This is a genomic window from Paenibacillus sp. ACRSA (assembly GCF_022346845.1).
Classification (GTDB): Bacteria; Bacillota; Bacilli; order Paenibacillales; family Paenibacillaceae; genus Paenibacillus.
Map to the genome: position 1 here is coordinate 634,386 of NZ_JAKRNP010000002.1, position 230,686 is coordinate 865,071.

General features: G+C 44.6%; 200 protein-coding genes, 1 tRNA gene and 1 riboswitch (2 of these 202 only partly in view). Of the genes, 31 read left to right on the forward strand and 170 right to left on the reverse strand.

Annotation, left to right across the window (positions count from 1 at the left end; translation table 11 throughout):
- The 54 genes from MH215_RS07790 to MH215_RS08055 form a co-directional block, all read right to left on the reverse strand.
- Window positions 1–60: the 5' portion of a type 2 lanthipeptide synthetase LanM family protein gene (locus MH215_RS07790; RefSeq protein ID WP_239289504.1), read on the reverse strand. It extends 2,898 nt beyond the left edge of the window; 60 of the gene's 2,958 nt are visible here — the first part of the coding sequence; it begins with the start codon at window positions 58–60; the stop codon falls past the left edge of the window.
- Between the two features lie 137 nt (window positions 61–197).
- Window positions 198–419, reverse strand: coding sequence for a hypothetical protein (locus MH215_RS07795; protein WP_239289506.1), 222 nt, complete (start codon window positions 417–419; stop codon window positions 198–200).
- Between the two features lie 94 nt (window positions 420–513).
- The gene (locus MH215_RS07800; RefSeq protein WP_056700648.1) at window positions 514–1,659 is read right to left on the reverse strand and encodes a 1-deoxy-D-xylulose-5-phosphate reductoisomerase; all 1,146 of its coding nucleotides are present in this window, start codon (window positions 1,657–1,659) and stop codon (window positions 514–516) included.
- Window positions 1,660–1,734: 75 nt separating this feature from the next.
- Entirely contained in the window at window positions 1,735–2,529 is a 795-nt protein-coding gene (locus tag MH215_RS07805; protein WP_239289508.1) for a phosphatidate cytidylyltransferase, read from the reverse strand.
- Window positions 2,530–2,545: 16 nt separating this feature from the next.
- On the reverse strand, window positions 2,546–3,313 hold the full coding sequence (locus MH215_RS07810) for an isoprenyl transferase (protein ID WP_056700645.1): 768 nt from the start codon (window positions 3,311–3,313) through the stop codon (window positions 2,546–2,548).
- A gap of 88 nt (window positions 3,314–3,401) precedes the next feature.
- The gene (gene frr, locus MH215_RS07815) at window positions 3,402–3,956 is read right to left on the reverse strand and encodes a ribosome recycling factor (RefSeq protein WP_056700643.1); all 555 of its coding nucleotides are present in this window, start codon (window positions 3,954–3,956) and stop codon (window positions 3,402–3,404) included.
- Window positions 3,956–4,684: a UMP kinase gene (pyrH, locus tag MH215_RS07820; protein ID WP_056701161.1), complete on the reverse strand. Its 729-nt coding sequence runs from the start codon at window positions 4,682–4,684 to the stop codon at window positions 3,956–3,958. Before pyrH ends, frr begins: the two co-directional genes overlap by 1 nt.
- Window positions 4,685–4,916: 232 nt before the next feature.
- Window positions 4,917–5,567, reverse strand: coding sequence for a translation elongation factor Ts (gene tsf / locus MH215_RS07825; protein ID WP_056700641.1), 651 nt, complete (start codon window positions 5,565–5,567; stop codon window positions 4,917–4,919).
- A gap of 114 nt (window positions 5,568–5,681) precedes the next feature.
- Window positions 5,682–6,380, reverse strand: a complete 699-nt coding sequence (gene rpsB, locus MH215_RS07830; protein ID WP_024630243.1) for a 30S ribosomal protein S2 — start codon at window positions 6,378–6,380, stop codon at window positions 5,682–5,684.
- A gap of 286 nt (window positions 6,381–6,666) precedes the next feature.
- The gene (locus MH215_RS07835) at window positions 6,667–7,290 is read right to left on the reverse strand and encodes an endolytic transglycosylase MltG (protein WP_239289510.1); all 624 of its coding nucleotides are present in this window, start codon (window positions 7,288–7,290) and stop codon (window positions 6,667–6,669) included.
- A gap of 3 nt (window positions 7,291–7,293) precedes the next feature.
- Window positions 7,294–7,866, reverse strand: coding sequence for a hypothetical protein (locus MH215_RS07840; protein WP_239289512.1), 573 nt, complete (start codon window positions 7,864–7,866; stop codon window positions 7,294–7,296).
- A 122-nt stretch (window positions 7,867–7,988) separates the two neighbouring features.
- Window positions 7,989–8,303, reverse strand: a complete 315-nt coding sequence (locus tag MH215_RS07845; RefSeq protein WP_239289514.1) for a hypothetical protein — start codon at window positions 8,301–8,303, stop codon at window positions 7,989–7,991.
- Window positions 8,304–8,354: 51 nt separating this feature from the next.
- Entirely contained in the window at window positions 8,355–9,764 is a 1,410-nt protein-coding gene (locus MH215_RS07850; protein ID WP_239289515.1) for a DUF342 domain-containing protein, read from the reverse strand.
- A 58-nt stretch (window positions 9,765–9,822) separates the two neighbouring features.
- Entirely contained in the window at window positions 9,823–10,611 is a 789-nt protein-coding gene (locus MH215_RS07855; RefSeq protein WP_056700634.1) for a FliA/WhiG family RNA polymerase sigma factor, read from the reverse strand.
- A gap of 15 nt (window positions 10,612–10,626) precedes the next feature.
- Window positions 10,627–11,070 (reverse strand): hypothetical protein, encoded by a 444-nt coding sequence (locus MH215_RS07860; RefSeq protein ID WP_056700631.1) that lies wholly within the window; start codon window positions 11,068–11,070, stop codon window positions 10,627–10,629.
- A gap of 5 nt (window positions 11,071–11,075) precedes the next feature.
- A complete protein-coding gene (locus MH215_RS07865) occupies window positions 11,076–11,573 on the reverse strand; it encodes a chemotaxis protein CheD (protein ID WP_128101415.1) in 498 nt (165 codons plus the stop codon).
- Window positions 11,566–12,159, reverse strand: a complete 594-nt coding sequence (locus tag MH215_RS07870; protein WP_239289884.1) for a chemotaxis protein CheC — start codon at window positions 12,157–12,159, stop codon at window positions 11,566–11,568. The genes MH215_RS07865 and MH215_RS07870 overlap by 8 nt, the downstream gene beginning before the upstream one ends.
- Window positions 12,160–12,196: 37 nt before the next feature.
- Entirely contained in the window at window positions 12,197–12,658 is a 462-nt protein-coding gene (locus tag MH215_RS07875; protein WP_056700626.1) for a chemotaxis protein CheW, read from the reverse strand.
- A 44-nt stretch (window positions 12,659–12,702) separates the two neighbouring features.
- Window positions 12,703–14,775: a chemotaxis protein CheA gene (locus MH215_RS07880; protein ID WP_239289516.1), complete on the reverse strand. Its 2,073-nt coding sequence runs from the start codon at window positions 14,773–14,775 to the stop codon at window positions 12,703–12,705.
- A 33-nt stretch (window positions 14,776–14,808) separates the two neighbouring features.
- Entirely contained in the window at window positions 14,809–16,251 is a 1,443-nt protein-coding gene (gene cheB / locus MH215_RS07885) for a chemotaxis-specific protein-glutamate methyltransferase CheB (protein WP_239289517.1), read from the reverse strand.
- Between the two features lie 31 nt (window positions 16,252–16,282).
- Window positions 16,283–17,170 carry a MinD/ParA family protein gene (locus MH215_RS07890; RefSeq protein WP_239289518.1) on the reverse strand — a complete coding sequence of 296 codons (888 nt, stop codon included), beginning with the start codon at window positions 17,168–17,170 and terminating at the stop codon, window positions 16,283–16,285.
- Window positions 17,170–18,516 (reverse strand): flagellar biosynthesis GTPase FlhF, encoded by a 1,347-nt coding sequence (flhF, locus tag MH215_RS07895; protein WP_239289519.1) that lies wholly within the window; start codon window positions 18,514–18,516, stop codon window positions 17,170–17,172. Before flhF ends, MH215_RS07890 begins: the two co-directional genes overlap by 1 nt.
- Window positions 18,513–20,546: a flagellar biosynthesis protein FlhA gene (gene flhA / locus MH215_RS07900; RefSeq protein ID WP_056700617.1), complete on the reverse strand. Its 2,034-nt coding sequence runs from the start codon at window positions 20,544–20,546 to the stop codon at window positions 18,513–18,515. The genes flhF and flhA overlap by 4 nt, the downstream gene beginning before the upstream one ends.
- Window positions 20,547–20,571: 25 nt before the next feature.
- Window positions 20,572–21,654 carry a flagellar biosynthesis protein FlhB gene (gene flhB, locus MH215_RS07905; RefSeq protein WP_200956181.1) on the reverse strand — a complete coding sequence of 361 codons (1,083 nt, stop codon included), beginning with the start codon at window positions 21,652–21,654 and terminating at the stop codon, window positions 20,572–20,574.
- 23 nt (window positions 21,655–21,677) lie between these two features.
- Window positions 21,678–22,466: a flagellar biosynthetic protein FliR gene (gene fliR / locus MH215_RS07910; protein WP_239289520.1), complete on the reverse strand. Its 789-nt coding sequence runs from the start codon at window positions 22,464–22,466 to the stop codon at window positions 21,678–21,680.
- A 10-nt stretch (window positions 22,467–22,476) separates the two neighbouring features.
- Window positions 22,477–22,746 carry a flagellar biosynthesis protein FliQ gene (fliQ, locus tag MH215_RS07915; RefSeq protein WP_056700610.1) on the reverse strand — a complete coding sequence of 90 codons (270 nt, stop codon included), beginning with the start codon at window positions 22,744–22,746 and terminating at the stop codon, window positions 22,477–22,479.
- 25 nt (window positions 22,747–22,771) lie between these two features.
- Entirely contained in the window at window positions 22,772–23,527 is a 756-nt protein-coding gene (gene fliP / locus MH215_RS07920; protein WP_056700608.1) for a flagellar type III secretion system pore protein FliP, read from the reverse strand.
- Complete coding sequence (locus tag MH215_RS07925) at window positions 23,524–24,060, reverse strand: flagellar biosynthetic protein FliO (protein ID WP_481857426.1); 537 nt, start codon at window positions 24,058–24,060, stop codon at window positions 23,524–23,526. Before MH215_RS07925 ends, fliP begins: the two co-directional genes overlap by 4 nt.
- Before the next feature lie 5 nt (window positions 24,061–24,065).
- A complete protein-coding gene (locus MH215_RS07930; protein ID WP_128101407.1) occupies window positions 24,066–24,431 on the reverse strand; it encodes a response regulator in 366 nt (121 codons plus the stop codon).
- Between the two features lie 28 nt (window positions 24,432–24,459).
- Window positions 24,460–25,779, reverse strand: a complete 1,320-nt coding sequence (gene fliY / locus MH215_RS07935) for a flagellar motor switch phosphatase FliY (RefSeq protein ID WP_239289521.1) — start codon at window positions 25,777–25,779, stop codon at window positions 24,460–24,462.
- Entirely contained in the window at window positions 25,769–26,767 is a 999-nt protein-coding gene (gene fliM / locus MH215_RS07940) for a flagellar motor switch protein FliM (protein WP_239289522.1), read from the reverse strand. The genes fliY and fliM overlap by 11 nt, the downstream gene beginning before the upstream one ends.
- A gap of 41 nt (window positions 26,768–26,808) precedes the next feature.
- The gene (locus tag MH215_RS07945; RefSeq protein ID WP_239289523.1) at window positions 26,809–27,270 is read right to left on the reverse strand and encodes a flagellar basal body-associated FliL family protein; all 462 of its coding nucleotides are present in this window, start codon (window positions 27,268–27,270) and stop codon (window positions 26,809–26,811) included.
- Window positions 27,270–27,491 (reverse strand): flagellar FlbD family protein, encoded by a 222-nt coding sequence (locus tag MH215_RS07950; RefSeq protein ID WP_056700597.1) that lies wholly within the window; start codon window positions 27,489–27,491, stop codon window positions 27,270–27,272. The genes MH215_RS07945 and MH215_RS07950 overlap by 1 nt, the downstream gene beginning before the upstream one ends.
- A gap of 68 nt (window positions 27,492–27,559) precedes the next feature.
- A complete protein-coding gene (flgG, locus tag MH215_RS07955) occupies window positions 27,560–28,375 on the reverse strand; it encodes a flagellar basal body rod protein FlgG (RefSeq protein ID WP_239289524.1) in 816 nt (271 codons plus the stop codon).
- An 82-nt stretch (window positions 28,376–28,457) separates the two neighbouring features.
- Window positions 28,458–28,841, reverse strand: coding sequence for a TIGR02530 family flagellar biosynthesis protein (locus MH215_RS07960; RefSeq protein ID WP_239289526.1), 384 nt, complete (start codon window positions 28,839–28,841; stop codon window positions 28,458–28,460).
- Entirely contained in the window at window positions 28,838–29,413 is a 576-nt protein-coding gene (locus MH215_RS07965) for a flagellar hook capping FlgD N-terminal domain-containing protein (RefSeq protein WP_239289528.1), read from the reverse strand. The genes MH215_RS07960 and MH215_RS07965 overlap by 4 nt, the downstream gene beginning before the upstream one ends.
- An 18-nt stretch (window positions 29,414–29,431) precedes the next feature.
- The gene (locus MH215_RS07970; RefSeq protein ID WP_239289530.1) at window positions 29,432–30,829 is read right to left on the reverse strand and encodes a flagellar hook-length control protein FliK; all 1,398 of its coding nucleotides are present in this window, start codon (window positions 30,827–30,829) and stop codon (window positions 29,432–29,434) included.
- Between the two features lie 55 nt (window positions 30,830–30,884).
- Entirely contained in the window at window positions 30,885–31,823 is a 939-nt protein-coding gene (locus tag MH215_RS07975) for a MotE family protein (RefSeq protein ID WP_056700587.1), read from the reverse strand.
- 45 nt (window positions 31,824–31,868) lie between these two features.
- Window positions 31,869–32,321 carry a flagellar export protein FliJ gene (gene fliJ / locus MH215_RS07980; protein WP_239289532.1) on the reverse strand — a complete coding sequence of 151 codons (453 nt, stop codon included), beginning with the start codon at window positions 32,319–32,321 and terminating at the stop codon, window positions 31,869–31,871.
- Between the two features lie 11 nt (window positions 32,322–32,332).
- Entirely contained in the window at window positions 32,333–33,652 is a 1,320-nt protein-coding gene (gene fliI / locus MH215_RS07985) for a flagellar protein export ATPase FliI (protein WP_128101398.1), read from the reverse strand.
- On the reverse strand, window positions 33,639–34,493 hold the full coding sequence (locus tag MH215_RS07990; RefSeq protein ID WP_056700581.1) for a FliH/SctL family protein: 855 nt from the start codon (window positions 34,491–34,493) through the stop codon (window positions 33,639–33,641). The genes fliI and MH215_RS07990 overlap by 14 nt, the downstream gene beginning before the upstream one ends.
- Window positions 34,486–35,502: a flagellar motor switch protein FliG gene (gene fliG, locus MH215_RS07995; protein WP_056700579.1), complete on the reverse strand. Its 1,017-nt coding sequence runs from the start codon at window positions 35,500–35,502 to the stop codon at window positions 34,486–34,488. Before fliG ends, MH215_RS07990 begins: the two co-directional genes overlap by 8 nt.
- Window positions 35,503–35,513: 11 nt before the next feature.
- On the reverse strand, window positions 35,514–37,097 hold the full coding sequence (fliF, locus tag MH215_RS08000; protein WP_239289534.1) for a flagellar basal-body MS-ring/collar protein FliF: 1,584 nt from the start codon (window positions 37,095–37,097) through the stop codon (window positions 35,514–35,516).
- 149 nt (window positions 37,098–37,246) lie between these two features.
- Window positions 37,247–37,558, reverse strand: a complete 312-nt coding sequence (gene fliE / locus MH215_RS08005; RefSeq protein WP_056700575.1) for a flagellar hook-basal body complex protein FliE — start codon at window positions 37,556–37,558, stop codon at window positions 37,247–37,249.
- A gap of 63 nt (window positions 37,559–37,621) precedes the next feature.
- Window positions 37,622–38,074 carry a flagellar basal body rod protein FlgC gene (gene flgC / locus MH215_RS08010; RefSeq protein ID WP_239289536.1) on the reverse strand — a complete coding sequence of 151 codons (453 nt, stop codon included), beginning with the start codon at window positions 38,072–38,074 and terminating at the stop codon, window positions 37,622–37,624.
- A gap of 5 nt (window positions 38,075–38,079) precedes the next feature.
- Window positions 38,080–38,487, reverse strand: a complete 408-nt coding sequence (gene flgB, locus MH215_RS08015) for a flagellar basal body rod protein FlgB (RefSeq protein WP_239289538.1) — start codon at window positions 38,485–38,487, stop codon at window positions 38,080–38,082.
- 1,006 nt (window positions 38,488–39,493) lie between these two features.
- Window positions 39,494–40,894: an ATP-dependent protease ATPase subunit HslU gene (gene hslU, locus MH215_RS08020; protein WP_239289540.1), complete on the reverse strand. Its 1,401-nt coding sequence runs from the start codon at window positions 40,892–40,894 to the stop codon at window positions 39,494–39,496.
- Window positions 40,895–41,013: 119 nt separating this feature from the next.
- Window positions 41,014–41,556 (reverse strand): ATP-dependent protease subunit HslV, encoded by a 543-nt coding sequence (gene hslV / locus MH215_RS08025; RefSeq protein WP_056700565.1) that lies wholly within the window; start codon window positions 41,554–41,556, stop codon window positions 41,014–41,016.
- A gap of 24 nt (window positions 41,557–41,580) precedes the next feature.
- Entirely contained in the window at window positions 41,581–42,924 is a 1,344-nt protein-coding gene (trmFO, locus tag MH215_RS08030) for an FADH(2)-oxidizing methylenetetrahydrofolate--tRNA-(uracil(54)-C(5))-methyltransferase TrmFO (RefSeq protein WP_481857427.1), read from the reverse strand.
- 15 nt (window positions 42,925–42,939) lie between these two features.
- Window positions 42,940–45,039, reverse strand: coding sequence for a type I DNA topoisomerase (gene topA / locus MH215_RS08035; protein ID WP_056700561.1), 2,100 nt, complete (start codon window positions 45,037–45,039; stop codon window positions 42,940–42,942).
- A gap of 116 nt (window positions 45,040–45,155) precedes the next feature.
- Complete coding sequence (dprA, locus tag MH215_RS08040; RefSeq protein ID WP_239289544.1) at window positions 45,156–46,286, reverse strand: DNA-processing protein DprA; 1,131 nt, start codon at window positions 46,284–46,286, stop codon at window positions 45,156–45,158.
- A 248-nt stretch (window positions 46,287–46,534) separates the two neighbouring features.
- Window positions 46,535–47,464 carry a succinate--CoA ligase subunit alpha gene (gene sucD, locus MH215_RS08045; RefSeq protein WP_056700558.1) on the reverse strand — a complete coding sequence of 310 codons (930 nt, stop codon included), beginning with the start codon at window positions 47,462–47,464 and terminating at the stop codon, window positions 46,535–46,537.
- Window positions 47,465–47,563: 99 nt separating this feature from the next.
- Window positions 47,564–48,724: an ADP-forming succinate--CoA ligase subunit beta gene (gene sucC, locus MH215_RS08050; RefSeq protein ID WP_056700556.1), complete on the reverse strand. Its 1,161-nt coding sequence runs from the start codon at window positions 48,722–48,724 to the stop codon at window positions 47,564–47,566.
- Between the two features lie 241 nt (window positions 48,725–48,965).
- On the reverse strand, window positions 48,966–49,421 hold the full coding sequence (locus MH215_RS08055; protein WP_056700555.1) for a MarR family winged helix-turn-helix transcriptional regulator: 456 nt from the start codon (window positions 49,419–49,421) through the stop codon (window positions 48,966–48,968).
- 224 nt (window positions 49,422–49,645) lie between these two features.
- On the opposite strand from MH215_RS08055, the gene MH215_RS08060 reads away from it, so the two are divergent.
- Together MH215_RS08060 and MH215_RS08065 are read left to right on the forward strand one after the other, a co-directional pair.
- Complete coding sequence (locus MH215_RS08060; protein ID WP_239289546.1) at window positions 49,646–50,074, forward strand: organic hydroperoxide resistance protein; 429 nt, start codon at window positions 49,646–49,648, stop codon at window positions 50,072–50,074.
- Between the two features lie 253 nt (window positions 50,075–50,327).
- The gene (locus MH215_RS08065) at window positions 50,328–51,932 is read left to right on the forward strand and encodes a YifB family Mg chelatase-like AAA ATPase (protein WP_239289548.1); all 1,605 of its coding nucleotides are present in this window, start codon (window positions 50,328–50,330) and stop codon (window positions 51,930–51,932) included.
- Between the two features lie 294 nt (window positions 51,933–52,226).
- Here the strand turns inward: MH215_RS08065 and MH215_RS08070 are convergent, their stop codons facing one another.
- The 11 genes from MH215_RS08070 to MH215_RS08120 form a co-directional block, all read right to left on the reverse strand.
- Window positions 52,227–52,778, reverse strand: coding sequence for a nitroreductase family protein (locus tag MH215_RS08070; RefSeq protein ID WP_239289550.1), 552 nt, complete (start codon window positions 52,776–52,778; stop codon window positions 52,227–52,229).
- 294 nt (window positions 52,779–53,072) lie between these two features.
- Complete coding sequence (locus MH215_RS08075) at window positions 53,073–54,296, reverse strand: carboxypeptidase-like regulatory domain-containing protein (protein WP_239289552.1); 1,224 nt, start codon at window positions 54,294–54,296, stop codon at window positions 53,073–53,075.
- A gap of 61 nt (window positions 54,297–54,357) precedes the next feature.
- The gene (locus MH215_RS08080; RefSeq protein WP_156395520.1) at window positions 54,358–54,519 is read right to left on the reverse strand and encodes a hypothetical protein; all 162 of its coding nucleotides are present in this window, start codon (window positions 54,517–54,519) and stop codon (window positions 54,358–54,360) included.
- A gap of 454 nt (window positions 54,520–54,973) precedes the next feature.
- On the reverse strand, window positions 54,974–55,372 hold the full coding sequence (locus MH215_RS08085) for a YraN family protein (protein ID WP_239289554.1): 399 nt from the start codon (window positions 55,370–55,372) through the stop codon (window positions 54,974–54,976).
- Window positions 55,366–55,674, reverse strand: coding sequence for an EscU/YscU/HrcU family type III secretion system export apparatus switch protein (locus MH215_RS08090; protein ID WP_056700545.1), 309 nt, complete (start codon window positions 55,672–55,674; stop codon window positions 55,366–55,368). Before MH215_RS08090 ends, MH215_RS08085 begins: the two co-directional genes overlap by 7 nt.
- Window positions 55,671–57,731 (reverse strand): TrbL/VirB6 family protein, encoded by a 2,061-nt coding sequence (locus tag MH215_RS08095; protein ID WP_239289556.1) that lies wholly within the window; start codon window positions 57,729–57,731, stop codon window positions 55,671–55,673. The genes MH215_RS08090 and MH215_RS08095 overlap by 4 nt, the downstream gene beginning before the upstream one ends.
- 62 nt (window positions 57,732–57,793) lie before the next feature.
- Window positions 57,794–58,501 carry a ribonuclease HII gene (locus tag MH215_RS08100; protein ID WP_239289558.1) on the reverse strand — a complete coding sequence of 236 codons (708 nt, stop codon included), beginning with the start codon at window positions 58,499–58,501 and terminating at the stop codon, window positions 57,794–57,796.
- Between the two features lie 690 nt (window positions 58,502–59,191).
- Window positions 59,192–60,055, reverse strand: coding sequence for a ribosome biogenesis GTPase YlqF (gene ylqF / locus MH215_RS08105; RefSeq protein ID WP_239289560.1), 864 nt, complete (start codon window positions 60,053–60,055; stop codon window positions 59,192–59,194).
- Between the two features lie 116 nt (window positions 60,056–60,171).
- Window positions 60,172–60,792, reverse strand: a complete 621-nt coding sequence (gene lepB / locus MH215_RS08110) for a signal peptidase I (RefSeq protein WP_056700538.1) — start codon at window positions 60,790–60,792, stop codon at window positions 60,172–60,174.
- Between the two features lie 478 nt (window positions 60,793–61,270).
- On the reverse strand, window positions 61,271–61,612 hold the full coding sequence (gene rplS / locus MH215_RS08115) for a 50S ribosomal protein L19 (protein ID WP_024630190.1): 342 nt from the start codon (window positions 61,610–61,612) through the stop codon (window positions 61,271–61,273).
- Between the two features lie 415 nt (window positions 61,613–62,027).
- Window positions 62,028–62,261: a hypothetical protein gene (locus tag MH215_RS08120; protein WP_239289561.1), complete on the reverse strand. Its 234-nt coding sequence runs from the start codon at window positions 62,259–62,261 to the stop codon at window positions 62,028–62,030.
- A gap of 214 nt (window positions 62,262–62,475) precedes the next feature.
- On the opposite strand from MH215_RS08120, the gene MH215_RS08125 reads away from it, so the two are divergent.
- The gene (locus tag MH215_RS08125; RefSeq protein ID WP_239289562.1) at window positions 62,476–63,432 is read left to right on the forward strand and encodes a polysaccharide deacetylase family protein; all 957 of its coding nucleotides are present in this window, start codon (window positions 62,476–62,478) and stop codon (window positions 63,430–63,432) included.
- A gap of 75 nt (window positions 63,433–63,507) precedes the next feature.
- On the opposite strand, the gene trmD is transcribed toward MH215_RS08125, so the two are convergent.
- The 19 genes from trmD to MH215_RS08220 form a co-directional block, all read right to left on the reverse strand.
- A complete protein-coding gene (trmD, locus tag MH215_RS08130; protein ID WP_239289563.1) occupies window positions 63,508–64,275 on the reverse strand; it encodes a tRNA (guanosine(37)-N1)-methyltransferase TrmD in 768 nt (255 codons plus the stop codon).
- Between the two features lies 1 nt (window position 64,276).
- Window positions 64,277–64,789, reverse strand: coding sequence for a ribosome maturation factor RimM (gene rimM / locus MH215_RS08135; protein WP_056700531.1), 513 nt, complete (start codon window positions 64,787–64,789; stop codon window positions 64,277–64,279).
- Window positions 64,790–65,078: 289 nt separating this feature from the next.
- On the reverse strand, window positions 65,079–65,309 hold the full coding sequence (locus MH215_RS08140; protein WP_056700529.1) for a KH domain-containing protein: 231 nt from the start codon (window positions 65,307–65,309) through the stop codon (window positions 65,079–65,081).
- Window positions 65,310–65,332: 23 nt separating this feature from the next.
- Window positions 65,333–65,605, reverse strand: a complete 273-nt coding sequence (rpsP, locus tag MH215_RS08145) for a 30S ribosomal protein S16 (RefSeq protein ID WP_056700527.1) — start codon at window positions 65,603–65,605, stop codon at window positions 65,333–65,335.
- 54 nt (window positions 65,606–65,659) lie between these two features.
- A complete protein-coding gene (gene ffh, locus MH215_RS08150) occupies window positions 65,660–67,036 on the reverse strand; it encodes a signal recognition particle protein (protein WP_239289564.1) in 1,377 nt (458 codons plus the stop codon).
- Between the two features lie 69 nt (window positions 67,037–67,105).
- Window positions 67,106–67,456 (reverse strand): putative DNA-binding protein, encoded by a 351-nt coding sequence (locus tag MH215_RS08155; protein ID WP_239289565.1) that lies wholly within the window; start codon window positions 67,454–67,456, stop codon window positions 67,106–67,108.
- Window positions 67,457–67,713: 257 nt separating this feature from the next.
- Window positions 67,714–68,361, reverse strand: a complete 648-nt coding sequence (gene trhA / locus MH215_RS08160; RefSeq protein WP_145411277.1) for a PAQR family membrane homeostasis protein TrhA — start codon at window positions 68,359–68,361, stop codon at window positions 67,714–67,716.
- 171 nt (window positions 68,362–68,532) lie between these two features.
- On the reverse strand, window positions 68,533–69,534 hold the full coding sequence (ftsY, locus tag MH215_RS08165) for a signal recognition particle-docking protein FtsY (RefSeq protein ID WP_239289566.1): 1,002 nt from the start codon (window positions 69,532–69,534) through the stop codon (window positions 68,533–68,535).
- 96 nt (window positions 69,535–69,630) lie between these two features.
- Entirely contained in the window at window positions 69,631–73,200 is a 3,570-nt protein-coding gene (gene smc, locus MH215_RS08170) for a chromosome segregation protein SMC (protein WP_239289567.1), read from the reverse strand.
- Window positions 73,201–73,389: 189 nt separating this feature from the next.
- Window positions 73,390–74,088: a ribonuclease III gene (rnc, locus tag MH215_RS08175; RefSeq protein WP_056700517.1), complete on the reverse strand. Its 699-nt coding sequence runs from the start codon at window positions 74,086–74,088 to the stop codon at window positions 73,390–73,392.
- A gap of 14 nt (window positions 74,089–74,102) precedes the next feature.
- Window positions 74,103–75,341 (reverse strand): beta-ketoacyl-ACP synthase II, encoded by a 1,239-nt coding sequence (gene fabF / locus MH215_RS08180; protein ID WP_056700515.1) that lies wholly within the window; start codon window positions 75,339–75,341, stop codon window positions 74,103–74,105.
- Window positions 75,342–75,519: 178 nt separating this feature from the next.
- Window positions 75,520–75,753: an acyl carrier protein gene (gene acpP, locus MH215_RS08185; RefSeq protein WP_024630176.1), complete on the reverse strand. Its 234-nt coding sequence runs from the start codon at window positions 75,751–75,753 to the stop codon at window positions 75,520–75,522.
- Window positions 75,754–75,904: 151 nt separating this feature from the next.
- Window positions 75,905–76,654: a 3-oxoacyl-[acyl-carrier-protein] reductase gene (fabG, locus tag MH215_RS08190; RefSeq protein ID WP_056700513.1), complete on the reverse strand. Its 750-nt coding sequence runs from the start codon at window positions 76,652–76,654 to the stop codon at window positions 75,905–75,907.
- A 191-nt stretch (window positions 76,655–76,845) separates the two neighbouring features.
- Window positions 76,846–77,778, reverse strand: a complete 933-nt coding sequence (gene fabD, locus MH215_RS08195; RefSeq protein WP_239289569.1) for an ACP S-malonyltransferase — start codon at window positions 77,776–77,778, stop codon at window positions 76,846–76,848.
- 27 nt (window positions 77,779–77,805) lie between these two features.
- Entirely contained in the window at window positions 77,806–78,795 is a 990-nt protein-coding gene (locus tag MH215_RS08200) for a beta-ketoacyl-ACP synthase III (RefSeq protein WP_239289570.1), read from the reverse strand.
- An 8-nt stretch (window positions 78,796–78,803) separates the two neighbouring features.
- Complete coding sequence (gene plsX / locus MH215_RS08205) at window positions 78,804–79,799, reverse strand: phosphate acyltransferase PlsX (RefSeq protein WP_056700508.1); 996 nt, start codon at window positions 79,797–79,799, stop codon at window positions 78,804–78,806.
- Window positions 79,796–80,389, reverse strand: a complete 594-nt coding sequence (gene fapR / locus MH215_RS08210) for a transcription factor FapR (protein ID WP_174715340.1) — start codon at window positions 80,387–80,389, stop codon at window positions 79,796–79,798. The genes plsX and fapR overlap by 4 nt, the downstream gene beginning before the upstream one ends.
- Window positions 80,390–81,011: 622 nt before the next feature.
- Complete coding sequence (gene rpmF / locus MH215_RS08215; RefSeq protein ID WP_017689233.1) at window positions 81,012–81,185, reverse strand: 50S ribosomal protein L32; 174 nt, start codon at window positions 81,183–81,185, stop codon at window positions 81,012–81,014.
- Window positions 81,186–81,250: 65 nt separating this feature from the next.
- Window positions 81,251–81,757 carry a YceD family protein gene (locus MH215_RS08220; RefSeq protein WP_239289571.1) on the reverse strand — a complete coding sequence of 169 codons (507 nt, stop codon included), beginning with the start codon at window positions 81,755–81,757 and terminating at the stop codon, window positions 81,251–81,253.
- A 688-nt stretch (window positions 81,758–82,445) separates the two neighbouring features.
- Here MH215_RS08220 and hmpA point away from each other — a divergent pair.
- Together hmpA and MH215_RS08230 are read left to right on the forward strand one after the other, a co-directional pair.
- The gene (gene hmpA / locus MH215_RS08225; protein WP_239289572.1) at window positions 82,446–83,681 is read left to right on the forward strand and encodes an NO-inducible flavohemoprotein; all 1,236 of its coding nucleotides are present in this window, start codon (window positions 82,446–82,448) and stop codon (window positions 83,679–83,681) included.
- Window positions 83,682–83,912: 231 nt separating this feature from the next.
- Window positions 83,913–85,145, forward strand: a complete 1,233-nt coding sequence (locus MH215_RS08230; protein ID WP_239289573.1) for a nucleotidyltransferase — start codon at window positions 83,913–83,915, stop codon at window positions 85,143–85,145.
- Between the two features lie 888 nt (window positions 85,146–86,033).
- On the opposite strand, the gene MH215_RS08235 is transcribed toward MH215_RS08230, so the two are convergent.
- Entirely contained in the window at window positions 86,034–87,074 is a 1,041-nt protein-coding gene (locus MH215_RS08235) for a SepM family pheromone-processing serine protease (RefSeq protein ID WP_239289574.1), read from the reverse strand.
- Between the two features lie 207 nt (window positions 87,075–87,281).
- Between MH215_RS08235 and MH215_RS08240 the strand changes: the two genes are divergently transcribed.
- Window positions 87,282–88,595, forward strand: coding sequence for a nucleoside recognition domain-containing protein (locus MH215_RS08240; protein ID WP_239289575.1), 1,314 nt, complete (start codon window positions 87,282–87,284; stop codon window positions 88,593–88,595).
- On the opposite strand, the gene coaD is transcribed toward MH215_RS08240, so the two are convergent.
- The 20 genes from coaD to MH215_RS08340 form a co-directional block, all read right to left on the reverse strand.
- A complete protein-coding gene (gene coaD, locus MH215_RS08245) occupies window positions 88,573–89,079 on the reverse strand; it encodes a pantetheine-phosphate adenylyltransferase (protein ID WP_056701152.1) in 507 nt (168 codons plus the stop codon). The two genes, MH215_RS08240 and coaD, sit on opposite strands and share 23 nt — an antisense overlap.
- 1 nt (window position 89,080) lies before the next feature.
- On the reverse strand, window positions 89,081–89,689 hold the full coding sequence (rsmD, locus tag MH215_RS08250) for a 16S rRNA (guanine(966)-N(2))-methyltransferase RsmD (RefSeq protein WP_239289576.1): 609 nt from the start codon (window positions 89,687–89,689) through the stop codon (window positions 89,081–89,083).
- 362 nt (window positions 89,690–90,051) lie between these two features.
- The gene (locus tag MH215_RS08255; protein ID WP_239289577.1) at window positions 90,052–92,346 is read right to left on the reverse strand and encodes a preprotein translocase subunit SecA; all 2,295 of its coding nucleotides are present in this window, start codon (window positions 92,344–92,346) and stop codon (window positions 90,052–90,054) included.
- 83 nt (window positions 92,347–92,429) lie between these two features.
- Window positions 92,430–93,140, reverse strand: a complete 711-nt coding sequence (locus MH215_RS08260) for an ABC transporter permease (protein WP_239289578.1) — start codon at window positions 93,138–93,140, stop codon at window positions 92,430–92,432.
- Window positions 93,137–93,982 (reverse strand): ABC transporter ATP-binding protein, encoded by an 846-nt coding sequence (locus tag MH215_RS08265; RefSeq protein ID WP_239289580.1) that lies wholly within the window; start codon window positions 93,980–93,982, stop codon window positions 93,137–93,139. Before MH215_RS08265 ends, MH215_RS08260 begins: the two co-directional genes overlap by 4 nt.
- 300 nt (window positions 93,983–94,282) lie before the next feature.
- Window positions 94,283–95,218 (reverse strand): LytTR family transcriptional regulator DNA-binding domain-containing protein, encoded by a 936-nt coding sequence (locus MH215_RS08270; RefSeq protein ID WP_239289582.1) that lies wholly within the window; start codon window positions 95,216–95,218, stop codon window positions 94,283–94,285.
- Window positions 95,219–95,378: 160 nt separating this feature from the next.
- The gene (locus MH215_RS08275; protein WP_239289584.1) at window positions 95,379–95,675 is read right to left on the reverse strand and encodes a hypothetical protein; all 297 of its coding nucleotides are present in this window, start codon (window positions 95,673–95,675) and stop codon (window positions 95,379–95,381) included.
- 86 nt (window positions 95,676–95,761) lie between these two features.
- Window positions 95,762–96,046, reverse strand: a complete 285-nt coding sequence (locus tag MH215_RS08280; RefSeq protein WP_239289585.1) for a hypothetical protein — start codon at window positions 96,044–96,046, stop codon at window positions 95,762–95,764.
- Between the two features lie 54 nt (window positions 96,047–96,100).
- The gene (locus MH215_RS08285) at window positions 96,101–96,409 is read right to left on the reverse strand and encodes a hypothetical protein (protein ID WP_239289586.1); all 309 of its coding nucleotides are present in this window, start codon (window positions 96,407–96,409) and stop codon (window positions 96,101–96,103) included.
- Between the two features lie 148 nt (window positions 96,410–96,557).
- Window positions 96,558–99,608 (reverse strand): beta-galactosidase, LacZ type, encoded by a 3,051-nt coding sequence (gene lacZ, locus MH215_RS08290; protein WP_239289587.1) that lies wholly within the window; start codon window positions 99,606–99,608, stop codon window positions 96,558–96,560.
- 157 nt (window positions 99,609–99,765) lie between these two features.
- The gene (locus MH215_RS08295; protein ID WP_239289588.1) at window positions 99,766–100,596 is read right to left on the reverse strand and encodes a carbohydrate ABC transporter permease; all 831 of its coding nucleotides are present in this window, start codon (window positions 100,594–100,596) and stop codon (window positions 99,766–99,768) included.
- Window positions 100,589–101,479 (reverse strand): carbohydrate ABC transporter permease, encoded by an 891-nt coding sequence (locus tag MH215_RS08300; protein ID WP_145410534.1) that lies wholly within the window; start codon window positions 101,477–101,479, stop codon window positions 100,589–100,591. Before MH215_RS08300 ends, MH215_RS08295 begins: the two co-directional genes overlap by 8 nt.
- A gap of 140 nt (window positions 101,480–101,619) precedes the next feature.
- Window positions 101,620–102,909: an ABC transporter substrate-binding protein gene (locus tag MH215_RS08305; RefSeq protein ID WP_239289589.1), complete on the reverse strand. Its 1,290-nt coding sequence runs from the start codon at window positions 102,907–102,909 to the stop codon at window positions 101,620–101,622.
- A 357-nt stretch (window positions 102,910–103,266) separates the two neighbouring features.
- Window positions 103,267–105,036 (reverse strand): sensor histidine kinase, encoded by a 1,770-nt coding sequence (locus tag MH215_RS08310; protein WP_239289590.1) that lies wholly within the window; start codon window positions 105,034–105,036, stop codon window positions 103,267–103,269.
- Window positions 105,037–105,054: 18 nt separating this feature from the next.
- Complete coding sequence (locus tag MH215_RS08315) at window positions 105,055–106,605, reverse strand: response regulator transcription factor (RefSeq protein WP_239289591.1); 1,551 nt, start codon at window positions 106,603–106,605, stop codon at window positions 105,055–105,057.
- 285 nt (window positions 106,606–106,890) lie between these two features.
- Entirely contained in the window at window positions 106,891–109,980 is a 3,090-nt protein-coding gene (locus MH215_RS08320; protein WP_239289592.1) for a X2-like carbohydrate binding domain-containing protein, read from the reverse strand.
- Between the two features lie 472 nt (window positions 109,981–110,452).
- Window positions 110,453–111,355, reverse strand: a complete 903-nt coding sequence (locus MH215_RS08325) for an SMP-30/gluconolactonase/LRE family protein (protein WP_239289594.1) — start codon at window positions 111,353–111,355, stop codon at window positions 110,453–110,455.
- Window positions 111,356–111,452: 97 nt separating this feature from the next.
- Window positions 111,453–112,112 carry an SGNH/GDSL hydrolase family protein gene (locus MH215_RS08330; RefSeq protein WP_239289595.1) on the reverse strand — a complete coding sequence of 220 codons (660 nt, stop codon included), beginning with the start codon at window positions 112,110–112,112 and terminating at the stop codon, window positions 111,453–111,455.
- Between the two features lie 72 nt (window positions 112,113–112,184).
- Window positions 112,185–112,973, reverse strand: coding sequence for an alpha/beta hydrolase (locus tag MH215_RS08335; protein ID WP_239289596.1), 789 nt, complete (start codon window positions 112,971–112,973; stop codon window positions 112,185–112,187).
- 220 nt (window positions 112,974–113,193) lie between these two features.
- On the reverse strand, window positions 113,194–114,027 hold the full coding sequence (locus MH215_RS08340; RefSeq protein WP_239289597.1) for an AraC family transcriptional regulator: 834 nt from the start codon (window positions 114,025–114,027) through the stop codon (window positions 113,194–113,196).
- 128 nt (window positions 114,028–114,155) lie between these two features.
- Here MH215_RS08340 and MH215_RS08345 point away from each other — a divergent pair, with 128 nt between their 5' ends.
- From MH215_RS08345 to MH215_RS08355, 3 genes are all read left to right on the forward strand, one after another.
- Window positions 114,156–116,186: a beta-galactosidase gene (locus tag MH215_RS08345; RefSeq protein ID WP_239289598.1), complete on the forward strand. Its 2,031-nt coding sequence runs from the start codon at window positions 114,156–114,158 to the stop codon at window positions 116,184–116,186.
- Window positions 116,187–116,471: 285 nt separating this feature from the next.
- Window positions 116,472–117,206, forward strand: a complete 735-nt coding sequence (locus MH215_RS08350) for a helix-turn-helix transcriptional regulator (protein ID WP_239289599.1) — start codon at window positions 116,472–116,474, stop codon at window positions 117,204–117,206.
- 39 nt (window positions 117,207–117,245) lie between these two features.
- Window positions 117,246–117,926: an AlkZ-related protein gene (locus tag MH215_RS08355; protein WP_239289600.1), complete on the forward strand. Its 681-nt coding sequence runs from the start codon at window positions 117,246–117,248 to the stop codon at window positions 117,924–117,926.
- Window positions 117,927–118,043: 117 nt separating this feature from the next.
- Here the strand turns inward: MH215_RS08355 and MH215_RS08360 are convergent, their stop codons facing one another.
- Together MH215_RS08360 and MH215_RS08365 are read right to left on the reverse strand one after the other, a co-directional pair.
- Window positions 118,044–119,558 (reverse strand): UxaA family hydrolase, encoded by a 1,515-nt coding sequence (locus MH215_RS08360; protein WP_239289601.1) that lies wholly within the window; start codon window positions 119,556–119,558, stop codon window positions 118,044–118,046.
- Window positions 119,555–121,072, reverse strand: a complete 1,518-nt coding sequence (locus tag MH215_RS08365; protein WP_239289602.1) for a tagaturonate reductase — start codon at window positions 121,070–121,072, stop codon at window positions 119,555–119,557. The genes MH215_RS08360 and MH215_RS08365 overlap by 4 nt, the downstream gene beginning before the upstream one ends.
- A 191-nt stretch (window positions 121,073–121,263) precedes the next feature.
- Here MH215_RS08365 and MH215_RS08370 point away from each other — a divergent pair, with 191 nt between their 5' ends.
- Both MH215_RS08370 and MH215_RS08375 read left to right on the forward strand, forming a co-directional pair.
- Window positions 121,264–122,133 (forward strand): AraC family transcriptional regulator, encoded by an 870-nt coding sequence (locus MH215_RS08370; RefSeq protein WP_239289604.1) that lies wholly within the window; start codon window positions 121,264–121,266, stop codon window positions 122,131–122,133.
- Window positions 122,134–122,368: 235 nt separating this feature from the next.
- Window positions 122,369–123,046 carry a tetratricopeptide repeat protein gene (locus tag MH215_RS08375; RefSeq protein WP_239289606.1) on the forward strand — a complete coding sequence of 226 codons (678 nt, stop codon included), beginning with the start codon at window positions 122,369–122,371 and terminating at the stop codon, window positions 123,044–123,046.
- Between the two features lie 156 nt (window positions 123,047–123,202).
- Here the strand turns inward: MH215_RS08375 and MH215_RS08380 are convergent, their stop codons facing one another.
- The 12 genes from MH215_RS08380 to rpiA all read right to left on the reverse strand — a co-directional run bounded on the left by MH215_RS08380 (window position 123,203) and on the right by rpiA (window position 135,977).
- On the reverse strand, window positions 123,203–124,267 hold the full coding sequence (locus tag MH215_RS08380; protein WP_239289608.1) for a phosphotransferase: 1,065 nt from the start codon (window positions 124,265–124,267) through the stop codon (window positions 123,203–123,205).
- A gap of 159 nt (window positions 124,268–124,426) precedes the next feature.
- Window positions 124,427–125,053 carry a GDSL-type esterase/lipase family protein gene (locus MH215_RS08385; protein ID WP_239289610.1) on the reverse strand — a complete coding sequence of 209 codons (627 nt, stop codon included), beginning with the start codon at window positions 125,051–125,053 and terminating at the stop codon, window positions 124,427–124,429.
- 244 nt (window positions 125,054–125,297) lie between these two features.
- Window positions 125,298–128,465 carry an MMPL family transporter gene (locus MH215_RS08390; protein WP_239289612.1) on the reverse strand — a complete coding sequence of 1,056 codons (3,168 nt, stop codon included), beginning with the start codon at window positions 128,463–128,465 and terminating at the stop codon, window positions 125,298–125,300.
- Window positions 128,462–128,920 carry a MarR family winged helix-turn-helix transcriptional regulator gene (locus MH215_RS08395; protein ID WP_056700440.1) on the reverse strand — a complete coding sequence of 153 codons (459 nt, stop codon included), beginning with the start codon at window positions 128,918–128,920 and terminating at the stop codon, window positions 128,462–128,464. Before MH215_RS08395 ends, MH215_RS08390 begins: the two co-directional genes overlap by 4 nt.
- 221 nt (window positions 128,921–129,141) lie before the next feature.
- Window positions 129,142–129,576 (reverse strand): GNAT family N-acetyltransferase, encoded by a 435-nt coding sequence (locus tag MH215_RS08400; protein WP_056700438.1) that lies wholly within the window; start codon window positions 129,574–129,576, stop codon window positions 129,142–129,144.
- A 69-nt stretch (window positions 129,577–129,645) separates the two neighbouring features.
- Window positions 129,646–129,993: a hypothetical protein gene (locus MH215_RS08405; RefSeq protein WP_239289614.1), complete on the reverse strand. Its 348-nt coding sequence runs from the start codon at window positions 129,991–129,993 to the stop codon at window positions 129,646–129,648.
- Window positions 129,994–130,017: 24 nt separating this feature from the next.
- Window positions 130,018–130,992, reverse strand: a complete 975-nt coding sequence (locus MH215_RS08410) for an alpha/beta hydrolase (protein WP_239289616.1) — start codon at window positions 130,990–130,992, stop codon at window positions 130,018–130,020.
- Window positions 130,993–131,089: 97 nt separating this feature from the next.
- Window positions 131,090–132,790 (reverse strand): ATP-binding protein, encoded by a 1,701-nt coding sequence (locus MH215_RS08415; protein ID WP_239289886.1) that lies wholly within the window; start codon window positions 132,788–132,790, stop codon window positions 131,090–131,092.
- Window positions 132,791–132,805: 15 nt separating this feature from the next.
- Window positions 132,806–133,894 carry a cobalamin B12-binding domain-containing protein gene (locus MH215_RS08420; protein WP_239289618.1) on the reverse strand — a complete coding sequence of 363 codons (1,089 nt, stop codon included), beginning with the start codon at window positions 133,892–133,894 and terminating at the stop codon, window positions 132,806–132,808.
- 304 nt (window positions 133,895–134,198) lie between these two features.
- Window positions 134,199–134,660 (reverse strand): MarR family winged helix-turn-helix transcriptional regulator, encoded by a 462-nt coding sequence (locus MH215_RS08425; protein ID WP_056700428.1) that lies wholly within the window; start codon window positions 134,658–134,660, stop codon window positions 134,199–134,201.
- A 40-nt stretch (window positions 134,661–134,700) separates the two neighbouring features.
- On the reverse strand, window positions 134,701–135,282 hold the full coding sequence (locus MH215_RS08430; protein WP_239289620.1) for a GNAT family N-acetyltransferase: 582 nt from the start codon (window positions 135,280–135,282) through the stop codon (window positions 134,701–134,703).
- Between the two features lie 20 nt (window positions 135,283–135,302).
- On the reverse strand, window positions 135,303–135,977 hold the full coding sequence (gene rpiA / locus MH215_RS08435) for a ribose-5-phosphate isomerase RpiA (RefSeq protein WP_239289622.1): 675 nt from the start codon (window positions 135,975–135,977) through the stop codon (window positions 135,303–135,305).
- A gap of 576 nt (window positions 135,978–136,553) precedes the next feature.
- Here rpiA and MH215_RS08440 point away from each other — a divergent pair.
- Together MH215_RS08440 and MH215_RS08445 are read left to right on the forward strand one after the other, a co-directional pair.
- A complete protein-coding gene (locus MH215_RS08440) occupies window positions 136,554–138,296 on the forward strand; it encodes a methyl-accepting chemotaxis protein (protein ID WP_239289887.1) in 1,743 nt (580 codons plus the stop codon).
- Window positions 138,297–138,381: 85 nt separating this feature from the next.
- A complete protein-coding gene (locus tag MH215_RS08445; RefSeq protein WP_275446055.1) occupies window positions 138,382–142,059 on the forward strand; it encodes a non-ribosomal peptide synthetase in 3,678 nt (1,225 codons plus the stop codon).
- Between the two features lie 79 nt (window positions 142,060–142,138).
- Here MH215_RS08445 and MH215_RS08450 read toward each other — a convergent pair whose 3' ends face one another.
- On the reverse strand, window positions 142,139–142,759 hold the full coding sequence (locus tag MH215_RS08450; RefSeq protein ID WP_239289625.1) for a TraX family protein: 621 nt from the start codon (window positions 142,757–142,759) through the stop codon (window positions 142,139–142,141).
- Window positions 142,760–142,812: 53 nt separating this feature from the next.
- A complete protein-coding gene (locus tag MH215_RS08455; protein ID WP_239289626.1) occupies window positions 142,813–143,310 on the reverse strand; it encodes a GNAT family N-acetyltransferase in 498 nt (165 codons plus the stop codon).
- A 202-nt stretch (window positions 143,311–143,512) separates the two neighbouring features.
- On the opposite strand from MH215_RS08455, the gene MH215_RS08460 reads away from it, so the two are divergent.
- From MH215_RS08460 to MH215_RS08485, 6 genes are all read left to right on the forward strand, one after another.
- Entirely contained in the window at window positions 143,513–144,961 is a 1,449-nt protein-coding gene (locus tag MH215_RS08460) for a spore germination protein (protein WP_239289627.1), read from the forward strand.
- Window positions 144,958–146,106: a Ger(x)C family spore germination protein gene (locus tag MH215_RS08465; protein WP_239289628.1), complete on the forward strand. Its 1,149-nt coding sequence runs from the start codon at window positions 144,958–144,960 to the stop codon at window positions 146,104–146,106. The genes MH215_RS08460 and MH215_RS08465 overlap by 4 nt, the downstream gene beginning before the upstream one ends.
- 41 nt (window positions 146,107–146,147) lie before the next feature.
- Window positions 146,148–146,354, forward strand: coding sequence for a hypothetical protein (locus tag MH215_RS08470; RefSeq protein ID WP_239289629.1), 207 nt, complete (start codon window positions 146,148–146,150; stop codon window positions 146,352–146,354).
- Window positions 146,355–146,376: 22 nt separating this feature from the next.
- On the forward strand, window positions 146,377–147,492 hold the full coding sequence (locus MH215_RS08475) for a GerAB/ArcD/ProY family transporter (RefSeq protein ID WP_239289630.1): 1,116 nt from the start codon (window positions 146,377–146,379) through the stop codon (window positions 147,490–147,492).
- A gap of 147 nt (window positions 147,493–147,639) precedes the next feature.
- Window positions 147,640–148,062, forward strand: coding sequence for a MarR family winged helix-turn-helix transcriptional regulator (locus MH215_RS08480; protein ID WP_239289631.1), 423 nt, complete (start codon window positions 147,640–147,642; stop codon window positions 148,060–148,062).
- Between the two features lie 30 nt (window positions 148,063–148,092).
- The gene (locus tag MH215_RS08485) at window positions 148,093–149,397 is read left to right on the forward strand and encodes an MFS transporter (protein ID WP_239289632.1); all 1,305 of its coding nucleotides are present in this window, start codon (window positions 148,093–148,095) and stop codon (window positions 149,395–149,397) included.
- A gap of 110 nt (window positions 149,398–149,507) precedes the next feature.
- Here MH215_RS08485 and bcbE read toward each other — a convergent pair whose 3' ends face one another.
- The 3 genes from bcbE to yicI all read right to left on the reverse strand — a co-directional run bounded on the left by bcbE (window position 149,508) and on the right by yicI (window position 154,414).
- Entirely contained in the window at window positions 149,508–150,818 is a 1,311-nt protein-coding gene (bcbE, locus tag MH215_RS08490) for a bacillibactin exporter BcbE (RefSeq protein ID WP_239289634.1), read from the reverse strand.
- Window positions 150,819–150,949: 131 nt separating this feature from the next.
- Window positions 150,950–151,960, reverse strand: a complete 1,011-nt coding sequence (locus tag MH215_RS08495; RefSeq protein WP_239289636.1) for a phosphotransferase — start codon at window positions 151,958–151,960, stop codon at window positions 150,950–150,952.
- 135 nt (window positions 151,961–152,095) lie between these two features.
- On the reverse strand, window positions 152,096–154,414 hold the full coding sequence (yicI, locus tag MH215_RS08500) for an alpha-xylosidase (protein WP_239289638.1): 2,319 nt from the start codon (window positions 154,412–154,414) through the stop codon (window positions 152,096–152,098).
- Window positions 154,415–154,620: 206 nt separating this feature from the next.
- Between yicI and MH215_RS08505 the strand changes: the two genes are divergently transcribed.
- Window positions 154,621–155,535: an AraC family transcriptional regulator gene (locus MH215_RS08505; RefSeq protein ID WP_239289640.1), complete on the forward strand. Its 915-nt coding sequence runs from the start codon at window positions 154,621–154,623 to the stop codon at window positions 155,533–155,535.
- Between the two features lie 213 nt (window positions 155,536–155,748).
- Here the strand turns inward: MH215_RS08505 and MH215_RS08510 are convergent, their stop codons facing one another.
- The 20 genes from MH215_RS08510 to MH215_RS08605 all read right to left on the reverse strand — a co-directional run bounded on the left by MH215_RS08510 (window position 155,749) and on the right by MH215_RS08605 (window position 186,025).
- Window positions 155,749–156,669 carry a hypothetical protein gene (locus tag MH215_RS08510; protein WP_239289642.1) on the reverse strand — a complete coding sequence of 307 codons (921 nt, stop codon included), beginning with the start codon at window positions 156,667–156,669 and terminating at the stop codon, window positions 155,749–155,751.
- Between the two features lie 602 nt (window positions 156,670–157,271).
- Window positions 157,272–159,098 carry an adenine deaminase gene (ade, locus tag MH215_RS08515; protein WP_239289889.1) on the reverse strand — a complete coding sequence of 609 codons (1,827 nt, stop codon included), beginning with the start codon at window positions 159,096–159,098 and terminating at the stop codon, window positions 157,272–157,274.
- 496 nt (window positions 159,099–159,594) lie between these two features.
- Window positions 159,595–161,970, reverse strand: coding sequence for an RNA polymerase recycling motor HelD (helD, locus tag MH215_RS08520; RefSeq protein ID WP_239289644.1), 2,376 nt, complete (start codon window positions 161,968–161,970; stop codon window positions 159,595–159,597).
- Between the two features lie 424 nt (window positions 161,971–162,394).
- Complete coding sequence (locus tag MH215_RS08525) at window positions 162,395–162,862, reverse strand: pyridoxamine 5'-phosphate oxidase family protein (RefSeq protein ID WP_239289646.1); 468 nt, start codon at window positions 162,860–162,862, stop codon at window positions 162,395–162,397.
- 216 nt (window positions 162,863–163,078) lie between these two features.
- Window positions 163,079–164,143 (reverse strand): FUSC family protein, encoded by a 1,065-nt coding sequence (locus MH215_RS08530; protein WP_056700400.1) that lies wholly within the window; start codon window positions 164,141–164,143, stop codon window positions 163,079–163,081.
- 306 nt (window positions 164,144–164,449) lie between these two features.
- Window positions 164,450–165,184, reverse strand: coding sequence for an HD domain-containing protein (locus tag MH215_RS08535; protein ID WP_239289648.1), 735 nt, complete (start codon window positions 165,182–165,184; stop codon window positions 164,450–164,452).
- Between the two features lies 1 nt (window position 165,185).
- On the reverse strand, window positions 165,186–166,625 hold the full coding sequence (locus MH215_RS08540) for an NAD-dependent malic enzyme (protein ID WP_239289650.1): 1,440 nt from the start codon (window positions 166,623–166,625) through the stop codon (window positions 165,186–165,188).
- A gap of 215 nt (window positions 166,626–166,840) precedes the next feature.
- Entirely contained in the window at window positions 166,841–168,913 is a 2,073-nt protein-coding gene (locus tag MH215_RS08545; RefSeq protein WP_275446023.1) for a beta-galactosidase, read from the reverse strand.
- Between the two features lie 66 nt (window positions 168,914–168,979).
- Window positions 168,980–170,059, reverse strand: a complete 1,080-nt coding sequence (locus MH215_RS08550) for a glycoside hydrolase family 53 protein (protein WP_239289652.1) — start codon at window positions 170,057–170,059, stop codon at window positions 168,980–168,982.
- A 40-nt stretch (window positions 170,060–170,099) separates the two neighbouring features.
- A complete protein-coding gene (locus MH215_RS08555; RefSeq protein ID WP_056700393.1) occupies window positions 170,100–170,978 on the reverse strand; it encodes a carbohydrate ABC transporter permease in 879 nt (292 codons plus the stop codon).
- 29 nt (window positions 170,979–171,007) lie between these two features.
- Entirely contained in the window at window positions 171,008–171,898 is an 891-nt protein-coding gene (locus MH215_RS08560) for an ABC transporter permease (protein ID WP_056700390.1), read from the reverse strand.
- A gap of 245 nt (window positions 171,899–172,143) precedes the next feature.
- Entirely contained in the window at window positions 172,144–173,832 is a 1,689-nt protein-coding gene (locus MH215_RS08565; RefSeq protein WP_239289654.1) for a type 2 periplasmic-binding domain-containing protein, read from the reverse strand.
- 123 nt (window positions 173,833–173,955) lie between these two features.
- Window positions 173,956–175,575 carry a response regulator gene (locus MH215_RS08570; RefSeq protein WP_239289656.1) on the reverse strand — a complete coding sequence of 540 codons (1,620 nt, stop codon included), beginning with the start codon at window positions 175,573–175,575 and terminating at the stop codon, window positions 173,956–173,958.
- 66 nt (window positions 175,576–175,641) lie between these two features.
- Entirely contained in the window at window positions 175,642–177,423 is a 1,782-nt protein-coding gene (locus MH215_RS08575) for a sensor histidine kinase (protein WP_239289658.1), read from the reverse strand.
- A gap of 299 nt (window positions 177,424–177,722) precedes the next feature.
- A complete protein-coding gene (locus MH215_RS08580; RefSeq protein WP_239289660.1) occupies window positions 177,723–178,421 on the reverse strand; it encodes a hypothetical protein in 699 nt (232 codons plus the stop codon).
- Window positions 178,422–178,611: 190 nt separating this feature from the next.
- A complete protein-coding gene (locus tag MH215_RS08585; RefSeq protein ID WP_239289662.1) occupies window positions 178,612–180,141 on the reverse strand; it encodes an ABC transporter substrate-binding protein in 1,530 nt (509 codons plus the stop codon).
- 124 nt (window positions 180,142–180,265) lie between these two features.
- The gene (locus tag MH215_RS08590; protein WP_056700379.1) at window positions 180,266–181,174 is read right to left on the reverse strand and encodes a carbohydrate ABC transporter permease; all 909 of its coding nucleotides are present in this window, start codon (window positions 181,172–181,174) and stop codon (window positions 180,266–180,268) included.
- Between the two features lie 17 nt (window positions 181,175–181,191).
- Entirely contained in the window at window positions 181,192–182,178 is a 987-nt protein-coding gene (locus MH215_RS08595; RefSeq protein ID WP_239289664.1) for an ABC transporter permease, read from the reverse strand.
- Window positions 182,179–182,582: 404 nt separating this feature from the next.
- Window positions 182,583–184,202, reverse strand: coding sequence for a response regulator transcription factor (locus MH215_RS08600; RefSeq protein WP_239289666.1), 1,620 nt, complete (start codon window positions 184,200–184,202; stop codon window positions 182,583–182,585).
- Complete coding sequence (locus tag MH215_RS08605; protein ID WP_239289668.1) at window positions 184,202–186,025, reverse strand: sensor histidine kinase; 1,824 nt, start codon at window positions 186,023–186,025, stop codon at window positions 184,202–184,204. The genes MH215_RS08600 and MH215_RS08605 overlap by 1 nt, the downstream gene beginning before the upstream one ends.
- A 341-nt stretch (window positions 186,026–186,366) precedes the next feature.
- On the opposite strand from MH215_RS08605, the gene MH215_RS08610 reads away from it, so the two are divergent.
- On the forward strand, window positions 186,367–187,800 hold the full coding sequence (locus tag MH215_RS08610; protein ID WP_239289670.1) for a hypothetical protein: 1,434 nt from the start codon (window positions 186,367–186,369) through the stop codon (window positions 187,798–187,800).
- On the opposite strand, the gene MH215_RS08615 is transcribed toward MH215_RS08610, so the two are convergent.
- From MH215_RS08615 to MH215_RS08635, 5 genes are all read right to left on the reverse strand, one after another.
- A complete protein-coding gene (locus tag MH215_RS08615; RefSeq protein ID WP_239289671.1) occupies window positions 187,795–188,409 on the reverse strand; it encodes a DUF4269 domain-containing protein in 615 nt (204 codons plus the stop codon). The two genes, MH215_RS08610 and MH215_RS08615, sit on opposite strands and share 6 nt — an antisense overlap.
- Window positions 188,410–188,429: 20 nt before the next feature.
- Complete coding sequence (locus tag MH215_RS08620; protein WP_239289672.1) at window positions 188,430–188,636, reverse strand: YwbE family protein; 207 nt, start codon at window positions 188,634–188,636, stop codon at window positions 188,430–188,432.
- A gap of 159 nt (window positions 188,637–188,795) precedes the next feature.
- The gene (locus MH215_RS08625) at window positions 188,796–189,578 is read right to left on the reverse strand and encodes a polysaccharide deacetylase family protein (protein WP_343224542.1); all 783 of its coding nucleotides are present in this window, start codon (window positions 189,576–189,578) and stop codon (window positions 188,796–188,798) included.
- Window positions 189,579–189,671: 93 nt separating this feature from the next.
- Window positions 189,672–190,610 (reverse strand): aldo/keto reductase, encoded by a 939-nt coding sequence (locus MH215_RS08630; protein ID WP_239289674.1) that lies wholly within the window; start codon window positions 190,608–190,610, stop codon window positions 189,672–189,674.
- Between the two features lie 93 nt (window positions 190,611–190,703).
- Window positions 190,704–192,728, reverse strand: coding sequence for a Na+/H+ antiporter (locus MH215_RS08635; protein ID WP_239289675.1), 2,025 nt, complete (start codon window positions 192,726–192,728; stop codon window positions 190,704–190,706).
- A gap of 238 nt (window positions 192,729–192,966) precedes the next feature.
- On the opposite strand from MH215_RS08635, the gene MH215_RS08640 reads away from it, so the two are divergent.
- Window positions 192,967–193,266 carry a hypothetical protein gene (locus MH215_RS08640; RefSeq protein WP_239289676.1) on the forward strand — a complete coding sequence of 100 codons (300 nt, stop codon included), beginning with the start codon at window positions 192,967–192,969 and terminating at the stop codon, window positions 193,264–193,266.
- Between the two features lie 191 nt (window positions 193,267–193,457).
- On the opposite strand, the gene MH215_RS08645 is transcribed toward MH215_RS08640, so the two are convergent.
- Entirely contained in the window at window positions 193,458–193,940 is a 483-nt protein-coding gene (locus MH215_RS08645; protein WP_056700362.1) for a MarR family winged helix-turn-helix transcriptional regulator, read from the reverse strand.
- Window positions 193,941–194,227: 287 nt separating this feature from the next.
- On the opposite strand from MH215_RS08645, the gene MH215_RS08650 reads away from it, so the two are divergent.
- On the forward strand, window positions 194,228–195,355 hold the full coding sequence (locus MH215_RS08650) for an FAD-dependent monooxygenase (RefSeq protein ID WP_239289677.1): 1,128 nt from the start codon (window positions 194,228–194,230) through the stop codon (window positions 195,353–195,355).
- 188 nt (window positions 195,356–195,543) lie between these two features.
- Here the strand turns inward: MH215_RS08650 and MH215_RS08655 are convergent, their stop codons facing one another.
- The 5 genes from MH215_RS08655 to MH215_RS08675 all read right to left on the reverse strand — a co-directional run bounded on the left by MH215_RS08655 (window position 195,544) and on the right by MH215_RS08675 (window position 208,111).
- Window positions 195,544–196,578, reverse strand: a complete 1,035-nt coding sequence (locus tag MH215_RS08655; protein WP_239289679.1) for a LacI family DNA-binding transcriptional regulator — start codon at window positions 196,576–196,578, stop codon at window positions 195,544–195,546.
- Window positions 196,579–196,882: 304 nt separating this feature from the next.
- Window positions 196,883–201,472, reverse strand: a complete 4,590-nt coding sequence (locus MH215_RS08660; protein ID WP_239289680.1) for an alpha/beta hydrolase-fold protein — start codon at window positions 201,470–201,472, stop codon at window positions 196,883–196,885.
- Between the two features lie 341 nt (window positions 201,473–201,813).
- Window positions 201,814–203,883 carry an acyltransferase family protein gene (locus MH215_RS08665; RefSeq protein ID WP_239289681.1) on the reverse strand — a complete coding sequence of 690 codons (2,070 nt, stop codon included), beginning with the start codon at window positions 203,881–203,883 and terminating at the stop codon, window positions 201,814–201,816.
- A gap of 677 nt (window positions 203,884–204,560) precedes the next feature.
- Entirely contained in the window at window positions 204,561–205,214 is a 654-nt protein-coding gene (locus MH215_RS08670; RefSeq protein WP_239289682.1) for an HAD family hydrolase, read from the reverse strand.
- A 206-nt stretch (window positions 205,215–205,420) separates the two neighbouring features.
- A complete protein-coding gene (locus tag MH215_RS08675) occupies window positions 205,421–208,111 on the reverse strand; it encodes an adenosylcobalamin-dependent ribonucleoside-diphosphate reductase (protein WP_239289683.1) in 2,691 nt (896 codons plus the stop codon).
- Window positions 208,112–208,445: 334 nt separating this feature from the next.
- Between MH215_RS08675 and MH215_RS08680 the strand changes: the two genes are divergently transcribed.
- The 3 genes from MH215_RS08680 to MH215_RS08690 all read left to right on the forward strand — a co-directional run bounded on the left by MH215_RS08680 (window position 208,446) and on the right by MH215_RS08690 (window position 212,590).
- On the forward strand, window positions 208,446–210,206 hold the full coding sequence (locus tag MH215_RS08680) for a DEAD/DEAH box helicase (RefSeq protein ID WP_239289684.1): 1,761 nt from the start codon (window positions 208,446–208,448) through the stop codon (window positions 210,204–210,206).
- A 3-nt stretch (window positions 210,207–210,209) separates the two neighbouring features.
- Window positions 210,210–211,406: a YqhG family protein gene (locus MH215_RS08685; protein WP_239289685.1), complete on the forward strand. Its 1,197-nt coding sequence runs from the start codon at window positions 210,210–210,212 to the stop codon at window positions 211,404–211,406.
- Between the two features lie 182 nt (window positions 211,407–211,588).
- On the forward strand, window positions 211,589–212,590 hold the full coding sequence (locus MH215_RS08690) for a hypothetical protein (protein ID WP_239289686.1): 1,002 nt from the start codon (window positions 211,589–211,591) through the stop codon (window positions 212,588–212,590).
- 130 nt (window positions 212,591–212,720) lie between these two features.
- Here MH215_RS08690 and MH215_RS08695 read toward each other — a convergent pair whose 3' ends face one another.
- Window positions 212,721–212,939, reverse strand: a complete 219-nt coding sequence (locus tag MH215_RS08695; RefSeq protein ID WP_239289687.1) for a YqzE family protein — start codon at window positions 212,937–212,939, stop codon at window positions 212,721–212,723.
- Window positions 212,940–213,131: 192 nt separating this feature from the next.
- Here MH215_RS08695 and MH215_RS08700 point away from each other — a divergent pair, with 192 nt between their 5' ends.
- The gene (locus MH215_RS08700) at window positions 213,132–213,908 is read left to right on the forward strand and encodes an N-acetylmuramoyl-L-alanine amidase family protein (protein ID WP_239289688.1); all 777 of its coding nucleotides are present in this window, start codon (window positions 213,132–213,134) and stop codon (window positions 213,906–213,908) included.
- Here MH215_RS08700 and MH215_RS08705 read toward each other — a convergent pair.
- Window positions 213,883–214,806, reverse strand: a complete 924-nt coding sequence (locus tag MH215_RS08705; protein ID WP_239289689.1) for a divergent polysaccharide deacetylase family protein — start codon at window positions 214,804–214,806, stop codon at window positions 213,883–213,885. The two genes, MH215_RS08700 and MH215_RS08705, sit on opposite strands and share 26 nt — an antisense overlap.
- Window positions 214,807–215,143: 337 nt before the next feature.
- On the opposite strand from MH215_RS08705, the gene xynC reads away from it, so the two are divergent.
- On the forward strand, window positions 215,144–216,829 hold the full coding sequence (gene xynC, locus MH215_RS08710; protein ID WP_275446024.1) for a glucuronoarabinoxylan endo-1,4-beta-xylanase XynC: 1,686 nt from the start codon (window positions 215,144–215,146) through the stop codon (window positions 216,827–216,829).
- Between the two features lie 160 nt (window positions 216,830–216,989).
- Here the strand turns inward: xynC and MH215_RS08720 are convergent.
- Window positions 216,990–217,074: transfer RNA gene (locus tag MH215_RS08720), tRNA-Leu, on the reverse strand.
- A 186-nt stretch (window positions 217,075–217,260) separates the two neighbouring features.
- Window positions 217,261–218,226 carry a pectate lyase gene (gene pelA / locus MH215_RS08725; protein WP_239289690.1) on the reverse strand — a complete coding sequence of 322 codons (966 nt, stop codon included), beginning with the start codon at window positions 218,224–218,226 and terminating at the stop codon, window positions 217,261–217,263.
- 435 nt (window positions 218,227–218,661) lie between these two features.
- Window positions 218,662–218,793, forward strand: a riboswitch (cyclic di-AMP (ydaO/yuaA leader).
- A gap of 5 nt (window positions 218,794–218,798) precedes the next feature.
- Here pelA and MH215_RS08730 point away from each other — a divergent pair.
- Complete coding sequence (locus tag MH215_RS08730) at window positions 218,799–219,263, forward strand: C40 family peptidase (RefSeq protein ID WP_145410069.1); 465 nt, start codon at window positions 218,799–218,801, stop codon at window positions 219,261–219,263.
- Window positions 219,264–219,353: 90 nt separating this feature from the next.
- On the opposite strand, the gene MH215_RS08735 is transcribed toward MH215_RS08730, so the two are convergent.
- The 4 genes from MH215_RS08735 to MH215_RS08750 all read right to left on the reverse strand — a co-directional run bounded on the left by MH215_RS08735 (window position 219,354) and on the right by MH215_RS08750 (window position 221,143).
- On the reverse strand, window positions 219,354–219,683 hold the full coding sequence (locus MH215_RS08735; protein WP_056700336.1) for a carboxymuconolactone decarboxylase family protein: 330 nt from the start codon (window positions 219,681–219,683) through the stop codon (window positions 219,354–219,356).
- Window positions 219,684–219,795: 112 nt separating this feature from the next.
- Window positions 219,796–220,014 (reverse strand): hypothetical protein, encoded by a 219-nt coding sequence (locus tag MH215_RS08740; protein WP_056700334.1) that lies wholly within the window; start codon window positions 220,012–220,014, stop codon window positions 219,796–219,798.
- 120 nt (window positions 220,015–220,134) lie between these two features.
- The gene (locus tag MH215_RS08745; protein WP_024629266.1) at window positions 220,135–220,464 is read right to left on the reverse strand and encodes a hypothetical protein; all 330 of its coding nucleotides are present in this window, start codon (window positions 220,462–220,464) and stop codon (window positions 220,135–220,137) included.
- A gap of 97 nt (window positions 220,465–220,561) precedes the next feature.
- Window positions 220,562–221,143 carry a xanthine phosphoribosyltransferase gene (locus MH215_RS08750; protein WP_239289691.1) on the reverse strand — a complete coding sequence of 194 codons (582 nt, stop codon included), beginning with the start codon at window positions 221,141–221,143 and terminating at the stop codon, window positions 220,562–220,564.
- A 204-nt stretch (window positions 221,144–221,347) separates the two neighbouring features.
- Here MH215_RS08750 and MH215_RS08755 point away from each other — a divergent pair, with 204 nt between their 5' ends.
- Window positions 221,348–222,406 carry a YkvI family membrane protein gene (locus MH215_RS08755; protein ID WP_239289692.1) on the forward strand — a complete coding sequence of 353 codons (1,059 nt, stop codon included), beginning with the start codon at window positions 221,348–221,350 and terminating at the stop codon, window positions 222,404–222,406.
- A 105-nt stretch (window positions 222,407–222,511) separates the two neighbouring features.
- Here MH215_RS08755 and MH215_RS08760 read toward each other — a convergent pair whose 3' ends face one another.
- The 7 genes from MH215_RS08760 to MH215_RS08790 all read right to left on the reverse strand — a co-directional run bounded on the left by MH215_RS08760 (window position 222,512) and on the right by MH215_RS08790 (window position 230,395).
- Window positions 222,512–223,090, reverse strand: a complete 579-nt coding sequence (locus MH215_RS08760) for a hypothetical protein (RefSeq protein WP_239289693.1) — start codon at window positions 223,088–223,090, stop codon at window positions 222,512–222,514.
- 209 nt (window positions 223,091–223,299) lie between these two features.
- Window positions 223,300–224,436 carry a glycosyltransferase family 4 protein gene (locus tag MH215_RS08765; protein WP_239289694.1) on the reverse strand — a complete coding sequence of 379 codons (1,137 nt, stop codon included), beginning with the start codon at window positions 224,434–224,436 and terminating at the stop codon, window positions 223,300–223,302.
- A gap of 261 nt (window positions 224,437–224,697) precedes the next feature.
- The gene (locus tag MH215_RS08770; protein WP_239289695.1) at window positions 224,698–225,246 is read right to left on the reverse strand and encodes a GNAT family N-acetyltransferase; all 549 of its coding nucleotides are present in this window, start codon (window positions 225,244–225,246) and stop codon (window positions 224,698–224,700) included.
- A 101-nt stretch (window positions 225,247–225,347) separates the two neighbouring features.
- Window positions 225,348–226,478 carry a hypothetical protein gene (locus MH215_RS08775; RefSeq protein ID WP_239289697.1) on the reverse strand — a complete coding sequence of 377 codons (1,131 nt, stop codon included), beginning with the start codon at window positions 226,476–226,478 and terminating at the stop codon, window positions 225,348–225,350.
- A 109-nt stretch (window positions 226,479–226,587) separates the two neighbouring features.
- The gene (locus tag MH215_RS08780; RefSeq protein WP_239289698.1) at window positions 226,588–227,391 is read right to left on the reverse strand and encodes a Cof-type HAD-IIB family hydrolase; all 804 of its coding nucleotides are present in this window, start codon (window positions 227,389–227,391) and stop codon (window positions 226,588–226,590) included.
- 569 nt (window positions 227,392–227,960) lie between these two features.
- Complete coding sequence (locus MH215_RS08785) at window positions 227,961–228,707, reverse strand: pseudouridine synthase (protein WP_239289699.1); 747 nt, start codon at window positions 228,705–228,707, stop codon at window positions 227,961–227,963.
- On the reverse strand, window positions 228,704–230,395 hold the full coding sequence (locus MH215_RS08790) for an RsmF rRNA methyltransferase first C-terminal domain-containing protein (RefSeq protein WP_239289700.1): 1,692 nt from the start codon (window positions 230,393–230,395) through the stop codon (window positions 228,704–228,706). Before MH215_RS08790 ends, MH215_RS08785 begins: the two co-directional genes overlap by 4 nt.
- 242 nt (window positions 230,396–230,637) lie before the next feature.
- On the opposite strand from MH215_RS08790, the gene MH215_RS08795 reads away from it, so the two are divergent.
- Window positions 230,638–230,686 carry the 5' portion of a thioredoxin family protein gene (locus MH215_RS08795; protein WP_239289701.1) on the forward strand. 497 nt of this gene lie beyond the right edge of the window, so the window shows 49 of its 546 coding nt (coding positions 1–49); the start codon lies at window positions 230,638–230,640; the stop codon falls past the right edge of the window.

Consider the following 230,686-nt stretch of genomic DNA (forward strand, 5'->3'; position numbering starts at 1 on the left):
GATGCCGTAAGCTTCTATAAGCTTTTGTCTGAATTCTGAGTTTGGGAGACTGTTCAACATTAACCCTCCTATTTCCACCTAAATTAAAGTTATGTTAAGTCGTACATAAAAAGGTCACCCTTTTAGATCAGCCATTGATCTTAAAAAGTGACCTTCTTTCGCTTACTATTTCCCGTTAACTATATTCTCGCAGTCTGTTATACAATACATCCTATCGTTTTGCATGAAAGAACAGACTCACAAAATAGAGTTGGACATCTATAAATTGTAATAGAAATGAATTCAGGATCATTCTCTTGGTCTGACATCATATTTACGAGATTTGCTTCGTCAACTGATCCAGAAGGATGTTCAAAATTATCAAGATTAGCTCTAAAATCAGGATTACGCATAGCCATAATCTGTTCTTGTACGCTCATAATAAATAACCTCCTAAAAAAGATAAATTACCACCATATTATACCACATAAATGTGATAATAAACAAACTTAGGAAATTCATCCAAACAAACGTTTAGAAACGCAACTCATTGGCTAGCTTACGAGAAGTTTCATCAGCATCCAGAATTTCTTCCAAACTTGGATTTTGAATGTTACTATGCTTTTCCAGGATCTTCTCAATCGTATACTCTATTTGTAAAAAGGAGATCTCGCCTTTTAGAAATCTCGCTACAGCAATTTCATTGGCCGCATTGAAAGCAGTTGGTGCAGTTCCTCCAAGTTTACCAGATTCATATGCCATTCTTAAACAAGGGAAGCGCTCCATATCCATCTCACGAAAATTCAACTTACCCACTTGAGCTAAGGATAAACGTGTCGCCTGCGATGGTAGGCGATCAGGATAAGTTAACGCATACTGGATTGGCACACGCATATCTGGATTACCTAACTGAGCAATTATGCTCGTATCCTCAAACTCAACAAATGAGTGGATAATGCTCTCAGGGTGGAGCACTACATTAATCTGATCGTATGGAAGTCCAAATAACCAATGTGCTTCAATAACTTCCAGTCCTTTATTCACCATTGTTGCGGAATCAATCGTAATTTTGGAACCCATCGACCAATTCGGGTGTTTCAGGGCATCCTCTACAGTAACCTCTTTAAGTTGTTCACGCGTTAAATCGCGGAAAGACCCTCCGGAAGCGGTAAGTGTAATCCCCAGCAATTGCTCCCGTTTCTCTCCATTCAAACATTGGAAGATAGCAGAGTGTTCACTATCCACGGGCAAGAGCGAAACTCCCTTTGCCGCTGCTTTTGACGTAACGATATGGCCTGCTGTAACTAGGGTCTCTTTGTTCGCTAAACCAATCTGTTTTCCAGCTTCAATGGCAGCTAGAGTAGACTCCAGTCCCAGACTTCCCACTACTGCTGTTACAACTGTGTCCGCTTCTGTAGCTGCTGCAATTTCGACTAATCCTTCTTTACCGTGAAAAACCTGCGTTCCTGCAGGAATTAGGGGTGCAATATAGTCTGCTAGTTCTTTGGAGCCAACAGAAACTTTCTTCGGTTTGTAACGCTTCGTTTGCTCAATGAGCAGCTCCGCATTCCCACCTGCAGCAAGCCCTTCCACTTGAAATAACTCAGGATGCATATCTACTACATCAAGTGTCTGAGTTCCAATTGAGCCCGTTGACCCAAGAATCGCAATTTTTTTCATGCTGCACCTCATCTTCATTTATCCAATGCATGTGTAGTGAAATGACGACTCATTACACCTGTCTTGTTTGCAAAATTAATAGGGCAGTAGCATCAGTATATGTATGAACGGAAAAACGACGATCCAACTGTCGCACCGATCCAAAATGCCACCATGCCCCGGTAGCAACGTACCGGAATCCTTAATATTATAAACCCGTTTGTACGCAGATTGAATGAGATCTCCCATCTGACCTACTACAGCACAAGCGACTCCAATTAATATCGCTCTTGGCCATGTAAGCATACCGTCCGATACTCCTGCAAAAACGAGCGAGGTTATAATGGCAATGATGATACCACCTAGTGCACCCTCCACCGTTTTGTTAGGACTAATTGAAGGCCACAATTTGTTTTTGCCGATCAGCTTCCCGACAAAATAGGCTCCTGCGTCGCTTGCCCAAATAGAGCCCAGCAGTAGAAAAGTCCAAAACAACCCATGTTGAAGATGTCTTGACTCGGCAATGTAATAAAAGCCAATTCCAATGTACAACACACCAAGAAAGAGCATCGCAACGGTATTAACCGGAATCTTATTTTTAGTAATGACCGATGCCGCCATTAATACCAACATCACGAGCCAGCCGATCTGAAATAGAGTCAGCGGTCTGGCTTCCCATACCATTTCCCAAGGAAATACAAGCGAAAAAACGCCTACGTATCCAATTAGAGCTACACCTGAAAAAGGCTGTACTCCCGTCATTTTCACAAATTCATAGTAACCGATGAGAGCCATCACTAATACCAAGCCATGATACCAGGGTCCGCCTAGCAAGCAAAAACCCAAAAACAAAACACCTGCTATTATTCCTGTCGTTAATCGCTGTTTCAACGGCTTCATCCTCCATCTATTTCAAACCGCCGTAACGCCTTGTTCTGCGCTGATATTCGGCTACTGCTTCAATCAAATGCTGCTTGCCAAATTCGGGCCAGTATATATCCGTAAACCATAGTTCGCTATAAGCAAGTTGCCAGAGCATGAAATTGCTGAGTCTGAGCTCTCCGCTTGTCCGAATCAACAGATCCGGGTCAGGCATATCACTCGTTAACATATGTCTGTCGATGAGCTCCGGTGTAATCTCCTCTGCAGACAGTTCCCCCGACTGAACCTGTAGAGCTATTTTTTTAACACAGTCTGTCATTTCCCTGCGGCTTCCATAATTCATTGCAAAGTTTAGCACAAGACCCGTGTTATGTTCTGTAAGACGTATAGCTTCACGTAAAGCATTAATGGTATGAGAAGGTAAATGTTCCTCCTGACCCATCATCCGAATCTGCACGTTCTTTTCGATAAGCTCATCTAGCTCAATCGCCAAAAACTCTTGCGGAAGTCGCATCAGAAAATCCACTTCTTCTTTTGGACGCGTCCAGTTTTCTGTCGAAAAAGCATACATCGTCAGATATTTGATGCCCAGTTCATCCGCCGCGATGGTCGCACGTTTGACTGCCTTCATCCCATTCTGATGCCCAGCTATGCGCGGAAGGCCGAGACGTTTGGCCCATCGTCCATTTCCGTCCATAATAATAGCTACATGCTGTGGGATATTATCCTCGGATATAGTCAGCGTTTCCTGCTTTTCAGCCCCATTCCACCACGACCGAACCCGTTTGATCATTCCTGTTCCTCCAAAATCCCTGAAGTTTCTTCACCTGAAGCTTAAAAAAGAGACAAAACCCCACCGGATCGGAGGGGCTGCGCTTGTCTTACACTTCCATGATTTCTTTTTCTTTGGCAGCGAGTACCTTATCGACTTCAGCAATAAATTTATCTGTCGATTTTTGGATATCGTCTTGATGTCTCCGGGACTCGTCCTCAGAAATATCTGACTTCTCCATTTTTTTGATATCATCGTTAGCATCACGGCGGATGTTACGAATCGCCACTTTGCCCTCTTCACCAAACTTTTTAGTCAGCTTCACAAGCTCCGCTCTGCGCTCTTCCGTAAGTGGCGGAATAGACAGACGAATCATGTTGCCGTCGTTTGCTGGTGTAAGTCCAAGATCGGACTTCATGATCGCACGCTCGATATCACTCATGGATGACTTATCCCATGGTTGGATCATCAGTGTACGTGTATCCGGTGTACTGATATTAGCAAGCTGATTAAGTGGTGTCATTGCACCATAATACTCTACCTGAACCCGATCCAGAAGAGCTGGAGTAGCACGCCCTGCACGCAAAGTGGCAAGATCACGTCGTAACGCTTGAATTGCTTTTTCCATACGTTCTTCGGCATGTTTTTTAACCGCTTGTGGCATTAATCTACACTCCCTTTAACGATTGTTCCGATGCGTTCACCTAGAACAACACGCTTGATGTTACCTTGTTCTGTAATAGCAAAGACGATCAACGGAATGTTGTTATCCTTACACAGTGAGGATGCCGTCGAATCCATTACACCAAGGTCTTTGTTGAGAATATCCATATAAGTCAACTGATCAAATTTCACAGCTGTGCTGTCCTTAAACGGATCGGCTGAATAAACACCATCCACTTTATTCTTAGCCATCAAGATGACTTCTGCTTCGATCTCCGCTGCGCGCAGTGCTGCTGTTGTATCTGTGGAGAAGAACGGGTTACCTGTACCTGATGCAAAAATAACGACCCGGCCTTTCTCAAGATGACGAATAGCTCTACGACGAATGTAAGGCTCTGCAATTTGTTGCATAGCAATAGATGTTTGAACCCGTGTTGGGACTTCAATCTGTTCCAATGCATCTTGCAGTGCCAGCGAGTTCATTACTGTCGCCAGCATACCCATGTAATCTGCAGTTGCTCGATCGATGCCATTTTCACTACCAGCAATACCGCGCCAGATGTTTCCGCCGCCACATACAATAGCAACCTGCACACCTAGTTCAACGACTTCTTTTACTTGTTGCGCAATGGACGAAATCGTCTCTGCATCAATACCATAGCCATTTTGACCGGAGAGAGACTCTCCACTGACTTTTAAGACAACACGTTTAAATACTGGCTGTTCCAATTGTTCACCCTCCACTTTAAATTGAACACCCTGCGGCATTCAACCAACAAAACTTCTCGCGCACGGCCTCCTGCTTAAAAAGAAAGGAACACAGTAGTGTTCCGCTCTTTTAGGAAAAACGATCGACCGGTAAGGCACTGTTTTCCTGAGATATAAGGGAGTTTGCGCTTCGAAGTTTCATCATTCTTATATCTTCGAAAATCAATCCTGCTTGCCGGTTTAAATAACCGTCTTATTTGTTTACTTGGGACATAACTTCTTCTACGAAGTTATCAACTTTTTTCTCAAGACCTTCACCCAGTTCGTAACGAACGAAACGACGGATGGAGATGTTTTCACCAATTTGGCTGATTTTTTCATTCAACAATTGGGAAATTGTTTTGTCTGGATCTTTAACAAAAGTTTGTTCCATCAGGCAATATTCTTCGTAGTATTTACCGATACGGCCTTCAACCATTTTTTCAATGATTTTTTCTGGTTTACCTTCGTTAAGAGCTTGAGCTTTCAAGATTTCTTTTTCTTTTTCCAGCTCATCTGTAGGAACTTCTTCGCGTGTAACATATTTAGGATTAGCTGCAGCGATTTGCATAGCTACGTCTCTAACGAAATCCTTAAATTGATCTGTTTTACCAACGAAGTCAGTTTCGCAGTTAACTTCAACCAAGACACCGATACGTCCGCCAGCGTGGATGTAAGATTCTACAGCGCCTTCAGTAGCTGCACGACCTGCTTTGCTTGCTGCTGCAGAAAGACCTTTTTCACGCAACAATTCAGCCGCTTTCGTTACATCACCGTTTGCTTCTTCCAGTGCTTTTTTACAATCGAGCATACCAGCGCCCGTTCTTTCGCGAAGTTCTTTTACTGCACTCGCATTAACTGCCATTATAAATTCCCTCCAGATTAAGTATTGTACGTACACTCTAAAAAAAGGGCAGTGAGAGGTTATCCACCTACCAACCACCCTTTTCATTTAATTCATGAATTATGTTCGAAACTATTAAGCGGAAGTTTCTTCGCCTTGGTTAGCTTCGATAACAGCGTCAGCCATTTTACCTGTCAGCAATTTAACAGCGCGAATCGCGTCGTCATTACCTGGGATAACATAATCGATCTCGTCTGGATCGCAGTTAGTATCAACGATACCAACGATTGGGATACCCAATTTGCGAGCTTCAGCAACAGCGATACGCTCTTTGCGTGGATCGATGATGAACAGGGCGCTTGGCAGGCCTTTCATATTTTTAATACCGCCCAAGAATTTCTCAAGACGATCTTTTTCTTTGCGAAGCAAGATAACTTCTTTTTTAGGCAATACAGCGAAAGTACCGTCTTCTTCCCAAGCTTCCAACTGTTTCAAACGATCAATACGTTTTTGAATAGTTGAGAAGTTAGTCAGGGTACCACCCAACCAACGTTGGTTAATGTAGAACTGACCAGCGCGTTCAGCTTCTTCTTTAACAGAATCTTGAGCTTGTTTTTTAGTACCAACGAAAAGAATAGTACCATTCTCGCCTGCGATTCCTTTAACAAAGTTGTAAGCCTCTTCGACTTTTTTCACTGTCTTTTGCAAGTCAATGATATAAATTCCGTTTCTTTCAGTGAAGATATAACGATCCATTTTTGGGTTCCAACGACGTGTTTGGTGACCGAAGTGTACCCCAGCTTCGAGAAGCTGCTTCATGGAGATTACTGCCATCTTCACACACCTCCTAGTATGGTTTTTATTGTGTCCTCCGCCGGCATCATTTTTCGCCAAGACTCTCCAATAAGGAAAGCACCCTTAACGAAATTAGCACATGCGTGTGTTTTAACACCGTTATTTAATATAGCACAATCGCCTAACCGTTGCAACTATCTTTCAAACAAAATACGATATTTTTAGCATATTATTCTGAACTATCCCAAGCCTTGATACAAGCAGAGATAGGAACAACGAATCGCAGTCAAATTAAAAATATAAAGAACCGTCCTGCCTGAAGGTCTCAGCGTGACGGTTCTTTGGTAATTTTGGCGATAATGGACTTAAAGCTTTCGCCCTTTTCTAGCGCATATGTGCCAACTTGTATTTTAGTGTTAATTCGTTCCGCACGGCCTGCTTGAATGAATGCTTCTGCATCTTCAACGATGCCCGATTTCTCCAGATTCTCTGCTACCATTGCCAAGCTGTTACCTGAACGGACTTTAAACGATACCGTAGCGCCTTTTGGCGTTACTGGAGTTGAGGGCTCTGTTGATTTGGGCTGATTAACCTGAGTCTGTTTGTCAGTAGATGTAGGCTTTTCAGGATTCGCAGGTGTGCTTGGCGTCTCTACTGTCTCCGTGTCCTTGGGAGGCTCTGCTGTAGTACCTTGTAGTTCACTGCTCTCCTGTGTTTTCTTCTGTACCCATTCTGTTTCCGTGAACAACTCTTCATCCGAGTCTACGAGTCTCATATCCAAGTTTTTCGCAGCCACTTCCAATTGTTCTTTCGTTAGATCTGCAACGACTTGATCGGTATCCAAAGCGTTATCAGATAATGCATTTTGCCCTACTGTAGCAAGCTGTAGCAAAACAGCTCCAATAATCATGCCACTTCCAAGTCCGATCCATAAGGAGCGCTTATCCATCCTCTAGCTCTCCTCCCGTTCTGCGAGTTGAAGTATTAATTGAACTTCCCCACGCTGTATACCTGTTTGCTTCGTAATTGCGTCGATTGACTTACCCTCTGCATACAAATTAAAGAGTTCTGCGTACCGAACTTTGATCGACTCTCCAACGGTTGGCGTTGCTTGATCGTGTGGCTGATTTTTCAGTTCAGCAATTGACTCAGCTGCCTCCACTCTTACGCTCTCTACCAGCCCTTGAGCCTGAAGTCCGTTCGTACTGTTTACCGTAGACAGATGGGAAACTGAGTTCGGCTCAACCGCTTTGCTCTGTTCTAATTGCTCAAGACGTTGTTGCATCTCTTCCAGTTGCAACTGCATACGCTGATCCGCAGCTGTAGCCTCCCCCTTCATTTCAGCAACACGCTGAATGAGGGCATCATTATCGTTTTCCATCTCAGTCATATAGTGTTCAAGCGTGGATTCCATCTCCTGCACCAGTTGATTCCCGTGCTCCTGTGACTTGTCTTTCTTAGGCATAATCAAGGCATATGCAATTGCACAGGCACCTAATATGACAATAATAATCCATGGTGACAAATTCGGTTCTCTCCTTTTGATGCAGCAGTTGATGCGCAAGACTTCTTCTCTATGCAAGTTTCCACTCATGTTTTACTTCGTTATCCAAAGCAAAACTATGGTGCTTCTTCTCCTGAGATACGTTATAAGGAAAAATCAATATGTTTTCCTTTGTACGGGTGTTCAGCCGGTTTAACATTCTCTTGATTCTCAGAAGATTCTGGTGTCTGTGAACCATTTTTCTGCTCTGAATCATGACTATGATTATCACGCAATGCAGCGTTAGATGTTTCATCCATCGCTTCACTTCGATGCCTGGCCGCCTCAGCTTCCTTGGCTGTTTGTTCTGCGAGCAAACTCTGGTCGATGACCGGCCGCTGTTGATATTCATTTTGATAACGACCGGCCTCACTCGTCCTTGGTACGGCAATCTGCAACTCAACCGCTTTGAAACTCATACGCTCACCTCACGGTTTCGAATGGATTCTTGATCTGCTTGAATGCTGTACTTACACGTAAGGAACCATCGAAATATCACCATCATGATAATAAAATGAAATTCTACTCACTGGATCTTTAATAAATTTGGTGTATCTGCCGATAACTATTTTAGAGCCACCATAAATCATCTTGAGAATGTCTACACGAGCCCTACTCGTATCCTCAAGTGCCTTTTCGATTTCAAAGATTCGTGTCTTTGTTTCTTCATTAAGACGCATGGATGATTTCTGTGTGGCTGTCAGTTTAATTCGCATGGACATTTTATCAGGACTTAGTTGTCCTGCTGCTGCCAGTTGGTCCAATAGAGTCAGAGCTTTCTTCGTTTTATCCAACGAATCCATCTGTTCTCGTATGACTTTGCGGAGATCGTTCAATTCATTACGTAGTCTAGGCAGAACACCAACTTCAATGGAAGTAACGGTAGACATGCTATTACCCACAATACGTGCTGATACCTTTTCACCAGCTTGAATAGAGCCACCAACAATAAGCCCTTTTGTCCCAGCACAGATTACTTCTCTGCCTGCACGAATATTAGAATGCATAATACTTTGTGAAACGAGGACATCTTCACCGGCATCCACGTTGCCTTCTTGAATAAAACTACACTTAACGTTATGCCCAGCATGTACAAGCCCTTTGTTATATCCGATTATCCCACCCGTGATTTCGACCGAGCCACCTGCTTCTAACTCGGCACCTTCGACACCACCAACAACCCGGATATCACCAGCAGCTTTCACCTTAAAGCCGGTTAGGACATTACCGCGTATAACCACTGTACCGACAAAATCAATGTTTCCGATGTTATAGTCCACATCACCATTAATTTCATATACGGGGAATACATTTAGTTTATTGCCTTCTGTTTTGGTAACCAACCCATCCAGTGCAGCATACATTGCGGTTCCATCTGGATTAACAACTACATTTTTCCCAACTTTAAAACGCGCTTCCTTACCAGGGCGAAAAGGGATTTCAACATCCGTTACTGCCCTACCTACTATGCCATCCATAGGAGGAATTCGTTCTGCAATAATCTGACCTGCTCGAACATTATTAAGGCGTGTCACTTCTTTGTAATCCACCGTACCATCTTCCGATTCCTGTGGTCGACGCTCATTGGAATCGTCCATGCCTACGAATACCTTGATGTATCCATCTTCGCCCGCTACAGCAGCAATGCCCTCGGCAATTTTACACTGATTATTGAGATAGGTTTCCGGATGACTTGCGAATGAAAGCAATGCCTCTCGTAAAATACCATACTTGATCCCTTTACTATCAATATATTGCTCGAGTTCATCTAAAGTGAAGGTAAAGCCCTCTTCCAATTTGGAAACTTCAAGGTAGGCCGTGCTTTTATCTTCCGATAAAATAATGCTCAAGCATTGTTCCAAAGCAATTCGCTGTGTCAATGCAGTTCTTCCTCCTTTTAGACTTTCCACTCCCTATAATCCAGCATAACTCTCTCTATTAATCTTTACGTAGTAATAGATCCTTCTGTTTATCTAACGTTCCTCTAAGTCTTAAGATTGCCTTAGAGTGAAGCTGGGAAATCCGTGATGGAGACAAGGACATAACCTCGGCAATCTCGCTAAGAGACAGATCTTCATAATACAAAAGGGAAACCACGGTGCGCTCTTTAACAGTCAGCTTCTCAAGACCCTGTACCAAGGCTTCTTTTAAATAAAACTCATTGACCTTATAATCAGGATTTTTCGCCTTTTCGTCAACCATTAAAGATAGACGTGTCTCGGATTCTTCTTCTCGAATAGGGTCTTCAAGTGAGCAAAGTGACATCACCGCAACCTCCTGAAGCATGTGTTGGAAATCCTTTGTAGACACATCCAGATACGCACTCATCTCTTCATCACTTACGGATCTTAGATACGATTGTTCCAGTTGCTGATAAGCGTCTTCGATACGTTTTGCTTTCTCCCTCACGGAACGTGGGACCCAGTCCCCTTGTCTTAGTCCATCAAGTATCGCACCCCGAACACGCCAAGAAGCGTAGGTTTCAAACTGGAGCCCTCGTTCATAATCGAACTTTTCCAACGCATCTATTAATCCCATAACACCATTGCTTTCCAAATCATCTTTGGGAACGTTTTTGGGCAATCCGACTGCTAGTCGTCCAGATACATAATTGACAATATGAAGATACTTCTCGATTAAGTTTTTCTTGGCTTCAAGATCTCCATGTTCCTTCCACTTTTCCCACAGATCTGCATGGTTCAAATGTGAAGCTTTACGCTCGTTCAATTGATTTCACCCTCCTTATTTGTCTGTCAGGTGACGAACGGCCTGCGCCAATTCTTCCGGCTCTTTGGTCCGAACGAGTTTAGGCGGATCCAATGGGGCAAAACCCGTTGGAGCTTTCGTCTCAGATGGCGGAAGATCTTCCCCGGAGGAGGCGTTCTGTCCGTTTTTGAGCAAATCGTTTAGCTCTTGACCATCGTCTTCGAGTTTAATGTCCACCTGTGAACCTCTTAATTCTTGACCGTTTAGGGGATCATAATCGAATCCCTTGCTATCTAAGGATGGAGTCAGCAGCAATCCCAATCCCCAGCGTAGTGCATAAGCAAGGGCAAACCAGGCTACAAATCCGATTAACCCGCGAATTAAACTGGTCATCAACACATTGCTGCTGTAAGCTACAAAAAAAGTCAGAATAAATCCGACTATGCCTGCTCCAAGATTAATGCGGTAGTTTCCTATCATATTGGTTATAGTTCCTTTACACCCATTTGTACACTTCTAATAGTTAAAAGTCCAGTCTCACAGTCCATTTCAATAGTTCGTCCATAGTTGCCGCCCGTATCTTCAGCCAGAAGAGGAATACCGAGCTTTTGTAACCATTCCCGACAAGAATCAGCATTTCGCGGTCCAATGCGCATCGTGTCACCAGCTCCCGAAAAAGCAAACATCTGTGACCCTCCCGCCATTTTGGACACGATACGTGATTGAGAAGCGCCGAGCTTAACCATCTTCTCCAATAACTCAGGCAATGCCGTATCCGCATATTTGGCTCTATTCAAATTCCCCTCACGGGCAATATCTGAAGTAGGGAGCATGACATGCGCCATTCCGGCCAGCTTCAATTGTGGGTCATACATTGTTAAGCCCACGCATGAACCAAGGCCAGTCGTACGGATTATGCCAGGAAGATGAGCAATATTCAAATCCGCCATACCGACTTTAACGACGCTTTTATCTTCAATCATGATCTAGCGGCACTCCTAATGATTCGAATATCTTTGCAAATGATGTCGGATCGGGAATGAGGAAGAACTGACCTTCTACTTCATCTTGTCCTTCAAAGAACGATGTGTCAATCAGCAATGCAGCATCGCCCATTTCACCAAATTGCAATAGACCATAACTGAGAATGGCACCTGCCATATCAATGGCAAGTCCTGGAACCGTTGGATACATGGACAGTTTCGTGAAATCTGCAAGTGAAGATAAATATGACCCAGCCAATATGTTTCCAATCTCGGACAGAGCAGATTGTTCCATATCTGTGAAGTCAAACCCTTCCCTGAAGTCAAAACCAGCAAGACGATTAAGCAACATCTTAGCTGCTTCAGGTGTCATCATGAAAAACAGATTACCTGGTGCTTCGCCTTCTACACGTAAGAAAACAGTAACGACGATTCGTTCATCTCCGCCCACTTTCTCAGAAACTTCTTCAAAAGGAAGCATTTGTACCGTTGGAACGCCCATGTCAATCGGTCTATTAAGGAGCTGGGACAACGCCGTTGCGGCGTTGCCTGCTCCTATGTTACCGACCTCTTTGAGCACATCCATCTGGAATCCCTCAAATCGGTTGAATAGTTCCACGGAGTTATCCCTCGACACTTTCCAGCTGAACGACTTCGCTTTTATTTAAGACTTCATGCAGGTTCAACATGATTAGCAAACGTTCATTTTCAAGCTTCGCTACACCACGGAGATATCTAGCCTTAACCCCACCAACCACTTCAGGCGGGCTATCGATAGAACTGCTCTTAATATCAATAACATCATTAGCAGCGTCAACGATAAAGCCTACTTGCATATCGCCTACACCTACAATGACAATACGTGTTTGATCGGTATATTCCGTTTCTGGCAATGAGAAGCGACCACGCAAATCAATAACTGGGATAACAACCCCGCGTAGATTGATAACCCCTTTAACAAAAGAGAATGTTTTTGGGACACGTGTAATTGGCATCATGCGCTCAATCGTCTGAACTCTCTCAACTTCAATGCCGTATTCTTCTGATCCTAACTTAAAGACGATAACTTTCAACTCTTCTTCCATGTAAAAAACCTCCCTATTAGATGTAGAGCTTAAACATAATTGGTTTATTTGATGAATGCGTTAGGATCAACAATCAGAGCGACTTGTCCATCTCCAAGGATCGTTGCTCCTGAAATGCCTTCAATCGCAGGAAGATAAGTTCCCATCGATTTGAGGACAATCTCGCTTTGTCCAATGAATTCCTCAACAGAAACGGCTGCAAGTCGATCTCCTTTGCGGATAACAACAATTTCCGTTTCTTTCTCTTCTGCATCATTGAAGTCTGGTACAGAGAACACTTCATTTAATGAGAGATATGGAATCAATGACTCACGGAACGTAATCATTTTGTTGCCATGAATATTGCGAACTTGTTCACGTTGCACAATGGCTGTCTCTACAATGGAGGACAATGGAATAGCATATTTCTCTGAACCCACTCGTACAAGCATTGCTGCAATAATGGATAAGGTCAATGGAAGTTGAACAGAGAAGTTCGTTCCTTTTCCAGGTGTGGAGTGAATGGTTACATTTCCGCCAAGGGAAGTGATTTTTGATTTAACAACGTCCAATCCAACTCCACGTCCAGAAATATCGGAGATCACATCAGCCGTACTGAAACCAGGTGCGAACAACAGTTGATTGACTTCATCGTCACTCATTTTGGCACCTTGTTCTTCTGTAACAACACCTCTGGAAATGGCTGTTTTCAACAGTTTCTCACGATAGATCCCTTTACCATCATCTTCAATCTCAATGAATACATGGTTACCGCTATGGAATGCACGCAGGTTTACGGTTCCCATCTCTGGTTTACCTGCCGCTACACGTTCTGCAATCGACTCAACACCATGGTCAACTGCGTTACGCAACAAGTGCACCAACGGGTCGCCAATCTCATCAATAACAGTACGATCCAATTCTGTTTCGGCACCAGTAATCACTAAATCGATTTTTTTATCTAGTGTTTTTGCTAGGTCACGAATCATACGAGGGAACCGGTTAAATACCGTATCCACAGGAACCATCCGCAGCTTCAGTACAATATTTTGCAAGTCTGTGCTGACTCTGCTCAGGTGAGCGACCGTATCCGACAGGTCATTGTTTCCGGTCTCACTAGCCAACTGTTCTAGTCGTGAACGGTCGATCAACAACTCACTGAACAGATTCATAAGTACATCCAGTCGTTCAATATCTACACGAATTGTGCGTGAAGGAGCTGCCGCTTGCTTCGGTGCCGCTGCTTTAGTTTCGGCAGGCTTCGCTTCTGCTTTAGGTGGAGCTTCTTTCACCTGGGATGCCGCAATTGCATCGTTTACAGCAACGACTTCAGCTTCGGCTGCAACGGCTGCCTGGTTCGTCATCTGCTCCAGTGTTTCTTGATCCAACTGAATCACTTTTGCACTTTCAATTTCAGATATACTTAAAATTCCTTGTTCAAGTTCCTGCGCTTCTTTGGTTGTTATGTAATATAACGAGAAATTGCGCTCAAACTTCTCTTGTTCGATATCCTGAACGGATGGGAATGCTTTTACAACCTCACCGGAGCGTTCTAACAGGTCAAACACCATGTAAGCACGTACGCCTTTTAATTGGCTATGTTCACTTACTAGCACCTCAATGTAGAATACACGATGTCCTTCAGCAATGGATTGATCCAGTACTGAATATTGGAACTCATCCAGTTGCACTGCAGCTAAGGTTTCAGGAACCGTCGTTTGAACTACGGCTGCTGCTGACGCATCGCCTCCAGTCCATTCGCCACTTTCAATCGCCTGAAGTGAAGTAACGATTGCGGAGACATCCGCTTTACCTTCTCCACCATTTGTAATATCCTGAACCATTGTTTCGAGCGCATCTAAACTTTTAAATAGCGTGTCAAAGATAAAATCTTGCATTTTCAACTTCTCATTACGCACCATATCTAACACATTCTCCATCTTGTGTGTCAGTGATGCCAAATCTTCAAAGCCCATTGTTGCAGCCATACCCTTCAGGGTATGAGCTGAACGGAATATAACCTGAACGATTCCTAAATCCTCCGGGTTACCTTCGAGTTGTAGCATGTTTTCATTAAGCGACTGCAGATGATCATTAGACTCATCAATAAACATGGATAAATATTGGTTCATGTCCATTGTGAGGCACCTCCTCCATGAGTTTCACTCCATTTATTTCACAGCTTGAACAAGTTTTGGCGCAATCTCCTGCAAAGGCAGGAGATGCCGTACGCATTGCAGCTCTACAGCAGAACGCGGCATTCCATATACAACACATGTTTCTTCATTCTCGGCAAACGTTGAAGTGACACCTGATTCGTATAATTTCTTCATCATACGAGCCCCGTCACTTCCCATCCCAGTCAGTAAGACCAAATGACGCTGCAGCGATGTGTGCGGCAAAAGAGATTCAAACATCGTATCGACTGATGGTCTATGGCCATTAACCGGATGTTCCTCTGAAAGCTTCAGAATGAATTTGCCATCCGACGTTCTGTTTACTTTGATGTGATATCCGCCAGGAGCAATATATGCTGTTCCTTTTTTCAGAATCATTCCTTCTTCGGCTTCAACCACATGAAGTGGACTGAACGTATTTAATCGCTGGGCAAGTGATCTGGTGAAATTGGGTGGCATGTGCTGCACAATAATCACAGGAGCCGGAAGATCAGCAGGCAACTGCTCTAGCAACGTTTTGAGAGCCCTTGGCCCACCTGTTGAGCACCCAATCGCTACAAGCTTGTTAAATCCAACCTCCAAGGACGGTACACCTCGTTGCATAGGAGCTACTCGACTTTCAGGTGTATTCCCCGAGATAGACGTAGCAGCCACTTGGTCGGCCGCCACACGTTGGATACGTGCAGATCGGATTTCCTTGGTCGGTGCAGCAGGCTTGTTCGGTCTCAACTCTTTAATTTCTTTAGGTTCAAGCTTGCGATCTGAACTCTTAGAAACCTCTGTCTTTTGTTCCACACGTGCTGGCTTTTGACTCAGTAGCGGTGTGTTCTTCGGTATAACTTTGGACTGAACAGAGGGAGTTTGTTCACTGCTCGCTCGTTTTTCAAGTTTTGCAGGTTCTATTTTTTTCTGGTCAAGTTCCCTACGCGACGGTACAGCGGCTACATCCCGCTGTATTCGCTGAGATTGATTCATCAGGTTACCCTGAGCCTCCTCTCGTTTCTGCAGGGACGCCTCACGGTTCGCTTTTCGTGCAACCTCATTCATTGCTGCTCTCATACGCTCAACCAATGCTTTCCCTACCTGGGCAATATCTTGATCATGCGATATAGATGGCTTACGAATAAAGTCAAATGCCCCAGCCTCCAGAGCCATAATGGTCTCTTTCATGCCTTGTTCATTAATACCCGATAACATAATAACTGGAACATACGACAGCTTCATGATACCCTGCAATGCATCAAGACCGTTCATCTCAGGCATCTCAACATCCATAGTTATAATATCGGGCTTTACATCCAATACTTTTTGAATAGCTTCTTTCCCGTTTGCTGCTGTTGCTGCCACCTTGAATTCCGAATCCGCTTCAATTAAATCTGAAACAATCTTACGCATAAAAGCGGAATCATCGACAACCAATACTTGATACACCGCCATGTTGTTCACCCCTGTTTCCTTTTTTCAGAAATCACGTTGTCTTCTTAAGCCACTTTCTCATAAATCCTCTGATTCCTGTCAAGGTTTCGGATCCGGTTGTAGTAGGTACAGCCAAATAACGAAGAGCAAGTCGCGTTATGTCTCTTGATGCCTTGGTATTTGGGAATGCTAGGCTAAAAGGCACCTGCCTTTTAACCGCCTTTACCACCTGGATATCTTCTGAGATGTACCCTAGAAGTGGGATATCCGTCTGCAAAAAACGCTTTGCTACTCCAGCTATCTTCTCTGCCACTCGCTGCGCCTCTTGTTCGTCTTCCACCCGGTTAACGATCATTCGAAAGGGTGTAGCATTTTCTTGGCCATGCATAACTTTAACTAAAGCATAAGCATCGGTTATTGAGGTCGGTTCAGGTGTGGTTACGATTAAGCATTCATCAGCAGCACCAATAAATTTCATATTTTCTCTTGAGAGTCCGGCTCCTGTATCAAAGATCACGTAATCCATTTCCTGGGCAATCTCTTCTACTTGTTGTGCAAAAAACTCAAGATCTCGGTCAGACAACGAAAACAATTCTTTCATTCCTGAACCACCTGCGATATATGGCAGACCACCTGCACCAAGCTGGATAATTTCCTGAATGGATTTTTGTCGATACAATAAATGATACAGATTATAGGGAGAAGAAGTTCCCATCAATATGTCAATATTAGCCATCCCTATATCTGCATCAAAAACGAGTACTTTCCTTCCTAAGGATTGCAAGGCCAGCGCGAAATTCAAAGTGAAATTTGATTTTCCAACTCCACCTTTTCCACTGGCAATGGTAATAATTTTGGAGGAACGTTTCGCTGAATCGACTCCGTTTATACCATCTCGGGAAGGAACCATGCTTCTGAGTGAGGCTGCCTGGTCTTTCATTATGCTCGCTCTCCCAACAATTGTTTCGTGAGCGCGCTCGCCTCAGGTTTCAGCAGATCATCAGGAACATTTTGTCCATTCGTGACATACGCGAGTTTTAGCGGGAACTGATATAACAGGTTAAACATGGATCCACAACTGCCTGTTTCGTCCATCTTCGTGAAAATCACCTTGTCCAAACCATACTTGCTAAAGTGTTCTGTGATCTGAACCATATCTGTACTTTTGGATGTCATGCTCATAACCAAAAAGGTTTCACTGTTCTCAACCGGAGCCAATAGGCTTTGTAACTCGGAAACTAGTAGCTCGTTCCGATAATTTCTTCCGGCCGTGTCCATAAAGATCAGATCACATTCCTGTAGTCGAGATATGGCTCGCTGAGTATCACCGGGAGATTGTACCACTTCAAGTGGAACATTCAAGATAGAAGCATACGTTCTAAGTTGCTCCACTGCTGATATCCGGTAAGTGTCGGAAGTGATGAATCCAACTTTTCGATGGTTCTTAAACATCTGCTCTGCAGCCAACTTGGCAATGGTGGTTGTTTTCCCTACTCCCGTGGGTCCAGCTACATACACGATTCGAGTGGTAGAAAGAATACCTTCAGCGATACGATCTTTCAAGAAATGAGTGATTTCTTGTTCAATGGCATCATGAATGTTATCTTCATTCAACTCGTTCTCCGTGATTTGTCGCTGTACAACTTCAATCCAAGATTCCGATACATCTGCCCAAACTTCTTGCGTGTTCAGACGATCTCTTACGACGCGAAGTTGTTCTGGTAAATTGTCTTCCGCGACTCCTAGTTTGGATATCTTGGACATCATCTGTTTCAGATCTTGCAGTTCAGACATCAGTTGTTGTTGATCTAAGTTATTGTCCTGCTGTATAGAGGGAGAGCTTGAACCCGAAAAATCCGCCCCTTCCGGTCGCGGTTTATAATCGAGGTTCAAATCAGATTTGCTCTTATCTGTGTTTGAATCAAGCTGACTCGATTCAAACACAGGATTAGCATCCGCACGTTCTTCAGTTAACGAATGATCGGTTAGCTTAGAAGCTGGGGCATCTGAAGCCTTATCAAACGTACGAGCTGTTTGACGGTAGGCTTCAGGAACAAAAGCCCGTGGTACAGGTGCAAACTGAGGTTGAGTTTTCTTCTTCGCTTCTTTTTTCTCTTCCTTATCAACTGCAGCTACAACTTCAATCCTCTTTTTGCGAAACATACCGAGTACCCCGCCTACCTTAATCTCTTTGGTAGACAAGATAACGGCATCACTTCCCAAGTCTTTACGAATTTGAAGCATCGCTTCGGGCATGGTCTCAACAACGTATTGTTTTACTCTCATAAGTTCACCACCCCGACACTTTGGATTTCAACATTCGGTTCCAACTCGCTATAGGAAAGCACCGGTATGTCCTGCATAGTACGTTCAATCACTTGCCGCAAGTACATCCGAATCGTTGGAGATGTTAATACTACTGGTTGCTGACCTGACTGGATCAATCGATTCACCTGTTCTGTCAGCTTTTGATAGACACTCTGTGTAGAAACTGGATCTAACGCAAGATAGCTACCTTGATCCGATTGTTGTACAGACTCTGCAATCTTTTTCTCCAAGCCAGGCCCGACCGTGATGACTCTTAACGTCTCACCTTTTTGCGAGAACTGCTGCGTAATCTGACGTGAGAGCGATTGTCTTACATACTCAGTCAGAACGTCTGGATCTTTGGTATACGTACCATAATCAGCTAGTGTCTCAAAGATGGTAACCATGTCTCGTATGGATATTTTCTCGCGCAATAGTTTGGCAAGTACTTTTTGAACATCACCAATAGCTAGAACGGAAGGAATCAATTCATCCACAAGAGCAGCATAATTTTCTCTGAGATTATCTACAAGAGCTTTCGTTTCTTGTCTGCCAAGCAATTCATGTGCGTGTTTCTTAATCAATTCCGTCAAATGTGTTGCTACTACCGAGGGAGGATCAACGACTGTATAACCAGCAAGCTCTGCTCTGTCTTTGGTCAGCTCGTCAATCCACAAAGCTGGAAGTCCAAAGGCAGGCTCTGTCGTCTCAATACCGGTTACAGATTCTTCTTCATACCCTGGGCTCATCGCCAAGTAATGATTCAGAAGCAGCTCACCACCACCCACAACATTACCTTTGATTTTGATCACATATTCGTTAGGTCTTAATTGAATGTTGTCTCGAATACGAATGACAGGAACCACTAAACCCAGTTCAAGCGCACACTGTCTACGAATCATAATAATTCGATCCAACAAATCTCCACCTTGCTGATTATCAGCAAGTGGAATCAATCCATACCCGAATTCAAACTCGATCGGATCCACTTGAAGAAGGTTAATCACACTCTCAGGGCTTCTAACTTCTTCGATCTGTTGCTCCTCCTCCAACTGCTCTTCAGCCACTTGCTTGGATTTCAGCGTATTCTGCATCTTCCAGGCGGTAAAAGCAAGTAAAGCGGCTAAAGGTAATGTAGTAATAACATGAATTGGTGTGAAGAAGCCCAACATGGCAATGACAAAAGCTACAATATAAATGAGCGTCGGGTATGTAAATAATTGCCCCGTAATATCATCCGCAAGATTTCCTTCTGATGACGCTCGTGTAACAATCAGACCGGCAGCCGTTGAGATAAGAAGCGCAGGAATTTGACTTACCAGACCATCCCCGATGGTCAACACGGAGTAAGTAGAAAGTGCATCGCCAAAGGCCATTCCGTGTACGGTCATTCCGATAATAAATCCGCCAATGAGATTGATAATGAGGATAATGATACTCGCAATCGCATCCCCTTTAACGAATTTACTTGCTCCATCCATAGCTCCGTAAAAGTCAGCTTCTCGTTCAATCTTAGTACGACGTTCACGGGCTTGCTGCTCGTTAATTAGACCTGCATTCAAATCCGCATCAATACTCATTTGTTTACCAGGCATCGCATCGAGAGTAAAACGAGCTGCAACCTCAGCTACACGCTCGGAACCCTTTGTGATAACGATAAACTGAACTACAACAAGGATCAGGAACACGATAAATCCTATCGCAATCTGTCCACCCGCAATCCAGCTACCGAAGGTCGCTACGACCGATCCCGCATCCCCTTCACCAAGGATCAATTTGGTTGTTGAGATATTCAGCGCTAGTCGAAACAACGTTGTAATCAACAACATCGCCGGGAAGATCGAGAACTGGAGTGCTTCTTTGCTGTTCATTGCAACGAGTAAAATCATGAGCGCAATTGAGATGTTGATAACGAGTAGCATGTCCAACAACCAGGTTGGGATCGGGAGAATCATCATCAATACGATGCCGATGATACCCGCAAGGACAGCAATATCTTTAGTTTTCAATGAATGTACGGCCTCCGATCCCCTTTTATTTCGTTCTGCCCTTTAATTTATATACATAAGCCAGCACTTCGGCTACCGCTTGAAACAAATCAGCAGGTATGGCGTCTCCAATCTCAGCTCTCTGGAACAACGCCCGTGCCAGCGGCTTGTTTTCCATCGTAATGACGCCGTTTTCTTTGGCTATTTCTTTGATACGCAAGGCGACGTAGTCCTGACCTTTGGCAATGATCTGAGGTGCCTCCATCTCTGATCCCTCATACTTCAGAGCGACCGCAAAGTGAGTTGGGTTTGTGATGATTACATCAGCATTCGGAACTTCCTGCATCATGCGCTGCATAGCCATACGACGCTGGCGCTCTCGAATTTTACCCTTGATCAGTGGGTCACCTTCCATTTTTTTATACTCATCCTTGATGTCCTGTTTAGACATCCGAATGTTTTTCTCATAATCATACTTTTGATACATGTAGTCGAAAATCGCAAGAATCATAAGCGCTACTGCAATTTTCACGCCTAAACTTAATGTTATCGAAGCTGCAAAGTGTAAAATAGCATCCACAGAAAAATGTGAAAGTGAAGCAATGTCTGACTGGTAACTGATAATAGTGCTGTACACGAGATAACCAATAATCGACATTTTCAATACGGATTTAGCGAATTCCACTACTGAACGCAATGAAAAAATATTTTTGAAGCCTTTGATTGGATCGAGCTTTTCAAGCTTTGGCTTAAGCCCTTCTCCTACAAGTAAAAACCCAACCTGCATATAGTTTACAATCAGAGCAATAAGGGCAACCCCCAGCAACACAGGAGCAAGTAACAACATAACCTCGATGCCATAACGCATCATGAGCGCCATTACATTCTCACCAGTGATTTGCATGCTTAGCCGGTTAATGAAGATGTCCGTAAAAAGCCTAACCATGCGTTCCTTATAAAAGTCACTAAAAAACATAAAGATCAAAAAGGTGAACAGGAGAATCGCGGCACCGGATAACTCCATACTTTTGACGACCTGTCCCTTTTTGCGTGTTTCCTGCCTCTTATTCGGCGTTGCCTTTTCAGTCTTTTCTCCTGCAAACAACTGGAGGTCGAGTTGATATTTCATTTGGGTCTTGTCCTCCATTTCACTCAGCCCGGCCTCTGTCCAATGGTCCCAAGCAATTTTTCCATGGATCTGAACATTACTTCGAACAATTGACTAAATACAAAGGAAAAACTCGGAACCAGTAAAAGCAAAATAGCAATCCCGACAAGTACCTTAAGCGGCATACCAACAGCAAACACGTTGAATTGAGGAGCTGTTTTAGCTAGAAAGCCTAAACCTACGTCTGTCAAGAACAAAGCAACGACAATCGGTGCAGACATCTGAAATGCAAGCATAAATGTCTCGCCCAACGTTCGTACTAGAAATTCTGCTATACTTCCATCTGCCAAACGAATATAAAATGCATTGGATAACGGTATCCAACGATAACTGTATACGATCGCATCTAGCAAGTAGTGATGACCATTCATCGTCAGAAATAACAGCATGGCAAATGCGTACTTGAAGTTACCCGTAAGTGGTGCGGAAGCACCAGTCATTGGATCATAAACGTTCGCCATGGCAAATCCAATCTGAAAATCAATAAACGCTCCTGCTGTCTGTACAGCAGTCATAATAAGATACGCTACGAAACCCAGCAACAGGCCTATGAGAATTTCTCTAATGACCAGTAGAATGTAACTTAGATCTGTAGGAACCTCTTGATTAATGCCATACACCAAGTACACGGTTAACGTGACAAATGCCGAAATTCCAATTTTAAACGTATTAGGCACATTTCGAGCTGAAAAGACAGGTGCTGTTACAAAAAATGATGCAATTCGACAAAACATAAGCAGAGCGACAGGATAACTTTGCAACAATGTCTCCATCTGCAAAAGCCTAACCTATATATCTGTATAAATTATCGAGTATGTTGTACGTGAAGTCGACCAATATATTCAATATCCATGGTCCAAACAATAGTACTGCTAATAATACGGCAACAATTTTTGGCACAAAAGCCAAGGTCTGTTCCTGAATCTGAGTTGTCGCTTGAAATATGCTGATCATTAGACCTACAACCAGAGCAAGTATAAGCATGGGTGCGCTGGCCAACAGTGCTGTATAAACTGCTTTCCCGGCCAGACCGATAATAAATTCCGAAGTCATGACCGTCCTCCTTTACTTTTCCGGCTCAAGTATTAAAACTCAGCAACAGTGACTTCACCACCAGATACCATCCATCCACGAGGACAAATAATAGTATTTTGAAAGGTAATGAGATCATAACCGGCGGAAGCATCATCATCCCCATAGCCATCAGTGTACTAGCTACAACAATGTCTATGACCAGAAACGGAATGAAAATCATAAATCCCATCTGGAATGCTGTCTTTAATTCACTGATTGCATATGCCGGCACCATAACAGTGAGCGGTATATCTTGATACGAACTAGGCTGTTCGGTTTGATTGTATTTCATAAAAAGCAATAGGTCCTTCTCCCTAGTGTGGGAGAACATAAATTTCTTTATCGGGTCTGCTGCCTTTTCTAATGCCTCGGTTTGCGTAATTTCTCCTTCAAGATAGGGCTGAAGTGCTACCTGATTAATCGAAGACAATGTCGGTGACATGATGAATAATGTCAAAAAGAGCGCTAACCCGACAAGCACCTGATTGGGTGGCATTTGCTGTGTCCCCAAGGAAGTTCGCACAAAACCGAGAACGATAACAATTCGGGTAAAACTGGTCATCAGTACCAGTAATGCCGGTGCGATACTCAGTACCGTAATTAATAAGATGAGCGATAATGAGCTTGTACTTGGTGCTCCCCCATCCCCATTTCCGATTTGAATATCAATATTCGGTATCGGTTCGGCAAAGGCGACTGTTACGGACGCCAGGCTGATCAGCCCCATCAAACAACATGCTAGCCAAATCTTTTTCTTCATGAATCCCTCGACCGATCTGTAGTATTGTCTTCTTCTTTAAGTAGCTTCTCCATCTTCTCTTTTCGGTTAGGCATCTGCCGAAGTTTAGATTCAAACAATTCGTGAAAAGAGGTTGTATCTTCTAGCTCTATTTCCCGTGGTGGTTCTTCTTTGCGGAAACGAGCAGTTAGCTTGTTGATGAGAGGAGAGAGGCTTCCATTTGGTGAAGAAGCTTCTCGTTCAAACGAATCAATGATTCGCTGCGCCTCATCCAGATCAGAAATTTTATCTACAAGTTGAATATCATCACCTACACCAAGTAGATAAACGTTACCGCCAATTTCAATAATCTGTAGTGATTTGTTAGGCCCTAGCCCAACTCCGCCTAAAATCCGGACTGTGCCGTTACGAAACCACTGCTGATTCCGTTTGTTGAGAAAACGAATCAAGTAGACGATAAGGGCTAGGATGACGGCCAGGACAACAATCACCCAAACAAGCTGCAAATAATAATTCGTACCCGCCATTGGATTTCCATCCTGAGCCATCATCATATCTCTTACACGCCCAGTGTTTTGCTGATCGCTTCAATAACGCGGTCGGACTGGAATGGCTTAACGATGAAATCTTTGGCTCCTGCTTGAATTGCATCGATTACCATAGCTTGTTGTCCCATTGCAGAGCACATAATCACTTTGGCATTGCCATCAATTTTTTTGATTTCTTTCAGAGCCGCGATTCCATCCATCTCAGGCATGGTGATATCCATCGTGATCAGATCAGGACGAAGTTCCTTAAATTTCTCAATTGCTTGTGCTCCATCCTGAGCCTCGCCAACGACCTCATATCCGTTTTTGGACAAAATGTCCCGGATCATCATTCTCATAAATGCAGCGTCGTCCACGACTAAAATTCGGTTTGCCATCTTGATTCAAGTCCTCCCTAAATTGTGCTTATTGTAATTTCTGAATTCGGTCCCATTGGCTTACGATATCTATAACACGAACACCAAAGTTTTCGTCGATAACGACAACTTCTCCCTTGGCAATCAGCTTGTTATTAACTAAAATATCGACAGGTTCGCCGGCTAGTTTATCCAGCTCGACAATTGAACCCTGTGATAGTTCCAATATATCCTTAATTTGCTTTTGGGTCCTTCCTAATTCTACGGTGACTTTAAGGGGAATGTCCATCAATAAATTCAAATTGTTTTCATCAACCTGACTGTATGCGCCATTTTGCAAATTAGCAAACTGTACAGGCTGTACGTTTACATTCCTATTCGGTACACCGCCGTAATGCTGTGGTTCACCATAATGCGGCTGTGGTGGCATAGCATATGGTTGCTGTGGTGGCATTCCATATGGTTGCTGTGGCGGCATTCCCTGAGGCATTCCTTGCGGCATCCCCATTGGTGCTTGTCCATAACTGTTATAATCCTGGGCTGGTGGCTGCGGTGCCGCCTGTGGGGGCATCTGCTGCTGTACCGGTGGTTGTGGTGGAGCTGCCGCCGGTGCCGGTGCCTGAGGTTCTGGCGTCTGGACAGGCTCTGGTGCTGCTGGAGCAGGTGTATTCGCTGTAGACTCCTGTGCACCGCCAATCAACAATTCAACCATGTGCTTCGCGAAATGAACGGGAAGCAGTTGCATTAGATTGGAATCAATCAGATCACCAATCAACAACCGGAAGGATACTTGAATAAGTGTCTCATCTTCTGGAAGGTTGCTTACACCCTCACCACTTTCCATGTTGAGAATATCAATCCCTGGAGGAGAAATATTCACGAAACGATTAAATATCGTAGACATGGATGTAGCAGAAGAGCCCATCATCTGATTCATAGCTTCCTGCACAGCGCTGATGTGAATTTCGTTCAATTCCTCATCCGCTGGGTTGCCCTCGCCTCCAAGCATTAAGTCAGCAATAACCTGAGCATCGCGTTTTTTAATAACGAGCGAGTTAATGCCTTCAAATCCATCTACATAGTTCACATGGACGGCCACATGAGGCTTAGGAAATGCCTCCTCAAACCGTGATCGGCTTATAACCGATACTTTAGGTGTTGTGATATCCACTTTGAGTCCCAACAAGGTGGACAAGGCTGTAGCTGCACTACCAAATGTGATATTACCAATTTCGCCCAGAGCATCTTGTTCCAGTTCGGTCAAAAAATCATCAACCGTCTTCTCTGCTGGCTCAGAGCTGCTGATCGATTCAGATTGCCTGAGCAAAGCATCGATCTCATCCTGGGATAAATAATCCTTACTCGTCAAATTCTTCAACTCCTTCGGTGACAATCTCGTCTATTTGTATAGCCACACGGTCTTTAATCGTTCCCGGACTTCCCATATACTTCAGCCTGTCGCCAACTTTAATGGATAAACCTTCCTCAACTGGTTTGTTTAACGTAATGACGTCCCCTACCGATAGACCCAAAAATTCTGAAATCGAAATTCTGGACTCTCCGAGTTCAGCAACCACTGGCAATTTAGCCTTATTGACACGTTCCCTGAGGGCTTCGTACTCTTCCGGAGCTCTGGTCTTTTTCTCGGAAACAAACCATTGATGCGTAGACAGACGTGACATAATGGGTTCAAGAACGACATGCGGGATACACAAATTGATCATGCCTGTTGTGTCACCGATTTTAGTGCTCAGTGAGATCAGTGCAATCGTTTCATTGGGTGATACAATCTGCATGAATTGTGGGTTAGTCTCCAACGCTTCCAACCTTGGTGAAATATCTAGCACCGTTTTCCATGCTTCCTGCAAGCTTTCAAATGCCCGGCTAAATATCCGCTCCATAATGGTTGTCTCAATTTCAGTCATTGAGGCTATTTTGGTTGGTGCACTGCCCGTTCCACCAAGCAGCCGATCCAACATTGCATAACCAACGTTAGGATGTACCTCCATGACCATTCGACCTTGCAAAGGCTCGGCCTCAAATATGTTTAATATGGTCATTTTTGGTATCGAACGGATAAATTCATCATAAGGCAATTGTTCAACCTGAACGACATTGATCTGAACGAACGTCCGCAGTTGGGCTGAAAAATAAGTGGTGAGAAAGCGTGCAAAGTTTTCGTGAATCCGGGTCAAACTTCGAATGTGATCCTTTGAAAAGCGCACTGCCCGCTTAAAATCGTAAGATCTAATTTTCTTCTGAGTTTCTTCCTTTTTCAATTCCTCAGCATCCATCTCACCTGAGGAAAGTGCTGCTAATAGGGCATCAATCTCATTTTGTGATAATACATCCACCATGTTCTCACCCCCTTACAGGTTTACAGCGTGTTCTGTTCATATTACATAGATACCAATAAGAAATCAGTGAAGCTAGTACTGCTCAACTTCGGTTCTGGTAAGGCAGTATTGATTAATTCTGTAAGCTTGGTGTTAAAATCAGAACGGCCTTTAGCTGTTTTTAATTCTTCTGGTTGTGTATCCGCTAGGGTCTGAATAATAATCGGTTTTACAGTGATTTCTTTGATCTTCTCAAAATCTTCTTTAGATTTAGCATCTGCTAGCTCAAAGGATAACTTCGCTTGTAAAATGTGGTTTGTATCTGCTAGATTCGTTTTTATGTCTGTAATTTCTGATGTTACTTCGACAATCTCATCTGCAGTCTTCTTCTTCTCTACTACAGCAGCAGACTTATGTGCATCAGCGTTGTTCCCGTTCTGAGTTTGCATAAACACAAACACAACCACCGCAATGAGTGTTATAGCAAGCAGGCTCATTGCAATCCAGGGCATCATCTTTTTCATCAGGATTCCTCCGTTTGTTGCACTTTGATGGTGGCCGCCTGAACCCCAATTTCACGGTTGTATTCTTTAATTTTGGAAATGACTTCATCCGCCTTTTCCAGCACAATGAGTCTCTTTCCTGTGACAAGAGTTATATACGTGTCTGGCGTCTCTTCAACAATCTCCACCATCAACGCATTCAACCACATGGGAGAACCATTTAACCGCGTCACCGAAATCATGCTAAGCCCCCTTATTCGGCGTGGGGGAACTCACTCCCCCACACAATTAAAAAACTGCTAAACCGTTATTAACGTTTCAGGTTAACAACTTCTTGAAGCACTTCATCCGATGTGGTAATGATTCTTGAGTTCGCCTGGAATCCACGTTGAGCCACAATCATCTCTGTAAATTCACCTGTCAAGTCCACGTTAGACATTTCAAGCTGACCTGCGATGATCGCACCAGTTCCATCTTCAGCACTGTTGGCTGTCAGTGGATCAAGCGCACCATCCGGATTCGCATTGGCAGTCATACGGTACAAGTTGCCTCCAATTTTCTCCAAACCTTCTGGATTGACTACTTTACCAATACCAAGCTGTGCACCAGCCTCAATCGTGCCATCAGCCATCGTCTGATTGATCGTTCCATCCTGACCAATTGTGAAGGAAACAACATCATCTCCAAGGGTAATGTTACCACCCCCATTGTCCAGTACAAACAATCCATCAGAAGTTAACAGGTTGCGTGCAGCATCAATGTGGAAATCACCAGCACGAGTCAAATACGGAACCTCTTGATCCTCACTGAGGCGTACCAAGAAGAATCCATCCCCGTTAATCCGCAAATCTGTAGGATTGTTTGTTGTCATCGGGCTACCTGCCAAGTGCAATGTATCAATTGAACCAATCGATACTCCAAGTCCGATTTGTTTCGCGTTCACCCCACCAGTCGCATCTCCTGGAGCAGTTACCCCAGCTGTCGTTTGGCTCATAATATCTTTGAACATAACGCGGCTACCTTTAAAACCAACCGTATTCACGTTCGCAATATTATTACCGATAACATCTAGCTTTGTTTGAAAACCCCGCATCCCGGAAACGCCTGAGTACATTGATTTCAACATTTTAAAAAAGCCTCCCAGCCATAAATTGGTTTACCGCATCAATCGGTCAGCGGCATTCCGGCTCCCGAGAAGGGCCAGCCGGTTAAGAAATAATGACAGCACTATCAATTTGAGTGAATACGTTGTTCTTCATACTTTCACTATCCATGGCAGTTACGACGGTGCGATTTTTGACGTTTACGATAAAAGCTAGATCCTGCATCAAGATAAGAGACTCTTTGGCTCCCTTTGCAGCAGCCTTGTCTAGCGCAGTACCAATTTGCTGCATTTGCTCACTTTTCAGCTCGATGCCGCGTTGTTCCAATCTCTTTGCAGCGTGATTACTTAATTTCAGAAGATTATCTTCCAACACCTGGGCAAAGGGGCGCTCTGGCATTGTGGATAAATCCCCTTGCTTGGATCGACTCAACAAATTCGGTGTGTTTATCCCTGTGTATAACTGCCCAACCGTTATGCGATCACTCATAATAAGTTCTCGCTGTCATCCGTTGGCTCGTTTGCTTCTGGATTAACTGGGTTTTCATTCGTGTCTGTCACGATATCCGTATTGTTTTGAACCTGAGGTTCACTTTGCTCCGGTTGGTTCAGATCACTTGATTCTGGTTCCTTCGGATTAGTTACCTGAATAATCTCATCCAGCTTGATTTCGTCATTGCCCACTTTAGCGTAATGTACACCATCTCGAACAACGATGGAATCTACAATGCCCTGACGAAGCGTTCCGTTATCTGCTTTATTAGAAGAAAGCCAACTGATCTCTCGACCAATCATGCCAGACACAGCACCTAGGGATTGGTTCAAAGTCTTGAGTTGTGATGAAATGTTAACCAATTGTTCAACCGAACTGAACTGTGCCATCTGAGCGATAAACTCTTTATCCTCCATTGGCTGCATCGGATCTTGGTTCTGAAGCTGAGTTATCAAAATTTTGAGAAACTGATCCTTCCCTAACTCCTTTGTTGCAGCACTTGTCGTTGCTTTATTCGCTGCCGAGTAGTTAGGCCAGGTATTGTTGGTTGAAACGATTTCATTAGCCATATATTCACCTCATTTCTATTAAGCTTCTGCCGTAAATGAATCCCGTTTAAGCTCCTGACCCTCTACTTGTTCGCTGCGCCAGTTACGTAATTCTTCTTGAATCCCTGCTGCCGTTATAGCTTCATCGGATTGCTCTTCACGCTCACGCGAACGACGTTGCTGCTGGGAGTTACTTCCTGACTGACGTCCACCGTCCTGATACATTTGAGATCCCAGTGAGCTGTTCTGTGTTACTTCAAGTCGTTCTACTTGAATACCTTGGGCTTGAAGTGAACTACGTAGCTGCATCATCTGCTGTTCAAGCATATCTCTCGCCATGGTATGTTCTGTCATAAAACGAGCAACTAATTGTCCGTTCTGTAACGTGATCTGAACATCCAACTTACCTAAATGCTCCGGACGAAGTGAAATCGTCGCTTCAGAGAATCCATTCTTCTGAACAATATCCAACTTGTTCACAACGAATTGTGTCATTTCTTTAGCAAACTGTGATGCTTGCATCACGGGCTCCGCTGGTTTAGCTGCAGACGTACCTGAAGTGCGCATGGATAACTCACCAGCTGTGATTACAGTCGAATGATCTAACTCTACATCTGTGCTCGCTGATACTGAAGCATTCGTTCCTGTCTCCGTTGTCACATGATTACCTTTACCTGCTGCAGAAGCAATAAGAAGTTGAGAGATTACTGCATCTTGCTTATTCAGAGCTTGTCCTGTACTCGCTTGAGTAACTTGAACATTCTGTTCCTTCATGGAGACTAGGGTATCCACAATTGATTTCAGATCTGACCATCCCTTACTACCACTTAAATCCACGCCTGAGTTCTGTAAATGGTTCTGTAGATTCTGAAGGAGATTCTTAAACTCACTCGTGTTTTTATTAAGGCTACCATCTGGACTAACCAAGTTTGTTGCCATTTGTGTAAGAGCATCCTGCAACACAAAACGAGCTGCTGCCGGGTGTTCCGTCAGGTTAATAGCTGGTACGACTTTCAATGCCTCTGGAGCCGCATCCGTATCCGCCGCAGTTCCCATCTCTTGCTCTGTACCATCAGCGATCTGTGCGTACATCTGCTGAATAAAGGTCTGGAGCTCTGCAAGGAGTGATGGATCTTGCTCAATTGCATCATCTAAAGCTTCCAAGTCGCTGAACAAAGAATTAAGTATATCTGCTAACGAGGTTTGCTCTCCTTCTTCGCTAGATACCAAAGCTATACCAAGTGGATTAACACCCAACATCCCGGATCCTGCCACATTGCTTCCTTCTGTAGCTCCCCCGTTCAAGGATGCTGCGAGGGTTTGCATAAATTCTCCCCCTGGTGCCGCAGTAGCTCCCTTTGCTTGGGTTCCTGTCGTTGAAGTCGTTGTCGTTGCTTTCGATGCGGATGCTGTAGTCATCTGATATACGATCGACATATGTTCTCACCTCCTTTCAAATGTTCAAAAACATGTTAAAAAGATGATGCTCCGGCTACTTATTTCCCATCAGTCTGTTTAAAATTTTGGCCGTTTCCACTGAATTCTCGGTGGACATATTTTCAAGCAATTGCGAACGAGTGGCATCATCCACTGAATTCAAAATGGTTAATGTTTTATCCGGACTGAGTTTGTATGTTTCGAGCAGTAGTTTCGCACCACTTGAAGCTGACATACTTGCAAACGTTTGACTCAGTTGGTTTTTATCTAGATTCTTTGAGGTAGTTGTAGCCGCTGCCGTTGTTGTTGCTTCTTTATTCAATCTAGATTGCAGTGCATCAATGGCCAAATCGCCAGATGGTTTGGCATCCTTCATCATCATGGTCACATCTGCAGCCGTTTTGGGATCCATCTTCTCAAGCACTCTAGTCCGAGATGTAGATTGCATTGCGCTCAGCAGAAGCACCATTTCTTCATTCGTCATGTTTTGCAAAATCGGTGCTGCTTTACTTGGACTCATGTCTGCGTACATTTTAGCCAAATCTTTGATTTGTTTTTGGTAATCAGACTCTGTCTCAGGAGTGGTCTGTACAGCCGTTTCTGCAGCTTGCTCAGCTTCGTCCAATTTCTTTTGCAAATTGCTAGCTTTCTGTGTTTCTGTAGCCGTAGCATCCTTAGCTGCTTGAAGCTCCGTTTCCTTCGCAGCAACTTGAGATTTAAGCTTTTCGATTGTCGCTTCAGCGCTTTCCACTTGCTTCTCGCTCTTCTCAAGCTTTTCTTTCTCTGGATCTAACACTGGCTCAGGTACCCAGTCCTTGACAACTGGAATTTTATTAGCAAAATCAAGCAAGTTATTGCGAATGTCTACATTAAATAGGGTGAGTAGTACCCCAAGCAGTACAACGGTGAATACAATTGGAATGGAGATCATCAGAAACTTCTCCCAACCACCGCTTGACTCTTTTTCCATGTCCTCTGTGTCTTTTACAGCCATCGTTTATTCCTCCCTCACGAGGGCAACCTCGCTTCCAGACTTCTATTACATTGCCCGTCCGGCTTTTGCAGCGAAGCGTACAGTAGCCATCTCGTCCAGATCGTTCTGTTCACGGAGGAGCATCTCCTGCTGAAATTTGATCTTGGCCTTGTCTCTCGCTTCAAGCCATACTTTTTCGTCAACCATTTTGCCATTCAGAAACGTTTTATTCCGTTCTACATTGACCTGAGCATGCTTAACATCCGTATTCTTTCTACTAATACATTCATCTAGGTGATGAACATATCGTTGCATTTCTTGTAGGGAAGATACAGAAGCTGTGCTTTCCGTTGCCGTTTGGATCACTTTGATCAGCTCATTTTTATCATTCAAAAGTTGTAAAAGGTGCTCTTCTTCCGTCTGAAGTTTACCGATGGCTGTGGATAACATCCACTCCGCTTGTGTTTTCTCATTGCTCTTCAGGTCACAAACCTTCTGGAAATGATATCGAAATTTCATCGCTTACTCATTCATCTCCTTGCAAACTCAAGAATCAAACGTTCCTGTACTTCACTCAGTGTCACTTTTTCATCTACTTTTTGTTTGGTAAAATTCCAAATGTTATCAATCTGATCCATCGACTCGTCGATCGCAGCATTGGAACCTCTCTGATATGCTCCAATGTTAATCAAGTCTTCGGATTCTTTATAAACAGCCATTAATCGCTTCATATTATTCGTTGCTTCGATCTGCTCTTGAGGTGCAATGTCCTTCATGACACGGCTGATGCTCGCAAGTACATCTATTGCTGGGAAGTGGCCTTTGTTCGCAATGGCACGATTCAGAACGATGTGCCCATCCAGAATACCCCTTACTGCATCCGCAATCGGTTCATTCATATCATCACCGTCAACAAGAACCGTGTAGAAGGCGGTAATTGAACCTGTTGGACCAGTTCCTGCTCTCTCTAGCAATTTAGGAAGACTAGCAAATACAGAAGGTGTATACCCTCTCATCGCAGGAGGTTCACCAACAGCGAGTCCCACTTCCCTTTGTGCCATTGCATAACGTGTCACAGAGTCCATCATCAGCATGACATTCATGCCTCTATCTCTGAAATACTCTGCTATCGTCGTCGCAATGACCGCTCCCTTAATCCGAATTAGGGCAGGTTGATCGGAAGTCGCTACAATCACGACAGATCGTTCTAATCCTTCTGGCCCTAGATCCCGTTCGATAAAGTCTCGAACCTCACGTCCCCGTTCACCTACAAGCGCAATTACATTCACGTCAGCAGCTGTATTCCGAGCAATCATACCCATTAATGTACTCTTACCGACACCAGATCCTGCAAAAATCCCGACCCGCTGACCTTTACCAACGGTTAGCAGTCCATCAATGGCACGAACGCCAACTCCCATTGTCTCCAGTACTCTCGGTCGATCCATCGGATTGACGGGTGTATTCGAGGTGGAATACGTAGGCATTCTTGACGGTAGAAGTGAACCATCGAGCGGCTGTCCCAAGCCGTCAAGCACTTTGCCAAGCAGCTCAGAACCCACTTGTACGCCAAGCGGTTTGCCTGTTCCTACAACATCACAACCTGGTCCAATCGACTGCAATTCTCCTAAAGGCATTAACAGTACTTTGTTATCTCTGAAGCCAACAACCTCTGCCTGGAGTGGCTTAGCTGATTTTCCAGGGTAGATGTAACAAACATCACCGATGCTTGCATCTGGCCCCTCAGATTCAACCATTAATCCGATAACCTGAGTCACTTTTCCGTTAACCCGGACAGGGTCAAAACCTTTTAAATGTTCCATATAACGCTGTGAACTAAGAACCTTCATGTTGATTTTTTCGCCCCTCATCCTCAAGTGCTAAACGGATCAGTTCCTTTTTAATCTCAGTCAGTTGTGTATCAATACGGGCATCCACACTACCGAAGGAAGAACGGATGACACATCCCTTATCTTTGACGGTCGCATCAGGCAAGATCTGCAGTTCAGCTTGCGAGTCAATTGCGAGCGATAGCTCTTCCCGTGCTGCTTGCACAAAAGAAAACTGATCTGGTGCTACACATAACGTGATCATTCCTTGTTCCCGTTTACGTGACAGATTTTGACGAATTAATTCAAGCATTTGTTCTGGCTCCACAGTAAGTTGCATATCAATTACCTTCTCAGCAATACCGCAAGCTAGATCAACCAAAAATGGTTCTGCTTCTTGAATAATCTGATCTTTAGCAACATAAGCCTCTTCAAGAACTTCACGAGCTTCTCTCATCATCTCTTCGATCTGCACTTGGAGATCCAGTTCAGCCTGTACTTTGCCTTCTTCAAACCCTTGCTGAAAGCCTTGTGATCGCATCGCTTCAGTAAGATGTTCATCCTGCATGCGTTGTTCCTGCCACCAACTATCAATCTGCTCACGGGCTTCTTGTAGCAAACGTTCCGCCTCCTCAGAAGCTTCGCGCACCTGCTTTTCTGCAAACTCCTTCGCATCCTCCAGCATCTCTGCAGTGAGTCGTTGTGACTCCTCGTCTACACGTGCTTGCAGTTGTTCTGCTTCAGCACTTTCATCTCGTTCCACTTCGAATTCCGCTTCTGAATCTCCATAATGATGATGATTCTCTAGTCGTTTGCGGTCATCTACCGGAACATACTGGAAAGATTTAATCAAATTAGACAATGATATCATCTCCTCCACCACGAGCGATAATGATCTCACCAGCTTCTTCCAACCTACGGATTGTACCTACGATACGAGTCTGTGCTTCCTCCACATCACGCAATCGAACAGGCCCCATGAATTCCATCTCTTCTTTGAACGTTTCGGACATCCGTTTCGACATATTCCGGAACACCGCATCGCGTACTTCCTCGCTGGCCACTTTGAGTGCCAACTGCAGATCTGCGTTGTCGATATCTCGAATAATTCGTTGAATTGAACGATCGTCGACGTTGACGATATCCTCGAAGACAAACATCCGCTTTTTGATCTCTTCGGCAAGCTCTGGATCTTGTATCTCGAGTGAATCCAAAATTGTACGCTCTGTACCACGGTCTACACCGTTCAAAATCTGTACGATCGACTCGATACCACCAGCATTTGTGTAATCCTGCGTAACGGTTGAAGATAATTTTTGCTCCAATACCCGTTCCACTTGAGCGATAACTTCCGGAGAAGTACTATCCATGACCGCTACTCTTCTCGCCACATCAGCTTGCTTTTCCTGTGGTAAAGAGGAAAGGATTGCTGCAGCTTGCTCAAATTGCAGATAGGACAGCACCAAAGCAATCGTTTGCGGGCTCTCATTTTGAATAAAGTTCAAAATTTGATTCGGATCCGCTTTGCGAGCAAAGTCGAATGGTCTAACTTGCAGTGTAGCCGTTAAGCGATTAATGACTTCAAGAGCTTTTGAGGATCCCAGTGCCTTCTCGAGAATCTCTCTTGCATAGGTGATACCGCCTTGAGAAATGTATTCCTGAGCAAGGCAGATCTGATGAAACTCAGCCATAATCATGTCTTTTTCTGCGGCATCTACTTTACGAACGTTGGCAATTTCCAACGTCAGTTGTTCTATTTCCTCATCACGAAGATGTTTGAAGATTTGTGCCGATACCTCTGGACCAAGTGTGATGAGCAAAATTGCTGCTTTTTGTCTTCCGCTTAGTCCCTGATTGCTTGCCTTTGCCAATGCGTCCACCTCTATTCGTCAGCCAGCCATGTACGCAGTAGATTGACGAATTCGTCTGGCTTTTTCTTCGCCAAACTCTCCAATTGTTTGCGCACCTGACTTTCGTTCGTTACACTGTCCAACGTTATGGACGGGAACTCGGTTGCTACTGGAAGAGGAATTTCCTCTTCTTCTTCTTCGTTCTGTTTGCGGCGACGGCGTACGAGCAGGATCACAACGGCTGCGATCAATGCTGCAACCAGTCCACCTATGCCCCATAGCATCCCAGTTGAAAGTGGGAATCCTGTATCCGCTGTATCTGTAGTCTGGAAGCCTTGAGAGATGACAGATACTTTTTTAGCTAGATCCGCGTCAGTGATAACCGTGCCCGTGTCAGCAAGAGAAGCACGAACGATATTCACCAAGATATTTTCAATCGCATCTTGAACCGGTGCTTGCAATTCTGTCTGACCTGCTGGTGGTTCAACAGCCACATTAATGGTTAAGTCTTTTACAGAATATGGACTTGCCACGATATCTTTAACAATTCGGTTAACATCGTAATTTTTAGTACTTGATGATTCTTCAGAGGTTGAATTCCCTGTCGCATCAGCCGATGGGTAACCAGGAACTTCTTCCTGCCCCGTACCAGCTACGCCACCTGTAGGTGTACTCGCCCCGGTATAACTCTTCTGAATCTCTTGTACACTAATCTCAATACCTTTCATATTTTCCACATCGACAGGCTCTACTCTATTTTCTGTTCTAGTTTCTTTGTCAAAATTCAATGTCGAAACAACAAGAACGTTAACTTTTTCTTCGCCTACGATTTGTGAAAGGAATTGCTTCACGTTGTTACGAACATCATTTTCAAACTTTTTCTGCAGTGCCATGTTCTCTTGAACTTCAGATGACAAGCCACCACTGCCACCGCGGGCTGATGGAATCAGCTCTGCTTCATCCGTATTCGTAATCGTAATATTCTCTATCGGTAGATTAGGAATAGCCGTTTTAACCAAATTAAAATACCCATCAACTGCTGCCTGATTTGGGTGATAACCTGGTTTGAATTGTAGGGCTACAGATGCGGATGCTTTGTCTTGCTCTTCTAAGCCAGCGAAGATGTTATCCTTTGGCATATTAACGAGCACCTTGGCATCCTGAATTCCTTGCATCCGTTGAAGTAACTGCTCCACTTCTCCGTTTAACGCACTATTGTATTTCACATCAAATTCTTTATCCGTCATCCCAATCGGAGACGAGGATTCTGAGAATGCTTTATAACCTAATGAACCGTTCTGTATGATACCTTGTGATCCAACATTTACTTTCGTAATTGCAACATCTGTGCTAGGAATGGAAATGGATTTGCCATCTGCACTTAGTTTGTACGGTATACTGGCTGAATCTAGGTATGCGATAACCCCTGCCGAATCACTAGAGTTCAGATCTTTGAAGGCGACCTCATATTCCGTTTTGGAGAGTTGCATGGTTAGAACAACTGCAGCCATGATTAAAAATAAAAAGGTAGATACCAGTAATACCTTCTGTTTTTTGCTAAAACTATTCCAGTACTGAACTGTCTTGTCTTTGTACTGGGCGATTCTCTCATTCACTCTGTCACCCCATCCGAAACTTTGCTTAGTCTGTCCCGAAGCAACTTCTGTACGTCATTAGTTACAGAATAAACGTTGGCTTTTAGGAGCAGCATCACGCTGCTTGTTGTAATGATCAGCGCTGTTATCGAAGCGCAAGGCGCGCTATTTTACAATTGCGTACGCATAATTTCTTGGTATGCTTCGACTACTTTGTTTCGGACCTGAGTCGTCAGTTGCAAACCCAGTAGAGCTTGTTCTGATGCGATCATCACTTGATCGACGTTCACTTTTCCAACTAAAAACTGGTTAGACATTTCATGCGCTTGGGATTCCTGTGCAGCTACGGAGCCTAACGCTTCTTGTAAGTATGTACCGAAGCTCTCAATAGTTTCGGCTGGTGTTGAGGGTTTGCTAACGGAAGCATTTTGCATCTGGAGCGGCTGAATCCCCTGTGTGTTAAACATGTTGTTCTGAATCATTAATGTCCCTCCCCTTCATCTCTTTCTTCAACTTAAGAAGAATTTAATTTCATTCCTGTTTAACTAGGCTCTACCAATCTCCAATGCCTTAGATATCATGGCTTTAGTTGAATTCAAAGCAGTAACGTTAGCCTCGTATGACCGCGAAGCAGAGATCATATCAACCATCTCTTTCGCAATGTCGACGTTAGGCATAAATACATACCCGTCCGCATTTGCATCTGGATGTGTTGGATCGTATACAGGCTTGAGCGGAGATTGATCATCACGAATCTCAGAAACTCTAACACCCTCTCCCGTTCCACCGTCTCTCATTTGGCTTTGAAGCATGCTACTAAATGAGGATTTGTTAGGCTCAAGAACAACCATTTTCCGCTTATAAGGAACGGCTTCCCCATTAACTACACTGGCACGCGTTGTCTCTGCGTTAGCAATATTGGAAGAAATCACGTCCATTCGCAAACGTTGAGCTGTTAGAGCCGATGCACTAATCCCAAAGCTATTACTGATGTTCACCTTAGCTATCTCCCTTCAACGCCAACACGCATCATTTTAATCTGTTCATTTACTTGCTGGATGTAAGCACTGTAGCGCAATTGGTTGTCCGCCAGAAGACTCATTTCTCTGTCGATATCGACATTATTCTGGTTATTATTCATCGATGTAGAATGATCCAAATTGACTACTGGTGTAGGTACGGAAGAGGAAGGGCCTATGACAAAATGCCTTGAATCCGTTACTTTCCCTCTAAGAGTAGGCGTATCTCCATCCATTTGTTGCTGCAACATTTCTTCAAAAGCGACGTTAGAACGCTTAAAGTACGGGGTATCCGCATTTGCAACATTGTCTGCAATCGTACGTTGTCTCATGTTCGACGCATCAAGTGCACCTTGTAACCTCTGGAAACTAATATCATTCAAAAGATTCATAATTTCCCTCCTCTCCTTAGAAATTATGGAAAAAGATTGCATCTTCTTCCTTTTAATCGCTTATGTTTTTTCGACAAAAACATTCGCTTTTACACGTTTTTCTAGGACTTAAGTAGAATTAACTCTGATGTTGTCGTATATGATAAGTTTCTTCGAGATTGGGATTTATTACAATAAGAAAAAAGCCCTATCTTTTCTGTAATAGAGGGCTTTTTGTGTATTTTCTGCAAATTATGATTTTTTTCGTAAATGATGATGCCCAAAACAAAAATTTTCTAATATACCATCATCCTGCACTTAAACATTCTTAAAATAAAAAAAATGATTCTTCCCCTAGTTTCTTACGCAACCTTTACAAAATAGCAGTATAATTGATCAGCTCATCCCTTTTGAGGATATAGATAATCGCCGATATAATAAGGTTTTTCCAATAATTCCACTTTTGGAGCAGCATTTCTGTGTAATAGAATTTCGACTTAAAAACGATCTTTGTTACTTCAATTCTTCTCTTAATCCACAACACTTTTTTAACAATTATCAACTTGTATGTAGATTGATTTCTTAGAAAGTAGATTGTTATTCCCGAAATTCCTCCAAACCCACTTTTTGCACATTTGCGCAAATTTTCTCTCATTCTTCATAAAACCTATCGTCAGACTTGGTTAAAACTAAACCCTTATATTGGAAGAGGTTCCACACCTGAGCACGCTAAAACTTACTTTTGTCGAGCGAATTATGCCCAATCTGCGGCACAAGTCCTATATTGTACTTACCAAAAATCTACTCACACCTAATTATCGGTTCTTTACCTTCGTTTTATTAGCTGGATTTATTAAACAGGATCTTTTGGGTCAATACAAAAAGACGGTACACCTCAGGATAGACAGCACACTTACAAGCCAATGTGGGATTATCATACCCACTAATAACTTCAAATGTAATTGTTTATCCATGTATACCGTCATTGTCTCATCTATGTCGAAATTGCAATTCAGCTATAGCTAATCTATAGAATGTACTGACTCAGATCACGATCCAGAGCGATGTCATTCAATTTCTCACGAACATACTCTGGAGTGATCACCATACGTTCTAATGTGAGCTCAGCTGCCTCAAAGGACAAGTCTTCAAGTAGTTTCTCCAGAATGGTATGCAGACGACGTGCGCCAATATTCTCCGTATTCTGGTTCACGGACTCTGCAAGTTTAGCAATCTCTCGAATGGCTTCGTCCGAAAACTCAATTTCAATGTTCTCTGTACGCAATAAATCAACATATTGCTTCGTTAATGCATTTTTCGGCTCAGTTAAAATAGATACAAATTCATCCAGTGTGAGGCTATTCAATTCTACACGAATTGGGAATCGCCCCTGAAGCTCTGGAATCAGATCTGAGGGCTTAGCCACATGAAATGCTCCTGCAGCCATAAACAGAATATAATCGGTTTTGACAGGCCCGTATTTAGTCATCACAGTCGAACCTTCAACGATAGGCAGGATATCCCGCTGTACACCTTCACGTGACACGTCAGGACCACTTCCGCGTCCTTGGCTGGCTACCTTGTCGATTTCATCAATGAAGATAATTCCGGTTTGTTCTGCTCTACGGATCGATTCCTGCGTCACGTCATCCATATCAATTAGTTTGCTTGCTTCTTCCTGAATGAGCACTTTACGCGCTTCTTTAATAGCCAATTTGCGTTTCTTGGTGCGACGAGGCAACAAGCTACCAAACATCTCCTGCATGTTCATTCCCATCTGATCATTACCCTGACCAGCAAACATATCCATCATGTTAGGCGTAGTATCCTCTACATCAATTTCTATGACATCGTCCTCTAACTTACCTGATAACAGATCGAATTTAATCTTACGGCGGCGCTCAGCCACATTTGTGTCTGGCTCAGCTTCTTCTTGCTCTGGGGCATGATTACCATTATTCCCGAAGATCATCTCGAATGGATTCCGCTGATTTTTGGTTTTGGATTGTGAAGGAGCCAAAATATGTACAATTCGCTCATTGGCAGCTTCTTCGGCTTTGTCTTTTACCTTTTCCGTCCGCTCCAATTTAACCATACGCAAGGACGTTTCGATGAGATCACGAACCATGGACTCAACATCACGACCTACATAACCCACTTCAGTAAATTTCGTTGCTTCTACTTTAACAAACGGAGCGCCCACGAGCTTAGCCAAACGACGGGCAATCTCTGTTTTACCTACACCTGTAGGTCCAATCATCAGGATATTTTTTGGTACAATATCATCCTGGGTTTGCTCGGGTAGCAAGCTACGACGATAACGGTTACGAAGAGCCACCGCTACGGATTTCTTAGCTTGTTTTTGACCAACGATGTATTTATCGAGCTCTGCAACAATTTGTCTAGGTGTTAGCGCTTGTGTTTGCATATAGCTTCCCTCCTACCGGTATACTTGATTTTCAAACCTCTCGATGACCCAAATTAGGGAGAACCCCGCAAAACATGAGGAAAAATGACCGGGGTCAGGCTCCATTTTGCGGGGTTAAATTACAACTCTTCTACAATGATATTCGTATTGGTGTACACGCACAATTCTGCTGCAATTTGGAGTGATTCACGCGCAATATCTTTGGCTTCCAAATTACCTGCATGTCGTTTCAAGGCACGCGCTGCGGATAGAGCGAAGTTTCCTCCTGATCCTATGGCAATAACATCATCATCCGGCTCGATGATCTCGCCACCACCAGAGATGAGCAACATACCTGTTTTATCCATAACGATTAGGAGTGCTTCAAGCTTACGGAGTATCCGATCCTGTCTCCAGTCTTTGGCAAGCTCTACAGCAGCCCGCTGTAAATTACCATGGTGCTCCTCTAACTTACCTTCAAATTTCTCAAAGAGTGTAATCGCGTCTGCCACGGAGCCAGCAAAACCAGCAACGACCTGTCCGCGATACAAACGTCTTACCTTTTTGGCGGTATTCTTCATAACTACACTTTGCCCCATGGTCACTTGACCATCTCCAGCAATCGCTGCCTTGCCATTATGGCGCACTGCACAGATCGTAGTGGCATGAAATGACATATCCATGATATTGCCTCCCCCACGAATAATTTATACGCGTTCAGGAATGGTTAGACCTTCTGAAGCAGCAAACCGAGCAATTCCATCCAATGCACGCTGAGCAAGAGCTTCATTCTTTTCCTTTTTGTTGCGTATCTTTGTTTCCAGTTTCGGTAACAAACCAAAGTTTGCATTCATAGGCTGGAAGTGTTTAAAATCAGCAGTCGTAATATATTGTGCCATACTGCCCAGTGTTGTTTCTACTGGCAGTACTACAAGTTCCTGACCAAGAGCCGCTTTTGCAGCATTCATACCTGCAATGAGACCTGATGCAGCCGATTCGACATATCCTTCAACACCTGTCATCTGTCCAGCGAAGAACAGGTTAGGACGGTCTTTAAATTGATACGTTGGACGCAGCAATTTCGGAGAATTAATAAATGTATTGCGATGCATCACGCCGTAACGTACAAACTCTGCATTTTCAAGACCAGGAATCAATGAAAATACACGTTTTTGTTCTCCCCATTTCAGATGCGTCTGGAATCCAACCAGATTATACAACGTTCCTGCAGCATTATCCTGTCTAAGTTGAACTACCGCATGTGGAAGTGTTCCTGTATGTGGGTTAACTAGGCCTACGGGCTTCATCGGTCCAAACAACGCTGTTTGTTTACCACGTTTCATCATCACTTCGATTGGCATACAGCCTTCAAAGTAAATCTCTTTCTCAAACTCTTTTAATTGAGCAACCTCAGCGGTAATCAATGCATTATAGAATACATCAAATTCCTCTTCTGTCATCGGACAGTTCAGATATGCCGCCTCTCCCTTATCATAACGGGAAGCTAGGTAGACCTTATTCATGTCGATAGAGTCTTTTTCAATAATTGGTGCAGCTGCATCATAAAAGTAGAAGTATTCCTCTCCCATGAGTGCTTTGATCTGCTCCGATAATGCCGGGGATGTCAAAGGTCCTGTTGCAACAACCACGATGCCATCTTCCGGAAGGGCAGTCAGTTCCTCATTGACAACCTCAATTAAAGGATGATGTTGCAGCGTAGAAGTAATCTCGCCCGAGAATCCATCCCGGTCAACCGCAAGAGCTCCACCTGCTGGTACAGCATGCTTATCTGCCGCTCCAAGAACAAGAGAGTTTAGCATTCTCATTTCTTCCTTAAGAACACCTACTGCATTGGTCAGACCGTTAGCACGCAGTGAGTTACTGCATACCAGTTCTGCAAATTTATCTGTATGATGAGCCGGTGTTTTCACAACCGGTCTCATCTCGTATAGTTTTACACGTACACCGCGACTCGCAATCTGCCAAGCTGCTTCTGTTCCTGCCAGACCTGCTCCAATAACCGTTACTTGTTGTTCGTTAGTCAAAATCATTTACCCCCATATATGCTAATCCGCTGATTCCTCGTCTGCTTCTTCCACAGGCTCCTGATGGTCACAGGACGTACATTGTAATCGTGTTCCTTGCTTATTGCGCTTCTCAATCATTAAGGAACTGCAGCTTGGACATGGCTTCGCTGATGGCTTATCCCATGAGACAAAGTCACATTCAGGATACTTGTCACATCCATAGAATACACGTCCCTTTTTGCTCCGTCGCTCTACAACATGCCCTTCCTTACATTTCGGGCAAGTCACACCGATATCCTTGATAATCGGTTTGGTATTCCGACATTCCGGGAAGCCAGAACAAGCCAGAAATTTACCAAAACGGCCGAGCTTGTAAACTAAATGTTTACCGCACTTCTCGCAGATTTCATCAGAAACTTCATCTTCAATCTCAATTTCCTTCATCTCTTCTTCTGCAAATTCAAGTCTTTTCTCGAAGGATTCGTAAAATTCCGCAAGAACCTTAACCCAATCCTCAGAACCTTCTTCTACATGGTCAAGATCACCTTCCATGTTGGCAGTAAACTCTACATTAAGAATTTCTGGGAAAAACTCTTCCATTTGTTCTATGACAAGTTCACCTAACTCTGTAGGCATGAATTTCTTTTCCTCGATGGCAACATACCCGCGCTTCTGAATCGTTTCCAGTGTTGGCGCATATGTACTCGGACGGCCTATGCCCAGCTCTTCAAGAGTCTTAACCAGCCTAGCCTCGGTATAACGCGGTGGTGGCTGTGTGAAGTGCTGCTTCGGCTCAATCTCCTGTTTCTCCAGTACATCTCCATTTTTCAGTGGAGGAAGCAGGCGATCTTCTTCTGTTGTACCGTCATCGTTACCTTCCACATATACCTTCATGAAACCTTGGAAGCGAACTTTGGAGCCCGCAGCGCGGAAGATCGTATCTCCGACAGCAATATCAACAGAAAGTGTGTCTAGTATAGCCGATGACATCTGACTTGCGACAAAACGTTCCCAGATTAGTTTATATAAGCGAAATTGATCCCGGCTCATAAATGATTTAATCGAATCCGGATCACGCAAAATGGACGTTGGACGAATAGCCTCATGCGCATCCTGTGCATTAGCTGCCTTTTTGGAATAGTTTCTAGGTGTTTCAGGCGCAAATGGTTCACCGTACTTGCCAATGATGTATTCCTTCGCTTCTTCCTGTGCAGATGCAGCAATTCGAGTGGAATCGGTTCTCATATACGTAATGAGACCCACTGTGCCTTCTTTTCCAAGGTCTACGCCCTCATACAGTTGTTGTGCAACGGACATCGTCTTAGAAGCTCTGAAATTCAATTTACGTGCGGCTTCCTGTTGCAAGGAACTCGTCGTAAACGGAGCGGAAGGATTGCGGCTACGTTCCTTCTCTTTCACTTCTTTGACCGTAAAGTCAGCGCCTTCGATCTGTTTCAAGATCGCCTGTACTTCAGCTTCGCTACCCAGTTCGGTCTTGGTGCCGTTCAATTGATGAAATTTAGCTTCAAATGGATTTCCGTCAGCTGTCAGCTTAGCGGTGATGCTCCAGTACTCTTCAGGTACAAAATCATCAATTTCATTTTCACGATCCAAAATGATTTTGACCGCTACCGATTGAACCCGACCAGCGGATAGTCCTTTTTTGACTTTCTTCCATAATAAAGGGCTAATCTTATATCCTACGAGCCGATCCAGAATACGTCTTGCCTGTTGCGCATTAACCAGATCCATATTGATTTTGCGCGGCGTTTTGAACGCATCTTTGACTGCTTGTTTAGTAATCTCATTAAATACAACGCGGCAATCCTCTGTATCATCAAGTTCCAAGGCATGAGCCAAATGCCATGCAATAGCCTCACCTTCGCGATCCGGGTCAGCTGCGAGGTACACTTTTTTCACTTTTTTACGCGCATCTTTCAGTTCTTTCAAAATCGAACCTTTGCCGCGGATCGTAATATATTTCGGATTAAAATCATTCTCAACCTCAACGCCGATCTGACTTTTCGGCAAATCACGCACATGTCCCATCGAAGCCTTAACGATGAACTTGCTGCCTAAATATTTGCCAATGGTCTTCGCCTTTGAGGGCGACTCCACGATTACGAGTGAATCCGCCATAGGTCCATCTCCTCTCAGTCATGAAACTGCTTGGTTCCAATTCATAGTAATGCTCATCATAGCCGTTAACTTCCGTTAATAATCTATATTCACACGCTGCATACGTCACAGCATCGTCATACCCTTGCATATCTAGTTCCAGGTAATTGGCTAATCTGCTTTTTTATGATTAAAGATAACAGAACTGAATGCAAATGTCCAAAATCCCAACTAAGCCGTTCAACAAGTTGATCTAAGGACTGTTCCTCCTGTTCGAGTATGGCGATTACTCTCTGCTCGTCCGAAGAGAGGGTTGCCGGAGGAAACATTCCCGCTGTAACAGACTGTTTATTTTGCGTCGAACGTCCTCTATTGTAAGGAACTTGTTCGGGATTTGGCAAGTCCATTTGATACTCTTCTAACAGATCCGCTGCAGAAGTGACCAATTTTGCGCCCTGTCGAATGAGATTATGTGACCCTCTGCTCTTTGGCGATGTAATAGGACCTGGCACAGCAAATACATCTCTACCCGCATCCAATGCTGCATCAGCCGTTATGAGTGAGCCACTACGAATGTCAGCTTCTACCACCAACGTCCCTAGACTTAAGCCAGCAATAATTCGGTTCCGTTCGGGAAACAATCCCTGGTGAGCTCGAGTACCTGGAGGATATTCTGACAAAAGTAGACCCGTTTCGGCAATGCGTTCAGCCAAACTATTATTTTCAGGCGGATAGATCGAATCTATCCCTGTTCCGAATACTGCAATCGTTTTGCCACCTACACGCAAAGCAGCATCATGACACACGCTATCAATACCTCTAGCCAGTCCACTTACAATGGTCAAGCCTGCCTTGCACAATTCCTCAGCCAGCCGCTCCCCAACTTTACGACCATATACAGTCGGCATACGGGTACCTACCATCGCGATGGACTTAGAATGCAACAGTTGCATATCTCCACGACCATATAATACCCATGGAGGCTGAACGGTTTCCTTCATTAATATAGGGTAATTGGAATCCAGATAAGTTATAACCTCAATCCCCTGTTTGTAAACGTTCTCGCGTTTTTGATTAATCCAGTCAAGGTCAAACTGCACAGCAAGGCGATGCGCCTGATCCTTCCTCAAACCCGCCTGCAACCAATCGGCTTCCGTATAATCTAATAGATTTTGGAGCTTATGCTGTCCAGATAATAACTTCGCGATCGTTTTTTTACCGACCCCATCCATCTCATGCAAACCAAATAAAACCCATCTCTCCTCCATAAACAAAAACCTCCCGATCCGGGAAGAAGTTCTTCCCTCATATTGTGTAGGCTGTGACAACGGATTGCAAGCGTTTACTCTAAAAAGAATCTCTCCCTTCTCACGAGTAAGCCGAGTAAAAAACGCAAAAAAGCAACCCTTCGCCCTTAATTAGGACAAAAGGTTGCTTACCTTTTCCGTATTCACAAAGTCGGTTTACCTGGAAATCGAGTTTCCTGTACCGTTTCTTCTATTATAACGGAAAAGAATTAATGTGTCGTGCACAAATTCAGGATACCACGTTCTTCAAGCACACTGACAAGTGTAGATCCCATCTCGGCTGGCGTAGGCGCAACCTTGATACCACAAGATTCAAGCTTCGCAATTTTTTCCTTAGCCGTACCTTTACCACCAGAAATGATTGCGCCAGCGTGACCCATACGTTTGCCTGGAGGAGCTGTAACACCACCGATGAACCCTACAACAGGTTTGGTCATGTTAGCTGCCACCCATTCTGCTGCATCCTCTTCAGCAGTACCACCAATCTCACCAATCATAATGACTGCATGAGTCTGCGGATCTTCATTGAACCGTTTGAGAATATCAATAAACTCAGAGCCCTTAACAGGGTCTCCACCGATTCCGACAGCAGAGGATTGTCCAATGCCACGAGTGGTGAGTTGATGTACAGCTTCATACGTCAATGTTCCACTACGGGAAACGACACCAACATGTCCAGGCATATGGATGTATCCTGGCATAATTCCAATTTTACATTCGCCTGGTGTAATAACACCTGGACAGTTAGGGCCAATCAGGACGGTATTTTTACCTTCCATAAAACGATCTACCTTAACCATATCAAGCACAGGAATACCTTCTGTGATACAGATGACAAGATCCAGCTCTGCATCTACAGCTTCCATGATTGAATCTGCTGCGAAAGCTGGGGGAACATAAATGACGCTCGCTGTTGCGCCAGTCGCTTCCTTCGCTTCCTGCACTGTATTGAATACCGGGAGACTCACCACTTGGCCATCTTCCAGTGTGATATCAACATTGGTTCCGCCTTTACCCGGAGTAACACCGCCTACCATCTGGGTTCCGTAGTCCAATGCGCCCTTCGTGTGGAACATTCCCGTTGAACCCGTAATGCCTTGCGTAATGACTTTTGTATTTTTATCAATCAAAATACTCACGTTGCTTCACATCCTTACGGTTATTTTTCAAGTGCCGGACAGCTCCGGTACTAAGGAAGCTTGTTGCACTACTCGGGTGCAACCTTCCCAGGAATGAGCTTACTTCACGAGGGCAACAATTTTCTGTGCACCATCGGCCATGGAGTCAGCAGGTACGATATTTAGGCCGGATTCACCCAAAATACGCTTACCAAGCTCCACGTTTGTTCCTTCAAGACGGACTACCAGTGGTTTCGTAAGTCCAAGCTGCTTCGCAGCTTCAACGACACCATTGGCAATGACATCACAGCGCATGATACCGCCGAAAATATTAACGAAGATGCCCGCAACTTTAGCGTCAGACAGAATGATTTTAAACGCTTCTGTTACTTTCTCCGTTGTGGCACCGCCCCCAACGTCAAGGAAGTTGGCTGGGTCGCCTCCATAATATTTGATAATGTCCATCGTTGCCATCGCAAGTCCCGCACCATTAACCATACAGCCGATGTTTCCATCCAGCGCTATGTAGCTGAGGTCGTATTTCGAAGCTTCGATTTCTTTTTCGTCTTCTTCGTCCAGATCACGAAGTTCCAAAATGTCTTTGTGACGGAACAGCGCATTGGAGTCAAAATTGAGTTTCGCATCCAGTGCGATAACGTTTCCATCTCCTGTAACAACAAGAGGGTTAATCTCAGCGATGGAGCAATCTTTTTCGACAAATGCCTTGTACAACGCTAACATGAACTTCACAGCTTTGTTAACCAATTCATTTGGAATATTAATGCTGTAAGCCAGTTTACGTGCTTGGAACACTTGCAATCCGATTGCAGGATCAACGATTTCTTTGAAAATTTTCTCAGGTGTAGCTTCAGCCACTTCTTCGATCTCCGTACCGCCCTCTTCGGAAGCCATCATAACGACACGTCCCGTAGCGCGATCCACAACAACACCCACATAGTACTCTTTGCGGATATCGCATCCTTCTTCAATCAGAAGACGCTTCACTTCTTTACCTTCAGGTCCAGTTTGGTGTGTAACCAACACTTTCCCCAAAATTTCAGATGCATACGCACGAACCTCATCCGTACTCTTCGCCACTTTCACACCGCCGGCTTTACCCCGGCCACCTGCGTGAATTTGCGCTTTGACTACAGTCACCGGACTGCCCAGTGCCTCTGCGGCCGCGACCGCTTCATCGACTGTATAAGCAACCTTTCCATTAGGAACGGCAACTCCATACTGTTTCAGTACTTCTTTTCCTTGATATTCATGGATATTCATTCTCGAATCCTCCTATCAACATGACTGCAACAAGGCGGGTTGGTTGACTAACAAAAGACAAATGTTGACTATTTTTACTTAAACCCAATTCATTGTAACACGTTTTTAAAACGCTTTCCTTAAAAAATTAATGGTTAATAGACAGCATTTTGATATGGATATCATCCCATTTAGCGAATGCTTGGATATAAATGGAAAAACCTTCGACTAATTTGTCGAAGGTTCGTCATCATTTTGGTGGTTATTTTCTGGACTCTTTCATATTGGTCTCATGCACCTTATGCAAAAGCCCTTTGAACTGTCCTAGCAAAGCCTCAAACTCGGTACTATTCAAACAAGCATCTCCTTGGATCGAGGACGGTATAGCCAAAGCTTTGTTTCGTAATTCCCTACCTGAGTCGGTTAATGTAATAAGCACTTTACGCTCATCCTGCGCTGAGCGTTCACGATGGATGTGACCTGCGGATTGCAAGCGTTTCAGCAGAGGAGTCAACGTCCCCGAATCGAGATAAAGCGCCTCTCCGATTTCTTTCACCGTACATTCTTCACGCTCCCACAGCACCATTAGCACTAAATACTGCGAGTATGTTACACCCAGCACCTCTAGATAAGGCTGGTACATCTTGGTGATTTCTCGTGAACAAGCATATATGGCAAAGCATAATTGGTTATCCAACTTCAATGAATCGTTCTGCATTTCTTGATCTCACCTGCCTAATTGTACATTCAATTCCTAATTAATCCGCATTTTCAGGCCTAAGTTAGCTACTTGAAGTTGCGAATGACTAGAAACTCTAGATCTATCTTATCACAAATTAGAAAAAAAACAGAATAATTGAGCACAAAGTATTTTACTTTTATATTTAATCATGTTAAATTAAATTGTATAAAATATAATTGTTTGCATAGGAGTGGAATGATATGATGACGATCCAACAAAAAATGTATGAAACGACAGTTAAAGCCGTAGGCGGACGTAACGGTTATGTAGAATCCTCCAGCCCTGAACTTCGACTAGACGTACGTACCCCTAAAGAAATGGGTGGTGCTGGCGGTGAAGGCACGAATCCTGAACAATTATTTGCGGCAGGTTACGCAGCTTGTTTTGACAGTGCACTCAACATGGTAGCTCGTATGCAGAAGATTAAATTGGAAGGTACAGAGGTAACGGCTATAGTTCACTTTGGCAAAGTTGAAGATGGTGGCTTTGGAATCGCGGCTACACTGGACGTTCTAGCCAAAGGTGTAGAAAAAGAAACGGCTGCAAAATTAGTCGAAGCTGCTCACCAAGCATGCCCTTATTCCCGTGCAACCCGTGGAAACATTGTTGTTGAACTGAACGTTCTTTAAAACATTAATATTTCATTTGCATGCCTTATATAAGACGTTTGGTTTTCATTCGTAATTCTCTGAGGAATTTCTTGTTGATCTCATAACAATTCAGGAATCAGGAATCTCGTTCGATGTCATCATGACGAACACCTGAGTTGACGCCCTGATTTCTTTTATATAAAATGCATAATAGAAGATGAGGAAGCACCTTAATTCGAAGACTGGCCTGCACTCTGCAGAGTCAAGAACGAAGTGAGGTGTTTCTTTTATTATGTACGGTAAAATACATAGTGCTTGTTTGTACGGAATTGATGGCGTTTTGATTGAGGTCGAAACCGATTTATCGAATGGCTTGCCTCAGACAGCCATCATTGGACTGCCAGATTCAGCCATTCGTGAGGCTGTGGAGCGTGTCCGGGCAGCGATTAAAAATTGTGGTTTCCAGTACCCACTACAGCGAATTACGATTAACCTAGCTCCTGCTGATTTACGCAAAGAAGGCTCTTCCTTTGATCTGGCAATTGCCGTGGGTCTGCTTGCCACTAGTGGACAACTCATACTCCCTCCACAAGAACGAACGCTGATCCTTGGCGAGCTTGCTCTAGATGGCACTGTGCGTGCGGTACCCGGTATCCTTGCTATGGTTGATCTTGCTAAAAGGGGAGGCTTTACTTCTGTCCTGCTACCAAAGGAAAATCTGGCAGAGGCTGCTCTAATCCGAGGCATTAAGGTGTATGGGATTCGACATCTGCAAGATGTTATACCGCAAAGCGAATCTGGTATAGGTAACACTGTAGAAACAAAAGCAAATAATCAGCCACTCATTTTAAAAGATTACAACCATTTGTTATCGTCAAAGAATGCAATAAAAGTGATTGATCCGGATAAAGGTGGACAACCAGAGGATTCCTCTCTAGAGGACTATAACGATGTATTAGGACAACATCATGTGAAACGGGCACTGATGATCGCTGCTGCAGGCATGCATAATATTATGCTTGTCGGCCCACCCGGTACGGGCAAAACGATGTTGATTAAAAGGCTGCCCACCATTCTCCCTCCCCTTTCCGATGAGGAAGCCCTTGAGGTAACCAAAATTTTAAGCGCTGCAGGTAAGTTAAAAGAAATATCACAAGGGCTCGTCAGCCAAAGGCCATTCCGTTCTCCACATCACACCATCTCAACGTCAGGTTTAATCGGTGGCGGCAGTATTCCGAAGCCTGGTGAAGTAAGTCTGGCACATCGTGGCATTTTGTTTTTGGATGAGCTGCCTGAGTTCCAACGTCAAGTGCTCGAGGTATTGCGTCAGCCATTGGAGGATCGAACGGTGACGATTAGCCGAGCCAGGGCTGTATTCACGTTTCCCGCGCAGTTTATGCTCGCCTGTTCGATGAACCCGTGTCCATGTGGATATTTATCAGCACAAACCAATGACCTCAGTTGTATCTGTAGTCCTTCCCGTGTCGCAGCATATCGTGCCAAAATATCAGGACCACTACTTGATCGAATCGACCTTCAAGTCGAAGTTCCACCTCCAGGTGAATGGCGTAAGGCTGCCCCTTCTCTTGGCTCTAATGAGATGCAAGCCAAGGTCATGCACGCTCATCGGCTTCAAGCCAAACGTTACGCACATACACGTGTTCACTGGAATAGCCAGCTTTCTGGAGCATTGCTACGCCGCATGATTGTTCTACCTCAGGAGGCAGAGCAATTGCTGCAAAATACACTACAGGCCATGAACCTAAGCATGCGCGCACATGATCGAATCATAAAGATGGCACAGACGATAGCTGACCTTGAAAATGAGGGTGAAGTGGTTACTGCGCATGTGGCTGAAGCCATTCAGTATCGTCAGTTGGATCTTAAAATCTTTTAAAAAGAATGCCGTAATCCACATTTGTTAATAGGGGGCGGTATAACTCAAACATTACAAATAGCCCCATTTACGCCTGCTGATCGATTGAATGAACACACGTTTACGGCCTAAACCCAAGAAAACAAACTTTCCTTAGGGGCATTGTTTATGCCATAAATGGATAAGTTCAACCTATATAGCATTCCCATGTATTAGGGAAAACAGCGTAAATTGGGGCGATTTGTGTCACCTCATTCTTCACCAAACGTCGACAAAATATATACAACTTTACATAACCTACGTTATGAAAATCAATTATTCAAATAGAGTCAGCTTGTCTTTTGCCGGTGTACGTTCTTTAGCTGAAGGAATAACATCCGGGTACCCCATATAAATCATGCCAATAATCTTTTCGCCTGCTTCAATGCCGAGCGGTTTACGAAATTTAGGAGCATATAAAAATGGTTTCGTTACCCAGAATGTGCCAATCTCTTCACTCCAGGCTGCAAGTAGAAAGTTCTGTACGAGCGCGCTAACCGCAGCAAAATCCTCATCCCAAATGTTTTGGCGTGGATCCTCTTCCAGTACAACCAACATAACCGCAGGAACCTGCTTAATATTAGCTGAAAATTTATTATCTTCTCCCATCTCAGCATCAATAGCCTGAGCTAGCTTATTGCGGCCATCCCCAGTAAACAAAAGGAACCGCCAAGGTTCGCGCAGTTTGTGATTCGGAGCCCATACGGCTACATCTAATAATTCAATAATTTTGTCTGTTGGCACCGCGTCTTTTTTGAACTTTTTGACCGTCCGGCGATTTTTAATCGCCTCAATGACCGCGTTTCCTGTCTGAATTGATTTGCTCATCACATAACCTCCTAGGCTTTCTTGTTTAATATTATGGTGTAACAGCTTGTAAGCCAAGCATATGATTTGATATAAAACTGCCAACCTGTTAAGTTGCTTCTTCATTATACATCGTTATGTTCACCGGATTCAAAAAAGCTGACTGTTCTGAGTCTTCTCCTCTTCTGTTACCTATAATCATAGAAAAAGATGCTTTCCATCTTGCTCCCTTCGAAAGGGATACATAGATTAAAAGCACCTCGGTACTCATGCATATTTAACTGGCAACCATCCTTCTATTTCTAGCCGAACCCTCTAGTATGAGCCAGCTCCTTCGAAGATACCATTTACAAAATCCATTTTGTTCATTTTCTCTGCATTACCTGCTACATCGGTGCTATAGTATTCCACCAACTTTACGTCATTTGCATAAAATTTAACAGGGCCATTGTAGGCCTTCCACTCTCCGCCATTGTAACGATATTGCGTTATCTTTACACCTGATCCGTTAGCTTCATCCGTGGCTTGCAGTCTAAACGTAAACCCGACAATATAAAGCTTTCCATTAATCGTTTCCGTTAATGGCACCAGGCGATATTTGGTTACTGGAGGCTGAACATCTTGGTTTACGCGTAACACAAAGTCTACTGTATTGTGATCTCCCGGAGTTAAATCCGCTGATATACTATGTTTTGGATAACCTGCTGCTTCCACAACGATTGTCGTTGAACCTATTGGAATCCGTTTAAGTAAGTAATGTCCCTGAGCATCGGTTGTGGCTCGTTCCGTGTACCCACTAACTTTTGCGCCTGCAATCGGATTCCCATTAGCATCAACAATCTGCCCTCTGACATGAGCAGCATCTTCAAGTACTACATCGATAAGTAACGTTTGACCAGCATCAATGCCTAGACGGTCTTGTAGATACGGGAGATGATCCTGACTATCGATCCAGATGGCAATGTTCGCGTTATAATCGTAGTCGATGCCCGTAACTGTATATCTTCCATTCGCATCCGTCTGTATAAGACGATCTGTTATACTTGTCACTTTAATTGCTGCACCAGGAATCGGCTGACCCGCTGGATCCGTTACCGTGCCCATAATGGTAGAAGGCTCATATAGACTTACATCGATGTTCACTTCATCCCCAGGACTTAACGTATAATTTTGATATTGCCTATAGGATGCATAGGTAATGAAGCCATCTGCTTCAACGTACAATGTCAGATCTGTATAATCTTCAACGACTGCTTCAAAGCGATAGTTTCCGTTTTCATCAGCGAACAGACTGTGTTTGGTCGTATCGCCCTGATAATAAAGCTCATAATCCACTTTGGCATGAGGGACGCTGTAACCTTCTCGATCCGTTATTTTCCCATGAATAATGGCTGGTGGTTGGGCATTATTTTCTTGTGCGGTGGAGGAGGCTCCTTCTTGCTCCAATGCGTAGGACGTTCCAGCGTACACAACACTAAGTAAGATCGAAAAGAAGCACAACATGAACGATCGAGAGATCCATTTTGAACACTTACTCATAAACATGGGTTTCACCTCATTAGTCTATTTATGGGTCTTGTCATACAGCAGCCAGTCAGTGTTAGCTTGTAAGTAATTCAAGTTTCCAAAATTCTCCGTCCCATACATAATGCCAGATTCCCCCACCACCACTCAGGGTATGCTGCACCTCCAGCACATCCATTTTGGGCGTTTGCCAACAACGCTTAACTTTGCTATCCATTCTGTTTGTTTCTTTTTCCATCTTCCTCTCCTCCTACCTTCAATCTTCTTTTCTGGTTATTTCCCACGATATATGATACATTTTGTATCATTAAATTACAATATGGAATTCATTGCAAATAACCAAAACTCTAACGAATATCTCAATCAGGATACATGTTGGAATTAGAGCGAGACAGATTGAAGTATTACGGATCTAAAAATTGACCCTATTGATTGGAACCAATAGAAAGATGAGGTATCGTCTATCAACAAAAAAAGACTTCACTACCACGACGATGTTCGTGGCAATAAAGTCCGTTTTCAACCTCATTTATTTAGTTGCATCTTAGAACTCCGAGAGGAATAGATTTTGCCAAATTTACGTATCGGATCAGAAGTTTTTCGCAAGCATCATACTGAGCACTTCAAGAGAACGTGACACAACAGGAGCGAAAAGCCGGTGAGCGATGCCTTTAAGTGAGATTGAAGCGGCTCTAAAACGCATTGACAATATGTTCTAGGGAAATTGCTTCTCCAGTCGCATCTTGCATCACTGCAATAACATCAAAGCGGATTTGCCGATTGAGCTCTCCAGTCCTTTGCATATACACCGCCGCTGTTGAACGAACCTGCTGCACCTTACGGAAATCAACCGATTCCTGTGGTGTACCGTATCTCCCTACGCCGCTTCTACTTCGGACTTCAACAAAAATGACGAGTTCTTCAAACGTAGCAACAATATCGATTTCCCCACTACGGCAACGCCAGTTCTGGGCTACGATCTCGTAATCATGTTCTTGTAGCCACCGACAAGCTGCTTGCTCGCCTAATTTTCCTTTTTGTTGACGTGTAAGCCTAGGGGTGGGTTGATGTTCTGGTATATGATCTACCAATCGTTCTGTTCCTCCCGTCCAGAAGCCATTCGATCAGCTTTATAAATGTAGGTTAATACCTCTGCTACTAACTGATATAATTCTGCCGGTATCTGTTCATCTAGATCCAGCTTAGAGAGCACCTCTACCAGAGCCGCATCTTCTTGAACAGGCACACCATTTTCCTTGGCTTTATCCAGAATGGCTTCTGCCACTTTGCCACGACCTTTGGCCACGACAACAGGCGCTTCTGTTTCCCCTGGTACATATTTTAAGGCAACAGCCTTTTTGGAAAGCAGATCCGGCTGCGGCTCATCTTTCATATTTTAAAGTCCACCCCTTTGTACCGTTCAGGGCTATAATCCGACGCATTAATTTTACGTTCTGCACCAGGTTCCTGGCCTACCGGCCAAGGTTCTGTCTTAAAGGTAAGCAGTTGGTAGCCTAGCTTATCGAGAGCCGTATGAATGACTTCACGCCCACTTTCGAGTAGCGGCCCCATGCCTTCCCGATCATTAAGCACACGCAGACTGACTATATTGTTGACGACATGCACATCCACTAACGTTGGCCCCAGACTCTTCATATCTAAGTCAAACCACAAACGGCAGTTGGATGCATCCAGTTCGCCGCGCTGTCCTCTGCGAGATTGTATCTGAACTGAAGCGGTCTCCTCCCCATCAGGACCGGTAATTGGAATGAACCAATGCATCTGGGCAAAGGTAGAGCTTCGATCGGTTGTCAGCAATAATTGCTGACCCGTTAAATATTGCACAGCCTGCCCGGCGGCATCTTTGAGTGCCGCCGGGGCATTGTCGCTGCTGGCTAACTGCAGCAGCAAGCCCTTCAGCGAGTCCGTGGTTCCCGGACTCGCCGCGTCGCCCACGCGCGCTTGCGCAGCTGCGCCGTGCACTGCCTGCTGCTCGTGCTCTGCACCGAGCAGCTTCAACACACGCCCCACCCACGGGTCTCCCCCGTGGGTTACGGGCGCTGCCGCAGCTCCTGTAGGTGCTGCGGCAGTTCCACCAGCCGGCGGCATATCAGCGCCGGCTGGAACCTGCTGCGGCACGCCTCCGGCAGCCGCAGCGGCTTGGCCGCCCTGCGATGCAGGGGCGGCCTGGGCTGCCGCACCCGGCTGTGCCGGTGCGGCAGTGGATGCGCTGCGCAGCGCATCCAGCAGCGCCAGCAGCTTGGGCGCAAGCTCCGCTGCGCTTGCTGCTGCTGGCGCCGCCTGCGCGGCTGCGGGCGTTGCACTCGCAGCCGCAGGCATGGCCTCAGTGCTGCCGGCAGTTCGCCCGGTAGCACTTGCTTCTGGCTGTCCCGCGATTGCGCGGCCAGCCATAGGATCAGCCGCCCCTGGTGCACCTGGGCGGCCCTTACCCACAGAGCCCGCTTCAGTACCACGCGGGCTCTCCCCAGGTATTCCGGTTCCCGCCGGAATACCTGCTCCTTGCTTGCCAGCCGTCTCCACTTGGCTGGCTCCCGCCTTCACGCCAGCAGAATCCGTAGCGGTACCTGTGCCTGCTGCTGGCGGTTGTCCGGTCGCCTTTGATGGAGCTCCCGCCTCTCCTGCTTCGCCATCAGTCATAACATGGGTTCCTCCAACTGCTACGGATGCCTGTCCTGCTCCATTCGTTGCTGCTAAAGGGCGCCCTGCACCAGCAGGCAATGCAGCCTCTTCTGCTTGCAGACTTCCCGTCACGGGCATTGCCGCTCCCTGGTTAATCGCTGTCTTCGCCGCACCAGCTTGTTCTCCCGTGGTGGTTGTAGCCGACTTGCCTGCCTGTTGCGTAAGAAAGGATTCTAGCTGGTCTGCAAGTCCATTCAACAATTGATGCAAGGGTGGGCCAAACACTGCCTGGTGCAACCCTTTAACAGTCTCCGCTGTAATTGGAAGCCCCCGCTGGAAAGCAATTCCCGTCGATTGCACCCATTCCTCCACCGGAACCTGTGCTGGCTTAGCTGTCATCATATTTTGAATCATAGCGACATTATCCTTAGTCAGAGGTAATCCACTGCGCTGCATAGCCAGTAACAATTCACGATTCCCTTTCGTATCAGACAAGCCTACTTCTTGAAGCAGATTGTTCAACGATGCTTGAGGCAGTTCCGACAACGTATTAGCCAGCGGTTTCATCACAGTGATGCCATTCTCTCCCTGTGGCTGTACCTGAAGCAAAGTGGTTTCCCCTTGGCGCAGAGGCGTCTCAAGCTTGGCTCTCACCTGCACTCCCTGTATTTGCAGAACGGCATCTCCGCCATCATCCGACACACTAAGAACAGATCCACGTACCACCTGTCCTTCTTTCAATTCAAGAGGTTTGGCTTCACCTGGTTTATTGTCCCCGAGTAGCCCTCGAATCATTGAGCTGATATTCACGACTTCCCCTCCTCTCGTCTGAACAATCTAAGTTCAACTCAAGTTAGTTGAACTTAGATAGATTAAAATAACGTTTGCTGCTCCCCTAACAAATTCCCTAGGAAACTACGGCGATGCATAGGTGTAGCTCCCAAAGCCATGATCTGTTCCCGATGGAATTTTGTGGCGTAGCCTTTATGTATCGACAGACCATAATCCGGATATAACGTCTCCCACTCTTCCTTGCACAGTCGATCCCGGGTCACCTTCGCAATAATGGATGCTGCAGCAATGGACTGACTATTGGCATCTCCTTTAATGATTGACATCTGAGGTATAGTCACATCGACCTTTTCCGCGTCTACGAAGAGATAGTCAGGTCGAACCCCAAGCCCTTCCACTGCCCGCTTCATCGCGAGACGAGTCGCTTGTTTAATATTAAGATGGTCAATCTCTTTTGCATCCGCAAAACCAACACCGACGGATATCGCTTTTTCCATAATGAGTTCAAACAACATATCGCGTTTTTTCTCCGACAGCTTTTTGGAATCATTCACACCTTCTAGAATTAGATCCCGAGGTAAAATAACCGCTGCCGCCACCACATCTCCAAACAAACATCCCCGACCGACTTCATCAATGCCAGCAATATGTTCGAATCCACTCTCCCAATACTCTCGTTCATATCTCAGCAGATCTTGTGGTTCAGCGGCCACCTTTTCTTTTTTCTTCTTTGGTTTATCCAGCACTTCTAACTGAATAAGTTCAACTTCTTTATCGTTATGAGTCATCTTACCTTCATCTCCTCTACCCATGCTTGCAATAACATATTTATCAGATTCATTCAGATATACATTGGCTTACCCATAAAATATTAGAGTTACTGAACCATACATGTTCACCAACGACATTTAATTTAGTAGACAACTTGTTACATAATAATGGTATAGAAATAAGAAATAGATTGAATCAATTTCATAATACCTATAGCTGCTTCAATCAAGGCAAGATATAGATCAAAACGGTTCAATTTGTCTTTATCTCGTTTCAACAATCCATTTTTAATGAGTTATGAAATTGATTCGATTTATTATTTTTATCGGCATTTGTTTATTTAAATTGAAGATACTTTGCATCCGTCCTTGTCCGTTTACTTCACCATTCATCATACCATGATTCGTTTTGTCCTCATATACATATGACGCAATCTAAGCAATGCTTAAAATCTTCCAAATAACGCCCTTTGTAAGAAACTTGTGGACGAAGTTATCTCGTAGATCTAACTTTCTAAAATAGTTATGTCTCTGTTTCCTATTAATTCGCCTCTCCCTATTCGCAAATGGTTTAATGAATTAGATATCTCGCCTATTGTATACAAAAAAAAACGGCCGCTCCCGGTAATCCGGTAACGGCCGCTTCTTTCGGCACTTGTTCCATATAAGAAGACTGAGTATACAGTTCATCTTCCTACAATATATTGATTAATATGGAGCTTCCATTGAGAAGCGTCCCATCTTGCCAGCACGCAGTTCACGCAAAAAGGCTCTTGATGCCTTTTCAAGGTCAACACGCCCTCCGCTTACAATACAACCACGAATGCGTCCAACCTTTTCCATAATTGCTATGACACTGTCTGAATCATCTGCATCCTTGGAAAAATCCTCAAGTCCGTAACGCTCTTCAAGAGCATTCCAGTAATAACGCATTAAATAACTAATCGCAAAATAGGCAATATCCTCGGCATTCAAAATTTCTTCTTTGATGGCACCTGTTACCGCAAGGCGATAACCTACGTTCTGATCTTCGAACTTCGGCCATAGAATACCAGGGGTATCTAGCAGTTCCATCTCTTTGCCTACCTTGATCCACTGTTGCCCCTTCGTCACACCCGGGCGATCCCCTGTCAGGGCAATACTTCGTCCTGCCAGTCGATTAATCAGCGTCGATTTACCAACGTTTGGAATACCTACAATCAATCCACGAACCGCGCGAGGGTTAACCCCTTTAGCTAGCTGGCGATCAATTTTTTCTTTTAGAAGAAGCTTCGCCTGTACAGGAATGTCTTTTACATTCGTGCCTGTTGAAGCATCTACAGGAAAAGCAGTTATTCCCTCTTTTTTGAAATAGTCAATCCATTCTTGCGTCACTTCGGCATCTGCCAAATCAGACTTATTTAACAGAATCATACGGGGTTTCCCCTGCAATATTTCGTCAATCATCGGATTACGGCTGGAGACAGGCAGACGGGCATCCAACAGTTCGATGACCACGTCAATGAGCTTCAACTTATCCTGAATCTGGCGTCTGGCTCGGGTCATATGACCTGGAAACCATTGTATCGTCACCTTGTCCTCACCTCTTTATCATTCTAATCTAAGACAGTCCTTCTTTCGAGAAGCTCTGCCTTAATATTCCCGTTATCATTCACATTACATAGTCTGCCATAAGTCCTGCATCACTATTAATGATTAATCCATTTTATCTTACCGACCGGCCAGAAAATTACATCGGCACGACCGATAATATCCTCTAGAGATACATAACCAATCATACGGCTATCTGTACTGTTGGGACGATTGTCTCCCATTACAAACACATGTCCTGGTGGCACTTTACCATCCGGGAATTGATCATTCGGGAAATCCTTCACGTTATACGTTCCGCCATTTGCTTCTGCGGCATCAATCGCACCTTGAATATAAGTCTCATTGACTTTTTGACCATTGACTGTTACCGTATCATCATTTACCTCTACCGTGTCACCTTCGACTGCAATAACACGCTTAATGAAATCTCGACCTTCGGACGGTACATGGAAGACAATAACTTCGCCACGTTTCGGCTCGCGGATATCGTATAATATTTCATTAACAATGACACGTTCACCTGTTTCAAAATTCGGCTGCATAGACGGTCCGTCTACGACAAATGGTTTGAATAACAACCACCGAATCAAAATAACGAGCACTAATGCGATAACAATGGCTTTAAGCCACTCGACAATTTCATTTTTAGCTTTTTTGGATCGACTGTCTTTTTCATCGACAGCATTGCCTTGGTTTGGTTGAACTTCATGTTCCATCACTGATCTTCCTCTCTTCACGGTACATGTTTATAGCAGCTTGCAAATCCAGATTTTTGCATCATTCCATTCCCATCTTGATCGAAACAGATACAAAATAATCTCATCAGTTATGTAATCTATACGCCAGCATTTTGCATAATTCGATTCCACTCGCTCTCGGAAACGGTATTTCAGACGGGCATATACTCCCGTGTAAGCCAATGTGAAGACGAATGAATCTTTTTCACAACTCACTAAAAATGTAATCTTTGGTAATTATAAGTCGCTCATTGGATTTATGCAAAATGCTCACACAAGAACTCCGTACATTCAAACCACAATTAAATGACATCAATAACTGATTAATTCAAACCTCCCGGACTAACTCTTACGTGTGCCGCCATACCATTTTACTCGGAAGTGTACCTCCGGTTCAACTTTTCCCAGACAAAAACGAAAAGGGCTTGTCTCCAAGCCCTCCCCGGTATCCGTTATATTAACGAATTTCTTTAATTCTCGCTGCTTTACCGCGTAGTTCACGAAGATAATAAAGCTTCGCACGACGCACTTTACCACGGCGAGCCACTTCGATTCTATCGATTTTTGGGGAATGAAGCGGGAAAGCTCTTTCCACACCTACACCGTAAGAAATTTTACGAACTGTAAAAGTCTCACTGATTCCACCACCACGGCGTTTAATCACAACACCTTCGAACAATTGGATACGCTCACGAGTTCCCTCGATTACCTTAACGTGCACTTTCAAAGTGTCACCAGGACGAAAACTCGGAATATCTTTACGAAGTTGTTCTTGTGTAATCGCTTGAACGATATTCATCTATGACTCCCTCCTTCCGTACAGGCGTTCATACTTCTTCCAGAGATCACCTTGTCTCCTTCATTATCCATAGAGGACCGCCGTATTCCACACAACAGACTTATTGTATCATGTAGCATGTCAAAACACAAGACAAATGTAGCAGGTTATTTGTGTTCTGACTATGAACCAATAACTATTCCCAAACCAGGTATCCATTAATCACTTTATTTTAACAATCCTCATTGAAGAAACTTTCCTCTTATAAACATCTCTTTCCGATATCTTGATTATTGCTGAATGACAATCTCACTTGCTCGAATGATATGATCATTTGGAAATTCATACGTCATCAATCTTTTGCTCAGACTTTAATTGAGAAATTGTCACACCTTCCAGCTCGTGTCCTTTCGCCAAATACACCCTAGTCTGCTCATCAAATGCTAACTCCGTCGGCCCTTCCTCTGTCAAGCTCCAGCAACAGGGTATATTGCACCTTATAATGATCAATCTTCACTGGCCTGTCCTTCTTATCGACTAGTTTAATAATCCCCGCTGAGTGATACTGGTTCACTTCCTCTGGCGTAGATAATTGAAAATAAGCAATTCCAGTGACAGCCGATAATAATATGCACACAACCGTAATTATACCTTTTTGGCGACTTTTCATGATTCTCATGATCTCCCTTATGACAGCTCTTCTATACCAATAGACACATTCCCAAGATTAAAAAATGCTTAATAATCAGATTCGCGGAACAAAGTCAACCCTGCAACCGGCTAAGATACTGTAACTTCCACGCGGCCATGTTCGTCTATGATATATAGGGCTAGTTATGCCATGAATTATACTGATATTTTTTTATAAGGAGAACCACGATCGTATGAAATGGAAAAAATGTTTGCTTGTTACTCTAGCTGTACTTACCTGTCTGACCACGGTGTATGTCTATGCCGTTAATCATCCCTCCAACGCCTTAGCACACAAAGCCTGCACATCATGGGATATGGTGAAACGTGAAGTGTTCTCATTATCCCACTCCGAATATAACAGCGTACCAACTTTTGATGCCACTACATTTCAAGTTGCGCCAGGTACTGCCACAGAAGTTCCTGTATTGATGTATCATTACATAGAACCTCATATGGACGCTCTGAAGAAACAAAACAAATCCATGATTAGTCTGCAAGACTTTGAAAAAAACATGAAATACTTACATGACGAAGGTTACCATACGATCACACTTGAAGAGCTGGAAGACTACGTTAATGGACGAATTTCATTACCTTCCAAATCGATTGCAATCACCTTTGATGATGGTTACCAGAACAACTATACACTTGCCTATCCTGTTCTCAAGAAGTATGATTTCCACGCTTCCATTTTTGTGATTGGAAACAAGATTCAGGATCAGCCTTCTGTATTTGACTCAAGCAAAGATACGTTCTTATCCAAACCAGAGATGACAGCCGGTTCAGATGTATTTGAATACAACAGTCACACCTACAATTTGCATCATAAAGGTTTCATGCGGTGTGGTCAGCTCGTTCCCGCTGGTCTCGATACTAGCCTCCTCAGCGATGATATTCAGCAGATGAAGCAGACAGGCATTGATACACCTTATATCGCTTATCCTTTTGGTTATACCAGTACACAGATGATCTACTATTTGCAGCAAAATGGCTACCGCATGGCCTTTACCATTGTCCAAGGAATGGTGAAGCCTGGTGCAGACTTAATGAGGCTTCCACGTCTTACCGTGACTACTGGCACGGATCTACCTGCATTGCTGCAATCCAGTTCAAGTCAAGATGCTGAATTGGTTACTGAGGCGAACTAAAAGTCAACACATTGAAGCATGTGTACAGATAAAGGCCTAGCTATACCGCCATTACGGCTGTAGCTAGGCCTTTTTCTACTCTGATTTCTCTTTTTTCAAACGAAGCTCTTCTAACCAAATTCGTTCTTTATCCGTCAACTCCGCACTTTCCAGCATATCAGGTCTGCGTTCCAATGTACGTAGCAGAGACTGCTCCCGGCGCCATGCATCGATATTCAGATGATGACCTGATAAAAGCACGTCTGGCACCTTCATACCTCTAAACTCCGGTGGACGTGTATAATGCGGATACTCAAGTAGTCCTGTACTGAAGGAGTCAGTCACTGCGCTCGTTTCATTGCCGAGTACACCTGGAATCAAACGTACAACACTATCAATAGCAACCATGGCTGGTAACTCTCCACCCGTCAACACATAGTCGCCAATGGACAACTCGTCCGTAACCAGAAATTCGCGAATACGCTCATCATAACCTTCATAATGTCCACATATAAAAATAAGATGATCCTCTTGCACAAGCTCTTCTGCCTTTTGCTGTGTGAACGTCTCCCCTTGTGGACACATCAGAACAATACGTGGCGCCTTCAACGTAGGCACAGTGGCCTCTTCACGCTGATCAAGGATATCCTCCACAGCAGCAAAGATCGGATCAGGCTTCAACACCATACCGCCTCCGCCCCCATATGGCGTATCATCTACTGTGTTATGTTTATTGGTAGCATAATTACGGAAATTAACCGCATTCAGAGAAACAAGTCCTTTAGTCTGAGCTTTACCAAGAATACTCGTCCCGAATACACCATCGAACATTTCCGGGAACAAAGTTAATACATCTACTTTCATGCTACAGCAGCCCTTCCATAAGGTGTATCTTAACCAGTTTCTCCTTCACATCAACATGGAGCACGACATTATCAATTACCGGAATTAGAACTTCCTTACCTGCTGGTGTTTTGACTACCCATACGTCATTGGCACCCGGCGTTAGGATTTCGGAGATCGTTCCGAGTGTATCTCCCTCTTCCGTAATGACAGTACATCCTACAATCTGATGGAAGTAGTACTCATTCTCTTCGAGTTCGGCCAAATCTTCTTTGGATACTTTAGCCATCCCGCCTTTGAACTTTTCCACTTCATTAATATTTCCGTACTCTTTCAAACGAACGATATACATATTTTTATGCAGACGTGCAGATTCTACATGCACCAAGATCGGATGATTATCCGCTGTAAAGAAATATAGTTCTGCATTATCAGCGAACCGTACTTCTGGGAAATCCGTCAACGGCATGATTTTCAACTCTCCACGAATGCCATGAGTGTTTACAATTTTACCTACATTCATAAATTCTGCCATACAATCCTCCTACGAAATTCAATCAAAATGATAGCTGATCCCACACACACTGCGCAGTCAGAAACATCTTACGATCGCTGTTATCCCCGGATTTCTTTGATTAAATTTTCAAAAAGGTTGATATCCGGTGCTAAAGGCGAACACTTCGTTTCTTCAGATTTTTTTCTGCCCGCTCCGTCAGGGTGTAATCCTCAAAATAATTTTAATTCTGAATTTTATTAAACAATTATAAGTTCAGCATGCACGAAAAGGGGCTAGGACATGCATCCTAACCCCCTTTCGTATATCTTTAAGATATGATATCTACGGTAACCCGTTTATCCATCTTAACTGCTGCTGATGTGACGACTGTACGGAGAGACTTTGCGATACGTCCCTGTTTACCAATGACCTTCCCAACATCGTCAGGATGCACGGTTAACTCATACACGACAAGCCGGTCTTTCTCAACCGTCCGAACCGTCACATCTTCCGGATGATCGACCAAAGCCTTAGCAATTACACTTACTAATTCTTCCATAGATGACCCTCCGAATCAGCACCTTATTTAGATAGTTTAGACTCGTGGAACTTCTTCATCACGCCCGCTTTGCTCAGCAAGTTGCGGACAGTGTCGGATGCTTGCGCACCATTTTGAAGCCATTGCAATGCTTTATCTTCATCGATCTTAACAACAGCCGGTTGTTCAACCGGGTTGTAGTAACCGATCTCCTCGATAAAACGACCGTCACGTGGGGAACGGGAATCCGATACCACTACGCGGTAGAAAGGAGCTTTGTGAGCACCCATACGTTTCAGACGAATACGAACTGCCATTTGAAAATTCACCTCCTTCAATGAAATCTGATTATTACTTCAACTCAGCTAGTATCAACGGAAAGGAAACTTCATTCCTTTGCCTAATCCTTTGAGTTGCTTCATCGCTTTATTTTTGCCGCCTTTAGGCCCCATCATATCCGAGAACTGTTTCATCATGCGGCGCATTTCATCAAACTGTTTGATCAGTCGGTTAACTTCAGCCAGAGATGTTCCGCTCCCCGTAGCAATCCGTTTCCGGCGGCTGTGATTAATCATTTCCGGGTTACGTTTCTCTTCTGTTGTCATCGAGTACACAATCGCCTCAATTCGACCCATCTGCTTGTCATCAACCTTCAGATCTTTAGCTTGTTTCATCTTGCCCATGCCAGGAATCATATCCATGATCTGATCAATTGGTCCAAGCTTTTTCACTTGATCCATCTGCTCAAGGAAATCCTCAAACGTAAATTCAGCATTACGCATCTTACGTTCCATTTCCTTGGCCTTCTCTGTGTCAATGTTCGACTGTGCTTTCTCAATTAGAGAGAGCATGTCGCCCATGCCGAGAATCCGTGAAGCCATCCGTTCCGGATGGAAAGGCTCAAGTGCGTCCAGCTTCTCACCAAGAGAAGCAAACTTGATTGGGCAACCCGTAACGGCTTTGACAGAAAGCGCCGCACCACCACGAGTATCTCCATCCAGTTTTGTCAGTACAACACCGGTTAGATCAAGCTGCTTGTTAAAGTGTTCTGCCACATTAACAGCATCTTGTCCTGTCATACTATCTACAACAAGCAGAACCTCATCTGGATTAACTACACTATGGATCTGACGAAGTTCTTCCATCAGTTCTTCATCTACGTGCAAACGACCTGCGGTATCAATGATAACATAATCATTGCCGTTATCCTTTGCATGCTGCAATCCCTGACGTGCAATCTCTACAGGGCTTGTCTGATCTCCCAGTGTGAATACAGGCGCTTTGATCTGTTCACCAAGCACTTGCAACTGCTTAATCGCTGCAGGACGATAAATATCTCCCGCTACAAGCAATGGTCTGCTATTTTGCTTTTGCAGCATCTTAGCGAGTTTACCGGATGTGGTCGTTTTACCTGCACCCTGTAAACCAACCATCATCAGAACTGTTGGAGGCTTATTCGCTTTAGCCAGCTTCGACTGACTTCCACCCATCAAGTCCGTGAGTTCCTTGTTTACGATGTCGATAATCACCATTCCTGGTGTGAAGCTATCCATCACTTCTTTACCGACAGCCTTTTCTTTCACCTTGGCGATGAATTCCTTGACCACTTTGAAGTTTACATCCGCTTCAAGCAATGCCAGACGCACCTCGCGCATCGCTTCGGCAACATCTTCATCAGACACCTTGCCTTTGCCGCGCAGTTTACTGAACACATTCTGCAATCGGGTCGTTAATCCTTCAAATGCCATGATCCCACCTCCTTAAGCTGTAATACTGTTTGTAAGATCGTTACGTTTCGCTCAGTGCTCAAAATCGTTCTATTCTCTAAGCTGCTGAACAATATCGTTTATTGGTTTGTTGTTATCAATGGAGACACCAATGTCTTCCAATGCATTTTGCAAATCTTCAAGATTACGATTGCGACGCTCATACTTTTCTAACAAGCCAAGCTTGCTTTCGTAATTTTCAAGCACTTGTTCGGCACGCTTGATATGCTCGTATACCGCCTGGCGGCTGATCTCGAACTCGGATGCAATTTCACCGAGCGAGAAATCATCATGAAAGTAATACTTTAAAAAGGTCTGTTGCTTCTCTGTCAGTAAACGTTCATAAAAAGCAAACAGTAAGTTAATTCGGTTTGTCTTCTCAAGCCGATTTTCTTGACTCATATCGGGGCACTCCCTTCGTCAAGGAGAAACACTTTACACTCTTGCAACGTTCCTAATAATACCGAAAAGAAATCAGGATGTCAAGCAAAAATACTTGTCACAATAAAATCGCCTTTTTCAAGGCATAAAGCTACTCAAAAATAAGGTTAAATAATCAATATTAATGCGCCTTATATCCTTCTTTCACTTCGTTGCTCTCCAAATAAAAAACGAACCCCCTCTAAAAAGAGCTGATTCGTTCATTTCGTTCATTGTTACTATCTTAGAGGTGTAAGATATAAAAGTACGGCGAAGAAGTGAAGAATGCTGCCCGCCAGTACAAACAAATGCCAGATGGCATGATGATACGGGAATCCACGCCACACATAAAACAGCGTTCCGAGCGTGTACATCAGTCCACCCGTTACCAATAACACGATTCCTCCTGAAGGAATTGCAGCTACAAGTGGCTGCCAAGCAATGACGATGAGCCAGCCCATGGCAATATAGAAGATCGTGGACATAAACAGAAACTTTTTCGTAAAGAACGCCTTGAAGATTACGCCGAATAATGCGATGCCCCAAATGACTCCAAATAACGTCCACCCCAGTGTCCCGCGGACAGCAATGAATAAGAAGGGCGTATACGTTCCTGCAATAAACAAATAAATAGAAGAATGGTCAAAAAACTCAAATAAGTCTTTGGCTTTGCCCTCTTTAAGTGCATGTACCAACGTTGAGTTGGTGTAGAGCATAAGCATCGTGATCCCATAGATCGTGAAACTGACCACATGCCATGCCGTACCTTTCATGCTGGAGAATACAATTAATAGTACCAATGCAGCCACACTAAGCGCAGCACCGATCCCATGAGTTACTGCATTGGCGACTTCTTCACGGCGGGAATAGGTATAGGTATTGGCCATATCAACCGTCCTTTCTAACCCTTATTTTAAGTTCACTTATTTTCCATTATACACCTATTGCCGCAGATAAACATGTAGAGCATACGCTTATCAACGGCAATAGGGTCATGTATACGTTACGTTGTGTCCCAAAAATATTGTATCTGTGTAAACAAGTAGTTGAGGGTAAAATTACTCTTCCGTAGAATCCTGTTCTACCTGCTCCTGAATCAGTCCGGCAAACAGTGCGTGTACGAACTGTTCAGAGTCGAATGGCTGCAGATCCTCCATTTTCTCACCCAAACCTACCATTTTCACAGGCAAGTCCAACTCTTGGCGAATCGCAACCACGATTCCTCCCTTAGCTGTACCATCAAGCTTCGTTAGTACGAGTCCTGTCACGCCACTTTTCTCTCCAAAGAGTTTCGCTTGATTCAGGGCGTTTTGTCCTGTCGTTGCATCAAGCACCATCAGCACCTCATGTGGAGCATCCGGAATTTCACGCTGTATAACACGATAAATTTTGTTCAGCTCTTCCATAAGGTTGGATTTATTTTGCAGTCGACCAGCTGTGTCGCAGAGCAAAATATCCGCGTTACGCTGTTTAGCCGCTTGCACAGCATCAAACATAACCGCTGCCGGATCAGAACCCGCTTGCTGTTTAATGACTTCCACTCCAGCACGTTGTCCCCAAACCTCTAACTGTTCGATTGCACCTGCACGGAATGTATCACCTGCTGCCATAATGACTTTTTTGCCCTGCTGTTTGTAACGATGTGCCAGTTTACCAATGGTCGTTGTTTTTCCAACACCGTTAACGCCGACAAATAAAATAACCGTAATCCCATTCGGATTTAGCTTTAATTCATTATTTTGTTCCCCGCGCAGCAAATCGGTTAGTTTCTCAGAAAGCACCGGCTGCAGCTCAGCTGCGTCCTCAATTTTACGCTTTTTCACCTCATCGCGTAATTCGTCAATGAGATTCATCACGGTGTTAACGCCAACGTCTGCTCCAATTAGAATTTCTTCCAATTCTTCGTAGAATTCCTCATCGATTTTTTTGCGTCTAACCATAAGGTCAGATACCTTCTCAACAAACTCTTTGCGTGTCTTTTCGAGTCCTTCCTTAAACTGCTTCGTAACCGACTCTGTTTTGCTAGCAATGCTATCTCTCAGCTTCTTAAAAAAACTCATAAAGCCCCTCCATCGTGTGCATAGTCATACTTCATTTATAATAAACCATCTGTAATATTCCCTATACTGCTTAGAGATCTTTTCTTGCTTCACCGTCTAAGCGATCTCAGCTTCCTCATCCTCCAGCTTAACGGAAACGAGCTTGGACACGCCGCCCTCTTCCATCGTAACGCCATAGAGAACGTCAGCCTCCTCCATGGTGCCCTTACGGTGAGTCACCACGATAAATTGGGTCTGCTCGGAGAATTCACGTAGATATTGAGCAAAACGAACCACGTTCGCTTCATCCAGTGCAGCTTCAACCTCATCAAGAACACAGAACGGCACGGGTTTAACATGCAGGATAGCAAACAACAATGCCATTGCTGTGAGCGCTCGCTCTCCCCCGGACAATAGTTGCAGATTTTGCAGCTTTTTGCCTGGCGGCTGAGCTACGATATCTATTCCCGTATCCAGCATTCGCTCAGGATCCATCAGGACGAGATCCGCGCGTCCACCACCAAATAATTTAGAGAATACGGTGCCGAATTCACGGCGAATCGCATCAAACGTTGATTTGAAACGCTTAGCCATCTCGTCTTCCATCTCACGGATGACTTGATACAAGGTTGTTTTGGCCTCGACCAGGTCATTCTTCTGTTCACTGAGGAACTCGTATCGTTCATTGACACGCTGGAATTCTTCAATGGCTCCCAGATTGACCTCACCAAGTGCGGATATACTTCGTTTGAGCTTCTGTACCTCAGCCTGTGTGCTTTCTACATCCTCTGGTACAGGGTAACGTTCTTTAGCCAGTTCATATCCGAGCTCATATTCATCGGTCAATTTACGCAAAATATTCTCTAGCTCAACATCAAGCCTGTTCACGGAAATCTCGGTTTGACGCATCTGCTCTTCCACTGCTTTGAGCTGTGTGCGCTGTTCCTTGGTTTCACTTTCCGCAAGCTCTAGCTTCTTCGACAACTGACTTCGAGCAGCTCGCTTGAAGTCTAGCTCCTGAGAAGCTTCCGTTTTCTTCAGCTTATACTCATTGAGATTCTCAATCTGCGTAACACTCTCAAGCTGTGTTTTCTTCAAGTCCGCTTCCATCGAAGCGAGCAAGGTACGATTCTGGCGAAGTTCCTTGACGAGTGACTCGACTTCACGTTCCAGACGGCGCAACTGTTCTTCATTGGAATAACGTTCTTGATCCAGTTTACCTTCACGGACTTTCAATTCAGTCAATTGGCTCTGCAATTCCTCTTTGGCAGATTCATTGGCCTTACGCGCGAATTCAGCAGCGTGGATCGCACGATGCGTCGCCTTCTCTTCCTCTTCAAGCTGCGCAAGCTTCTGGACAGCGACCGCACGAGCATTATCCATCTCATGAATCTCTTCTTTGAATCCACTTTTCTCTTGACCCGCTACAGCAACCTGCTCCAGCACGTGACGAAGCTCATGCTCTACCTGCTTCATTTCCATCGATGCCTGTTGTTCCGCATTACGTGTATCATCACCAGACTGTCGCAGCTCATCCAGCTTGTCCTGGCACTGCTCCAACTGTGCTTTAACATCGTCTACACTGCGATGCAATTTGACGATTTGGTTTTCGGTATCCACAATGTCTTGGTCCAACTGATCCAGTTGCCGTTTACGGCTGAGCAAACTTCCGTTTTTCTTATGCTGGCTTCCTCCTGTCATGGAGCCGCCTGCGTTAACTACGTCGCCCTCAAGGGTTACCACCCGGAAGCGATATTGACACCGTGCAGCAATCTTATTGGCAACCTCCAACGTTTCCGCAATGATGACATTACCAAGCAGACTACCGATAATCGATGCATACGTGGAATCATACTGAACCAGATCGGCACCAATACCAACAAATCCGTCCATACCTTCAATCATCGAGCGCTCATTAGCACCAATTGTACGAGGACGAATGACATCAAGGGGTAGGAATGTAGCTCTACCTAGTTGACGTTGCTTCAGAAAAGAAATCGCCTGTCTGGAGACCGATTCATTCTCCATGACGATATGTTGCACAGACGCACCCATCGCCGTCTCTACCGCAAGTTCAATCTTTTCAGGCACTTTGATCAGCTCAGCCACCGCGCCATGAACCCCGCTCAGTGTACCTTTACGGGACGCCTTCAGGACTTCTTTAACGCCGAGCATAAATCCATCAAAATCATCCTGCATTTCTTTCATCGTATCTCGTCTGGAAACTTGAGCTTCACGCTTCTGCTCCCATTTCCGAACGGTTCCCCGACTCTCTTCTAGCAGCTTCTGCAAGGATTGAAGTCGTTCACTCTCGGTAATGTATCCCCCGCGGAGTTCACTGATCTCCTTGCCCAGACGTGCAACCTTTTTCTCAATTTCCGCCTTACTCTGCTCTAACGTTTCCTTTTGCCCTTCCCATTTGCCAGATTCCTCAGATGCACGACTCATGCGTCGCTCCAGCGTTTCTTTTTGCTGATCCACATAACGAATTTCGTTCCGAGTCTGTGCCATCTGATTCATTAATTCGAGCAAATTACCTTTGAGACTCTCCTCTTGTTGTTGACTGATACCTCCAGTCACCCCAATGAGCTTCGCCTCTTCCTCGGATAGGCTGTTTCTCACTTCCGTAAGTTCTTTCTCCAGCTTAGCGAACTTCTCACGAAGGGAGAGCAACTCAGCCTCACGCTCGCGGTGCTTTTCTTCACTCGTTGCAACGGTCACGGTCAATTGCTCATGGTTCGTTTGCAGATTGCGAGCTCGTTCTTTTAATAATTCTCCGTGTCCCTCACTCTTCTCTGTTGCTTCACTGAATTGTAAGAGCTCCGATTGCAGTCGCTCCGTCTCAGTTTCGAGCGTGCGTAACGCATTCCGATCACTCTCTAGCTTCGCATCATGTGTTGAGACAATTGCAGAGAGACCAACCTCTTCCTGTTTTAACGATTGTAAACGTTCATTTGCTTTGCTCCAGGAAGCATGAATTTGTTCAATCTGATACACATACATCGAAATTTCTTGAGATTTCAACTGGCTCCGTAATTCCTTGTAGTGGATTGCCTTCTCCGACTGTTCTCTGAGCGGGCCAATCTGATCTTCTAGTTCAGTAACGAGGTCATGAATCCGCAGCAAATTTTGCTCTGTTTCATCCAACTTGCGTGTAGCATCCCGTTTACGAGATTTATATTTGACGATACCAGAAGCCTCTTCAAAGATCCCCCTGCGATCCTCTGACCGGGTACTCAGAATTTCTTCAATTCGTCCCTGTCCAATAATCGAGTAGGCTTCTTTACCGATGCCTGTATCCATAAACAATTCTGTAATATCTTTCAAACGGCATGATTGCTTATTAATAAAATATTCACTATCTCCGCTACGATGCACACGACGTGTCACGGTCACCTCACCAAAATCTAAGGCAAGCGCATGATCCTCGTTATCGAGCGTTAATGAAACTTCACTAAAATTGACAGCTTTACGCGCATCACTACCGGCAAAAATAATATCTTCCATCTTGCCACCACGTAGTGATTTAGCACTTTGCTCCCCCAATACCCAGCGAATTCCGTCAGATATATTACTTTTCCCACTACCGTTCGGGCCCACAACCGCAGTTATGCCACGAACAAATTCCATCTCTGTTTTGTCGGCGAATGACTTGAATCCACCCAGTTCAATACGTTTAAGAAACATAGGGCTTCCCGTCACCTCCTCTTGCAAATTTCAGTTGTTGCAGCGCATATCCTTGAATTAGGGGAAACTGAACCCTAACCTCTCTTTACAAAAAAAAGAGCAAAAAGCAGTCCGGCTAATCATTCCGCCGGGGCGGACCCGCGGGGCTGCTCTTTGCTCTTCGTTTGTCTATGCGCTATCGGTAAAGCCTCAGGCTTCCGGAAGCTTCAATCGTTCCAGCGCTGCTGATGCAGCCTGCTGTTCAGCTTCTTTTTTGGAACGTCCTGTACCTCTGCCAAGCCGTTCTTGACCCATATGGACCTCGGAGACAAACTCCCTTTCATGGGCAGGACCCCGTTCTTCAACAATTCGATATTCCAAAGATCCCATGTTGTGATGCTGTGTGAGTTCCTGCAACTCCGTTTTGTAATCGCTCATTTGCAACTTGCCGCCCAAAACAATTAACGGAAATACATGCTGATCCAGAAACGTTCTAACCGGTTCCAGTCCCTGATCCAGATATAATGCACCGATGAAGGATTCAAACACATCAGCTAGCAGCGCTGGCCGCGTCCGTCCTCCAGTCAGTTCCTCACCTTTTCCAAGAAGTACATACTGTCCAAAACCCAATGCTTCAGCAAATTTGACAAGGGAAGGTTCACAGACAATAGATGCCCGCAGCTTCGTTAGTTCACCTTCCGGACGGTTAGGATACAAATGATACAAGTATTCCGAAACAGTCAACTCCAATACCGCATCGCCTAGAAACTCCAAACGTTCGTTATCCTGATGTTGACTGAAACGGTGTTCGTTTACATAAGAAGCATGGGTAAACGCTTGTTTTAAAAGCTGCCTGTTGTCAAATTTGATTTGAAGTTTGTGCTGTAATTGCTTCAGATCTTCACTCAAATTGAACTAGCCCCTTATGCTTCAAATTTTTTGAGAATAATGGTGGCATTGTGACCGCCGAATCCAAATGAATTGGACATTGCAATATTAACTTTCGTTTGACGTGGGACATTTGGTACATAGTCAAGATCACATTCTGGATCTTGGTTCTCAAGATTGATCGTTGGAGCAAGTGTCTGATGTGTCAATGACAATCCACAGATTACTGCTTCAACCCCACCAGCAGCACCGAGCATGTGACCAGTCATCGATTTAGTGGAACTCACAGCCAGCTTGTACGCATGATCTCCAAACGCTTTCTTGATTGCAAGCGTCTCTGAGCGGTCACCTACAGGTGTGGATGTTCCGTGTGCATTGATGTAGTCTACTTCTTCAGGTTCAATACCTGCATTGCGAAGTGCCATCTTCATACAACGAGCTGCTCCATCTGGATCTGGTTCTGTCATGTGATGTGCATCCCCAGTCAATCCGTAACCAATAACTTCACCATAGATACGTGCACCACGTTTTTGAGCGTGTTCCAGTGATTCCAAAATCAGAATACCTGCACCTTCACCCATAACGAATCCATCACGTCCCGTATCAAATGGGCGGCTAGAATGAGCTGGATCATCATTACGTGTAGACATCGCACGCATTGCACAGAAACCAGCAAGTCCAGTTGGACGGATCGTCGCTTCAGCTCCCCCACAGATCATTGCATCTGCATCACCGTTAGCAATCAACTTGAAGGAATCTCCAATGGAGTGTGTTCCTGTAGCACAAGCAGTTACTACGTTAATGTTCGGTCCTTTCGCACCAAGAGAGATCGACATTTGACCAGAAGCCATATTCGAAATCATCATTGGGATGAAGAACGGGCTAACACGTTTAGGGCCTTTTTGCAGCAATGCGTTATGCTGATCTTCCCAAGTACCCAATCCACCGATACCCGATCCGATCGATACACCAAAACGTTCTGCCTCAATGTTCTCGTCAATTTTCAATCCGCTGTCTTCCACAGCTTTGAAGCCGGCAGCTACAGCAAACTGAACAAAACGATCCATTTTGCGTGCGTCCTTACGATCCATATATTCTTCCGGGTTGAAATCCTTGATTTCGGCAGCAATTTGAGTAGTATATTCACTTACATCAAATGCCTCAATCTGAGAGATTCCGGACTTACCTGCCATTAAACTTCCCCAGAACGTCTCTAAATCTTTTCCGAGCGATGTCATTACGCCCATTCCGGTAATTACTACTCTTTGTTTCAAACCGACTCACCTCTATATCGACTGCTTTACGCAAGTATTTTTGTGGAAAATCCGCAGGAGAGACGTAAGAAATCAAGAAGAATTCCTGATTTAACCTACGCTACCTGCAGAATGAGAAAAACCAATGAATGATGAGAAGTCCCGCCTGTTCGAAAACAGGTGCGGGACTGAATTGACTTTAGGTATGAGATTGTATGTAGTTTACAACTTCACCTACGGTCGTGATTTTTTCTGCATCTTCATCAGAGATTTCCAAATCGAATTCATCTTCCAATTCCATGACCAATTCCACTACATCCAAAGAATCAGCACCCAAATCTTCTTTGAAAGATGCTTCAAGTGTAACTTCAGCTTCGTCTGCGCCCAAGCGGTCGACGACGATGCGTTTTACACGCTCCAATACATCGGACATCCGGTTCACCTCCTCCTTGGTATTATACGAGAATCGCAGGCAAAATGCCATAGAAGACATATGCGGCTCCCGGCCGGGGAATCCGGCCTTTTTCCGGCATTTCGGATCGTCCAGCGCCTGTTCCCCGACTATTATTCACGTCAGGAAAGAATTACATGTACATGCCGCCATCGACATGAAGTGTCTGACCTGTCATATAAGATGAAGCTTCTGATGCCAAGAATGTTACGACACCAGCAATTTCATCCGGCTGCCCCAGACGGGACAATGGAATACCACTCAGCATGCCATCGACTAATTCCTGGGACAGTTCTTTCGTCATATCCGTTTCAATGAAACCTGGAGCAACACAGTTCACTGTGATGCCTCGTGAAGCGAGTTCACGAGCAGATGCTTTCGTCAAACCAATAACGCCTGCCTTAGCAGCAACATAGTTGGCTTGACCTGCATTACCAAGTACACCTACAACAGAGGAAATATTAATAATTCTTCCAGACCGTTGCTTCATCATCGGGCGCGTAACTGCCTTCAAACAGTTAAATACACCTTTTAGATTCGTCTCAATAACCTGATCAAACTCTTCTTCTTTCATACGCATAATCAGGTTATCACGAGTAATTCCAGCGTTGTTAACAAGAATATCGACATTACCCCACTCTTCAAGCGTGGCTTTGACCATCTGTTCAGCCTCATCCATCAGACCCACATTAGCCTGAACGGTAATTGCTTTGACCCCTTTGGCACGGATCGCTTCCGCTACCTCCTCAGCCGCCGCTTGGCTGCCTGCATAGTTCACCGCAACGTTGGCACCCGCCTCCGCCAGAGCAAGCGCGATACTGCGTCCAATTCCACGGGATGCACCTGTAACCAATGCATTTTTTCCTTCTAACGGTTTAGTCATAACCTTTCCTCCTTTCCCAAATATAGAGTTACCACTTACCACTCCGATGATAGAACAACGTTCCGATCGCTGTTATCCCCAGATTTGTTTGATCCCCTTTTCAAAAGGGGAAATCCGTTGATAGCATATGCTTCCGATGTAACTTTCTTAAAGAAAGCTTTCAGGCGTACGCTTCGCTTCTTCATGTTTTTTTATTGCAAGGCAGCTACCGTTGCTTCAAGCGTTTCAAGACTGTTTACGTTGTACAATTTTACGGTTTTATCTGTCTTTTTAATTAAACCCGTTAGTACACTTCCCGAACCAATCTCGATAAACGTGTCTACGCCTTGCTCAATAAGCCATGTCACACTGTCTTCCCATAATACGGGAGAATAGACCTGTTCTGTCAACAATTGTTGAACTTGTCCATCTTCTACCGGCTGCGCAGTCACATTAGCTACAACAGGAACGTTAGCCGGTGCGAAAGAAACAGTTTTAAGTTTCTCTGCTAGTTTCTCTGCCGCATCCTTCATCAAAGAAGAGTGGAACGGCCCACTGACTTCCAGTGCAATTGCACGTTTGCCGCCTGCTTCTTTCACACGTTCCGCTACTGCAGCAACGCCTTCTTTAACACCTGAAATAACAATTTGACCCGGGCAGTTCATGTTCGCCAGTTCTACGATATGTCCACTTTCAGATACGTCACGGCAAAGCACCCCCAGCGCTTCCCGATCCGCACCCAACACTGCAGCCATCGCTCCCTGTCCACCAGGCACAGCCTGCTCCATGTACTGGCCACGTGCCCGGACAATGCTTACCGCATCAGCAAACGACAATACGCCTGCCGCCACTAGTGCACTGTATTCTCCCAAGCTATGTCCAGCCATGTAATCCGCTTGAATTCCTTTTTCCTTAAATGCCTCTAGCCAAGCAATACTTGCTGTCAACAGAGCCGGTTGTGTATTTGATGTCTGTTTCAACTCGGTCTCCGGACCCTCAAATATCAGGTCGCTCAGCGAAAAGCCAAGTGTTTGATCAGCTACTTCAAAAATTTCTTTTGACGCTGGAACCGTCTCATACGCTTCCTTTGCCATACCTACCGCCTGTGATCCCTGACCGGGAAATACAAATGCTATTTTACTCATCAGATTCATCTCTCCAAGCTATCTAATTTACCAAACGAGTACAGATGCTCCCCATGTCAGTCCGCCGCCGAATCCTACCATCAGTACGGTATCTCCAGCTTTCATGCGTCCTTCTTCAGCAGCTTCAACCAAAGCTAGCGGGATAGAGGCCGCTGATGTGTTAGCATATTTATCTACGTTCACAACTACTTTTTCTTCCGGAAGATCCAGTCGTTGCATTGCAGATTGAATGATACGAATATTAGCTTGATGAGGAACAAACAAATCTACGTCTGAGCGATCCAGACCTGCTTTGTTCAGCACTTCTAGCGTAGCCGTTCCCATAACACGTACCGCAAATTTGAATACTTCCCGACCATTCATGTAGATGTAATGCTTTTTGTTCTCAATGGTCTCTGTAGAAGCCGGTAAACGTGAACCTCCACCTTCCAGTTGAAGCAGGCTACCGCCCGCACCTTCAGCACCTAGATCAAACGATTTGAATCCACGACCCTCAGGCACTTCTCCAACGATTACCGCGCCTGCGCCATCTCCGAACAGTACACAGGTATTCCGATCCGTGTAATCCGTAATCCGGGACAGACAGTCTGCACCAATAACAAGCGCATTATTGTAAAGACCACTTTTGATAAAGCTTGTTGCTGTCGCAAGTCCATATACAAAACCAGAGCAAGCAGCAGACAGGTCAAACGCAGCCGCACCTTTAGCACCTAATTTATCTTGAAGAATACAAGCAGTAGAAGGGAAAGCAGAATCTGGTGTAATCGTTGCAACGATGATTAGATCCAAATCGCTGCCTGTCATGCCTGCAGATTCCAAAGCTTTGATCGCTGCTTCGTATGCCAAATCCGAAGTGGCTTGATCCGGTGCAGCGATGTGACGCTCTTTGATTCCTGTTCGACTGACGATCCACTCGTCATTTGTATCTACCATTTTTTCAAGATCGCTATTTGTCAAAATTTTCTCAGGCACATATTTCCCCGTACCAATAACCCCAACCGGGCGCAAATTATTCATGTCGTCACTCACTTCCCGCTAATTTCCTTAGATATGCTCTCAACTAGCTGATTCTGTACTGCGATCCTTGCTTGACGTACTGCATTTTTGATCGCATTCCCATCGGCCGATCCATGACTCTTAACAACCAGTCTGCTTAAACCGAGAAGCGGCGCCCCGCCATGCTCGGTATAATCCAGTTTCCGTTTCAGACCTCTCAGCTCAGGCATAAGCACAGCAGCAGCCAATTTGCTTTTGAGTGACGATGAGAACTGTTCTTTGAGCAGAGTAAAAATGGCACCTGCTGTGCCTTCCAGCGATTTCAACAATATATTTCCTGCAAACCCGTCGCAGACAAGCACATCACATGCACCTGTCAGTACGTCACGAGCTTCAACATTACCTACAAAGCGAATCGGTAACTGCTCCAGCAAAGGATAGGCATGCTTCGTGAGTTCGTTTCCTTTACCAGGCTCTGTACCTACATTCAACAAACCAACTCGCGGTGAGTCAATACCTTGAACCTTCTGTCTATACAAGCTCCCCATAAGTCCATACTGCGCAAGATGCTCTGGCTTCGCATCCATGTTAGCGCCAAGATCCAATGCAAGCACACCTACATCATCAATCGTTGGAATCATCGGTGCGAGTGCTGGACGCTCGATGCCATCCATGCGACCTACAACTAGTAATCCGGTTGTCATAAGTGCTCCGGTATTGCCCGCAGAGATCATGGCATCTGCTTCACCTTCCTTCAGCATCCTTCCGGCAACGACCATGGAAGCATCCTTTTTACGGCGGACAGCTCTCACGGGTTCATCATCCGAACCGATAACTTCAGAAGCATGACGAATGGACAGATTAGCAGGCTTAACCGCAGCTTGACTCAGAAGCGGTTCAATTTGGGCTTCGTCGCCAACCAGAACGATCTGTGTATCCGTCCATTCTGTGGCGGCTGCGATCGCCCCTTCGACCGTTGCCGCAGGGGCATTATCGCCTCCCATAGCATCAATGACAATCTTCATACCAGTTGACCTCCCTCTACGCTGTCTTCTCCACCCGAACGGTAGATAACAAAGTTGCCTTGGAACACCATTTCTTCTCCCACATAAGTGAACACTTCAACTTTGGCTTTTCCCTTTTGACCTGAGATCGATCTGACATAGGCCTTGGCAATACATTTTTCAGCCAGATGAACAGAACGCACAAAACGAATGTCTGCCGATGCGGTCAACGCGATTTCATCATTAATCACCGCTACAGCAAGGGAGTTCGCCTGGGCAAAAACATAGTGACCCCGAGCAATACCCGTTCTGGAAAAGACATGCTCCTCCTTAATCTCAAACAAGGAGATTCCACTCTTATCCAACTGCAAGTCTACAATATCACCGATAATCTCATGCAGAGGCAAAGAGCGAACCTGATCGTATGAGCGCTCTGCCATTAGTTTCATCCGTTCCCGAAGCTCAGGTATGCCAAGCTCCAGCCTGTCGAGACGGATCGTCTGGATACTCACTTTCAACTGTCGTGTAAGCTCCTGATCCGTCACAAACGGGTTGTCTTCGATCATTTTGGTCAACTGTTGCTGCCTCTGTCTTTTCGGTACACGTTCGATGCCTGACACCCCCCAGCTATATCGTTTACGGAACCGCCCATCCGGTCAGTTCTATCCTTAAGTAGTTGTTCAAAAAGTCCGCTTTTGATTACGAAGGATGCGCCAGCGGCATCTCAGCATCGAATATGGGATTCAGCCGAAATGTCCGTTGCTCACGTAGCTTAATCTACGCTCCGCTACTCCATTTCTATCTTCATCCCATCTTCTTGGTACTGAAAACCGACCTTTTTGAACATGCACTTTAAGTACATATTACTCTATAATTACGCCCTAACTTCAGGGCATTTTTTCGTACAAGTTATAACTCATATCTATGTAACGTCAAATCTTAGAACCTGGTACTAAACTATAGTATATCTCATCCCGTGTCAAAAAGAAAGGCTGATCCACCAAAAACAATCCACTGTTCTCAACCTTCGCTCCACTCGCCCGTATTATACGAAATCCCGTGTCCTATACGGAAAAATATCTACATCGATTGAACTAGCATCTCAAGAACGGAGAGAAAAGAAATAGCGTAAAGTAGCAAAGCGTTTCAGTTCCATCCTTATAGAATAGAAAAGAAATTAAAAAAGAAAAAGTAGCACTCCACCGAAATGAAGTACTACTTATTAGCTAGCTATTATTGAGAGATGATCTCTCTTGCTTTGTACGTTCCGCACACTTTGCAAACGTGGTGACTAAGTTTCAGTTCGCCACATTGCTCACATTTCACCATGCCCGGTACAGCCAATTTAAAGTGAGTGCGACGTTTGTCGCGACGCGTCTTGGACGTTCTCCGTTGAGGTACTGCCATTATTCCCACCTCCTTATCAAAATCAACCTTTGCAGGTAGTTGTTACGTTCGATTTTCAATCATGCTCATTTAAAAAAATCCTTGAGCCCTGCAAGCCGCGGGTCGATAACTTCGTTATCACAACCGCAGTCACCTTCGTTCAACTCGTGGCCACACTTAGGGCATAACCCTTTGCATGTATCGCTACAGAGCGGTACAAACGGAAGATGTAGCAGAAAAGTTCCCTCGGCATAACCCTTCAGATCAACGCTATCTTCATCCACATAGAAAGTATCGTCGTCTTCGTGCAATTCCTCTGGTTGTTTTCCCTGCTTGAATTGCTCATGAAAATCAATATGAAAATGTTCATTAATCGGCTTAAGACATCTGGAGCATAACATGTCCGCTCCTACTGTCAGTTTGCCATGAACATCCACAACGTTTCCCTCTCTCTGTTCTGCAGATAAATCCGCAGTCAGCGGGGTAACGGCTGTGATATCTTGTCGGTTAGAAACCAGTTCCTTAATATCCCACTGTTCATTGAACTGTACGGGACGATCACTGGTTGCCACTTTGCGAAATGGCATTAACATTTCCATCACTCCAAACGAAACCAATCTCATAATTGTTGTCAAACGCTTTACGACATGTATACAGATCAAGCTGAGGTATAACTACTTCATTTCCTGACTGTATGTATTCTGACGCTATATCATTAAAACTATTATGAAATTGACTTAACAAACAAAAATCATTATACCGATTTTTCAAGAGGTTTGTCAACACTTTTAACTTTACACCCTATTTTAAAATCGATGATCTTCAACCAAATACGCACATTGAAACATTATAGGCTTACTTCGCTCTAACTACAAGCATCTATTGCACGAAGTATCGGTCACAATTCGTTGATAATTAGTGTGATCTATATCACATGCCCCTCCATGCTCCGTATCTATACTTGTTGTAAACCGAAGCACGTTAAGCACTCAAGACGAATTTATCTACTATTTAATTTAATGAATCTAGCGATCGGTACGAAAGAAAATGGAATGAAGCTATAATGAAGACTACGGATTATCTTGCAACTGCGTTAGATATTGAACGAACGTTTTCTAATGGAGAAAAAGGAAATCTCCTTTGACCACTACCACATCCGCTTCCGCTTATTCCAACTAAATTCTTACCACGATGCTAGTGAAGCCGCTTCGCAGACTAGGTGACAAACTTTTTTTTGCTATCAGACTCTAATACTTTCATCTTATATCGGGAGGGAATTTCATGTTAAGTGAAAACACGATTAAGGTCATCAAATCCACAGTACCTGTACTCGAAGTGCACGGTGAAGCCATTACCCGCCATTTCTATAAAACGATGTTCACTGCACATCCAGAACTGCTGAATATATTCAACCATGCCAATCAGAAACAGGGACGTCAACAGGCAGCTCTTGCAAACATGGTATATACAGCTGCCCTGCATATCGACAATCTCACCTCCATCTTACCTGCCGTACGTCAAGTCGCTCATAAACACCGTAGCCTTGGCATTGTTCCCGAGCAGTATGCCATTGTTGGCACGTATCTGCTCCAAGCGATTAAAGACGTGCTTGGTGACGCAGCAACCGATGAAATTATAACGGCATGGGGCGAAGCCTACCAAGTCATTGCAGACGCCTTTATCGGAATCGAGCAGGACATGTATGCTACAGCAGAGAAGCAAACGGGTGGTTGGGAAGGCTTCCGTTCGTTCAAAGTGGCTAAGAAAGTGCAAGAGAGCGACATCATTACCTCCTTTTACCTGTACCCAGAGGACGGTCTGCCCATTTCTAGCCATGAACCGGGACAATATATCAGCATCAAAATTCACCCAGAGGGACATCCATTTACCCAGATACGTCAGTATAGCCTTTCTGATGCTCCTGATAAACCTTATTACCGTATTTCCGTCAAAAGAGAACAGGGTTCCATGGATCGTCCAGATGGGGTAATCTCCACATATCTTCATGAACACATTACAGAAGGCTCTGTTGTTGAGTTATCAGCTCCGGCTGGAGACTTTACGCTTCACGCAGAAGATCCACGCCCAATTGTACTCCTTAGTGGTGGAGTGGGTATTACGCCAATGATTAGTATGCTGAACACCCTTGTACAAAAGGTCGATAAACGTCCAATCACATTTATACATGCCAATGTAGATAGCGCCAACCATGCATTCCGTGAACACGTAAACTTACTAGCTGACAACAATGACAATGTTCGTGCTTATTATTGTTACACCCAGCCGAGCAGCTCTGATCGCGATATCTCATGTTATCACAAGGAAGGTTACATGGATGCCGACTGGCTTCGTCAGATCGTAGATAACTTGGATGCAACATTTTACATGTGTGGGTCTGTACCATTCATGCAGAGCGTTTATGCAGCACTAGATGAAATTGGCGTATCGCCTGACCAGATCCATTATGAATTCTTTGGCCCAAAGGCACAGCTCGTCCCTTCTGCAGAAGGTGTATAACGTATAAACTTGAACTTTCACAATAAAATGATGGGTTAACCCTCAAAAAGGCATGCTTAAGCATCTTACGATGCAAGAGTTATGCCTTTTTTGGGTGCGTATGACTCCTGCAATTTGAACATCAGACCCACCTGACCTATTATGATAGAAGATAAACACCTCTAATGTGATTGAGCCAAACGTTATATGCGCATGTTGAAAAGAGTTTCTCGAAAAGGAGCGTACATACATATGAAGGCCGTTGGTGTCATTGTTGAATATAATCCGCTGCATAACGGGCATGTCTATCATCTAAGCGAAGCCCGGCGGCTTAGCGGAGCAGATGCCGTAGTTGCTGTGATGAGCGGCCCTTTCCTCCAACGCGGCGAGCCCGCCATCGTAGGTAAAAGGGCACGCACCGAGATGGCGCTTCACGCTGGCGCCGATCTCGTGCTTGAACTGCCGGTTGCCTATGCGGTGCAACCGGCGGAGTGGTTTGCGTATGGTGCGGTGGCATTGTTGCACCATACCGGGGTTGTCGACTCGCTCTGCTTCGGCAGCGAGTCGGGAGACCTGGACAGCCTGCAGCGCATTGCGCGCGTGCTGGCTGTAGAGCCCGCAGGGCTGCGCGAGGATATCGCGCGCCGCCTGCGGGATGGCGCCAGCTACCCCGCCGCGTACGCAGGCGCGGCGGCGGCACTGGCGCCTGGCGGCGTCGATGCACGCGACGCCGCTGCACTGCTGGAGCAGCCCAACAATTCTCTTGGGCTGCATTACCTGATCGCGCTGGAACGGTTAGGCAGCGCGATCCAGCCCTTTACTGCGGCGCGTACTGGTGCCGCGTACCACGAGGCGACGCCCGGGCCTGGGGCGATCGCCAGTGCAACAGCCGTCCGCCGCCTGCTGATGGCGGACGGGCCTGAAGCCGCCGCGCAATACGTGCCGGCGGCAACCCTTGCCATTCTCCAGCGCGAATGGCAAACTGGGCGCGCTCCCGTACATTGGGAGCGCTTTGTCCAGCCGCTGCTGCACATCGCGGCGACCCGCCGTGCCTCCGAGCTAGCCAGCATCGCCGAGGTCACGGAAGGACTAGAGCATCGGCTGATTCGTACCCTGTCTCAGCTCGCAGAGCCTTCAGTCGATGCCTTGCTTAATGCATTGAAGACCAAGCGATATACGCGTACAAAGCTGCAACGGATGTTAACACATGTGCTGTTAAACCATACCAAGGCTGAGTTATCCCCCAGCACATTGGCTGAGGGACCAGGTTACCTTCGAATCCTTGGCTTCAGCTCAAAGGGTCAGAGCCTGCTCAAACTAATGAAACGTTCTGCGTCCCTACCCGTCGTGATCAAGCCATCCACATTCAATCATAGCCAGCTGGAACTGGATATACAGGCTCAGGCAGCATATGCCCTTGCATACACTGACAAAGATACAAGAACGATGTACAGCGATTACTATGATCCACCGATACGATACTAAGTAGAATCATAAGCATACTGAATCTGCAGATGCTTATCATTGATGACATGTAACTCATTCGATTGAGCTACCAAACACATCCAGTTCCTATATACCGTTATACTTTGGTTAGCTCTTTGTTGTTACACGACTAACGGTTCGATAATCATGCCTGAAAGCCCTTGGTTAAAATAAGAGTCATATTGTGCTTAACAGCCAAAAAACCTTCCACTGTAGCAGGTGAATTCTGCTCAATTGAAGGTTTTTTGATCAGGCAAAGCCTATTCATGAAGAACCTCTCTCCCTACACCGTCGCTATTAACGAATCTGAGAGACCTTATTCAGCCATATTACAACGAATGAAAATGGTAACGAATCTGAGAAACGTTATATTACGAAATAGCACGGAATGGACCTAATCCTCGCGTCCAAAAGGCGCATTAGCGTGTGAACGATTCGTTAGCATTTCCTGAATGCAATCTTACCACCAATAAGGCCAACTGAGTTCGTTAGAGATGGTGCCGGATCGAGTAGTATCTTCGAATCTCACACTTACTTAGGAGCACAAGCATCGCCTGTTTCGTTCCTACCCTACTGTGTCACTTCCCTTAACGTGACATGCCCCTGCATGCCTTCGGAAAACGTCCTTGCTTGGAACTAAACTTATCAGACACCGCTCTCTTCTGAGATCTCAGGTACACCCTAATCAGACTCTATTCACACCATTTGAATCGCAGTACCGCGTGCATCTCCTTGCGCGCGGTGTAATGAGCTTGGCACATCAGGATGCTCAGCCGTACGACCAAGTCTACGTACACACTAAATCAATTGGACGATATCTCGCCCAATTGAGACAAGAAAAGAGGCTATGCAATAGCCTCTCACGTAAACAACAACACTTATGTTTAATTAAGATTTTACAGATAACGTTTTTAGGTAAGCCAGTGCATCGTCAACGTTGCTAACCGGAACCAGTTTCATTTTTGTATCAATCTGTTTTGCTTTTGCTTCGGCTTCCTTATAGTTATCTTTGGGTACGAAGAAGATCTCCGCGTCCTTCCGATCTGCAGCCACAATTTTGTGGATCACGCCCCCAATTGGACCAACCGTACCATCCTTCGTAATGGTGCCCGTACCTGCGATACGATGACCTTTGGTCAGATCACCAGACGTCAACTGGTTATAGATCTCCAATGTGAACATTAACCCTGCAGAAGGCCCGCCTACTTGCGTACTTGTAAATGTGATCTGTTTATCGGGATCTTCCGGCTTCACTTTTTGAACCGTACCAATCATTACTCCTAAGCCTGGACGCTTTTCCCCCGTTTTGTTGTCCGTCACTTCTACAAGTTGAACTTCACGGCTAATCGTTTCCCCGCCGCGCTCCAATTGCATTTCAACCGTATCTCCTGGTTTTCTTCCCTTTAATTGCGCCGATAATATCGTATTATCAGGTGTTGCTGTTCCATCCACACCCAAAATGGTATCTCCAGGCATAATGTCCCCTTGCGGTTTAGGATCCTGCGAAAGGCCAAATACGAAGATATGCTCAGGAACGATGGAATATTTGATGCCGGCCTTTTCATATGCCGCTTCCATCGCAGAGGATTGAGAATCACTCATGAACCATACTTGCTCCGCAGAGTATTCCGCTTCACTTTTGCCACGTAATCGATCTTCTTTTTTATCAATTTGTGCATTTCGATTAAACAAGGACGTTCCAAGTAGGAATACGTTGGCATATGTGGCCGACACCGTCGTCATCATAAACACACCGTTTTCCTCCTTATCTCCACCCTTGACCGTTACCATCGGTTTGATTTCATCTGCACTGCCAGGCAGATAAATGATATACGGCGTTGGCATGTACACTGCAACATAGAGAATCAGAGCTACCACGATCACAAAGATCGACGCTTTGAAACCTCCAGATTTCCGAATCCGATTCATCGCATGAGCCCCCGTTCTTTGCGTTTCTTAAATATTTATAAGTCTAACACTCTCATCAACTTGCATACAATGGTACAGGCCGGATAGGCCGCTGTGAGCAGCCGCTTATCCGGTCAAGGCCGAACCGTCTACGGACGCCATTCGGCCGTCCACATCCATCCAGCAGCCCGTGTGTAAACGCGGCGCTATATCCTATGAGGTGAATTGATGAATATGCAGACCGAGGTTACCCGTTCGGGCCTGTTACGAACCATTTTTCTAAGTAGTGGTGCAATGTTGCTAGTTGTTGCCGTTGTATTATCTCCCAAAGAAGCCTTCGATGCTTCCATTCAAGGGCTTGATATTTGGTGGAAAATTATTTTCCCCGCCATGCTGCCCTTTCTCATGCTTTCCCAGATGCTAACCGCATTTGGGTTTACCGATGCACTAGGCGTTCTATTAGGGCCACTCATGCAACGTTTGTTTCGGTTACCCGGTCAGGCTGGACTAGCCATAGCTGTAGGCATGTGTGGAGGCTTCCCTGCAGGAGCCGATACAGCCGCACGACTTGTACAAGATCGACAAATAACCGCCAAACAGGCGGGTGTCTTGGCAGCCATTGCTCATTTCTCCAATCCAATGATGATTATCATCGTCTTGGGTACAGCTTTTCTTCACCAGCCAGTAGCTGGATACTTTCTTCTCGGTATACATTGGATTAGCGGATGGATCGCCGCTATGATCGGTATACGCTTATTACCTTTAGGTCGGGCAGCAAAAATTGGCACAAGGTCGGCCTCAGATTTACCGCCACATCCTTTAGAACCAGCACATGCAGAAGTACATCCCATGTTATCTTCCAAGCCTGCCGTTCCCCGCCACACACTTTGGCTGCGTATGAATCTTGCAGCTCGCGAGGCTCGTAGCCGTGATGGTCGGGGATTCGGTAAGCTACTTGGTGACACGGTCTCACAAGCCGTGCAGACCTTAATGATGACCGGAGGATTTATGATTGTATTAGCGGTATTCATTCGACTGCTAAGCCTATATCTCACACCGGGTTCTTCGGTTGCCTTATGGCCATCTCTGCTGGAAGTTCATCTTGGAATCTACCATTTAAGCCAAACCTCTCTGGCGTCTGTCACCATGATCGCTCTCATTGCTGCCGTATTAGGCTGGGGTGGCCTCTGCTCCCATTTGCAGGTCTCTGCCGTTCTAAAATCAGTCGGGCTTGCGACAAGGAGTATGATTGACTTTGTTTCCATACGGCTGATACATGGACTAATCGCTTTTGCCATGAGCCTTGTTCTATGGGCACCTTTTAGTCAATACAGTACAGAGGTCTGGACTACTTTTCAAACAAATACGAACATTAGCTTGCCGGCTGTACCGCCGTGGTTCCCCCTGTTCAGCAACAGTTCAAGCCTAGCGTTAATTGGGTACGCTATTCCGGTAGCCATATTCAGTCTCGCTCTGCTGCTCGTCGTTATGATCAGTCTTTCGGGACTGATTCGTCTGTTCAACGAGCGTTTTTCTCGCTAATTTTCTGACGGAGTGCAGCTTCCACTTCAGGAGAGACCAGATCCGTTACATCTCCATTGTAATGAGCAATTTCTTTTACAATACTCGAGCTGAGATACGAATACTTCGGATTCGTCATCATGAAAATAGTCTCTGCATCTGGATTCAATTTGCTATTGGTGGAAGCCAGTTGCAATTCATATTCAAAATCAGTGACCGAGCGAATACCTCGCACGATAACTTGCGCTTCTTTTTGGCGTACATAATTGGCTGTTAGGTCGCGGAAGCTATCCACCTCAACATTAGGCAGATGACGAGTCACTTCAGTAATTAATTGCTTGCGCTCCTCCACCGTAAACAGTGGGTTTTTGCTCATATTATTCAGCACCGCCACGATCACGCGGTCAAACTGCTTCGATGCTCTCGCGATAATGTCCAGATGTCCCATCGTTACAGGATCGAAGCTACCTGGATAAACGGCAATCCGTTCTTGACGATGTATCATTTCACTCATGGAGACCCTCCTCTTCCGCTGTGCTAGATTCTCCATCTTCGGATGCATGAGGTGCATAATGATAAATGGAAACCGCAGTTTCCCCGTACAATGCCTTGCGCGTTTGTTCAAACGGGCCGAATTGTTCAGGGTATAGATGTTTAGATTCATATTCAAGCACGATGGTTGCACCATGCTCAAGCAGCTCCAGTTCATGCATCGTAAGCATAAGTTCATCCCCGTTCTTCATTCGATAAGGGGGATCAAGAAACACGAGATCAAATGTGGTGCTCCGCTTAGCAAGAGCCTTTAACGCACGCCCTGCATCATTTCGATATATAGCCGCCTGATTCTCCAACTTCGTTGCCGTCAGATTCATACGGATGACTTCAATGCTCTTCGGTTCCAAATCAACAAAAACAGCCTTGTCCATGCCACGGCTCAGCGCCTCAATTCCGAGACCACCACTGCCCGCAAACAGATCCAATGCCGTTCCACCCTCGAAATAAGGGCCTATCATACTAAATAACGCTTCCTTCACCTTGTCGGTGGTCGGCCGCGTTCCTGTGCCAGGAACCGCCTTCAACGGTCTACCTTTTGCACTTCCAGATACCACTCTCACGAATGAGTCACCTATTCTCTCTATGTAAGTTTATTGATACAGCTATCGTACCACAATCGGGATGAGTTTGAAAAATAGCGGCTTCAAGGAATACCTCTAATATCACAAAATGAATTGATGATTATGTATAAAAAGGAAATCTCCTGGCTATTCTATAATTATCGACATCACAAGTGTCGTAGACAACCGCGGAGAAGACTTACGTTTCCCCATAAGCTCTTCGTCCGGTTTCTCCTCTCCCATGAAAGGAGACCTCGAAAGAGGTCTCCGAATAAAAGCCTATCAGAGCGAGCTCTGGTAGGCTTTTATTTTATTACTTCACTCATACTCATATTTCATCAGAACCTAGTCACCTAGTGACGTTAGCTTGATCCAAATTTAGACCACCCGAATACAGGTCTTAACATCCTACGGATCCAAAAAGCAACGATGGTGCCTGCAGTCCATGAACCACGATTCTGTAGGTAATCCATGTATTGATCACTGATCATATAGGTATTAGTGGAGGTAGGACTCTTTAGACCGAACTGCTCCCATTTGGCTGGATCATTCGAACCATCGAGCCTTGCTAGCATATTTGCCGACTCCTTAGCTATTTTAGCTGGAATTTGTTCAAATGCTTCGGTGATATGTCTGTGGAATTCATCCATTGGATTCTGGTTAGAGAGACTCTCCAGATGAATACTTTCTCGCATATAAGATGCATACGCCAGATGGTCTGCCCAGAACTCATCGATATAAAAAAGGTGAACCCGTTGCTCCGAAGGACTCATCGGTAGATCCCCATTCAGTATGGAGAACCTTTCCTTATGTAGAATTCGTCTCTGATCTTCTATCATATCCGAATAATGGTTCAGTTCCTGCTGAAGATCGAAGTTTTGCCCCATCATAACACGCTGAATATGCTCTAATTTGCTGTGTACTATCGACGCATTGAGAACCCCATCTTGCTTAGGCACCCGAATCGCATCATGAATGCCGAATTGAAGTAACAAATCATCCTCTAAACTTACATAAAAAACAGAATCTCCAGGGTCTCCTTGGCGACCTGAGCGTCCACGTAACTGGTTATCTATCCGCACACTTTCGTTCATATGCGTCCCAATGACATACAACCCACCCAGTTTCAAAACTCGGTCTACTTGAGTAAGATCGCATCCCCCAAGTCGAATATCAACACCACGTCCTGCCATATTGGTTGACACCGTTACAGCACCAATTTCTCCGGCTCTGGCAATAATTTGAGCCTCTTTCGCATCATTCTTTGCATTTAAAATATGGCAATTTACGCCCGCAACAGTTAGTGCCTCCGCTAGCTTGTCAGACTCTTGAACGCTTGACGTACCTATAAGCATTGGACGCCCCGTTGCATGAACAGTCACAATTTCTTGCACCAGTGCTTTGAGTTTGGCTTCTTGGTGTGTATAAATTCTATGTGGATGATCGATTCGTTTGTTTGTTTGGTTGGGCGGGATCTCTACAACCTCAAGTTCATACATCCTTTTGAATTCCATGCTGGAAGCGAGCGCTGTAGCCGTCATTCCGCTAATTCTAGGATACAAGCTAATAAAGTGTTGAATCGTAATCGTTCCAAGTATCTTCCCGCCAACTTTTGATTGCAGTCCTTCCTTTGCCATAAGTGCCGTTTGCAATCCTTCAGGTAAGTATCGATTCTCTGCCACACGACCCGTAAATTCTTCAATCAGCTCTATTCCACCGTCTCTAACGATGTAATCGACGTCTCTTCTTAGCAACGTTTCGGCATGTAGCGCACAATTTAATGACGTTAACAAATGACTGTTATGGCTGTCGTATAAATTGCCACATTCAAGCAATGACTCTGCTCTTGCTGAGCCTGCTTCATTCAAATATACGTTACGTTGGAATTCGTCAAAATGATAATGCTCTAATGGCACGAGCTGTCGAACCACTTCAGCAAATCGAATAAAGTCATCGCTAGAAGTACCTGACGCGCCACTGATAACTAATGGAACCCTCGCTTCATCAAGTAGTAAGGAATCTGCCTCGTCGATAATAACGTAGTGGAAAGGACGATGAACCAGTTCGTCTTTGGATAATGCAATGGTATCCCGCAAGTAGTCAAATCCGGCTTCTTTAGCCGTAACATACGTTATATCCTTGGCATAGGCTTCACGTTTCTCGCTCAGACTCATACCCGCTTGAACCGAACTTACTGTTAAGCCTAGAAATCGATAGATTGGTTCCATCCACTCCGCATCGCGATGTGCTAAATAATCGTTAAACGTCAGCACATGAACCCCATGACCAGTCAATGCATTCAAACAAGCGGTCATCACAGCAGATAAGGTTTTCCCTTCCCCGGTTTGCTGCTCGATCAGTACGCTCTCATGTAGTGCGATGGCAGCTATGATCTGCACATCATACGGCCGCATATCAAGCTGTCTCTTCGCGACCTCACAGACCAATGCATAGAGATCAACAAGCAATTCCTCTAAGGCTGTGCCCGAGTTAGCCTCTCTTTGCAATCGGAGAAATTCAGCTTGTAATTGTCCATCGTCCCATGCTTCTAAGTCCTTTTTTCTAACCAAGTTAACGATGCTTCGGTAGCCTTCCAGCCTATGTCTGGAATCACGGTCTTTGAAATCTTGTACCAACTTGACGACGGTATTTAGCACATTCAGCCCCCCTTGGCAAAACGATATGATTCGATGATGACTAAAGTAAGTTAAATTAAATCGCTGCAAACGCATTTATTTATCTACTCATCCTTTAACCGTCGCTCATATAGAATTACAGATACAATTGTTAATACGATTGTCCATAGCAAAATAATGATCAGCGGTTTTAGTATCTCTCCCATCGTATAGCCCGCAGGAGAGATACTTAATAAATGTACAAGCTGACTGCTTGGCATGTAATCCAGCACATTGAACATAGCAAATCTCTCATCTAATAACACCCTGCCTGGGGCCGCTGTGAATACAATCGTGACAGGAATGACAGATAAAGATGCTTCAAGCAAGGTTTTGGAGAACAAACCACATATCGTTCCGACAGATGTGTACAAAATAATTGATAGAATGAGTGCCGCTAAAGATACCCATAGATTGGCTGGTTGATAACCAAATATCAATGTAGCTACAGTTAGAACAACAAAAGACATGACAAAAACGAGTACACTTTTGCCGATTAAAATATCCATAGTTGTTGACGGAGTCATCATTAATGAACGCAGGGTGTTACGTTCCTTTTCTTCCGCAATTAAGCACGCTTGTACAAAGCATGTAATTAATACAAACGAAATATTTAAAAGAAAACCGATCGCTTCAGGAGCTGATGAACCTATCTCTCGAAAAAGCACAGCAAGCATAATGGGAACAATCAACGTGACAGAAATTGCAAAATTACGGGAGAATTCCTTGTAATCCTTTATAAATATCGCTCGAATACGTTTTAATGAGATACTCATAGTAACTCACTTCCTGTCAGTTTGATAAAGATCTCGCCAAGACTCGGCTCTTTCGTTTCTACTCGATCAATTCGTCCTTGTTTCATCCAATCTGCAATGAGGTTAGCTGTTTCTGCATTCATCGGAAGTTCGTACGATTCTCCATTTAATAAATCGACAGATATGACGTTTTCCCGATGTTGTTTTTTTAGCTCCTTGGGCATTCCAATGGTTTGAATCTTTCCTTTATACAAAATCGCTATACGATCACATAACAATTCAGCTTCAGCCATGTCATGTGTTGTTAGAAAGATCGTTGTTCCTTTCTCGTTTAAGTACCGTAGCCCTTTATAGATATGTAAAGAATTCACTGGATCTAAAGCAGAGGTAGGTTCATCCAAAAATAATAATTCCGGCTCATGGATCACCGCACATGCCAAAAGAACACGCTGACGCATTCCTTTCGACAAGAGATGAACCTTTTTATTGCGTTCTCCACTTAAGTTCACGAATTGCAGTACTGTTTCAATCGACGAAGGAGAGAGATCATATAACTGACGATATAACTCCAAATTTTCTTCTACCGTTAACCTCTCATATAGACCACTGTTATCAGACAACATACCGAAGCGTATTTTCTGAGCCGATTGATACATCATCGATGCCGACTGGTTAAACACCTTAGCCTCTCCACTGGTCGGGGTTAACTGCGCAGTTAATATCTTAATTAATGTTGTTTTTCCTGAACCACTCGGACCAAGAAAACCAAAAATTTCACCTCGGGGAATCGAAAAAGATACTTCGGATAATGCATCTTTTTCACCAAATCTCTTTTGAATACGCTCGACTTGAATCATGTTCATTCAGATCACTTCCTTACCATTGATGTTCTCAGCATATAAAGATTACATGCCATCAACCATCAAAATTCGCTGAAATGTAGCTGTTCGCTTCTGAATGGTACCCATATGGACTGAATGGATCAGGATGTGTCATAAAACTCGCTGAAGTGCATCTTTTACCGCCTTTTCGCCCCCTGCTACGTCACTTTCCCTTGACGTGCCCCGGCACGCCTGCGGAAAACTTCCTTGCTTGGAACGAAAATTCAATAAAATCTGCTCCCTTCGGAGTTTTCAGACACACCCTAGTTATTTCCCCGGAAATCAAATGTTAAGATGTACTTTTAATTCTTGTAATTTAGAACGAGATAATGGGACAACCGCATCTTCGCCTGTATTTAATCTCAAGCTATAGCTATTCTTCGTCCAGGTAATAATCTCTCTCACTTTTTGTAGATTCACGATGTAGGAACGATGACATCTAAAAAATCCGAAATTCAACAATCGCTGCTCAAGCTCGCTTAATGTCAGAGCACAGACAAAACTTTCTCCACCAACATGGACAAGAATCGAACCATTCAGACTTTCTATATAATCGATTTCAGGCGGGTTAAATAAGATGACTTTGTCATTCTTTTTCGTATAAATTTTCTGCAGAGTGATGTTCGAGGGATCTGGTTCCTGTACATTCTGCTCTTCCTCTTCTGTGTCACGTATATCCACTTGATGAAATCCCGCTTCGTTCAGACGATAGATCGAATCACAGGAGATCATGGCATCCTCTAAATTGGATGTCAGAATCAATATTTGCTTCTCTTTTGCAAGATCATCTAAAATGCGCTTGAAATGACGACGATCTTCCTCTTCCAGATAAAAGTAAGGTTCCTCTAATACTAGCGTAGGCTGATGTGCAAAAAACACACGTAACAATGTCACATACATCCTTCTGGATGAGTTTAGATTCTTAATTTTCACTTTCCGCTCTTCACTTAAGCCAAAATAATTGATTAAAGTAGTAACACGATCTGTCCTTTCCGTTACTCCGATCAGAAAAGTAATTAGCTCTTCTACCCTCAGATTCATGTATTCGCCTTGTTGTACTCGAAACAAATGATATTGTGTATGATCGACCAATTGATCCATCAAAAGCTGCTTTCGTTTCAAGTCTGTTATAATGCCAACTGTAGGATTGCTATCCAGATTGAGTTCGATCTTTGGTATCGTTAATTTCCCATGCGTGTAGATTGGTTCAAATTGCATAATACCCTCCAGATCAATATTCCATAGATTATGTATAATTATTTCAATTTAAGAAATATGTCTACTTTAGTTCCAAATTAAAAAAGGTCGACTAATATAGGTCATTTAGTCAACCTTCACTCGTTAATCTGCTGTGTGTCTTGTGCATATGGAGTCATATTTAGGTATCCTCACCAAGTATCGCTCTTAGTTTCCGATGGGTACGCCGTAATTTGATCATCGTCATCATCAATAACACAATCGGTAAAAGTACAAACCATGATTGTTGTACAATCAACATCACCGACAAGAGGATTAACCCCGTCCACACCATGATTTCGATAATGTCATGTTTTTGCAGCACCCGCTTGAACCCTTTGCGTGAAACAAGAGATATGAAGAAGTATACTAGCACACTGCACAAGACCAACATGGCTATTCCACCTAACAATACAATGAATCCAGACAAAAAATACATTTTTTAGTTCCCCGCCTTACTCCGTATCTATTTTCCCTATCTTACCAATAAAACAAAAATTCTACCATCTGCTTTGTCGTTTAAGTTTATTCCATATATTTTTTTGCTTGTTTTCTCCTATACGTTGTCATCATACTAATCAAAGGCAGCAAAATACCTGTTATAGGTAATGCCAAAGTCCAGCTTTGATATCGAATGGCTTGCACAATGACAAAAACAATGGATAGAACGAGGAGAATCTGTATAATTTGATATCGATCTAAGGAGTGCCTCCATATTTTCCTTGCCACATATCCAATCAGGAAATATCCAATAACTCCGTAAAAAGCAATCATGCCAAGTATCGTAAGCAGCACTATTCCTGTGTTCAAACCAACGCCTCCTTTTCATAAGAGGATATGATATCAATTACATTATTAATTACATCACTTCTCCTCACTGATTACCGTCGCATTATAGATAACAATACGTTTACCGTCCAGATCAAATAATACTTTATTGCCATACTCCGTATCTTGTAGATCGATTTTGCCCTCGTACGTATGGATCAACTCACCCGAATCGCTGTACACTTTCACTACACGTTCAAGACCACCCGCATTATTCGATCTCATCGTTTTGAGTGCACGTTCTCCAGAAGCGGTATTGAAATACCATATGAAGCACCCCACGATAATACCTAGTACAGCTAAAGAAGTAACCCATACTCCCGTTTTCGCTTTTCTACTCATCATGTGATCCCCCCATTATGCGATGTTTACTATCTAATTTAATACGAGTTTGTCTGGATACGGTTTCAATGGAAAAATGCTCGTCCGCCTTAGCCTACACCAAAAGAAAGAGGCCTCCATCGGATGGAGACCTCTTTACTACTCATTACTATTAAAGTGAACGAATTACGAATTCGAATTCCAATTCACCATTGGATGCAATTCGGTACTCTGGATGAACCGGTGCTCCCCAGCTATCGTCACCGCCGACACCCATTTGTTTACCAGCAACAGTCACGACAGTATAGTGCACAGGAGGCAACTCATACGCGTGTTGTGCATTTTCCAACTCAAATGCTGTATATGGAGAAACGTTGAGTTCAACCGGAGCAGAAGCAGCTTCGATTTTGAATCCACGTCCCGCATGATCCGTTACTTTTGCCCAGCGTACGCCTGTACGATTACCAGACTCCTGTGGAACAAGGTAAGGAGCAACTGTATCCGCAACAGTACTTGCATGGATACCCAGACGCGCGCCGAAAGCACGGTCAGCATAGTTCTCTTCTGGTCCGAGTGCGAACCACTCGACATTGCTGAATTCTGGTGATGTTTTGAAGGACAGTGCATGGATTGGAAGCTCAGGCAATCCTGCTGTTCCTTTATATGCGTTATGCACATGTACACTTCCATCATTACGTACGGTATAAGCAACCTTCACTTGCACATCAGCGGAGATGTTCAGCTTATAAGTGAATTCAATACGGTACGCGTTGGATTGCTGTTCTGCTTTCCACTCTACACATCTTGGCATCAAACTTGCTGCATACCATGCGCCAAGCTCGAAGCCCATTGCAGTTCCTTTGTCATTGTCTGTCGTTGCACGCCAGAATAATGGCAGTGGAGGCTGAGCAATCGTTTCGCGTCCTGAGAATTGAAGTGATACCAGTGTTCCGAATGCTTTGGAGAACAAGACATGTGTCTGACCAACACGTACCCCGATGTGAACATCGCCTTCTACCACACGAATCTCATGAACTTGATTTGCATCAACGGAAGTAGTCTCATTTGAGCTATTCTCTTGTTTGAAAATAAATTGTCCAAATGCAACCTCTTCTCCTTGGTCTGCCCACAATGTAGCAGATTTCAGAACGAATGCTGTATTCACAGCATATTCAGCCGCGGATAGTCCTTCCACATCAATTGGAAGGTTCACAACCATTTCGCTTTGCGGCTGAACGTTCACTTCAAGCGTACCACGAACGACTTCTTGACCTTCGCGCTCCAAGCTGTAAACCAGTTCAAGTGCAGATGTATCTGCGAACAGATTATCATTCACAATTTTAACTGCATTACGATCTGGGAAGAGCTTAATGTTTTGATACAGGAATTTAACCTCCTGCATTTTCGCAGTCACTTTACGGTCTGCATGTACAATTCCGTTGCCACAGAAGGAATAATCTGAAGGACGATCTCCGAAATCTCCGCCGTATGCAAGGAATTCTTTACCATAACGATCTTTCTTATATACGGATTGATCAATGTAATCCCAGATGAAGCCACCTTGGTACATTGGGTACTTGTCTTCTAGCTCTGTGTATTTATGCATACCACCAATGGAGTTACCCATCGCATGCATATACTCACAGCTAATATACGGCTTGTCTGGGTTAGCGTTAAGGAACTCCTCAATGTCAGCCGGCTTCGCATACATGCGTGATTCCATATCACTTGTATCGTTGAAGCGACGATCATGGAAGACACCTTCATAATGTACCAGACGTGTTGGGTCAGCAGACTTAAAGTATTGGGATACTTTATAGATCACTTCACCACCATGGGATTCGTTACCGCAAGACCAGATAATAATCGACGGATGGTTTTTATCTCGTTCAACCATGGAGATTGCGCGATCCATAACGATATCATGCCACTCTGGTTTGTCACCTGGAATAACCCAAGAAGGCTCAACCGCACCAAGCTTCTGCCAAGAACCGTGTGTCTCCAAGTTCATTTCGTCAATAACATACAGTCCGTATTCATCACACAACTCATACCACAGACTTTGGTTCGGATAGTGTGATGTACGTACAGCATTCATATTGTTCTGTTTAATCGTACGAACATCCCATAACATATCTTCCTTCGTCACAGCACGTCCACGACGCGGGTTGAACTCATGGCGATTCACACCTTTGAACACGATGCGTTTACCATTGATGTGCATCACTTTGTCAATCATTTCAAATGTACGGAATCCAACAGCCTGAGGAATAACTTCAACCAATGCTCCATTGGCATCATATACACGAATATAGAGACGGTACAGATACGGAATCTCTGCACTCCACAGGTTTACTTTACCGATCTCTTCACGAAGGCTAACCAGCCCATCTTGAACATCGGATGCGAACGTTTTGACTGTGTTTCCTTCTGCATCACGGAGTTCAGCTTCAATCTTAGCTCCTGCAGCAGCTTGACCTTCAAGCTTCAGGTTAACCTGCAACGTACCATTCGTGTACGTTTTGTCCAGATCAGTGCGAACATGTACATCGCGAACATGGGCAGCAGGTACTGTGTACAGATACACATCTCTGAAGATACCGGAGAAACGCCAGAAGTCTTGATCCTCTAACCAGCTACCTGTGCTACGTTGATAAACTTCAACTGCTAACTTGTTCTCACCTTCCTGAAGGAATGGCGTGAGATCAAAGTCCGATGGAGTAAAGCTATCCTCACCGTATCCTACGAATTGCCCGTTAAGCCACACATAGAATGCAGACTCTACGCCTTGGAACGAAATATATACGGGGTTGTTCTGCCAGCCTGTTGGCAGGTGGAACGAACGAATATAACTTCCGACTGGATTTTTGTCCAATGGCAATGCTGGTGGACGCAGTTCATTCAATCCATCCCATGGATACTGTGTATTTACATATTGCATCTGACCGTATCCTTGAAGCTGGATATGTCCAGGAACTTCGATATCATCCCAACCCTCACTGGCGAAGTCAGACTTGTAGAAAAACTCAGGACGGCTGTCTGGACGAACCGCATAGTTAAATTTCCATGTTCCGTTCAGATCATAACGCATGTTCATTTGACCTGAAGTAACAGCTTCTTCCATTGTTCTATAGTATCGGTGATCAGAGTATGCATGAAGACGGTTCACCTCAAATACACTAACGTCTCCCAACCAATTGATATCTGCTTGTGTTGCTTTCATCGGCTCTCTCTCCCTTTAGAACGAAAATTCGCTTGTTTTATATACTCTCAGTACAACGTTTCCTATAAACAAACAGAAAGACAGAGGCACGCCATCTCTGGCGTCCTCTTCTCTCCTCTTGCATGCTGTCCATGCTGGACAGTTTATGCTGTTTTCATTATTTAACGGAACCAACCATACCAGCAACAAAGTGTTTCTGCATGATGAAGAACACAATTGCTGTAGGCAGTGTTGCAATAACGATTGCTGTCATGATTACTCCGTAATCCGGAGCATAACCTGCACCGAGGTTCGAGATCAGCAATGGAATTGTCTGTTGGTCAGGCGTTTGTAATACAATGAGTGGCCACAGATAGTTATTCCAGCTGCTCATGAATGTAATGATTGCAGCTGCTGCATACGTTGTTTTCATCGTAGGCATGTAGATCTTCAGGAAGATCCCAAGCTCACTCAGACCATCAATACGACCAGCCTCCAGCAGATCTTTCGGGAACATTTTGGTGTTCTGACGGAAGAAGAAGATCAGGAACGCTGTGGCAATCGTCGGCAAGATCACCGCTGCCATCGTGTTAATTCCGATAACTGGAGTAACTCCAGAGATCGTTGCGAACATACGATATAGTGGTACCATGATCGCTGCAAATGGAATCATCATGGATAACAATAGAATATTAAACACGATATCACGGGACTTCGTGCGGTATACTTCGAAACCATAACCAGCCATAGAGCCGATTAACAATGCCAGCACCGTGGAGATGACCGAAATCAGAGCTGAGTTCCCCAGAGCCTGCACTAGATTTGTCGAATCAAGCAATTTGCTGAAGTTATCAAGGAAAGCTGAACCTGGCAGCAATCTACCCTTCGTTACATCAACTGATGCATTTGTTGCACTGACCAGCATCCAGAAAAAGGGGAAAATGGATACAAAGGCGACGATGGATAAGAACACATATGTGAAAATCCGTTTTGCTTTAGCTTTAGCCATTTTTATTATCACCTGCCACTTTAAACTGGATAATGGACAAAATAATGATCAAAATTACGATGGAATATGAAACTGTTGCTGCATAACCGAAGTCTGGCGAATATTTAAACGAAAGGTTGTAGATGTATTGTGAGATCGACATGGTCGCGTTACCCGGACCACCTTTGGTAATATTCATAATCTCATCGAAGATCTGCAATGTACCAATCGTTGATGTGATCGATGTGAAGAGGATAATCGGTTTAAGCAAAGGTACAGTAATTTTGAAAAATTGAGTAAAGGCATTCGCTCCGTCAATTCTTGCTGCTTCATAGATCGATTGATCGATGTTTTGCAGAGATGACAGATAGAAAATCATATTATATCCGGTCCAACGCCAAGTAACGGCGATTATGATCGTAATTTTAGCCCAGAACGGGTCTGTAATCCATTGAATAGGATCGCCAATAATATGCAAGCCCATCAACGCTTGGTTAACCATACCGTCTGGTGCAAACAAATATTTGAATACAACAGAGTAAGCTACAAGTGAAGTTACACAAGGCAAGAAAATCGCTGTACGGAAGAAGCTCCGGAAGCGCAGTGTGCTGTCATTCAGCAATACGGAAATAAACAAACCAAGAATAATCATTACAGGTACTTGAATGATCAAGTAGATGAACGTATTAGATAATGCTGTGCGGAACGTTGTATCAATGAATAATCTTTTGTAGTTAGAAAGGCCCGTAAATTCAAGATTGGCTCCTACACCAGACTTGAAAGATAAGAGCAGCGCTTGGATCATCGGATAGAAGTAAAATGCAACAATTCCGACAACAGCCAGCAAAACAAAAGCCCATCCAGTCAAATTATTTTTCTTTTGGAGACTGTCTCCTGTATTCATGGCTTTCACAGTATGGCTCCTCTCTCTCCATGGAACATGGCTAGAACCCACAGAGCCTCTCGTCAAGTCCAGTTCGAGTTGTACCGGACATGAGAGATGGCTCCGAGTTTCCTAGGGTTCAGTAAGTTACCTTGGATATCTTAGTTAAATTGTGCTTCAGCTTGTTTTTGTGCATCCGCCAGAACGTCATCAATCGCTTTGCCGTTCAGGTATGCTTGCATTTCAACAACCAGAATATCTTCAATTGCATATGTGTTGATACCATAGTTTACGCTTGGAATTTCTGTAGTCCATTTAGCGAAATCAGTGAAGATTTTTTGTCCGCTGAAGAACTCATCTGCTTTAGCATAAGCATCGCCATCAACTGCTGGTTTGTACGTACCGATTGCACCGATGTTGTTCAACAAATCTTGATACAATTGTTTGTCAGAACCAAACGTTTTTGCCACAAATTCAGCTGCTTGATCTGCACCAGGAACGTCCATTACATACCATGAGCTACCACCCAAGTTTGTTGCGTGTACAGAGTTCGGTTGTCCAGCCATTTTCGGCATAGGAGCTACTGCCCATTGGCCAGATTGGGAAGCTTCTTGACGGATAGAAGGTGAAATCCAGTTACCCGTTGGAACTGAAGCTACGCTACCATTATTCATATTTGCGATGAATTGGCTCCAGTCGGAGTGCAATTTAACGATGTTAGCATCCATCATCGCTTTGTATGTTTCAAACGCTTCTTTCAATGCAGGATTGTTAGCGATATCAGGTGTTTTACCATCTTCTGCTGAATACCATTTGCCTGCTGTTTGAATCATCATACGAATGATTCCGAGGTCATTTGGATCAAGAGAAAGAAGTTCTTTACCTGTTTTTTCTTTTACAGCTTTACCAATTTCGATGTAGTCATCCCAAGTGATGTCTTGCAAGTCAGCAGCTTTGTAACCTGCTTGCTCAAGCAAGTCTGTTCTGTAGTAAAGACCTGCAACACCAGAGTCAAATGGAACTCCATATTGTTTGCCATCAAAAGCTGTTGGTCCGAGTTTGTAATCTGCAAAATCGGAAGCTGTGATGTTGGAAGACAAATCTTTGAACGCATCAGGGTAAGCATTCAGGAAGCTTTGCGCACGGTAGTCTTCAATCAAAACGATGTTTGGAAGACCGCTGCTTGTTCCGGAGTTAAGTCCAGTGTTCAGCTTTTGAATGATGTCCGCTTGCGCGTACTCAATGATGTTAACTTTCAGATCAGGATTTGTTTTTGCATATGCTTCTTTTGCTGTTTCCATTGCAGCAACGTTAAATGCTTTGTCCCAAGCCCAAATTGTGATTTCGTTCGCTTTCTCGTCACCACCAGCTGCAGAACCTCCGTCACCGCCGGATGAACATGCGGACAATAACAACACTGTAGCGAGCATCAATACCCACATTTTTTTCAAATCATTCAACTCCCCTTCGACCTCTTTGTGTGTAAATTTGTTTACGTTTTCTGAAAGCGGTTGCTTCCGATGTATTCATCTTATCATTCCCATATCTTCATTCGTTAGTAATAATTTTGTACGGATTTGTCATCTTATTGCCACAATGAAAACCTTTACAGAAACCGTTTGCACTAAATTTAGTTTTTTGTAATTTCTTTTGATTTTGTAATTTCTCAATCTAGATAAATTACAAATGTGCATTTTCATTTTAAATAAAGCATACAAAAAACCCCTCGTTTTCTGGCACTGCTAGAACGAGGGGCTTCAGACAACAATGCGATATAGCCATGTTGTTATTGGTTAAACGTCATTTATTCAGTTCGTAATCAAAGGAAGAGTAACGGTAACTCGTGTTCCTTCTCCCACATTACTCATAATCGTGACACCATAGGGTGCCCCATATAATAGCTCGATCCGGTCGTGTACATTACGAATACCAATACCACTAAATAGTTGACGGTTGTTTTTCGGGTTAGGTAATGTCTCGCCCATATTAAGCCCTTCAATCCCGTCACCATTATCCATAATTTCGCAGATAAGTGATTCGCCTGCTCTAGAGACCAAGACATGAATTGTACCTGTTTCCTTCTTAATAAATCCATGGAAAAAGGCATTCTCGATAAAAGGTTGAATAACGAGCTTAGGTACATGATAGTGATTACAATCAGGAGCCACATAGAAGGCTGCTTTGATCCGCCCTCCATATCTAACGTGATTGATGAAGACGTAGTTTTTCAGATTCTCCACTTCTTGTTCCACTGTGACCGTCTCACTTACATTGCTGATCGTATTCTGTAGCAGTCCAATAAGTGCATTAATCGTTTCTGCTGCGCGATCCTTGTTGCCCTGCTGCACTAGGACTTTGACAGAAGCGAGTGTGTTATACAAGAAGTGTGGGTTAATCTGGCTCTGCAAGGCCGCAAGTTCTGCATTACGCTGATCTCGTTGTGTCTGCACTAACTGATCCACGTAATCATGGAGTTCATCAAGCATGTAGTTATACGCATGACCTAGTTGCTTGCTCTCGTAACTGCCACTTACCGGGATATAGTTGTCGAGGTCACTCTTCGTAATGTTGGACATCTGCTTCACCAATCTACGCAGTGACTTGGTAATCTGACTTGTAATCAGGAATACCAGAATTAAGGCACCTACTACAATAGCTGCACAGATTAGAGCTACGGTCTTCATATCAATGAGTTGACCCATAGCGAGCTCTTTATCCACCACATTAACCAGGTAAAATCGATAGAAAGGCAAGTACTCGGACAAAATGATGCTATCCTGTCCCATTACACGTGCATTAATGTTTTTGGAGGAACTTCCGTTCATCTCCTGAGCGTAGGACAGCAATTCCGGTTGTGTTGTTCCAATCCATTCTTCCCGATTAGAAGACACAATTCTGCCTTTCTCATTCATAATGACGACATCATTACCTCGACTTGTAAAGCTGGTATAGAACTGCCGGAACGCATCTTCTCTCATGGTGACATACAATGTTCCGTATATTCGGCTGCGTATTCGATCTGTCAGCGCTTTAGTTGCAGAGATCATCTGCAGCTCCCCCGTATCAGTCTCATTATAAAAATCGTCAATGATAAGGCGACTCGGCGACTCGGCAGCTTGAATCGTAATCGGTAACTGCTTCAATTCATCCACTGACATCTGAAGATGAGCGCGGTTGGTGGAATAACTCCGTCCATTGATTCCGACAATGGTAATCCCTACTTCGTATGATTCGGTTATGGTCTGAACGCGATTCATCATTCCCCTCATATTATAGAAGGATTTTGCCATGGAGATGGAATCTGCATCGCCTTCCGACAGGAATCCACGAATAGCTCCACTCTGCGCTACATTGTTGGTAACCGCAGCAATTGCATCATTAAAGGATTCGAAATTCGTTTTAATCTGACTGAGCACCTTTGAGTTCGTTATGCTAAACGTATCTGTAAATAAGTTGGTTGACATATGAATGGTCGTCCACAGAATCAGCACAGAGACCAATACGATGCTGACGACCATTACTAGAAATAATTTAGGGAATAATCCCAGGCTCGATAAACGATTCATCCATTTCTTCATGATCTAATCCTTCTGACTTTAAGCCCAGAATTTGCGCCGGTATCGGCTTGGTGATAGTCCGGTAAATTTTTTGAACACTTTGCAAAAGTAACTATGATCCGAATATCCTACCATGCTGCTGATCTCGGAGATCGTCACATCATCCGATCGCAGGAGCTCCTCTGCTTTTTCAATTCGAATTTTGTTCAGATATTCGTTAAAACCTTCTTTTTTGTGAGAAGAGAAATAACTGGATAAGTACGATGGATTAAAATGAAAATGCTTCGCTACGTCAGCAAGCCCAAGGGGCCGGTCAAAATGTTCATGCATATATTCCAACAACATCTTCATGTTGGGATCACTTCTACGACTACCTTCACCAGAAGTACAAGCTTGCACTTCTCTCATGAATGAATCCAATACATCCATCGCTTCACGAAGCGTGGTTGACCCGTCTACATTTTTGAAATACGTGTACTTGCTCTCTTCTAACGCGCTGGACTGAACATCCATATCTGAGAGTGTGATCGTCACGTTGAAGATGAGATTACCGAGGAAAGACTTAATGCCAAACACATCTGCAATATAGTCTCTGCCAAGAGTCTTGGCATGTTCCTGTAAATATTCTCTCGCTGCCTCTGTGCGATTGCGTTTAATATGCTGTAAGAACATATTAACATTAAACTGATAACCCGCTGGATGCAGTGGTGGAAGTTCACTGTACACCAGGAGAGGACGATCTTCAAAATAAAAACGATACTCCATAAGTTTGACCAGATGATTTCGGTACACTTCACCCATTGCTTCAAAAGAACTAAAGCTATCACTCAACGCCCATGAAGAACCAGGTTCTCCAGCTTCATGATCAAAAGCAAGATGTTTGATCCGATCAACCATCCAATCATCCTTCACAGGATCAACATTAAGCAATACAACCGGCAGTTCGCCTTCGGCTGGTACAAGTGCGTACTCTGCATCTGGCAGATGTTTCTTAAGCGCCAATGCCATCTGTTCTTTGTCTATGTGTATATGCTGCTTCGTAGCCGAGTCCTTGAGTCGGAATACAAGCAGACGGAAGCACATGTGCGGAAACGTCTCTTGGACGACATCCATCTCTTCATCCTCACTGAGGGTGAAGCCTGAGAGCATTTTCTCCATTAATTGTCCAAGACGCCAACCATCATGCGAAGGTTCAAACTGCAATTCGGGAATTTTGCCCGCCGTGCGTTGCAGCACCTCTAACAATTCATTCGTATCCAATTTGGGTTTTAAAATATAATCTGCCGCTCCATGCTGAAGGGTCGAGCGAACATATTCAAATTCACTAAAGCTGCTAAGTACGATTACTTCGATCTGTGGATGACGTGCTTTTAATGTACGAACAAACATCTCACCATCCATGACAGGCATCACAATATCAGTAATAACAATATCCGGATTCAGCATACGAACCTGCTCAAGTCCTTCTTCACCATTGGAGGCTTCGCCTACGATCTGAAAGCCTTCGGCCTCCCAATTCATATGATGCTTAATCCCTTGTCTTACAAGAAATTCATCGTCAACAATCAATACCTTGCACAACCGGTTCATGATCGCGACCCCCTTATCTAGTGTTCCCTCTATATATCTACAGATTATACCTTAATCATATCGTGTATGCCGCAGTTACGTGTTAGCGGTTACACAAAAATCAGTGTATTTACACCTCTTATATATTCTATGAAGCTTCCATAATTTTCTTTTGGCTCTGAGGTCAAAAGTACCAGAGGCCCCTATAGTATATACCTATATTACACTATTTTTCGACAAAAAAAGAAGCCCCGGCCAAGTTGAAGCATTTTGGCGTCTCAGGACTTCTTATATTACCTTGATTACCTACTTTGGTTCAATCCCCCATTGCAGATTTCCAGCAATATAACCAGTTACTTTAGACCAATCCGCATATGTGGAGTGGCTACTAGCGAAGGAATAGTCATCTGTCTGCGTATAATTGGTCCAATTGTTTTTGGAGAAGCGTGTTTGGATTTCCGTACTTTGACCCGGTGCAAGTGTACCTGTTGTACTCGTAAATCCGATCTCAAGAACATGATCCGCTCCGGTTACCGGTGCTGGAAGGGCACTGAAGTTGCCAGTCACATTCGCGCCACCAACGGTTGCCCAATCACAGAAAAAGTTCTGTGGTTCATTACCATTAATGGTGTAATAATAACGGATCTTTACGTCTGCCAGATTGAGCGCTGTGGTACCTGTATTGGTCAATTTAAACTTAGGATTAATCGAACTGCCGGTTGCTGCTGTTGACGCATTATACATTTCGATTCGCACAGTACCTGTTGGCTCTGGATGAGGTGTAGTTGTATTTTTAACATTCAGATTTAAATTGGCATCGTTACCTGCACTAAACACAAAAAGGAGTGTGGCCTTGCCCACAGGTAAAGTGGCTAGATACGTTTTGCTTAAAATGACTTGGCTGCCTGAAATGGTATAGTCTGTACCTTCGGTCAGCGTGCTATTGCCTGCAAGAATTGAACTTAACGTATTTCCGTTTAGTGTCAAGTTAATCGAAATGTCAGCCTGATGTTCTGTAGCCAGATCAAATTCTGCTGTCAACGGATGAATAGCTGAATTCAAGATAGGAGGATTCTCTCCTCCACCATTGTTTCCACCAACTGGGTCAGCGTATAGGATGCCACGTCCATTCGTTCCCAAATACACCCTTCCGTAAATTCGAGGATCTCCAGTAATTGTGGTTACACGAGCATACTGGTGCTGGTCATCGTTAATGCGTACCCAGCTTGCACCGCCGTCATCTGAACGAAAGAAGCCACGTGTACCATCAATTTGGGCGATTGTGTATAGAGCAACGACATCCTGCCCGGGAGCTGCTTTACCGAAACCAATGCTATCGGCTTCTTCAACATTGGACAATTTGCTAAAGCTAGCTCCCGAATCTGTGGAACGCCATAGTCCATAAGGACCACTTTCCTCATTACCACCCGCAAACCAGATTTCTCCCTCAAGGCCTGGAACGGCATCCAGATCTGAATTACCATCCACAGGAAGACCAGTTGCTGCCGAAGTAGTGAACGATGCTCCACCATTGACACTTACGTAGATTTTGCCTGCGGCAAATGCATAAAACTTATTTGGATTGACACGGTCGGATATGACTTTAGCCTGTGCAGGTATGCCAGAACTTGCGTTCCATGAGTTACCACTCGTCACAGAGTAATACACACCTTTATCTGACGTGCTCCATACAAGACGATTTCCATTTGCAGAGATTGCTACAGTGCCACCCCCTGCTGTGCCGGCAGGCTCAGCATTGGCTTTATACCATGTCGTTCCACCATCGCTGGATAAACCGATTGATTTGGCATTTGGATCTGCACTGTAATCAGCTTTACCTACGCGTACCATCGTTCCTGGACTTAGCTCCGCAAAATCAAGACTTTCTGTTGAAGCATAATTGGGGTTCGTAAAAATCGTTGCAGGGGGTTGATCCAGATCATCATGACGGAAACCTGCAACATCCCCCACGCCACTGACTAAATGTGCTCCACTAGGTGGACTGATTAAATCCAGTACAGCTATTTCCTCCAAACCTTTGGCTTTCACGGAAATATCAATTTTCGTATCGCTATCCCAATTCGTTAGATTATCACTTCCATATATCGTTGCACCTGTACCATACATCATACGATCCGAATCAAAGGGGTCAATCTCCAGATCGCCGATCATCCATCCTAGCTTCGGAGACACTTCCGGTGGAGCGGGATTAACGCCAAATGTTAACCACGGGGCTGCTGATATGTCTTGTGTATAACGCATTTTACGGTTGGGGTAACCGTCGAATTCCCAGATTCGTGTCCAGGTATGCCCCCCATCCTTACTGCGAAACAGATTGGCATCTGGCCACCATGAATTCAGGGTAGCAACCATTAACGTGCCAGGGTTTTGCGCATCTACTGTGAGTCCACCATATCCGAAATAATTATCTGCGCTGCTGCTTGGCACCGGACTGATGTTGGTCCATGCACCTGTAGCGGTGTTAAACTTCCACAAGTCGCCTTTCTCGCCATCATACGGACCTACTCCGTCGCTATATGAAATATAGAGGCTACCTTCCGAATCTAGCACACCATGGTGTGGCAAAAAGCCTGTAGGTTGGCCTGGAACCGCCGTCCAGGTCGTGCCTGCATCCGTGCTGCGATAGATACTTTGGTTTTGGTCAGCCACACCCACGTAGATCGTCTGTGTAGCTTGTCCTGATGAACCGGTCGTTTTATCAAAAGTGATCCATGCTAGACCAACAATATCACTGGTGTAATCGTTACTAGGATCTTGCACGTAGGTACCTGGATTCGGAAAGCTCGTCACTTTGCTCCAGGTTACTCCATAATCTGTGCTTTTCCAGAGCCCGTTACCGCTTCGCGCACCAAAGTATAAAATACGATTGTCATTCGGATCAATGACCAGCCGTTCTCCCATCGAACGTCCTGGCATGTTGCCGCCAACCTTGAACGGAAGAGTCGTTGTCTGCCAAGTATCACCTCGATCCGTTGATCGAAGGATGGAACCGTTATTTTGATCCCATGAATTGGTGTACGTTCCAACAGCCATATATACCCGATCAGGGTCAATTGGATCTGTTGCAAGAGCATCTACCCCGTTTTTGTTCCAGTCGTCCCAGCCGACAAAATCAGTCAACGGAATCCAGCTCTCATTGGACGGATTCCATCGATAGGCTCCTCCAATATCCGTACGAGCGTAGATTAGGTCTTTCTCAGATTCATTGAAAATAATACCGGGAACAAAGCCACCACCCGCACCTGTCACTACACTTTTCCACTGATAGGGCTCCGATGGTGCAGCTTCCGTTGTACCTGCTAGTATTCCTAAAGATGCTGTAGCCACAACTAGCGTTAGGCTGACCATCCGCAATTTCCCCAAAAACGTTTTCATTTAACTTCGCCTCCTCTTCAATATGTTCATTACATCCGGTTCAATCCTGCTGTCTCAGGATGACTTAATGCGTAAGCATATCGTATTTCTAGCCCGTGCCCTCATATCGGAACAAGCCCCACCTCCTCTCCGCCTCTCTTAATTAAGCGCTTACAAAAGTAACTAAAGACCTACGGCTTACAATTTCTCTTGAGCGCCATACCCCATTCAAATAATGTAAAATATTATCAGTAAATAACATTCGTTGGCAAAAACCAAATTCCTGCTCCAATTCTCGTCATGAACTAATTTTTTTAGTGAAGCTTTTGTCCTATTGAAAAAAGAACAACAAAAAGGTTAGCCAGTAGTCACTGGCTAACCTAAGAAGGCCTTACTTACATGCTATAAAAGTATTTTATGCGATGCTGAGATCGATGGCTAAGTCATCCATCCAAAAACAGGCATAGCCCAATTTACCGTTCAGTCAACTCCTCTACTCGTTAGTTAGACGATTGGAGCTGCCATATGCATTGGTTTTCTGCCCTTTCACTCCTGGCTTAATGACAAATACAGAGCCTGCATCTGGTGTTTCCAAGAGCCGCTCATCGGAGATACCAATTCGTGCAGTCGTAATGTAGAGGTCTTCCAAGTCTATACCGCCAAAACAACACGAAGTCACCTGATCAGCAGGCACCACGATCTGTTCAAGCAGTTCAGCTGTATCAGGGTTCCAACGTGTAATACGTCCCCCGCCCCAATGTGCGACCCATAACATCCCCTCTGCATCGACTGACATGCCATCTGGATAACCCATTTCCTCAGGAATGGAGATGATCGAAGTACGATTGGCAATGCTACCCTCTTCCAAATTATAGTCGAACCTATCTACAGATCTTGTAGGTGTGTCGATATAATACATTGAACGATGATCCACACTCCAGCCCAGACCATTAGAGGTGGAGATATGATCGACCATTTTTCTAACTGGCTTACCTTCTTCTAAACAATATAAGGCTCCCGTTTCTCGATCACCATTGCCCATCCCCATCGTCCCCGCCCAGAATCTCCCACGGGCATCGCACTTACCATCATTGAAACGGTTCGTTTCAATGCCGTGTTCCGGATCTTCTTCAATACGTTGAAGTTGCCCTGTCCCCAGATGAAAGGTATGGAATCCACTTCGCAAAGCCACGATGACTTCATCTCTACGATAAGGAACAACGGCTCCTACATGTTCACCCACATCATAAGCCTGATCACTACCTGTAGACGGATCAAAGACATGTACCTTGAAGCCTTCGATATCAACCCATAACAAGCGAGCTTGTTCCGCGTCCCAGCTTGGACCTTCTCCCAACAACGCATGACTATGTACCGCAATGTTCAAGCTACTCATTTCATCGCATCCTTTCTATAAGTGCATGTTTAACTCCAGGTTTTCCGTGCCGAGAAGATAGAAATATAGCAAACTTTTGAACAAATAACTCTGTCCGTTACTTGGTTCCACCTGACCATTCGAATCCAACCGCATCTAGAAACGCCTTCGTCAACACCATGTGACCTGTTGCATCCGGATGTACCCGGTCATACGTCAGAACCGCAGTATAATAATGATCCCAGAATGGAGCAAATGCAGCCTGTGTGTCCACGTAGATTGCATCGAATTCCGCAGCAACTCTGCGTACAGCTTCACCATAAATGTCCATCGTAGCACGCATTGGATCTTCTGGATTCGCTTCCAAATAATAAGGCGTCATAAGCACAAGACCTTTTAAGCTTGGACGAACCGATGCAACCAGCTCTCGTAGTGTGGACTCATATTCCTCAAGGAATACATGTGAGTCTGTAGATAATGGATTGTCAAATTGACGCCATACATCATTAATTCCGATCATGATGGTCAACCAGTCTGGTTTAAGATCCAGGACGTCCCGATCCCAGCGCTGCTTCAGATCACGAATCGTATTCCCACCATTACCCACATTTTGCACACGTAACATCAATTCAGGATATATGGAACGAAGCAGAGCATACACTTGGGCTACGTAACCGTGTCCTAGACCATTGCTTCCTTCCCCTACAGGATGTTCACGTCCGCAATCTGTAATGGAATCCCCGATAAACAGAACTTTATCATTTCTTTGAAATTTCATGATCAATTTCTCCTTTGCATGCAGGCATGATGAAGCAAGTTGAAAGATGGTGATGAGATTCAGCTCTCACGATTACCAGCCTTGATTTTTCAACCAGGTTAGACATAGTCCAGACCAGGCACTTACCGCTGCATTGTCCTCAGCGAGTCCTAATCCATGGGAGCCCTTCTCGAACACGTGCAAATCATACGGAATACCATGTGCGCCTAGTGCAAGAGCGTAACGCAAACTATTTTGGACAGGAACTGCTCCATCATCGCTTGTATGCCAGATGAATGCTTCAGGTGCATCGGCCTTCACTTGCTTTTCCGCACTATACGCTATAACTAGTTCGTCTGAAGCTTCAGGACCTAATAGATTTTCTCGAGAACCAGCATGTCCATAAGATTCCATCGTGATGACCGGATAACACAGAATAATTCGATCCGGGCGTGAGCTCACACGTTCAATTGGATCAGCATGCTCGGTTTGCCCTTCATCGTATACCGTTCCCAGCATAGCTGTCAGATGACCGCCAGCTGAGAAACCAAGTACAGCAATTTTGGAAGGATGAATACCGAAATCTTCTGCGTGGGCACGAACATATCGGATAGCCCGTTGACCGTCTGTTAGGGGGGCAGGTTGTTGATGTGGTGCCACGCGATATTTGAGCACAAATGCGCTAATACCTGCACGATTCAACAATTCAGCGATCGGTGCGCCTTCATGGTCGGCTAGAAATCCATAACCGCCTCCTGGGCATATAATGACAGCGCTCTCGGAACCCGGGTGAATAAAAGGAATCAGATGAGGCATTTCATCCTCATGCCCAATCGCTGCATAAGGTGCAGCGTGATCCCACAATGGAATAATTGATGTCAATTCAACTCATCCTTTCTCTCCGTACAACGGTTTCATTCCTTTGCACAGGCTCACTACTTTTGGAATTGATACCATCATAACGGCAACCAGCTTCGGTCATCAATATCTGAACAGCATCATTATTTAGGGCTTATCTCAAGCTCCCTAGTCTTTTGGTTATAGGTTACATGAATTATATCCACATGCATAGTGAGATTTGGCACAATTGTAGATATAAAGATTAGTATAATGTCCGAAATTGTTCAGGCGTTACATGTTCAATACGGCGAAATGTAGCGACAAAATGGCTCGCATCGCGGAAACCAACCCTGGTAGCCGTTTCTTTAATCGTCAGCATACGATCTCCAGTCATTAACTCTTTCGATTTGCGAATACGCAAAAGAATAAAATAGCTGTACGCCGTCATACCCAAGGATTGTTTAAATAGAGTATTCAGATGTCTAGGTGTGATTCCAAGGATTGCTGCCATCTCTTCCAGTCCAATATCTGGATCAGCGTAATGCCGCTCCATATAGGCTATTAACGGGGCGAGTCTCTCAACTGCATGTGAGATCGATGAGCGACTGCCTTTCATGCCATGCTTTTTCAGTAGAATCAAAAATCGATACATGTCCGCAGAAGCCTCTAGTCCAGATAAATCCTGATCACTCCCCATTGAACCAAGCACCTGTCTACCATAATGCTCAGGCGGACTGTCAGCTTCCCATTGATAGATAGCCGCCTCTCCCAAACCGAGCCCCTCCGTAATCGCAGAACATTGTGAACCAGCAAATGTAATATACAAGGTTTCCCAATCGCCTTGGGAGCGCAAGTATTCATGAGGTACGTTTGGCGCCATTAATATGCCGGACGACTCCCCCAGGATTAAGGTTGAACCGGCAAATCTGAACTCTCCAGCTCCCTTAACCGTCTGTAACCAGTGGTAACAGGGGTACCCGGATGGTCTCTTCACGCTCTCTTGGTTCCCATTATAACCAATGCTTTCAATGTAAAGGGGAAGGGTCTGATCCCTTGAAGTCATAAAGTAACGTTCATGCTGAGCTGATATGATCACATGCTTCCCTCCTTAACCTTGCAAATATATCATTTCCATATTCTTATATGCGTCATTACTTTTCTTATATTTTAAATGTTATATGAATCATATATTATACAATTATTCTTATACAAGAGGTGAACACATTGATTAGTCACAAATTGCCCAAAATGTTCTATGGTGGAGACTACAACCCTGAACAGTGGGATCACGAAACCCATCTTGAAGACCTGAGAATGTTCAAATTAGCGGGCATTGATATGGCAACCATCAACGTTTTCTCTTGGGCATTAATTCAGCCTGATGAGGTTACTTATAATTTTGAAGGACTTGACCAATTAATTAATAGTTTGTATGAAAGCGGTGTCTACGTATGCCTCGCTACAAGTACAGCAGCTCATCCAGCTTGGATGGCCAAAAAATATCCGGATGTGCTCCGTGTAGATGCTGACGGACGTAAACGTAAGTTCGGTGGCCGTCATAACTCTTGCCCAAACAGTCCGACCTATCGCAAATATTCAGAGAAAATCGCTGATAAGCTTGCTGAACGTTACAAGGATCATCCTGCTGTTCTGGTATGGCACATCTCCAACGAATACGGCGGAGACTGTTACTGTGACAACTGTGAGAAAGCATTCCGCGTGTATCTGAAAGAACGTTATCAGACACTAGATCAAGTGAACAAAGCTTGGAATACCAACTTCTGGGGACATACATTCTATGATTGGGATGAGATTGTGCTTCCAAGCAACCTGAGTGAACACTGGGGGAACAACAATTCTACCTTCCAAGGAATCTCTCTGGACTACTCCCGATTCAACTCGGACAGCATGCTGGATTGTTATCGCCTAGAGTACGATGCAATCAAAAAACACATCCCGGATTCTGTTGTAACTACGAATCTAATGGGCTTCTTCAAGCAACTGGACTATTTCAAATGGGCGAAGTATATGGATATCGTATCTTGGGACAGTTATCCTGGTCTTGCGACGCCATTTAGTTTCACCGCAATGGCACACGACCTTATGCGAGGACTGAAGGATGGTCAACCGTTTATGCTAATGGAACAAACACCAAGCCAGCAGAACTGGCAACCCTACAACTCACTGAAACGTCCTGGCGTAATGCGTCTGTGGAGTTATCAGTCCGTTGCACACGGTGCAGACACCATTATGTTCTTCCAGCTTCGCCGCTCAATTGGCGCCTGTGAGAAGTATCATGGTGCGGTCATTGAGCATGTAGGACATGAACATACACGTGTATTCCGTGAAGTTGCTGAGCTCGGCAAGGAATTGCAAATCCTTGGCGACCAGACGCTGGATGCTACCGTTGAATCTAAAGTAGCCATCGTGTTTGACTGGGACAACTGGTGGGCGATTGAAAAATCAAGTGGCCCTACGGTCGCTCTCAACTATGTAGATCAAATTCACAAATACTATGCTGCGTTCTTCCGCCGCAATATTCAGGTAGACATCGTTAGCGTGGATACCGATCTAAGTAAATATGACATCGTTCTTGCTCCAGTCCTATACATGGTGAAGCCTGGCTTCGCTACCAAATTAGAGAAGTTCGTTGAAGCAGGCGGTACATTCCTGACGACCTTCTTCAGCGGTGTTGTTAATGAGAGCGATCTGGTAACTACAGGTGGCTATCCTGGAGAGCTTCGCAAGTTGCTAGGCATTTGGGTCGAAGAGATCGATGCTTTATTGCCTGAGCAAAAAAACAGCATCGTGCTCAAAGAAAGCTACGGTGATCTGCAAGGGGATTATCAGTGCGGCATGTTATGCGATCTCTTGCACAGTGAGGGTGCTGAGGTCATCGCTGAGTATGGAGAAGATTTCTATCAAGGTATGCCTGTCGTTACTCGTAATAAATTCGGTCAAGGGGAAGCATGGTATGTTGCCTCTGATCCGGAAGAACGTTTCCTAGACGGTCTGCTTGGACAACTTGCTGCTGACAAAAACATTCATGCCTTACTGGAGACACCCGAAGGTGTTGAGGTTAGCGCACGTACCAAAGACGGTAAGCAATACCTATTTGTTATGAACCACAATGCTTCCACTCAATCCTATGATTTGGGTGCAACCAAGGTTCGTGAGCTACTGACAGATCGCGAGCTAACTGGACATGTGGAAATTGAGGGTCGTGGTGTACAACTGCTTGAAAGTAATTCATAAGAGCTTATCGAAGAAAATCATATCGAAATAGAACTTACCGAAAGAACTTATTCGATACAAACTGTCACCTCTTGATCTATAGTCCCACTCTTTTATCGTAAAAAACGAGGGTATATGTCATATTCTTCTGACCTCTGCGGAGTTCAGGAACTGCTACTTCCCGTATCCGGCTATGCCGGGTGCGGTTTTTTCGTATCATTGTATAGAAGGAAATAGTGTATTATAGCTCGAATTGGACGATACACACATTCTATGAAGCTCTACCTTTGAAACGGAGTGACTGACATGAATAAAATAAACCGGCTAGCCGCTATTGTTATGGCTTTGCAGCACGGTCACGAAACGGCACGCTCATTGGCTGACAAATTCGAAGTGTCACGGCGTACCATTTTACGGGACATCCAGTCCCTGTCAGAGATGAATGTTCCGATCATTGCCATATCCGGCCCGGGTGGTGGCTTTCAGCTCATGGAGGGGTATGTGTTACCTCCGCTGCAATTAGATCCTGTCGAAGCTGCAACGATTATTTTCGCACTTGAGAGGATAAGTCACCATGTGCATACACCATTTCAGGAATCACGTTGGACTGTCATGGACAAGATCAGAGCTATTATTCCAGAGGATGTTATGGCTAGAATCGACCTTATGCTGAACCAGCTAAATCATCGAATCCATGAGCATAATGAACATATCAAGCACTTTGAGCCTTCTAAGTCCTTAGTACCTTATGAAGGCTGGGCTGAGTCTTCTTTAATTCGAGTGAAAGCGCTATTGAACCATTCAGCAATGGTTGAGGCACAGCAAGACGAGCATATAGGAGAAAAGATGACCGAGGTCAGCCCTGGTCTATGGGAACTGTCTTTTCTCTGTCCATCCGAAGATTGGTCATGGGTCGTACGTTTCTTTTATCGATTAGGGAAGGGAGCAGAGGTCTTAGAGCCTGAAGAACTTCGGAACGAAATACGCCAGCATGCCGCAGACGTATTCCAATTATATGCATCTTCTTTCAATCGCTGTTGAACTATACTAAACCAAACGATAAAAGGAGGACTTCACTTCATGATTAACGACCCTATCACAACTTATGAAGAAGCGGTTCAGCGCATCCAAACCATAGGCATACTTCCACTAGCACCTTTATTCCCCGAGTATCCTTCACTCTCTTCACTAACCCTACAAGAGAATTGGCATAAGGATAACGCACTTGACCCGTGGCTCTGGCGCACACGCTTCGCCGAAGAAGGAATCGCCGCGTACGGAAAATGTATTAAAAAGAAAGCTGTATTGATCTCACGTGATTATTTCCCTTTGATCCACCGATTGCTGGCAGACCAGACGAGCATAAAGGAACAATATGATGCAGGTCTACGATCCCGAGAGGCACTTAAACTATATGAGCGAATTAGTGAGCAAGAAGGGATCGATGGACGTGCCTTGCGTGTACAGACAGGTTTTGCAGCCAAAGAATACAAAAAGTCGTTTGATCAAGGGCTCCTGGAACTCCAGTCCAAAACGATGATTGTCATTAGTGGTACCAAGGAAAAAGAAGGACTCGAAGAAGGCAAAGTGGCTTGGAACAGCTCAGCCTATGAAACTACAGGACACTGGATGAACTCTCATGGCGTACAGCCATTCAGTGGTAGCATTGCCGAAGCTCAGGCATTACTCGTTAGCAAGCTTGAACCGTACACTCCCCCAATCGCTCTATCCAAGATAAAAAAAGCGTTAGGTATTCGATAAAATGAAGACAAATAAATCCCAGTTACCGCACAAGATGGGTAACTGGGATTGCGCAAGACATATCGAATGTATAAGCCAATGGGTACGATCCTACTTTAATGAATCTCGCTTATTCAATTATAAGATTACACCATCCTTGAATATGGCAATCTCTCGAAAACCATGTTGCTCACTCAGCGTCTGACTCCGTCCAGAAGCGATGTCGATTAATTGACTGAACAGTTGAACCTTCACATCATCCATCGTCTGACCTTCGAGCAGTTGGCCTGCGTTAAAGTCAATCCAATGCTTTTTACGGTTCGCTAGATCAGATTGAGTCGCAATTTTGACAGTAGGTACGGGCCCACCAAACGGTGTTCCTCGGCCTGTTGTGAACAGAACGATGTGAGCACCCGCAGCAGAAAGCGCCGTTACCGATACGAGATCATTGCCTGGTGCCTCTACTATATTTAATCCGGTCTTTGTTACACGTTTACCATAACGCAACACATCAACAACCTCAGAGCGCCCGCCCTTCTGTGTGCATCCAAGGGACTTTTCTTCTAATGTCGTGATGCCACCAGCCTTATTACCCGGTGAAGGATTCTCATATATGTTCTGACCATGATTAACAAAATATTGCTTAAAACCATTAACTAGATCGACCAAGTCCTCAAATACTTGCTCATTAGCAGCACGATTCATTAATATCGTCTCTGCACCAAACATTTCTGGCACCTCTGTCAGAATCGCTGTCCCCCCTGCCGCGACAAGCATATCAGCTACTGAGCCGACAAGCGGGTTGGCCGTGATGCCCGATAATCCATCAGATCCCCCACACTTTAAACCAATTTTGAGTTTGCTAAGTGGGAGCGGCTGGCGCTTTTCCTGTTCAGCAACTTCTACCAGTTCCTCCATCAGGCGTAGTCCTTCCTCCAACTCGTCGTCTATTTCTTGAGCTTTGAGAAAACGAACCTTGCCCTGATATTCAGGCGCAATGCATTCACGGAACTGGTCTACCTGATTGTTCTCACAGCCAAGACCAATGACCAGCACTCCGCCTGCATTCGGATGTTCTACCAACGAAGCGAGCAACTGCTGTGTATATTTCAAGTCATCGCCGAGCTGAGAGCATCCAAACGGATGAGGAAAATGAAATACACCATCTACACGATTGCCGAACTGGGACTGACCCATTCGTGCTAATGCTTCACACACTTTATTGATGCATCCTACAGTATTTACGATCCAAATTTCATTACGGATGCCTGCTTCACCATTCGGACGAAGATAACCATCGAACGAACGCAGATGTTCGGGAGGCATCTCTGTCTTAGAAGCGAGTCCCGGATTATACTCATAATCGAGCAATCCATGCAGACCCGTTTTTAGATTATGGCTGTGAATCCAGCTTCCCTGCGCAATCTGTTCCTTCGCTACACCAATGGAGAACCCATATTTCATCACATTTTCACCAGCTTCGATATGATGCACCGCAATCTTATGACCTTGGGGTACATCATCTAGCAGAGCAAAAGAAACATCATCAGGCAATACAATCGTTTCGCCTTTTGTGTATTCCCGTAGCGTTATAATGACATCATCCTGAGGATGGATTGCAATCCAGTCCTGAACTGTACTTGTTGTATTCATAGACTCTCACCTTTCAGCAGCGAAATTTCGTGTACGAGCGCTTCTCGCAGCCCTTCACGTTCATCCAAGTTTTCGCCCCAGATGGATGCATCGGATAATACGGAACCAATAATACGATCTAATTGTTGCTCATTGCTATTCAATGTATCGTAGTCTTCCCAGTACCCAGCTAAGAGGGATAGAACCTGAGGGTCATCTCTTAATATAAATGACTCTCCGTTCAAGCGTTGTGTCTGATACCCTTCTGGCGTACTCACTGGGCGGTACAAATATAACAGCCCAGCAAATCCACGTAGCAAGCGGGACGGCCAGTTGCCTTCACTTTGTTCGTAAGAGAGCAGCGTAGGCAGAACACGGACCTTGAACTTACCAATGGTGTTTAATGCAATATCCTGCAATTTATGATCAATGAATGGATTGAGGAATCGTTCAAATATTTCTTCTGCATATAACCCTAAATTGAGATCCGGCATGTTCAATGCAGGGATAATCTCTTCATGCACAGCTTCTCTTATAAATGAACCGAATTGTGGGTCTTCCATCGTCTCCCGCACATGCTGCTTGCCCTGAAGAATACCTAAAGAGGACATAAGTGTGTGTGCACCGTTTAGAATACGCACTTTACGAAGCTGAAACGGCTTCAGATCTTTTACCCAATGTACATTTAATCCAGCCTGCTTCAGGGGCAGCTTCTTGTCCAACGCTTCATCCCCTTGGATCGCCCAAAAATGATAAGGCTCTGCTGTATTAATCAGCTGATCCTCGTATCCCCAGCGATTCGTCAACGCATCTGCTTCGTCCTGTGTTGGAGCTCCTGTAACAATTCGATCTACCAGGTTGTTTAAGAATAAATTATGCTCCGTAATCCAGGTGCGGAAAGCATCTGAATAACCAAAATCTTCACTGTGACGAAGGACGCAGCTACGCAACACATCGCCATTACCTTCGAGAAGTTCACAAGGAAGATGAATTAATCCTCTAGCTGAGTCTCCCGCAAAACGTTCAAACCGTCTGTGGAGAAACACCGTCAGTTTGCCAGGGAAGGATTGAACCGGCTCCCCCTCTACATATTCCGAAGATATATATTTCAGACCTGACTCGGTCGTGTTGGAAATAACAAACTCAAGCGATGGTAGCTCCGCTAGCTCTAAGAAATCCTGCCATTCTTCATATGGATTCATACAGCGGGAAAATATGGAGATCAGCTCTGTACGCTCCACAGGTTTACCATCGGACAACCCACGAGTAATCATCGTATACAATCCGTCTTGTTCTCTGATCTGCTCTAACTTCGCTTTTCCTCCCGGGCGAGGCTGCGTCACCACAATGCTACCATGAAATTTGCCTTGTCTTGCACTCTCGTGAAGCATCCAGTCAGCAAATCCTCTGAGGAAGTTGCCTTCACCAATCTGCAGTACTTTGACAGGACGTTCAATGATTTCCTTGCACTTCCGTTGTCCATCATTACCTAGCAAATTTAACTTTAATCTTGGACGTTTGGTGCTAGCCGACATGAGCACTCACCTCATTATTTATTTATCTTCAGCGGATGGTGATCACGATCTTATCGCATCCGTTGAAAACGCTTTAAATTCATTGTATCATCAATAAAAGGAAATTAAATTGCTTATAATGCGGTAAATATACTCTTTCATGATCATATTCTTCCTCTGGATAGCTGAGTAATGATTGGAAAGGAGACAGCATGAATCGTTCACCTGTTCGTACAACCATTCAGGCAGAATCAGGCATCCCATTTCGATTGGTGTATGCAGATACCAAATCACCCCAGAACGAATTGCCCGATCATCTTCACGATTGGCATGAGCTTATCTATGTATATCGTGGTCAGGGAACTATTTTTATCGACATGGGGCTTGAGGATATGACTGAGGGGGATCTCTTCATTATTCCGGGAAACACGGTGCATCGAGCCTTACCTGATGAAAAGAACCCCGTCACCTCTTCTGCGCTGTTCTTCAGCCCAGGCTTATTAGCGTCTGCGGCTGGTGTCAGTTCATCCGCATTACTAGCCCTATTTGAACGTTGTCGTAAACGTCGAGTGTATAAACGTCACCTATCCTCAGCCGAACGTTCCACAGTCGCTGCATTAATTGAAGATATTCAGCATGAGTTTGAACTGAACAGTCATCTTAGCGCACACGCCGCGTTGCTCAGATTACAACTATTGTTGATCACACTAGAAAGGCTTGATGCCACAGATCCCGAGAATCCCCCTCGCCCGGTACCTGGGCCAAGCTGGTTATCTGCGACGCTAAGCAGCATCGACGACAAACTTCGTAACGGCTTATCTCTGCCAGAGCTCGCGCAACAAGCTGCCGTCTCACCTGCTCATTTCAGCCGTGCCTTCAAGAGATATACGGGCATGACACTAACCGACTATGCACTTGCACGTCGGGTTATTATGGCTAAGGAGCATCTGCTCAAAAGTGATGCAACAATGGCCTCTATCGCAGATGCCTGTGGATTCGAGAGCCTGCCTCATTTTTATCGTCAGTTTAAGAAGCTTACGGGAACCACTCCAGCAGCCTATCGGAGAACGATGAGCAGTTAGCAGATGGCAGATGGTTCTATAACCTATGTTTTTTCATCCCTTTAAGGTGACTCATTTTTTTGAAGTGTAACATATTCTTCCATACACCTCGTATGGTATGATTAGGGGCAGACATCATCTTTGGATCAAGCCAAAGATGGTTTGAAGAGGTAATCCAATACGTCCTCCTGACGTTGTGGTACTCTCTTCTTAAGTGTATATACGCGATTACATTACAAACGGAGTTGACCTTATCGTGCTGATCAAATTTTTGATTTTTGGCTTACTCTGGCAGATTGTAGGTAATCCCATCGTAGCTATCCTCATACTTCTTCTTATTCTGTATTTCTTGGATCGTCGTTACGTCGGGGTATTCCCTAGCTTCATGAAGCCACTCAAGCGGTTACGTAGTATTTCACGATTACGCCAGCAGATCGCCATGAATCCCAACGAGGTTTCCTCCAAGCTGGATCTGGCTCGCCTATTAATGGAACGCAAACGTTATGAGGAAGCACATGCCATACTACTGGAGATTGAGCGCCCTTATGAACATTCGGCTGAATACTGGGAAGCACTAGGCACAACCGAGCTGCATCTTGGCAAAATCCAAGAAGGAGAACAACATATCCTGCAGGCATTGAATATTAATCCAAGGGTGAAGTATGGTCGTCCTTATCTTACGCTTGCTAGCAGCTTCAAGGATCAAGATCAGACTAAATCTTTGCATTACGTGAACCAGTTCCAAGAGATCCATTCATCATCAAGCGAAGCTTATTATCTACTCGGCTCGGTATATCGCTCCCTTGGAAGAAACGCGGATGCAAAGCAAGCTTATGAACAATCCTTGAATGTGTACCGTTCGCTTCCTAAGTACAAGAAACGTCAGGAACGCCGCTGGGCTGTGCGAAGCTGGTTCCGCAAACGCGGACTGTAGCCTACTTGATCTAAGCCTGATGCAGTGTACACAGCGAATATATGGCTATGAATTGAAAGTGCACGGAGCTTTGCCAGTGGCATCGTACCGTGTACTTCTTTTTAATCCTAGACGTAAACAACGAAAAAACAAACATCCCTCACTAGCAAATCACCATTATATCGCCTGCACTAGTAGTTCACGTAAACGCCCCTCATGGAGAGCCATCCAATCTGTACGTTCCTTCAGCTTCTGGATCTGCTGCACGGCTACGGCAGGTTCATCCGTACCTTCAAACATGCGACTAAGAAAATGCATCACAACGTCTAAACTTCGTAGCAATATAAGCTGCGGTATGGCTTCTCGTTCAGTAGGCTGCAAAGTAACATTCTCACAGAATCCCTGAATCATCGCCTCTAGTGCAAGCCACATCCATTCTTCATGCTGATCTTGTGTCAACAGGTCTGACATTGGAACAGCGAGCTCCATTACCCGCAAATCCCATGTAGCAAATTCAAAATCAAGTATGGCACAGATCTGTCCCTGTTCATTGGTAAGTACATTCGATGCATTCAGATCACCATGAACCAGTTGGTGTGGCAATTGCTCCATTCCATTCAACGCTTCAAATAGAGCCGGTAATACCCTAGCTAAATCTCGCATATCATCCGCACAAGCATGAAGTTCAGGAGGTGGTGTCTGGCATAGCTGCATTAATTTATGCGGAGTGCACAGTGGGTAGGCATCTTGAATCTGATAATATGGCGGATAAGCAGGTTGGAGTAAGATATCCAGTTTCGACATCGCCGAAGATAATGCTCCAGCAGCTCTGCCAAGTTCGAATAGTTGCTCAGGGGTATTCCATACCGGGTTGCTTCCGGCACAATATCGAAATAAAGCTACGATCTTATGCTTGCCAGTCGAGTCCTGAATCGGCAAAAAGGTTCTTGTATGCTCATCAGCCTTTATTTCGACAGGGGATGGCACCTTGATCGCAAAATTGGAACGTCCCAAGGTTCGCAGCACCTCATGCTCAAACCTAATCTTGGCTTGATCATTATGCGTTTCATATTGCCGAAGCACATAACGCTCGCCGTTCATTTTTATGATATACGTAGAATTGTTCATTCCCCCACTTCCACGCTCTGCTTCCCAACTTGGTTCCATTGTATATGTGGACAGCACACGCTGAATTAGCTGTTGTTCTGGATCATCTGAAGGACGTAAATGAATGTTGTGCATCAAAAAAACTCCTTTACCTTTCATTATCAACTGACCTATTCAAGCTTAAGATACTCCTCCTAAGGCAGAGAACACTTACATATTCTCATCTTAACGGAAGCAGGTAAGCGGGTCTAGTGATTGAAAGACTTCGCCATCATCCCCAATGGTGTATCAGCCTTAGGAAAAAGGAATATAGCCTGTTCGGTTTAACTGATCAGCAATGACACGATATCCTCTAGCATTGGGGTGTACCCGATCCCAGAATAATAATTCACGTTCATGTCCCAGAAACCGGTCATACACCTGCGCGCATGCATAATACCTTGATCCCGCACCATTCAAGAAGGAATTATATTGCTGTACCCAGTATGCCGCCTCTGCCGCTTGGGGGAACGGGTTATACAATCCAATCGTTCGCACCATGTAGACACTATTGCCCTTCAACTGGCGGATCTGCTTCATAATCTGCGAAACATGATTGCGTGTATCTCCCAGCACCTGAGTCATCTTGCTTGTACCCGGAACGCCATTACTTGCTTTGAATGTTCGAATGAGATCATTGCCCCCAATGGATATCGTGATGATATCTGCTTCTCGAAGCGATTGACGCACCCTATTATGCGAGGACACCATCTGTAATAGTTCTCCCGAGGTTAGCCCGTTCACACCCATATTATCCATGGATACAAATGTTCGAACGTTGATCTCTGCCATTCTGCGATACAAAGGAACAAATCCCGTGCCTAGCAGTGCTCCTGTACCTACGGTTAACGAGTCCCCGATCGCCGCATATCGATATACCATCACCATCGCTCCTCTCTACATGCTCATAACTCACTCATTGCTATAGTGTATGAGAAATCGAAACACATAGCGCGGGACAGTGTCCTTGGGCATTCACCTTTATTTGGTTCGATCACGGTTATCCCCGATTATTCAATTAAATAATATAGAAGAAATCATTTCCTAATAAGCAAAAAACACCGTCAGAAACCTCTGACGGCGTTATAGCAATAACTTTCGTTACTTACTCAGTATTTTTCCTTACTCACATGCCAAGGGTACGATCAGAATCAACGGATTCTGCCTGCTCCTTATTCGGGAATGGCCACCAATTGGCACGACCAAACATCTTCACCATGACTGGTACGAAGAACGGTAAGAATAACAAGGAGTACAACACTAATCCACTGAGAACTACGGTAGCAATCTGCATCATGGATAACACTCCTGATGGGTACATTGCAGCAAAGGTTCCGCTTAGAATAACCGCGGCAGACAAAATAACAGTTCCCATGTTTTTCATCGCGTAGAGCATTGCGTCCTGAACCTTCATACCTTTATTCTCATTGAAACGATCCATCAAGAATATGCTGTAATCCACGCCGAGGGCAATGAGCATAACAAAGCCAAAGAACGGCGTAACCCAGCTAATGCCTGAGAATCCAAGGATGTTAACAAATACGGTTTCTGTTATCGCCATCGATGTGAAGTATGCCAGAAGCAATGATACGATCAAATATAATGGCATAATGACAGAACGTAATAACAAAACAAGAATAATAAAAGTACCTACAAGCATCAGCGTAACGGTGCGTTTATAATCGTTATTGGATATTTCCTGCAAGTCAGCAAAGGTACTTGTTACCCCACCTACAGCGATATCTGCCTTTTCAAGCGCACTTCCTTGCACGGCACGATGCACTGCAGCTTCAATATCTGGTACACGATCAATCGCTTCTGTTCCGTATGGATTTTCGGCGAAGATGACATCGATCGTCATTGTTTTACGATCTGTGGACAGATAATTATCAAATACTTGTTTGAATTCCTTACTGTTCAACGCTTCATCAGGTACGTACCAACCGGCAAGATCCGAATCAGGTGAATTTTGCAACTGTGTCAGATAATCTTGTGCTGATTCCAGACCACCTGATACTTGTTTAATACCATCTACGCTCTGATTGAGACCATCTGTTAATTGCGTCAATTGACCGCTCAGATCGGTAAATCCTTGTTGAATTTTCTCCTGTCCACCCTGGAGCTGTCCTAGCCCATTTTGAATAGTAGGAATTTCACTAATGACTTTGCCCTGCCCGTTAGCCGCCTGCTTCAAACCTGTCTCCAGTTGACCTATGCCCATTACAATCTGGCTCAGTCCGTCTGCAAGTGCTTTTTGTCCAGTTGCCGCTGCTGCAAATCCTTCATTCGCTTGGTTAATACCTGCGGTTGCTTCACCCAGGTTCGTCTGAATTTGTCCCAGACCTTGCGCTAATTGTGCAGAACCTGTTCCGGTTTCACCTATGGTTCCCTTCACCCGCTGATAATCTGCATCGGTCTGCAGTTCAGGATAACGCTCTTCCAATGCTGCGAAGGATTCATTTAATTGAGTCAGCGCAGTTGAAACGCCGGTGAGCTGCTGTACAATTTCACCAACACCTTCACCAAGAGCCGAAACCCCTGCTCCTGCTTGGCGGTATGCCTGTAATAACTGGTTGTTCGCCTCTGCGAGTTGATCAGCGCTTGACTTCGCTTGTTGAAGCCCTGCTTTAAGATCTCCTGCTCCTGCCGAGCCATCCCGAATACCTTTTTCAATTTGACGAAGTCCTTCAGTTAATTGCGTAATTCCCGACTGCAGCTGTGTAGTGCCTTTGGTCAGTTCTCCCGCACCATCAGCTGCTTCTTTTAACTGTGGTTCATTTTGGCTTAACTGGCTGCTGGCTTCACTCAAGCCATCCCGGATTTTGTCCAAACCTGTCTTGCCTTCACCCAATCCATCGGAGAGAGTGCCTACTTGCTCAGTCACTTCAAAATCTTTGATCTCTTCACCTGTTGGCCGTGTCATACTGCGGACGCCAGAGATACCCGGAACCTTCTCTACCTCACGGCTAATTTTCTCAGCAACAGCCATATATTTGGCATTGTCCATAGTCTCATCGTTCTGAATAACGACCTGACCTGGTAGAGATTCTCCTGGACCAAAGCTGTCGGATATAATATTGAACGCTTTGACTGAATCGTACTTGTCACCAATCTCATCTAAACTATTAAACGATAATTTACCATCGTATGTGCTTAATAATGGTACACAAACGGCTGCTACAATTAACAAGGCTGCCCACGGACGTTTCAAAGAGAAACGACCTGCCACTCCATAGATCCGGCTCTCGGCATGCTCTAATGAACCTTTTGAAGGCCAGAATAGCTTTTTGCCGAGTACAGCCATAAAGAATGGAACAATCGTTACCAAGGCGAGCATCATCACTGCTATACCCACAGCAACTGCTACAGCGGAGCGATACAGCATAAACTGCGCAAAACCAATGGCAATAAAACCAACCAATACGGCTAAGGCGGAGAAAAACACTGTTTTGCCTGCTGTGCGATACGTTGCAATGATTGCATCCCATGTATTCTCATGATGTGCTAGCTCTTCCTTGAAGCGGCTAATCAGCAGGATACAATAATCTGTACCAATACCAAACATGACTGCCACCATAAAGATCTGTGTAAACGTAGAAATTGGGAAGTTCACTGCGTCCACAAGGAATGCCACAATCTGCTGCGATACAATGTAACTAACACCTACGGTAAGCAGTGGTACGAATGGCGCTACAAATGAACGGAATACAAGGAATAAAATTAGCAATATAAATACAACCGTAATGTATTCCGACTTCTTAAGTCCCTCCTGGGAGCTTTCGATCGTATCTTCATCAATCAGACCCTTACCGGTTATGTAGTGCTCTACGCTGACCGAATCTAAGGCTTCATTCAGGTCATCACGCATCTCTTTCGTAGTACGTTCGCCCTGATTAATGGAAAGAGACGTCAAGATTGTCTTGCCATCCGCAGAGATCATCTGTTCTGCTAATTCAGGTTCTGAAAAAGGTTCCAGGATAGACAGAATGCCCAGCTGCTCCTGCTTAGCCTTCAATTGCTGAATAGCCTTCTCTGCTTCTTGTTTTCCCGACTCACCCAGGCCGTCTGGGTTATGAAATACAAGAGCTATCTGGCTACCCTGCTGCTCGCCTTTTTGCGCGGCAGCTTCATTTAGAATGGCGGCTGCATTCGTTGAAGAGTATCCTTCGGGTACGGAAAATTGACCCTTTTCTCGGATTAACTCTCCCATATTGGGAGCAGTTAGCATTAATACTGCGGCGATAACGATCCACAGCCCCATCAGCCACCATCTTGCTTTCAAAATCGTTCTCATTTCTGCTCCGGTCCTCCCTCATGCGTTAGCAAAGCTGCAAGCTTCTCAAACGATTCAATAAAATTGTATACATCCTCTGGCTTGAAGTGGATCAAATAAGGCTCAAGAAGCTGCTGTATCTCTTGCTCTGTCTCTCGGTATGCCTTGCGCCCGTGATCCGTTAAAGTCAGGTAGACAACTCTACGATCACGCTCATCCCCAGCACGATGTACCAGATCACGATCTACCAGTTTGTTGACTAGAGCGGTAATACTACTCTTGCCCACGCAGAGCAACTCTGCTAGATCGGAAGGGGTGCATTGTTCTTTCTCATTAATCAGTCGTAATGCAATAAATTGATCTGTCGTCATCGTCTGACCCACGCGTTCACGAATTCGAGTATCGAAACGTTTGGTCACCAAAAACGATGCATCCAAGTAACGGTTAACCAAACTTCGAGCGTCTGGTGTTTTCATATCTTAATTCTCCTCTCTCAAAAAGTAGTTCACTTGTGAAACTATTTATCAATGAAACTATTCTATACTGAAACTATATAACGAAGCAATACTTTTTTCCTATCCTCTACAAACAAAACAAAAAAAAGCAGGACGTCTGACTTAGTTCTCACTAAACTCAAACGTTCTGCTTCATGTTTTATTTATTTGTATTCAGTTTCATACTCCATATTCTTAACCGATTATTCTTCCGTGTCTTCATCCTTCTCCAACACGCAGCGGAACCGCTCAACGCCTGGATATAACTCGCCAAGGCTGTACACGACAAATCCACAATTCCGATAGAACTCGACAGCCTCCTGATCCGTTTCTGCAATCAAACGATCCGGATTATGTTTCTCCAGAAGCTGTGCGATCATTCCACGTCCATAATTTTTGAAGCGATTCTCAGGCAATACGGCAATATGCTTAATCGTCACTTCATCTGCTCCTGTGTGAATATAACCGAGTAAGCCAATGAGCTGCCCCTCGCCTTCATACCCTTCAAGATGCAATGCATCGCTCTCCGTATATTGTTGAATAGCTTGATTCAAATGTTCAGGTTCAGGAAAGACCGAATAGGCCAATAACTCTTGTACCTCAGGCTCCTGAATTCGTGATTTCAAATTAATTAACAACGTTCATTCCTCCTGTATCTTGCTTGTATCCGTTATCGTATTGTAGTCGTTACCCATGCAAAGTTCAAGTTATAAGCTGATGGTCAGTGTTCCAGTTCCAATAAAAATAAATATAAAAACGATCATTAGAACAATAGCACTCGTAACAAGTAGTTTGCCTGTGTCCTTCTTATACGGATGATCATTAAACAGCATAACTCCACCTATGGTCATGGCGATTGGAGGAAAGAAAATCGTTATGACGACGAGTAGCACAATAGCAAATCGGTCCAATATGGGGTTGTAATCCTCCGTCATATGTGAGCGCTCTGGCTGAGCTGTTTTGGTGGCCACCAGATTGCCGCAGGATTTACACTTGAATTCATCTGCTCCCATAGGTTTCTCACAATAGGAACAAACTCTACTGATACGCGACATGTCGCACACCTCCTTTCAATGTGTTTACTTCCCTTCAGGAACGGAGCGTTTAATCGTTTGATCTAAGAACGTATGAAGAGCAGCTACATAGCTGGAACGATCCACCTGGAAGGCTGTTCCGTGTCCTGCACCCGGAATCGTCAGTAGCTGCTTCTCCGTTGGACATGCATCATGAAGTCGGTATACCATCTCTGTGGGCACAAACGTATCTGCTTCTCCATGTATAAATAACACTGGCACCTTTACCTGGGCAAGCTGTTTTAGAGCAGACGCTTCAGTGAAGGAATAACCGGCCTTCCATTTGGATATGAGACTGGTCACGGGAATAAAGGGGAATGGCGGCAATTTGTAAAGCTGCCTAAGCTGAAAGGTAAGCTCTTCTTGAACCGAAGTATAAGCGCAGTCTGATATAATGGATTTCACTTGTGCTGGGAGCTTCTCTCCCCCCGTCATAACCACAGTGGCTCCCCCCATCGATATGCCATGTAATACAATCTCTGCTTTGGTTCCAATCTTCGTAATAACCCAATCAATCCATTGTATGTAGTCCAACCGATCCAACCAGCCAAAACCGATCATATTCCCTTCACTTTCACCATGAGCTCGGTCATCAGGCATAAGTACGTTATACCCTCGCTGCTCGGCATAAAAACGTGCAAAGCCAGCCATTTCTCTCCCTCTTCCTGAATATCCATGAGCCAAAATTACCGTTTGGTGTGATCCCATGGCTGAAGGAAGCCAAGTCCCATGTAACTGAAGTCCATCATGAGATTGTATACGTACCTTCATTCCATGCTGTTGATCCAACCACTTTAGATCAGCCGCACTACTAATCAATTCATTGTCAGGTTCAGGCATTAAATTCGGGTTATCCACCAGAAACGATTTGGGCGTGCGCCGAATTGCTGTTTTGAAGAAGTATAGTCCCCCTACCCAGGTTGCTATGAGCACGAGTAGAATTAAAATTAAAATAGCTATTCCAAAATATAGAGTTAACATGGCCTCTCCTTCTCTCCATCGTTGCAACCTACATCGTACCTATGCTAGGCGCAAAAACAGGTTTGCAGTCCCGACTTCCGCCAAGACTACAAACCCTTCAGATGACTTTTTCTAGTGCAGAGCACGCTTCTTGATATGCTGGCATCAATTGATCGAGTAGCGGTTCTGCCTTAATCGTCTCACCTTGCTTCGCTAATTGCTCAATGCGTGCAAAGAGGGTGGAACAGTACTCAATCCCTAAGCTGAGACTTCCAGATTTCAGATCATGAGCCACCTCTGCAGCAGCCAGATGATCACCCGAAACGATATGTCTACGCAGCACCTCAATTTTGCCTGGTGTCTCCGACCGATACATGTCTAGCAGCATCTCCAGCAGTGTCTGGTCACCTTCACTATTTAATTCAGCGATCTCATTAACAATACTCATATTTAGTATTTCACGATGCTCCGATGTGTTCTGCCATTTCTCAATAACTTTGCCTAATGCTTCAAGGGTAAATGGTTTACCAATAAAGTCGTTCATTCCAGCAGCAAGACACTTGTCCTTCTCTCCGTCCAGCACATTACCTGTCATTGCAATGATCGGAATTGCATGCCGCATTTCATCCTGTTCCATAGCTCGGATCTTGCGCGTCGCTTCAAGCCCATCCATGATCGGCATCATATTATCCATCAGAATCAAACTATATTTCTTGCTAAGATAGGCAGCCACAGCTTCTTCACCATTGGTGACAGAATCGACCTCAGTGATTCCCAGTTTTTTGAGTTGCATCAGCACGACTTGACGGTTAATGACGTTATCATCCGCTAAGAGAATAGGCAGCGAGGCCTCAGGCACAGTTTCTAAGGATTGACTAGCGGAGGAAGCAGTATCTGGAGAGGCGTCTGCTTGATTGGTAGCTGTCTTCTCTAGCAATAGCTCAAACCAAAAGGTAGACCCTTTCCCTTCTATACTATGCACACCGATATCACCGTCCATTAGCAAAACTAAAGACTTACAGATGGACAGCCCCAGCCCTGTGCCTTCGTATTCTTTTGCACGTCCTCGTTCTGTCTGAGCGTAGGGTCTAAACAAGTTTTGCAGATCTTCTTCGGCGATGCCAATCCCCGTATCCTCCACCTCAAATCGAATCCGCTGAGCACGCTCATTGTCATTCATCAGTTTCGCACGAATACGCACTGAACCCTGTAGTGTGAACTTGTTAGCATTCTGAATTAGATTAATGAGCACCTGCGTAATTCGCGTCGAATCTCCTTGTAAAATGGAAGAAATCCTTGGATCACAATCAATGATTAACTCATTTCCATTTTTTTGAATCTTCGGTTCGAGTAAACGCACGATATATTTAAGAATGGATTGCAAATCGACTTCTCCAATTTCAAGTTTCAACTGTTTTGCTTCTAACTTGGACATGTCCAGTAGGTCTTGAATTAACTTAAGCAGAAGTTTGGCAGCTTCCTGAATGACATCTACCGAATTGCGCTGTTCCTCGGACAAAGGAGATAATTGCAATAACTCAGCCATGCCAAGTATTCCATTTAACGGAGTTCGAAAATCGTGACTAATTACGGCAATAAATGAACTCTTAGATTCCCCCGCTGCAACCGCCTCTTCGCGTGCTGCTTCCAAACTGACGTTATTCTTCGCAAGCTTGCGCTGCAAGGTAACCAGTTCATTGTTCATTTGTGAGAATTCGCCAAGTACACGCTCTTCATCTTCCTTACTACGAATAATCTGATCCGATAGCTGTTCAATCGTTCTCCGTAGCTTGTCATTCGTCTCATTCTCATGGGACATCACATCACCCCTCTCCTAATCACTCATCATTTCTATGTGATCCGTAATCGTCCCGTTCTTTAGTAGAGTCTCCGCCACCGCAACGGCTTCATCTGCTCCCTGAGCATATCCGTCGGCACCAATCGTTTTCCATAGATCTTGATCAATATTAAAAGGATATCCCCCGACCAGAATCTTCACATGTGCAGTAGCAGGGCTACTACGAATCATCTGAATTAACTCTTTGGCAAGATGAAGATGATACGTCATTGTAACTGAAATAGCAACTACGTCACCTTTGTGCCGCTGAATCGCTTCTACTAAACTACCATTCGGAACATTTGCTCCGAGATAATACGTATCCCAGCCTTCCATTTCAAAAACATCGGTAAGCATGCGTAAGCCAATCTCGTGTTGCTCACTACCTACACATGCTGCTACTAACTTCTTCCCATGACCTGCTTCAACTAACCAACGTGGATAGAGTAAGGATATACACGCTTGAGTTGCAGCAGTACAGAAGTGTTCTTGAGCCACACTGATCTGGCTTATTTGCCATAATCGTCCGATCTCATACTGAACAGGTTGAAAAATGTATTGATATATATCACGTATGCTTGCTCCGCCCTCAAGCTCCGTTTCAACGATGTGATAAGCTTCTCTGCGCTTGCTATCAAGCAAAGCACTTAAATAGGCCTGCGCAGCCTTACCGTACGGGAGAGAATCATAAATATACCCCTGCACAGATTCCCGCTGATGAATCTGATGTACACCCATCTCCAAGTAGTCAAGAACAAGATCCTTGGACGTGTTGTCGAATTCTTCCTCCAGCGTTTCTCTAATCAATCTCAGATTAACAGCCAAATCTTCGGAGGAAACATTGTATCCAGCTAACAACGTTTTTAACCACGAGATGTAATGGGTAAATAGATTGGGACTCTTAACGAGTACACTCTCCGCCAGATAATTCAAGCTATATTGTGAATCCTGTTTCGTACGCATACGCCCATTTTCACCAAAGCGTTGAATCAGATCCGGCTGCAGCAAATATTGCTTGTCTGTAACTTTATCAGCTAGTTCACCCGCTGACTGTAACAGTTGCTCACCAGCCTCTTGATGTGTCATATTACTTATCCCCCTTCTTGCAGCGATTTCATCTCAATCCAAATGCTAAAATACCGCCTAAGAGATTGTGTTCAACATCGGGTTACCCGTACTAGGAACATATGAAATTCGAACACGACTCTATAATTGGTTTGATATCGATCAGCGCTTGATTGGGAACGTTCTCTATTGTACATGAATTCAATAGAACATAATTAGTGTTAGATCGTCACTTGCTGACAATTTTCCTATAATATGAAGAATACTGCAAGTCATTTAGCTAGTGTGTGCCTGTTATATCGCTCACGAAAAAACCGACTTGCGTTCATGAACGCAAGTCGGTTTTACCTTCTGCAGCAAGTCCCAGCTTCTTCAGCAGTCGAATTGCCGCCGCTTTCTCTGAAGGCTCCAATCCGTCTACTGCATCAATAATAACTTGGTGATGCTGAGGAAAAATTTGTGTGAAGAGTTGTCGCCCCTCTTCTGTAAGTTCTGCATAAATTACACGCCGATCTTCTTTGGAAGCTCTGCGAACCAGAAGATTTTTATTCTGCAATTTATCGACGACGTATGTGATATTACCGCTAGACATTAGAACCTTCTCCCCAATTTTCTGTAGAGCCTGGGGGCCTTTGTGATATAACAGATCAAGTACGCCGAATTCGGTTGTATTAAGCCCATGACTCTGAATATCACGATTGGATTTGGATGTAACGGAATTGTATGCTCGGACGAGAACTACAAATAGTTGTAAAGAAAGTTCCCGATTGTCCTCTATGTTCGGCATTTCTATAATCCTCCATCAATTGTTTACATTTCATTTCGTCCTATACACGGGGAGAAGACAGCTGTTCCCATTCCTCACGCAGCATTCCCATACGAATAGAATCGTAGTGCTTCCCCTCCACAATACGGCATTTACGCATTCTTCCTTCGACCTGCAATCCCGCCTTGGTCGCTGCTCGCATCATTCGTTCATTACCTGACCAAGTCGTTAATCCGACTCTTGCAATCGGCAAATGGTTAAACAAATGGCTTGACCAGAGCTGAAGTGCACGGGTGCCAACCCCCTTACTCCACGTCGTAGAACGATAAAGAACAATTCCCATCTCAAGCCATAACGATTGTTGATGCTCCCAATAATAAGAGATTGTGCCGATAATCTGACCATTTACTTCAACGATTCGCATGGAGATTGGATTAGAACTGGTCTCTGATGCTTCGATCCACTTCATTATACCTTGACTGTACTGAGTATAGCTCTCATGCTCAAGCGGATAATAAGGAGCATCCCATTGCTTCCATTCCGGAACTTCTTCACTATATATAAGTTGATAAAGCTCCGGTAGATCTGCCTCTTCTATGCACCGAAGCACAAGGTCACCTTCAATGATCGGAGTTTCCTTCATTTGAATTACCCCCTCATTCCTTAATTGGATCGATGGAGTTCATCAATACTACCGTCTTCCTTCGCTAATATGACGATATTCGCCATGTTAATGAATAAGCCGTTATCCACTACACCTGGAAGCATATTTAACTTAATGTTCAATTCGGGAGCCTGCTCAATCGCTTCCATCCGACAGTCAGCAATCAAATTTCCATTGTCTGTCAGATAACGCTCATCACCATTCATGCGCCATTCTGGAGAACAGCCCATACTTTCTAGCGCCTTGAACGTCCATTCAGAAGCAAAAGGAACAACCTCTACCGGCAATGGGAATCGGCCTAGCTTGTCTACTGCTTTACTGCCATCGGCTACAATAATAAGTTGATTGCTGTTCGCTGCAACAATCTTCTCACGCAAGAGAGCACCGCCGCCCCCTTTAATGAGATTAAAATCTGGATCAACCTCGTCGGCGCCATCAATCGTAATATCCAGCCGTCCGATCCGATCGAAGGGAATGATCGGAATGCCCCATTCTCTGGCAAGCTTGTCCGATGCTTCAGACGTAGCTACAGCTTGAATTTGCAAGCCATCACGTACACGCTCACCTAACTTACAAATCGCATAGTAAGCTGTAGAGCCTGTACCTAGCCCCACCTTCATTCCATCTTGGATGTATTCTGCCGCCCGCTCTGCTGCAATTTGTTTCAGATTCATCTAGAATAAACCCCCGCCTGTTTATGAATTTGAGAAATGCATACTGTATTTATTATAGATAAAACCGCTTCCGATGTATATCCATCCTTGTAAGCAAACCAAAAACGGATAGTTCATAATCCATTCCAATTGATAAATGCAAGGTAGACTTCCCAAATATGATATTTAGTATGTTTTTCATACTTACATGATGTTTTTTATCTCTTATTGTTATAGAATACATAATGAAACTAAAAAATGGGAATTATTCCGAAGTTTTAGTCCTTTGTACCTATGTATTTATTGCCATGTCCATAAATGTGTAGAATATTAAAAAAGTTTTAACAAAACTATTCAATTTAACGACATTTTATACGACATATTATAGGTAGATGTGTTTTAATAATTAGACACCTATGGATCATGGGTACTAAAAATTCGTATTTACGACCAAAAAACCCAAGACCATGGTCGCATACATAACTTTGGAGGGGATCTACCAATGGCCTAGTTGGCTGGAATCATGCAAGAACAAAGGGTTGTTAATCAAACAGAGATCAGGAGTGGAGTTTTGTGAAATCATTTAGTTGGAAAAGCATGTCTTTTTTCTCGAAAAATCTATTACTTTCATTCACCAACATCGTCATTATTGGAGTGGCACTAATTGCCAGCAGCTATTACTTCCAAAAGACAGTGCTTGTGGATCAATTGCATGGACAAGTTGCAGTAATTACACAGAAATGGGCTGAGGGAATTAATCCATCAGAGGTCGAGGCAGCCATTGCGGAAGGCAGCTATGACGGAACCGTACAAGCTAAACTGCGAGCTTACTTTGATGAAATGCAAGAATACTATCCTAATATTGCCCAAGCCTATATTTTCGGCGTTGAACTTGATGGGGAAAATCAGCGTAATACATCCCTAGTCGCGATGCCAACCAATCTCAGAGAAGCTTTTCAAAGCGATAACGTAAACATTGGCGATATGTATGAGCAACCGGTTGTGGTAGCAAATGCATTGAAAGAAATGTTAAATACAGATCGCCCAACCTTTACTACATTTTATAAAGATGACTTTGGAACATGGACTACCATCGCTTATCCAATCAAGGATAGCAACGGCAAAATCTTCTCCTATTTCGCGATTGATGCGGATGCATCTGCTGTACCTGCCGGACTGAGCTCACTGCTCAAAAACGGTATCATCATTTTGGTGGCCTTTTTACTTCTATTCCTAATCATTCAATATCTCGTTGTCAAAAACACACTATCCCCTATTCGTCACTTAATCAAAGGAATTGATGACGTTAGCCGGGGTAATTTGAATGTCAACATTCCGACAGGTAAAGACGATCTCGGACTTGTTAACGAGAAGTTCAATACCATGGTTCGCAAAATTAATGACACGATCGTCAAAGTACAGATGACTTCTCATGAGGTAAACCAGTCTGCCAAAGAACTGTATGAAGTCTCGGAGAAAAACAGTGATCATGCGGATACGATTAACATCAATGTATCTCAGATCGCATCTAATATTCGTGCACAAGAACAAGCAACAATTGATAGTGCACGCGCAATGGCAGAGATGGCTACAGTTATTCAAACGATTGCTAGTAGTTCAGCGAACGTGGCTGATGAAGCTTATGAGATGGAGCGTCGTTCCCAGCAAGGTAACACAGTCGTTCGTCAGGTCTCTGAACAAATGACTCTGATTACCGAATCGGTTAAAAATACAGCATCGGCTATTAATGTACTTGAAAGTCGTTCGCAAGAAATCGGAGATATCCTAAATATCATCTCTGGTATTTCCAGTCAGACCAACCTGCTCGCACTGAATGCGTCCATTGAGGCAGCACGTGTCGGTGAAGAAGGTCGTGGTTTCGCTGTTGTAGCGGGTGAAGTTCGTAAACTTGCTGAACAGTCCGAAGAATCAACTAGACAGATCTCTGTGTTAATTGAAGAAATTCAAGCCGAAATCAAACAAGCTGTTCGTGCAATGGAACAAGGTACAGCCGAGGTTGACACAGGCCTTGATGTAGCTGATCAAACGGGGCAATTGTTTGAAGAAATCCTGGAAGCAGCTAAGAAAGTTTCCAACCAGATTCAAGAGGTGTCCAGTGCTACGCAAGAGATATCTGCGGGTACTGAAGAGATGACTGCAACGGCTGATGATCTATCATCCAGCGTAAGCAAGACTGCTGATAGCAGTGAACGGATCTCTTCTTCGGTTGATGAACAAAAAGGTTCACTGATTACGCTTGTAGATTCTTCCAACCGACTGAGCAGCATGTCTGAAGAGCTGCAAGAATTAATTTCTCACTTTAATGTAACCAAGGGCTAAGAATACAGGAATATTATAATTTTTTGAATTGGACAAAGGAGGAAAAACTGAAGTGATTGATAATCATTCTTCATCAGCTCATATTATGGAAACTGAATTGCCGGTACTTCAGATTCCGCTGGATTTCGGACGTCGTCAGCAATCATTCGTTTATGAATCAACGCATATTCCTTTACAGCCTGCCTTGAGTCGTGAAATCACACAAAAATTCGGCTCAGCATTGACTCACCCTGCTCTCTTATCCACGTACGCCGCCTTGTTATTCCGACTATCAGGCGAACAGGAGCTAGCCATAGGCACACTAGCTCCTGAGCACGCGGCTGCTAACGTGATACTGCAGATCCATGGGAAAATGACCTTCCGGGAATTGATTGAACAAATCTCAGAGCAACTTCTGAACAACAATACCACTCATCCTGGGGCATACCCTGAAACGATTTTTATGCACAACAGTGTGCAATTGCCTCAAGCTCCGCAAATATTAAACTGGAACATCCGCGATGATCGCGGCCAGTTTATCCTTGATTCGTTCTATGATGCTTCCCTGCTAAATGAGGCAACCATCATGAGATATGCGGAGTATTTTGAGACACTGCTACTCGCTATGATCCGCAATACGGACAAGTCTATTGGCTCCGTTGATATTTTATCTGCCTCTGATCGACTGTTGTACCGTGAGATGAACGATACTGCTGTTCTAGAGCCTGAACATCAAACGATCCATGGTTGGTTCGAAGCTGTTGCGGCCGAGTATCCTAATTCACCTGCAATCACGTCACTTTCAGGGAAATATACGTATCGAGAATTGAATGAACGTTCTAATCAAGTGGCTCGAGTTCTTCAGTCAAACGGTTTACAAAAAGGGGAATTTGTCAGCATCTTCATGGAAAGAAGCCTAGAGACGATCATCTCCATTCTGGGTATTCTTAAAGCCGGGGGGGTGTATGTTCCTATTGACCCTGAGCATCCACAAGAACGCAATAGCTACATCGTAGAAGATACAGCTTCATCCTTTGTCCTAACGAAAGATTCTTCCTTTAATGAAGCTTCACGCCTATTCTCGGGCATCACAACCGTGCGTCAAATTTTATCGGTAGATGGTCGCCTGGCAGGATTTGCAGCAAGCAACCCTAATATCGATGTTCAGCCGGATGACTTAGCCTATATCATCTATACTTCGGGCTCTACAGGTAAACCAAAAGGTGCGCTCGTAGCTCATCGTGGTGTAACGAACCTTGGTAGTGTCGTTCAGCGAGATTGTGATATTATGCCTAGTGATGTGCTGACCCAGTTTGCTACATACAGCTTCGATGCCTCCGTATGGGATACGATTGGCGCCCTGTTCTACGGTGCTGAGCTTTATCTTCTATCTGCGGAAGAACGTGTATCCGTTGAGGATTTTGCTGCTGCAATCGAACGTACAGGCACAACGATTATTACGATTCTGCCTACGATCTTCTTCAACCAGCTTGCCTCCTATCTGTCCGATGAAGGTTTCCATAAGCTGGCTAAAGTCAAAATAATTACTGTTGCGGGCGAAGCACTATATGGCGAACAAGTCCGTGCATTCCAGCGTAAATTTGGCAACCAGATTGACATCGTCAATGTATATGGCCCTACTGAATGTACAGTAGCAACGACGACACATCGAATCAGCGAGCAAGTTCCTGATCATGTCGTTAATATGCCAATTGGTAAGCCAATTCATAACTACAAAGTTTACATCGTGAATGAAGAACAACAGCTCTGCCCGGTTGGAGTGCCTGGTGAGGTATACATCTCCACCCCGGCTCTGGCTAAGGGATATCTGAATCAACCAGAACGTACTGCTCAAGCCTTTATTGAGAATCCATTTGCGATGGATGAAAAAATCTATAGATCTGGTGATATTGCCAAATTGCTAGACAATGGATTAATAGAATATGTGGGACGTAGCGATTCGCAGTTGAAAATTCGTGGTCATCGGATTGAGATTGGCGAAATCGAGGATCATTTTGCACGTTTAGAACAGATACAGGATGTCGCGGTAATCCCTAAAAAAGAATCAGACGGACAAAATATGCTCGTCGGTTACTTTACCTCCGTGGATGGTAGCACACTATCTGTTGAAGAGATCAAAGCGCAGCTTGCTGTTAAGCTCCCTTCGTATTTTGTGCCGAAATGGATCTGCCAATTGGATGAAATGCCAATTGCGCCAACAGGTAAAATCAATCGCAAAGTGATGGTTGCTCTCCCTCATGAAGAACGTCATGAGAATCGTGCGGAACGTGTACCGCCTGCAACTGAAACTGAGACAATTATTTTGAACGCCTGGAAAGAAATCCTTCAACACGATGACTTCGGTGTCGAAGATAGTTTCTTCACCATCGGTGGAGACTCTCTACGGGTCATTCACGTGCTTGTTCTACTGAAGCCTCACTATCCACTGTTGAAGATTGCCGACTTCTTCGCGGAGAAAACGATTCGCGCACTGGCACGTCGAGTGGAGAAATTAGCGCTAGTTACAGAACAGTCAGAGTCGGCTTCTTCCGGGACAAGTGGTCTGATCACCCAACTATCCGAGCATCCTGTTGAGCTTGCTACACAGATCGGGTACCCGGAAATTCTCAAGCCAGAACATGTTCTCCTAACAGGTGCTACAGGTTACTTAGGTTCTCATGTGCTTCAGCAATTAATCCTGCACTCTGATACGAAAATTTACACATTGGTTCGTCGTCCATCGGATGGAACAACAGCTATGCAACGATTAAGTAATGTGATGCAGGGGTATTTCGGAAATGAACTGGCGCTTCAATTGCAATCTCGCGTTGAGATTATTGAAGGAGATCTAGAGCAGCCGAACCTTGGGTTGACTAGTGAACAAAAGACTTATATCCAAGCCACAATTGATCGCGTGATTCACTGTGCGGCAGATGTGCGACACTTTGGGGATGCAGCTCAATTCGCGAAAACGAATGTAGAAGGAACTGTAGCACTGTTGGATCTGATTCGCAGCAAACCAGGTGCCTCCTTCCATCATGTGTCCACGATGGGAATTCCAGAAGATCTAGCGCTTAGCGGTCAATGGGAATCTTCATTGCAATATGATCATTTCCCAGCCGATTTGCATGTGGAGAACGTGTACTCTGACAGTAAACTTGAAGCTGAAAAAGTGCTTATGCTTGCAGCAGAGGAAGGCGTACCAGTAAGTATCTATCGAGCTGGAAACCTGACATGCCATTCGAAAACAGGACGTTTCCAGTCCAATATTGACAGCAATGCCTTCTACCGCATGATTAAAGCGATGTTGTTGCTCGGCAAAGCTCCTGCTGCGGATTGGATGGTGGACTTCACTCCAATTGATTACGCAAGCGAAGCGATTGTACATCTGGCATTACGCGAAGACACTGCTGGCCGTGTGTTCCACATCTGTAATCCAGAGTCAATTCGTTATGATGAATTGATCCATTCAATTAATCGTGCTGGTTATGAAGTTGAGACGGTTCCTTTTGCCGAATATACGCGGTGGTTGTTTGATGCTAGCATTAGTAAAGATGCCGAGGCGCTTCAACTGGCTATCGCTCAGCTTGAAGGGGACGGTGCGAAGGACTCAGCGTACGTATATGCCTCTCCTGTTACAACGGCTTATGTACAACCTGCAGGCATTTCTTGTCCTAAAGCCGATGATCGTTTTATTTTGAACATGCTTGAGCATGCAGTTGCGATTGGATACTTCCCTGCAGCAATCAAGCCAACATTCGGCACTTCTCCAACACTGGAGTAGATCTGTTCAGCATTTTATCTTTCATAAGAGGCCCCTGTTCCACTAACGGAACAGGGGCCTCTTATATTATTCCAACATGTTATATCCAGCGAATAAGGGCAATGATGGCTAGATGAGCCGGATAGAAATAACGCCATATCCATCTCGGCCCCTTTAAGCGAAAGCCTGCACCATAATATTGCGCAATAGCAATACCCACGGTAGCAATAACGCTGTACATCTGCACAGAACTGCTATAGAGCGTAATATAGACTGCCGTTAACAAGAAATGTCCAACAACCAGAATTGCACCTTGGAAGTAACGGAATAATAGAACGAGAATTAACCCATACATCCCATAGTCCATATGCGTAATCTCCATAATCCATCCTGCACCTATAACAATCGGGATATTCAACAAGCGAACGGGTAAACGATCCAGCGCCAGCAATACCAACAATCCAGACAATAACGTCCATACGACATTCAGTGAGAGGTGGTTAAATGCTGCCATAAAAGGAATCTGTGAGATGACCGCAATCCAGAATAATCGCATTATGTATTTCTTCATATTTCGTGTGTGCTTATAGCCAACATACACGGCAAAAGCATAGATTGGAAATGCGATACGTCCGATCACTCGGAGTTCCTCCACTTGTGGATAAAAAACGGCACCTATGTGATCAATCAGCATCGTTATCATGGCGATCCACTGCATCATGGTTATGTAGTCCTCCCTTGTTCCTTGTGAAGCACAAGCACATCCTTTATTTCTTATACATTAAGATCATAATACAGGAAATTGGTGTCTACTGCATATCCTTCAGACTCATATAACGCTTGAGCCTGCTTATTGCTGATCGCAGTGGACAGAGACAACCGAATAATGCCCCTTTCCTTCGCGAGTGCTCTGGAAGCCTGTAGTAACTTACGGGCAATCCCTTGCTGACGATACTCAGGCAGAACATATAGATCATTCAGTACCCAGATACATCCCATCGATACAGAACTGAAGCTTGGATACAACTGCACAAACCCCATTACTCCCCGATTGTTTCTATTGTCTACTTCAGTATTTTGATCATGCTCTCCCGATTCAATAACCCTTTCAGCTACTAGTATAATCGATTCATTACGCTGCATCCGATCCTTTATGTATTGGCTCACCCCTTCTAGATCTGAAGGTTGGTTATAAAACATACGATATTGATTAAATAACTCACTCACATGTTCAGTATCAGCAAGCTCAGCGATTCTAATCTGGTCTGTCATCTCGTTTCTCTCCTTATCTCTTCCTAATGAACGTCCTCTTATTATATAGGTTATCTCCAAAAATCCACATTCATCATTTGCACCAAAGTTTGCAATCTTTTTGACTTTTCCACAAATGCAAGAATATTTAAGGTCAGGCGTCACAAACTACAGGAGGATAACAAGTCATTATATAGACTGGCGAATCAAGGAGGAAACTGGAATGGAAACAGGCAGCACGCTTGAACAGGTGAAGACCCGTCTCTTGGGCGCTACGGATGTTGTCTATCAGCCCTTTCAGATTGGTACGATTCATTGTGAACTCATCTACATCCAATCCATTGTAGATACCGCCACAATGAGAGAAGCCATCGTTAAACCATTGCTAGAAGAAGCATCTCGCGAAGAAATAGACCCTATGCTTACAGCGCGGATAGTCAGTGGATCTTTTTTCACACTGGACTCACAGCTCACAGAATCATCTGAACAACTGGTGAGTGACATCGTCTCTGGTAATGCCGTTCTTCATTTCGAAGGATTGTCCAATTCGATTGTGTTCTCAATTCAGAATTATCAGAAACGTTCTATACCTGAATCCACGAACGAGGTGGTCGTGGTTGGCCCCCAAGAAGCATTTATTGAAGATATTCAGGCGAATATGTCTCTGCTTCGGCACAAAATTAAGCATCCTGATTTCAAAATGATCCAATTCACAATCGGCAAATATACCAAAACCATCGTATATGTCGTGTACATTGAAGGGTTATGCAAACCGGATATTCTCGAAAACGTGTTGAACAGCTTAAATGAAATTGATATGGATAGTAGCTTAGGTGTCAGCTATTTATCAGAGTTTCTGGAGGATCATCCGCTGTCACCGTTTCCCCAGTACCAATATACCGAGCGGCCAGACTCCGTCGCAGCTGCACTCGTTGAGGGACGTATTAGCGTCATGCAGGATGGCACGCCATTCTCAATACTTATTCCTGTCACCTTCTTCTCGTTAATGCAATCTTCTGAAGACTACTATCAACGGTTTCATTCCGCTTCTTTCATTCGGATTATTCGTCTGTTATTTGCCTTTTTTGCTTTTTTGTTACCTTCGGTCTATGTGGCAGTCACCACCTTTCATCCAGAAATCATCCCAACGAATCTGCTAATTACGATTGCCTCCGCTAGGGAAAACATTCCTTTTCCTGCATTGGTTGAAGCCTTTATTATGGAAATCACCTTTGAGGGGCTGCGTGAAGCAGGGATACGTATTCCGAAGCCTTTAGGGCAAACCGTGTCCATTATTGGCGGTATTGTCATCGGTCAGGCGGCTGTGCAGGCAGGTATTGTCTCTGCCCCGCTTGTGATTGTCGTTTCCATTACTGGTATTGCTGCCTTTATCATTCCACATTTTGAATTGGGACTGGCATTCCGGCTTCTTCGATTTCCCGTGTTACTCGTCGGTGGCACGCTAGGTCTGTTTGGCGTAGTCATTTCGATCTATCTAATTTACTGGTACATGGTAAGTCTGCGCTCCTTCGGAGTTCCATATATGCAACCTTTTGCGCCGCTTGTCCTGCGAGATATCAAGGATACGTTCATTCGGGTGCCTTGGTTTCTTATGAAAAAAAGAACCAAAGCATATGCAACGGATAATGAAACGAGGCAAGATACGCCATGAATTTTCGCTATACTCTGCCAAAATTAGTTCTATTCGTGACATGTTGCCTCTTCTGTGGTGGTTGCTGGTCTAAAGTCGAAATTAACGAGCGTACATTTATCACTGCTATGTATGTTGACAAGACCGATACGCCTGGAGAAGTTGAGGTTTCATTAACAATGCCGCTACCAAACCGACTATCACCAGATCGAGGAGGATCAAGCAAGGAGCCCTATGCTGTAGTTTCTGCGGTAGCCCCTACAATTGCCGATGCGTTAGAACGAATCCAGACAGATCTCACGAGAAGAATCTCCTGGGGACATACACGTGTTGTTGTCTTCGGACAAGCATATGCCCGAGCAGGGATCGACGATACGATGGAATGGATTGCACGAGAGCCACTATTTCACCTGAGCAGCTACGTTATGGTCGCTGAGGGTAAAGCGAAGGATGTATCCGACTTAACTCCGGTCTTTGAGGAAACACCAAGTGATGTACTGCGCGAATTCTCCACCGAGGAAAATTTGTTAAAGACCCAGACGCTAAACGTTTATGCTTCAGACAAAATGAACCAAGGCTTTGCCGCATCTCTGCTGCAAGCTAAACAATTATCTATGGTAAGCGAAGAAGGGGCAAAGAAAAAGTGGATCAGTCAGATTGGCGGAGCTATTTTCAAGCAAATGCGTATGGTGGGAACACTTTCAGACGATGAGGCTCGCGCTGTAGCTTGGGCTGGTCGCAAACTAGATTCGATGGCGATATCCATCCAGACGGACAGAGTAAAGGCCAGCATGACTCTCTTCGATATGGACTCAGACATTCGTGTCAGACTAGTCGATGGTGAGCCCTTCTTCGACATTAATCTAACGGGTAAGGGAGAGCTTAATTCCGTCATCCCAATATTGAAAGCCAAAGACGTCGGAAGTGTGCAGGAAATGCAGGTGGAGGCGAGTAAAAAAATCGACGAACATCTGAGGCAAGCCATTGTTACCGCACAGCAGCAAGAGGCAGATATTCTGAATCTAGGTTACCGCTTGGAGTGGAAGTATCCCAAGGTCTGGTCTAAGCTTCGTCCTCAATGGACTACGTATGTGAAGAATAATTTGCGATTCCGCGTTAATACACAGATTAACATTCAGTTTGTCGGATCAGAGTCCAGCTATTGATCTAAACGAACCGTAATGACATGCGCTGAAGGAGGATCATCATGATCGCTGTTTTGTTGTTCGCTGGGCTCTATCTATCTGACTACGCATCCGTGAAAACGAGTAAAAAGACGATTAGGCGCAGTTACTTCATCTTACTCGCGCTGTTTATCGTGTGGAATACGCTCGCGGTGAGCTGGTCTGCCTGGCCCAATCCCAATGATATCATTCAACTGATCTTTGGCTGGATTGATCCTATGATTCATTAAGAACAGGAGGTACCAATGATCTATGAATCATCTAACAGCTGGGCAAGCTTATCGCTTCATGTTTGTTTATCTATACTCTGAACCCATTGCTTTCCTCCTACAACGATTATTCAAGATGAGCGGTTATCAGGGCTGGTTATCCACGTTTGGTGGATTTCTGATCAGCCTCATCTTCTTATTCTTTACATATAGACTCGGTGCCCTTAACCCGGATCGACCTTGGCTGAGCTTTGGAGAAGACATTGTTGGCAAATGGGTACATCTCTTTTTCGTTGGGATGATCGCCTTGTTGTGTTTGTATTTAGTGACGATTGATGTAGAGAATTTCATTATTTTTCTGCAATCGATGTACTTACCTGAGACTCCCATTTGGGTTACCGCAACACTTACTTTGTTATGTGTCAGCTTATCAGCACGCTCAGGCCTAGTGACAATTATTTTCATGGCAGAAGGTATCTTTTTGGTGCAAGTTCTCACATCCACTCTGCTGATCCCGACCGTAGGCAGTGGCGGCAATCCAGATGTACTCCTCGCTCTGATAACACATCATGATCTAGGCGAGATTGTCATGGGTTCTTTTTCTACCCTGCCCTGGTTTTCCGAGTGGATGATGTTTCTGTTTCTCGCTCCAACTGTTGCGTTTAGACGCCCCTTACTAAGAAGCATGATATTCGCGGGAATCACCGTTATTCTGTTTGTAGTTTTTTTCTGGATCTATACACTCATGAACTTTGGTCCTTATGTAGCAGCGAGCCTCCGTTATCCTTTACTTGAGATGATTAGGTTTGCTCGATACGGCGACTTTCTTGATAATCTAGATCCCGTACTGATTGCGATCTGGTCAACCACAATGTTTACACGAAGTTCTTTTTTGTTATATGTCGCCTCTGTGTGTCTGTCCAAAATTAGTGGTGTTAGACAACAAAAGTCGGTTGTGTACTTAATTGGTGGAACAGCGGCTGCCATTGTGATGCAATACGCCAAAGATGTAACTGCATACGAGCTAGCTACACGCTCTTACGCTGTGCCGATGTATACCTTACTCATTGAATCCATGCCTATATTGTACGTTATTGTTCACTGGCTCCGATATGGCAAACATCGAAAAATTCAATCCTCTTCCACATCATCATCATGACTTTTATGCCGCTCAAGCTCATTTTGAATACCGGAACAACTACTGTCCATCTCTTTACAAAATTACTTGTTTAGCATATAGTTGTTATAACAACTATTTATGTACAGTGTGTATTTATCCTGGTTGAAAGTGAGGTTTTCATTAAATATGGATTATTCATTGGAGCAATCCGTAGGTTTCATGTTAGGTTTGACGCATCGCAAGGCAGTTGCTCTGCTCGCAACTAAATTCAAACCGCACGACATCACTACAGAGCAGTTCTCTGTTCTGTTCAATATTGGTAAAGGCGAAGGTGTGAATCAAAAGGAAGTTGCCTTGCGTGTGTTTAAAGATCAACCAACAACTGCCCGTATCATTGATCTTTTGGAGAAGAAGGGATGGGTAGAGCGTCAAACGAGTGAACAGGATCGTAGAGCTTACCTACTGTATCTGACAACTGAGGGTCGAACTATGCTGGACATACTCGTCCCCATCGAAAGAGAAATGAATAAAGAACTTGCTGAAGGTATACCTGAAGACCAGATGGAAGCATTTAAACATACTCTTTCCCTCATTAATCACAACCTTTAGAGAAAAGAACATCAGGGGGAATTCTGTTATATGAATACACAATCTACACAAGTGAAATTATGGACGACCGATTTTATATTATTAATGCTATGTAATTTTTTGCTATTTCTGCAGCTGCATATGATTGTTTCTCCACTGCCCGCTTATGTACAAGATCGTTTTCATGCCAATGCTTTCGAGGTCAGTTTGTTCACCTGTCTCTTTGCACTTAGCGCCATTGCTGCTAGACTGTACTCTGCTAAGGCTTTAGAGAAAGGTCTTCGGAACACGATGATCTATGTGGGTCTGTCTATCGCTCTATTAGCAACACTGGGCTACTACTTTGCTGCAGGCATTGTAGTCCTGCTATTGCTACGTATGTTATTTGGTGTGGGATTTGGTATGAGCAGTACTGCTTTCCCAACAATGGCATCTGATATTGTTCCGGTTAAACGGATGGGTGAAGGAATGGGCTATTTCGGCTTATCCACAAGTCTTGCCATGTCCATGGGTCCCATTATCGGGGTTACATTGCTGCAAGGCCAAGGCTTCGTTACGTTAATGTTATGTACAGCAGGTGTAATTGCTGTCATTTACCCGCTGAGTTATTCGTTAACACGTAAAAAAGCATCTCAGCGCGACCAAGTGACACACACAGGAGCAGGAGCAGTTCCTACGTCAGAAGCAAAAGGTGAAAAGATCCCTTTCAATCGTAAATTGATTTTGCCGAGTGTACTGAATGGCCTATTATCCGTCACATACGGGGGACTTGTTGGTTTTATTGTGTTATACGGTAAGGAAGCTAACCTCTCTAATCCCGCACTGTTCTTCCTATTCAATGCGATTGCAGTTCTGCTGGTCAGACCCTTTGCTGGGCGCCTTTATGATCAAAAAGGACCAAAAGCGCTGCTGATTCCTGGAGCGATATTCATCGCGATTGGGTTAATTATTCTTTCTTATGCAAATTCTATGCCGGTGTTATTTGTTGCAGCATTTATTTACGGTATTGGCTATGGCTCCATGCAGTCTTCTCTACAAACCTGGATGATTCAGATTGTAGCGCCTTCTCAGCGCGGAATGGCAAATGGTATGTTTTTGAATAGTCTTGATCTAGGGATCGCAACTGGTGCCCTTTTGCTTGGTGGTATTGCATCCCTCACAAGTTACACGGATATGTATCGCTATTCGGTCATGTTCATGATTGTGTTCCTACTCATCTATTTAGTTCAAGGTAAGAGAAGTGGCGGGTTCACGATAACCCCTCATCCTCTGCTGGAGCATACCCATATTAATGCAGACAAGGAGCAGTCCTCTAACCAAGCTAAACCTTCTTCTAACGATAACAATCAACATTGATTTTTAACCACTAGAAAACAATAAAAAATGCGTTGTCACATGAGTACATCGGACGTATCTCATGTGCAACGCATTTTTGCTTTGTGTCTGTGTGTAAGTAACATTCTAATCTAGAATGGGCTTTTTCTTTTTCCTAATTTCGGAAGCACTTTTCCCGTCTCTTTCACGTTCTCTTCTTCCTTATCTTCTTCATCATCTTCTTGCTTAGCGTCTTCTGTACCGGTATTACTTTTCTCAGGTTTCACCGCAAAGAGTGTAAGCAAACCACCAATTGCCCCTGTCGCAGCAAGTACGCCGAAGATTAAGATATGTGCACGTCCAATTAACAAGGATATTACAGGCGGCCCCAAGGACACCCCGATAAAACGCATACTACTGAATAAAGCAGTGATCGTGCCTCGTTGTTTCTTATCCACACCTTCGGTTATTAATGCATCAAGACACGGCAATGTTGCACCGATTCCTGCACTGCCTAAGGTAAACAAACCTACGACAGCATATATATTGTCCCACAGCCCCATAACAACCAGTGAGGCAGTCAAAATCACTAAACCCGAGAATCCAATCCATTTCATACGTGTTTTGCTCTTGCCAATCCACTTTCCTGCTAGGAATGAAGCCAGGCATAGCGCTGCTAATGGAATGGCTAACACAAGCCCTTTTAGCACGCCCTTTAGCTTGAATTCCGTTTCCAAGGTCTCTGACAAATAAAAAAGCACACCAAAAATAACAAACATGCAGATTCCACCGATAGCAAACAGCGCATAAAGCCAGCGACCTTTTTGCTTGAGCACTGTCCGAATAGAAGCGATGAATTCCGAGAACGTAGGAGGTTTTTCTTTTTTCTTAGGTGTTTTCACCAAGAAGATAACCAGTAACAGTGAAATGAGACATAATACAGGAATCGCCATAAACGGTAAATACCATAACCAGACAGCCAGAGCTGCACCAAGGATAGGACTTAATACTTTACCGAAGGTATTGGATGTTTCAATGATGCCTAAGCTTTTGCTGACTTCATTTTCGTCGCTAAACATATCACCCACAAGCGGAATGACGATGGGGAATGCACCTGCAGCACCTATACCTTGCAGTAGCCTGCCTCCGAGTATCACCCAGTAAGCGGCATCTCCGTTCATTAACCATGCGGCACCACCCGCCACTGCACCTCCAGCAGCCGCGATGATCAAGCTGGGAATAATAACAACCTTACGCCCAAACCGATCAGATAAATATCCGGCAATCGGGATCAGGAGGATAGCGACAACGGCGTACACGGTAATCAACATACTGACTTTGAAGGACGACACTTTTAATTCACGCTCTATCTGAGGAAGAATCGGAATTAACATGGAGTTTCCCAAGGTCATAATTACCGGAATGGAAGCAAGTGCAACAAGATCCCACTTTTTATCACTCATACCTCAACCACCTTTAAAGGGATCAGGAATATCAATGTTATTGTGGGTCATTGTGCAGATGTTTATTCGGGATATGTAAAAGTTCGTTGAATTACATAGAGCAACACTTCATGCACCTTTACACGATACGACTAATTCCGTTCTCTCCATTCCTTGAGCAGACACAACGTCCTGTGTTGGTACTTCTGTGCATCTTCATGCTGATTGACCTGATGCTCATGAACATAGGCATTAAAATAAGCTGACACTAGGCGGTAAATAAACCGTCGTAACTGTCCTTCTTCAGACATATCAAGCGAGCGTCCATAACCCTCATGAAAGTCGATTGATTCGGTCGATAGGATCGCCTCGAACTCACGATCAGCAAACATGGAGCGATCTCCGTCAATAATGGCCGCAATACTCGGCTGTCCCTGTTGCTCATGGATCAACACGTTGGCTTCCCATAAGTCATTATGAACTAATACCGGCTTCGTCACCTGATCTAAGACAGGTTGATTAGCTTTTAGAATCGCTAAGATTTCTTCTCCCACTCCGGACATGTATTGAGCATGTTCTGCCTTCGCTGCCGTCTCTGTAGCATAGGCTAATAATACCTCTGACCAACGTGTAGACCCCTTGATCGTGCCATCCGCCTGCGGCCATCCAAACGAATCTGCCTGAATGGTGTGCATTGTAGCGGCATATAAGCCTAATTGGCGATAAAGCACTTTTTTGTCTTTTTCGGACAACGAAGAATCATTTAACTGCCGGCTGGGGATAAACTCCATAAACATATACGTTCTTGGTATCATAATCCCACTAGAGTCACAGGCAATAACCGATGCACAGGGAATTCCCTGCTGGCGATATAACTCATAAATGATTGGTTCAGATGCCATCATGGTACGTTCAAATGAAAATAAAGGGTCAAGGAGTGAATGTTCACTGCCATCTCCTTGTACTCGCTCAGGTGCTAATCTTAAAATGACATCCGGGTACTTAGGATGATCCAGTTCTATGCGATAAGTGGTGTTAAACAAACCACCTTGTAACAGACCGTATTGCTTTACATGAGTATTTGCACCAAATGTATGTTCTACTAAGGTGTACAGCATTTCTGCCGTAATAGGTTGATGTAATTTAGAGTGAATAGAGTCCATATAGCTTAATCCCCTGACTGTAATGATATGTTAAAGCTGTTTAGAGAAAAACGAATAACAAATAACAAGAGAAAAACGGCACCTTTCGGCACCGTCCTTCTTCTCTATTCTATCTTCATTTAGACGATTAGAACATTACAATTGAATGGAGATTTGTTTTGCACCAGATGCTGGCGTAACAACTACACCATGTTCACCAGAAACGTAGGAGCCACCTTCCACACTGGATACACTTCCAAGACCATGAAGTACAAGACTCCAAGGTTTGCCCGCACCTTCTGCGGTAACTTCTAGAACCGAACCATTGCGTGATACTTGAACAGCAAGCTCCTGCTCAGCAGCTTGATTCACGACAACCGCTTGGGCTTGATGACCATCAGCTAATTCGAACAAGTGCAAGGAAACATCCTGAGCGAAGTCATAGTCTGGTTTGCCATCAACTGCACCTACAGCGATAAGGCTGTTCGGCTTGATCATCATAGGCAGCGTTTTGAAGTCATGGTTCTCGCTAACCCAACGTCCACCCTCAACTTTAGTTCCTGTCAGATAGTTCGTCCATGTGCCTTCTGGTAGGTAATAGGTTACATCGCCTTCTTTATTGAAGATCGGTGCGACCAGAATAGAATCACCGAACATGTATTGCGTATCAATGGTTGCACATGTTGGATCTTCAGGGAACTCTAGAACCATTGCACGCATCATTGGCAAGCCTCGAACCGTCGATTCCACTGCAGAATTGAACAGATATGGCATCAAGCTAAGTTTAAGCTTCGTGAAGTCACGTACCACATCAACAGCTTCTTCATCGAACAACCAAGGTACACGATAAGATTCATTACCATGCAGACGGCTGTGGGATGACAATAGACCGAATTGTACCCAGCGTTTGTATACGTCTGGTTCTGCTGTTTTCTCGAATCCACTAATATCGTGGCTCCAGAAGCCGAAGCCTGACAGACCGAGGGATAAGCCACCACGCAGCGATTCTGCCATCGATGAGTAGTTGGAAGAGCAATCGCCGCCCCAGTGTACAGGGAACTGTTGGCCACCAACGGTTGCAGAACGTGCAAACAATGCTGCTTCGTTTTTGCCCAGGTTTTCTTCCAATACTTCAAATACAGCTTTGTTATATAGGAACGTATAATAGTTGTGCATTTTCACCGGATCGGAGCCATCGTAATAAACTACATCCGTTGGAATTCTTTCGCCGAAGTCCGTTTTGAAGCAATCTACGCCTTGCTCGATCAATGTTTTCAGTTTACCTTTATACCACTCGGTTGCTTCTGGATTCGTGAAATCCACAAGACCCATACCCGCTTGCCATTTATCCCATTGCCATACGCTTCCGTCCGCTGTTTTAACCAGGTAACCCTTCTCCATACCTTCATCAAACAAAATGGATTTCTCAGCAATATAAGGGTTGATCCATGCACAGATTTTGAGGCCTTTGTCTTTCAAACGACTAAGCATACCTACTGGGTCTGGGAACATATCCTCATCCCACTCAAAATCACACCATTGGTACTCTTTCATCCAGAAGCAGTCAAAGTGGAATACGGAAAGTGGCAGATCACGTTCAGCCATGCCATCTACAAAATGATTAACCGTTGCTTCATCATAGTCTGTTGTGAATGAAGTTGTCAGCCACAAACCGAACGTCCATGCCGGTGGCAACGCCGGTTTGCCAGTCAGCTTCGTATAGTTGTCCAGAACTTCCTTCGGATTGCTACCACCGATAATGAAGTATTCCAGGGACTCGCCCTCTACGCTAAACTGTACTTTGGATACATTCTCGGAAGCAATCTCATAAGATACTTTCTCTGGGTGGTTTACGAACACACCGTATCCTTTGTTGGACAGGTAGAATGGAATGTTTTTGTAGGCTTGCTCACTGCTTGTACCGCCGTCTTCATTCCAGATATCTACGACCTGACCATTCTTCACAAACGGAGTAAAGCGTTCACCCAAGCCGTATACATATTCCCCAACCCCAAGCTCTAGCTGCTCGCGGAAAAAAGCACCTTCATTGGCAGACTCAATGTATGCTGGACCTCTCCAGCCACTGCCTGTCAAACGTTTTTCATTATAGTGGAAACCGATGTCCCAACCACCTGCTTTGTTAACGGTTACACGTAAGTTGCCACTTTGCAACTCAGCACCGTTCTCATCACGAGTGATCTTTACATCTGTATTTAATGTATTCAGAGCAAATTCAGGACCAGGATTCACTTTGCCTTTGTGATGGTTCAGTTGTACCCGGATCACATCTGGCATCGGTGAGCTGTACGTTGCTTTGAGCAATGTGCCGTTCAACGTATCTCCCTTGCGTTCAATGCGTTTCGTTGCTGCATATACTGTAAAGGAATCACCCTTTTGTACGATATCTCGAATATCCGCAGGATTTTGTACATGATATCCTTCGCGGGTTTGCCAATAGCCGTCCGTAAATTTCATCTTTGATTGCCCCCTTCGGTTATACTATAATAATATTGATATTAAACATGAAATTCTTCTCCTATTTTGACTGAATATATCACAATTTTGATATTCCCTAACGTTTTCTCACTAAATAACACCAATCAATGGAAACGATTACATTAGCATCAATTTCATTTACATTTAATTGCTTCATTAATAATGATCATCGAAGGAGCCACATCATGGAACGCGAACGTTTACGAGAGGATCGGGTACACGGAGATGCCATGTATCCTGTTAGTGTATATCCGGATATTCAACAGCTGGACGGTGATATCATTCTGGATTGCCACTGGCATGACGAGATGGAGTTCACTATGGTTACACAAGGAAGTGCCGTCTTTCAGATTGATATGAACACCGTTGAGGTACAAGCCGGGGAAGCCATCTTTGTTAACCGCGGAGAGATTCACGTTGGTTATTTGAAGGGTAGTATTCCTTGCGTCTTTTCTTCCATTGTGTTCAGCCCTGAACTGCTGGGGAGTCGCACTTTTGATACGATTCAAGAAAAGTTTATTCATCCGCTCGTTCACAAGACACTTGTGCCTCCGAACCACATCAAACCTAGTGATGCTTGGGGACAAGAAATCCTGCTGTATTTACAACGCATATTTGCCGAACACGCAACGAACTCAGAGACGTGTGAAATGTCCACCAAAGCATATTTGTATCTTATATTTGCACAGATGTTCGAACACATGCGTCCAGCTACTACCAACGGCATTCTTTCAACAGGCAGCCATGATAAAGTGGAACGCTTGAAGTCGGTGCTATCGTACATTCATCAACATTATCCAGAAGCATTACGGCTGAAGGAATTAGCAGATGAGGCAAACATGAGTGAAGGCCACTTTTGCCGATTCTTCAAACAGATGGTGCAAAAAAGTCCTGTCGATTATATTAATTATTATAGAGTGCAACAGGCCTGCTACTTGCTGGAGAACACCGATCATAAAATCGTAGACATTGCGATGGACGTTGGCTTTGAGCACCTAAGCTACTTTATTACCACGTTCAAGAAACATAAGAGCACCACACCATCACAGTACCGAAAAATGTTCTATGAGAAAGTTGACGTGAAGCCCATGCTGATCTGATCGGTATTATTTAGCCTGCGGGTACATGGTAACATGTCAGCTGATACACTTGGATCCCTGCATGTTCGCTATAATTCATTCAAAAGCTCTTGATTCAAGCATCTCACAGGCCTTCCCTAAGTCAAAAAAAGATGTCAGCAACAGGAATCGTCGCGACATCTTTGGGAAGGGTGTTTTCTTTTTTTCTACATTAAAATTAGAAGCTTATACTCCCTAGTTCTTTAGAGTTTTCCAAGATGTGTACTCATGAATTGAGAATCCATTGAAGGATGAATGTACTTTAGCCATATTCTCCACCAGCTTAAGCTGAGACTCCATGTACTCCGAACCCTCTTCATAGAAGGTAATAAAGTCGCCCTCTTTACTTTGCTTCGTCTCTACAGCAATGGATATCTTCTTGCCTTGTTGTGCTGCATCGATAAGCTCATCCTTCGCCACATTATAAATTGCAGTTGCTGTATCTCGATAGGCCATGATTGTGATTGAATCATATTTCTGAATCATCCAATTGCTAACCGCCTGCGTCGAACCAGGAACTTTGTAATTATCCAGCCAGAACGGCAGATCTGCCCCAACTGGCATCTTCATCTGTTTAGCACGATCCATAATGTACTGCACATTTCCCATCCATTGAGTAATAACACTCGCTTGATTCGTTTTCCACTGTGGATGCACATGGGGTTCAATGTCCAAATGAATGCCTGCAAATTTCTCATTTGGTTGTACCTGATTTTGATACGCCTCAATCCAGTTTAGAAAATCAGCGATTTGCCCTCTACTTTCGGTCAGTCCCCAAGCAGATCTGCCGTCCATCACATCCACTGCAATATGGTTCGCTCTAGCCTCACGAATAAAGCTTGTATAATAAGGAATTTTCACATCCCGGTTCAATTGCAGGTAGATTGTATTCACCTTTTTTTCTTTGGCAAATTTCAGCACTTCTTGTGGACGACTTTGAATCTGAGTGGTATCCCAAACCCATGTAGCTCGGATAGGCTGCTCAATCGCACCGTGAATGCTCTCATAACTTTCAACTGAACCCTCTGCAATCGTTTTTGAAGAAAACGTAACACCAGCGACGAGGATTAGACAACTAACAAGTTTGATAAAATGGTATTTGGACTTCTGTTGCATATTCGTACACTCCCTCAAATGTTATATCTCTCTGACCTATAGCTCCCAGCAAAAACTGTCGTAATTTAAACATCTTGGCGTATTTACCAAAGGCTATATCTAGTGAATTGCTTCTATATGCAATGTCATCTCTAAGACTTACGACGAAAGAATCATATAACATTATTTCGGGTATTCACACTTCTGTATTTATAGTTCTAAAGTCTCAATTAACGAAAATTTCCCTTATTTAACGCATTAACACACAAGACTTCAGTCATTATGAACATATGAAACCTACCGACAGAAGACCTAGGAAGCGTTTTCTTGCTAGTTTGTTCAAAATGAATCGCTCACTATATCCCTTCGTTGAGTTCTGCAACAAGCTTGCAGCTAGGCTACTTCCGACGGATCATTTCACTGCTTCCGGCGATCCACTCTGCTTTTTAGACAATTTTCAGACAATCGCTCCGTTTCATCCTATTCTTTAAGTACAAAATTCAATATGTTTTGCTCCGTTAAAAGCACAAAAAAGCCATCTAGATCCGCTCTAGATGGCTTGCTCATTTATTATCAAATTCATTTCAATTCTAATATAACGTTGTAATGATGTATTAAAGTACTTACGAACCAGCCGGGGCGGCATTCACGTTCTCTGTTGTCTCATCAAACAAGGAAACCAGCTCGATCCCTTCTGCCGAGATCCGTACCAACCCCTTATCAGATAACCGCAGTTCTGGAATTACAACCAATGCCAGCAATGATAAGGTCATAAATGCATTATTCAGTGTACAGCCCACCGATTGCAATGCTTCGCTAATGGCGGCGGATTGAACAGCCACCTCTTCGAAGGACTCCGTTGACATCAATCCGGCAATCCGTAACGGGAACTCAGTCACTCCTGAACCTGTCACTACTGCAACGCCACCTTGCAAGCGAATGACCCGATTACCCGCTTCAGCCATCAAAGCATCATCATTACCGATAATCAACAGATTATGGCTGTCATGAGCTACCGTCATTGCAATGGCTGCTGGTGCAGTGAAGCCAATACCTCCAACTAAAGCTACAGCTCGGTTCCCAGTTTGTTTGTGGCGCTCCAGCACTGCAATTTTACATACATCACCTGTTGTAGATACTACAACCCGACCATTCTGTACAGCAACGGGGAGATGTTTTTCCTTCGTATCCACATGATTCTCCGTTACATGAATAATCTTAGCCCCAATCGTGCCTTCTTCAATCGGCGCAGCAAGTTCCATCTGCTCTGACGTAATTGCAGGTTCCAATTTCACCGTATTCAATGCCTCTTCAGGGTAAACGAAATTATTCCACACGGCAGTCATCTGACCATTCTCTGCCACGACCTGCCCAGCCGCAATCGTCATACCAACACGCACATCGGCGAGTCGCCCATCCAGCAAAATAATATCAGCAATATTACCCGGGATGATTGCGCCAATATCCCGAGCCACACCAAAACGCTCAGCCGTATTAATGGTTGCCATCTGAAACGCTGTTACCGGCTTCACGCCCTGCGAAATCGCGAGACGCACAACAAAATCCATATGTCCTTCCTTCAGCAACGACTCTGAACTGCGATCATCCGTAACCAGCATCATCCGGCGTGTGTCCAAGCCGAGCTCCGTGCAAGCCTTGATCGTCTCAGCCACATCATGCCAAGCTGATCCTTGACGCATTTTGGCATACATGCCTAGTCTCAGACGTTCAACCACATCTTCCTTCGTCACACATTCATGATCTCCAGTTACTCCACTAGCCGCATAGGCTGGCAAACGCCAGTCATCTGCTGCCCACGTAAAGTGTCCATCAGCCACTTTGCCTGCTCGAAGCGTAGCTTGAATCTCTCCAATCATCGTTTCATCTCCATACACAACCCCTGGAAAATTCATCACCTCGCCAAGACCAATCATATCTGGTCCCCAAGAGAGAGCTTCAGCGACTTCCTCTGGACCAATGTGAGCGCCAGTCGTCTCTAGTCCTGGATGCGTGGAAGGAACACATGATGCAACCTGCATATACGCAGCCATTGGTGTCGTCCGAGCTTCATCAAGCATCATTCTCAGACCTTGAAGTCCAAGGACATTCGAGATTTCATGAGGGTCAAAGAATCCACCCGTTGTACCAGACGGAAGCACTGCTCGTGCAAACTCTGTTACCTTCATCTGTGTACTTTCAATATGGCAGTGACCATCCAGTAGTCCCGGAGCTATATACTTGCCTTTCGCCTCGATGATACGAGTGTGTTCTCCGATCGTATGACTTACATCTTTGCCGACATATGCAATCCGTGCACCCTGTACAGCTACAGACATACCTTCTAAAATTTCACCGGATATCACGTTGACTAGTGTCCCGGCACGAATCACCAATGTTGCTGGCAAGTCCCCACGTGCTGTTGCCACTAGATCAGGTACACAATCCGCCATTAGCGGTCGGTCAAAAGATGATTTGTTCAATGTTGTTGCCTCCTCCTGAATTAAACGCTCTAAAAAAGTATATTGTTTCGATTATATGAGCCCGAACACTGAGTGTAAAGAACATTTACACCAATTGTGTTTAAATCCAAATTCAGATGCGAAATTTATCCAAAGCATCCAAACCACTTAAACTTGCTCATCTATAAGTACGTGTTCAAAAAGGGCGGTTTTCAGTACCGAGAAGATGGGGTGAAGTTAGAAATGGAGTAGCAGAGCGTAGGCAAACCTACGTGAGCAACTACATGTTTCCGAAGGAAACAAGCTTCGTAAGCCTCACGCTTATTTCGGCTAAATCCCATATTCGATGATGACATGCCGTCAGGCATCTTTCGTAATCAAAAGCGGACTTTTTGAACAACCTCTATAATGTCAGAAAATATATAGAAAAACTTCCGTCCAGTCGGACGGAAGTCTACTTGGTTTCGTTAAGTCTATATCACTTTGCTTAATCCCCCTGAACAGCAGTTACCTTTCCCGTATCATATAACGTTTCTGATTGCGAAGTGATAAATGGACTCGGTTGACCTAAACAATAGATATGAAGCAAATGCATAGCCCGTGTACACGCCGTGTAGAACAACTTGCGCTCATGCTCTTGGGCATAATACTCTGCAGAACCATCGTAGATGAGTACCGCATCAAACTCTACACCTTTTGCTAAGTAGGCAGGTATGACATGAACACCTCGTTCGAACGCTAGCGTCGTTTTCTTGATCAGCTTCGGCGCAGTAGTTAATACTTTACTGAGTGCTTCATGTACTTCTCTACTCTCTTCTGCGGTCTTACAGATCACTGCTACGGACTCATATCCTTCCTGAATTAAGGCGTTAAGGTCAGCAGTGATCAGATCAAGATGCTTCTGCTCAGACGTTGTGACAATAACTTGAGGTTTCTCCCCACTACGGTTAAACGGAATTATCTCTTCTCCACCCGGAACCATTCCCTTCGTGAACTCCACAATCTCTTGGGTTGAGCGATAACTACGGGTTAACTCAATTAGTTCGGTATTTTCAGGGCCGTATAGGTTCGTCAATGGTCCTGTCCCACTCAGCACAGAGGAATGGGCATAAATCGCCTGATTGAAATCACCAAGTGCTGTAATCTTGGCTCGCGGAAATAGTCTTTTCATAAAAGCCAGCTGGAACGCAGAGTAATCCTGAGCTTCATCAATAATTACATGCCGGATGTTAGAGTTAATATGGAACCCAAGCAATAGTTCACGTAAGTACAGATACGGTGTGATATCTTCATAAGCAAGCTCTTGTTCTTTCATTCTCCGAAGAGTCATATCGCTGATTTCTTCCCAGTGTGCAGGCAATGGTTCTTTATCCAGCAGTCGAACGATCTGTCCTTGATCCTTGAACAATTGTGAATAAAGCTTTCGAACATCAACAAAGCGCAAAGATTTGATCCATTTTCGCAAAGGCTTAAGGCGACTACTTACGACCATTCTGGCAAGAATCTCGCGTTCCTGCCCAAAATCATCAAATGTATCTGCCTTCCCTTTTTGTTTACGCTTCAGACGCTGGAACGCTCGTTGCAGTTCTTCTGGCTCCATCAGATCAAGCTGCTGATCTACCCAAGGTGCCTCTAGTTCACTTTTCCCGAATGCGGAGAGTTCCTTCAACATCCAGTCTCTTAACATTTCGAGCCGATTCACCAGCTTCACCGATGGTTCATAACTGTAGAATTTCTCTTCCATCGCTTCAGCGGTAACAACAGCACGTCCTTGAAAACGAACCGGCTTGAACTTCATTCCATCGACCATTAAGTTTTCTTTATATTCCGTAATTACCTTCAGAAATAATTCAGACGATTTGAATCGAATACCAGACATGCGTGCAGGGTAAGCTGCGTCTTCTGTAGCCGAGAGCACATATTCAAGCTGAATAAACGGATCTTCAAGCTGGTACTCCCGTCCAAGACGGCGCTCCAGATACTCTTGGAACGTCGTTTGCAACATATTTTCTTCCCCTAGCTCAGGTAATACCGTTGATACATAACTATTGAACATTGGGTTTGGCGAGAAAAGCACCATCTGATCCGCTGACAAATGTTCACGGTATTTATATAGAAGATAGGCTACACGCTGAAGGGCAGCCGACGTTTTGCCGCTTCCAGCAGCTCCCTGTACAATCAGCATACGTGTTCGATCATTACGGATAATACGGTTCTGCTCTCTCTGGATCGTCGCCACAATACTTTTCATCTGGGCATCTGACGTCCGGCTTAGAACGGCCTGCAACAATTGATCACCGATGGTTACACCTGTGTCAAACATGAACCGGATACGACCTTCACGGATGACAAATTGCCGCTTCATCTCAATGTCGCCGCTAATCTCACCACTGGGTGTCTCATATGTGATTGGCCCTGGCGCACCGTCATAATACAGGTTGGATATTGGGGCACGCCAATCGTACACCAAGAAGGATTCCTCCTTCTCATCCAACAAGGAAGCAATGCCAAGATAAATGCACTCTGCCTGCGGATATCCGTCCTCTTTGAAATCGATGCGTCCGAAATAGGGCGAGTGATGTAGTCTTTTCATTTTGTCGAGTGCCGCTGCCGTATTCAAATGACTACGCTCCCGATCCGATAGAACCTGTGACTGCTGCCGCATACTTGTAGAGGTTTCCCCTACATCATCGGCTTCACTGAAGTTCATCGTAACCTCGTCCCAGAAATCCTTTCTCATCTCTACAACTTCGTCTCTAAAGGAACCAACCTCTTGTTCAAGAGTTGTAATTTTACGTTCAATCTGATTGGTTACACTGTCGACCCGCTGCTGTTCTTCGCTCCATTGCTGATCTGTACTCATATAATCCTATGCCCCTCTTTCCCCGGAATGTGTCCTCAAAAGCCCATTTGACAAGCCCGACTAGGCCATGGTATAATTATTAGAAAGTAAACATTTTAAATTTATGTTAATTAGTTCTAATTTTTTGAAAACCATTTTTTATTGTACCAGTGACAACGTCCCGATGCAAGTGGAGGCGTTTTTTGTTATTTTCTAATGTTATTTTCTAACTTCTACATATTTCTTCAATGAATTGTTGTAAGCTCTTGTGTCATTACGTTTAATGACACACTCCCCTGCTACTAGCTCTTCCCCAACACCCCATATATCCTATGCAACATCATCACTTCTTAGCTTATTATTACCCACCATATGGATCGATATAGATCATTTCACATGGTAATTATGATCGTTTACGTACTAATAAGAGATTTATAAGTAATCTCTATAGTCGCAACTCTGCAATCGTCTCTTCCCAGCGCTTTAATGTGCCAGGCTCATCCTTCAATTGAAAGGTAATCCCGGAAGTGATATCCGCATAAGGCGCATGATCTACACGAATACTCCTTATCTCACCTTCGTATCGATCCCTTGGATGAACAGACCCAGGTAAGGGAGGAAGCGCACGTAACGCAAGTCGAATAGTTAACAACTGATGATCTACAATGGCGATCAAAGTAGCCTTGCCTGTCCGCTCCATATTTTGGCTTGTCTGCGTTCCAGACCACAATGCAAGTCTCAGCACGGTTGGACTTATCGCAACCAGTTCTCCCACACTAATCATGGCTTGATGAGGCCACGCATCTTCCGAGACGGTTAGTAGCTGCATGGCTTCATGTTTTTTATGTTGTAAATGCTGCCCATCGAACCACTGCATTAATCCAGGGTTAAGTTCTGTTATTATTGAAGTCATAAGATCTCCCTCGGTTCATTATAGATAGTTCAAAAAGTCCGCTTTGATTACGAAGGTGCCTAGTGGCATCTCAGTATCGAATAAGGGGTTTAAATTTTGAACGCATTTATAATATTAATGGTTTGGTATACCTGCAACAAAATAACCCGGACAAGGCTGCCCGGGCTAAGTTGTGGTTCTATTGTATATGAGTATGCCGCCAACTGCAATTCACTATTAAGGCCACTTAATCCAATTCAGGATATGATCCTGTGAGTCCTTATCATCGCTTCCACTGTGTACATGATCAGCAAGGCGGTTGAGGCGCTCCAGTTGATAGCCATAATCATAGATCGCCGCAGCAACAATGGACAGTCGAAGCATGCCGTTCTGGTCAACATCAAACTCCGTGATCGCTTGCTCCATAAAATGATCATTGTCCAAAATAAACTGCTCCGCCTCTTCACCATTGGGCTTCAACTTATCTTCGAATTTCAGAAGTGCGTGCTCGTGAAATTTAATCAATCTCTCCAGGTGGGTATCGAAGAAACGATCCAACTCAGGGCTTCGCTGTGCTTGGAAATAGTGACGTTCGACAGAGTCTAATACTTCATAACCCTTTTGCAGACTCAGTAACATCTGCTTATACACAACCATTTGGCGGGTCTGACTGAATTTCGAACGTTTCATCTTCTTCTGTTCTTCCTCAAACAAATTGTACTTATCTGACAAGGATTTAATGGAGCCTCCCAAATTGCTCTTCTCGTCTCGAAATACAGCTTCCTTAATCTCATCTGAGATGGACGTTCGTAGCAAGAGCGACATGCTGTTAAATACACTCTGAATCTGCTTCACAAACTGCACCTTCGGTTTGGGAGGAAAGACTGTAATGTTGATTAGGAAGGCTGACACGATACCAATAAGCGTTAAGAGAAACCGATTCAGTGCAAAATGCCAATCTCCCGAAGCTTCCATAATGGAAACCACGGTAACCAATGTCAGACCTACGGTTTCACCCATATTCAGTTTAAGACAGATCATGATAACGAGCACAATAATCAATCCAACCGCTATGGGCTCATTGGACAGTACCATACCGCCAAGTAGCGCAACAATGGCACCAAGTGTTGTTGTCTGCAACTGATCCAAGAAGTATTTCCATGATCGATAAATGGATGGCTGCATGGCAAAAATCGCCGCGATCGCAGCCGGCACAGGCGACTGCGGGTTAAGAAACATACTGAGGTACAGAGCAAGCGTTACCGCAATCCCTGTCTTAAGCACTCGTGCTCCGAACGACACGGCAACCCCTCCTTACCTAACCTATCTTTTCTGTAAACTGCATTATTAATCATTATTACCCCGTATTTCATTGTAGTGATCTTTATTTTCATGTCATATTCTCACAAGAACGATTCATTGTACCACGGAATATGTAGTCTGTGCTATTCGAAAGTGCATTCATACACACTAATTCGAAGGAGAGAAGCGACTTTGACTCCACTTCAATCCATTGCAATAAGAATAGACCGAACTCTGCTAAAGAGAAACGGTCTATTCATGCTATTACGCTATTCGTTGTTATTCCCTAAATAACGCAGGATACGCTCATATGTTGTCTTTATCGGTTCCTTCCCACTCACGTTTGAACTGTTCTACGAATTGCACCATATAAGCATGTCGTTCCTCCGCCAGCTCTTTACCATATGATGTATTCATAAGATCCTTCAGCTTAAACAGTTTCTCGTAAAAATGGTTAATCGTTGTGCTGCGCCCATTGCGATATTCCTCCCGGGTCATCTGTTCCCGTGGGCGAAGGGTGGGATCATACATCTGCCGTCCTCTGGAACCGCCAAATGAAAAAGCACGGGCAATCCCGATTGCTCCTAGCGCATCGAGACGATCTGCATCTTGTACAACCTGAGCCTCTAAGCTGGAGACTTCAGGACGTTGTCCACCTGCGTAAGAGATCGTACTGATAATGTTCACGACCGTATCGCGTGTACTTGCCTCAAGCGGCTGTGTATCCAGCCATGCGTGCAGCTTCGCCATGCCCGCCTCCAAACTTGCATTCAGCTTCTCATCAGGCACATCATGCAGTAACGCTGCGAGCTCAACGATAAATGGATCTGCTCCCATCCGATGAGCAATCTCTACCCCCAGAGCAGTGACCCGCTCGATATGAGGCCAATCATGACCATCCGCATGTGCAGCTAAATCCGCCTGAACAAAAGCACGCGCGGCTTGAAGAATTCCCTCACCAACCCGCATGCCATCGGTCTGATGGTTCACACCTGATTCCTGCAGACTTGCTGTAGTTCGCTCAGAAGCATGCTCACTCATCCTACACTTCCTCGCTTTCACGTGCTTTTTCCCGTGGTACACGACGAGCCACACCTGTTTTTACCGCCGCCTCGACAATACGATTACGCATCGCCTTGACAACTTTGTCGTTAAACACACTTGGGATAATATAATAGCGAGAACGCTCTTCATCAGAGATCGCAGCAGCAATGGCCTTCGCCGCAGCTAACTTCATCTCCTCATTGATCTCTGTTGCACGGCAATCCAGCACAGCTCTGAACATGCCCGGGAAGCAAAGCACATTATTGATCTGATTCGGGTAATCCGAACGTCCTGTCGCCATCACGGCTACGATATCCTCAACCTCAGCAGGCATAATCTCTGGTACAGGATTTGCCATGGCAAAAACGATTGGATCTGCTGCCATCGATTGTACATCTTCCCTGGATAGCAGATTGCCTCGTGAGAGACCAATAAATACATCTGCATCACGGATAACGTCACGCAGGGAGCCTGTCTCAAGCTCCGGATTCGTTCGAGCCGCGTAGTCGCTCCAGACCTCACTCTCATATGTCTGGGTGCGTACAAGAGCACCTTCACGATCTACGCCAATTAGTCGATTAGCCCCTGCGGACAACAAAATATTACTACAAGCCACGCCTGCCGCACCAATACCACATACGACGATCTTCACATCCGCAATCGATTTTCCGACTAATTTCAGTGCATTGATCAATCCAGCATATAACACAACTGCTGTACCATGCTGGTCATCATGAAAAACAGGGATATCTAGCTCCTCGTTCAAGCGGCGTTCAATTTCGAAGCAACGCGGTGAGGAAATGTCCTCCAGATTAATACCACCGAATGCAGGTGATATCGCTTTCACAGTTCGAATGATTTCCTCGGTATCCTGCGTATCTAGGCATATTGGAAAAGCATCCACACCAGCGAATTGTTTGAATAACATCGCCTTACCTTCCATTACAGGCATTGCGGCGCGCGGGCCGATATTGCCAAGACCAAGAACAGCACTTCCATCCGATACAACGGCTACAGTATTACGCTTAATTGTTAGTGAAAAGGCCTTGCCCGGCTCATCCGCAATGGCTGAGCACACACGAGCCACATCAGGTGTATACACACGGGACAGATCCTCCCGGTTATGAATCGGTGTTTTCGGAGTTACCTCAATCTTACCTCCCAAATGTAAAAGGAACGTTCGATCTGATACGTTAACGATGGATACGCCTTTTAGCTCGCGTACCGCGTCTATAATTTTGCTGTTATCCTGCGAATCGGTTACTGCCACAGTTAAGTCGCGTACACTAACATCCTGGTTTGTTGAAATCACGTCAATGGCAATGATGTCTCCGCCAGCTTCCGAGATGGCCGATGCCACTTCGCCAAACTTGATATCTTTCGTTGTCATTTCCAGCCGAATAATAATGCTGTTGCCATCTAGATTCCTTTGATTCATTCCAATTCCTCCCAGACTGTAAGTCTTGAGTTGCATGTTACCTTTTTCTCTTCGCTGCACATGCACTCTTTTCCTTTATCTTACCCAGAAAAAGTCTAAAAGGGTTCATTTGCTATGAATCTAACCTTGAGATCACTGACTAAACCTAACCTATGCAAAAGACCACCCTGCACGTCTAAACGACGTTCAAGGTGGCCTTGATAAGATGGTTATTTTTATTTACGCTCTACAGCTCTGCGCAATACACGAATATCATACGGTTGCAGTGTGATTTGCGCTGGAACCGCTTCTCCACGAAGCAGATCGGTATAGGACTGACCATCCAGCTGCACTTGTTTCGTCTCCGATGTATAATTTTGCACAAACACATAATCTGCTGTTCCATCGGTTCGAGTATGTGCAGTGGTTCCTGCCGGAAGCTCTGTTTGCAATCCACGTTCAATGTTCAGATCATGGATCAAGCTACCGTAGAAGTCATCATAAAATGGTTCTTTCAGACGTGCCGCCATATAATATGCCTTCCCTGATCCCAGACGATTAACCGTCAGTGCAGGACGTCCTGCATAGAAGTCAGAACGATACGTAGCAAGGGATTCCGCACCCTCCAAATGAATGAGGTCACACAGCTCAATTGCATCATACTCTGTATTCAGTTTAAGCTCGTTGCCCTTCTCTGGAATGATTCCGTTCAGTTCACGATCATGTAATCCATCAATCTCCTCTGACCAGATTCCCAGCGTTTTGCGCAGCGGACCTGGGAATCCACCCAAGAAGCACAGATCATTCTCATTAACAATGCCGGACCAATACGTTGCCACAAAGGTTCCGCCATTTTCAACAAACTTCTCGATGCGCTCTCCAACGCCTTCTCTCATCAAGTAAAGCATTGGTGCAACAAGCAATTTGTATTTGGAGAGGTCTGCATCCATATCGATAACGTCTACAGCCACTCCCTTTTTCCAGAACGCTTCGTAATGCGCTTCCACCGTCTGCTCGTACTTCACACCGATATTTCGTGGTCCCTGAGAATCATTAACAGCCCAGCGATTTTCCCAATCGAAGATAATGGCTACTTCTGCTGGAACCGCTGTTCCAACAATTGCCTCCATGCCTTCAAGCGCTGTACCTACGTCAGTCACATCTTGGAATACGCGTGTATGCTCTGTTCCAACATGATCTACCACTGCACCATGCAGCTTCTCACTAGAACCCCGGCTCTTTCTCCACTGGAAATACTGCACGCTGTCTGATCCGTGTGCTACAGCCTGTAATGAGGATAAAAGATGCATGCCTGGACGTTTCAGCTTGCTCACTTCTTGCCAGTTCGTTGAGCTAGGTGTGCTTTCCATCAATAAGAAAGGTTGTCCACCCTTAATGGAACGAACGATGTCATGCATCATTGCGATTCTGGATGCTTGTTTCCCATCATCATCCGCGTCATGCCATGTCGGATAACTATCCCATGAGAGGAAATCTAGAATATCAGCAAATTTCCAGTAGTTCAACCCACCGTAAAACTCCATCAGGTTGGTTGTGACCGGTAAATCCGGATTTTTAGCTTTCAAAGGTTTAGTTTCGTGAACGATAAAGTTAGCTGTCTGATCGGTTACAAAGCGGCGCCAGTCCAGATTCATCGCATGTACCTGTGTCTCACCATGCGGAGCAGGAGACTCAACTTGACTCCAATCTGTGATCGTATGACTCCAGAATGTAGTCCACCATGCATGATTAAGCTCATCGAGCGTTTTATATTTGTTCTGAACCCATTCGCGGAATGCTGCTTGACAGTGATCACAATGGCAATCTCCACCGAATTCATTGGAAATATGCCAACCAATCACTGCCGGATGATCCGAATAACGCTCAGCAAGCTTGGAATTGATTGCAGTCACCTTTTCCCGATAAACCGGTGAAGTATAACAATGATTGTGACGGAAGCCATGAAGATTACGAACACGGTTCTCGGACACACGCAGCACCTCTGGATACTTAGCAGACATCCAAGCTGGTCTCGCTCCGCTTGGTGTTGCTAGAAAAGCATAGATGCCGTTTGCCGCAAAACGATCCAATACTTGATCAAGCCATTCAAACGTGTATACGCCCTCTTCCGGTTCAAGGGATACCCAAGAGAAAATGCCGATCGACATCACATTACATTTGGCAAGCTTCATCAAGCGAATATCCTCTTCAAGGATCTCAGGGTAACGAAGCCACTGCTCCGGATTGTAGTCTGCTCCGTGAAGCATGTGTGGTGCTTTCGAGCTTACAGGTGGAAATTTGTATGTCATAGGGAAAAACTCCTTTAATGATGTAATCTATTGTTGTGATAACGCTGTTCAAACTGTAGCTATACACTATTTAGTTATTAATGTATCCTGACCATCGGTTAATGCTGCAAACGATTCCAACTTACGTCCTTTGTAGTCAAACATCGCTAAGTTCGCCCAGTTATTCGCATGTCCAACCGACCATTCGGGTTTACTAGGAATCCATGCCGGTTCCCAATAGAAGAATCCGACACCTAAGCCATCGGGTACTTCACGAATAATCTGTAACATGTCTCTCAGATAACGACGTTGACCTTCAACGGTCGCTGGGTACCCGGGCAACAGCATATCTTCCTGTCTCATAATCCACTCATGACCTTCAAGCTCTTCTAACGTCCATGGGTAAGCGGTTTCTACAACTACAATTTCTTTACCATAACGTTTCGCCAGATCATGCATATTCTCCTTCAATGCGTCGAGTGTGCCATGCCACCAAGGATAATAAGAGAGACCTATGGTATCAAACTCTACGCCGAGCGCTTCAAAGCGATCATAGAACTTGACGCTCTCTGCATTATCTCCGCCACGATCAATGTGGATCATAATATTAATATCTGAATCGATCGATTTCACGGCAGCGATACCATACTTCACAAGCCCTGCAAAGCGTTCCCACTGTTCATCGGTATCATGTTCCTCTCCACCTACTCGACCCTCATCCCACAGCATACCAGGCGTGATCTCGTTACCTACCTGCACCATATCCGGCAATGCATCGTGCTCCTTCAGCGTTCGTAATACCTCTGCCGTATAGTTGCACACCGCACGTTGAAGCTCTTCATAAGACAGCTCCTCCCATGCCTTCGGCTTCCACTGATTAGCTGGATCAGCCCAACGGTCTGAATAATGGAAATCAAGCAAAAATTGAAGACCATGAGCCTTAATACGTTTGGCTACAGCGACTGTCCGCTCTAGGTTACAGAAGCCACCAGCCGGATCATTCCAGATCCGCAGTCGAATGGCGTTGGTATCGTTATGTTTCAAAATAGACAGCAGATCTTGCTCTTTGCCATCTATATCACTAAAACTGCCTCCATGTTGTTCGATCTCATCCATAAATGACACATCCATTCCAAGAATGAATGGCCCACTATACCGGTTATTCACACGATCAACCTCCATTGAACGAAGTAATTACGTTCTGAGCTCAGCCTTTAACTGAGCCCAGTGTCATACCTTTAACAAAGAAGCGTTGCAAGAAAGGATACACAATCAGAATCGGCGCACTACCAATGAAAATCTGTGCAGCTCGTACTGTTGTCTGAGAGATCGTTTCCAGTTCTTTCGGATTCATCGCCATCGTACTCATATCACGCTTGATAATAACGGTCTGCATGAATGTCGCCAGCGGGTAATCCTTGGCATTGTTCATATACAACAATCCGTCAAACCAGGAATTCCAGTGAAATACCATACTGAACAAGGCAATGGTTGCGATTGACGGCATGGAGATTGGCAGGAAGATACTGAACAATGTTCTAAAATGGTTTGCTCCGTCCATCAGTGCTGCTTCCTCCAGCTCTTTTGGAATACCACGGAAGAAGTTCAGCATCAAGATGACAAGGAATGTGTTTACTGCACCTGGGAGTACCAGCACCCAGAAGGAATCCATCAATCCGATCTTTTGGATAACCATATAGAATGGAACCAGTCCACCGTTGAAAATCATACTGAATACAAAAATCCAGGAGTAGATCGTTCTACCTTTGAACTCACTGTTTTCTTTGGACAACGGATAGGCTGCCAAGAACGTAATCAGCAAGGTAATCGCTGTACCAATCACGGTACGAAGCAGTGAAATCCAGAGAGAGTTCAAGAAAATGGGATTATTCATTGTCTTTTTGTAAGCTTCAAGCGAGAAGCCCACTGGCCAGAGACTGACCAGGTTAGCATCTGCAGCAGCTTTATTACTGAACGAGACAGCCAGTACGTGAATCATCGGGACGATACACATGATGGCAACTAACAGCAGAAAGCAAATATTGATAACGTTAAACACGCGATATGATTTCGTTTTATGATACATCGTGGTCCCTTCCTTCTCTGTTCATTCGATTAGAATATGCGGTATCCGGCATACTTCTTGGCTAAGCTGTACGATACGAGGATCAGCACCATACTGATGACGGATTTAAACAATCCAATCGCAGTAGCGAAGCCCATCTCTCCATTTTCCAGCGCCGAGCGATATACGAATGTATCGATGATGTCCCCTGTTTGATACACGAGTGGGTTGTACAAGTTGAAAATTTGGTCGAAACCGGCATTCAATACATTTCCCAGTGCCAGTGTTCCAACAACCATCAGCATCGGTACGAGAGACGGAACAGTGATATGAAGGGTTTGTTTCCAACGATTCGCTCCGTCAATCTCAGCTGCTTCATATAGCGCCGGGTTAATACCGGCAAGTGCAGCCAGAAAGACAATCATGTTATAACCGAATTCCTTCCACACATCCGTTAGAATGATCGTTGGTCGGAACAAGCTGTTATCGCCTAGGAAGAAGTATGGTCCGAGTCCGAAGGTTCCCAATACTCGGTTAACCAATCCTCCAGTTGACAACAAGTCTAGCAAAATCCCGCCCAGGATAACCCAAGACAAGAAGTGAGGCAGATATACCAACGTTTGAATGGTCCGCTGAATAGCCATCTTACGAACCTCGTTCAACAGGATTGCAAACACAAACGGTACACATAAGTTAAAGATCAGTTTGAGCACAGCAATGATTAATGTATTCCAGATAACCTGCAAGCTGTCCTCACGTTCAAACAAGTATCTAAAGTTGTCCAATCCGACCCAATCGGAGCCGCTAATTCCAAGCCATGGCTTATAGTTCTGAAATGCCATAACGATCCCGCCCATAGGCACATAACTGAAGATGATCAGAAAGATGATGGCTGGCAGCAGCATTACGTGGAATGGCCAAGTACGTTTCAAAGTTCTCATGATTGCTCCCCCTGTAGTTCTTCCTACTCAAGTACTCCCTGAGTGGCTTATAATGCGATTATATCAAGCTTTTGAGGCACTCAAACAGCGCATAAAAGCAATATAAATGGCACAAAAGCAACTACTTTAGAACCATACAATGCTTCATTTGTCTTGGAACCAATTTCCATGAATGACGTCTTCATGTCTTCTCAAAAAACAAAAAAACGCGCAGACTACAAGTAGCCTGCGCGCCGGTTAAAACCTTATTTTCTTACACCTTCGTACCACTCGTTAACCTCTTGAGTGATCTGATCTCCGCCACCGGCTTTCCACGTTTGAACAAACGTATCGAACGAATCTACCGGACTTTTGCCATAGATAATTTCATTGAAGGTTTGATTCTCAATTTTGTTGAGGTAATCCAATTTGGATTTCATTGTCGCTGTCGTCGGACCAGTAAACATGTTTTTGAATGAGATGTCTTCCTGTGCAAGCAACACTTTAGCTGCTGCTGGCGTTTCTGCTCCATAGTTTACAGCTACGTCTTTTTCAAGCTTCGTTTCTGGCTCTTTGCCATCTGCCAGATTAAGCAATGCTTTCATCTGTGCATCAGGAATACGTGCACCATCACGAACGAGCAAATAACGTACTACATTGACATATCCACCATCAATATCATCTGGTTTTTTCTGTTTGCCATTAGCATCCAGTTGGAAGTCATAACCATCGAACAGACCGTTATCATACTCACTGCCTGGTGCTGGATCAGCATAATTGTCGAACAAGTAGTTTTGGTAGGTGAAGAATGCTTCTGGGTTCTGCATATCTTTCTTAATCAGTGTAACACCGTTAACAAATTGCGTACCATGACGCATTGCTTTGCCTTCAGGACCTACCGGAATTTCAATTGGCTTCCACACAGCACTTGGTACGTTCTTCACTGTGTCAGTCAACGGCCATCCGCTCATCCAATAAGGACCAGGGATAATACCTGCTGTACCTGCAACTGCTGGTTCTGCAGTTTTGTTCTCATCCCACAGTGCTGCTTCTTGAGGAATGTAACCTTTGGTCAACCATTCATTCAATTTAACAAGACCTTGTTTCATACCTGGATTAATTGAACCATATTCCAGCTTGCCATCTGCTCCCACATTCCATTGGGAAGGCAGCGTACCGTATGCACCGAAGATCCAAGATGGATCTCCCATCCATGTGTTCATGGACGTTTTGAAACCAATACTGAGTGGTGTTACTTTATCCGGAGCCAAGCCGTCCGGGTTTTTGTTTTTGAACGCTTCCATAACAACTTCCAGCTCGTCAATCGTTTTTGGTGCTTCAAGGTTCAGCTTGTCCAACCAGTCTTGACGAATCCAGAGCAGGTAATCATTGTTGTATGCATAGTCGAGTACCGGAATTCCCATTCTCTTGCCGTCACGACTGTACTGATTCCATACGTTTGAATCTTGAGCCATAGCTTCTTTCCATGTGTCCGAAGCATATTTGTCAAACAATGGCCCCACTTCCTGATACATGCCGGAATCGATCAAATCTTGAGCAACCAGGTTATCTGGTTGGCCAATGGTCACAATGTCAGGCATTTCTTGACCTGAAGACATGGCGAGACGCAGTTTAGTTGCAAACGCACTGTTTGTATCCGTTACAGACCAAAGTGACTTAATGTTAATACCGAATTTGTCCTTAGCCCATTTGGTCGCTACGTTATTTTCCATGGATTCACCATTTTTGAATTTCAGTTCAGGGTCAATCCCCCATGCAGTTGTAATGGTTACCTCTGGGTCATACTTTTCTTTGTATTCATTCTGAACACCAGATGTACTTGGTGCTGCACTCTCCTCCGCACTGCCTCCTGAACATCCTGCAAGAACGACAGTCAGACTCAGTGTTGTAGCGAGAAGCGACAAAAATTTCTTTTTCGTTGATTGCGCTCTCATGTTGTTCCCCCTTCAATCGTTTTGGTTACCCTTTCATTATAGGCTGGCCAGGCCTTTGTTCCTATGATACGAAATCAAGATTTCTGCACCTTTGCCAACCTATATTCTGGAATTATGTTGTAATTACGACTGATCTCGATACTCATTTGGGGTCATCCCGTAATGTTTTTTAAACATTTTGCTGAAATATTGAGGATTTTGGTACCCAAGCTCACTCGTAATCTCGTATATCTTTTTATTCGTATTTTTGAGCAGATACAATGCACGCTCCATCCGCATGCGAATCATATAGTCCCCTAGACCCTCTCCTGTTTCTGCCTTATAGATTTTGGATAGGTATACTGGATGCAGGTACACTTTGTCCGCAATCATCTTCACAGATAACTCTTGCCCTGTTTCACGGGTTACTAGCTCTTGAACTTGTTTAATAACATGTCTTCGGCTCTGTGTTCCTTCTTGATCAGATAGTTCTTCTTGGAGCTTGGTTAACATTTCTGTTGCCCAGCGGCGCAGCTTCTCAGGTGATTGAATCAACTGATGTGCCAAGAGCAAGTCAAAGCCGGCATGATCAATCTCATGTACGAGATGTCCCTGTTTATGTGCAATATACATAAATGCATTCGTTACGGATAAATACATCTCATAGACATGTTCTCGTGACAATCGCACACGCTCTGCTTCATCAAATACAGCCTCAAGCTTACGTGCGGCTGCCTCCCACTGTTTGGTTTCCAGCAATTGAGGCAGAACTGGCGGTTTGTATAGCTCATCCAATGCCTGCGCATCATTATCGGAGCGCTTGGTCGTGTTAGCATCCAGATACTGAATCATATTCTCCTCTGGTCCTGTAAGCACAAGTGAGCCTAATCCCCGGCGATATGCTGTCGTTAGTTCTTCAAAAGCAAACGGCTGCGTTACGACCATAGAGATATCTCCCTGCAAATATCGAATGACATGCTCCCGAAAGGTAGCGGTAGGTTCCTTAATCTCGTTCAGAATCATCGCTTCGGCTCCGTTTAAGTTCTGATGCTGTATCAACATGACTAGGCATTCATGAGGGCCATGACCAAACCAAACATTAAACTGTGGACCAAACACCTCTTCCGCGATATTTCCCACCGCAAAATCCATCAGATCTAATGATTGTTGATCCATACTTGAGAATCGACCGGCAAGACGAATTAACATCATAACAGCTGGTTGTTCCGGTTCCAGTTGAATCTCGTACTGCTGCAACTGTTCACCAAGTGCCCGAGCTGTAATCTCACGGCCTAACAAAAGATCATGCATCAAATTTTCGCGTAGAATTTTGTAATCGGACTTGCGACTATATAATAAGCGGTGATATTTATCGAATTCATCCCATTCATCTCGAAGTGACGTGATCGCCGCGGATACGGATGCCATGAATTCATCATCGTTAACTGGTTTGAGAATATAATCGGCAGCCTGCAACTGAATCGCCTTTTTTGCATATTCAAAATCACTATGACCTGTTAACAAAATACAACGGATATGCGACCAACGGGTACTGACTTCTGCAACAAGATCCAGTCCCGACATGCCTGGCATACGAATATCTGTCACTACAATGTCCACTGCATTTTCTTCCATAATCGCTAATGCTTCTTTTGCAGAAGCAGCACGAAACACTGTCGTTACCCCAAGCTCACCCCAAGGGATTGTCAATTCCAGACTTTCTGTTACATACGTCTCATCATCCACCAATAAAATATCAATCAATTTATACACTCCTCATCTTCAACGCTGCATTTCTTAGCTCTCATTGCACATCCTCATAGTCATACATCACATCTGCTCTTCATCCATCGGCGCCTGTAATTCTGTAATCTTCTCTTCACCCACAGGCCATCTTAACGTCACTCGCAATCCGCCAAGCTGAGATTCCTCAATATGAAGACCTGCCTTCTCACCATATCTCAGCTGCAAACGCTGGTTCACATTCCACAGGCCACAGCCCATTTCCTGATCCATCGTTCCTCTGAGTTTTAACAGCAGAGCTTCTCGCCCTTCGGTATTCATCCCCTGGCCATCATCCTCGACCTGAAGGATCATCATCCCTTCGCGGCATTCACCCGTGACCTTGATCTCTCCCGCCTCAGCATCTGCCTCGATCCCATGAATCACTGCATTCTCTACTAATGGCTGAACAATCAGTGGTGGAACTTCCTGCAGCAGTATATCTTCGGATAAATCAATGGTGTAGTGAATGCGATCCATACGCATCTTCTGAATCTCTAAATAACAATTCACGAATTCGATTTCCTCTGTAAGTGGTACGACATCCCGTTCCTGTCTCGTTGTATAACGATAATATCTAGACAAATTATGTGACATCGCCACGACGGCATCCACCCGTTTGAGCTTAGCCATACTGGTAATAAACGAGAAGCAATTATAGAAGAAATGCGGATTAATCTGTGACTGTAGCTGCTTCAGTCTAGCTTCACGCACATGAATTCGTTCCAAATACACATGTTCAAACAACTGCTGAATCTGATCTACCATTGAATTGAACCGTTCGGACAGGAAGCTAAATTCATTACGTCCTTTAGGCTGAATACGAACAGAATAATCCTCCTGCTTCAAGCGCTGGAATCCACGAATAAGTTGCTTGACCGGCACCTGTACCTGAACATATAACATATAGGCTGCCAGAAAACTCATTAGAAAAAGGCAGAGCATCGAGGAATAAAACAATAGATTCGATTGATGAATCGGCTTCAAAATCGCTGACAGCGGCATATAATCAACCAGATACCAGCCTGTTGTGCTTGATTTCACCGTGTTGACCATGTAAGGCTCCCCATCAATAACAACAGTTCGATTGTCCACATCCTTCAGCTGATGAATGGACAACTGATTGATAAGTTGGCCGGTTAGCGTTCGATCCGAGGTACGATTATAGATGACCCCTGCATCTTCGCGATAATAGAAGGGGTCGTGCCTTCCGTCATCTTTAAACTTGTCTAACATGTCACGGATGTTGCTGCTATCAAACTCCAGTTTAATGATCGTTTCCGCATTCACTGCCGGGTCACTAATCCCATAGGGCGATACCGTAATCCAGCTGAACATGAAGCGATCATCCTCTCCTGCTACACCAGCAATTCGGCGTACGTCCCAGCCTGAAGAGATTGAATTCTGTAAGGACAGCTTGTCATATGAGCGGGCGTCCCGTTCAGATACAACTCTGCCCAAGGAAGGTGAGTATAAATACAATTTTGTCTCCCAGTTAGAGGAGCTTTCCTGAATGCTTAACTTATTCTGGATTCGTTTTACCAGATTGATGGTATCCAGATCAAAATACGAGCTATCTGCAAAGATCCGTCGAAAGCTAGCAATATCGGGATCATGAATGAGCAGATTCGGCCAAGATGATAACAATTCAATATGTGTGTTCACCTGATTCTGAAAGAACTCAAGCTGATTGCTGTTTGAGCGATTGAGCTCATCGCGAAGCACAGCTGTTGTTTTGTGATTGGAATACCAATAGAGCAATACGACAGGAATTAACATAATTAAAATCAAAATAACCATTTTGGAAAATAGGTTTGTCCGATATGACATGTTCTCATCTCACCTTGTCTCAAATTGTCAGTGACATCTATTTTAGCTATACATGCTATAAACATAAATGATTATTTTCGTATTTTCATCCGATCCGTTTTCACATCATCGCTTTCTTACACCCTTCTTACTATACAAGCAGAGTAGCTCACTCTCCATTGTAAGCGTTTGCAAGCGTAAGATACAGGTCACAAAGTCAATATTTCTGCACTAATTCTAGCTATATAATCCAAAAAAGCCGGCTTTCGCCGGCTCTTCTTAATCCATTGTAATGGAAATTATGTATGTATTCTATGCTGCTAAGGCATCTCATAATCAAATACGATATTCTGTCCTTCAATCCCGATATCAAGCACAATATCATGTAGTTTGCCTTGAAAAGGGAGTGGTGATCCTGCTAAACCGGTGAATGCAAGCTGACCCGCAAAGGTACCACGGGGTTCAATCTCTATACGTATAGGCTTTAGCTCAACCGAGTTTAAAGATTCATAGAGTGGATCGTCTTGATTTCTGTAACTACGTGCAAGATCAGGTTTGACCATAGCAACTACAAGTTGTCCACTGTAGTTTTTGATGATTAGATAACAGCTCGCTAAGGTATCGCCATCATCAACTACATCGTACATGCACGAACTTTGGTTTTGTACATAAGAAACGGCTTTGGTTCCCGTTGCATTCCATTTGACGACGTACATGACTTTATCCGTGATGAAGGAATAGCTGAGAACAATGACCAAGACCATTAACCATAGCTTGTTGGCAAGTCGTGGGAACGATGATCCCAACACTTTACGTGTAATGAAATAACTATAGACCAGCATACCGAGACCTATAAAAAGTGTGATATGAACACCTCTAACATATGTTGTTGTATAAGGTAACAATCCCACTTTACTCAATATCGTATCACCTACCGAGAAGCCCAGATGATGGTTGAAGGTAAAAATGATCGAAAATAGCAAAAAAATGATTGAGAACGTGAGTTTCGCCCTCGACACATAAACACCCCCTAATCAGCCACCTGATTATATCATATTTTTCCTAATTATGATTAACAATCCAAATGCGTGCGTCAAACGACAAAAAGACATCCTCGGTTATGTACCGAAGATGTCTCCATGCGTAAACTCTGTATCCATTTTCAGATCATCAAAATCTGCTTATGGCTTGGTTCGTCTACCTACTGAATTATTTTTTGGAAAGGAATGCATCCAGTTGTTCCTGTTTCGCTGCAATGATCTTATCAATTCCTGCGGCTTTCAGTTTTTCCAAGTATTTAGGGATCATCTCGTTTGGATCTACTGCTCCAGATGTCATACCTGGTTTAAACTGTTTGTTCACATTGTTCACCGCAGCAATTTCATTTTTGACCGATTGGCTGTTAAACGTAAATCCTAAGGCTGGTGACTTCACACCTTTGGCATTAAATTCTTTGAATTTCTCCCACTTCTGAGGGTCTTCATTATCCCAGAGGAAGTTCAGGAATTGATTACCTAGCTGCCATTGTGCACCTGGATTGTAAGTGCGGCTGTTCGCATCTACACCGTCAGGCAGTGTGATGATGTTTTCTGCTCCGTCTTTTTTGACAAAATGCTGACCTTCAATACCAAAATTAAGCAAGTTGTTGATTTCTTTATCAGAGTGCAACAGGTTGATCACTTGCATCGCTTTCTCCGGTTGCTCAGAAGAGCGGGAGATTGCAAGCATCGCACCGGAAGCATCACCCGTTGTAATTGTTGGTTGAGTCATTTCGATCTGTGTGAGCGGGAAGCCAACATAGCCTTCCTCTTCCTTATCTTTACCTGGCTTCATACCGTCTGTCCACATGAATGCTTTGCCTGCTTTGGCTTGGTCTTTCGGGAACACATTGGATGTAGCTGCATCACTATTGATATATCCTGCTTGGTACCACTTACGGGCAAGTTCAGCAGCTTCCTTGAATTCTGCCGTCTCCACTTCGTTTAATACTGTTGTGGAGCCTGCTGTCTTCGAGATAACGCCTGGTACAGATGCATCCCCGAGGTAATCCCAATCCAGATTTTCTAACAATCCGTTACCGTTGGTATTGGACATGTAGAACGGTGTGATTCCTGGTTCATTTTCCTTAATTGTTTTGAGCAATGGCTCTAGATCTACCCAAGTTTTCACCGCTGCTAAATCCAGCTTATATTTGTCAGCTAGATCCTGACGCACGAGCACACCACGCGTTGCCGCAAGTTCTTTATTCGTTGGTACCCCATAGTTAACCCCATCTACTTGTGAACCCTCGAGGAAGGCTGGGTCTAGATTTTTCTTAATGTCCTGACCATGCTCTTCAAGCAGATCGTTCAGCGGCAGGAAAGCTCCTTTGGCAACATTGACTGTGTAGTTCTGCCACGCTGCTGTGAAGATAATGTCTGACTTCTCACCAGAGGATATCATCAGATTCAACTTATTGTCCCATTGTCCCCAGTCGATCGCATTAATCTTCAGCGTTGCTCCGATTTTCGGTTCCATCTTTTTATTGATCTCAGCTTCTACCAAGGCAACATCCTTCTGTGGTGTTCCTGGATAATACAGCGTTACTTCATAAGGCTTCCCTCCACCTTCTGCTGCACCTCCGCCTTCTGCACCAGGCGTTGTTGTTCCGCTCTTATCCGTTGAACAGCCTGCAAGCACGAGACTCAGTGCCATGGCTGCCGCCGCAAGTCGCGGCCATACCTTTAATGTTTTAACCAAATGAACCCCTCCCGTCGTGTGTTAAACCTTACAACCTGACCGCCAATTACCCCAATTCACGATTTTGTATATGCCCCTTCAGCTATCTTCGTGTTCCTACTCTTCCTCCGCTAACCGGCCGGAGTTAGCCCTTCACTGCACCTACGGTAAGCCCTTTGATGAAATACCGTTGGAAGAACGGATAGGCTAGCACAATAGGTCCAATTCCGACTACAGCCATTGCCATCTGCAATGTTTTGTTCGGTAGATTCAGCAATCCACCCTGTGATGAAATCTGTGAGGACACATTCGAGTTAGAAGTTAAATATTGAATATCGAGCAGCGTTCGGTACATGAGATACTGAAGGCTGATCGTCCGGTTATCCGATATAAAGATCATACTTAAATACCAGTCATTCCAGTAATTAAGCGTACTAAAGAGTGCAACCGTTGCCATAACTGGAAGTGAGAGCGGAAGTACAATGCGTGTAAACGTTCTCAGCTCACCCGCTCCATCGATTCGTGCTGATTCCAGTATGGAAACTGGGATCGAATTTGCGAAGAACGTACGCATAACGAGTACGAAGAACGGTGATAGAAGCAGCGGCAAAATAAGTGCCAGAATCGAATTTTTCAAATCAAGCACATTCACATATACGAGATACCACGGTACCAATCCACCATTGAACAACATCGTGAAGAAGATGAAGAATGCGAACCATCCTCTGTATGGTAAATCTCTACGTGAGAGGGGATAAGCATATAATGCAGTCAGAGCCACACTCGTAATCGTTCCCACCACAGTTACAATGATGGAAATGCCGTAGGAGTGAATGATCTGATCCATATCCTTGAACAAAAACTCATAAGCTGTCAGACTGAACTTCTCAGGAATTAACTTATAGCCGTTTGCGATTACTGTTGTTTCGTCCGAGAAAGAGATGGCGAAGACAAGCAGGATCGGCACGATACAGGCTATGGCGTAAAAGAGAAACATGCCGTGAATAATTGAAGCGGAACGCCGCGAAACGGCCAATGGATCACGTGTTTTCACAGTTGACTTGCCCCCTCTCAAAATAATGCATTATCTTTGTCTATTCGTCTTACGATGGTATTGGATACCAAAACAAGCACGAAGCCGACAATAGCCTGATAGAGACCTGCAGCAGAGGACATTCCTATATCTCCGCCGACCAAGAATGTACGGTATACATAAGTATCAAGTACGTTCGTTACAGGGAACAGCGCACCCGATTCTAATGGAACCTGATAGAATAAACTGAAATCTGCATAGAATATACGGCCAATCTGTAACAATGTCATAATGACAATCAACGGAATGAGAAACGGTACCGTAATGAAACGAATCTGATGCCATTTCGTCGCTCCATCCAAGACGGCCGCTTCGTAATACTCCTCATCAATGCCTACGACGGCTGCCAGATAAATGACGGCATAATATCCTATATTCTTCCACGTATTTACAAGTGGCAATATATAAGGCCAATACTTCGGCTCAGAGTACCAGTCAATTGGCTGTCCACCAAAGATCTGTAATATGGTAGAGTTCATGAACCCCGAATCCTTACCCAGGAACGCAAGTACCAGGTAACTGACTACAATCATGGATAAGAAGTAAGGCAGCAGCATAAGTGATTGGTATAATTTCGACATAGCCTTGTTCTTAACTTCATTCAGCAAGATCGCGAGGCCTACGCCGACAAATAGATTTAGTGCGATGAACACGGTATTGTACGCAAGTGTATTCCGCGTGATCTCCCACGCGTCACTCGTGGAGAACAAATACTTAAAGTTATCCCATCCGCTCCAAGGACTACCTAGGATACCGTCGGCATAATTCACATTTTTGAATGCAATGAGTACGCCGAACATTGGCATATAGTTGTTCACCAGGAGAAACAGAATCCCTGGCAGAAACATGAGATACAGCACCTTAAACTTTCCAAGATTGTACAAGACCGATTTACGTTTGCGAACTGACCCCGCTCCTACATCTGATATCTGTGCGCGATTACCCGTCTCGGGTTGTGTCTTCATAGCCTCTTCTCCCTCACTCCTCTTGAATTCTTCCTCAGGACTTAGCACCGATTGTGTCTCCTGTGGTTCAAGTATACGGCTGTGAGTTCTGATCCACTATCTACTGTGGTGACCTATTCAATGATCAAATTATGACTTTCTTGGCCGTCAGGCATCCTTCGTAATCAAAAGCGGACTTTTTGAGCTACCTCTTACAATTGAAGTTCAAAAAGTTCGCTTTTCAGTGCCAAGAAGATGGGATGAAGCTAGAAATGGAGTAGCGGAGCGTAGGCATACCTACGTGAGCAACGGACATTTCGGCTGAATCCTATATTCGATGCTGAGATGCCGTCAGGCATCCTTCGTAATCAAAAGCGAACTTTTTGAACAACCTCCTTAAAATACAAAAGACGCAGCATGCTGCGTCATAGCTGTACGGTACGCGATTGTTTGCGAAATTCCTGGGGGGTTATGCCGGTGCACTTCTTGAACATTTTCGTAAAATGAGAATAGTTATAATATCCCACCTTGCCCGCAATATCCGTTACCTTCACGGTAGACTGGGATAATAACGTTTTCGCTTTTGCTACTCTGCGCTGTAAAATAAACTCCGAAAGAGACATGCCCTTCTCCTTCCGAAAGAGACGAGACAGATACGCGGGGTTAAATCCTGCAAAGGAAGCTAGTTCTTCTCGCATTAGCTCTTCACCGATATGATTCTCAATGTAGATGCACAATTGATCCACGATCGTCATTGGACTATGATCGTCTGGATACAACACAGGTACCACACGGCTAATTAGTTCTAGGGTCCACTGCTTCAACTGGGGCAAGGAACGGGTTACGACACTTTCTTCCGGCTCGCGTTCCCCTGGATAAAGACTGCGTACAGATACATTTTTCTGATGAAGCAAAGGATAGACCACATGAAGCATCGCATGATAGTACAGTCGCAGAATCTCCGGTGACAACCTCTCTTGTCCAGCCAACAACTCGAAAATCTCATCGACACGTTCACGTAAATCTCCTACTTTGCCTGTCTCGAACAGAATGGACAATTCGGAGAACCACGGAATCGGTAAAAAACGATCTTCGGTATCTCGGCCTTGCTCATCGTATACAAATACACCTTCGAGTTCCTTAATATTGCGACGCTCCATGTCCATCAATTCATTGAGCATCCCCTGTAACTCAGTAACCGCGACAGGGACACCCACATAACAGGATAATCGGCAATAGAAGTACGTACCGCATTCTCGAATATAGATCTGGCAATCCTTTTCCATCTCTTTCGCCGAAGCCACGATGCCATCCTGTTCATACGCAAGCACAATATTTAGACCTCCATGATCTTGGAACACCTCACCAGGTCTGTCTCCTAACAACATTTCCTTGGCTGCATTTCGCAGCGCATATTCCAATACCTCTTCATCCCGAAGGTCAAATTCACGAACCCATTCCTCCACCGAAATGACGATTGGTACAATTCGTGCATTCGGATCAATCTCGGCTCCATACACTTCGGCTAATTCCTGCAAGCGCTGTTTAGTCAACGTCATTCGTTGAGATATCGCATCTTTCCAGAACCGCTCTGTCAACAATGGCTTATGTGTCTGCCACCGTTTATAGACGGTCTCGTAGAGTTTATTTGTATGTGTGCGCTGCTCACCTGCTTTGATTTTGTCTACAGCCTGACTTACTATCTTGAGCAATTGATCCGCAGGAGCCGGCTTAAGCACGTAATCAAAGCTGTTCAGCTTAATTGCCGACTGCGCATATGCAAACAAAGCATGACCTGTAAGAAAAATAGTCAACATACCTGGATCATGCTTAAGAACCCAACTCTGTAGATCGAGCCCTGTCTCACCAGGCATTTCAATATCACAGATCATGATATCGATAGCGTGTCGCTTCAGTATTGTTCGCGCCTCTTCAGCATCTCCTGCACTAAATACCTGATCAATGCCCGCCGAGTGCCAGTCCACCCCTTCAACCATGGCCTGTAGGGCATATACTTCATCATCTACAATCAATAGATTCCGCATTAGGCTCCCCCTTCTTCTTCTTCCGTCTGAGCGGGTACATGAATTACGACTGTGGCTCCGCCATCTGCTTGATTGCTGAAAGCAAGCCCAGCTACATCTCCATATTTCACCATCAATCGGTGTGCTACATTCCAGATCCCAATATGCTGTCCCCCTGGATCTTCTGCATATTGCCCTTGTTGCAAACGATCAAGCAACTCCTGGTTGAAGCCTACGCCATTGTCCTCTATCGTTATCAATAACATCGGAAGCTGTTCTGTCTCCTCATCGTTTGCAGTAGAACCAGATAAGATTGCTGTACCCTGACCTTTGATGCGAATAATAAAAGGCTCTGTACGCCGCTGGAATCCATGTATAATTGCATTTTCTACGAAGGGTTGTAGCGTTAACGGTGGCAGCACATAATGCCCTAGGCCAGCTTCTACTTCCAGCGAAAAACTAAGCTTGTTTGGAAAACGAAGTTTCTGAATTTCCAAATAGTGGCGTATATGCTCCAGTTCTTCATCAAGTCTAATGACACGTTTGCCTGCTCGCAGACTGAAACGGAAATAGTCAGCTAGATGACCCGCCATCTGTTGCACCAGCTCATGCTTCTGTAGGGAGGCCAGGCTATGAATGATATTGAGGGAGTTCAGATAAAAGTGAGGGTTAATCTGCATCTGGAGCTGCTTGAACTCTGCTTCCCTCGTTCTTAGCTGCTCCTCATAAACATCGATCTTAAGATGCTGGATCTGACTCGTCATCTGATTGAAGCTTCGAGTAACAAACTCCAGCTCCGAAGAAGCGGGTGGCTCCAACCTAACATCCAGCTCTCCCCGACTCACCCTTCTCATACCACGGATGAGCATATTCATCGGCCGGAACAGTAATTGACGGACAAAGACAAGGGCAGTAATAAGAATGACAGCTGCACCAATAGGTAGCAAACGAATAATCCGCTGGAAGAACGGTAAATTTCGCATCATGTCTTCTTCGGGTAAGAGCACAACGTAGTTCATCTTCGACATCGCCGAAGGCAAGCCGAGCATCAAATATTGACGTGCCTTACCTTTGGGTACTTCTTCCGAGATAACCTGATAGGGGTTCTTTAATCCGGGAAGATGGGCAGCCGCTAGCTTAATCTGATCTGCACTCAACGATGAATTGGACAAAGCAACACCATCGATCCCTACAATAACTGCTCCACCACGATCTCCCCATTCCGTGAGTTGCTCTGGATAATTCAGTGCGTTCATATCCACAAGAGCACCCGCGTAAAATTGCTGGTTGATGCGAACCGTCTTCACAAGTGCATTTCTCGATTCGCCGCGGACGATCCCCCATTCAGGTTGCTGAATATCCCCTTCGAATTGCTGCATCTGCACGGGCATACTCTTCTGCACGAGCGACATTTTGATGTCGTAATCACCGGAGGTAGCGAGTAATAGATCATCGTTTATGGCGTCGTATAAAAAGAAGGAATCAATCAGATTGTAGAAGCCAATATCTGTCATGAATTTATTCATAATCCGTTGCTTAGCAATAATGTAATCCCCGCTGCCGTATTTTAGAAAAAACAAGGAAATGATATCGGGGTCGCGTTCACCCAAGCTATATAGATAACGATTCGTTTCTTGAAGGACTCGTTCATTTTGTTCAACGCTCTTGACTAGATGATTCATACTCGTAAGCGATACTTGGTCACGTACAACATTCATGGCGTACACATTGTTATAGTACATCAACAGAAACAAGGGCAGCATGATGAGTGTCAGACCCACAATAAATTTGAAACGTAATGAACGGATGAAGTTCATAGATGACCGCCCTTTTTTGTTCAGCATTAAAATCCTCTTGGCATAACCCTCAATTGTAAACGTTATCAACAATACATGTTCTTTTTTATTCACGTACAAGATAGATCGCCTTTTTTCCATTTTTCTTCCTTATGATGGCATGTTCATTGTAATCATGCTCGCTTTCCGTTGTCTATGCACTTTAGTGACCTCTAACTATTACTCTGGTGACCTACAGTAGTATGAACGATACACATTGTATAGTTAATTAAGTTCTCTATCTGTAAAAAAAATCCTCCTACACCATGCATTTCTCTATGAACGCCTGATGCTGACATGCATACGATATATCACGCCTTGGGCTCTTAAGATGGAGGGAGACTTATAATGTGAATATTCAACTTGTTCCGTTGCATTATGTATATTTGGCGTTTATCGTACTTATCATCGCTGTAATGATTCGGCGAAGAGATACAACCATTATCTGTGTCGCTGGTATAATGACTATTGGTCTGTTGGCTACTGAATCATTAACCGGTTCTGTGTCAGGCATATTTAACAGTTTTATCTATGCGGTGAAAGAGCTGATCAGTACTATATTCATCATCTCGATCATTGTAGCTATGAGCCGGGTGCTCATTCGAACCGGTATTAATGAAGTGATGGTAGCGCCACTGACACGATTTATCCGTTCACCGCAGGTCGCTTTCTGGGGTATCGGCCTCATTATGATGGTGGTCTCCTTCTTTTTCTGGCCATCGCCTGCAGTTGCCCTAGTAGGAGCCGTTTTGCTGCCCGTTGCGGTTCGTGTAGGGCTTCCGCCCATCGGAGCGGCCATCGCCATGAATCTGTTTGGACACGGGATTGCCTTATCAGGAGATTTCATCATCCAAGGTGCGCCCAAACTCACAGCAGATGCTGCCGGACTTCCAGTAAGCTCTGTCATTACGGCGAGTATTCCACTCGTCATTGTTATGGGTGCCGTATCCACCATTACGGCATTTTGGATGCTTCGCAAAGAGATGCAGGCGAATCACACCAATACCCTTCGCAACCCGATCACAGGGGAAATGCACGTGAATCCTACCGCATCCACTTCTGCACCGGAAGCAACGACTCCCTCCATTGAACAACAACCTCTGCCTTCCATTTGGAAAAGGGTATTCGCCATTCTAATCCCGTTGTTATTTGCAGTTGATGTTATTCTTATGTTTGTGTTAAATCTTCAAGGCGGAGATGCTACAGCCCTAATTGGCGGTACCGCTGTGCTGATTCTGATCGCAGTAACCCTAGTAGCCCATCGCCACACAGGCCCCGAAGAAACAACGAGTTACCTCATTGAAGGGTTTCAATTTGGATTCAAAGTATTTGGCCCCGTTATCCCCATCGCAGCGTTCTTTTATCTCGGAGATTCAGCCATCACTGAGCTGTTCAACAATCCATTACCTGATGGATCTCACGGTATTGTGAATGATCTTGGTGTTGCCTTAGCGGGACTCGTACCTTTGAATGATTCGATTGGTGCAATCACGCTTACACTGACCGGTGCGGTCACAGGTATGGATGGTTCGGGGTTTTCGGGGATCTCTCTCGTTGGTTCGATTGCAACAATGTTTGCCGATACAGCTTCATCTGCAGCTACACTTACCGCTCTAGGGCAGGTTGCCGCGATTTGGGTCGGCGGTGGAACGTTGATTCCTTGGGCGTTGATTCCAGCCGCCGCCATATGCGGGGTAAGTCCGTTTGAACTTGCTCGTCGAAACCTGAAGCCTGTATTACTGGGCTTAACAATCACGACTATTGTAGCTATTTTCTTATTATGATGATTCATTAATCATTGAAGAAAACTGAAAGAATGACGGCTGCTTATGCGCCCAATCTCTAAGCTCGATATGACTCCACGTTGCCAGATGCAGCATCTCCACATAGGGATCACCCTGTAACCCAAGCACTTGAGCAAAGGCAGGCTCAGTCTTGAGTCCAGAACGTTTTAATCTTCGAATCTCACGATGTCCCTCAGATCCCCATAGTTGTAACAGTTCCCACTCTACCTTCATATGAAGATATGCGTTCTGCTGTTGAATGGGGACAGCTTGAGCAAAAATCTCTATAGGCCAATGGTCAACCTGAAAGTTACATGTCACGTAAGATGTTCCATCTACATTTCGGATACCACGATTACAATAGAAATGCGGCATGTTACCCAAGTTTCGGTGAATATGAATTGCAAAAGCATCCAGATCATGTGCCTCACAAAGGATATCTAGATCACTACCTGGAATGTCGATATCAATAGGTACAGTTCCTGCAGGATAAGGCTGGAATGCTGCCAAGTTCATCATTACTTTACTGTCTTGGAGCACTCGATAGGCATCCTGCTGTCGTTCATTCCCTCCTGCGAGATGTGCCATTACATCTGCTGTGCTCTTCATCTATTGGCTCACGCATTCAATCACTGCGTTGCTCCACTGATAATCTGCTTAACTCGTCCTACCTGTCCATTGGTGAGACGAACCTTAATTCCATGAGGATGTGTGGGTGACTTGGTCAGTAAATCCTTTACGATCCCCCGTGTCAGCTTGCCAGTAGCTTGATCCTGCTTAAGCACGATATCCACTTCTAAGCCTGCTCTAATGTTAGCCCGTTGTTGTCCGTTCATCCGATCTCCTCCTTATATAAGTCAGTCCTAATTCATAACGCCACCTGTACCAAAGCTTCATCTATTGTAGACGTTTTGAGATCAAAACAAAAGCTGTGCCTGCCAAATGCAAAAACCCGCTTCGCTCTGAAATCCAGAGACGGCGGGTTTGAATTCCAATTACGGGTGAACTTTCGAAGATGATACGCCGTTCTTCGCAGCCTCCTTGGCTTTAACAGCAAGCAGCTCGGAAACGGTCACGAAGTGATAGCCTTCTTGTTTAAGTTGAGGCAAGATTCGTGCTAATGCCTGCACCGTCTGAGACTTGCCTTCCACTTTGTCATGGAATAGAACAATGTCCCCGTTACGAACGTTTTTCAACACTTTGTTGGCAATGGTAGCAACTCCTGGGGAAGCCCAATCGCGAGTGTCCTGATGCCAAGACCATAACACAATGGTATACCCTTTTTGCTTGGCAGCTTGAATCACCATATCGTTATAGTAGCCACCAGGAGGTCTAAACAACATTGGACGTGCAACCCCCGCACCAAGGATAGACTTCTCGGCCGCATCCATGTCTCGGATATAGGTGTCAGCACCCGTAGATCGCACTGCATACGTATGTGCATACGTGTGATTAGCTACCTCATGTCCTTCCTGCTGCTCTTGCATGACAAGTTGCGGAAATTTCTCAGCCCATTTACCTAACACAAAAAACGTAGCTTTGGCTTCATACTGCCGGAGCAGAGCCAAAATTTCGGGTGTCTGCACAGGATCCGGGCCATCATCAAACGTTAGGGCGATAAGCTTATCCTGTGTAGGCACTTCCCATACAATCTCTCCACGTTCCTCGTAATACTGCCGGTTCTTCTGCGCCGGCTTCGCATATACCGTATTGCAGCTCAATAAGAGAATCACAATGAATATTCCGAGCATTCGGGCTTTTTTCGGGATCAGGGTCATGTTCATGTCCTTTCTATGTTGTTGAACCTACACTCTCCCTATTAGCATTACCCGATTCCCCGGAACTATTTAGAACGTGTCTGAAAACTCGCCCTAGCGAAAAATCTGATCTATCACTGCAATTTCTTCAGCAGACAATTCTACCTGCAACGTCTTCAAATTGTTAATTACCTGTTCCGGTTTCTTCGCTCCTGGGATCAGGGCATCAATGGAAGGCTGGGATAGATACCATGCCAAGACAAGATGAGCAACCTCAGCGTTTTTGGATTCTGCGATACTGCGAAGCTGGTCTACCTTGTCCAAATTCCGAATAAAGTTCTCGCCAGTGAAGAGTGGATTCGTCGCACGTCCGTCTTGGAATGTCGTGTCACGATTATACTTCCCGCCTAGTAGCCCTGCCGCCAGTGGGAAGTAAGGAACAAATGAAATGTGATGTTCTGTTGTATAAGGAAGCAGTTCTTGTTCTGCTTCTCGTTTAAATAGATTATATTCGGATTGCAGGACGTCCACGTGCCCATCCCGGTTCGCTTCCCGAAGCTGATCAACGGAGAAGTTGGATACACCTATTGCCCGAATTTTGCCTGCATCCTTTAATCGCTTTAACGCACCTACTGCCTCGTCCTTCGGTGTCTGTTCGTCTGGGAAATGAATATAGAATAAATCGATGTAATCCGTCTGTAAACGTCTTAGCGCTTGGTCAACAGCTTCGGTTAGAAAGGCTGGAGAGTTATCGATCTCAACCTTTCCATCGACCAATTTATGTGCAGCCTTGGTTGCTATGATTGTATTTTGACGCTGACCTGTTTCTTGTAGAACTTCGCCAATTAATCGCTCAGAATGCTCCGGACCATAGATGAAGGCTGTATCCACAAAGTTAATCCCTTGCTTCAATGCCGTGCGAACGACTTCTTTACCCGTTTCATCATTCAACATATCTGGATAGATATTGTGTCCACCTACTGCGTTTGCACCTAACCCGATGGGGTTAACGACTAGATCTGTTTTGCCTAAACGAGTGTGTTGTTCTGCCATATCTCATCTATCTCCTTTTTCTGAAGGTGTGTTCACGTGCTTCCTGTATTATATCAAACGCATAACCATATTTAAAATATCGGATTTGTCAGGTTAACTATTTTTGAGCACGGTAGCCTCCACATCATTGATAAAGCGCCGTAATTTAGCAGCCACGTCCCGGTTAATTTCACCATTCTCATACAGTTGCTGTACTGTATTCCGCTGCTCTTGAATCGCTACCATCTGCAGCTCCATCTTGTTCTGATCGAATGGATCTTCCTTCTGCTCTTGATTCCAGCTACGCAATTTGGAGATGACACGCTCATACTTGGCAATAACCGCTATCGCCACCGTACGATTGGCATCGTTCATCTGGGCACGGATCGCCTTAATCGCTGCTTCAGAGGTACGAAGTTTAACCTGTTGAAACAGCTCTGCATTTTCGATCATGAACTGCGGCGTCGGTGCTTCTTGGCGCTCGGTGAACAGATGTCCGATCACACGTCCAATCTCACTGATGGAGAACATCATTTGTGTGTTGGTTCGGTTAGCCAGCATCATTTCTTTGCGATCCAGCCAGCTATTACACCGGAATGCTGCGTCAGATGCAATTACATTTTCATCCAGCATCTTCTGCACTTCCTTACGCTCAGCACGTGTACCGATCAGGTTAATGGCCGCTTCCTGTTTAAGGATATCTTTGCGTTTCCCCGCAGTGAGCTGACCAGCTGCCTGTCTGATGTACTTGGATAGGTCTGAAACTACAGCAAGCGCTGCTGCCTTGTTCTCCTCGTTCATCTCTGACTTCACTGCGCGAATGGCTGCATTTAGCATAATATCTTGAGCTTTACGCTCGGTCGTAAGTGGCTCGCCATCCGTTGTTTTCTCATCATTTTTGGCTAATACCGGGAGCAAGGCACTCGCTGCAATTAATGTTAACAGAATGACACCTGCCGCCAAAAATATAATGAGATCCCGCTCTGGAAAAGGCGAACCATCTTCGAGTACATATGGAATAGAGAATGCACCCGCTAGCGTCACAGCCCCTCTCACACCTGAAAGAGAAATCAATGTCATTGCTTTGAATTTTGGCTTTCCAATCGAAGATTTAGGACGAAACCATTTATTCCCACGCCAGAATACATAAATCCACGCAAAACGTAATACTAACAACAACAACGTAATCAGACCTACGTAGCCGAGTACCTGTCCATTATTAAACGAAGCATTGGCAAAAATAGTATTTAACACATCTGGAATCTGCACGCCTAGAATGACAAACACCAGACCATTCAGAATATACAAAATTACAGACCACGTGCTCATCGATACAACCTGCATTTTCAGTTGCACGGATTCCGTTCGATCACGCTCAATCGCATGAATGATGCCACCAGCTACGACTGCCAAAATCCCCGAGACACCAATCTCTTCACTCACGAGATATATAACGAATGGCGTCAAAATCTGCAGAAGCATATGAATGGTTACATCCTCCATTCCAAGACGACGAATCCAGACACCAAGCCGGATCAGCAGAAACGATAATAATGCACCAGCAAGTAGCCCGCCGATTGCAATAATTAAGAAGCTAACCGAGGCCTCAGCAAGTGAAAAAACACCTGTAACCGTTGCAGCAATTGCAAATTTGAAAGCAACCAATCCAGAGGCATCGTTCATTAACGCCTCTCCCTCAAGTAACCTATGTATGCTTTTGGGAAGATGCACACGTCCTGCCATCGCTCCAACAGCTACAGCATCCGTCGGGGACAAAATTGCAGCCAGTGCAAAGGCAGCAGGAAGTGGAATGGTAGGAATAAGCCAGTGGATCGCATATCCGCCCACCAGTACGGTGACAAATACAAGCCCTAGAGCAAGAAGTAGAATGGGTGCTCTAAGATTCCACAATTCATTGCGAGGTGTTCGTTTGCCATCGTTGTATAACAATGGAGCAATAAACAGCACAAAGAACAATTCCGGATTCAGTGGCAAATGTACGCCGGCCGGTAGCAACGCTACAGCAAAACCAAGCGCAATCTGAATGAGCGGAACGGGGATAAAAGGTACAAATCGGTTCAGTATATTGGATAAACCGATCAGAACCAGTAAAACGAGGACTGCGATAAATAGTTCCATGATGTCATTCCCTTTCCGCGTAATGAACATTGATGCCTTATTTTAGCATATAACGAATAATGGTTATAAAAATGTTGTCATATACATTTACCCAGCCACCGCATTTTATAATAGCTTCGTTTGAACAATAATGATTGATTCTGTTCCTTCGTAATCAAAAGCGGACTTTTTGAACTACCACTATAAGATGTTACAATACGTTCAGGACAATACCCGTTTGGAAAGGATTTTGGTAATTATGGCATTTGGAATTAAGCGGAAAGAGCTGACAGCCTGGAAAGAGCGTGTCTCCCGTGGCGAAATTGCCTATCTCACTCATTTTTGGATTGACCCCCGTTTCCCTGGGGTAAAGAGTGTGACCAAAGTGGGATGTGCAGATTTGGAAAGACTCGAAGAATGGTGCCGCGCACATGGACTTAATCCTCTTTATATTCATCGACGTGAGCCTTTTCCTCATTTTGATCTTCTCGGTGAGAAGCAAAAGGAAATCTTGCAGCATGAAGGCCTAACAGAGCATATTCGCAGGTTCCACCTATAAGCAAAAACATTTTATAATACCCTTAATGAAATATGAAATGCATATTCCTGCAAATTCAAAGACCACTTATGAACCTGTAGTGAATGAATTTAAATTGATATGTAAAATAAAAACGCCAGTCTTCAAGAATTAGACCTCAACGAAGGTCTGAAATTCTTGAAGGCTGACGCCTTAAATTGAAACGTATTACCTTATCGATTCGCTTGCTCAAGTGCTTTCATGTTCTCCAGCAGCTTCAGCTCAATTTTTTTGAGCATGCCGATCATCTGTTGTTGTTCCTCTTCTGTAAGTGCCTGCAACAATTCCCAAGTCATGCGGCCACGATTCGCAATCAATGTACGAGCTAGCTGCTCTCCATCACTTGTAAGGGATAACCAGACAATCCGTCGATCCTCTTCACTGCGCACCCGTTGAATAAGCCCTTCACTCTCCAACTGATTCAGAACAATTGTCGTTGCTCCCGAAGATAGGCTGAGCTGTCTAGCCACATCAACAGCCATGCAACGTTCTTCACGTAATATCATGGCCAATATATGATTTTTGGTTGGATTCAGTTTGCAGTTTGTTTCATTCTTCTGTTGCTGATCCAACACTTTATTTTTATATCTGAAGAAGGCCTCCAACAATTGATCGATATTTGCCAATTGAGAGTTTCGCTCCGTATCCGGACTCATAACTGTCCCTCCTACCTATGATCATAACCTACCTTATATTGTAACATATTTGTACTATTTTGTTTGTGAAATATACGTTTGCATTCGACGGGTTCAATTGGGATGAATGTCAGACGTTTAGGCAAGTTTAGAGACAGGTACTTAAACAACCTATTGCAATATCTTAAGGAGTTTGTTTATAATTACTTATGTTCAAAGTTACTTTTAGTTACTTAATGATTTTTATAAATTTATTGTTATAAAGTATATGAATGATCACCTATAATACAGCGAAGGAATTTTAACATATGAATAAAACAAATGAAACAAACCAAACGCTGACTGTCGATGTCTGTATCGTTGGGGCGGGGCCAGGTGGAGCACTATTGTCCAATCTGTTGAATCGACAAGGCATATCTACAGCTTTAATTGAACGACAGCCACATCTTCACAAGTCATTCCGCGGAGAGCTGCTGAATACGGATGGAGAAGCTATATTAAACAAACATGGTCTGTACTCCATTATTGCTGAGCGCGGAGCACTTCCGCTGGAGGAGATTCAATATTGGGAAGACGGTAAAATTATTAAAACCATTTTCCCAAGTAATGAAGTCTCGCACGTTGGCATCCATGTACCACAGGATCACTTGTTAGAGATTATCGTCTCCCAGTCACAACAGCAAGAGCAAAACCATGAGCATATCCTCTTCAATACCATTATGACCGGGATATTGCGAGATAAGACCGGTAAGCCTGTTGGTATCAATATCCGTCAAAATGGCGTTCCGTCTTCCATTGAAGCTTCCATTATCGTCGGTGCTGATGGACGATACTCAGCTGTACGGAAACATTCCGGAATGATCCCCCTTATTCGTAAGCATGGTTATGACCTGTTATGGGCTCGCATCCCGGCACCTGTAGGCTGGGAACCTGCGGTACGAATGGCAAGCATGGACGGACAACAGCTGGCTCTCTTCTCTCAATTCGGGGGCTATGTTCAGATCGGCTGGAATATCCCGCAAGGATCTTATTCCAAGTTGCGTGAGCTGCCTTTTACACCTTTTGTTCAAAAACTGGTCACGGCATTCCCTTGTTTGGCTGATTCGGTTAAAGCGCACATCCAAACATGGAGTGACTTTGTCTTATTATCTGTGGAAAGCAGTTATTCAGAGACATGGACGCAGGACAATATCGTGCTCATCGGTGATGCTGCTCATACGATGACTCCCACAGGTGCATTCGGACTAAATGCTGCTCTAGAGGATGCAGATATGCTTGCAGAACTATTGACCCGCATGGCACAGGATCAGTTCGCTTCGATGAAACCCTTGCAAGAGTTGCAATCGCTACGCGGAGATAAAGTGAAACAGCAGCTTGCACGGCAGATCGAGATGGAGGTATCTTTCCAGCAACGCTATGAATCCTTCCTTAATTAAGGGAGCAAGATGGTCTAATTGCTCATATGACTGAGCTGTCTAGGACTCGCCCCATACAATCAACATAACGTTGTACGACAATAAGCCATGACCCTCCAGCTCGGAGTTCATGGCTTTTTATGGTGGTATTATTCTAATCGAGAGATCAACCATCTATTAAGGTTTAACCAATTGTTGTTGTTTTTCTGCTACGGAGTTTTAAGCTCAGCACAGCTTCCTCTGATGATGAGTTTCGTAGGAAGAACTACTTTTTTGGCTATATCACGCTTGGAGAGAAGCCGCTCGGCGATCAGTTCTACGGCGGTCTCGCCTATGTACTCCATATGTACCTTTACTGTCGTTAACGGTGGCTGCATAAATGCCGACATCGCAATGTCATTGAAGCCAATAATAGACATCTCTTCAGGCACCTTGAGGCCTGCTTCATGAAGAGCGCGAAGAGCCCCTACAGCCATCGAATCATTTTGAACTAAAAAAGCCGTTGGGCATACCTGCGATTTCAGGGCACTTTTCATTAGCTGATATCCATCCTCTGGGTACCAATTACTTCCCATATACACAAAGGCAGACTCATGCACGTTGTGTTCTTGAAGCCATTCGCCAAAAGCAAGCTCCCTCTCATCACGCGTCGTTCTAGCATAGGACTCATTATGTCCTCCAATATAACCAATTCTGCTATGACCAAGGCTACTTAAATAATCCAGCGCTCCTCGAACGGCATGGCGCATATCAAAAACAACCGAATCATAATGCTCTTCATCCGGTGATGAATCGACAAACACAACTGCATCTAGATTAGCCGGGAAGCAATCGATATCCTTCTGCTCAAACCTTCCAACGGCAATGATCCCATCAGGTGCTTCCCCATTCCAGTCAATGCCCTCTCCAGTGCTGTGCTTATACATCTTCACAAGTTCGAACTGATGCTTGAAGCATTCTCTTTCAATGCCAAGTCGAATAGCCAGGTAATACGGATCCAACATCTCCTCCTGATCTGTATACCAGTTCATGAGTCCAATACGCCGGGTTTCTTTGGGTACCCCATGTGCAGCCCCACTACCGTTACGCTCCCTTGGCGTTCGATAATTTAATTGTTGAGCAATTTCGAGTATGCGTTTACGCGTCTCGTCTGATACGGAGAGGGTTGGGTCATAATTTAGCACTCTAGAGACGGTAGCAATAGATACACCTGCCTGACCTGCGATATCCTTAATCGTTGCCATAATACATAACGTTCCTTTCTTCCAGCTATGACCCCATCATGAACAACTCTGCAATTCTGAATACGTTAGCCTGTTGCTAATTCAGCGAGATCATCACAATTAATTTACCTGTTAAATAGTGTATCAGATGTCTGGTTGGAAGCCCAACAATAACATCCTAGAACCCTGAAGAATTCCAACTCAGAGTAACACCGTACTATGAAAAAAAGACCTCCAGCCCGCGTTGGCCGCGAGCAGAAGGTTTATAACTTGTTTATCCTTTTTAGATTATTACGTATCTATCAATTAGCTATTCCGTAGGGTATTACTGACCCTTATGTTCCATTAGGTTCAATAATACCTGCACAGCTTCACCTCGGGTTGCGGTACCCTGAGGCTTCATGAACTTACCATTACCCTGGATTAATTCAAGCTGTACAAGTGTAGACAGTTGCTGCTGAGCCCAAGGACGAATATCTCTTCCATCTGCGAATCCAGCCAACGCATCATGACTAGTTCCACTTTCGCCTGGATACAGCTTTTGCAGTGCATTATAAGTCATAACAGCCATCTGCTCTCGTGTAATCTGCCTGTTCGGTTCAAAAGCCACATCAGACACACCGTTGATAATACCTGCTTGATATGCAGCCGCAACGGAGGAAGCGTACCATTTGTCCTGAGACACATCAGCAAACGGTGTATTTGCTGTTTCTTCAAGCACCAGCATACGGGTAAGTAGAGCGGCAAACTCTGCTCTCGTCACAGGACTTTGAGGTGCAAAATCCGCATCGTTAACTCCTTTAACGATGTGCTGAGCAACCATCACTTCGACAGCACGGTTATACCATGAACCGGACTGAACGTCATTGAATGGCTTCGTAAAAGTCATCAGACTATAAGTTCCCAATTCGTTGATCCGGGCTTCAATTGTGTCTGTCTCGCTATCCCATGTACTGCGCTTAAATGCTACTTCACCCTTCTCGTTCCAGTGATACACACCGACGAGCTGGTGATCGGTTCCAGCATCTGCTGCAAGTTCAATTTGAACCGGCCGCCCAAACGTAGGATTCAACTGGCGAACTGTGCCATCTTCAAGCGTAGCAGACAGCTCCAAGCTGATGAACGATCCGGCTGACTTGAGCTGACCGCCCAAACGCTGTCCAGCCGACGCAATCTTCGAATTTTGTTCAGTGGCTGCAACAGGTATTGATTTCAGATTCAATAACTTGAATTCAGAACCCAGCTCTGACACGATTTGTTTCAAAGCATCAAATGGAAGCACAAGTGAGATTCCCTCTGCAAGTTTGATCGATAGATCTGTTTGCTTCTCCAGCACAGCAGCAACACCTTCACGGCTTACCGTGGTTGCACCGTTAACACCGTCCGTATTCGTATTTGCTCCTGGTGTAGCAACCGGTGGAGCCGAAGTGACAGCTGGTGTACCAGATGAAGAACCTCCTGTGGAGCTCCCCCCAGTATTACCGGAAGATCCTCCCGTTGAACCACCTACCGTGTAATTCGCAGTAGCAAGTGTGAATGTGCAATCTAGTACTGAAGCTTTCAGTCTTAAGCTGTAATTGCCATCTTGAAGTGCAGGAATGGCTAGTGTACCCTCCTTCAATACACCGCCAGTACGAGCTTTAAATACATCCTGTTGTACAGCAACCCGCTCCCCTGTAGCCTGATTCACGAGCTCAAGAATGACAGGAATGTGTAGATCTGGCGTCTGATTTTTCACATAAGTTGAAGTCGGAATGTGATCTACATAAGCGTTCAATTGTTCTTTTGCAGTTACCTGATATGCCACTGTTTTGTTGCCAGCTCCGCTCTGGATATTTAGACTTCCGGCCAAAACTCCGTCTGCAACATGTGCATCAGCAAAATGTCTGCTGTGCTGAGCGAACGACAAGTCGATCGACTTGGTATAGAAGGCACTGTCATGCATTCCGTCACGAATCTCGGCATAATGTTCTACATGATTATCCTTCAAATACTTGTGAAGCGTCGCTACCGGCACGTCAAATTTGTACACGTCCTCATTACCTGAATCCAAGTAAATGGAATACCGTTTCAACGCTTCAACAGGGTAAGATTTAATAATCTCAACTGGATTCTGGCCTGCTTGAGTGAAGTTAATTGCCCCCATATGACTTGCTGTTGAAGAGAATAGATCGGGGTATTGGAAACCAATCGCGAAGGAACCGAATCCGCCCATAGACACTCCGGAGGTTCCTCTGTAACGTGCATCATCAATCGTTCTGAATTTCTGATCTACATGCGGTACGAGATCCTTAACTACCATGTCCTGCCATTTCACACCATCAGGCTCTGCACCATTTACCCACCAGCTCATTCCGGAAGAGTCAGGCATAACAACAATCATATCTTTGGATCGTCCTGCAGCGATCTCTTTATTCAAAATCTGATCGATTTTATCAATCTCGTAAGATTCGCTATCACTGTTAAACTGGTGAAGTAAATACACACTAGAATAACGCTTGTCTGGATTTGTCAAATAGCTCTGTGGCAAATAAACTCTGTATTTGACCGTCCGCTTCGCACTTTCTGAATAGAACTCCGTCACAAAGAATAGTTTCTGGTCACCTGTTTCTCCAAGTTTACCGTTCTCCTGCTGATAATATTGAGATACCGTTCCCTGCTGGAGTACCGTCTCCGTTCCATCTGCTTTGGTTCCTGTTACGACAACTTCAGCCGTATACAAGTAACGGTTATCCAGTGTGAACACATACGGATTGTTGATCTTGGTTTGGATTGTTGCATAATCTTTTGTCCACTGTTGACGTTGTTCCAGCAGCTTCAGTTTATCAATACCTTTCTCAAAATATTTAGCCGACAATGTATCTGCGTAAGCCGTCAGATTTTTCTGATCTATGGCCTGGTACTGCTTAGCCGCAAACTCCTTCACTGACGTTACTTCATTCTCACTTGGCACCTCAGAAGGTAGGTCTTTCATTTTTTGCATCGCCGCCTTCGTGTAAATGCCAATGGGCCCCGAATACCAGCCACCGCCGCCGTTATCGTTAAACATGTACACGGCTATCGTATTGACCTGACCCCGTTTCAACAGATTACTCGGGATTTTATATTCACGTGATGCTGCCCAGTAAGAAGACTTATACACGCCGTTCTCGAAACCTGTCTCGCCAACTTTAGTCCCATTAATATAAGTGATGTCAGCATCATCTATTTTGCCGGCCATTAAGGTCAGATCCTGATCTGGGAAATCTTCAGGAACAAAAAATGTCTTCTGATACCAAGCAGCTCCGTAATAATTATTCAGCCCCTCATAACCGCCGAACCCGTCTGTCCACCAGTCCAGACCCGGCTGCACAGTTGCCCAATCCGTCGTATCCACATTTTCGGCTTCTCCATGTAGTGATGGTCCTGGATATGAATCTTTCTTAAATTTCCAATCCCCAAGCAGATCAATCTGAATATCTTCAGGCAACGTACCTATTGGCGTAACGCGGATTAGGGGTTTGGAACCCAGCGATATCGTTGAGCCAAGTAATGAAGCTTCGAGAGAAACGGTTGTACTTTTACTGCTGCCCAGCTGATCCACTGGAATATTGAAACTGTCACTAAAATTAGATTCAGCCGAACCGGTAATAATGTCCCCCGCTTTCTTCGTATCACTGTACAAGACCTCACCCGCTGGATTAGTTACCTTCAGTGATACAGACAACTCAAAATCCTGATTTGTATCATTATTCTGGAACAGCTGCGCCGCAGCCCGATCCAATTGAGTTGTGTAGGCTACACGAACCTCATTCGTATCGGTACCCAATGCTTGAGGCGTAGCCGTAAAGGTGCCTGTTAGAATACCTTTGGCAAATTTTGAATTAAAAGCACCCAAAGAACGGTTCAGATCCACGAGTGGATCGGTGGTATGATCACCGGGACGCATCTGGTAGCCATGTGAGATGGATTTGGAACGCAGATGAGCGTGGATAGCATTCGTGGAGTTATCTGCATATGTATTAGGGTCATCCGCACCACCATCTAGATAAATGGAATACGCTTTCAACTCATTCTCTGATTTGCTCTTTATCATCTCCATTGGATTCTTTCCAGCAATGGTCATACCCAGCGGAGCTCGATGGCTTCCAATGGAACCAAATACCTCTGGATGATCAAGCCCGACGACAAAAGCACCAAAACCACCCATGGAAATACCCGTAATTGCTCTGTATAGCGGTTTATCAATTGTTCTGAATTTACCATCAACTACGGGAACCAGATCATTTACAATCATATTTTCCCAGTTTCCTTGATCATCACCTTCCGTCTGATTGACGAAATAGCTACCTTTGCTTGAGTCTGGCATAATGACAATCATTTTCTGAAGTGTCCCATCCTTTATCCACTGATCCAGCTTGTTTGCAATGCCACTGGACTCAAACTGCTCACTGGTATTGTTCTCTCCATGAAGCAAATAGACAACAGGATACGTTCTTGTGCTATCGTAATATCCTTCTGGAAGGTATACCCGATAACTCATTTCCTTTTGATTCAGGCTATCGGACACATACGTTGCTGTGTAGAATCTGGATTTCTGTGCTTCAGGCGAGACCTCCGGGGTGCTGGAGACTAACTGACTGCTCAGCTGGGTGTTCTGCTGAGTGACAGGTATAGCAGACTCTTGTTCTATTGGTGCAGCTACAGATGGTTCATCGACCACTGCTTCCTGTTCACCATGTATCGACTCTTCCTTCACAGACTCTTCCTCTATAGATTCTCCCTGCACTTGCACAGTTTTCTCCTGCACAGCCGTTGTTGTTTCCGCATATATGAGGCTCGGTGATGAGGTTAACATCAGAGCTGCCGACAATGCGGCGATGGGTATCGTCTTTCTTTTCGTTTTCTTGGATCTGGATCTAGTAGAATCTTTCATGAACTAACCTCCCTAGTCACTGTATGAGAACGTTTACAATTGAACATCACTAATTTATCATTATTTTTAGTAAAAAATCAATAAAATTTTACTTATATTAAGTAAAATTATTTTTAGAGTGCATTTCCCCTTTTCACTTAGCGTAGAGTAATCCGATGGTTAACGTTAAGGACAGCTGAAATATGACTTATAACCTCGCCCGGTTGGTAAAAAAAACAGCCCTCACTAGGAGGGCTGTTTCATGTACATTTTCGTTGAAACGTTGGAAAATGATGATCATTACAAAATAAATTGAATAAGTGCTTAATGAAGTAGAAGCAGAATCGGCTCATTCAAGCCATTTATTTGATACTATTTTTCACGAGCGCAGCAAAAGCTTCTGAACCTTCAGCCGTGAGATGAACGCCATCTTTTTCAAAATAAGCATCCTGACCTTCGCTCGCAGCGTTCCAATCAATGAGTGAGACATTGCTATACTCTGTAGCTGCCTCGTTCAATGCTTTATTAACTGTCCGTTCCCAAGGTCTAGGCACGCGTACCGTAACCAGATACACATGTTCCTCGTCCTTCAAAAATTCGAGAACCGATTTTAGATTTTTGGAATTAAATGACCCGTTGGTGCCTAGTTCCAATATAACCTTACTGCCCATCTGATTGTTCTTTTTCAATTCACTTAATACATCCGCAGCCTGCCACATCTGACGACCAACATGCCCATCTACGTGCACGCCTGCCATCGTCTGTTCCAGATAAGGCTTGGCGTCGAGAATAACTGAGTCCCCGATGATTGTATAGCGAATTTTCTCGTCTGTAGCTGGTGAATTTGTTTCCCCTTTAGGCTCATCCGATGTGTGATCAAATTCCTCTGGTGACTGGGCAGCCTGATCGGTAGATCCTTCTGTACCCTCTCCGGATTCTCCACTGTTATCTTGCTGTTCCGTAGGTGTCTCTTTACCTCCATCCGTTGCTTGCTCCTCGGGATTGGAGGAGGAATCTGGCGGATTGGCAGGTGGGTCATTCTTACCTGAATGATCATCTGATCCTGCAACCGGCTTATCGGTCTTCTCATCTTGCTTATTACCTGGGTCTGATGGAGCGACCGTTGCGGGCAGAACATCTTGTCCCTTCTCTTCCGTGACCGAATGATCACTGTTCAGCGTAGTTGACATGGACTCCGAATGGGAATCTGAATTCGCTTCAGAGACAATCATCATCTGTGACACCGTTACAACCATCAGGAGCATGGAGAGAACGAGAGCCGAACGTTTCCACCACATGTGGGATACTCCATGCCGATGACCTCGTCCCCACATCCTGGATAACGTGTTACGAAATCCATTATAACGAATGGGATTCTCAATATATTTTAGCGATAGTGATGCCAGAACAACCGTTACCAGCACCTGTAGAATGATTCGCACCGGGTGTGCTCCACCCGTATCTACAGTTGGGCTCGTCAGCACGATCACCGGATAATGCCACAGATACATCCCATATGAACGTTCACCAATCCAACGTAGTGGTTTGGCACCAATGATCCGTGCCAAGAACGACGAAGGATGCGCAAGTACAGCAACTAATATCGTCGTTGCAATAGCTTGGATTACCATGCCCCCCTGATATAACGAAGAATCGTATTCACTGGAGTTCAGCATCATATAGATTAACAGTAATAAAGCAGCTATACCTGCTGCATCCATACCTAATCGACTACCATTGGCAAGTGACGAAGACAACTTCCGGCTAGGCCAGACTACGGCTAGCGCAGCACCCGCTAGGAGTGCAAATGCACGGGTATCTGTTCCGTAATAGACCCTGCTTGGATCCAGATCCGGGTTGTACATAATTGCCATTGCACCTGCTGATAATTCAGCCATGATCACAATAAAGACAACTAGCCATCCCTTACGTTTGAATAAAACAATTGCCGCGACCATCAATAAAGGCCACACGATGTAGAACTGCTCTTCTACAGCTAGCGACCAGAAATGGCCAAATGGGGACGGTGGACCAAAGCTTTCGAAATAGGATACATGATGAAAGATATACCACCAATTGCTTATGTATAACACCCCTGCGACAATGTCACCACGAAGAGCGGCCAATCGGGAAGGATCGGTGCAGAGCAACCAGATCATAACAACTGCTGTCATCGTTAACATGCCAGGTAACAGTCTTCTCACCCGTCTTACCCAGAAGTCACCGAGTAAAATTCGGCCATGTTCCTTCCATTGTGTCAGGAGAATGTCTGTGATTAAGTAACCCGATAGTACGAAGAATATGCCCACACCGAGCAATCCACCAGGGATAAAATCTAAATTCAGATGATACGCAATTACGCCAAGCACCGCGATGGCTCTTAAACCATCCAATCCGTTCATGTGGCGCTTGCTACTCAAAGATTGTGACATATGCTGTGCCCCTCCTTACTCATGCATGTTAACATCTTCGTTGTCTGGGGCAATTTGAAGCTCGCAGTGGTACTGGTTCTCGTTGTCTTTAACATACGTATTGCACCTTTCATCTTTCATTTCCACATTAAAGAAGACGTGTAACATATCTTCTGCGTTGCATCTATAGCATTAATATTATTAATCCACGGCGTGCATAACAAGTCAGATTCATCTGATCACACCATACGTTTATATCACAGTATACGCTCAATCAATTCGGCAGAATTTACAAGAACAGTTACAACAGTTTAAAACGATGTAACTTTATCTTCCAAGCTTCTATAGCTGTAAAATCATACTCTATATTTATAGCTTAATACAGTGCTTTTCATCGAATGGAGAATATTACCTTACATTGTCAAATGAGAGATTCCTCATATTTTACGGTTAAGAAACATGTAATCCATGGAAAAAGGCTGCCGACTTACTCAGCAGCCACTAACCATTATAAACCTATCCTTTGCCGGATTGAAAGTTTTGCTCATAAATGCATCTCGAAGCCTAGGACTCAAGCGCCGAAAAGGGTAAATTTTACAAGCGTTTACTAGATAAAAGCTTTATAGGCTAGGCTCCTTGACAATCTCGAAATGGCATTTCCACAATCCCATCACACTATATACTTCATTGATTCTAATCTATGCGAGATCGATCTCGGTTCTTAATTCTATTAATCTATTAATCACACGGTCGGCCTGTGCTAACTCTTCTGGCTGAGCAAAATCGAAATTACACCCAATAGACCTCAACCCATTTTCCTTGGCTGCTCGGATATCGGACAACCGATCGCCAATGACCATCCCTTGAGTGATCTTATACTTCTGTATAATGGTTCGTACCAGATCTGTCTTATTCTGCGATTCTATCTGTTGTATGCTAAAGGTTTCCGTAACCCATTCATGCAAGTGGTAATAGCTAACGATGGATTCTAAGTATTCAATCTGCCCGTTACTGGCTATGTAGATCGGAATTTCTCTGTCTTTGCACAACTGAAAGAACTCTTCCACACCAGGATACAGCGCCCCATTACCTGTACTAATATGTTCAATTAATCTCGCATGGAACCATTCATTGGCTTGATTTCGAATGGAGTCAGAATGACCGGGTAATAAATTTTCCCAAACGACCGGCAGTGGAACCCCCATAATCTCACGGTACTTTTCTATAGGTGTACCTTGATTCCATAACCCTTGTGACCTTAGGTGCTCAAATGTGTCATGTAGTGAAGATTCCAATATTTTATCCGTCTGAAACAACGTTCCATCCATATCAAAAATTAAGGATAACATCAAAAACCCCTCCTAATTAACTTCCTATCTCATTTTACATTGGCAAAAACAATCCCCTAACACATGCGTTTCACATGTATTTCTCATCATACGCTTTACCAACAAAAAAACAAACGATTAGTCAATGAAATCAGAAAATTCCACTAATCGTTTGCATGAGATTTAAAGGATTAAGCGGTTTAGTTCGGATTAATTCGGACTCAACTATTCTAACTACATTTACTGTATCCGCAATTGCTGCATGTCTTGCATCCTTCCAGATTGATCAGGGTTGCTGAACCACACGAAGGACATAAATCCCTCGATTCAGTAATAGAAGCACGCCCTATTCCTCCTGTTGATTCATGCGTAGCAGCATGGTTCGTTTCCTTGATCAAATCTTCTCTCCACGCCTCTGCGTTACCTGCATCTGTTTGGATGGAATCCGAATGATTGTAATTTACGCTTAACTTTGGCTCGTTCTCTATACTTTGGTTCTGTACATGACTTTCCAAAGCTTTGGCAACTGCATCTGCAATGGATTCGACTCGATTCACACCAAAGCCAATGGCTCCTGAACCTCCAATGCCCTTCAAGTGCTTAATGAGCAGTTCCACTTTATGCCCATGGTCACCGTACCGCAGGAACAGAGAGCAGACCCGTCCAAGAGCCTCTGCCATGGCAAATACATCTGAACCCGCTTTACCTACATTCAGGAAAATTTCGGCTGGAATGCCGTCTAAGTCATTGATCGTAATATAAGCCATTCCAAATGGCGTATTAATTTTGTAAGTGGCTCCACGCAGCACCTGAGGACGGCTTCTGTACTGTTTATCTAGCACTTTTGCAGAGGTGGCTGCTACATCCGATCCAGCTACTGCCTCTGATCCTGCTTCTACTTCTGACGTAGATTCTTGTTTATTCAATACCTTTTCGTGTGTTTCTTGTACTTTTGCCCCTTCTTGTCCTTCTTCCTTTACCTCTTCCTTCTTCGAAGTGGATAACACCTGCACATCCCTACTGCCATCTCGGTAGATCGTAACCCCTTTGCATCCCAGATCATAGGCAAGTTCATAGAGCTGCGCAGTATTTTCGACCGTAAAATCAGCTGGACAGTTTGCTGTTTTGGATATAGAGCTATCCACCCACTGCTGAATGGCCGCTTGCACGCGAATATGATTCTCAGCGGATAGATCCATCGCGGTTACAAAGTACGCTGGAAGGGACTCATCTGGATGGGCATCCAGCCACTCCTGTGCGATCGGTACAAACTGTTCATCATAACCAAGCCGGCTCTGACGGAAATACTTAAAAGCAAAATAGGGTTCAATACCTGTTGATGTACCCACCATCGTTCCTGTACTTCCAGTCGGAGCCTGAGTGATTAGGGTGACATTACGAATGCCCTGTTTCCGTATAGCCTCCCCCACTTCCGGATAAGTCGCAACCATACTTTTCATAAAACCGCTCTGTAGGTATGGCCCTACTTCAAAAGCAGGGAACGAGCCCTTCTCAGCCGCGATCTCTGCCGATGCCAGATAGGCTTCCTTCGCAATGAATCCATACAGCTTATCTAGAAATTCCAGCGACTCCGGGCTGCCATATCGAATACGAAGTTTGATCATCAGCTCTGCGAGTCCCATCGTGCCAAGCCCCACCCGACGTTCATGCTGCTGGTTCTGTCTATTCTCTTCAAAATGATACGGCGTCGCATCAATCACATTATCCAAAAATCTCGCCGAAACGCGTGTAGTCTCTGCCAGTTCTCTCCAAGCTACATCATCTGCATCTGCGTCATAGAATTTGGATAGATTGATTGCTGACAGATTACATACACCCCACCCTGGCAAGCCCTGTTCGCCACATGGATTGGTACAGATAATCGGGTTGAAATACCAGCTGTTCGACATTTGATTATAATATTCCATAAATACAACGCCTGGCTCGGCAGATTTCCAAGCAGATTCAATAATGGTATGCCAGATGTCCCTCGCTTTAACTGTACGATAAGGAATGACCGAGCGACCAGCATCTCTCCATTGCTGAAGATCTCCGTTCCACTCGTTATCATAATTGGGGTCAGTTGTATCTGGAAAAACGAGCTCCCAGTCACCGTCCTGTTTAACGGCTTCCATAAATCCATTACTTACACATACGGATAGGTTCGCATTCGTGACCTGACCCATCGTTTGTTTCACCGTAATAAAATCAAGCACGTCAGGGTGCCAATCGTTCATCATCAGCATTAAGGCGCCTCGCCGGCTTCCTCCTTGTTCTATCAATCCGGTAGTATAACTGAACAAGCCACCCCAGGACACGGACCCGCTCGATGAACCATTAACCCCTTTAACAACGGCTCGGCGAGGTCGCAAGGAAGACAAATTAATCCCCACGCCACCTCCGCGTGCCATAATCTCAGTCATTTCAGTCAACGTTTTCATAATGCCACCGCGGCTATCCTGCGGCGAAGGGATAACATAACAATTAAACAGCGTGAGTTCATCACTTGCACCAGCACCCGCAGCAATCCGACCTCCTGGTACGAGCTTCCAATCGTCTAAGACCGAACGGAATCGAGCTTCCCATGTCGTTCGTTGTTCAGGGGTGGATTCAACGGAGGCCATCGCTTTAGCCAGGCGATCCCACATCTCTTCAGGTGTCTTTTCTATATTAAGCGTTAGCTTCTCTACATCCGTCTTGACGATCTCTCCGCTTCGAGTTCTCACTTGAACCAGCTGACCCTCACGTTCTATAATCTCCCCAACTTCCTTCGTTGGAAATTTAGGGTCATCCTTTGTTAATACCAATACAACATCCCCGATCTTTGCATGATTCGAATCTGCGTTCTTCCAGGCATATCGGTCTAGAAATATTTTCTCGCTTAGTCCCTCTAACTTGTGTGATTGTTTGTTCGTTTTCATCGCCACGCTCAGCCTCCCCGGAATAACAGTAACGGTTCAATTTTGCTCTACGATTAAATTATGACTAAACACCACATATAGTGATTATATTCAAGTATATTACACCATATATTGATTTTCCATGTGATTTATATCATAGCCGTTCTCCGCACTCATCGATACTCGGACAAGCTTCCTCAATCACCCTCAGACGTATGAATACGAACTCTGTGAACTTTTTGGAAAAATACAGCCGCGCATATAGAATTCTGAATCTGGTTATGAACTTTCTCTCATTCGTCCATACTATTACCTACGAATATACGTCATCTTGAATGGCATGGGAGGTAGCAGCATGAACCGGAAAAACCCGCTCCACAGCAAACAGCCTATATCCGAAATGCCGGTACCGCTGGAGTTTGATCGAAGCTGGCTTACCCAGCTTGAATCCCGTTTGGATAAAGGGGGACCCTGGGGAGATTATCGACTCTTTCAATTAGGTATTCAGGCCGAAGAGACGAATCTAATTCCCAATTTTGATGAAATCCAATGTTTGAAGCATTTGCAAGGTCTGACCCCACTCCCTCACCAGATGGACACGGCGCGCAAAGTGTTATTTGAAATGTCTGGCCGAGCCATTCTCGCCGACGAAGTGGGACTGGGTAAAACGATTGAAGCCGGCCTTATCCTCAAAGAATATATGGTTCGTGGTCTTGTATCCAAAGTGCTTATCCTTGTTCCTGCCTCACTTGTACTGCAATGGGTACGAGAGCTGAATTCGAAATTCGGCATTCCTGCCGTTGCTCAGAAAAAAGCATACTCCTGGCAAAACGAAGTTGTTGTTGCTTCCATGGACACTGCCAAGCGTGATCCGCACAAAGACATGTTACTGAATATCGATTATGACATGATTATTATCGATGAAGCTCATAAGCTCAAAAATAAGAAAACAACAAACTATCAATTCATGCTTAAATTGCGTAAAAAATACTGTCTTTTGCTTACAGCGACACCCGTGCAGAATGACATGAGTGAATTGTTTAATCTGATTAACCTGCTCAAGCCGGGTCAGCTTGGGCGTCAGGGTGATTTTGCCGCCAACTTCGTCGTGGATAAGCGCGTTCCGAAAAACCAAGAACAGCTTAAGGATGAATTGTCCAAAGTCATGATTCGTAACAGACGCGGCGAAGGGCCTGTTCAGTTCACCAAGCGGAATGTCTCCAACGTCAATCTACAATTATCACCCGAAGAACAGGCTTTGTATGACGGTGTAACCTCATTTGTGAAGGATCAGTATCAGGAAGCTGGTGGCAATCTGAGCAGCATGCTCTCACTCGTTACATTACAACGAGAAGTATGTAGCAGTAGGGATGCTGTATTCGTAACACTCGTCAATCTGTCGAAGAAGCTCCCACTCGACTCTCCTCTTCGGGACAAAATCTGGGAACTCGTTGCTCATATCAAAGCGATTAAGGAAAATACCAAAGCTGAGAAAACGATGGAACTGATTCGCAATATGAATGAGAAAGTGATCATTTTCACCGAATACCGGGCAACGCAGGAGTATCTCCTTAATTATTTTCGCAATAACGGACTTACTGCTGTACCCTACCGAGGCGGCATGAACCGAGGGAAAAAGGATTGGATGATGGATCTGTTCCGTGGACGGGTTCAGGCCATGATTGCAACCGAAGCCGGCGGTGAAGGCATTAACCTACAATTCTGCCACCATATGATTAACTTCGACCTGCCTTGGAATCCCATGCGGGTGGAGCAACGAATCGGACGGGTACACCGGTTGGGACAGCAGAATGACGTTAATATCTTCAATCTATCCACGACAGGCACCATAGAAGAGCATATTCTGCATCTACTGCATGAGAAAATTAACATGTTTGAGATGGTGATCGGTGGACTAGATGTTATTCTGGAGCGGCTTGAGAAGAAGGAATCCATCGAGAAAAGCTTAACCAAAATTTTGCTGGAATCTCAAAATGAAGAGGATCTACGTCTCAAGATGGATTCACTTGGACAATCACTGAACTCCATTCAGCGCGAGGTCGCAGATGAAGTGCCTCTGATTACCAAGCTCGATCTTCGTAAAGGAGGAGGATAACCTATGACCATGTCACCCCACGAGATTCAGGCTTATGTACTTACCTATCTTGAAGCCTTGGATTGTCAGATCATAGAACGTTCTCCCGCCCATGTGACGGTTAAACTCTCGCCCGAGGCTGATAAAGCCCTAACGAATCGACCGTACTATTGGGGATTTGTGGAACGCACTGGCGCACCAGCAGAAACTATGTCATTTACTTTTGTATTTGATCCGGAAGCTTATAAGCTAGCCACTGAGGCAGCGGAAGCCACAGCATCACAGGCGAATTCTTCGGTTGGATCTGGTGCAGCCAGTGGCGGAACCAGTACCAGTACCCCTGGTACTGAACCAGCAAAAGAAACCATTCTGGGCCGTTACTTTGGCATAACTCCGTCTTTACCGCAATTAGGACCAGGACGGATTTTGCGTGAAGACGTCGTTTATGGCAGCCGTCGACTTCAGCAAATTTTTGATGCCGCACGTGAGGGCGGGGCTTTTGTTAATCTGTTCGAACAAGCGGCCAAACGACAATTGAGAGCGACAGCGCCGGCTGTCTATGAGCCTTGGCTTGGCGTTTGCTTCAAGGTGGAATTCGCCTGTGATCTGAAACGGGAGGAACTTCATTTTCTCGGCATCTCTCTTCGTTCCGGTGAGATTATTGAACAATTCGGGGCGAAGCTCAACCGGCGCGATCTTAGCCCACGATTGGCAGAGAATATGCATGCGCAGGCGGCCAAAATTTCATTATCTACAGCCGGAGCAGCGTTAGAGTCCCATCTCACGAACCATCTGCTTCAGCTTGATTACGGCTGGGCAGAACAAGCCAAAGAACGACTTGCACTAGAGCTTGACGTTGTAGATACGTACTATGAAGCCGTATTGCGCGAGGATATGCCTGAGGTAGAAACTACGAGCACAACTGACGCTAACATTCAATATGTCTCTTCCACACCCGAGCCCTCCCCTTTACGAACAAATGTACCGACCGATGATGTGGGGACAAATAATCGTATTCGTGAGGATGTAGAGATGGCAGCAGAGCCAGCCATTCCGTTAGAAACTGAGATAGATCCGGAGCAAGAAAAAGCCAAACAGGCGGTTATTGATCGTGAGGCGATGAAACTGCAATATGAGACACGCCGAACTGAAATGATCTGGCAATATGAACCCAAAGTGAAGGTTTCCGTTATTAGCAGCGGCATGTTTCACTTAAGATAGACGAAGACACTACTTTTCCTGCAAATGCTGGCAAAAGTAGTGTTTATTCATAATCAGTTGCCCGACAGGTTACAGCAACCTTTGCATAACTCGTCCCCTAGAATGAATATTAGCGTCGCATACGCAACCAATACTCGTAGATACGTTTCATTTAACAGTATCTCGAAGAAGAAGGTGTTTATTTGGAACGAACCGTTACGCAACGGATCCTACTACAGCGAATAACCTTGATCACTCTAACTGTACTCAGTTGTGCAGCCTTATCTACTTTCTGGTCGATTGCAAGTGCCGAAGATCGAAGCACTCCTCCGCTTGCTCCCATGTCATTAACTCATCTCGAAGACAGCACTGCTCTCCAGCATGACAAGCTAGCGCCTATTGCTGTACAGCAGTTTGCTCATCAGCATGCTCTTGCGCTTGGTTCAGTAGATGGGGAGTTCAACTGGAAGAAGGCTGAACTCAGCTTTACTCCACTTGGCCCAGGTACATATAGTTGGCTTGTGCAGGCTACTTTTGAAGAGAAATTAATTGGATATATGATTATTACTGCAACAGATCAGGGACAATTGAAGCTTAGCGAATACGGTTCAGGAGAACAGTCACCCTATGATCGCGAGCTGTTAAGCCATGCGTTAGAACGCCAACACCTCAGCCTTACGATGATACATGCCGATGGAGGAGAGCTCAGGCTTCGTTATGCTCTTCCTCTACTCGCTTACTGGAAGGTAGAACGACCGAACCAAGAAGCTCTTTACATCGATGCCACCAATGGTGACCTTTTACCCTCAGAGACTTTGAGACAGATCGAGACGACTTCTAAACAAATGGTAATCATAGATACCGATGCTTCCGCGACCTCATCCTGGCTTGTCGATTCTGTTCATATGCGACCTACCTTTAACCCAATGGACAACCTGTTATGGCTCACCTCCAAACCAGTGAAGCTCACCCGTGTACAAGACTGGACCCAGCTTCATAAGGAGCTTGGAATTGTTTATTCCGCGAATGATCTTAATTTATTTTACGGTGGCCCTTTACCCATTAGTGCTTATCAGTTGTGGCATAACAAGGCTCAATCACAATCAATCCTCTACATAGCGATTGGTGGACATACTACCACGCAACGATTCGTACCATTGGATACTCTATTGGAAGACGGGCAATTCTATGCCGCTAACCCCTGAATTGATAGATTAAAAGTTTCCATCAAAAATAGACGCCTTTTCCTGACCATACAGGAAGTGCGTCTATTTTGCATGCAGACATCGTTTATCTCATGATCGATCTTCAGTAAGGTAAACTGCTCTAGTCCATCTATTCCTTGTCTGAAGAACTTCGTTTCCTCGCATTCGATTCCACAGATCTTCCCTTCTTGCCAACCCACAGCGAAACGGCAAACGGAATCATGCCAAACCATTTCATGGACCATGGTTCCTTCTGTTTGGTACGCCCTTTACGCTCATCCTTTGGAGTATCAATATAATGCACCACACGTTGTGTTATATATTTTACCAATTCATCACTTTTGGCCATACCCTCTGCCTCCCTGGCTCCATCACTTGACGAAGCTTACGATAGTACTATTGTGTGCAAGAAGTGTTCTCGTTAAACATTTTTGTGAGCTACGTGTATGAAAATCGGCAGAATGCACAGTCTAATGCCAAAGCTATCCATCGAATCCCTAATATGCACCAAAGACCAATATCATGAAGGAGTGTATGCCCCATGTATAAGCTGCTGGTTGCTTCGACCGCATTGTTAGTTAGCTTGTTATGTCTTCCGGTTCTTCCACTTGTTCAGGGACAGGCAATCCAACCAGTCGGATCTGTTACCCCCATCCAAGCTAGCCCCTCAACGAACAGTCCATCCATGTTACCAATAACCGATGGCGAAGCTTATCGTTCTAGTCATCATGCCTTTGCAGCTCCCGTTATTCTACTTGATGTAGGACATGGAGGAGTCGATGGAGGAACGTCAGCACAAGGTGTGCTGGAGAAGGACATTAACCTCGCTATAAGTCAAAAGGTTTATCTTCTGTTGCGCAGCAAAGGATATGCCGTCATCATTAATCGACTTGGTGATTATGCGCTCAGCGATGATAACCGCTGGCTTAACAGCCGCTCACGGCATCGCAAAGATTTAGCACAGCGCAAAAGCCTCAGCGAAGAAGTCAGTACGGATATCGTTGTCAGTATCCATGCCAATTGGAGTTCAAGAGCTGCAACACACGGTCCGGTGGTACTGCACCAAAAAGAAGGTCGAAGCTACCTCTTAGCACAATCGATTCAAGATGCCATGAATGACTTATATGGAACTAAACGGCAAGTCGTGTGGGGTAAACCCTTTTACCTGTTGAATTATGTGAAGCACCCTGCCGTCATCGTAGAAACTGGATTTCTGAGTAATGCAGCAGACCGAGCCAAAATAAGTGATCCCGCCGAGCAAAAGCGCATTGCTGAATCCATCGCAAACGGCATTATTTATTACCTGTCGGTAGTGTAGGCGCAATATGCCAATCCCACACCTCTCGCACCAGATCACCAATGCCTACAAATTCAATCTGTCCCTGCAGTTGGGTGACGGTTTCACGAAGAACAGCAGATGTGTTAAGCCCGGTATGACCGACATGACCGATGACTACACAGCTTTTTTTGTCCACGGCACGCTTAGCGGCCAGTTCCATTTGCTTGCGAATGTGCGGCTTAGAGTTTTGGTCGTCTAAGAAGATGTCATTACCGACAGGTGGCATATTTTTGGAAGCGGCCAGTTCACCTACTACCGAGCGAAAATTGGTTCGACTGTCTACAAAAAAGAGACCTCGCTCTCGGCAGACGTCCAACACAATCGACATGATCCGTTTGTCCGAAGTAATCTTAGAACCCATATGATTGTTCATGCCAATGGCATACGGGACATCATCAATTGCTTTTCCCACCCGTTCACGAACTTCCTCATCAGTTAGATTGGACGTAATAGCTCCTGGCCCCAGCCACTCCGGTTTCCCTTTCTTCGGCTCCATGGGCATGTGTACTATTACATCCATTCCCTTCTCATGTGCCGCAGCGGCATCTTTCTGAGTTGTTGGCAGAAAGGGCATGACCGCAACGGTCAGCTTGACTGGCATCGCCAAGATTTCTGCTGTACCCTTCATGTCATTACCTACATCATCAATGATAATTGCCATACGGTTATGAGGGGTTACGGATTGTTCAGGTTGAGATGCTACATGCATCCGATCACGATTCGACAGTGCGTAAGCATTCACTGTATCCGCTTCTCTTGTCAACTGAGATGCCACCGTTATCTCTCCACCTGCCATACATCCCACGTTAATAAGCAGTAAAAGAACAAAGAATCCCGCTAACCTTCTATGCCGCTTGCTTCTCACTTTGTTATCCATGGTGATTCCCTCCCTTAGATCTGTGTTCTCATTGTTTGATATTGTAGGGAGTTCTATGTAAGAAACGGTCTGAGTTAACTAAAGGAAAATTTGTAACTACTGAATAGGGATAAAAAATGTCATGGATTCCCGATAATTTGAGATAAATTAGTAAAAGACCTGAAATTTGTCAGGTATTCAGTTCAACAATATTTTATTAAAATAAACAAAAGAAAGAATAAATTGATTTTCTTTCCTTTTATTTTCGAAAGGAGGTCATGTAAGGGCTTACAACTGATCTATGCAAAATTAAGATTTCATCGGTTTAGCATTTCTCAGGATAACCATTTCGAGGAGGATGATCGCTGTGAAATTTAAATTCAAAAAAACCTTTAACGTTTTACTGGCCTGCTTAACGGCTCTGCCACTGATGTTAACACCCACACAAGCTTCGGCAGCAAGTGATGCTACCATCAATTTGTCCTCGGAGAAGCAGCTCATCAAGGGCTTCGGAGGAATTAATCACCCGGTTTGGATCGGTGACTTGACGCCAGCTCAACGTGACACAGCCTTTGGCAACGGGCAAAACCAGTTAGGCTTCTCCATCCTGAGGATCAGTGTCGATCCTAATCAAAGTAACTGGTCTAGGGAAGTAGATACAGCCAAAAGAGCGATTGAGCAAGGAGCTCTGGTGTTTGCCTCCCCTTGGAATCCACCAAGCGACATGGTTGAAACGTTCAACCGGAATGGAGACACTACGGCAAAGCGATTGAGATATGACAAATATGCTGCTTACGCTCAGCACCTGAATGACTTCGTTACGTACATGAGAGATAACGGCGTAAACTTGTATGCAATTTCCGTACAAAATGAACCGGATTACGCTCATGATTGGACCTGGTGGACACCACAGGAGATCCTTCGTTTCATGAAAGAAAATGCAGGATCGATCCAGAACACCAAAGTTATGGCGCCTGAATCCTTCCAATACCTGAAAAACATTTCTGACCCGATCCTCAATGATCCACAAGCGCTGGCGAATATGGACATTCTAGGAGCACACTTGTACGGTACTCAAGTCAATAACTTTGCCTACCCACTTTTCAAGCAAAAAGGTGCAGGCAAAGAACTGTGGATGACTGAAGTTTATTATCCAAACAGTGATAGCAATTCTGCAGACCGCTGGCCAGAAGCGTTGGAGGTTTCCCATCACATGCACAATGCAATGGTAGAAGGTGACTTTCAGGCTTATGTATGGTGGTATATCCGTAGACAGTATGGACCAATGAAAGAGGATGGTACGATCAGCAAACGTGGTTATAATATGGCTCAATTCTCCAAGTTTGTTCGTCCAGGCTATCTGCGAGTGGATGCAACGAAAAACCCGGATACCAATACGTTTGTGTCTGCTTACAAAGGAGATAACAAGGTTGTCATCGTCGCAATTAACAAAGGAACTTCTGCGACCAGTCAGCGATTCGTCCTGCAAAATGGTAATGCCTCTACTGTATCCTCATGGGTAACGGATAGCAGCCGTAACTTAGCAAGTGGAGCACCGATCAATGTGTCTAACGGCGCATTTACTGCACAGCTTCCTGCTCAAAGTGTAACCACATTTGTAGCGGATATCACTGGGCCTGGTAGTGGTAACACAAGTGGTACAACGTATGAAGCTGAAACAGGAACTACCTTAACTGATGCTGTAGTTGAGACAATCTACCCGGGTTACACAGGTTCAGGCTATGTGAATTTCAATGCACTAACGAATTCTGCCATCCAATGGAATAATATCAACAACGCGACAAGCGGTACCAAAAACGTAAAGTTTCGTTATGCACTAGAGAGTGGCACACGTAACCTCGATGTGTACGTTAACGGAAACAAAGTGATCAGCAATACCTCTTTTTCAGCAACAGGAAGCTGGTCGACATGGGGCGAGAAAACCATTCAGGTGCCCATGAATTCAGGAACGAATACCATTAGAGTTGTAACAACAGGTACAGAAGGACCTAATATCGATAATATTATAGTTACAGCATCATAATACGTGCAGTGTTTAAATGGCAAAAAATTGCCCAAGCCTCCAATTGGTCGTTGGTCGCAGTAACCAACACTGAATGGACAAGCAACTGTGAAGTCCTCATATTGGTGCAAAAAAAGGTTCCCCGTTAGACTAATGTCTAACAGGGAACCTTTTCATTCGATGCGGTCGAGAGGACTCGAACCTCCACGGGGGGTTAGCCCACACGGACCTGAACCGTGCGCGTCTGCCAATTCCGCCACGACCGCATATGTATATCCGTGATATATGTATCTCGGCGACAAAAAATAATATATCACGCAAGCATCTACATGTCAATATTGAAATGCTCATGAAGAAACCCGATCCAGATATTCACTTTCGGATCGGGCTTCATGTTCAGGAGCTGGCATAGGATCTGCCATGATTGGTACCAGTTTAGGATCTAAATTAAATTACAGTTTGGATGGCCAGTTACCATACCATGCATAACCGCCTCTTCTTTCTTTGTCAATATCGCTCAATTTGTATTTTACGATGCCGTCACGGCCGATAAAGATGGGTTTATCCGTTCCAATCTCATAGAAACGAGCCCAGATCGGTGCAGCTTTAGAATCAGCGATAATTTTGCTATCTCCGTTTGCTCTTTCATATCTGTAGCCTGTGATCTTCACTTTGTTAAACCAAGCTTCTGCTCCCTTGATAGATGCTGTAATTTTGGCGTTGGAAGGTCTTGTTTTTAGGAATTTAACAATCGTTACACTCTCTCCAGCTGTTAATGATGGTACTTCATAGATTCTTGCACCTGCAGGCTTCAGTGTGCTTGAATCATGCTGTTGTCCCCATGCTGTGAGCTTGCCACCTGAAACCACCTGTGTATTCAGAATCGCATCTACACCTTTAGCAACCGCATTTTTACTACGATTGGCAAGGTTGCTGTCGATAAAGGAGAAGTCACCTTTTCGCGTCGCTACTTCATCCAGCATGTACATTACATTAATCATCGCATCATCATTATAAGTAATATGTTTGTGATAACCAGAACTTTGATAAACTTGAGGCCATCCACCATTGGAATATTGCATATTCAGCAAAAAATTAATCCCTTTGATCGCGGCAGCAGAATAACGTGGGTCGTTTGTCTTTTTAAATTCTTTGGCTAGTCTTCTAATTTCTGAGTATGTAGCTTTATTGTCGATCGTAGATTTCGCCCACTCACCAGTTGATTGCTTATATTCTTTTCTCCAGCCACCATCGGCTCGTTGATTCTTCAAAATATCGGATATGCTTGCTGTTGTTCCTGAAGCATCCGCAGCAGATACAGTACTAACCGGTTGAATGATCATACCTACCGCAGAAAATACCATTGAAAATGCTAGAACTAATGTAACTAACTTTGTTTTTGTATTCAAAATGATCACACACTCCCCTTTATTATTGAAATCATTCAATTCTTCATTCTATTTACTCTCGCCCTATAATTACACCCCTCTCCATCAGCTCCTTTATTTGAATTAAATTATAACTACTATACTTTTATCCAATATGTGGATTGGATAGAACGATCTTATGCAAAAAAAATAACTTTGTCAATTAATGCAACATCTTGTAACATTCCGCGATTATTGTATCGATCAGAATAGTTCAAACTGCACATGACAAACCTCGAGTGATATACACTCCAGTTTGGATTTGAATCACATATTACTTTTTTGTAATTAGTTTCGCTGTCATTTCGTGTTTATTCTTCATAAAAATCAATAGTTCCGTTAACATTGGGCGATAAAGAAGGTATTAAGATGGGTTTGACATTTACGCATATATGCAATATAGTTTCAAAAGGTTACAAAAACTTAATTATTCATTTGCCGAGTTTCATGTTTGAAAACGGGGGAACCATTTTGGGTGAATTATTCTTATACATAGGAAATATAGGGAACCTTCTACCGAACCCTTAGCTAACTCCGTAGGCAACGAAGGGAGAACATTGATTTTGAAAAAACTTATCATCTCCATTTTTGGAGCAGCAGTACTATTTACATCAGGTGCAACAAGTACAGAGGCAAGCACAATCAATACAGTCGTTAATAACATGACAGGCATTCCTTACAAATGGGGCGGTACAACCATGGCCGGCTTCGATTGTTCTGGATTTATGAGATATCTCTTTGATAAATATAGTATTGATCTACCACGTACTTCTCAGCAGCAAGCCAAAGCAGGAACTCCAGTATCCAAAGCGAATCTTCGCACAGGAGATCTTGTTTTCTTCAACACAATGGGCAATGGCGTTTCACACACAGGCGTTTATATCGGTGGCGGTCAATTCGCACATGCTTCAAGCAGCAAAGGGGTCAGCATCACCAAATTGTCTAACCCTTACTTCAAAGACCGTTATGTCACAGCTCGCCGAGTTACCGGGCAGTTTATGTATAATAAAATGATTGGAAAAATATAATATAACTTCGATGTACATAAATAAGGACCTATTCCCGTAGCATTTGCCAAGGAATAAGTCCTTATTTTCATTTGTATAGCTCCATTCTACTTAGTGGAGCGCCTTCTGTACGCGCATTGCACCCTGGGATAGTGCATGACCGCCGCCTACGGCACCCGCAACAGCAACGGTCTCCATGATCTCCTGATCGGTAGCGCCTTTCGCACGAGCTTCCTCCACGTGATAGAAGGTACACACTTCGTTATTCGCAAATAAGCCAATGCCCAAGGCAATTAATTGTTTCGTTTTGGCATCAATGGCTCCTGGCTGAAAGCATTCTCCCGTAAACTCATGGTAAGACTTCACCACTCCCGGTAACACATCGCTCAACTCACCAATCTGATCTTTATACGCATGAACCTTTTCATTCATCAATGTCATATCATTGCACGCCCTCTCGGAGATAGTTCCACATCCTTCACTGTAACTATCCTTTCTCCTGAGCGAATCGATTATGCCAATGGTATGATGGTAAATCCCGTTAGCTCATTTCCTACTCGCTAAGTGGACTCTGACGCGGCTCGCTAAACAACTGATAGCGATAACTTCGATCGAGCTTAACCACACGCCGATTCTGCCGACGAATGAGTACCTGCTCTCCATCCCAAGCAACAACAATTCCTGTGACATCATTGGACTCAAGCTCGTCCCTTACCACTCTAACCTTTTCACCTGACAAACGCAGGGCATCCAGCTCTGTATCACTAATCATGTCTATGGCTCCTATGTTCCAAATTAATTTACAAAAAGAGACCTAAATGACAACTCATTTAGGTCTCACGTGACTGTATTGGACTGTCATGTCATACGAAGCGTATGTCCCGACTGAAATTTACCGCTGCGCGTGCTCTTTGCTGTCATTCTTCTCAAACCAAAAATCAAGCACTTTGGCGGACATCACACGTTCTTCAAGGTACTCCACTTGATGCGGTGTAAATTGCTCTTTCCAAGAGAAGGACAACTCTTCACACAAGCCTACAATCGTCAGAAGTTCTGACCAGGCAACATAGCGTTTGTACCAGAAAAATTGAGGATGTTCAATCATATAGGGATAAAGGTCATCGAATTCCGTATGTTTACAATCCAGGGCACGTTCAAAATGAACTTTCGATTCCGCCAGCTTATCAATAAAAAATTGTTCTGTTGCCGGTTGGTTCCCCATGGTGTTGCCTCCTCTCCCTAACATAACCCCATTATAAATGAATTCTGCGGTCATGCAAAGGCATTGTTCAAAAAATAGGCCCTTTTCCTTTAAAATGTCACATTTCGTTATCGTCAAACTGAATGCTTCCTTCGTTCAGGGAACGAATACGTACCAAGGCTTCAACAGGGATTCCCTGTTCACGGATGGTTCGTGCTCCTACTTGAAAACATTTTTCGACGACTACACCGAAACCAACTAATTCAGCCCCAGAGCGTTCAATAATCTTGATTACACCGCGAGCTGCATCCCCATTAGCAATAATATCGTCTATGAACAAAATACGATCATTCTCATGAATATATTCACGAGATACCATAATATCGGTCACAATTCCTTTCGTAAACGATGGTACACGTTCACAGTAGGCATCAGGATCAGCCAGTAGCGTTTTTTTGCGTCGAGCGAATACAAGAGGTACTCCTAGCTCATGTGCAACAGCAAAAGCTACCGGAATGCCAGAAGACTCCACCGTAATAACACGTGTTACACCACTTTCACGAAAACGTGAGGCAAACTCACGTCCCATTTCCATTGTCAAACCAGGGTCAATCTGATGATTCAGCAGTCCATCCAATTTAAGCACCTGATCGGAGATGACTACTCCTTCTTCTAAAATACGTTGTTTCAACACTTCCATGATTTGACCTCCCAAGCCTATCCTATGACGTAAAAGTATCATAGATATGACTGTCAATTCAAGCGAAATCAGCTTTATTGCTACTTAGCCTTACAATTGATGCTCAAAGAATGAGCTCATTGTCATGAGTTTCCAGGGTCAAGCATACCTTGTACCATGGCACCCGCATGTCCAAACTATTCAGGGGCCTGAGAGGGGAAACACATGAAACAGGCATTTCGGGTGCTGCAGATCGCATTTACATACATTGGAACGGTGGTAGGTGCCGGCTTTGCAACAGGCCAGGAGATCCTGCAGTTTTTTACCCAGTATGGCAAATGGGCAACGCTCACCATCGGCCTATCCACCATACTTTTTGTCTGGCTAGGCACCAAAATGATGCTCATTGCACACGATACAGGCTCCCGCTCCTACGAAGATCTTAATAAGCATCTATTTGGCTACAAAGCAGGCAGATGGATCACTTGGATTACCCTTCTCATTCTCATTGGAGTGAACAGCGTCATGTTGGCTGGAGCAGGCTCCGTCTTTGTTGAACATCTCGGCTTGCATTACCAGACCGGCTTACTCGTTACACTTGTCGGTACTTACCTCCTTCTGGGACGAGGTATCCGAGCCATTATGCAAATGAATAGTATCGTTGTGCCGATGATGCTGCTGCTCTCGCTGCTTATGATTACCAGCACACTCCATCAACCTGGGGCTTCTAGATTTATCACGTTAACAACCGATAAAAGTCTGATACAGGTATGGCTATCTCCACTCTTATACACTTCATTTAATCTGGTATTAGCCCAAGCTGTACTCGTACCTTTAGGAAACCAGATTCAAAGTCGAAACATGCTGAAGTGGGGCGGCGTACTCGGCGGAATTGGAGTAGGCTTTATGCTGCTCGCAGCTCATTTTGCTATGTCTGCACAGATGCCGGGAATAACACAATTTGAAATTCCGATGGGCAGCATTGCCTTTCAGCTTGGTTGGATCGTTCAGTCCGTTTATGTATCCCTGATTTTCATGGAAATATTCAGCACCTTTGTAGCAGACATTTATGGTATGACGCTGCAGGTTAGACAAAACATTCGTGTACATCCGCGGATCATTATGCTAGCTATTATGTTGTTGTGTTACTCCCTTAGTCAATTTGGCTTCAGCTCTCTATTATCTATTCTTTACCCCATTTTCGGATGTTTGGCACTCTTCTGGGCTTTTAAATTAATTATGGATCGTTGGGGCAGTTTCCGAGGGACAAAAGAAAAATATTAGTTCACTTTGTGGCAACTTGAGCTGAATAGACCGACTCTAAGATAATTAATTTATTTTAAGAGTCGGTTTTTATTTTATTTTTTTCGATCGTTTAGTTTTAAAAGGTCAATTCAGCGTCATCGCTGTATTATGAAGAACATTCACAAGTTCATCAGAGGGCTCTGCGTTTAACTTGAAATAATGAACATACTCTTCTCGATCTACTTGATAGCTTAACTTCACGTACATATCTGTATAAATTTCCAATGTCTCTTGATCTATCTTCGATGGATCTAACAAGAACGCCCTAAATAGGGATGCTCCTGTACTTGTGCCATGTGGTGTAATTGTTGGTAGGTTATCAAAGGTGACATTTGATTCAAAAATGTTGGTTGTACCTATTTTACTTAGCATTTGTGGATGAAGATGAAAGCTCATTTGCAGCTGTTCCATCTCCACTTTGGGTTCTTCAATGAACATTTCGTAAATGATTCGTTCCACATTTTCTTTATTACTATAGCTGATCGTAGCTGTAATGTTGAAATGATCGTTCACCACATCCGTTAAGAAAACTTCAGGCTGATACGCAATCTTACTTTCCATATCACTTAATTCCTTGGATTGTCCACGATGATTCAGATCAGTACATCCTGCAATGAGAAGCATTATTATGGTCGTATAGGCTATAAGAGGTTTAGCAAACATCTTCAAACTTCCTTCCTCCCTTTCCTTCGAATTGAACATTTCAATTCATTAAGTATCTTTGTAGTACACATTCGCATCTATCTCTTTTAATACACGCTATTAATGACTACTAATTAGAACTTAACCATAAAGTCAGAAAATAAAAAACACAGCATAACTGCTAATGTATCAGCAATTATGTTGTGCTCTTCTAAGATATCGTTATTTTATTAGGTTAAAGATGGTTTAGCGAATTGCAAATACATTTTTTTCAATTCATTGACCGATCTACCTAGAGAATAATGCGTCTTCGCCTTCTCACATGCTGAGCGTGCAAGCTCATAACGATAAGCCGGGTCGACCATCACCTTCTCTAAAGCTTCTGCAAGCGCAGACGGGTCCTCAGAAGGAACTAACAGTCCGTTACTACCATTCTCAATCTGTTCAGGAATTCCCCCAACATCTGTACCAACCAACGCTAGACAGCTCAGTGCAGCCTCTGCAAAGACAGATCCGAAGGCTTCAGCGCGTGAAGGAAGTACAAAAATATCAAAGAACGGCATAAATTCCTCAGGATGCAGCGTGTAACCATAAAATATCGTTTCGTTATATATCCCCAGCCGTTGTGCTAGCTCTTCCAGATCGGGACGAATTGGGCCATCTCCGATAATATGAAGAACGTAATCCAGTCCTCGATCCTTAAGTTCCGCGCATGCCTTGAACAGAATATCCAGACCTTTGGCTGGTACAAGGCGACATACGGTAACTAACTGTGGGATGGCATTGTCATGCGCAATCGGCTTAAACCTTTTTTCATCGAATCCATTGGGTATAATGCCAATGATATCCGGTTGTTGAACATAAGCACCCAAATAACGACGGAACGAGTCAGACACGGTTAACAACCGCTCTGCCTGATGCTCCAGCTCACGGTAAATCGACACTAGGAATTGATGTTCCAATCCATCTGGCTCGATCCGGCCATTCAGAATCAACTCTCGCTCATAACTGGAGTGAATCGTTTGAATGAGAGGTGTGTCTGGGAAAACCTTTTTCATAGCAAGACCGGCAATTGGATGATGTGCGTGGATGAGATCATACGGCTTCTGAATTCGTAGTTTAGTCCACCATAAGTAATCACGATAAGTTTGCATATATTTCTGAACAATCGGACTGTCCTGATACAGTGTCCAATCGAACGTCTCAAAAGCAATATCTTCTCTACCTTTGTTGCGAATACGTTTGGGTAGCGAGAACAGATCCATCTCCCATCGTGGAGTTGTGAACCTCTCTTGCATATACGGTATCATAGAGGATACACCTCCGGGCTGCTCCGGAGGAAAGAATAGCGCCTGCAGCAATTTCACCGTTAGTTTCCCCCTTTCTTGCTTCGATCTTATAAGTACATCTTCAATTATGATATATTAGAACGTATGTTTCAGTAAAGCAATAACTGAACATTTCCTCTCCATTCTTCTTACACTGGGATAACATGTTACATGATGAGTCATTTCTCCCTTTATCATTATACGTGCATAATAAATACGTGCATAATAAGAGCCGGTGAGCTGCAATCTACGCTCCCGGCTCCGTATATTTATTTTATTCAGTACGCAATCAACTTAACATTAATTCAATCCTAAAGACTTCTCATACGTGCTATATCCCTCAGTTTCACCTACAAACGTGTAACCATGACGAGCGTAAAACGCATTGAGAGTGGCATTGTCCGCACCACAATCCAATCGCATCGTGTGTTTACCCTCAAACTGAATGCCTTCGGTCGCCCAGTCCAATATACTGCGTCCAAGACCCGTCTTAGCATGCTTTCTACGAATGGCTAGGCGGTGCAAATAAACTGCTCCATCTTTCGCATGTGCTCTCGTTCCCCATAGTTTACTATCCCAAGCACTCGGCTTACGCATCAGAATGACCATTCCAGCGACATCAGCGTCTTTTTTGAACACAAAAACATCACCACGCCGAATAGCACCTTCCGTATCATGCGAATCCTCTCCCTCTAGTAGGGCACTCCACTGGGATGAACCCTGACTACGCAGCCATTCCGCCGTCTCTGTTAGAAGAGCCATGACCGCCTCCGTATCTTTTGGCTCTGCAAGCTTAACTCGAAAGTCTTCGTTAATGATATCTTGGATGATTGTAAATGATTGCTCCATCTTTCTCCGCACTCCTTTGTCTCTTATGAATAATGGAACTATAGCCGGAAATGAATATTTCGTCAAAAAAGCAAATAAAAAAGGTAAAGAGCCGCAGCCCTTTACCTGTCAATCCTTGCTTCATCAATAATCTGGTTGCGGTATAACATCGTCAGATGCAACGTATCGAACTCGAGCTCTTTGTCCAGTTCCTTCAGAAGCACCTCAACTAAGCTCTGTCGCTGCACATTGGTACCCGGAATCTGATAATCCATATATCCGGTTAGATCCGGATGTGAAGTGTCAATTGTAGCTGTTCCCACCGGCAGTCCACCACGTTCCTGAAGGTACAGTGCGTACTCACGGAACTCTCGGTCTTTGCGTACAAGTATGACATAAGAGATATCCTCCGCATCTTCCTCTACATCTCTGTCTTGCATCTCATCTATAGTTCGACCTGTTGTATCGTAATTAGAAGCATTGCTGAGAGAACCAACTGTTCGGTATTCGTCATCCGAAGTTACATCATCTTCATGGTCATCTTCCCCAGCAAAGTCACGGTGTATCCACTCTACCGAATCGAATTGGTTCCCCTGATGCCAGAAGTGAATCGTAATCGTATCGATCAATTCTTCATCCAACTCTCGCACAAGCAACTCAGCAGCAATCTCTTGCTGTTGTTCATCCGGCTCGTCATACCAGTGAATTTCCCCTTGGACATCTGCTCCATACTGTTTCAGCGTCGCTTCGGCAAGCTCTTGACCTTGTACATCATTAAATACATACGTCGATATGTTGCGTCCCGCTGATACTAGTTCCATCTCCAGCAGTTGCTCCTGATCCTGATATGTAAAAGATTCATCTTGCGAGCCGGGAATGATCTGAATCTCACTCACATCCGTATCATCGTAATCCCTATCATATATGTTCTCATCTTCGTACCATTCCACCTCAACCTCGGTATCGGGTTTCAGCAACACCGAACGCAGTGTTCCGCAGTTGACTAACACTTCGTAATAATCAGCTTCCACTGCATCAACAAGCGCACGAACATATTCATGTACCTTGTCCATTACGATTTCTTCAGATGCTTCCGTAAGCGATCCACGTTCCAATTGAAGACTTCCCGATAACCGATCATTCTCTCTATACACGACTAAAAGCGAACCTACGTATTGACCATGTACCATAACATCCAGTACTTCGCCGCCTAATGTTCGCAGATTCGGAATGAGCTCCACATGCAGTTCCATGAATCCGTCCTCCTTGGTCTTCTAAGATTATTCTCTTAGGTTGCCCAGGAAGACAGTAGATTATGAGATCAAACCTTAGCGTTTTCTAGTTCGTACGTTTAATTTGATCCTATTCACCTAATACATGTTTTCGAATCGAATGTGCCACTCCCTGATCATTGTTCGAAAGTGTCACTTCATCTGCAGCTGCTTTTACTTCATCAGGAGAATTGTCCATAGCAATTCCTTTGCCTGCATAGGTCAGCATCGTTATATCATTATAATAATTACCAATAGCCATTACCTCAGAGGGCTGAATGCCTTTGGATTCAGCTAATCTTTTCAATGATGTACCTTTGGTTGCTTCAGGGTGCATCAGATCAATGAAAAAGTCTCCACTACGTGTCATGTAGTAGGGAAGATTCCATTTCCCCCACTCTTGCTGTACTGTGTTCATTTGCTCTAACGGTCCAAAGGCCGTAAATTTGACAAGCGGTTCAGTTAGATCTGCCCACTGGGGCAACTGTTGTGGCTTCATCATAAAGTTGCGATACATCTCCTGTACTTGCAATTCCAGCCCTTCCGGCTGATCCACATATAATCCAAATGCCGTGTTAATGTCAAAATGAACCCCATTCTCCCGACAATACGTGATAAACGGCTCTAGCCCCTGACCCTCCATCGCAAAACGATGAACAATTTCACGTGTGCTTACTTCAGCAGTTACCGCTCCGTTATGTGTTATCACATAGCCTGCCAAACCCATCTGCTCCATAAAAGGAATCGTGTTAGCTGGACCTCTGCCTGAGCACAGCACAATCTCTATCCCTTGACGGGATGCACGAATCAAGGTTTCTTGTGTCATTTCAGTTAGTTCATGGTGATCGTTCAGCAATGTTCCATCGACATCAAGTGCAATTAATTTATATGTCATTTTGTATTCACTCCTTAAATAGGGGGGATCGCACCCTCCCAAACCCTCCCTTCCGAGGGAGGGCCCCAGAGGGCTCTGCCCTCTGGACTCCCGTTTGCGGAAGCGGCGGCGGGTCGGGTCTTGCTATGTAACGGTTGGTGTCGGAACGCTTGTCTGCCAGGGTCACCGCTACATACAGCGGTGACCCTGCCCAAGCTTACCGGGACCATTTCGGGCAAGGCTTCGCCACTTGCCCGGGCTCCCTGCTCCGCTCCGCGAAGGGCGGGAGCTTTGCGCCTTTGGCGCGGGGGCAAGGCTTCGCCCCTTGCCCGGGCTCCCTGCTCCGCTTCGCGAAGGGCGGGAGCTTTGCGCCTTTGGCGCGGGGGCAAGGCTTCGCTCCTTGCCCGGGCTCCCTGCTCCGCTTCGCGAAGGGCGGGAGCTTTGCGCCTTTGGCGCTAGGGCAAGGCTTCGCTCCTTGCCCGGGCTCCCTGCTCCGCTTCGCGAAGGGCGGGAGCTTTGCGCCTTTGGCGCGGGGGCAAGGCTTCGCCACTTGCCCGGGCTCCCTGCTCCGCTTCGCGAAGGGCGGGAGCTTATTTGCGCAGAATATTTAACTCTTCTGCGGTAAGTTCGCGATAGCAGCCAATCGGTAGATCGGCTGCTAGCTGCAGGTCACCCATGGCTACTCGTTTAAGGTAAACCACTCGTTTGCCAACAGCCTGAAACATACGTTTCACCTGGTGAAACTTCCCTTCGTGAATGATCAACGATATGGATGAATACACACCCTCATCCGTCTCTTCGTGATGAAGAATCGTTAGATCCGCCGGTAAGGTTTTATATCCATCATCCAACTGTATACCTGCCTTGAATTGCCGAATATCCTCTTCAACCACTCGTCCTAATACACGAGCTTCATACGTCTTAGGAACGTGTTTACGTGGGGATAGAAGATCATGCGCAAGCGGCCCATCATTGGTTAGGATCAGCAGACCTTCTGTGTCTTTATCCAGACGGCCAACCGGGAACGGGTTGAAGACACGATCCTCTTTACGCAGTAGATCTAATACCGTTCGATCCCTATTATCTTCGGTAGCCGACACAACACCCGGGGGTTTATGCAACATCAGATAGATCATTTCCCGGTAGACGATCCGTTCGCCATCTACCTCGATGACATTCAGGTCTGGATTCACCTGTAATCCGCTATCTTTCACAGCTATGCCATCCACTTGTATGCGGCCTTGCTTCACTAACTTTTTGAGTTCACTTCGTGTACCCACACCCATATGACTCAAAATCTTGTCCAGACGCAAGGTCTGTTTTCCCTTTCCACTCATACCGATGTCCACCTCCAGCCTGCCGGATATTCATTTTTCAGCACGCCATCCAGCCATTTTCCCCAGCCAGCGGCATAACCATCAACACACACTAAAGTATAACCCTTGGCAACTACTCCCGCCTTGAGCTGAACCCGAGACTCCTCAACATTTAAAGTCTCTCCTTTTAGATACCTCACCGCTTCACCATTTGCAGAATCCAGGTTGATCACTCGCACTGCCTCTGCACTATGCAACGCACACGCCAACGGATGGGATGGCACAAATCGTCCATTTTTCAACGTTCCCATGAACCATCCAGGACGAATGACTTTAAGTCCCTCTAGACGCTCAGCACCTACCGAAGATTGATATACACGGTCACCGTAATACACCGTTTCTCCGGGAAGCTCTATTTCCAGATGATCTTGTACAAACTGCTTGTAGATGATCTCCGGTTCCAGTTGCTCTGTTCCACGACCCTGTCCACGTCGCTCTGCTTTGCGTCCGCCACGTTCATTTCCTTTTGCCTGTTTCCCCTTCGATTTCCCCTCGTAGTCCTGTCTAGGTTTGTTCTCTCTCGCCTCTGTTCTCAGAAGACGCTCTCGTTTACGATCGGCTTTACTAAGGGGTGCAGACGCTGCAATGAAACGCTCTTGCTCTAAATCACGCTCAGTATCGATATGCGCTCTATCATCTGCTACTCCGTCCACAATGTCATCCGCCTCTGAATCCACCAGATCTTGTGCAGCGAAAGATTGACTCCGATGCTGTAGCACCGCCACATAATGACCTTCCCCTTCTAACAACTGAGGCCACAATCTCGCCGTTCCAGCCACTTGATCTAATACCAAAGCTGTCTCCTGTGCCGTTTCTGGCATCGTTTGACGCACCCAATCAGGTCTACCCGGCTCAAATCCTGCTTCCTTAGGGATGTCTTTCACAACAAAATCAGGATTCAACTTCAGAAACTCCGCAATCATTGCTTCATTTTCCTCAGGCGCAAATGTACATGTCGAATAAACGATCGTACCTCCTGGAGCCAGCAATCTTGCAGCCGTCTCTAGAATGTCTCGTTGCATCAGAACACACTTATCAATGGAATGATCCTCCCATGATTTCACCATGTCCTCATCTTTGCGGAACATACCTTCCCCTGAACAAGGAGCATCTATTAAGACCTTATCAAAATAATGCTCAAATGCACCTGCTATGCGCTCTGGAGATTCGTTCAACACAACTGCATTTCGAACTCCGTATAATTCCACATTTTTGGCAAGTGCCTTAGTTCGTTCAGCATGAATATCATTGGTTACAAGCAAGCCCTTACCTTGCAGTTTGGCCGCAATATGGGTAGACTTCCCGCCTGGCGCAGCACACAGATCAAGCACTCGGTCTCCTGGCTGCACACCCAATAATTCAACAGGTGCCATTGCACTTGGTTCTTGAATGTAATATAGACCCGCATGATAATAAGGATGCAATCCCGGCTTCACTCCGTAAGGCACATAAAAACCTGTCCCACACCAAGGAATGGGACGCAAGTCGAATGGAGCGATCTGCTCGAATGACTCCATGGATATTTTTAACGTATTCACTCTCAGCCCCGCATGCGGGGACTGATCATATGATGACATAAATTGTTCAAATTCATTACCAAGCAATGTTTTCATTCGCTCAGTAAATTTCAAAGGTAGCTGTACAGCCATAATTGCACTCATCCTGTCCTGTTAAAATACCAGCATCTCTTAGAATGCCTACATCTTGCTCTATGTTATCATATCCGAGTTTTGCTGTCTTATCGGTTCAGTAGATATTCCACTACAGCCTGTAATGTTGTATAATGACAAGTAGGTTAATTCTTGAGCAAAAATTCGGTGTATTATGCATATTATCCCAGACTATATTTTTGCCAAAGCCATATCACGATATGAATAATGGGGGATGTTCAATGAAATCTAAGAAAAAGAAAAGTGCCACGATCCTTATTTTCCTAGGCA

What these genes read in the sequence shown, in the direction of transcription:
- MH215_RS07795 (WP_239289506.1), bottom strand. Translation starts at nt 419, where the DNA reads ATGAGCGTACAAGAACAGATTATGGCTATGCGTAATCCTGATTTTAGA.
- MH215_RS07800 (WP_056700648.1), bottom strand. Translation starts at nt 1,659, where the DNA reads ATGAAAAAAATTGCGATTCTTGGGTCAACGGGCTCAATTGGAACTCAG.
- MH215_RS07810 (WP_056700645.1), bottom strand. Translation starts at nt 3,313, where the DNA reads ATGATCAAACGGGTTCGGTCGTGGTGGAATGGGGCTGAAAAGCAGGAA.
- frr (WP_056700643.1), bottom strand. Translation starts at nt 3,956, where the DNA reads ATGCCACAAGCGGTTAAAAAACATGCCGAAGAACGTATGGAAAAAGCA.
- tsf (WP_056700641.1), bottom strand. Translation starts at nt 5,567, where the DNA reads ATGGCAGTTAATGCGAGTGCAGTAAAAGAACTTCGCGAAAGAACGGGC.
- rpsB (WP_024630243.1), bottom strand. Translation starts at nt 6,380, where the DNA reads ATGGCAGTAATCTCCATGAAGCAGCTTCTCGAAGCTGGGGTACACTTC.
- MH215_RS07835 (WP_239289510.1), bottom strand. Translation starts at nt 7,290, where the DNA reads ATGGATAAGCGCTCCTTATGGATCGGACTTGGAAGTGGCATGATTATT.
- MH215_RS07845 (WP_239289514.1), bottom strand. Translation starts at nt 8,303, where the DNA reads ATGAGTTTCAAAGCGGTTGAGTTGCAGATTGCCGTACCAAGGACGAGT.
- MH215_RS07860 (WP_056700631.1), bottom strand. Translation starts at nt 11,070, where the DNA reads ATGATAGGAAACTACCGCATTAATCTTGGAGCAGGCATAGTCGGATTT.
- MH215_RS07865 (WP_128101415.1), bottom strand. Translation starts at nt 11,573, where the DNA reads ATGATTGAAGATAAAAGCGTCGTTAAAGTCGGTATGGCGGATTTGAAT.
- MH215_RS07870 (WP_239289884.1), bottom strand. Translation starts at nt 12,159, where the DNA reads ATGGATGTGCTCAAAGAGGTCGGTAACATAGGAGCAGGCAACGCCGCA.
- MH215_RS07875 (WP_056700626.1), bottom strand. Translation starts at nt 12,658, where the DNA reads ATGGAAGAAGAGTTGAAAGTTATCGTCTTTAAGTTAGGATCAGAAGAA.
- MH215_RS07880 (WP_239289516.1), bottom strand. Translation starts at nt 14,775, where the DNA reads ATGGACATGAACCAATATTTATCCATGTTTATTGATGAGTCTAATGAT.
- cheB (WP_239289517.1), bottom strand. Translation starts at nt 16,251, where the DNA reads ATGGCGGTGTATCAAGTATTGGTTGTCGATGATTCCGCTTTTATGCGT.
- MH215_RS07890 (WP_239289518.1), bottom strand. Translation starts at nt 17,170, where the DNA reads ATGAAAGACCAGGCAGCCTCACTCAGAAGCATGGTTCCTTCCCGAGAT.
- flhF (WP_239289519.1), bottom strand. Translation starts at nt 18,516, where the DNA reads ATGAGAGTAAAACAATACGTTGTTGAGACCATGCCCGAAGCGATGCTT.
- flhB (WP_200956181.1), bottom strand. Translation starts at nt 21,654, where the DNA reads ATGAAATATCAACTCGACCTCCAGTTGTTTGCAGGAGAAAAGACTGAA.
- fliR (WP_239289520.1), bottom strand. Translation starts at nt 22,466, where the DNA reads ATGGAGACATTGTTGCAAAGTTATCCTGTCGCTCTGCTTATGTTTTGT.
- fliQ (WP_056700610.1), bottom strand. Translation starts at nt 22,746, where the DNA reads ATGACTTCGGAATTTATTATCGGTCTGGCCGGGAAAGCAGTTTATACA.
- fliP (WP_056700608.1), bottom strand. Translation starts at nt 23,527, where the DNA reads ATGAAGAAAAAGATTTGGCTAGCATGTTGTTTGATGGGGCTGATCAGC.
- MH215_RS07925 (WP_481857426.1), bottom strand. Translation starts at nt 24,060, where the DNA reads ATGATGATGGCTCAGGATGGAAATCCAATGGCGGGTACGAATTATTAT.
- MH215_RS07930 (WP_128101407.1), bottom strand. Translation starts at nt 24,431, where the DNA reads ATGGCAAACCGAATTTTAGTCGTGGACGACGCTGCATTTATGAGAATG.
- fliM (WP_239289522.1), bottom strand. Translation starts at nt 26,767, where the DNA reads ATGGTGGATGTATTATCACAAAATGAGATTGATGCCCTATTAGCAGCA.
- MH215_RS07945 (WP_239289523.1), bottom strand. Translation starts at nt 27,270, where the DNA reads ATGAAAAAGATGATGCCCTGGATTGCAATGAGCCTGCTTGCTATAACA.
- MH215_RS07950 (WP_056700597.1), bottom strand. Translation starts at nt 27,491, where the DNA reads ATGATTTCGGTGACGCGGTTAAATGGTTCTCCCATGTGGTTGAATGCG.
- flgG (WP_239289524.1), bottom strand. Translation starts at nt 28,375, where the DNA reads ATGTTGAAATCAATGTACTCAGGCGTTTCCGGGATGCGGGGTTTTCAA.
- MH215_RS07960 (WP_239289526.1), bottom strand. Translation starts at nt 28,841, where the DNA reads ATGAGTGATCGCATAACGGTTGGGCAGTTATACACAGGGATAAACACA.
- MH215_RS07965 (WP_239289528.1), bottom strand. Translation starts at nt 29,413, where the DNA reads ATGGCTAATGAAATCGTTTCAACCAACAATACCTGGCCTAACTACTCG.
- MH215_RS07970 (WP_239289530.1), bottom strand. Translation starts at nt 30,829, where the DNA reads ATGTCGATCGTATATCAGATGACTACAGCATCCGCATCGAAAGCAACG.
- MH215_RS07975 (WP_056700587.1), bottom strand. Translation starts at nt 31,823, where the DNA reads ATGGCTGTAAAAGACACAGAGGACATGGAAAAAGAGTCAAGCGGTGGT.
- fliJ (WP_239289532.1), bottom strand. Translation starts at nt 32,321, where the DNA reads ATGAAATTTCGATATCATTTCCAGAAGGTTTGTGACCTGAAGAGCAAT.
- fliI (WP_128101398.1), bottom strand. Translation starts at nt 33,652, where the DNA reads ATGAAGGTTCTTAGTTCACAGCGTTATATGGAACATTTAAAAGGTTTT.
- fliE (WP_056700575.1), bottom strand. Translation starts at nt 37,558, where the DNA reads ATGATTCAGAACAACATGTTTAACACACAGGGGATTCAGCCGCTCCAG.
- flgB (WP_239289538.1), bottom strand. Translation starts at nt 38,487, where the DNA reads ATGAATCTTTTGAATGATATTAGTTTCCAGAGGTTACAAGGTGCACTT.
- hslU (WP_239289540.1), bottom strand. Translation starts at nt 40,894, where the DNA reads ATGCAAACACAAGCGCTAACACCTAGACAAATTGTTGCAGAGCTCGAT.
- hslV (WP_056700565.1), bottom strand. Translation starts at nt 41,556, where the DNA reads ATGGATATGTCATTTCATGCCACTACGATCTGTGCAGTGCGCCATAAT.
- trmFO (WP_481857427.1), bottom strand. Translation starts at nt 42,924, where the DNA reads ATGATTTTGACTAACGAACAACAAGTAACGGTTATTGGAGCAGGTCTG.
- topA (WP_056700561.1), bottom strand. Translation starts at nt 45,039, where the DNA reads ATGGCGGATTCACTCGTAATCGTGGAGTCGCCCTCAAAGGCGAAGACC.
- dprA (WP_239289544.1), bottom strand. Translation starts at nt 46,286, where the DNA reads ATGGAGGAGAGATGGGTTTTATTTGGTTTGCATGAGATGGATGGGGTC.
- sucC (WP_056700556.1), bottom strand. Translation starts at nt 48,724, where the DNA reads ATGAATATCCATGAATATCAAGGAAAAGAAGTACTGAAACAGTATGGA.
- MH215_RS08055 (WP_056700555.1), bottom strand. Translation starts at nt 49,421, where the DNA reads ATGCAGAACGATTCATTGAAGTTGGATAACCAATTATGCTTTGCCATA.
- MH215_RS08060 (WP_239289546.1), top strand. Translation starts at nt 49,646, where the DNA reads ATGATGACGATCCAACAAAAAATGTATGAAACGACAGTTAAAGCCGTA.
- MH215_RS08065 (WP_239289548.1), top strand. Translation starts at nt 50,328, where the DNA reads ATGTACGGTAAAATACATAGTGCTTGTTTGTACGGAATTGATGGCGTT.
- MH215_RS08070 (WP_239289550.1), bottom strand. Translation starts at nt 52,778, where the DNA reads ATGAGCAAATCAATTCAGACAGGAAACGCGGTCATTGAGGCGATTAAA.
- MH215_RS08075 (WP_239289552.1), bottom strand. Translation starts at nt 54,296, where the DNA reads ATGAGTAAGTGTTCAAAATGGATCTCTCGATCGTTCATGTTGTGCTTC.
- MH215_RS08080 (WP_156395520.1), bottom strand. Translation starts at nt 54,519, where the DNA reads ATGGAAAAAGAAACAAACAGAATGGATAGCAAAGTTAAGCGTTGTTGG.
- MH215_RS08090 (WP_056700545.1), bottom strand. Translation starts at nt 55,674, where the DNA reads ATGAAAGATGAGCCGCAGCCGGATCTGCTTTCCAAAAAGGCTGTTGCC.
- MH215_RS08100 (WP_239289558.1), bottom strand. Translation starts at nt 58,501, where the DNA reads ATGACTCATAACGATAAAGAAGTTGAACTTATTCAGTTAGAAGTGCTG.
- lepB (WP_056700538.1), bottom strand. Translation starts at nt 60,792, where the DNA reads ATGGAACATGAAGTTCAACCAAACCAAGGCAATGCTGTCGATGAAAAA.
- rplS (WP_024630190.1), bottom strand. Translation starts at nt 61,612, where the DNA reads ATGAATATCGTTCAAGCGATTACACAAGAACAACTTCGTAAAGATATT.
- MH215_RS08120 (WP_239289561.1), bottom strand. Translation starts at nt 62,261, where the DNA reads ATGAAAAGTCGCCAAAAAGGTATAATTACGGTTGTGTGCATATTATTA.
- MH215_RS08125 (WP_239289562.1), top strand. Translation starts at nt 62,476, where the DNA reads ATGAAATGGAAAAAATGTTTGCTTGTTACTCTAGCTGTACTTACCTGT.
- trmD (WP_239289563.1), bottom strand. Translation starts at nt 64,275, where the DNA reads ATGAAAGTAGATGTATTAACTTTGTTCCCGGAAATGTTCGATGGTGTA.
- rimM (WP_056700531.1), bottom strand. Translation starts at nt 64,789, where the DNA reads ATGGCAGAATTTATGAATGTAGGTAAAATTGTAAACACTCATGGCATT.
- MH215_RS08140 (WP_056700529.1), bottom strand. Translation starts at nt 65,309, where the DNA reads ATGGAAGAATTAGTAAGTGTAATTGCTAAGGCTTTGGTCGATCATCCG.
- rpsP (WP_056700527.1), bottom strand. Translation starts at nt 65,605, where the DNA reads ATGGCAGTTCGTATTCGTCTGAAACGTATGGGTGCTCACAAAGCTCCT.
- ffh (WP_239289564.1), bottom strand. Translation starts at nt 67,036, where the DNA reads ATGGCATTTGAAGGATTAACGACCCGATTGCAGAATGTGTTCAGTAAA.
- MH215_RS08155 (WP_239289565.1), bottom strand. Translation starts at nt 67,456, where the DNA reads ATGAGTCAAGAAAATCGGCTTGAGAAGACAAACCGAATTAACTTACTG.
- trhA (WP_145411277.1), bottom strand. Translation starts at nt 68,361, where the DNA reads ATGGCCAATACCTATACCTATTCCCGCCGTGAAGAAGTCGCCAATGCA.
- ftsY (WP_239289566.1), bottom strand. Translation starts at nt 69,534, where the DNA reads ATGAGTTTTTTTAAGAAGCTGAGAGATAGCATTGCTAGCAAAACAGAG.
- smc (WP_239289567.1), bottom strand. Translation starts at nt 73,200, where the DNA reads ATGTTTCTTAAACGTATTGAACTGGGTGGATTCAAGTCATTCGCCGAC.
- acpP (WP_024630176.1), bottom strand. Translation starts at nt 75,753, where the DNA reads ATGTCCGATGTATTGGAGCGTGTAAAACGCATCGTCGTCGACCGCTTG.
- fabG (WP_056700513.1), bottom strand. Translation starts at nt 76,654, where the DNA reads ATGACTAAACCGTTAGAAGGAAAAAATGCATTGGTTACAGGTGCATCC.
- fabD (WP_239289569.1), bottom strand. Translation starts at nt 77,778, where the DNA reads ATGAGTAAAATAGCATTTGTATTTCCCGGTCAGGGATCACAGGCGGTA.
- MH215_RS08200 (WP_239289570.1), bottom strand. Translation starts at nt 78,795, where the DNA reads ATGAATAATTTGCGCCCGGTTGGGGTTATTGGTACGGGGAAATATGTG.
- plsX (WP_056700508.1), bottom strand. Translation starts at nt 79,799, where the DNA reads ATGAAGATTGTCATTGATGCTATGGGAGGCGATAATGCCCCTGCGGCA.
- rpmF (WP_017689233.1), bottom strand. Translation starts at nt 81,185, where the DNA reads ATGGCAGTACCTCAACGGAGAACGTCCAAGACGCGTCGCGACAAACGT.
- MH215_RS08220 (WP_239289571.1), bottom strand. Translation starts at nt 81,757, where the DNA reads ATGTTAATGCCATTTCGCAAAGTGGCAACCAGTGATCGTCCCGTACAG.
- hmpA (WP_239289572.1), top strand. Translation starts at nt 82,446, where the DNA reads ATGTTAAGTGAAAACACGATTAAGGTCATCAAATCCACAGTACCTGTA.
- MH215_RS08230 (WP_239289573.1), top strand. Translation starts at nt 83,913, where the DNA reads ATGAAGGCCGTTGGTGTCATTGTTGAATATAATCCGCTGCATAACGGG.
- MH215_RS08235 (WP_239289574.1), bottom strand. Translation starts at nt 87,074, where the DNA reads ATGAATCGGATTCGGAAATCTGGAGGTTTCAAAGCGTCGATCTTTGTG.
- MH215_RS08240 (WP_239289575.1), top strand. Translation starts at nt 87,282, where the DNA reads ATGAATATGCAGACCGAGGTTACCCGTTCGGGCCTGTTACGAACCATT.
- coaD (WP_056701152.1), bottom strand. Translation starts at nt 89,079, where the DNA reads ATGATACATCGTCAAGAACGGATTGCCGTTTATCCAGGTAGCTTCGAT.
- MH215_RS08260 (WP_239289578.1), bottom strand. Translation starts at nt 93,140, where the DNA reads ATGAGTATCTCATTAAAACGTATTCGAGCGATATTTATAAAGGATTAC.
- MH215_RS08265 (WP_239289580.1), bottom strand. Translation starts at nt 93,982, where the DNA reads ATGAACATGATTCAAGTCGAGCGTATTCAAAAGAGATTTGGTGAAAAA.
- MH215_RS08270 (WP_239289582.1), bottom strand. Translation starts at nt 95,218, where the DNA reads ATGCAATTTGAACCAATCTACACGCATGGGAAATTAACGATACCAAAG.
- MH215_RS08275 (WP_239289584.1), bottom strand. Translation starts at nt 95,675, where the DNA reads ATGTATTTTTTGTCTGGATTCATTGTATTGTTAGGTGGAATAGCCATG.
- MH215_RS08285 (WP_239289586.1), bottom strand. Translation starts at nt 96,409, where the DNA reads ATGATGAGTAGAAAAGCGAAAACGGGAGTATGGGTTACTTCTTTAGCT.
- lacZ (WP_239289587.1), bottom strand. Translation starts at nt 99,608, where the DNA reads ATGAAAGCAACACAAGCAGATATCAATTGGTTGGGAGACGTTAGTGTA.
- MH215_RS08295 (WP_239289588.1), bottom strand. Translation starts at nt 100,596, where the DNA reads ATGGCTAAAGCTAAAGCAAAACGGATTTTCACATATGTGTTCTTATCC.
- MH215_RS08300 (WP_145410534.1), bottom strand. Translation starts at nt 101,479, where the DNA reads ATGAATACAGGAGACAGTCTCCAAAAGAAAAATAATTTGACTGGATGG.
- MH215_RS08310 (WP_239289590.1), bottom strand. Translation starts at nt 105,036, where the DNA reads ATGAAGAAATGGATGAATCGTTTATCGAGCCTGGGATTATTCCCTAAA.
- MH215_RS08315 (WP_239289591.1), bottom strand. Translation starts at nt 106,605, where the DNA reads ATGAACCGGTTGTGCAAGGTATTGATTGTTGACGATGAATTTCTTGTA.
- MH215_RS08320 (WP_239289592.1), bottom strand. Translation starts at nt 109,980, where the DNA reads ATGAAAACGTTTTTGGGGAAATTGCGGATGGTCAGCCTAACGCTAGTT.
- MH215_RS08325 (WP_239289594.1), bottom strand. Translation starts at nt 111,355, where the DNA reads ATGAGTAGCTTGAACATTGCGGTACATAGTCATGCGTTGTTGGGAGAA.
- MH215_RS08330 (WP_239289595.1), bottom strand. Translation starts at nt 112,112, where the DNA reads ATGAAATTTCAAAGAAATGATAAAGTTCTGTTTATCGGGGATTCCATT.
- MH215_RS08350 (WP_239289599.1), top strand. Translation starts at nt 116,472, where the DNA reads ATGAATAAAATAAACCGGCTAGCCGCTATTGTTATGGCTTTGCAGCAC.
- MH215_RS08355 (WP_239289600.1), top strand. Translation starts at nt 117,246, where the DNA reads ATGATTAACGACCCTATCACAACTTATGAAGAAGCGGTTCAGCGCATC.
- MH215_RS08360 (WP_239289601.1), bottom strand. Translation starts at nt 119,558, where the DNA reads ATGAATACAACAAGTACAGTTCAGGACTGGATTGCAATCCATCCTCAG.
- MH215_RS08365 (WP_239289602.1), bottom strand. Translation starts at nt 121,072, where the DNA reads ATGTCGGCTAGCACCAAACGTCCAAGATTAAAGTTAAATTTGCTAGGT.
- MH215_RS08370 (WP_239289604.1), top strand. Translation starts at nt 121,264, where the DNA reads ATGAATCGTTCACCTGTTCGTACAACCATTCAGGCAGAATCAGGCATC.
- MH215_RS08380 (WP_239289608.1), bottom strand. Translation starts at nt 124,267, where the DNA reads ATGCACAACATTCATTTACGTCCTTCAGATGATCCAGAACAACAGCTA.
- MH215_RS08385 (WP_239289610.1), bottom strand. Translation starts at nt 125,053, where the DNA reads ATGGTATATCGATATGCGGCGATCGGGGACTCGTTAACCGTAGGTACA.
- MH215_RS08390 (WP_239289612.1), bottom strand. Translation starts at nt 128,465, where the DNA reads ATGAGAACGATTTTGAAAGCAAGATGGTGGCTGATGGGGCTGTGGATC.
- MH215_RS08395 (WP_056700440.1), bottom strand. Translation starts at nt 128,920, where the DNA reads ATGAAAACACCAGACGCTCGAAGTTTGGTTAACCGTTACTTGGATGCA.
- MH215_RS08405 (WP_239289614.1), bottom strand. Translation starts at nt 129,993, where the DNA reads ATGTCGCGTATCAGTAGAGTTTGTTCCTATTGTGAGAAACCTATGGGA.
- MH215_RS08410 (WP_239289616.1), bottom strand. Translation starts at nt 130,992, where the DNA reads ATGTTAACTCTATATTTTGGAATAGCTATTTTAATTTTAATTCTACTC.
- MH215_RS08415 (WP_239289886.1), bottom strand. Translation starts at nt 132,790, where the DNA reads ATGTCCCATGAGAATGAGACGAATGACAAGCTACGGAGAACGATTGAA.
- MH215_RS08420 (WP_239289618.1), bottom strand. Translation starts at nt 133,894, where the DNA reads ATGACACATCAAGAGGCTGGTGAGCAACTGTTACAGTCAGCGGGTGAA.
- MH215_RS08425 (WP_056700428.1), bottom strand. Translation starts at nt 134,660, where the DNA reads ATGCCGAACATAGAGGACAATCGGGAACTTTCTTTACAACTATTTGTA.
- MH215_RS08430 (WP_239289620.1), bottom strand. Translation starts at nt 135,282, where the DNA reads ATGAAGGAAACTCCGATCATTGAAGGTGACCTTGTGCTTCGGTGCATA.
- rpiA (WP_239289622.1), bottom strand. Translation starts at nt 135,977, where the DNA reads ATGAATCTGAAACAAATTGCAGCAGAGCGGGCGGCAGAATACATCCAA.
- MH215_RS08440 (WP_239289887.1), top strand. Translation starts at nt 136,554, where the DNA reads ATGTCTTTTTTCTCGAAAAATCTATTACTTTCATTCACCAACATCGTC.
- MH215_RS08445 (WP_275446055.1), top strand. Translation starts at nt 138,382, where the DNA reads ATGGAAACTGAATTGCCGGTACTTCAGATTCCGCTGGATTTCGGACGT.
- MH215_RS08450 (WP_239289625.1), bottom strand. Translation starts at nt 142,759, where the DNA reads ATGATGCAGTGGATCGCCATGATAACGATGCTGATTGATCACATAGGT.
- MH215_RS08455 (WP_239289626.1), bottom strand. Translation starts at nt 143,310, where the DNA reads ATGACAGACCAGATTAGAATCGCTGAGCTTGCTGATACTGAACATGTG.
- MH215_RS08460 (WP_239289627.1), top strand. Translation starts at nt 143,513, where the DNA reads ATGGAAACAGGCAGCACGCTTGAACAGGTGAAGACCCGTCTCTTGGGC.
- MH215_RS08465 (WP_239289628.1), top strand. Translation starts at nt 144,958, where the DNA reads ATGAATTTTCGCTATACTCTGCCAAAATTAGTTCTATTCGTGACATGT.
- MH215_RS08470 (WP_239289629.1), top strand. Translation starts at nt 146,148, where the DNA reads ATGATCGCTGTTTTGTTGTTCGCTGGGCTCTATCTATCTGACTACGCA.
- MH215_RS08475 (WP_239289630.1), top strand. Translation starts at nt 146,377, where the DNA reads ATGAATCATCTAACAGCTGGGCAAGCTTATCGCTTCATGTTTGTTTAT.
- MH215_RS08480 (WP_239289631.1), top strand. Translation starts at nt 147,640, where the DNA reads ATGGATTATTCATTGGAGCAATCCGTAGGTTTCATGTTAGGTTTGACG.
- MH215_RS08485 (WP_239289632.1), top strand. Translation starts at nt 148,093, where the DNA reads ATGAATACACAATCTACACAAGTGAAATTATGGACGACCGATTTTATA.
- bcbE (WP_239289634.1), bottom strand. Translation starts at nt 150,818, where the DNA reads ATGAGTGATAAAAAGTGGGATCTTGTTGCACTTGCTTCCATTCCGGTA.
- MH215_RS08495 (WP_239289636.1), bottom strand. Translation starts at nt 151,960, where the DNA reads ATGGACTCTATTCACTCTAAATTACATCAACCTATTACGGCAGAAATG.
- yicI (WP_239289638.1), bottom strand. Translation starts at nt 154,414, where the DNA reads ATGAAATTTACGGACGGCTATTGGCAAACCCGCGAAGGATATCATGTA.
- MH215_RS08505 (WP_239289640.1), top strand. Translation starts at nt 154,621, where the DNA reads ATGGAACGCGAACGTTTACGAGAGGATCGGGTACACGGAGATGCCATG.
- MH215_RS08510 (WP_239289642.1), bottom strand. Translation starts at nt 156,669, where the DNA reads ATGCAACAGAAGTCCAAATACCATTTTATCAAACTTGTTAGTTGTCTA.
- ade (WP_239289889.1), bottom strand. Translation starts at nt 159,098, where the DNA reads ATGGCGGATTGTGTACCTGATCTAGTGGCAACAGCACGTGGGGACTTG.
- helD (WP_239289644.1), bottom strand. Translation starts at nt 161,970, where the DNA reads ATGAGTACAGATCAGCAATGGAGCGAAGAACAGCAGCGGGTCGACAGT.
- MH215_RS08525 (WP_239289646.1), bottom strand. Translation starts at nt 162,862, where the DNA reads ATGACTTCAATAATAACAGAACTTAACCCTGGATTAATGCAGTGGTTC.
- MH215_RS08535 (WP_239289648.1), bottom strand. Translation starts at nt 165,184, where the DNA reads ATGAGTGAGCATGCTTCTGAGCGAACTACAGCAAGTCTGCAGGAATCA.
- MH215_RS08540 (WP_239289650.1), bottom strand. Translation starts at nt 166,625, where the DNA reads ATGAATCAAAGGAATCTAGATGGCAACAGCATTATTATTCGGCTGGAA.
- MH215_RS08545 (WP_275446023.1), bottom strand. Translation starts at nt 168,913, where the DNA reads ATGACATACAAATTTCCACCTGTAAGCTCGAAAGCACCACACATGCTT.
- MH215_RS08555 (WP_056700393.1), bottom strand. Translation starts at nt 170,978, where the DNA reads ATGTATCATAAAACGAAATCATATCGCGTGTTTAACGTTATCAATATT.
- MH215_RS08560 (WP_056700390.1), bottom strand. Translation starts at nt 171,898, where the DNA reads ATGAGAACTTTGAAACGTACTTGGCCATTCCACGTAATGCTGCTGCCA.
- MH215_RS08565 (WP_239289654.1), bottom strand. Translation starts at nt 173,832, where the DNA reads ATGAGAGCGCAATCAACGAAAAAGAAATTTTTGTCGCTTCTCGCTACA.
- MH215_RS08575 (WP_239289658.1), bottom strand. Translation starts at nt 177,423, where the DNA reads ATGTCATATCGGACAAACCTATTTTCCAAAATGGTTATTTTGATTTTA.
- MH215_RS08595 (WP_239289664.1), bottom strand. Translation starts at nt 182,178, where the DNA reads ATGAAGACACAACCCGAGACGGGTAATCGCGCACAGATATCAGATGTA.
- MH215_RS08600 (WP_239289666.1), bottom strand. Translation starts at nt 184,202, where the DNA reads ATGCGGAATCTATTGATTGTAGATGATGAAGTATATGCCCTACAGGCC.
- MH215_RS08605 (WP_239289668.1), bottom strand. Translation starts at nt 186,025, where the DNA reads ATGCTGAACAAAAAAGGGCGGTCATCTATGAACTTCATCCGTTCATTA.
- MH215_RS08615 (WP_239289671.1), bottom strand. Translation starts at nt 188,409, where the DNA reads ATGAAGAGCACAGCAGATGTAATGGCACATCTCGCAGGAGGGAATGAA.
- MH215_RS08620 (WP_239289672.1), bottom strand. Translation starts at nt 188,636, where the DNA reads ATGAACGGACAACAACGGGCTAACATTAGAGCAGGCTTAGAAGTGGAT.
- MH215_RS08625 (WP_343224542.1), bottom strand. Translation starts at nt 189,578, where the DNA reads ATGACCCTGATCCCGAAAAAAGCCCGAATGCTCGGAATATTCATTGTG.
- MH215_RS08630 (WP_239289674.1), bottom strand. Translation starts at nt 190,610, where the DNA reads ATGGCAGAACAACACACTCGTTTAGGCAAAACAGATCTAGTCGTTAAC.
- MH215_RS08635 (WP_239289675.1), bottom strand. Translation starts at nt 192,728, where the DNA reads ATGGAACTATTTATCGCAGTCCTCGTTTTACTGGTTCTGATCGGTTTA.
- MH215_RS08640 (WP_239289676.1), top strand. Translation starts at nt 192,967, where the DNA reads ATGGCATTTGGAATTAAGCGGAAAGAGCTGACAGCCTGGAAAGAGCGT.
- MH215_RS08645 (WP_056700362.1), bottom strand. Translation starts at nt 193,940, where the DNA reads ATGAGTCCGGATACGGAGCGAAACTCTCAATTGGCAAATATCGATCAA.
- MH215_RS08650 (WP_239289677.1), top strand. Translation starts at nt 194,228, where the DNA reads ATGAATAAAACAAATGAAACAAACCAAACGCTGACTGTCGATGTCTGT.
- MH215_RS08655 (WP_239289679.1), bottom strand. Translation starts at nt 196,578, where the DNA reads ATGGCAACGATTAAGGATATCGCAGGTCAGGCAGGTGTATCTATTGCT.
- MH215_RS08660 (WP_239289680.1), bottom strand. Translation starts at nt 201,472, where the DNA reads ATGAAAGATTCTACTAGATCCAGATCCAAGAAAACGAAAAGAAAGACG.
- MH215_RS08665 (WP_239289681.1), bottom strand. Translation starts at nt 203,883, where the DNA reads ATGTCACAATCTTTGAGTAGCAAGCGCCACATGAACGGATTGGATGGT.
- MH215_RS08675 (WP_239289683.1), bottom strand. Translation starts at nt 208,111, where the DNA reads ATGAAAACGAACAAACAATCACACAAGTTAGAGGGACTAAGCGAGAAA.
- MH215_RS08680 (WP_239289684.1), top strand. Translation starts at nt 208,446, where the DNA reads ATGAACCGGAAAAACCCGCTCCACAGCAAACAGCCTATATCCGAAATG.
- MH215_RS08685 (WP_239289685.1), top strand. Translation starts at nt 210,210, where the DNA reads ATGACCATGTCACCCCACGAGATTCAGGCTTATGTACTTACCTATCTT.
- MH215_RS08695 (WP_239289687.1), bottom strand. Translation starts at nt 212,939, where the DNA reads ATGGCCAAAAGTGATGAATTGGTAAAATATATAACACAACGTGTGGTG.
- MH215_RS08700 (WP_239289688.1), top strand. Translation starts at nt 213,132, where the DNA reads ATGTATAAGCTGCTGGTTGCTTCGACCGCATTGTTAGTTAGCTTGTTA.
- MH215_RS08705 (WP_239289689.1), bottom strand. Translation starts at nt 214,806, where the DNA reads ATGGATAACAAAGTGAGAAGCAAGCGGCATAGAAGGTTAGCGGGATTC.
- xynC (WP_275446024.1), top strand. Translation starts at nt 215,144, where the DNA reads ATGATCGCTGTGAAATTTAAATTCAAAAAAACCTTTAACGTTTTACTG.
- MH215_RS08735 (WP_056700336.1), bottom strand. Translation starts at nt 219,683, where the DNA reads ATGACATTGATGAATGAAAAGGTTCATGCGTATAAAGATCAGATTGGT.
- MH215_RS08740 (WP_056700334.1), bottom strand. Translation starts at nt 220,014, where the DNA reads ATGATTAGTGATACAGAGCTGGATGCCCTGCGTTTGTCAGGTGAAAAG.
- MH215_RS08745 (WP_024629266.1), bottom strand. Translation starts at nt 220,464, where the DNA reads ATGGGGAACCAACCGGCAACAGAACAATTTTTTATTGATAAGCTGGCG.
- MH215_RS08750 (WP_239289691.1), bottom strand. Translation starts at nt 221,143, where the DNA reads ATGGAAGTGTTGAAACAACGTATTTTAGAAGAAGGAGTAGTCATCTCC.
- MH215_RS08755 (WP_239289692.1), top strand. Translation starts at nt 221,348, where the DNA reads ATGAAACAGGCATTTCGGGTGCTGCAGATCGCATTTACATACATTGGA.
- MH215_RS08760 (WP_239289693.1), bottom strand. Translation starts at nt 223,090, where the DNA reads ATGTTTGCTAAACCTCTTATAGCCTATACGACCATAATAATGCTTCTC.
- MH215_RS08770 (WP_239289695.1), bottom strand. Translation starts at nt 225,246, where the DNA reads ATGGAGCAATCATTTACAATCATCCAAGATATCATTAACGAAGACTTT.
- MH215_RS08775 (WP_239289697.1), bottom strand. Translation starts at nt 226,478, where the DNA reads ATGGAACTGCATGTGGAGCTCATTCCGAATCTGCGAACATTAGGCGGC.
- MH215_RS08780 (WP_239289698.1), bottom strand. Translation starts at nt 227,391, where the DNA reads ATGACATATAAATTAATTGCACTTGATGTCGATGGAACATTGCTGAAC.
- MH215_RS08785 (WP_239289699.1), bottom strand. Translation starts at nt 228,707, where the DNA reads ATGAGTGGAAAGGGAAAACAGACCTTGCGTCTGGACAAGATTTTGAGT.
- MH215_RS08790 (WP_239289700.1), bottom strand. Translation starts at nt 230,395, where the DNA reads ATGGCTGTACAGCTACCTTTGAAATTTACTGAGCGAATGAAAACATTG.